Here is a 188,033-nt window from a genome sequence, read left to right as displayed (position 1 = left end):
TGGAGGGGGAGGGTCGATCGCGCGCAGCGCGAGCGGGGTGGGGTGATCTCTCCACACGGGCAGTGTTGGGTGTGGAGAGACCGTCACCCCACCCCGTCACGCGATCTCGCTTCGCTCAATCGCATGCCGACCCTCCCCCTCCAGGGGAGGGTAAGCAAGAGATCGCGCCACCTTCGCAGCGAGCAACCTTCCCTTGCCGAAGCCGCATTCGGTGTCTACGTCTCGCTGGTCGTCTACCTCAGAGGGTCCCCCATGCTGGATGCCGCCATCAAGGCGCTGTCGCAAATGATCTCGCCGCCGATGCGCTCGATCCTGTGGCGATCGATCGGGCTGGCGCTGGTGCTGATCACCGCGCTGGCGATCGGCCTGCAGCGGCTGCTCAGCTGGTTTGCGACCTCTGGCGAGGTCTGGCTGGAGGGCCTGCTGGGACCGGGCTGGCATTCCTCGCTCGAGGTCTTGTCCTGGATCGTCTCGATCGCGGCCGGCCTCGGCGTCGTATTCGGCGGCATCTTCCTGATGCCGGCGATCACTTCGCTGGTGGCGAGCCTGTTCGTCGACGACGTCGCCGACATCGTCGAGCGCGAGCATTATCCTGCCGAACAGCCGGGCCTCGCGCTGCCGTTCAGCCAGGCGATCCTCGAAGGCGTCAAGACCGCGCTGCTGACGATTTTGGTGTACCTCGCCGCGCTGCCGCTGGTGTTGTTCGCCGGCGCCGGCTTCCTGATCTTCTTCATCGCCGCCGCCTGGCTGCTGGGCCGCGAATATTTCGAGCTTGCCGCGATGCGCTTCCGCTCGCCGGAGGAGGCCAAGGCGATGCGGCGCGACAATGCCGCGATCATCTTCACCGCCGGCCTGTTCATCGCCGCCTTCGTCTCGATCCCGGTCGTCAATCTGGCGACGCCGATCTTCGGCATGGCCTTCATGGTCCACATGCACAAGCGGCTGTCGGGCCCGCGGCCGGAGCTGATCGAGCCGGCACGGCAGGTACGTTGAGCCCTCGCCTCAGATCGTCTTCTCCGGCCACCGGCAGAGATCGTTGATCAGGCAGACCTCGCAGCGTGGCTTGCGCGCGAGGCAGGTATAGCGGCCGTGCAGGATCAGCCAATGATGGGCATGCAGCATGAACTCGGCCGGGATCACCCTTTCGAGGCCGAGCTCGACTTCCAGCGGCGTCTTGCCGGGCGCAAGGCCCGTGCGGTTGCCGACGCGGAACACATGCGTGTCGACCGCCATGGTATGCTCCCCGAAGGCCATGTTGAGCACGACATTGGCGGTCTTGCGTCCGGCACCGGGCAAGGACTCGATCTCCGCGCGGGTGCGCGGCACCTCGCCGCCGAACTCGCTGAGCACCTTGGCCGACAGCGCGATCACGTTCTTCGCCTTGGTGCGGTAGAGGCCGATGGTCTTGATGTAGTCGCGCAGACGCTCCTCGCCGAGGTCGAGCATCTTCTGCGGCGTGTCGGCGATCTCGAACAGGGCGCGTGTCGCCTTGTTGACGCCGGCATCGGTGGCCTGCGCCGACAGCACCACGGCGACCAGCAGCGTGAACGGATTGACGTGCTCGAGCTCGCCCTTCGGCTCCGGATTGGCCTTGCGGAAACGGCTGAAGACCTCGTGAACCTCGGCCGGCGTCCAAGGCTTTAAGAAATTGGGTTTCATGGCCTTGAGCGATCTTTTTGCCGGCGCCGATTTCTTCGCGGGCCTGGGCTTCGCGACGGCGGCCTTCGCCTTCGTCACGGGTGCCTTGCGCGGAGCCGGCTTGCGGGTGATTTTCGCCATGATCGGGATATACTGAGGGACGATGAGCCCAGGCAACGAAATTGAGCACGAGCATTTCGAAGATCTGCGCGAGCAGCAGGTCTTCTCCGCGCTGCTGACGCCGCACCGCTCGCTCAACCGCACCGGCTTCCTCGCGGTGATGCTGTTCCTCAGCGTCGTCAGCTTCGCCACCGGTCTCGTCTTCCTGATGAAGGGCGCCTGGCCGGTGCTCGGCTTCTTCGGCCTCGACGTGCTCGTGGTCTGGTGGGCCTTCAGGGCCAATTTCCGCACCGCGCGGGCGCGCGAGGAGATCACCGTCACGACGAGCGAATTGCGGGTGCGGCGCGTCAGCCACCGCGGCCAGGTCGTCGAATGGACCTTCAACCCGCTCTGGGTCCGCCTCGACATGGAGGTCGACGAGGACTTCGGCATCGAGCATCTCTATTTGATCTCGCGCGGTCACCAGATCCGGATCGCGCGATTTCTCGGACCAGAAGAAAAGGCAAGCTTTTACAAAGGCTTGGCCGAGGCGCTGAATGCCGCCAAGCGCGGCCCGACCTACAATCCGATCACCTGACCGCCGGGTCGGAAATCGGGTGGTTTCGCACCCGTCTGACGCCTACATTTCCGCCCATGATGACACTCGCCATACATGACCAGCGCCTGGCCAAGCCGGGCCCCCAGAACGCCGCGCTACGCGACTATGATTCGGTCCGCCGGGCGATCGCGTTCATCTCGGAGAACTGGCGCGCGCAGCCGACCATCGAGGCGATGGCAGATGCGGCCGGCGTCACGCCGGATGAGCTGCACCATCTGTTTCGCCGCTGGGCCTCGATCACGCCGAAGGCCTTTATGCAGGCGCTCACGCTCGACCATGCAAAGGGACTGCTGCGGGACTCCGCGAGCATCCTCGACGCTGCACTCGACTCAGGTCTCTCGGGGCCGGGCCGGCTGCACGATCTTTTCGTCACGCACGAAGCGATGTCACCGGGTGAGTGGAAGAACGGCGGCGCCGGCCTCACCCTGCGCTACGGCTTCCACCCCTCGCCGTTCGGCACCGCGATCGTGATCGCGACCGATCGGGGCCTGTCGGGGCTCGCCTTCGCCGATCACGGCGAGGAGAAGGTCGCGCTCGCCGACATGACGCGGCGCTGGCCGAACGCCACCTATGTCGAAGATCACGAAGGCACCGCGCCGCTCGCCGCGCGCATCTTCGACACGAAGCTGTGGCGGCCGGACCAGCCGCTGCGCGTGGTGATGATCGGCACCGATTTCGAGGTGCGGGTCTGGGAGACGCTTCTGAAGATCCCGATGGGCCGCGCGGTGTCGTATTCGGACATCGCCTGCAACATCAACAGCCCGAAGGCCTCACGCGCCGTCGGCGCGGCGGTCGGCAAGAACCCGGTCTCGTTCGTGGTGCCGTGTCATCGCGCGCTCGGCAAGAGCGGCACGCTCACCGGCTACCACTGGGGCATCACCCGCAAGCAGGCGATGCTGGGCTGGGAAGCCGGACAGCTGGGGATGCAGTAACGCCGCTGCCGCCGTGTGCGGCGAAATCCTAACCCGCCAGATCCAGCTTCGAGGCCACCGTCGAATCCGCATTGAGCCGGTAGATGATCGGCACGCCGGTGGCGAGCTCACGCTTCAGGATGCCTTCGGGCGACAGCTTCTCCAGCACCATGATCAGCGCGCGCAGCGAGTTGCCGTGGGCGGCGACCAGGGTGCGCTTGCCGTTGAGCACGCCGGGCAGGATTTCCTGCACGTAGTATGGCAACGCGCGCGCGAGCGTGTCCTTCAGGCTTTCGCCGCCGGGCGGCGGCACGTCGTAGGAGCGGCGCCAGATCAGCACCTGGTCCTCGCCCCATTTCTTGCGCGCATCGTCCTTGTTGAGGCCGGAGAGGTCTCCATAATCGCGTTCGTTGAGCGCGAGGTTCTTCGAGGTCGGAAGACCGGTCTGACCGAGCTCGCCGAGGATGATGTCGAGCGTGTGCTGCGCGCGCGTCAGCACGGAGGTAAAGGCGACGTCGAATTGAAGCCCCTGCGCCTTCAACTTGCGGCCGGCTTCCGTGGCTTCCTTGACGCCGAGCTCGGTGAGGTCAGGGTCCTTCCATCCCGTGAACAGGTTCTTCAGATTCCATTCGCTCTGGCCGTGGCGCACGAGCACGAGAAGACGTTCGCTCATTGACTGCTTTCCGTTGGTTTCGATCAGATATCGGCGAGGCCGAGCACGTCGGCCATGGAATAGTGCCCCGGCTTCTTGCCATGCGCCCACAGCGCCGCCTTCAGCGCGCCGTGGGCAAACAGCATGCGGTCTTCGGCCTGATGCGACAGCGTCAGGCGCTCGAACCGGCCGAGGAAGGTGACGCTGTGATCGCCGGCCACGGTGCCGCCGCGCAAGGAGGCGAAACCGATATTGCCCGGCCTGCGCGCGCCGGTGATCCCGTCGCGGCCACGCTCCGAATGATCATCGAGCGTGACGTCGCGGCCGCTGGCCGCAGCCTGGCCCAGCATGAGCGCGGTGCCGGAGGGCGCATCGACCTTCATGCGATGATGGGTCTCGACGATCTCGATATCGAAGCTCTGGTCGAGTGCCTTGGCGACGCGCTTGACCACGGCGGCGAGCAGGTTGACGCCGAGGCTCATATTGCCCGACTGCACGACGACGGCGCGATTGGTGACGCTCTTGATCACGGCATTGTCGGAGCCCGACAATCCGGTGGTGCCGACGACATGGACGATGCCCCGCTCGGCGGCGATCGCGACATTGGCGATGGTCGCGGCCGGGACGGTAAAATCGAGGATGCCGTCGGCCTCCTTCGACATCGCCCAGAGATCGGCCGAGAGCTTGATGCCGTTGGCGGGAAGCCCTGCGAGCACGCCGGCATCCTTGCCGAGCAGCTCCGAGCCCGGTGCCTCCAGCGCGCCTGCCAGCACGGCGCCCTTGGTGTCGGCAATCGCCCGCACCAGCGCGCGGCCCATCCGGCCGCCGGCTCCTGCAACAATCAAGCGCATGTCGGACATCGTGTGATCCTCTTCGGGGCCGTTGTAGCGGGGGGACGCAGTTCCGGCAACCGAAGGGGATCAGGGGCCGCGGCGCCTCTTAAACCTCCCCTGGAGGGGGAGGGTCGCTGAGCATGCAGCGAAGCGGAATGCGCAGCGGGGTGGGGTGACGGTCTCTCCTCCACGCACAGTGTCCGTGTTGAGAGATCACCCCACCCCGCTCGCGCTTCGCGCGATCGACCCTCCCCCTCCAGGGGAGGGTAAGAGAGAACCTCAACCGTCCGCCGGCTGCGGGCCGTCATAGCCCTCGATGATGATGAGGTCGGCGATCGAGTGCGGTTGGCGCACCTTGATGTTGGCCTGATATTCCGGCGAGTTGTAGCAGGCGATCGCGGTCTCGTAGTCCGGGAATTCGATCACGACGTTGCGGGTACGGCTGGCACCTTCGACGGTGGTGAACTTGCCGCCGCGGACGACGAAGCGGCCGCCCCATTTCTTGAAGATCGGACCGTTGGCGACAGCGTAGGGCTTGTAGCCCTCGTCACTGTTCACGTCGACGCGCCCGACCCAGTAGCCCTTTGCCATTGTTCTTCTCCCTGCTTCTTTGTTGCTCTAGCCGAGCGCTTGCGCGATCTCGGCCTGGATTGCATCGGCCGCAGCCTTGGGGTTGGCGGCTTCAAGGATCGGCCGCCCAACGACGAGATAGTCGGCACCTGCGGCAATCGCACGCCCCGGCGTCATGATGCGCTTCTGGTCGCCGCTCGGTGCGCCCGCCGGACGAATGCCCGGCGTCACCAGGCTCATCTGATGACCGACGATCTTGCGCAAGGCGCCCACTTCTTCCGGCGAGCAGACGAGACCGTCGATGCCGAGCACCTGCGCCTGCTGCGCGCGCGCCTCGACCAGCTCGGAGACGCCGAGCCGATATCCGGCCGCGTGCAGATCGTCGTCGTTGTAGGAGGTCAGCACGGTGACCGCGAGAATCTTCAAGCCCGAGCCGCCGCGTCCCTCGACCGCAGCCTTCATGGTCTGCGGATAGGCGTGTACGGTGAGGAAGGTCGCGCCCAGCTTGGCGACGCTTTCCACGCCACGCGCAACCGTGTTGCCGATGTCGTGCATCTTGAGATCGGCAAACACCTTCTTGCCCCTGTCGGCGAGCTTGCCGATCAACGGCAGGCCGCCGGCATAAGCGAGCTGATAGCCGATCTTGTAGAAGGTGACGCTGTCGCCGAGCCCAGCGATCATCGCCTCCGCAGCTTCAACGCTCGGCAGGTCGAGCGGCACGATCAGGCGGTCCTTCGGGGCGATCTCGGCTGGCGTCATGTCACCTCACATCATGCGTTGGGAAATGTCGATCAATTGCGCGACCAGCTGCTTCAGCGCGGCGATATCGCCCTCGTTCTTGAGCTTGTCCATATCGTCATAGGCCTGGTCGGCAAAGGCGAGCGTAAGCTGGCTCGCAATCACATTGGCGTGGCAGGAGGTCAGGATCAGCCTCAGCGCCTGTAGCGCACGCGCTGCACCTAACCTACTCTGCGAGGCGCCGGCGAGCGCGAAGGCACGGTTGCGGAACACCTCGCCGCGTGCCTCGTGCGGATCCTGCACGCGGCTGACCCAGTCGATCGCGTTCTTGAGCAGCGGCGGCACCGAGGCGTTGTATTCGGGCGAGACGAACAGCACGCCGTGATGCGTGCCGATCATGCGCTTGAGATTGACGGCGTGCTTGGGAACGCCGGACTTGGCCTGGAGATCGCCGTCATAGATCGGCAGCGGAAAATCGGCGAGCGAGATGCGGGTGACGTCAACGCCGGCCTGGGCAAATTCATAGGCGACCACCGCCGCCAGCTTCGCGTTGTGCGAACCGGTGCGCAGCGAGCCGGGAATGACCAGGATTTTGGGTGCGGACATCCACTTCCATGCGTTCGGCGAAACGAGCCCGCCGCGCAAAGGAAAACGCCGGCGGAATTAGTCCTTGCGATACACCCAGACGCGGGCCGGCGGAAGGTTCATCCAGATCCGTTCCGAGGCCTCTGTGGACACGCCGGGCAGCGATTTCGGGATCGGCGGCACCACCGCATAGGTGAACTGGACGAAGGGTGCGCCGGGCGCGAGCGCGGTGAAGGCGTCGCGGATCAGCCGCAGCCGCGTCAGCATCGGTTTCGTCACGAGCGGCAGGCCGGAGACGACCGCGCTCGCCGGCGCGCTCAGCACGTTCCAAAGCGTGTCACGCAGGCGATAGGCATCGCCCTGCACCACCTTGGCCTGCGGATAGCGGTCGCGCAGCAGCGCGCAGAAGCCGGGATTGTATTCGACGAGGACGAGACGCTTCTGATCGACACCGCGCTCGACCAGCGCGGAGGTAATGGCGCCGGTGCCAGGCCCGAGCTCGACCACGGGCGCGTCCGAATCGACATCGACGTAATGGGCCATGGTCCGCGCCAGCAGCTTGCCCGACGGCATCACTGCGCCCATATGCAGCGGCTTTTCGATCCACGATCTGAGAAAGCGCACCTCGTCATCGAGACGAGGCTTCTTCAACGCACGCGCGGACGATGGCAATGGCATGTCAGGACCGGACGGGACCGCGGGACCGCGGCGTGTCAGAAAATGGTCATAAAGACGTATAGGCCGAAGTCGATACGGTCAAGCCGAGTCAACTCGCCCGATTACCGAAGAAATCCTTGACCTTGGCGAAGAAGCCCTCGGATTCCGGCTGGGTGTTGCCGCTTGACAGCTTTTCGAACTCGGCCAGCAATTCCTGCTGCTTCTTGGTGAGATTCTGCGGGGTCTCGACCACGACCTGAACGTACATGTCGCCCATCTGGCGCGACCGCAGCACCGGCATGCCTTTTGATGCAATGCGGAATCGGCGATTGGACTGGGTTCCGGGCGGCACCTTCACCTTGGCCTTGCCCTTTTCGATGGTCGGCACCTCGAATTCGCCGCCGAGGGCGGCCGTCACCATCGAGATCGGCACACGGCAATGCAGATCGGCGCCGTCGCGCTGGAAGAACTGGTGCTGGGCCAGTGACAGGAAGATGTAGAGGTCACCGGGCGGACCGCCGCGGACCCCGGCCTCGCCCTCGCCGGCGAGCCTGATCCTCGTGCCGTCCTCGACGCCCTGCGGAATGTTGACGGACAGCGTGCGCTCGCGGGTGACGCGGCCCTGTCCCGAGCAGGACGGGCAGGCATCCTCGATCATCTGGCCGCGGCCCTGGCAGCCCGGGCAGGTGCGCTCCAGCGTGAAGAAGCCCTGCGACTGCCGCACGCGGCCGGCGCCGCCGCAGGTCGAACAGGTCTTCGGCTTGGTGCCGGCCTTGGCGCCGATGCCCGAGCAGGCCTCGCAGGTGACCGAGACCGGAATCTCGATCTGTGCGGTCTTGCCGCCAAAGGCTTCCTCGAGCGTGATTTCCATGTTGTAGCGCAGGTCGGCCCCGCGCTCGCGGCCGCCGCGGCCACGCTGCCCGGCCATGCCGAACAGGTCTTCGAAAATGTCGGAGAAGGAGGAGGCGAAGCCCGCGCCGAAGCCGGCGCCGCCGCCGCCCTGCTCGAAAGCCGCATGACCGTAGCGGTCATAGGCCGCGCGCTTGTCCTTGTCCTTGAGGACCTCGTAGGCCTCGTTGATTTCCTTGAACTTGACTTCGCTGCTGTCGTCCCCGGGATTGCGGTCGGGGTGAAACTTCATCGCCAGCTTGCGGAACGACGATTTCAGCTTGCCTTCGTCGGCATCGCGTTCGACTTCGAGGGTCTCGTAGTAGCAGCGCTTGGTGGACGTGGACATGTTGAGCTCGGTCTATCCAATCGCGATTCAAGTCGGAGCGAAACGACGTCGCGACGCGACGATATGGGCAGCCTTCCGCCTCACGGCGGAGGACGGCATGGCGGCGTTCAGCATAACGGCTGGAAATTGATCGATCGTAACGGGCACCCGTCCCGTTCGTCCCGACACGTCGGCCTCCCCCGAAGGGGAGGAGGCCGGTCGCGCGTGTGGGGTCCAAGCCGTCCGCATGTCACCCTCTCGGGGCTCAGGCGGACTTCTTGTTGTTCTTGTCGTCGTCGACCTCGGTGAACTCCGCGTCGACGACGTCGTCCTTGGCCGCGTCCTTCTTGGCGTCGGCCTCGGCCTGCTGCTTGTACATGGCCTCGCCGAGCTTCATCGAAGCCTGGGCCAGCGTCTGGGTCTTGGCCTTGATGGCCTCGGCATCGTCGCCCTTCAGCGCTTCCTTGAGGTCGCTGACGGCATCCTCGATGGCGCGGCGCTCGGTCTCGGCAACCTTCGAGCCATGCTCGGCCAGGGCCTTCTCGGTCGAATGCACCAGGCCATCCGCCTCGTTCTTGGCGGTGACGGCCTCGCGGCGCTTCTTGTCCGCCTCGGCATTGGCCTCGGCGTCCTTGACCATTTTCTCGATGTCGGCTTCCGACAGACCGCCGGAGGCCTGGATGCGGATCTGCTGCTCCTTGCCCGTGGCCTTGTCCTTGGCCGACACGTTGACGATACCGTTCGCGTCGATGTCGAAGGTCACCTCGATCTGCGGCATGCCGCGCGGGGCCGGCGGAATGCCCATCAGGTCGAACTGGCCGAGCATCTTGTTGTCGGCCGCCATTTCACGTTCGCCCTGGAAGACGCGGATGGTGACGGCATTCTGATTGTCTTCAGCCGTCGAGAACACCTGGCTCTTCTTGGTCGGGATCGTGGTGTTGCGGTCGATGATGCGGGTGAACACACCGCCCAGCGTCTCGATGCCCAGCGACAGCGGGGTCACGTCGAGCAGCAGCACGTCCTTGACGTCGCCCTGGAGCACGCCGGCCTGGATCGCGGCACCGATCGCGACGACTTCGTCCGGGTTGACGCCCTTGTGCGGCTCCTTGCCGAACAGCTGCTTGACGACTTCCTGGACCTTCGGCATGCGCGACATGCCGCCGACCAGAACGACTTCACCGATCTCACCGGCGGTGACGCCGGCATCCTTCAGCGCCTTGCGGCAGGGCTCGACGGTCTTCTGCACGAGGTCGTCGACCAGCGCCTCGAACTTGGCGCGGGTTAGCTTCATCGTCAGGTGCTTCGGGCCGGTCTGGTCCGCGGTGATGAAGGGCAGGTTGATCTCGGTCTGCGTCGTCGACGACAGCTCGATCTTGGCCTTTTCAGCGGCTTCCTTCAGGCGCTGCAACGCGAGCTTGTCGTTGCGCAGGTTGATGCCCTGCTCCTTCTGGAATTCATCGGCGAGGTAGCCGACGAGACGCATGTCGAAATCTTCGCCGCCGAGGAAGGTGTCGCCGTTGGTCGACTTCACCTCGAACACGCCGTCGCCGATTTCGAGAATGGAGATATCGAAGGTGCCGCCGCCGAGGTCATACACGGCGATCGTGCCGGTCTTGGTCTTGTCGAGGCCATAGGCGAGCGCAGCCGCGGTCGGCTCGTTGATGATGCGCAGCACTTCGAGGCCCGCGATCTTGCCGGCGTCCTTGGTCGCCTGGCGCTGGGCGTCGTTGAAGTAGGCGGGAACGGTGATGACGGCCTGGTCGACCTTCTGGCCGAGATGGGCTTCCGCGGTTTCCTTCATCTTCTGAAGGATGAAAGCCGAGACCTGCGAGGGCGAGTAGGTCTGGCCGTCGGCCTCGACCCAGGCGTCGCCGTTGGAAGCCTTCACGATCTTGTAGGGAACGAGCTTCTTGTCCTTCTCGACCATGGGGTCGTCGTAGCGGCGGCCGATCAGGCGCTTCACTGCGAAGAAGGTGCGCTCGGGATTGGTGACGGCCTGGCGCTTGGCCGGCTGGCCGACGAGGCGCTCACCGTCGTCCGTGACGGCGACGATCGAAGGCGTCGTGCGCATGCCTTCGGAATTCTCGATGACTTTGGCGTTCTTGCCATCCATCACGGCAACGCACGAATTCGTGGTGCCGAGGTCGATCCCAATGACCTTTCCCATGGTCCTGATATCCTTGTTTTTGCGGCAGGCTGGCTGGGCCCAGAAGGCACCCGAACCGAAACCCCCTAAGATCAAACATCCGCGATATTGCGATGATTGAGGCTCATATAGGAGGGGGGGAGGGGCCCGCAAGGACCGAAGCTAGGTTTCTGCCGCGAAAACATCGGGTTTTGGAAGACGATATCCGGGCTTCACCGCACTTGCGGGTGAGGAATTATTAACAGGTTCAGGCATCAGCAAGCCCCCGCTACCGCGGGGCCCGCCCACCCTGTTGCCGCCGGCCCAAACCCGGTAAAAGGCGGACCCGGCCGGGCAGCCACCAGAGCTGCTACGCGCGACAAAGCGGCCCGGTGGACCACCATCGAACGGCCTCAATGTGAACCAATCAGAGTGCCCATGAAGCTGATCCGTCCCCTCGCCGCGCTCGCCCTTCTCGTTAGCTCCGCGCTTCCGGCTCTCGCCGCCGACGCCGTGTTTCCGCCCGGCTTGCGCCTCGGCATGGTGCCGCTGGTCGGCCTCAACACGGCCAAGACCTTTCCGGGCTTCGAAAGCGAAGACGGCAGCGTCAAGGTGCTGATCACCGAGCTGCCGCCGGCGGCCTATGGCGAGGTCGTGAGCGCCTTCAACTCCAATCCCGCAGGCGCCAATGGCGTCAAGCAGGACAAGATCGAGACCCCAGCGGGCCTTGCCTATTTCACCACCGAAAGCGGCAAGGCCGGCGAGACGGCGGTGAAGCGCTATTCGATGATCGTGCCGGGCGCGGGCTTCTCCGGCTATGTCGCGGTGCAGATCCCGGAGAATGCGACCAAGATCTACACGGATGAGGCGGTGCGGCAGATGTTTGCAAGCGCCTCCACCCGCAAACAGGTCTCGGCCGAAGAGCAGATCGGGCTGATGCCGTTCAAGATCACCGATCTCGCCGATTTCAAGGACATCCGCACGCTGGCGCCGGGCTCCAGCATCATCCTGGCGGACGGCAACGAGAGCGCGGGCTATGAGTCGAAGCCGTTCATGATCCTCGGCCTGATCGGCGCCACCCCGCAAGCCGCCGACGACCGCGCCCGCTTCGCCCAGGAGGCCGCGCTGCAAATCCCGGGCGTGCGGGAATCGCGCGTCACCATGTCCGAGCCGATCCGTATCAACGGACAGCAAGGCTTCGAGACCCGGATCGACGGCGTCAGCGGCAAGGAAAAGACCCCGGTCACCGTGGTGCAGTGGATCCGCTTCTCGACCGGCGGCGCCTCGCTGCGCATCATCGCCAGCGCGCCGCGTGACCAGTGGCAGGCCGCCTTCACCCGCTTCCGCGCGGTGCGCGACGGGATTCAGCCGAAGGGGTAGGCACGAAGAAGGCGCTAGGCGCTCCAGCACACCCAGTGTCGTCCCTGCGAACGCAGGGACCCATACCGCGTGATATCACGGCTGCGGGTGGTCGCTGTCCCACTCAGAGTCTTCGCCAAACATCTCCCTGGGGTATGGGTCCCGGATCGGCACGCGCCTCAAGGGCGCGCTTGTCCGGGACGACAGTGAGTTGGGGTCGCCAGCCCAACCCCTCACCAAGACCGGCCGCATTTTCGGGCTTCTGTTCGTGTACGAACGGAACTAGGCTTCGTTCCCGTTGGATCATCCCAAGGGGAGGCGAACGATGCTTGATCGACGACAAATCCTCGCGGCGCTCGGAACGACGGCGCTCGTGACTCTCGCGCCGACAGCACTCTTTGCAGCAGCTTCGATCAAGCCGGATGCGAGCTCCGCGCTGCTCGTGATCGACGTGCAGAACTGCTTCCTGCCCGGCGGCAGCCTCGCCGTGAAGGAAGGCGAGCAGGTGGTGCCGGTCATCAACAAGATCTCGAAGGCATTCGCGAATGTGGTGATGACGCAGGACTGGCACACGCCCGGCCACGTTTCGTTTGCCTCGACCCACTCCGGCAAGAAACCGTTCGAGACCGTCGATCTCCCCTACGGCAAGCAGGTGCTCTGGCCTGATCATTGCGTGCAGGGTACCGACGGCGCGGCGCTGTCGAAGGACCTTGCGATCCCCCACGCCGAGCTCATCATCCGCAAGGGCTTTCACAAGGACGTCGATAGCTACTCGGCCTTCCTCGAAGCCGACGGCAAGACCTCGACGGGCCTCGCGGGCTATCTGAAGGGCCGCAAGATCAAGCGCGTCTTCGTCGCCGGGCTCGCGACAGACTTCTGCGTCGCCTGGACCGCGCTGGACGCGCGCAAGGCGGGCTTCGAGGTCTATGTGGTGGAAGACGCCTGCCGCGGCATCGACACCCAGGGCTCACTGGCAAAGGCCTGGGCCGACATGGCCAAGGCCGGCGTGAAGCGGATTCAGTCGGGTGATATCGCCGTGAGCGCGTAGGATTTTCGAGCTGCATGCCGGGACGGCTCGAAGAGCCGAACCCGGAATGACGCCAAAACTCAATTCGGCGCGCCGCTCGACTCGTTGCTGTTCGCGGCCGGAGCAGCCTTCGCGCCGCCCTTGGCGACGCCGACGAGAGCCGGGCGCAGCACGCGCTCGCCGATGGTATAGCCGGCCTGCATGATCTGCACGACCGTGCCCGACGGCACCGACGCATCGGGCACTTCGTACATGGCCTGGTGGAAGTTCGGGTCGAACTTCTGGCCCTGCGGATCGAGCTTCTTCACGCCGTGCTTCTCCAGCGCGCTGAGCAGCGCGCGTTCGGTGAGCTCGACGCCCTCGATCAGCGAGGTCAGGCCGGGATCGGCCGCGGCACGCGCCTCGGCCGGAACGGCATCGAGCGCACGCTGGAGATTGTCGGCGATGTCGAGCACGTCGCGGGCAAAGCCGGTGATGCCGTAGAGACGGGCGTCGGCGACTTCCTTGGTGGTGCGCTTGCGCAGATTCTCCATCTCGGCCAGCGTCCGCAGCATGCGGTCGCGCGCCTCGGCGACTTCCTTCTGCAGGGTTTCGACCGAGCCGGGCTCGGGATCGTCGGGCATGATGTAGGGCTTTGACACCACGGGCTCGCCAGTCGGCGCAGCCGCGTCTTCGGGTTGCCGGTCTCGATCGGTCATCGGCTCTGTTCTCAAACTTGTTTCGAGGGATTTTTCTGGCCCGGATATCGTGCTTCGGGCGCCGAAAATCAAGCGCCCGTGATCGGATCAAACGCCGGTCAGCCCCCCAAGAGGCGACTGACGATGCGGGCGGCATAATCCACGGTCGGGATCACGCGGGCATAATTCAGCCGCGTCGGCCCGATCACGCCGAGAACGCCGACAATATGGCCGGCGGCATCCCGATAGGGCGAGATGATCGTGGAGGAGCCGGACAGGGAAAACAGCTTGTTCTCCGAACCGATAAAGATGCGCACACCCTCGGCGGTCTCGGCGCGGCCGAGCAGGTCGATCACGCCGCGCTTGGTCTCGAGATCGTCGAACAACAGGCGGACCCGCTCCAGATCCTCCAGCGCGTGCAGATCTTCCAGCAGATTGGCGTGGCCGCGGACGATCAGCTGGCGGTCCTCGTTCTCGCCACCGGACCAGCTGGCGATGCCGGCCGAGATCACCTTCTGCGTCAGTTGATCGAGCTCGGCGCGGGCTTCGCCCAGCGCCGTCTCGAGCTCGAGCCGCGCCTCGGCCAGGGTCCGGCCGCGAATGCGCGCATTGAGGAAATTGCCGGCTTCGGTGATCGCCGAGGAGGGAACCCCAGGGGGCAGCGTCAGCACGCGGTTCTCGACCTGGCCATCCTCGCCGACCAGGATCACCAGCGCCTTTTCCGGTTCCAGGCGGACGAATTCGATGTGCTTCAGCCGCGCATTGGATTTTGGCGTCAACACCACCGCGGCGGCCCGGGTCAGTCCGGACAGCCGCGTCAGCGCCTGGTCCAGCGCGGCCTCCACCGAATGCGCCTGGCCGACGGATGTGAGCTGGCTCTGGATCGACTGCCGTTCGGCCTCGTTGAGGTCGCCGACCTGCATCAAGGCATCGACGAAGAAGCGCAGGCCGAGTTCCGTCGGCAGCCGGCCGGCAGAGGTGTGCGGGGCGTAGATCAGGCCGAGCTGTTCCAGATCGGCCATGACGTTGCGGACCGAGGCCGGCGACAACGGCATGGCGATCAGGCGGGAAATGTTGCGCGAGCCCACCGGCTCACCGGTCGCGAGATAACTTTCGACAATTTGACGAAAGATGTCGCGGGAACGCTCGTTGAGCTGGGCAAGGCCTGCGCGCGGCGCGATCAGATGGATCGGATCGTGATGGGCCACAGACGGTAACTCCTCTCAGATGCTCATAATTTGTCCATCCCCGAGGGTTCTGACAAGCGTGGCGTTTGCAGATCGGAAATCCAGGGTGAATTCGGCGCCGATGTTCCCCCTTGCCGCCCACCCTCGCCCCACCTACAAGCACCGCCGACAGCTTTTTCCGTGAGTTTTGGAGGATTTCCCATGCGGCCAAGCCGCCGTGCGCCCGACGAATTGCGCCCCGTGACGCTGGAGCGTGGCGTGGTCAAATATGCGGAAGGCTCGTGCCTGGTGAAATTCGGCGACACCCATGTGCTGGTCACCGCCACGCTGGAAGACCGTCTGCCGCCGTGGCTGAAGGGCCAGGGCCGCGGCTGGGTCACCGCCGAATATGGCATGCTGCCGCGCGCGACCTCCGAACGCACCCGCCGCGAGGCCGCCGCCGGCAAGCAGAGCGGCCGCACCGTCGAGATCCAGCGCCTGATCGGCCGCTCGCTTCGCACCATCGTCGACCTCGAAGCGCTCGGCGAGCGCCAGATCACGGTCGATTGCGACGTGCTCCAGGCCGACGGCGGCACCCGCACGGCCTCGATCACCGGCGCCTGGGTCGCGCTCGCCGATTGCATCAACTGGATGAAGGCGCGCAACATGGTGAAAGCCAATGTGCTGCGCGACAACGTCGCCGCGATCTCCTGCGGCATCTACAATGGAACGACCGTGCTCGACCTCGACTATGCCGAGGATTCCGAAGCCGAAACCGACGCCAATTTCGTCATGACGGGCGATGGCCGCATCATCGAGGTGCAGGGCACTGCGGAACGCGAGCCGTTCACGCAGGACGAGTTCCTGAAGCTGATCGCCCTGGCGCAAAAGGGCATTGCGCGGCTGGTGGACTTGCAGAAACTGGCCGTCGCGTAGTCAATAAGCCATGCACCGCCGAATCACCGGAAAGCTCGTCATCGCCACCCACAATCCCGGCAAGCTCGCCGAGATGAAGGAGCTGCTCGCGCCGTACGGGATCGAAGCGGTATCCGCCGGCGAGCTCGGCCTCGCAGAACCCGACGAGACCGGCAACGATTTCCGCAGCAATGCCGCGATCAAGGCGATCGCGGCGGCACAGGCGACCAAGCTTCCGTCCTTCGCCGACGATTCCGGCATCGTGGTCGACGCGCTCGACGGCGCGCCCGGAATCTACAGCGCGCGCTGGGCCGGTCCGTCCAAGGATTTCAACGCGGCGATGGCGCAGATCGAGCGCCTGCTGCAGGAACGCGGTGCCACCACGCCCGCAAAGCGGACCGCGCATTTCGTCTCCGCGCTCTGCGTCGCCTGGCCCGACGATCATCTCGAAGAGGTCGAGGCCCGCGTCGACGGCACGCTGGTGTGGCCGCCGCGCGGGAATGCCGGTTTTGGTTACGACCCGATGTTCTTGCCGAACGGTCATGCGCGCACGTTCGGCGAGATGACCAGCATCGAGAAGCACGGCCTGCCGCCGCTCGGCCTCGGCCTGTCGCACCGCGCGCGCGCCTTCCGGAAACTGGCGGAGATCTGCCTTGAGCCGCGCTGACAAGGACGCTTTCGGCGTCTATGTGCACTGGCCGTTCTGCCTGTCGAAGTGCCCGTATTGCGACTTCAACAGCCATGTCCGCCACGCCGCGATCGACGAGGCGCGCTACGCCAACGCCTTCGCGCGCGAAATCGCGACGACCGCCGCCCGCGCGCCCGGCCGCGAGGTCACCTCGATCTTCCTCGGCGGCGGCACACCGTCGCTGATGCAGCCCGCAACCGTCGGCGCGGTGCTTGACGCCATCGGCAAGCACTGGACCGTTGCGAAGGACGTCGAAGTCACGCTGGAGGCGAATCCGACCAGCGTCGAAGCCACGCGCTTCGCCGGCTATCGCGCGGCCGGCGTCAACCGCGTCTCGCTCGGCGTGCAGGCACTCGACGACGTCTCGCTCAAGGCGCTGGGCCGTCTGCACAGCGCGCGCGAAGCGCTCGATGCGGTTGCGATCGCGCGCCGCTCGTTCGAGCGCTATTCGTTCGATTTGATCTATGCCCGTCCCGACCAGACGCCGGCGATGTGGTCCGACGAACTTCGGCTCGCGGTGAGTGAGGCCGCCGAGCACCTGTCGCTCTATCAATTGACGATCGAGGAAGGCACGCCGTTCTTCGGCCTGCACCAGGCCGGCAAATTGAAGACACCGGACGAGGCGGTCGCCCGCGCACTCTACGACGTCACGCAGGAGACCTGCGACAGGCTCGGCCTGCCCGCCTACGAGATCTCCAATCACGCGCGGCGCGGCGCCGAGTGCCGGCATAATCTGGTGTACTGGCGCGGCGAGGAATATGCTGGCATCGGTCCGGGCGCCCACGGCCGTCTCGACATCGACGGCGTACGCCATGCTACGGCCACCGAGAAGCGTCCCGAAGCCTGGCTGATGCGGGTGGAGACCAACGGCCACGGCGTCGTCACCGACGATCTCCTCAACAGCGAAGAGCGCGCCGACGAATTTCTGTTGATGGGATTGCGCCTCGCCGAAGGCATCGACCCCGAGCGCTACAAGGCTCTCTCCGGCCGCCCGCTCGATCCCAAGCGCATCGCGCTTCTGCGCGAGGAAGGCGCGATCACGGTCGATGCGACGGGACGATTGCGCGTGACGAGCAGCGGATTTCCGGTGCTGGATGCGGTGGTCGCGGATCTCGCGGCGTAGCGAGATCTCGTAGGGTGGGCAAAGGCGCTCTTGCGCCGTGCCCACGTTCACTCAATGATTGATAGAAGACGTGGGCACGCTTCGCTTTGCCCACCCTACGGCACCGTCGGCTGAGCTACGCCCCAAAACTCTTCGGCGAGCCCGCAACCGCGACACCGCCGCCGGTCGTCACCTTCATCACCGCGAGCCCGCGTTCATTCGTGCCGTCGGCGCGGAAGCGGAACAGGCCGTCGATGCCGGCAAAGCCGGAAGGGTTGGTCAGCACATCGGGCGAGAAGCGCGTCTGGCCTTGCGTGCGCGCGAGCGCGGCAACGAGTGCGACCGCATCATAAGCGAGCGTCGCGGTGCGGATCGGCTCCGCACCGTATTTGGTGCGATAGCGGCCGGAGAACGCGCGAAAGCCGGCCGGATCGGGCGCGGCGTAGAGACCGCCTTGCAGGCTTTGGTTGGCATAAACGCGGGGATTGTCCCACAGACCGGTGCCGAGCAGCTGGATGTTGCGCAAATTCGCGCCCGCGGCCGTCATCGCGTCCGCCACCGACACGACGGCATCGCCGTCATCGGCGATGAACAGCGCATCCGCACTGCCGAGCTGCTGCGCCACCGTGCGTGCCGGCGTGGCACGATCGGCGCCGTATTTCTCGAAGGCGACGATGCGCCCGCCACGGCGCGGCACCGCCGCCTTCACCGCGGCCTCGACCACATTGCCATAGGCGTTGTCGGGCACCAGCACGGCGACCGATCGCTTTCCGATGCTGGCGGAATATTCGACGATGCGATTGACGTCGGACTCCGGCAGGAACGACAGCAGATAGACGCCGCGTCCCGCGATGCTGGAGTCGGTCGAGAACGCGATGACGGAAATGCCGCGCGTGCGCGCAACTTGCGCGACCGCAGGCACCGACTGCGCGAACAACGGTCCCAGAATGATCTCGGCGCCCTCGTCGACGGCCTGCTGCGCGCCGGCTTGCGCGCCCTGCGGGCTGCCATTGTCGTCCTTGATCAGGAGCTGGATGTTCGGATTCTGGAACTCAGCCAGCGCCATCTCGGCGGCGTTGCGCATGGATTGCGCGGCAAGGCCGGCATTGCCCGCAGCCGAGAGCGGCAGGATGACGGCGACCTTGACCCCGCCGGTGCCGGCGGTCGTCGCCTGTTGCGGCGGACCCGCCGGCTGGGCCGGAGGCGGTGAGCTCGAGAACGGGTTGGAGAACTGGTTGAGGCTCTGCTGCACACCGGCGCAGGCCGACAGCAGGGGTGCGCCAAGCAGCAGGCCGAGTGCACTCCGTCGGGTCGCCCCTGACATAAGGGGCCCCTGAACGGGAGACTTCATATCGCGCGGGCCCACCATGGCAGCTTCTCTTCTGACCAGCGATCGCCAGCCGGTCACAACATTCGTCCCGCGACACAAGCCGCGGATTCAGGCATATTGTCGGCAAATAGTTAACTAAAACAAAAGGATAATAACCGCTTAACGCGGCCGCACCTCAAATCCTGGCTAGCTGTCCGCCGTCCGTAGCCAGCATCAAGGCGGCCTTTCCGCCGTGAATATGACGCTGGTGCTTCATTCCCTCGGGAATGTGATGCCTGTCGGATCACATTCCAGTCTGTCCTCACCCCTTGCCTCGGCACGATCTTTTTCGAGGAGCCGGTTCCCAGCCCTCGGGATCGTGCCTAAGTTGACTTCATTATGCGCGCAAAGCCGGCTCCGATAAATACGCCTGAAGCCCAAGACACCGCCTCGCGCGGTTTCTCCATCGATGCCCATCGGCTTGCGGCACCGAAGGCCGCACCGGGCCTCCATCTGGTCGCAACCCCGATCGGCAATCTCGGCGATATCACGCTACGTGCACTCCAGACGCTGGCCGGCGTCGATGTCATCTTCTGCGAAGACACCCGCATCACGCGGCGCCTCACCGAGCGCTACGCCATCACCGCGCAGCTCAAGCAATATCACGAGCACAACGCCGAGGCCGCCCGTCCGAAAATCCTGGAAGCGCTGGCGGCAGGTGGCTCGGTCGCGCTGGTCTCGGACGCCGGCACGCCGCTGATCTCCGATCCCGGCTTCAAGCTGGTGCGCGAGGTCTGCGCCGCCGGCCATGCGGTCCATGCGCTGCCCGGCCCATCCTCGGTCCTGGCGGCCTTGTCGGTGGCGGCACTGCCGACCGACCGCTTCTTCTTCGAAGGTTTCCTGCCGGCGAAATCTGCGGCGCGCCGCGCGCGGCTGGCCGAGCTTGCGCGGATCGACGCGACATTGGTGATGTTCGAATCCGGCAACCGGATGCAGGCCGCCATGACCGATCTGGCCGAGATCATGGGGGAACGCGAGGCCGCGGTCTGCCGCGAGCTCACGAAATTGCACGAGGAGGTCAGGCGCGCACCGGTCGCCGAGCTCGCGCGACAAGCCGACGCGCCGGAAACGCGCGGTGAATTCGTTCTGGTGATCGCTCCGCCAGCGGCCGACGCCAATGTGCTCGCATCGGATGCGCTCGACGACCTCCTGCGCGAGCAACTCGCCGCGCACAGCGTCAAGGATGCCGTCGCGCATGCCGTCGCGCTCTCTGGCAGGCCCCGCCGCGAGGTCTATGCCCGCGCGCTCGAGCTCGCAAAGGATCTGCGGGGCGACGATGGCGAAGGCTGACAATCCTGCGGAACCCAGGGTCGCCTCGCCCGAGCGCGTCGCCGCGTTCCGCACCGGCATCTCGGCCGAGAGCCGCGCCGCCGCCTATCTCATGGCCAAGGGCTATCGCATCCTCGCCAAGCGTTTCCGCACCCCGCATGGCGAGATCGACCTCGTGGCGCGCCGGCGCAACCTGATCGCCTTCGTCGAGGTCAAGGCCCGCGCCAGCCTCGATGACGCCGCCTATGCGGTGACCCCGCGCCAGCAGCAGCGCATCATCAACGCCGCGCAAGGCTGGCTCGTAGCGCATCCCGAGCATGCCGAATTCGAATTGCGATTCGACGCCATGCTGATTGCGCCGCGCTCACTTCCGCGCCATGTGTTGGCGGCATTCGACGCCTCGACCTGAAAGGCAGACCATGAAACTGAACGTCGCCGTCCAGATGGACCCCATCGCCCGCATCAACATCAAGGGCGATTCCACCTTCGCGCTGCTGCTGGAGGCGCAGAAGCGCGGCCATGGCCTGTCCTATTACACGCCCGACAAGCTCTCGATGGTCGGTGAGGAGATCGTCGCCCCGGTTCAGCTGCTGACCGTGCGCGACGAACCGGGCAACCATTTCACGCTCGGCGAGCCGAAGCGCGAGGCGCTGAACGGCTTTGACGTGGTGCTGCTGCGCCAGGACCCGCCGTTCGATCTCGCCTACATCACCTCGACGCACTTCCTGGAGCGCATCCATCCGAAGACGCTGGTGGTCAACGATCCGGCCTCGGTGCGCAATGCGCCGGAAAAGCTGTTCGTGATGAATTTTCCGCAGCTGATGCCGCCGACGCTGATCTCGCGCGATCTCGACGAGATCAACGCGTTCCGCGACAAGCACGGCGCCGTCGTGATGAAGCCGCTGCACGGCCATGGCGGCGCGGCGGTGTTCCGCGTGATGCCGCAGGACATGAATTTCGGCTCGCTCTACGACATGTTCTCGGTGACGTTCAGGGAGCCCTGGGTGATCCAGCAGTTCATCCCCGAGGTGAAGCACGGCGACAAGCGCATCATCCTCGTCAACGGCGAGTTTGCCGGCGCGGTGAACCGCGTGCCGGCCGCCGACGACCTCCGCTCCAACATGGTGCGCGGCGGCGCGGCGCAGGAGACCGAGCTCACCCCGCGCGAGCGCGAGATCTGCGCCACCGTCGGCCCGGCACTGCGTGAGCGTGGCCTGTTGTTCGTCGGCATCGACGTCATCAACGGCAACCTCACCGAGATCAACGTGACCTCGCCGACCGGCATCCGCGCCATCGCCCGGCTCGGCGGCCCCGATGTCGCGGCAAAGATCTGGGACGTGATCGAACAGAAGCGGAAGAAATAGCGATCGGCGACTGCGTGGGAGAGACCGCGATCTCTCCCCATCGTCGTCCCCGCGAACGCGGGGACCCATACCGCGGAATCCATCAGTTGCGGACGGTCGAAGTACCGACCGACCAGTCTTCGCCAAAGTTCTCCCGGGGTTATGGGTCCCTGCGTTCGCAGGGACGACAGCAATGTTGTGCGCGCGCTGTACGGTCTCACGCGCATCGTCATGGGACCATCACTAACCACTCGTTCACCATGACGCTCCGCGTCTCGTCCGAACGCATGAGCGCGCTTACGTGAATCTACGGGGCCGCTGGCCGACCGAATAACGCGGCGTTCACCATCTGTCGAGAACCATCAACGCCGCCGACGATCGCGTTCGGCCTCGCAACACCCCTTATACTTTTACTCCCTACTCATCGACACGGGGGAACCCGCCACGTGCGGTTCGAGTGCCCCGCGTATGAGTAAAAGCGTATGAACACCGCACGCATTGTCGTCCTCGTCATCGCGCTGGCCGCCGGAGGCGTCGCTGCGTATCTGGCGAGCGGCTATCAGAATGCCCCCGCGCCCGTTGCGCCCGTTGCCGAGAAGCTGCCGACGGTCGAAGTCCTCATCGCCAAGAACGACATCCAGCTCGGCCAGGCGCTCAAGCCCGACGATCTGCAATGGCAGACCTGGCCCGCGGCGACGGCGAGCAACGCCTTCATCCGCCGTGACAGCAGACCCGAGGCCCAGACCCAGATCGCCGGCTCGATCGCACGCGTCCCCCTGATGCAGGGCGAGCCGATCCGCGAGCAGAAGCTGGTCAGGGCCGAGGGCTCCGGCTTCATGGCCGCGATCCTGCCCTCGGGCATGCGCGCCGTTTCCACCGAGATTTCAGCCGAGACCGGCGCGGGCGGCTTCATCCTGCCGAACGACCGCGTCGACATCGTCCTGACCCGCCGCCTGAAGAATCCCGACGCCAATGGCGCGCTGGCCGGCAACGACCTCATTCTATCCGAGGTGATCCTGACCAATATCCGCGTGCTCGCGATCGACCAGGCGCCGAAGGAAAAGGACGGCCAGACCGCCGTCGTCGGCAAGACCGTCACGCTCGAGCTCAAGCCCGACCAGGTCGCGACGCTGTCGGCCGCGCGCCAGGGCGGCACGCTCCAGCTCGCGCTGCGCAGCATCGTCGATGCCAACGCGGTGGAAGGCTCGATTCAGGACAAGGCGGCCAAGGTCACCGATGGCATCAACGTCATTCGCTTCGGCGTGCCGGCGCGGCAGCTAACGTCACAGAAGTGATGGGGACATCATGAACTACGGGGATGATCGGACGGGGCTGCGCATTCGGGGGAAGCGCGCAGGCTCGTTCTTTGTGGGGACGCTGCTGATGCTGGGGCTGCTCGCAGCCCCCGACTGCCTCCGTGCTGCGGACGCGCCGGTCGGCGATCAGGCGCCGATGCAGGCGCCCGATCTCGGTGTGTCGCCGGTTGCGACGATCGCGTCGGCGAGGACGCGCTCTCTGTCGCTCGGCGTCGGCAAATCCGTCGTCATCGATCTTCCGCGCGAGGTCAAGGACGTGCTGGTGGCCGATCCCAAGATCGCCAATGCCGTCATCCGCTCGGCCCAGCGCGCCTATATCATCGGCGGCCAGGTCGGCCAGACCAATGTCGTGTTCTTCACCGCCGACGGCCAGCAGGTCGCCTCCTATGACATCGCGGTGAAGCGCGACCTCAACGGCATGCGTACGGCCCTGCGCCAGTCGCTGCCGGGCGTGCAGATCGAAGGCGTCGGCGACAGCGTGATGCTGACCGGCTCGGTGTCGAGCCCGGTCGAGGCCCAGCAGGCCGGCGACGTCGCCGCCAAGCTCGTCGGCGGCTCCGACAAGGTCGTCAACAACATCGTCGTGCGCGGCCGCGACCAGGTGATGCTCAAGGTCGTGGTCGGCGAAGTGCGCCGCGACATCGTCAAGCAGCTCGGTGTCGATCTCAGCGCCAGCCTCAACGCCGGCACGGCGGTGGTGAACTTCAACAACTCCAACCCGTTCTCGGTCTCGGGTGGCCCGCTCGTCAGCAGCAACGGGCTCGGTGTGACCGGACTTGCAAAAGGCGTGGCCACCGTCAACGCCACGATGCGGGCGATGGAAAGCGCCGGCGTGATGCGGACGCTGGCCGAGCCGAGCCTGACGGCGATCTCCGGCGAGTCCGCCACTTTCATCGCGGGCGGCGAATTCCCGATTCCTGCGGGCTATTCCTGCGATCCGGTCACCCACGTCTGTACCACCCAGATCACCTACAAGAAGTTCGGCATCTCCCTGAACTTCACACCGGTCGTGCTCAGCGAGGGACGTATCAGCCTGCGCGTGATGACCGAAGTCTCGGAGCTGTCGAATCAGAACGCCATCTCCGTGACGCAGGCGGTGTCCGCGGGCCAGACCAGCTCGATCACCATCCCCTCCATCCAGACCCGCCGCGCTGAGACCACGCTCGAAATTCCCTCGGGCGGCTCGATGGCGATGGCCGGCCTGATCCAGCAGCAGACCAAGCAGGCGATCAACGGCCTGCCCGGTGTCGACCAGGTGCCGATCATCGGCGCGCTGTTCCGCAGCCAGGACTTCGTCAACAACGAGACCGAGCTGATGGTGATCGTGACGCCCTATGTGGTGCGCGCGGTCGCCCAGAAGGAATTGTCGCGGCCCGACGACGGCTTCGCGCCGGCATCGGACGCGCAAACGGCGCTGCTCGGCCGCATGAACCGCCTCTATGGCGTCGCGCGCCGCGTCGATCCGATCAACGGCGCGCCGGGCGATTTCGGCTTCATCATCGACTGATGACGGACGGTTTGGGGACCGCGCAAGGCACGGGACAAGAGGGGACCAGGCGATGACGACAACATCAGCCGATCGACGTCGCAGCGTGAGGATCGCGCTGGCACTGACGGGCCTCTCCGTCATGCTGGGCGCCTGCAACACCACCGGCGAGATCACCACCCAGACGGTGCCGACCGACTATCGCCAGCGCCACCCGATCGCCGTGCAGGAAGGCAAGAAGTCGATCGTCATCTTCGTCGGCAAGGCGCGCGGCGGCCTCTCGGCCGCGCAGTATTCCGACGTTGCCGGCATCGCGCGGGACTGGATGCGGGAAGGCACCGGCTCCGTCGTCGTCGATGTCCCCGTCGACACCGCGAATTCGCGCGCGGCGGCCGCGACCTATCGGGAAATCCGCTCCGTGCTCGCATCCGGCGGCGTGCCGTCCCGCGCCATCGTGCAGCATCCCTACCGCCCCGAGGATCCCGGACTGCTGCCCACCATCCGCTTGAGCTATTCCAGGATTGCCGCGGTGGCCGGCCCCTGCGGGCTGTGGCCGGAAGACATCGGGCCCAACATCCTCGATCCCGGCTACAACGAGAACCGGCCCTATTTCAATCTGGGCTGTGCCAGTCAGCGTAATCTCGCGGCGATGATCGACAACCCCGCCGACCTCGAGCAGCCGCGATCCGAGGCGCCGGCTTATACCGCCCGACGCGACATCGCCTTCGAGCGTTACCGCAAGGGCACGGCGATCTCGACTCCCTCACCCGAGACCGACAAGGCCAAACTCAGCGATATCGGCAAATGACAGCGCTTCACGAAGACGACGCGGACGATCCGCGGCACCCCGAGGAACATATTGCGCCGGTCCCCCGCATCTCGGTGCAGGCCTTTTGCGAGACCGAGAAAACGCTCGCCGCGGTGACCGCGGCGGGGCAGGACCGCCGGCTTGCCAAAGCGCACCTCACCGCCAAGGACGGCGGCCTTGCCGCGGCGATCGAAGTCTACGAATCGATGCCGACGCCGAACGTGATCGTGATCGAATCCGACGGCACCCGCGACATCCTCGAAGGGCTCGACGACCTCGCGGGCGTCTGCGATCCCGGCACTCGTGTTGTCGTGATCGGCAATCCCAACGACACCGCGCCCTATCGTGAGCTGGTGCGCCGCGGCGTCAACGACTACGTCGTCGGCCCGGTCGAAACCCTCGACGTCGTCCGCTCGATCTGCAGCCTGTTCTCCGCCTCCGAGGCCATTATCACCGGTCGCGTCATCGCGGTGGTCGGCGCCAAGGGCGGCGTCGGCGCGTCGACGGTCGCGCACAACGTGGCCTGGACCATCGCCCGCGATCTTTCGCTCGATTCGGTCGTGATCGATCTCGACCTTGCCTTCGGCACCGCGAGCCTCGACTACAACCAGGACCCGGTGCAGGGCATCGCCAACGCGGTGCTGTCGCAGGACCGCCCGGACACGGCGCTGATGGAACGCCTGCTCGCCAAATGCACCGAGCGCCTCAGCCTGCTCGCGGCACCTGCCACGCTCGACCGCGTCTACGATTTCGGCGCCGAAGCCTTCGACGCCGTGTTCGACACGCTGCGCATGACCACGCCCTGCATCGTGCTCGACGTTCCCCACCAATGGTCCGGCTGGACACGTCGCGCGCTGGTGAACGCCGACGATATCGTGATCGTCGCCGAGCCCGATCTCGCGAATTTGCGCAACACCAAGAACATGCTGAGCGTGCTGAAGGCGGCACGGCCGAACGACCGGCCGCCGCTGTACTGCATCAACCAGGTCGGCATGCACAAGCGCGCCGAGATCGAGGTCAAGGCGTTCGCCAAGACCATGGAGAGCCAGCCGATCGCGGTGATCCCGTTCGATTCGAAACTGTTCTCGACCGCGGCCAATAACGGCCAGATGATCGCAGAGGTCTCCAAGAACCACCGCACCACCGAGCTGTTCCAGAACATGGCGAACCGCCTCGCCGGCCGCGGCGAGGTGAAGAAGCCGAAGCGCTCGCTGCTCGAGCCGCTGCTGAGGAAGCTGAAGGGCCGGTCGGGACGTGGATCCGCCCCGCATCGCAAGGCGTCGTAGGCATAAACCAAAAGCGGCGGACTATTTGTCCGCCCGCTGCTGCTTCTTCGCCAGCAATTGCCGCAGCGCCGTGACCTTGGCCGCGGCCTGGTCCGGCGGCAAATCTGCCTTCACGAGGATTTCCGCCTCGGCCTCGCGGCCCTGCAGTCCCAGCACGAGTGCCAGGTTGGCGCGGACCCGCACATCGTTCTGATTGCGCTGATAAGCGCGGCCCAGCACCTGTTCGGCCCTCGGCAGATTGTTCTGCAGCATGTAGGACAGGCCGAGATTGGACAGCACGGTCGGCTCGTCCGGCACGATCTTCAACGCCGCAGCGTAATATTGCTGCGCTTCCTCGTTGCGGCCGAGCTGATCGAGCGCGGCGCCCTGCGCCGACAGGATCCGCCAATCGGGATCCTCAGGCGAATGCGCACGGCCGAGGACGTCGAAGGCCTGCTGGAAATTTCCGTTGTCGGCGAGGGCGCGGCCGTAGCCGGCGAGCAGCGCCTTGTTGCCGGGATGGGCGAGCACGGCCTGCTCGAGCACCGCGACCGCCTGAGCGCGCTGGCCGCCGTCACGCAGCGCCTTGCCGTATTCGATGGCAATTGCGGGATCGCTGGGCTTGGCCCGGTAACGCTCGCGCAAGGCGTTCATGTCCGGCCTGCCGTTGGCCTTGTTATCGGCCTTGGCGGCGGATTCCTGCTTGCCGCCGAGCGCGCCGGTGACGTCCTCGATGCCGGTGGTCTGACAGCCGCCGAGGGCAAGGATCAGAACGGCGGAACACAGATATCTCGCCGGGGGAAAGGCGAGGGACAAACGCTTGGACATACTCTGATCACTCGGCAACTGATCAGAGATGCTTGCCGATTAACGCTAAAGTCCCGTTAAGGACGGACGTCCTCGCGTCTCAATCGGTGAATTCGGCACCGAATTCGCAGCCGATGCGCCAGCGCAGGCGGCATTGGCGGGAATAGTCCGGCGCGAAGATGATGGTGAATTGCGGCGGCACTTCCAGAAATTCCGCAACGACCTTCACGCCGCCATCCGAGATATCGGTGATCGTGCAGTCCCGCGGCAGCGACCCCGCGCCAAAATGGATCTTGGCGAGCCGGCTGCACACCCGACGTTCGCTTCTCCGGCGATTTGCAAGCATTTGAACTGTTCACCCGTTAGACCACGGCCCATCCCGCAGGCTTAGGAGTAGCGGACATTCGTTGGAATGTGCTGAGGACGGAGGGTGGCATTCGAGGCGTAGTGTCTCGGCCTTGTTAACGACTGGTTAGGACTTGCAGCCCCTCCCAAGTTGTTCCCGTATTGTTCTTGCAGACTGCGCCGGGCTCTGCTACCCCTAATTGTGCGAAAGGGCAGGCTGGTTTGAGCATGGTTCAGCGGGTTTCCACCGTCGCCTTTGAGGGGATCGAGGCCCGCGCGGTCGACGTGCAGGTGCAGGTCGCCCCGGGCCTGCCCGCCTTCGCCATCGTCGGCCTTCCGGACAAGGCGGTGTCGGAGGCGCGCGAACGGGTGCGCTCGGCGCTGATCGCCTCGGGGCTGGCGCTGCCGGCGCGCCGGATCATCGTCAACCTGGCGCCGGCCGACTTGCCGAAGGAGGGCAGCCATTACGACCTGCCGATCGCGCTCGGGCTGATGGCAGCGATCGGAGCGATCCCGCCGGACGCGCTGACGGGCTTTACCGTGCTCGGCGAACTCGGCCTCGACGGCTCCATCGCGCCCGTGGCCGGCGTTCTTCCCGCCGCGATCGGCGCCAATATGCGCGAGGAGGGACTGATCTGCCCGGCCGCGTGCGGCTCGGAAGCCGCCTGGGCCAGCCCGGACATCCAGATCATCGCCGCACAGTCGCTGATCCAGATCGCCAACCATTTCAAGGGCACGCAGGTGCTGTCGCGGCCCTCGCCGAAGGTGCACGAAGCAGCAAGCTCCACGCTCGACCTGCGCGACATCAAGGGGCAGGAAAGCGCCAAGCGGGCGCTGGAGATCGCGGCTGCCGGCGGGCATCACCTCCTCATGATCGGCGCACCCGGCGCCGGCAAGTCGATGCTGGCGGCGCGGCTGCCCTCGATCCTGCCGCCGCTCTCGCCGGGCGAGCTGCTGGAAGTTTCGATGATCGCCTCCGTCGCCGGCGAGATCGAAGGCGGCGCGCTGACGGCGCGGCGGCCGTTCCGCTCGCCGCATCATTCCGCAAGCATGGCCGCGCTCACCGGCGGCGGCATGCGCGCCAAGCCCGGCGAGATTTCGCTGGCACATCAGGGCGTGCTGTTCCTCGACGAGCTGCCGGAGTTCGATCCGCGCGTGCTGGATTCGCTGCGCCAGCCGCTGGAGAACGGCGAGGTCGCGGTGTCGCGCGCCAATCACCGCGTCACCTACCCTGCCCGCTTCATGCTGGTCGCGGCGATGAATCCGTGCCGCTGCGGCAATGCGTTCGAGCCCGGCTATGCCTGCAAGCGCGGCCGCATCGACCGCTGCACCGGCGATTACCAGGCGCGCATCTCGGGCCCGCTGATGGACCGCATCGACCTGCGCATCGAGGTGCCGGCCGTGACCGCGGCCGACCTGATCCTGCCGCCGCCGGCGGAAGGATCGGCCGAGGTCGCCGCGCGCGTGGCGGCGGCGCGCGACATTCAGCTCACGCGCTACGCCGATGCCGGCCTGCCGAAAGTTCGCACCAATGCCGAGGCGCCCGCTTCCGTGCTTGAGGAGATCGCAAAGCCCGATGCGCAGGGCCAGAAGCTGCTGCGCGACGCCGCCGAGACCATGCGGCTGTCGGCACGCGGCTATCACCGCGTGCTGCGGGTGGCGCGCACGCTGGCCGACCTCGATTCCGCCGACAAGATCGGCCGGCTGCATTTGGCTGAAGCGCTGTCCTACCGCGCACTCGCGGAGGATGTGCGGCAGCTGGCTTGATCATTCCGCGCATCAACCCGGCGGTAACGAGTTTCCTTTACGCTCTGCAAACCATAAGGCCCGCTCATCTCAGTCACGAGTTCCCGAGGGCCCGGCGAGTAGAGTGTCATGTTGCGTTTCAAGATCCTGGCCTCGGTGGTTCCCCTGTTGGCAGCTGCGGTCTTCGCCCGCGCGGAGATCGGATCGGTCTCGCATCCCTGCATCGCCCTGGGCGACACCTCGGTCGAGCTCACGTCGCTGTTCTGGACCGCCGGCGTGCATGTCGCGTTTACCGAAGATCCCTCCCGGGCCACGGTGCGGGTCCAGATCACCGACGATGCGGACGCGGCAGACTTCGCCGTGGTCGATGACGGCCTCGGCTCCGAACCGGACTCCTGCCAGGCCAGCCCCTCGACGCGCCTCGTCTCGATTGCCGCTCAGCCTATCGACGGCGGCCAGGTGATCTATCTCTCCACCGAAGGGCCGGCGGATTACCGCATCTATGTGCGCTCGAAGTCGTTCTCGCAGCGCGAGGCGGCGGCGCTGATCGTCGGCGCTCACGGCGGCCCTCGACATCTCCAGGCCGCCTCGCTCTGACGCATTAACACCTCGTCAACCCTGTTTGGAGGCAACCCCAACGCCTCAAACTGTTCGCAAGGTCGACGGGCCATCGTCGCACGCGGCAGTGGTGGGGTTTCGGACAACAATCGGGGTGGCGATGGGTCGGACGTTCCGGATCAAGGTGCGCATGCGCCGCTTCAGGCGAAAGCACCCCCGCATCGCCTTTGCGATCCGCTCCTTCGTGATCTTCTCGGCGACGTTCGGCGGCGCCTATGGTTTCGTCACGGGCAGCCGGTCCGAGACCTCCGGCTACAATCCCCACGCCTTTGCAATCGGCGCGAGCTTCCTGTTTGCGCTCGCCTGTCTCGGCCTTGCGACGCTGAGCATGCGTCTGCGTTTCGTCAACAAGCGGATGCGCACGCTCGCCGCCCATAACGAGGCGCTGATCGATCGCAATTGGGAGCTGAAGGAAGCCGAGGAACGCGCCCGCAGCCTGTTCGAGCAGCAGGGCGACCTCATCGTGCTGCGCGCTACCGATGGCCGCATCACCTTCGCCAACGAGGCCTATTGCGCGCTGGCAGGGCAGGCGCGTAGCGCTTTGGTCGGCACGCGTTTCGACTTCGACGTGCTGGAGCAGGGCGACAGCGCGCGCGAGAGCAACGGCACGCGCGTCCACGACCAGAAAATCGCAACCCCGCTCGGCGCGCGCTGGATCGCCTGGCGCGAGGGCTATGTCCGCCTCGATGCCGGGCAACCCGCCGAATTGCAGAGCGTCGGACGCGACGTCACCGACCGCACCGAGACCGAACGTGCTTTGTCCGACGCGCGCGACCAGGCCGACGCCGCCAACCGCGCCAAATCGCGCTTCCTGGCGATGGCCTCGCACGAGATCCGCACGCCGCTCAACGGCATCATCGGCATGGGCGGGCTGTTGCTCGACACCCATCTGACGCCGGAGCAGGCGACCTATGCCAAGGCAGTGAAGACCTCGGGTGAAGCCTTGATGGCGCTCATCGAGGAATTGCTCGACTATTCCAAGATCGAGGCCGGCAAGCTCGACCTCGAGCAGCGCCCCTTCGCGCTCTCGACCCTGGTCGAGGAGATCACCGAGCTGCTGGCGCCGCGCGCGCAGGCCAAAGCGCTCGAGATCGCGGCCTATGTCGACGAGCGCCTGCCGCTCGAGGTCGTCGGCGACGCCGCGCGGCTGCGCCAGGTGCTGCTCAATCTCGCCGGCAACGCCATCAAGTTCACCGGCAAAGGCGGCGTGGCGCTGATCGTCGAGCCCGGCATCTGGCCGAACGAGATCAGCTTCCTGGTCCGCGACACCGGCATCGGCATCGCAGCCGAAGCCCAGCAACGCATCTTCCGCGAATTCGAGCAGGCCGACGAACGCGTCGCCCGCACCTATGGCGGCACGGGACTCGGCCTCGCCATCAGCGAGCGCATCGTCAAGCGCATGGGCGGCCGGATCACGCTCACGAGCGAGCCGGGGAAGGGCTCGACCTTCGAGATCGCGGTGCCGCTTCCGCCGTCGCAAGCGAGCGCAGGGCAGACCGCATTTCCGAGTCCCGATCTCGCCGGCAAATCCATCCTTCTCGTCGCCGACGGTATCGAGGCTTCGTTGATCGCGCGGCGCCTGGAGCGCTGGGGTGGCCAGATCTGCCTCGTGGCGGACGCGGCGGTCGCCGAAGCGTTGCTGCCGGAACGCTCCTGGCACGCGGTGCTGGTCGACCGTGCGATCGGCCCTGGCATCACCGACCAGCTGGGCGAAATGGCCCGCGCACATGCGCTGCAGCGCCTGGTGCTGCTGACGTCGAGCTCGCGCCATGAGAAGCTGTCGCCGGCCTTCACAGGCTTTCTGGTGAAGCCGCTGCGGGCGGCCTCGCTCGCTGCGCGGCTCGCGCTGACGCCGGAGGTCGCCTCGCCCGATCTCGCGCCGGAGCCGACCGCCGAAGCTGCCGGCACGACAGCCGCAAAGGGCCTGTCGATCCTCGTCGCCGAGGACAACGAGATCAACGCGCTGCTGATGCGCTCGCTGCTGACGAAACTCGGCCATCGCGTCGTCATCGCTGTCCACGGCGAGGCCGCGCTGGAATCCTGGCTCGCGGCCTCATCGGCCGGCACCCCCTACGATCTCGTGCTGATGGATATCCAGATGCCGCAGCTCGACGGCATCGAGGCGACCAAGCGTATCCGTGCGCATGAGGCCACCACAGGCGGCCACCACACGCCGATCCTCGCGCTCACCGCCAATACGCTGGTGGAGGATCGCTATGCCTGCTTTGAGGCAGGCATGAACGGATTCCTGATCAAGCCGCTCGATCGCGACAAGCTCGACGAAGCGTTGGCAGGGCTGGCGGCGTCGCGGCGGCTGGCCGTCTGATCCAGAGTCGGGGAACCGGCGCGAGAGGGGCGGGCATGACTTTTCGTCCCGCCGCGGTCCTGTGCTACCAACGTCCCTTCAGTAGCGACCGAAGGGCCAACGGCAGGTGAAAACATCGGAAGACCGCTCATTCCTGGTCTGGCTTGCCGTCATCACGCTCGCATTCGGCTGGCTGCTTTGGCCATTCTCCGGCGCATTGTTGTGGGCCACGCTGCTGGCGATCATCTTCGCGCCCTTCTATCGGCGCTGCCTGGGAAAGCTTCCGGGATGGCGCAACCTTGTCGCACTTCTTACCGTGGTCGTCGTGGTCGTCATCGTCCTGATCCCCGTCGGGGTGGTGATCGCTTCGCTGGTCGACCAGGGAGGCGAGCTGTATCAGCGTTTTCAGAACGGCGAGATCAATTTGGCTCATCCGCTGCAGCAGCTGAAAGCCGCGCTGCCGGACTGGGCTGGGTCCATGTCAGATCGCCTGGCCGCCATCGATCTGTCTGCCCTGAAAGAACGCCTGTCGAGCCTGCTCGTCCCGGCCGGCCAGCAGCTGGCGGGACACGCAATCAACATCGGTCAGCTGACGCTGGAGTTCGTCGCAAGCCTGCTCGTGATGCTCTACTTGCTGTTCTTTTTCCTGCGCGACGGTGACGAACTGAACCTGCGCATCCGCGGCGCGCTGCCGCTGCGCCCGAGCCACACCGCCGAGATCCTGGATGCATTCACCCTGGCGGTCCGCGGGACGATCAAGGGAATCATTCTGGTCGCCCTGATCCAGGGCGCGCTCGGCGGGGCGATCTTCTGGTTGCTCGGCCTGACCGCGCCGCTGCTGGCGGGCGCCATCATGGCGCTGCTTTCGCTTCTGCCAGTGCTCGGCTCCGCCCTGGTCTGGGGTCCGGCCGCCCTCTATCTGCTCGTGGCGGGCGCCGTGACGAAGGGAATCATCCTGCTCGCTTTCGGGACGTTCGTGATCGGTCTCGCCGACAATTTTCTCCGGCCGATCCTGGTCGGCCAGTCAATCCAGATGCCGAGCTATGTTGTGCTGCTTGCCACCCTGGGCGGACTTGCCGTCTTCGGAGCGAACGGTTTCGTCATCGGCCCCCTCGTCGCTGCGATGTTCCTGACGGCTTGGCACATCTTCGTCGGCTCGAAAGGGCGACACGAGGTCCGCAAATAGCCTGTTACGCGGCCTGAGCGATGAAACGCGGTGCTGAGAGCTTCTCGGGCGGCGCCGAAGTGTCCCTGAATATGGTGTCGGTCTTTGTCGCGCGCTTGCAATGTGGGCAGACGAAGAGATGCGCGATCACCGGAACCGGCTCGTCCGCCAGCAGCTCCGAGCGGAACCATCTCATTTCGACATGGCAGCCCGGGCAGGTCGGCGCCTCCAACTGCTCTGCGGCGCTTCTGAGACGATCAACCATGGAGCCCTCGCGTTTCGAAGCTCATAGCTGAATACCTTTTCACGGTCTGCAACAAAAGACACGTTGTCCGAACAAACCGGGGCCTCATCTGCCGGCGCGATCAAAGCCTGCGCAGCGCCACGCTCTCCACCGCGTGGTCGGCACCCTTCTTCAGGATCAGGGTCGCGCGAGGGCGGGTCGGCAGGATGTTGTCCTCGAGATTGGCGAGGTTGGTGCGCTCCCAGATTGCGGTCGCGGTCGCGGTCGCCTCCTCGTCCGATAGCAGGGCGTAGCGGTTGAAGTAGGATTTCGGATTGGTGAACGCAGTGTCGCGCAGCGCCAGAAAGCGCTTGATGTACCAGCGCCGCAGCGCCGCCTCGTCGGCGTCGATGTAGACCGAGAAGTCGAAGAAGTCGGAAACCACCGGCACCGCTTTGCCGTCGCGCGGCAGCTTGCCGGTCTGCAGCACGTTGACGCCCTCGACGATCAGGATGTCCGGCTGGTCGATCTCGGCCCATTCGTTCGGCACGATGTCGTAGGTCAGATGCGAATAGACCGGCGAGCGCACATGACGGCGGCCGGACTTGATATCGGAGAGGAAGCTCAGCAGCAGCGGCAGGTCGTAGCTCTCCGGAAATCCCTTTTTCTGGAGGATGCCCTGCTGTTCGAGCAGGGCCTTCGGGTAGAGAAACCCGTCGGTGGTGATCAGTTCGACCTTCGGGCGCGGCGACCAGCGCGCCAGCAAGGCCTGGAGCACGCGGGCCGTGGTGGATTTTCCGACTGCCACCGAACCGGCGACCCCGATGATGTAGGGCACCTTGCGGTCGCGGATGTTGAGAAACTGGCGCTCCGCATAGTACAGGCGCTGCATCGCATCGACATAGATCGAGAGCAGGCGCGACAGAGGAAGATAGATATCCTCGACCTCCTTGAGATCGAGGCGGTCGTGCAGCGAGCGCAGCCGGTCGAACTCGCCCGGCTCCAGCGTCATCGGCGTATCGTCGCGCAGCCGCGCCCACTCTTCGCGCGTGTAAATGCGGTACGGATTATACTGCTGCTCGGGTGCGCGGATATCCATGACGCGACCTTTCCGTTAAGCGCTCGATTAGCTGCCGCTCTTGCGAGACGCTTTCTCTTCCAACCCTGACATATTCGTCCGCTTGTCCAGCGCCGCCTCGACCTCTTCCAGCTTTACGCCGCGGGCCTTGAGCAGGACAAGGAAATGATAGAGCAGGTCCGCACTTTCAGCGATCAGATGCGCGCGGTCGTTTTCGACTGCTGCGATTACGGTTTCGACTGCCTCCTCACCGAACTTCTTGGCGCAATGCTCGGCGCCCTTGTCGAGAAGCTTGCGGGTATAGGAGGCTTCGCCGCCCGCGGCTGCCCGGGCGTCGATGGTCTCGGCGAGATCGTGGATCGTGAAACGCGGCATCGGACTTACTCAGAAACACATGAGGCCACGGAGGCCATTTCCTAGCGGCCTTTGTAGCATTTTCGCAGGCAGGAGTCGTCAGGCATCGAGGCGCATCGCCAGTCCGCGCCGGGCCATGTGCTCCTTGGCCTCGCGGATGGTGAATTCGCCAAAATGGAAAATCGAGGCCGCCAGCACAGCCGTGGCGTGGCCGTCACGGATGCCGTCGACGAGATGATCGAGATTGCCGACGCCGCCCGAGGCGATCACCGGGACGGACACGCTGTCAGCGATCGCGCGGGTCAGTGGGATGTCAAAACCCTGCCGGGTGCCGTCGCGGTCCATCGAGGTGAGCAGGATTTCGCCGGCGCCGAGCGAGACGACCTCCTGGGCGTATTCGATCGCGTCGATGCCGGTCGAGTTGCGGCCGCCATGGGTGAAGATCTCCCAGCGCTCGCCGCCCGGGCGCTTGACGCGCTTGGCGTCGATCGCAACCACGACGCACTGCTCGCCGAATTTCTCGGCCGCTTCCTTGACGAACTCGCGCCGCGACACGGCCGCGCTGTTGATCGAGACCTTGTCGGCGCCAGCGCGCAGCAGCGTCTTGATGTCGTTGACCTCACGCACGCCGCCACCGACAGTGACAGGCATGAAGCAGGCCTCCGCGGTGCGGCGGACCACGTCCAGCATGATGCCGCGGTTCTCATGGGTCGCGGTGATGTCGAGGAAGGTGAGCTCGTCGGCGCCGGCGGCGTCATAGGCGATCGCGGCTTCGACGGGATCGCCGGCGTCCCTGAGATCGACGAAGTTGACGCCCTTGACGACACGGCCGTCCTTGACGTCGAGGCAGGGGATCACGCGCACCTTGAACATGTGTCAGCTCCCAGGCGCGCGCGCGTGGCGGATCAAGGTGAGGGCGGCGGCGGGATCGAGCCGGCCGTCGTAGAGCGCGCGGCCGGCGATCGCGCCGGCGAGCTTCTTGGCGCGCGGCGTCAGCATCGCCTTGACGTCCTCGATCGAGGCGAGGCCGCCGGAGGCGATCACCGGAATGGAGATCGCATCTGCCAGCGCAATGGTCGCGTCCAGGTTCAGGCCTTTTAGCAGGCCGTCGCGCGCGATGTCGGTGAAGATGATGGCGGCAACACCGGCATCTTCAAAACGCTTTGCGATCTCGAGCACCGTGACCTGCGAGGTCTCGGCCCAGCCTTCGACCGCAACCTTGCCGTCGCGCGCATCCAGCCCGACCGCGACGCGGCCGGGGAATTTCTTCGCGGCAGCCTTCACCAGTTCAGGATCGCGCACCGCAGCGGTGCCGATGATGACGCGGGTGATGCCCTTGTCGAGCCAGGCTTCGACCGTCTTGAGATCGCGAATGCCGCCGCCGAGCTGCACCGGGATCTTGATCGTCGTCAGCATCGCCTCGACGGCTTGCGCATTCACCGGCTTGCCGGCAAAGGCGCCGTCGAGGTCGACGACGTGGAGGTACTCAAAACCCTGCGCGACAAAGCTTTGCGCCTGCGCGGCCGGGTTGAGGTTGAACACGGTCGCGCGCGCCATGTCGCCCTGCTCGAGGCGCACGCACTGGCCGTTCTTGAGGTCGATGGCAGGAAAGAGGATCACGGTTTCCATCGCAAAAAGTTCGAGATCAAAGCGAGGCCGAAGCGCTGGCTCTTCTCGGGGTGAAACTGCGTGCCGATGGCGGTGTCCTTGCCGACGATCGCGGTGACGGGACCGCCGTAATCGGCGCGCGCGAGCACGTCCGCCTCGTTGGCGGCGTTGAGGTGGTAGGAGTGCACGAAATAAGCGTGCTGGCCCTTGGGACCGAGCGGCAGCTTGTTCAGCACCGGATGCTCCTGCAACAGGTCCAGTGTGTTCCAGCCCATGTGCGGGATCTTCAGGCTCTCGTCGCGCGGCGTGATCTTCTCGACGTCGCCGCCGATCCAGTTCAGGCCTTCGGTGATGACATGCTCCTTGCCGCGGCTCGCCATCAGCTGCATGCCGACGCAGATGCCGAAGAACGGCCGCGCCTTGACCCGCACCGCTTCGGTGATCGCCTCGACCATGCCGTTGACGGCGTCGAGCCCGCGCCGGCAATCGGCGAACGCGCCGACGCCCGGCAGCACCAGGCGATCGGCCTCGTAAGCCTGATCGGGATCGCTGGTGACGAACACCTTTTGCGGATTTTCGAGGCTGCGCGCGGCGCGCTCGAACGCCTTCGCGGCGGAATGCAGATTGCCGGAACCGTAATCGATGATGGCGACGCTCATCTTGACCCTCCCGGTTCTGGAAACAATCCAATGATGCCGCCGGCCGGAATCGGCGGCGGGTTCGAGAACTGCTGACCCGGAGTTGAGCGGGTCGGCGGCGGGCCGCCGCGATCGACGGCCCATTGATCGTTGACGATGCCGTGCTGCTTCTGGCTCCAGCGCTCGAAGAAGCGGCGCTCAGCGGTGTCCTCGTCGTCGGCAACCACCACGTCGAGCTGCCGCCACTTGCCGCGCGACAGCGTCCAGCGACGCAGGCTGGAGGCCTCGAGACCCATCAGCAAGGCAACGACGAGATCGGCGACGAAGATCGAAGAGCGCCCGACACCGAGGCTGGACAAGCCGGCGTTGAACGCGGCCACGAAGATCAGATAGCCGATCAGGGCCAGCCACAGCCGATTCCACAGCAGCCAGAACGGTCCGAAGATCATCGCCCAGAAATGAAAACCGTCGCGCACGAACACGAACTTGTCGGTCGCGCGCAGATCGGCTCCGGCAGGCGAGGGAGCATGAACTGTGTAGACAGGCATGGTGATGCCCCGTTCCTAGGGATTCAGTGATACCGCAAGCGGCGAGTGCCGCCGCCGGCCGGAAACGTCAGCCGCCGAGCGAGCCCTTGGTCGACGGGATCTCGCCCGCTGCCTTCGGATCGATCGCGACGGCGGTGCGCAGCGCCCGCGCCAGACCCTTGAAGCAGGACTCGGCGATATGGTGGCTGTTATCGCCATATAGGGTCTCGACGTGCAGAGTCACGCCGGCGTTCATGGCAAAGGCCTGGAACCATTCGCGCACCAGCTCGGTGTCGAACTCACCGATCTTGTCGCGGGGGAAGTCGGCCTTGAACACCAGGAACGGGCGGCCCGAGATGTCGATGACCACGCGCGACAGCGTCTCGTCCATTGGCATGTGCACGCCGGCATAGCGGGTGATGCCCGCCATGTTGCCGAGCGCCTGCTTGACCGCCTGGCCGAGCGCGATGCCGGTGTCTTCGGTGGTATGGTGATAGTCAATGTGCAGGTCGCCCACCGCCTTGACCGTGAGGTCCATGCGGGAATGGCGGGCGAGGAGATCGAGCATATGGTCGAAAAAGCCGATGCCGGTCGCGATATTGGCCACGCCGGTGCCATCGAGGTTCACGGAGACCTCGATGTCGGTTTCCTTGGTCTTGCGCTTGATCGTCGCGGTGCGCATTGAAACTGGCTCTCATCCTGGCTCGGGGCCGAAAACGCCGGTCTTTTAACAGCCAAATGACGCCTTCGCTACCGCGGGATCGCCTTGGCTGGGCGGCACTTCCACCTATGGTGACCGAAATTGGGGCCGGAGCGGCCCGTTGTGCCCTTGGCTCCGACCGCCTAAATCAGGCCGGACAGTGAGGTACTTCATGCAGGATTCCCAGAACAGCTCGCCGGGCTGGCACGGCACGACGATTTTGACGGTCCGCAAGGGCGGCAAGGTGGTGGTCGGCGGCGACGGCCAGGTCTCGATCGGCCAGACCGTGATCAAGTCCAACGCCAAGAAGGTCCGGAAACTGGGCAAGGGCGACGTGATCGGCGGCTTTGCCGGTGCGACCGCCGACGCCTTCACCCTGTTCGAGCGGCTGGAGGCCAAGCTCGAGCAATATCCGGGGCAGCTGACCCGGGCCGCGGTCGAGCTCGCCAAGGATTGGCGTACCGACCGCTATTTGCGGCGGCTGGAGGCCATGATGATCGTGGCCGACAAGGACGTCTCCCTGGTGCTGACAGGCACCGGCGACGTCCTGGAGCCCGAGGCCGGCGTGATGGCGATCGGCTCCGGCGGCAATTACGCGCTGGCGGCGGCCCGGGCCCTGCTCGACACCGACAAGGACGCCGAGACCATCGTCCGACGGTCCATGGACATCGCCGCGGATATTTGCGTCTACACCAACCGGAATTTGACGATTGAGAGCCTGGCGACCGGGTAGGGCGGAGGGTGATTTGTCGGGACAACCATCCGCACGGTCGGTCCAACCTCTCCCGCTTGCGGGGGAGGTCGGCGCGAAGCGCCGGGTGGGGGCTTTTTCCACTGGGGGATTGTCCCATTGCGGAGACACCCTCTCCCCGCCCCTCTCCCGCAAGCGGGAGAGGGGGCGCACCGTCGTCGCCGTGAGATGACCACCTACACCTTCCGCGCGATGACCCCGGCCGACATGCCGCTGATCCGACGCTGGCTGGATGCGCCTCATGTCGCAGAATGGTGGCATGATCCGGAGACGCTCGAATTCGTCGGAGGCGACCTCGATCATCCTGATCTGGCGCAGTTCATCGTCAGCCTGGACGGTCGGCCCTTCGCCTATCTGCAGTGCTACCAGCTCGGCGACTGGCACGTCAGCTTCGGTCCGCAGCCGGAAGGCGCGCGCGGCCTCGATCAGTTCATCGGCGAGTCCGATATGCTCGGACGCGGCCACGGCTCCGCTTTCATCCGCGCCTTCATCGACAGGCTGTTCGCGCGCGGCGTGCCGCGTATCGTGATCGATCCGAGCCCTGCCAATACCCGCGCCATTCGTGCCTATGAGAAGGCTGGCTTTGTGCCGCAGCATGTTATCGTCACGCCCGATGGTCCCGCCCTCCTGATGACCCGAGACGCATGACAGTCGCTGCGACCTCCACCGCCAAGACCGCCTTTCCGCCGCTCGGCTGGGCCGGCCTCGCGCTGCTATTGCTGGCGCTGCAAGCCGCGATCCTGTTCGCAATGGGCCGCGTGCCGATCTGCACCTGCGGCACCGTCAAGCTGTGGCACGGCGTGGTGAACAGCTCGGAGAACTCGCAGCACATCGCCGACTGGTACACCTTCTCGCACATCCTGCACGGCTTCCTGTTCTACGGCCTGACCTGGCTTCTGTTCGTGCGCCTGCCGTTCCTGTCCTTGTCGTGGCCGGCGCGGTTGATCATCGCCATGCTGATCGAGGGCGCATGGGAGATCGTGGAGAACTCGCCGTTCATCATCGAGCGCTACCGCGCCGGCACGATCTCGCTGGATTATTTCGGCGACAGCATCATCAACTCGGTCTCCGACAATGTGGCCATGGTGCTCGGGTTCCTCGTCGCGCGCGTGCTGCCGGTATCAGCGACCATCCTGATCGGCCTCGCCTTCGAGATCATGCTGGCGCTGCACATTCGCGACAATCTGACGCTCAACATCCTGATGCTGATCCATCCGATCGAAGCCGTGAAGCAATGGCAGTCGGGTCCGCCCATCATCTGACCGAAAAAGCGACTTGTCCTCGACCGCCTCCCGCCCTAGCTAGACAGACATGACAGACTTCTCTCCCCGCGAAATCGTTTCCGAACTCGACCGTTTCATCGTCGGCCAGGCCGATGCCAAGCGCGCCGTCTCGATCGCGCTGCGCAACCGCTGGCGGCGGCAGCAGCTCACCGGCTCCCTGCGCGAAGAGGTGCTGCCGAAGAACATCCTGATGATCGGCCCGACTGGAGTCGGCAAGACCGAGATCGCGCGGCGGCTCGCCAAGCTGGCGAATGCGCCGTTCCTGAAGGTGGAGGCGACCAAGTTCACCGAGGTCGGCTATGTCGGCCGCGACGTCGAGCAGATCGTGCGTGATCTCGTCGAGGTCGCGATCGCCCAGGTGCGCGAAAGGAAGCGCAAGGACGTGCAGGCCCGCGCCCAGCTCGCCGCCGAGGAGCGCGTGCTCGACGCACTGGTCGGCGCCAATGCTTCGTCCACGACGCGTGAATCGTTCCGCAAGAAGCTGCGCGCCGGCGAATTGAACGACAAGGAAATCGAGATCGAGACGCAAGGCGGCGGCAGCGGCATGCCGATGTTCGAGATCCCGGGCATGCCGGGCGCGCAGATGGGCGCGATCTCGATCGGCGACATCTTCGGCAAGCTGGGCGGCCGCAGCAAGACGCGACGCCTGACGGTCGAGGGCTCGCACGAGATCCTCGTCAACGAGGAATCCGACAAGTTGCTGGACACCGATCAGCTGACGCTGGAGGCGATCAGCGCGGTCGAGAACAACGGCATCGTGTTCCTCGACGAGATCGACAAGATCTGCGCGCGCGACGGCCGCGTCGGCGGTGACGTCTCCCGCGAGGGCGTGCAGCGTGATCTCTTGCCCTTGATCGAGGGCACCACGGTCTCGACCAAGCATGGCGCGGTGAAGACCGACCACATCCTGTTCATCGCCTCCGGCGCCTTCCACGTCGCCAAGCCCTCCGACCTGTTGCCGGAATTGCAGGGCCGGCTGCCGATCCGGGTCGAATTGCAGGCGCTGACCCGCGACGACATGCGCCGCATCCTGACCGAGCCCGAAGCTTCGCTGATCAAGCAATATGTCGCCCTGATGCAGACCGAGGGCGTGACGCTCGACATCACCGACAGCGCCATCGATGCGCTCGCCGACGTCGCGGTCGCCGTCAACTCCACCGTCGAGAACATCGGTGCGCGGCGGCTCCAGACGGTGATGGAGCGGGTGCTCGACGAGATCTCCTTCACCGCCCCCGACCGCAACGGCGAGACCGTCATGGTCGATGCGGATTTCGTGCAGAAGCATGTCGGCGACCTCGCCAAGAACGCGGATCTGAGCCGGTTTATTTTGTAAATCGGCCGCAGTCGGCTATCTATCCGCTGTCGTCCCCGCGAACGCGCGCGAACGCGGGGACCCATAACCACCAGCGGTCCTTGTTGAAACAGATGGCGGCCCCGATCCCGGCTCAAATGACGTCCCGTGGTTATGGGTCCCGGATCTGCGCTCGCTATGCTCGCTTGTCCGGGACGACGGCGGTGATAGATGTCGCCACCTCAGGTGCGGCGTGACCGTAGCCATCCGACAAAACCCCTGGCGGCTCCTGCTCGCGATCAACGCGGCGGTGATTGTCGGCGTGTTCGTTCACAAGATCCAGCTGCCGCCTTACGTCCCCTACATCCACCTTCTGGTCGACTACCATTTCGGCTTCATCAAGCGCGCGCTGATCGGCGCGATGGTGGCGCTGTTCACCGACAAGGTGCCGGTCTGGCTCGTGTTCGCGATTGGCGGGGCAACCTGGCTGGTAACGCTTGGCCTTTACGCAAGACTCTTCCAGAGAACGTTCGGCTTCACCGCGAAGACGCTGCCGCTCTTCGTCTTCATCGCGGGCTCGCCGTTCTTCCTGAAGAATTTCATGCACACGCTCGGCCATTTCGACATCTACGGCTGCGCACTGGCGATCGTCCTGCTGCTGATGCCGGCAAGCTCATTGCTGTTCGTGGCCATGGCCGCGCTGTTCTCGGTCATTCTCGTGCTGATTCACCACATTCATCTGCTGATGTATGTGCCGACGATCGTCACCATCGTCGTGGTCAGGCATTATCTCGCTTACGGATGCAGACGCGGCAATGTCGCCTTCGGCATCGTCGCCCTCGGCCTTGTCTCCGTGCTGTTCTTCGCCGCGCAATTCTTGGGAACGATGCCGATCCCGGAGGCGGATTTCGTCGCATATCTGAAGACGCGGATGGCCGATCCTTCCCGCACCGACCTGCTGCAATTCGCCTATATCTGGTACCAGCCGCTGGCGAAGGAGGTCTCGGACACCTGGGGCCGGCTGCCGCACAACAGCCTCGGCATACCCGTATTCGCGTTGCTGATCTGGCTGCACACGCCGCTGTGGCGCTTCTTCGCGAATCTGATCGGCGCGCTCGCAAGCGATCTGCACAAGCGGCTCATCATCGCAGCGCTGGTCGGCGTCAGCCTCGCCTATGTCGTGATGTTCGCGATGGTGTTCGACTATTCGCGCTGGATCTCGAACTGGGCGGTCTGCATGTTCCTGATCCTGCACGCGGTGAAGATGCTGCCGCCCGCGCGGGACACCGCGCTGATTCCGGCGGAGGATCAGACGACGAATATCTTCGGCCTGATCCTCACCCTGATCCCGCGCGTCGGAATCGTCCGGCCGTTCTAGAATCTCGCCCGTCTGATCCGGACATACAGCGCGCCCTCGCCGCCATGGCCGATATGCGCCGTCTCGAAGCCGACCACGAAGGCGCGGAATTCCGGCAGGCTCAGCCATTCCGGCACCTGGCGGCGCAGCACGCCGCTTTCGCCGCCGGTCCTTCCCTTGCCGGTGATGACGAGCACGAAGGTGAGGCCGTCATGATGGGCGCGGTGCAGGAAGCCGGTCAGTGCGCGATGGGCGCGCATCTGGGTCATGCCGTGCAGATCGAGCCGCGCCTCGATCTCGCTGCGGCCACGCGAGAGTTTTGTCCGCTCGCGCTTGCCGAGGGGAGCCAATGGCGGGACAGCCGGCTTCGCAACGCGCGGCGCGGGCACAGCCGTCACCGGCCTTGCCGGTGCCGAAGGCCGGCTCGCCGGAGCAGCAGGTGATGGGCCAGCGGGCGGCGCCGCATGCGCCTTGGCCGCGCGATGCTTCTTGAGCGGCTTGACCTGTTTTGCGACCGTCTCCCACAGCGCGCGCTCCTCCTCGCTCAGCGCACGGCGGCGCGGCAAGGGGCGGGGCTCCAGCACGGGAGGACGTGACGATCGCTTCATTGCTGCCGATGGGGACGATTCTTCACCGGTCGACGCGGCTCAGGGGCAGGGTCGATCGCGGGGCGCGGCACCGGTAGCGGAACGGGGCCGGCGGTGGCAACCGTTTCGTTCTTGTCTTGCGCCGCGGCCGGAGCAGGTGTGGCCGTCTTTGCCGGGAGGGTCTGTGGAAACAGCTTTGCGATCTTCTCGGACGGTCGCGGGTCCGGCACAGGCAGCCGCGCTGCGCGCACGGAGGGATCGAGGCCCTTCGGCACCAGCATCACGAAATGCATGGGATGGCGCAGCCGCCCGGAGATGCGGCCGGCTTCCTGGCCTGCGCCGAAGAACAGATCGGCGCGTGCGGGGCCGATGATGGCCGAGCCGGTGTCCTGCGCGATCATCAGCCGGTGGAACGGTGTCTTGGCGCGATCGGACTCGATCGGCAGCTCGCCCTCGATGAAGAACGGCGTGCCGTAGACATGCAGCGATTTGTCGACCGCGATCGAGCGTCCCGCCGTCAGCGGGATGCCCTGCGCGCCCACCGCCTCGTCCTTGTCGGAGAGGTTGACCTCGCGGAAGAAGATGTAGGCGCGGTTCTGGCGGCGCAGCTCCTTGGCGCCATCGGGATTCTGCGCCATCCATTCCCGGATCCTCTGCATCGACATCTCTTCCTTCGGGATGATGCCGCGCTCGATCAGGATGCGCCCGACGGCCGTGTAGGGATAGCCGTTATAGGCGTCGTAGTTGAGCCGAACCGACGTGCCGTCGTCGAACTTGATCCGCGCCGAACCCTGGATCTGCGCGAACAACAGATCGGTCGGATCTTTCAGCCAGGCGATCTCCAGCCCGCGGCCGGCGATCTTGCCGTCCTCGATCTCGCCGCGATCGTAATAGGGCACCAGCTTGCGGCGGCCGATCTTGCGATAGACCGGCCCCTTGTTGGGCAGGCTTACCGAATCCTGCTTGTAGCCGCGCACGAAAAGGTTCGAGGGGCGCCGATAGACCGGAACGTTGTAGACGTCGGTCTGGGTCCGCGATCCCTCCAGCACCGGCTCGTAATAGCCGGTGACGAAACCGTCGGGCTCGCCGAGACGCGAGATCCGCAATGGCGCGAAATTTTCCTCAAAGAAGGTTTTGGCTTTGGCGTCGTCGGTCAGCTCGAGCGATTTTGCCGCCCGGCAAGGTTCGTTCAGCGAACCTGCCAGCGCCTTGGGTTCGGCCGCGCCGGTTTGTGCGTTGATCGTCTTGCAGCTGGCGCGAAACGTCTTGAACGCCGCGAGATGATCGTCATCGCCCCAGCCTTTCACGTCCGCCCAGGCCAACGGCAGATATTGCGCGCCGGATATTTCGAACGGCAGCGGTAGCTGCGGATAGGGCAAGGCCCGCGGCGGAGCAGCGGGCAGCGCGGGAGCATGATGATGATGGCTGCGATAGTGGCGCCGCGCCGCCTCGGCGCCGAGCGAAAACGACGACAGCACGACGACGCCTGCGCAAAGCGCCGTCGCGCTGTTCTTCAGGAAGACTTTAATTCGCGCTTCCGGTGCCAACCAGCTTCCAGTTCGGATCGCGAGAGGTGATGTCGCGGGCGAAAGTCCAGATGTCGGTGATGTCGGCGACCGTATCGGCACTGCCGTCGACGATGTTGCCGGCCTTGTCGCGGGTGGCCGAAATCATCTGCGAGACGAAACGGATCGTGAGCTGGGCGGTACGGTCGCGCAGCTCGGCACCGACGAGTTCGGCCTTGTCGATCGAGACGAAGCGGGTCTCGGTCTTCTGATCGTTCTTCTCGCGTTCCTTGATCGCGGCGTCGAAGCTGTCATAGACCTCCGACGACAGCAGGTCGCGCAGCGCGCGGCGGTCGCCATTGGCAAAGGCCAGCACGATCATCTCGTAGGCACCGCGGGCGCCCGAGATGAAATGGCGCGGGTCGAACGTGGAATCCTTGTCGACGATGGCGTCCAAGCCCTGCGCCAGCGCGGTGCCGGGTTCGGTGAGACCCTTCCAGCGGTCGGAGGGCGGGGTCGGCTCGGCCGTCGGCGCCAACGGGGCCTGGTCGATCACCTTGCCCGGCATGGTCACGACGTTGTTGTCCTGGGCACCCCCCAACGCATTGCGGGCGGCAGTCCGGTCGAACGGCGGCCGTTCGTTGCCGGTCCGCTGACCGAGCACGCTGCGCAGCCGCAGAAAGATGAAGACCGCCAGCGCCAGGAAGATGATGGTGTAGATGTCCACGTCGTATTCGCTTTCTGGTCTTCTCGAGAAATGGCCGACTAGAAGGGGCTCGTTGCCGGGAAAATCAATCCGGCCAGTAGACCGTTCCATACGGGAACGGCAAGTCTACATCACCATTTTAGGTCCGCGTCAGGTCCGTGGGATGTAGGCACGAAATCTTGCCCGGCCAATGGCGCCTTTTGGCACAGCACCGAGTGTAGCGCGTTTTATGCTTAAGGGGAAACCCGATCCTGCCCGGAAATCGCGCATCTTCAATCGTTTAAGGCGCCATTTGGCTGAAAAGGCAGGATAAGCGTCACAGTTGTGAGCGTGGGCCGAATCTCCCTTCCGGGACCGTTCGTCCTTGTGGAACGAGGCGGCCCTATGTTAGCCAACCGCCGCGAAATTCAGCCCAAATCGGGTAAGGAGAGACTCTCATGACCAACGGTAACGGCACCCCTCCCGAGGCGGCCCAGGCGCCCCAGCTCAACGTGCTGGCGCAATATACCAAGGACCTCTCGTTCGAAAATCCGAACGCGCCCAGCTCGCTCCAGCAGCAGAGCCAGCCGCCCCAGATCAACATCCAGATCAATGTCAGCGCCAACAACCTCAGCGAACAGGAGTTCGAGGTGACGCTGTCGGTCGAGGGCAAGGCCGAGACCGCGGGTAAAATCATGTTCTCGTTCGAGCTCGCTTATGCCGGCGTGTTCCGGATCGCGAACGTGCCGAAGGAAAATCTGCACCCGCTGGTCATGATCGAGTGCCCGCGCCTCTTGTTCCCGTTCGCGCGCGAGATCATCGCCACCGCGGTGCGCGATGGCGGGTTCCCGCCCCTGATGCTGGATCCGGTCGACTTCGTCGGTCTCTATCGCCAGAACATGGAGCGGCAAATGGCCGCTCAGGGCGGTCAAGCCGGTCAGGCTTAACCAGCCGGTGGGGCGACTGGGGCGGCGAGATACTCGTTCCAGATCGCCTTTTCACCCATCGTTGCGATGAAGGCCCGATGGGCCTCTCGCTCGACATCTGAAACCCGCGGCGCGAGCGGCACCAAGCGCTGCCGCCGCGGTGCATCGCCGGCCGCATTGACGCGAATCTCCTGAGCTTCCGAAGCCAGGAGCAGCTGCGACTGCCGCGCCCCCACCAGATCGACATAGACCTCGGCCAGCAGCTCGGCGTCGAGCAGCGCGCCGTGCTTGGTGCGGTGTGAATTGTCGATCGAATAGCGCGAGCAGAGATCGTCGAGCCGGTTCGACACGCCGGGATGCTTGCGGCGCGCCAGCAGCAGCGTATCGACCAGCCGCTCGCGGGGGACCGCCGCGCGCTTGATCCGATCGAGCTCGGCATTGATGAAGCCGATATCGAACGAGGCGTTGTGGATCACCAGCGGCGCATCGCCGATGAACTCCAGAAACGCATCGGCGACTTCGTGGAACAGAGGCTTGGTCGAGAGGAACTCGGCCGAGAGCCCGTGCACCGCGAAGGCCTCCGCCGGCATGTCCCGCTCGGGGTTGATATAGACGTGATAGGTCTGTCCCGTCGGCATGCGGTTGAAGATCTCGACGCAGCCGATTTCGACCAGACGATCGCCGCGGAGCGGATCGAGGCCGGTGGTTTCGGTATCGAGAACGATTTCGCGCATGATTTTGGGACGCCGTATGAGGGCAGCGAATCAGGCTCGCCGCTGCGGCATCTTAACGACCTCGGCCAGGATGTGCGCGATTTGGGCACGTACCGGCTCAAGCCCGTGTGACGTATCCACCACGAAATCGGCGCGCTTGCGCTTTTCCGCGTCGGGCATCTGCTTGGCGATGATGGCGTCGAGCTTCGCCTCGTCCATCGTGCCGCGGGCCAGCACCCGTTCGCGCTGCAGTTCCGGCGAGGTCGAGACCACGACCACGGCATCCATTCGCTTCTCGCCGCCGGTCTCGAACAGCAAAGGGATGTCCAGAACCACGACCGGTGCACCGGCCGCGTCCGCATCGGCGAAGAATTTTCGCCTGGACTCGCCGAGCATCGGATGGACGATCTGCTCGAGCTGCTTGATGGCAGCGGGATCATGCACGACACGCGCCGACAGTCTGGGACGATCGACCCTGCCGTTCACGGTGGTGCCGGGAAAGGCGGCCTCGATCGCGGGCGCCGCTTCGCCTTCGTAGAGCTGATGCACGGCGGCATCGGCGTCATAGACGGGCACGCCGGCCTCCGCGAACAATTTCGCGGTGGTGGATTTTCCCATCCCGATCGAGCCGGTCAGTCCCAGGATCCACATCAGCCTATAACCATCTCTGTCACTCACACGGCAACTAGCCGTTCGCACCGCAGAAACGCAAGCAGCGGCAGCAACGGCAGGCCGAGGATGGTGAAGTGGTCGCCCTCGATGCGTTCGAACAGATGGATGCCGAGGCCTTCGAGCTGATAGGCGCCGACGCTGGTGGTGACGATATCGCCGGCGGCGTCGAGATAGGCCGACAGCTCCGCTTCGGTCATCTTCCGCATCGTCATGCGGGCCACCGAGACGTCCTCAAAAACGATCTTGCCGTCACGTGCCACGGCCACCGCGGAATTCAGCTCGTGGCTGTTGCCGGCGAGGTCGCGCAACTGCGCCATCGCCTGATCACGGCCGGCAGGCTTGTTGAAGAGACGATCGCCAAGGGCCAGGGTCTGGTCGGCGCCGATCACGTAGCTCCCGGGATAATCGGCGCAGACCGCTTTGGCTTTTTCGCGCGCCAGCAACAGGCCGATCTCGCGCGGGCTCGATAGCTTCGACGCAGCCTGAATGCCGCGCTCGTCGATGTCGGCAGTCACAGCCTTGAATTCCAGCCCGGCATTCGCGAGCAGCATCTTTCGCGCGCTGCTTTGCGAAGCCAGGATCAACGGAGATTTGCCGCGCCACAGACCCATTGCGAAAAACTATTCCGTGGGCCGGTTGCGCTGGCGATCGCTGTAGAGCTTCATGATCGCCGCGGCGGTTTCCTCGATCGAGCGACGCGTGACGTCGAGCAGCGGCCAATCATGCTTGGCACTCAGCTTGCGCGCGAACGCGACCTCCTCGGTCACCGACTGCTTGTCGGTATAGGTGTCGCTGCCGGATTCGGCGCCCATGGAGAGCAGCCGGTTCTGGCGGATCTGGATCAGCCGTTCCGGCGTCGCATGCAGGCTAACGACCAATGGCCGGGTCAGCGTTTCCAGCTGCGATGGCACCGGAATGCCCGGAACCAGCGGCACGTTGGCGGTGCGGATGCCGCGATTGGCGAGATAAATCGACGTCGGCGTCTTGGACGTGCGGGACACACCGACCAGGACGACGTCGGCCTCGTTGAGGCCGTCGACATGCTGGCCGTCGTCATGGATCATCGTGTAGTTCAGCGCGTCGATCCGCTTGAAATATTCCGCGTTGAGGACGTGCTGGGCGCCGACGCGCCCCGTCGTCGCAGCGCCGAGATAGGCCTCGAACAGCTGCATCACGGGCCCGATGATCGACAGGCTCGGAACATTGATCTCCTTGCACTTGTCCTCGAGCCTGGAGACCAGATCCTTCTCCAGCAGCGTGAACAGCACGATCCCCGGCGCTTCCTCGATCTCGTCGAGCACACGGTCGAGCTGCTTCTGGCTACGGACCAGCGGATAGACGTGCTCCACGGGGGTCACGTTCGCATATTGCGCGGCGACCGCGCGCGCCACGGTGATCAGCGTCTCGCCGGTGGAGTCGGAGACCAGGTGCAGATGGAAATAATTGTTCGAGGTCGGCACAAAAACCCTTTGGATTGAGTTGGGGTGGTTTGTGGATTTCTGTGGAGCTTAACCCCTCGGAAAGGGATGTGCGACACCAGGGGCGGGACAAGTGCCGATTTTCTTCACACCACTGCCCTTCAGAACAAGTCCGACGGACCCTCGCGACGGAAGCGGGATTGCGCGGACAACCCCCTTGATAAGCTGCCGATCAAAACGCGCAAGCCTTTGACGCCGGCTGACTTATCGGAAGTCGGCAGGCGTGTCCGGGAAATGTGGATGGATGTGAACAAGCGCACGTGAACGCGCGGATGGAATTGCATGAGTCCAATCCACGGTCACTCAGACTCAAACCTTAAGAATCTAAGATTCTAGATTTGAGGAAGGCGCTACGGACGGATATGTGTGCAGGCTAGACCTTAACGAGTTCTTACTATCCCCAGCGTTCCCTGCGCTGGCAGAAATCCGGACCCGAGAAAATGTTCGAAGACGTCTATCTCTGGATCAAGGCGCTGCATGTGATCGCGGTCATCGCCTGGATGGCGGGCATGCTCTATCTGCCGCGGCTGTTCGTCTATCATTCCGAGGCCGAGATCGGCTCGAAGCAGTCGGAAACGTTCAAGGTGATGGAACGCCGGCTGCTCAAGGCCATCATCAACCCCGCCATGATCGTCACCTGGCTCGCCGGGCTTTATCTTGCCTGGTCCGGCCACTGGTTCTCGTTCGGCTGGCTGCACGTAAAACTGGCACTGGTCCTGGCGATGTCGGCGGTCCACGGCTTTTTTTCCCGCTGGCTGAAGGATTTCGCTGCCGATCGGCGCCCGCGGACACAAAAATTCTATCGTATTATCAATGAGGTGCCGACCGTTTTGATGATTTTCATCGTCATCATGGTGATCGTGAAGCCGTTCTAGGCGGGACTTGCGACCAATCCGCCTAGCGCTTCGGCTTGCGGAGTGGGAAGCGATTTTCTATATTACCGACATCCCACCCAACGCAGGCGGATGTGGTTGTGTCTGAGCTTTCCAGAGGCCGGACACCGCATCAGGTTTGAAGCCTCATCGGCACTTAACCTTGCCAGACCTGCGGACCTTACCTTCTCACGTCCGCATTTCAGAGCCTCCTCGCACCCCCTCCCAAGGTTACCCCACAGGACCATCCCAATGCGGGAAATTAAACTCGAAGACCTCAAGTCCAAAACGCCGGCCGAGCTCGTCTCGTTCGCGGAGGAGAATGGGGTCGAGAATGCCAGCACCATGCGCAAGCAGGAGCTGCTGTTCGCCATCCTCAAGCAGCTCGCGCTCGCCGAGACCGATATTGTCGGTCAGGGCGTCGTCGAGGTTCTCTCCGACGGCTTCGGCTTCCTCCGCTCGCCCGATGCGAATTATCTGCCGGGCCCGGATGACATCTACGTTTCGCCCTCGCAGATCCGCCGTTTCGGCCTGCGCACCGGCGACACCATCGAAGGCCATATCCGCAGCCCGAAAGAGGGCGAACGCTATTTCGCGCTGCTGAAGGTCAACACGCTCAATTTCGAGGATCCGGAAAAGGCCAAGCACAAGGTCAATTTCGACAACCTCACGCCGCTGTTTCCGAATCAGCGTTTCCGCATGGAAATCGACGATCCGACGCGGAAAGACCTGTCTGCACGCGTTATCGACATCGTGGCTCCCATCGGAAAAGGCCAGCGCGCATTGATCGTGGCGCCGCCGCGCACGGGTAAAACCGTGCTGATGCAGAACATCGCGCATTCGATCACCCACAATCATCCCGAATGCTATCTGATCGTGCTGCTGATCGACGAGCGTCCGGAAGAAGTCACGGACATGCAGCGCTCGGTGAAGGGTGAGGTCGTGTCGTCGACCTTCGACGAGCCGGCGGTACGCCACGTCCAGGTCGCCGAGATGGTGATCGAGAAAGCCAAGCGCCTGGTCGAGCACGGCCGCGACGTCGTGATCCTGCTCGATTCGATCACGCGCCTGGGCCGTGCCTACAACACCGTGGTGCCGTCATCCGGCAAGGTGCTGACCGGCGGTGTCGACGCCAACGCCCTGCAGCGCCCGAAGCGCTTCTTCGGTGCCGCCCGCAATATCGAGGAGGGCGGCTCGCTGACCATCATCGCGACCGCGCTGGTCGATACCGGCAGCCGCATGGACGAAGTCATCTTCGAAGAGTTCAAGGGCACCGGTAACTCGGAACTGATCCTCGATCGCAAGGTCTCGGACAAGCGGACCTTCCCGGCGATCGACATCTCCCGCTCCGGCACCCGCAAGGAAGAGCTCATCACCGACCCGCAGGTGCTCAAGAAGATGTACGTGCTCCGCCGCATCCTCAATCCGATGGGGACGATGGACGCGATCGACTTCCTGCTCGACAAGCTGCGCTCGACCAAGAGCAATTCGGAGTTCTTCGACTCCATGAATACCTGAGTGCAATGCAGCAAAGGATCCAAGGGCGCCTTCGGGCGCCCTTTTTGTTTTGCAGGCTTGCTGCGGCGTAGATGCAGCATGACTGAATGCTGCGGGTCCGATCGTCTGATTTGAAGAAGATGTTGATATATCAAAATAATACTTGAATTCGGTCCGGCCGAACCGCTGCCGGAGGAGGCGCCGGCGCAGCAAAACGGTCCCGCTATATTGCGGTGCAATAAAGGAATTGCTGCGGGATTTGCTGCAGCAAAACTCGGCCGTCGGCCGGGCGGGAAAACGGACGTTTGCCTTTTCCCAGCCAGCCGCACAAATAGGCCATGCATCCACGGGATCAGACCATCTTTGCGTTGTCGTCCGGCCGCGCGCCCAGCGCCATCGCGGTGGTACGTGTCTCGGGCGCCCAAGCCGGCTTTGTGCTGACGACGCTCACGGGCAAGCAGCCGGCGCCGCGGCAGGCCAGCCGCCGGCTGCTTCGAGACAACGCAGGACAGCCGATCGACGACGCGGTCGTGCTCTGGTTTCCTGGTCCGGGCAGCGCGACCGGTGAGGACGTCGCCGAATTTCACGTCCATGGCGGCCGCGCCGTGCTGGCCGCGCTCCTCACCGAAATTTCGTTAATTCCGAATGCACGTGCGGCCGAGCCTGGCGAATTCACGCGGCGCGCGTTTGAGAACGGCAAGCTCGATCTCACCGAGGCCGAGGGCCTCGACGATCTCATTCATGCCGACACTGACCGCCAGCGCCGTCAGGCGCTGCGCCAGCTGCAAGGCCTGCTCGGCGACCGCGCGCGCGACTGGCGCGAGCGCATCATCGAAGCGTCGGCACTGATCGAGGCCGGCATCGATTTTTCCGATGAAGGCGATGTGCCCGCGGAGTTGAGGGCGCCCGCGATGAAGGCGATCAGAAGCCTCCATGAGGAAATTACAGATGCCCTTGCGGCACAGGGACATTCTGAACGGCTGCGCGAAGGCCTCGTGGTTGCTATCGCCGGCGAGCCGAACGTTGGCAAGTCGACGCTGATCAACCAGCTCGCGCGCCGCGACGTCGCGATCGTCTCGCCGCACGCGGGCACCACGCGCGACGTGATCGAGGTGCAGCTCGACCTCGACGGCTATCCCGTCACCGTCATCGACACCGCCGGCATCCGCGAGACTGACGATCCCGTTGAGCAGGAGGGCGTGCGCCGGGCGCGGGCGCGGGCCGAGGAAGCCGATCTCGTGCTGTGGCTGGTGGAGGGTGAGCAGGCGGTTGCGTCCGACGCGATGCGCTCCCTTCGGAAATCCGAAGGCGCGGGGCGGACGGAGGGACCGGTCTGGGTTGTGCGCAACAAGATCGATCTCGGCGGCGCCGGGCCGGGCGGCGAGTTCGGAATCTCGGCGAGCCGGGGTGACGGCATCCCCGAGCTGGTCGAGGCTCTCGTGAAATTCGCCGCCGAGTTTTTCGGAACCAGCGAGGTCGCCCTGGTGACCCGGGCCCGCCAGCGGGATCTGTTGAGCCAGGCATTAGACAGCTTGCGCCGGAGCCTGGAGCTTGTAGAAGACGGCGAAGAACTGGTCGCCGAAGAGCTGCGCGCCGCCGCCTATGCCCTGGGCCGGTTGCTCGGTCGGGTCGATGTCGAGGACGTCCTCGGGGCGATCTTCCAGAAATTTTGCATCGGAAAGTAGTGCTAGTTCTTCATTGTAGAACTAGTGCTTGTTCCACTTCTTGTGTTTCACGTGAAACAGACGGGCCGAGGTTTCCGTTTCACGTGAAACAACGGCGTGGGGGAGCCTTGTTTGCAGCCTGATGGGTGACCTTGTGGGTGGTCGCGCCCGAGCTTCTCTTAGCTTGCTGTTTCACGTGAAACACTTTCCGATTGGTCCAATCGCGATTCAAGACTGCCTTGCATCCGTGCGCTAGTCCCTCACCCTGGGCAGCAATTGTTCCCCATCGGCCTATCCTCGTCATTGCGAGGAGCCCTTGCGACGAAGCAATCCAGACTATCTCCACCGAGAGGGCTCTGAATTGCCGCGTTAAGCTCGCACTGACAGTGCCGTAGCAGTTCCCTGGAACACAGTCATAGGTGCGGACGTGCCATAGCAGCGCGTCTCCCGGTGGGAGTGTCCCATACACCCTCCGGCCCTGTTCGCTTCACGCAAAACAGCAATCCTTTCAACGCCCATTCTACTGTGCATGGGGTTGTTTTCTCAAAATTCGCCCGCCGCCTCTTGGTCCGCGTTTCACGTGAAACATCCGTCCTCTCAGTTTCCGCTTCCGGCTTTCTCGCCCCTGAGATAGAAGTCCCGCCATGCGAACAGAGCGAGAGAGCTTCGACGTTATCGTGATTGGCGGCGGTCACGCCGGCTGTGAGGCCGCGGCTGCCGCTGCCCGGATGGGCGCTGCGACGGCTCTCGTCACACATCGTTTTTCCACCGTAGGCGCGATGTCCTGCAATCCCGCCATTGGCGGTCTCGGTAAGGGCCATTTGGTCCGCGAGGTCGATGCGCTCGATGGTCTGATGGGTCGGGTCGGTGACGCTGGCGGCATCCAGTTTCGGGTGCTCAATCGCCGCAAGGGCCCGGCTGTGCGCGGTCCGCGGGCTCAGGCGGACCGGAAGCTCTATGCAGCGGCGATGCAGGCCGCGATCCGGGAGACCGACGGTCTTTCTGTCATCGAAGGCGAGGCCGATGAGCTGATCGTTGTCGATGGCCGGGTTACTGGACTACGGTTGGCTGATGGCCGGGAGCTTCGGGCAGGGGCTGTCGTCGTCACCACCGGCACCTTTCTCCGCGGTCTGATCCATCTCGGTGAGAAGAACTGGCCCGCCGGCCGGGTCGGAGAAGCCCCCGCAATAGGTCTTTCGGCCTCGTTCGAACGCGCCGGATTCACCCTCGGACGCCTCAAGACCGGGACGCCGCCGCGTCTGGACGGTTCGACGATCGATTGGTCCGCGGTCGAAATGCAGCCCGGAGACGAGCCTCCGGAGCCTTTCTCGGTGATGACCGAGCGGATCACGACCCAGCAGATCCAGTGTGGGATCACCAGGACTACGACCGCGACCCATGAGGTGATCCGCGCGAACGTCCATCGCTCCCCGATGTACTCCGGCCAGATCAAGAGCTCCGGTCCTCGCTATTGTCCCTCGATCGAGGACAAGATCGTCCGCTTCGGCGATCGCGACGGTCACCAGATCTTCCTGGAGCCGGAAGGGCTCGACGACAGCACGGTCTATCCCAACGGCATTTCGACCTCGCTCCCGGAGGAGATTCAGCTCGCGATCCTCGCCAGCATCCCCGGCCTGGAGCGGGTCAAGATGGTCCGTCCGGGCTATGCCATCGAATACGACCACATCGATCCCCGCGAACTCGATCCGACCCTGCAGACCAAGCGTCTGCGCGGTCTCTTCCTGGCCGGGCAGATCAACGGCACCACGGGATACGAGGAAGCCGCCGGGCAGGGCATCGTGGCCGGCCTGAACGCCGCGCTCTCGGCCAGCGGGGCCGCATTGACGGTTTTCGACCGTGCCGACGGCTATCTCGGCGTGATGATCGACGATCTCGTCAGCCGCGGGATCAGCGAGCCCTATCGGATGTTCACCTCGCGCGCCGAATACCGGCTGACGCTTCGGGCGGACAACGCCGATCAGCGTCTGACCGAGAAGGGGATCGCGCTCGGCTGCGTCGGAAATGCCCGAACGCAGCATCATCGCGCCAAGATGGATGCCCTGAACGCGGCGAGGGCGTTGTCGAAGTCGCTGACCATCACCCCGAACGAGGCGATCAAGCACGGCCTGTCCCTGAACCGCGACGGGCAGCGGCGGTCGGCCTTCGAGCTGATGGCCTATCCTGATATCGGCTGGAGCCAGGTTCGCGCGATCTGGCCGGAGCTGTCCGCGATCGACCCTATTATCGCCACCCATCTCGAGATCGACGCCAAATACGATGTCTATCTGGAGCGCCAGAGCGCCGACGTCGAAGCCTTCCGGCGTGACGAGGGCATGGTGTTGTCCGAGATCGACTACAGCCAGGTGCCGGGCCTCTCCAACGAGGTCCGCGCCAAGCTTGAGAAGGCGCGGCCGTTTACGGTCGGCCAGGCCGGCCGGATCGACGGCATGACACCGGCGGCGCTCGGCATCCTGGCGGCGTATCTCCGCCGCGAGGCGCGGAAGACCTCCAAGGCAATCGCATAAGCCAATCGCATAGGCGTTTCACGTGAAACAGCGCGGACCGGGCGGGGATAGACCGCTATCGCGACGACCCGGAGCGGGTGAGGACCCAGGACAGCGGTCCGAGCCGGCGCCGGCCAAACGGAAGATCGACAAGGCCAGCGCCAGCGATCAGGCACTCGACTCCGTCATTGCTGCCGACAAGCGCGCCGCGCTCAAGCTTGCGCCCGTTTCACATGAAACAGAGGCCCGGCTCGATCGCTACATCGCCCTGTTGCGGGAGTGGCAGGCCAAGACCAATCTGGTCGCGCCGTCGACGCTGCCTCATCTCTGGACCAGGCACATCGCCGACTCGCTCCAGCTTGTCGATCTCGCGCCCGACGCAAAGCGCTGGGCCGACCTTGGCAGCGGTGGCGGTTTTCCCGGCGTCGTGCTGGCCTGCGCCATGGCCGGGACGCCGGGTGCCAGCGTCCATCTCGTCGAACGAATCGCCAAGAAGGCTGCATTTTTGCGCGAAGCCGTCCGCGTCACCACATCTCCGGGAGTCGTACATCTGGCTGAGATCGGGGATAATGTGGATAGAATCACCGGCCGCGTCGATTGCGTCACCGCCCGCGCGCTGGCTCCGCTACATCAACTCATCGGCTTTGCGGAGCCGCTGATGCGCCAGGGCGCAAAAGCGTTATTTCTCAAGGGTCAAGATGTAGAGGCTGAATTGACCGAAGCCGCTAAATATTGGAATATTCAGCCGAAGCTGCACCGAAGCCGGACGGGCGATGGGTGGATCGTCGAGCTGACTTCAGTTGAACGGCGCGGGTGAGGCGTTCAGGGGTTGAGTGGGGAATTTCGATGACCGTGATTGACGAGCCGCAGCAAGATCAGACCCAGGATGAAGCTGGAGTGGTCCCGCATGGTCACCCGCGCATCCTGGCGCTGGCGAATCAGAAGGGCGGTGTGGGAAAAACAACCACAGCGATCAACCTGGGAACCGCGCTCGCGGCGATTGGCGAGCGCGTCCTGATCGTCGATCTCGATCCGCAGGGCAACGCCTCGACCGGGCTCGGCATCGACCGCCGCAATCGCTCCTGCTCGACCTATGACGTGCTGATCGGCGAAGCGCCGCTGCGTGAAGCCGTGGTCTCGACCGCCGTGCCCCGGCTGCACATTGCGCCGTCGACCATGGATCTTTCCGGCCTCGAGCTTGAGCTCGGCACCACGCCCGGCCGCGCGTTCAAGCTGCGCGATGCGATCGGTGCGCTGAACAACAACGTTTCGCCTGATGCCGATTACACCTATGTGCTGATCGACTGCCCGCCCTCGCTCAACCTGCTCACGGTGAATGCGATGGCGGCGTCGGACGCAATCCTCGTGCCGCTGCAGTGCGAGTTCTTCGCGCTCGAAGGTCTGTCGCAATTGCTGCAGACGGTGGAGCAGGTGCGATCGACGCTCAATCCGAACCTGTCGATCCACGGCATCGTGCTGACCATGTTCGACTCGCGCAACAACCTCTCCAACCAGGTCGTCGCCGACGTCCGCCAGTTCATGGGCGAGAAGGTCTACAAGACCATGATCCCGCGCAACGTGCGCATCTCCGAGGCGCCGTCCTACGGCAAGCCGGTGCTGGTCTACGATCTCAAATGCGTCGGCAGCGAAGCTTACTTGCGGCTGGCGACCGAGGTGATCCAGCGCGAGCGCGAGCTGCGCGTCACGCATTGACGGAGAGATGCGTAGGGCGGGTTAGCGCAGCGTAACCCGCCGTCTATCTCGCCTCGAACAAGCCTGTGGCGGATTACGCTACGCTAATCCGCCCTACGACCGACGATTCGAAATTCAGTTCTGGAGTACTCTAGCGTGAATCCAAGGGAGCTGGCGATGGCCGACGAAGCGCGTTCGCGACTGGGCCGGGGTCTTGCAAGTCTGATCGGTGATGTCGGCGGCGAGGCCCAGCACGTCGATCGGCCGCGCGCGCAGCGCAAGGTGCCGATCGAGTTCATCAAGGCAAACCCGCGCAACCCGCGTCGCACTTTTCTGGATGCGGAGCTGAAGGAGCTCTCCGAGTCCATCAAGCAGCACGGCGTGATCCAGCCGATCGTGGTGCGTCCGGTGAAGGGCACGCAGGACCGCTTCGAGATCATCGCCGGCGAGCGACGCTGGCGCGCCTCGCAGATGGCCGGCCTGCATGAAGTGCCGATCGTGCCCGTCGACATCAGCGACAGCGATGCGCTGGAATTCGCGATCGTCGAGAACGTGCAGCGCGAGGATCTCAATCCGATGGAAGAGGCGCAGGGCTATCATGCGCTCGCCAACGAGTTCAAACGCAGCCAGGAGGACATCGCGAAGGTCGTCGGCAAGAGCCGCAGCCATGTCGCCAACATGATGCGGCTGACCAAGCTGCCGGCCGAGGTGCAGGCCTTCATCGCGACCGGCGAGCTGACCGCCGGTCACGCCCGCGCGCTGATCGGCGTGCCGGATCCCCTCGCCGCCGCCAAGCGCATCGTCGAGGAAGGACTCAACGTCCGCCAGGCCGAAGCGCTCGCGCATGAAGAGGGCGTGCCGGAGCGCAAGCCGCAGAAGGCGCGCAGCACCGGGGCTAAGGAGAAGGACCCCGATACGATCGATCTCGAAAAGCGCGTCAGCGATGCGCTCGGTCTCAAGGTCACCGTCAATCACCGCGACCCCGGCGGCTCGGTGCAAATCAACTACCGCAACCTCGATCAGCTCGACGAGGTGATGAAGCGGCTGGCCAAGGGCGCGCTGTAGGCCAACGCTGTCGTCCCTGCGAACGCATGGACCCATACCGCGTGATCCATCGATTGGATCGGATAGCAGTCCGGACTGCAAGTCTTCGCCAAACCGCTCCCTGTGGTTATGGGCCCCCGCGTTCGCGGGGACGACAGCGGGCGTGTGGCGCTCGTCCGCTCCAACATCGTCATTGCGAGCGTAGCAAAGCAATCCAGAATCTCTCTGCGGAGGGAGTCTGGATTGCTTCGTCGCTTTCGCTCCTCGCAATGACGTGGAGAAAGTTGCGCCCGCTTGACGCTCGAGAGAGCGGGGGCCTAACCCCGCCGTCTCGCATTCGCGGCGATCGCCATCAGCGTGCGCTGGGCGATGGCGGCGGCAAGTGTCGATTGCTTGCGGGTGTCGAGGGCTGCGGTCGCGAGCTGCTCGATGATCGCCGCGAGTCGAGCCGGGCTGAAATTGCGCAGCGCCGTCTCCACCGCGGGCTTCCGTGAAAAATGCAGGCGCGGATAGCCGCCGTCGAGCACGGCGGAGGCAGGCTGGCCGTCGGCGATGGCCAGCGCGGATTTGTGCAGCCACGCCGCCTGGCGCTGCGCGGCGGAGATGATCACGCCGGGATAGGTGCCGGCGATCATGGCCTTCGCGAATTCGGTCTCGACGATATCGGGGCGGCCGGCAAAGGCGCCGTCGACGATCGGGTCGAGCTTCAGCTCGGAGGCATCGGCGACCACGGCCATCACATCATCCAGCGTGACCTCGCCCTTGCCGTGAGCGTAGAGCGTCAGCTTGCGCAGCTCGTTGCGCGAGGCCTGGCGGTCACCACCGAGGAACGACATCAGCGCCGCGCGGGCATCCTGCGCGATGCGCAAATTGGCGATTCGCAGTTCGTCGTCCATCAGCTTGGCGAGGTCGCGCTCGGTGTCGGGATAGCAGCCGATCGCCACTGCGGCCTTGGCCTTCTCGCAGGCCTTGCGCAGCGGCGATTCCGGGCGGAGCTCGCCGGCCTCGATCACGATGCGGCAATCCTTCACGTTCATTTCGGCCAGCGTGTCGACGCCGCTGGCGAAGCTGCGCGAGCCGGCGCGGATGCGGATGGCGCGGCGGCCGCCGAACAGCGGCACCGTCATGGCTTCGTCGACGAGGCGCGAGGGCTCGGCGGAGAGTTCGTCGCCATCGAGCTTGACCAGGGAGAAGGGATCGTTGGGATCATCGACAGCGGACGCGATCAGCGCATCGGCGCGCTCGCGGACGAGGCCGGCATCAGGGCCGTAGAGCAGGATGATCGGGCGGCCCGCATCGGGGCGGGCGAGGAAGGCGTCGATCTCTTTTCCACGCAGCGCGACCATCGGACCCAATTGTCATTCCGGGGCTCGCAAAACGAGGATCCGGAATCCAGAGATTATTTGATCGAGATTCTCAGATGCACAGTTGCGCAGCTGAGTTCACGCTGCGCGTGCCCCGGAATGACGGGTGTGAATTACGTGCCCGCAGTGAAGAACGAGGCCAGCCGGGTCGTGATGTTCTCCGCGATCTCGTTGGCGGCACGATCCTCGGCATCGCGCACGGCGCGGTTGCGGGAGAAGCGTTGATAAGAGCCCGGCATGTCGTAGGACACGCGCGAGAACGTCGAGCCGGACATGACGGACTTGCCGGTCGCAACCTCGACCAGATTGTACTGGGCGTCGATGCCGAGATTTTCGCTGGTCGGCAGTCCCGTCGTGGCGCTGACGATCAGCGACGAACGGCTGGTGGTGAAGCGGATGTCCAGCTTGTGGGTCGGCGGCATGCCTGTCGCGCTACCGTAAAGCTTGAAGGCCAGCGCGTTGCGGATTTCGACGCCGACGCGGGCCTCGCGGGAGGCGTTGGGCTTGCTGATCGGGGGCAGCTCGATGCCCATCAGCTTCTCGCGCAGGCCGGGAGTACCGTCGCTCCGCTCGGCATACATCGGCTGGAAGCAGCCGGCTGTCAGCGCGGCCAAGGCGGCGACCGCCAGCAAGCGGGCTGCGATGCGGATCCTAGCCGACAACATTTACGATCCTCTTGGGGACGATGATCACCTTGCGGACGGGCTTGCCGTCCAGGGCCAGCTTTACCGCATCGAGGGCCAAAACGGCAGCCTCGATTTCCGGATTTTGGGCCGCTGTTGCAACTGTGACCTCGCCCCGCTTCTTGCCGTTGACCTGGACCACCAGGGTCACGCTGTCTTCAACCAGCAAATCGCGTTCGATTTGGGGCCAATTGGCCTCGGAAACCAGCCCGCTCTGGCCCAAAGCCTGCCAGCACTCCTCGGCGAGGTGCGGCATCATCGGGGAGAACAGCTGGACCAGGATCTGACTGGCCTCCCGGATCGCCCAAGCCAGATCTGGGGCGGGCTGGCCGGGACGTTGCAGGATCTCCGAGAAGGCGTTGGCGAATTCGCGGATATGGGCAAGGCAGACGTTGAAATGCAGCCGCTCGATCCCGGTGGTGACCTTGTCCAGTGCACCATGCGCAGCCTTGCGCAGGGCAGTGGCATCCGGGCCGAAGCCGGCCGGCCGGCCCGCCGGTGCGTTCTTGGCGAGCTCGACGGCATCGTTCACCAGCCGCCATAGCCGCTGCACGAAGCGCGAGGCGCCCTGGACGCGCTCGTCGCTCCAGATCACGTCGCGGTCGGGCGGGGAGTCCGACAGCATGAACCAGCGGGCGACGTCGGCGCCGTAGGTCTCGATGATGTCGTCGGGGTCGACCGTGTTCTTCTTCGACTTCGACATCTTCTCGATCGGACCGATCTGGATGTCTTCGCCCGACGTCAGCAGCGTCGCGCGGCGTCCGTTGCCGGCAACCTCGACCTTCACCTCGGCCGGCTGCACATAGGTGCCGTCGGCCTTCTGGTAGGTCTCGTGCACCACCATGCCTTGCGTGAACATGCCGGCGAACGGCTCGTCCAGCGCGATGTGCCCGGTCGCCTTCATGGCGCGGGTGAAGAAGCGGCTGTAGAGCAGATGCAGGATCGCGTGCTCGACGCCGCCGATATACTGGTCGACCGGCAGCATCCGGTTGGCCACCGCAGGCGTGGTCGGCGCGGTCTCGTTCCAGGGATCGGTGAAGCGCGCAAAATACCAGGACGAATCCACGAAGGTGTCCATGGTGTCGGTTTCGCGGTTCGCCTTGCCGCCGCATTTCGGGCAGGTGACGTGCTTCCAGGTCGGGTGATGGTCGAGCGCATTGCCCGGCTTGTCGAAGCTCACATCCTCCGGCAGCACCACGGGCAAATCGGCATCGGGCACCGGCACGACGTCGCATTTCGGGCAATGGATCACCGGGATCGGGCAGCCCCAATAGCGCTGGCGCGAAATGCCCCAGTCGCGCAGGCGGAAATTGACCTGCCGCTCGCCGACCGCCGCATTGCCGCGCAGCTCGCCTTCCAGACGCTTTGCGACCTCATCCTTGGCCTGATCGATGGTCATGCCGTCGAGGAAGCGCGAATTGATCATGCGGCCGTCACCGTCATAGGCGGTGTCGGTGATGACGAAGGATTTCGGGTCCTGGCCCTCGGGGCACACGACGGGTGTGTTGCCGAGACCGTATTTGTTGACGAAGTCGAGGTCGCGCTGGTCGTGCGCCGGGCAGCCGAAGATCGCGCCGGTGCCGTATTCCATCAGCACGAAATTGGCGACATAGACCGGCAGCTTCCAGCTCGGATCGAACGGATGCACCGCGCGGATGCCGGTATCGAAACCCTGCTTCTCCGCGGTGTCGATGATCGACTGCGCGGTGCCGATCTTCTTGATGTCGGCAATAAACTCCGCAAGCTCAGGATTCTTTGCGGCAGCGGCCTGCGCCAGCGGATGATCCGCCGAGATCGCCATGAACTTCGCGCCGAACAGGGTGTCCGGGCGCGTCGTGAAAATCTTCAGCTCGTTCTCGCCAGCGGGCGTCGTCGCCGCATCCAGCGCGAAACGGATCAAGAGGCCCTCGGAGCGGCCGATCCAGTTGCGCTGCATCAGCCTGACCTTGTCGGGCCAGCGGTCGAGCCCATTCAGCGCGGACAGCAGCTCCTGCGAGTACTTCGTGATCTTGAAGACCCACTGGCTCATCTCGCGCTGCTCGACGACGGCACCCGAGCGCCAGCCGCGCCCGTCGATCACCTGCTCGTTGGCGAGCACGGTCATGTCGACCGGATCCCAGTTCAGCTTGCGCTTCTCACGCTCGGCGAGGCCCGCGGCGAGCATGTCCAGGAACATCTTCTGCTGATGCTTGTAGTAGCTGGGGTCGCAGGTCGCGAATTCGCGTGACCAATCCAGTGACAGCCCGATCGAGCGAAGCTGCTTCTTCATCGCGGCGATGTTGTCGTAGGTCCAGGCTTTCGGCGCGACCTTGCGCTCGATCGCGGCATTCTCGGCCGGCAGGCCGAAGGCGTCCCAGCCCATGGGGTGCAGCACGTTGAACCCCTTGGCGCGCATGAAGCGGGCCAGCACGTCGCCGAGCGTGTAATTCCGGACATGGCCGATATGGATGCGCCCGGACGGGTAGGGGAACATCTCGAGCACATAGTATTTCGGCCGCGAATCATTGTTTCGGGAGACGAAGATCGCCTGTTCGTCCCAGAGGCGTTGCCAGCGCGGTTCGGCGTCGCGGGCGTTGTAGCGTTCGGAGGTCATGGATTCGTTGGGGTTTTTGTGGGTTCGGCCGTCTCAAGACGGCGGACTAGGCCATAGAAGTCCTCAGGGGGTCAATGGGTTGCCGCGATTTGGAACTTTGACCGCGCCTCCGCATAACTACGAGGACCGGTGTTGGGGTGGGATTAAGGGCTCGATGCCAATTTGCGGTCCGACAGGACCGCATGACCGCGATGGATTCAAGCTTCGACGATCCCGACTATGACTACGCCGCCTCCATCGCTGGACGGGCGATGCGCAGCATGGCCGAACAGCGGATCGCGCCGACGCCGGCTAATTTTGCGGTCTGGTACCAATATTTCGCCGGAAGCCACGATGACCTGCGCAACGCGATCGATCTCCTGATCGATCACAATCGCCCCTTTGACGCCCGGACCAATCAGGAGCTGTTCGAGACCTATGTCGCCCCCCAGGTGAGTGCCATCGTGGTCGATACGTCCGAACGGCTGCAGTCCCTCATGGGGACGGCCAGGGATTTCCTGACGACCGCAATTGCCGACAATCATTCGCAGATGCAGGCCATCAGCGAGGTGGCGGACCAGGGCAAGGCCGGGGTCGATCCGAAGGCGCTGGTTGCCCAGCTGATGAACGAGCTGGCGCGGGCCGCCACCAGGGCGACGCGGCTGGAGGCGGGATTTGCGGAAAAGACCCGCGAGCTCGACGTGATCCGTGACTCGCTGTCGCGGTCCGAGGAACGCGCCCGGACCGACACGCTGACGGGCCTTGCCAACCGGCGGGCGCTCGACGAATTCCTGCGCAAGGCGCAGGCGACCGCGGCATGGGGCGAGCCGCTCAGCGTGCTGATGCTCGACATCGACCACTTCAAGACCTTCAACGACAATTTCGGCCACGGTGTCGGCGACCAGGTGCTGCGCCTGATGGCGAAGGTGCTGCGCGAAAAAGTCCGCGCGCAGGATCTGCCGGCCCGCTATGGCGGCGAGGAGCTGATTGCGGTGCTGCCGGACGCCGATCTCGCCGCCTGCACCGAGATCGCCGAACGCATCAGGCGTGCGCTCGCCGAATGCACGATCACCCGCCGTTCGACCGGCGAGATCCTCCCCAGCATCAGCGTGTCGATCGGCGTGGCCCAGTATCGGGCCGGCGAGGCGATCACCGATCTCATTGAGCGCTGCGACCGCGCGCTCTATCTCGCCAAGGGCAGTGGCCGTAACCGCGTGGTGACCGAAGCCGAGCTCGATCGCGACGGCGCTGCGGGGTAGCGCGGCCGGCCTGCGGTTGGGTCACCTATTCACAGATGGTTCGTTTTACCTTAGGTTGTGCGGCGTGATCCTCACACAGGCCGGCCTGCACAATGAACATTTTCGGTGCCGTTACCTTCGGAAGCCTGATCAAGACTTTCCTTCCCGGCCTGGTGTGGCTGTGCGCATTTGGCATCGTCGAGGCCGACATCGCTCAGTACAGAGGCTACGAATCCTATGTCTTGAAGATTCTCGGCAACAGCAGCCAGGCTTCGACGCTGCTGATCATCGCGTTTCCAGCTTCAATTTTTGTCGGCCTGTTGTCCAATATCATCGTCTTCATGGGGCTGAATGACTGGCTGGTGCGCACGCCTTTCAAAGAAAGCAACGGGGAGCTGTTCGCACTGCACGCCAAGCTCTCGCAAATGCTGCGCGACAAGAGCTGGGAGGCACTGGGACTGAACGACGATGGGCTGAAGCGGAGTTTCAATCTGTACACCGACCCCGAGATCATTCTCGTCGAGCGGATCGGGCCCGAGAAGCTTGCCTACGTCCGGGAGCAGTATTGGTATCATCTGGAGTTTCAGCTCAATCTCCTGATTTCGTTCTGCGCGGTTTTTCTCGCGCTCGTGGTGTCGGCATTTCTCAATGGTGCATTCGACTCGGCAGGCGGATTCGGACGCCTGGTCGTGATGATCGTCGGCTATGGCCTGATCAGCCTCTGGCTGCGGGGGGCCGCTCGAAAGAACTACGCGCGGCATGTCGCCAAGATGGCGAGCCTGCTGACGGCCGTCCTGACGAAACAGGAAGAAGCGGACGACGAGGACGCGTAGCCGAGCCATCAACAGCTCGCGGAGCCAAAGGCGAACAGGCCGGTTTCGGATCGGCGTTCGATGCCCTATATTGACGCGATGCAGGCCTATTTCTTTGACCTCGACGGCACCCTGACCGACTCGCGGGCGGGGCTGTATCCTGCGTTCCGGCGTGGTCTGGAGACGATCGGCGTCCCGGTGGTCTCCGATGCCCAGCTCAAGAAGTTTTTGGGAACGCCGCTTCCCCAGGTCTTTCGTGCGATGCGGCCCGACGTAAGTCAGATCGAGATCGACCATGGAATGGCTGCCTTCCGGGCCCTTTTTGAACGGACGGGAATTGTTGCCAACGAATTATATCCGGGTGTAATAGAGCTGCTCCGCGGCGTCCAGAAACGCGGTTCGGCCATTTGGATCGTGACCTCGAAGCCCCAAAACCAAGCGATTGAGGTGGTGCGCTATCTCAAGCTCGACAACTATGTAGCCGGAGTGATCGGTGCGGGCTTGGCCGAGACCGATACGAAGACCGACCTCGTCGGCCGCGCCCTCGTGGCCGCACAAGTCGACAGCGGTGAGGCGGTGATGGTCGGCGACCGCTCCTATGACGTCATCGGAGCGATCGAGAACGGTGTGCTGCCAATCGGTGCGCTGTGGGGTTATGGCTCCGAGGACGAACTCAAGAACGCCGGGTGCCAGCACTTTGCGAAATCGCCGGACGATTTTCGCATGGCCTATGTCGAGACGAGAGCAGGCTTTACCGATTTCAGTCTGACCGCTGCCGCAGCGCGATACTAAACTAGCCCGCCATCATCATGTCAGCCGCGCCGGTCTCGATCGCTTGCACGCCGTGCTCGACGACGTTGTTCCGGCCACGGTGCTTGGCGGCGTAGAGCGCGGCGTCGGCGGCTTCGATGAGATCGCCGGGGCGCAAGGCCTCGTTGGGCTTAGCCGCGGCAACGCCGATCGAGACCGTGACGATCATGTGCGCGGAGGTGATGTGCGGCAGGCACAGCTTCAGCACGGCCGCACGCACCAGCTCGCCGATTTCCACGGCGCGGTTCACATCGGTGTTCGGCAGCAGCAGGCAGAATTCCTCCCCGCCATAGCGTGCCGCAAAGCCCATCGTGTCGGCGGCGATGCCGGACAGCGACTCGCCGAGGCGGGTCAGGCAGGAATCGCCTTCGAGATGGCCATAGGTGTCGTTGAACAGCTTGAAATGATCGACGTCGATCATCAGCAGCGCGAGGTCGCTGCCATATTGCTGCGCGCGCATCCACTCGAAGTCGAGCCGGCTCTGGAAGCCGCGCCGATTGGCGAGGCCCGACAGCATGTCGATCGAGGCCATCACCGTCAGCCGGTCGTTGCTCGCGATCAGCTCGCGCTCGCGCTGGCTCAGCTGCGCGGCCATGGCGTTGAACGCACGAGCCAGCGGCACGAACTCGGCCGGCAGGCGATTGCGCGCCGCGCGCGCCGACAGATCACCCTCGCCGAGACGCTTGGCCATGTCGGCGAGCATCTCGATCGGCTTGATGACGAGCTTCTCGGCGGCGATCAGCGCGCCGAGCAGGACGAACACGACGACGAAGGCGAGCTGGAGATAGGCGGTGCGAATGTCGCGGCTGACCGCCGCGGACACCTTGTCCTCGTCGATGCTGGCGATCAGGCGGGCATTTGTGCCGGCGATGCGGATATAGCTGACCGCGCGGCGTGAGCCGTCTGCGGCGAGGAAGGACAGCGAGCCTTCGTCCTGGTCAGAGCGCAGCGCACGATCGGCGATCGCAGACATCAGCGGCATGTTGTCGAGCGGACGGCCGACCGCGCTGTGCTGATCCGCCGGAGCCGCCAGCACGGTGCCTGCGCTGTCGACCAGCACCGCGGTGATACCGGCGCGGCCGCCCAGATTGCTCATCACCTTCGACATCCAGTCGAGGTTGACGGTGGCGAGAACGACGGCGTCGGATGCGCCGCTGAAGGCGGACACCGGATAGACCGCCATCACGGTTGGCGTCGATACGGGTCGCGACAGGATGAAATCGCTCAGCACGAAACGGCCGGTTTCCTGCGCCTGCTGAAAATAGGGCCGGTCGCTGAGGTCGAGGCCGACATACATGTTGTTGGTGGAGCATTGGATGCGTCCGTCCTGGCCTGCGATCAACAGCGTACGGATCCAGGGCAGGTTCGACGGCAGGCTCGCGCGCAGCACGTCGCAGCTCTTGCTGACGCCACCGGCGGAGGCGCGGATGAAAGCTTCCGATTTCAGGATGGTCTCGACCGACGAGATGACTTCGCGCTGCGCGTCGGCGCTGTGCCTTGCGACGGTGGTGAATTCGACCGTGGCCTGGGCGATCTGCCGGGTGCGGGTGTCTTCGAGCGAACGGATGCGCTCCAGCATCAAGGGCGCCACCAGAATCACCGCGAGCAACGCAAGCCGCGCCCGGATTCCGAGAACCTGCTTGAGTTTCGCTCGCTTGCGGTTGAGACTGATGCTTGCCATCTTCGCTACCCACCCCATGGGCCAAGGTAAAGCGAAGGGTTCAAAAACTCTTTCTTGAACTCGGTAAAATTGGACTTACCTCGGTTACGACCTTAATCAATCGACGTCATGACAGATCAAAACGCCGCGCCGGTAACCAGCCATTCACCAAACGCACTCGCCGCGGTCGAAGCCGAAATCGCCCGCGCCTGCAAGGATGCGCGCCGCGATCGCGCCGCCGTGACGCTGATCGCTGTGTCCAAGACGTTCGCCGCGGATGCAATTATCCCGGTCATCGAAGCCGGACAGCGTGTATTCGGCGAGAATCGGGTGCAGGAGGCCAAGGGCAAGTGGCCGGCGTTAACGACCGTTTACCCCGGCATCGCGCTTCATCTGATCGGACCGTTGCAATCCAACAAGGCGAAAGAGGCGGTTGCTCTGTTCGATGCCATCCATTCGGTCGACCGTCCGAGCATTTGCCAAGCGTTAGCCAAGGAAATCGAATCCCAGAACAAGCATCCGCAGCTGTTCGTCCAGATCAACACCGGGGAGGAGCCGCAGAAGGCCGGCATCGCGCCCGGCGAGGCCGACGCCTTTATCGCGAGCTGCCGCGACACTTATGGGCTGACGATCTCCGGGCTGATGTGCATCCCGCCGGTCGACGAACCGCCCGCGGCGCATTTCGCGCTCACCGCTAAGATCGCCGCGCGCAATGGATTGACCAATCTCTCGATGGGCATGAGCGCGGATTTTGCGACGGCGATCATGCTGGGCGCCACCCATGTACGGGTAGGCAGCGCGATCTTCGGGCACAGGTAGGGGCCGTTAGCGAGGACCGTGCCCCGCAACCGCTATTGATTTCGTCATTGCGAGCGCAGCGAAGCAATCCAGAGTGTCTCCGCGGTGGGACTCTGGATTGCTTCGTCGCAAGGGCTCCTCGCAATGACGGAACAAGGTGCATCGTCGACACGCACTCTCGTGTCCCGGACAAGCTGCAACGCTAAAGCGTTGCAGCGCAGAGCCGGGACCCAGAGCAACACGGTACAGTGCGGCGAAATAGGCCCCGGCTCAGCAGCGCACCGCTAAGGGCGTTGCGCTACGTCCGGGGCACGAGCGGCGAAGCGCGGCGCTCACAACGACAGCGGAATATTGGGCCGCCTAAACGAACCCGACCGACACCTTGCCCAACACACCAAAGTCCGCCGCAAACTGATCCCCGGCCGCAATCGGCAGCGGCGGATGGCACGTGCCTGTCGTCACCACCTGCCCTGCCCGCAAGGTGATGCCGAGTCCGGAGAGCTCGTTGGCAAGCCAGGCGAGCGCAACGCGGGGATCGCCGAGCACGTTCTTGCCGTGGCCGATATAGCGCTCGCCACGCAGGGTGATCTGCGGCCGCTCCTCGACCAGATCCATCGCGCGCCAGTTCGCAGTCGTCGCCGCGCCCAGCACGAACAGATGCGCGCAAGCATTGTCGGCGATCAGCTGCGCCTCGCCGGCGCTTGCGAAATCGGCAAAGCGCGAATCGGGAATCTCGATCGCGGGATGAAAGCTCTCGACGGCGGCCAGAACCTCGTCGACGGGATACGACGTGGCGCGCGGCGGCAAGTCGCGCCCCATCCGGAAAGCGAATTCCGGCTCGCCGACGCGCATCTCGTTGCCCCTCATCGACGCGGTGCCGCCATCCGCGATCACGGTGTCGCTCATGATGCGTCCGGCCAAGGGTCCCGTGACGTTGATGTGCTTCTGTCCGGACGAGCTCGTGGCCGCGATCTTCCAGCCGAACAATTGTCCGCGCGACAATGTTTCGAGGCCGGCCTGAACGGCATAGCCCTCAGTGCGGCTCTGCGGCCGCAGGCGCCCTTCCAGAGCGTCGAGCTTGGAACCGTCGCGCCAATGTTGAAAGAGGATGCGCGATGCGGCGGCGGTCTGATCCTTGTCGAGCATGTGTCCTCACCCGATGATGATTCTTGTTTTTGGTCCCAGCCGTCGCAGCAATTGTAGCATCGCCGCCCTGGTCATCGAGACGCAGCCGGCTGTCGGGCCGAAATTGTCGCGGGCCAGGTGCAGGAACACCGCGCTACCGCGGCCGGCGACGCGCGGCCTCGTGTTGTGGTCGATTTCGATGATGAAGTCATAGAGATGGTCGGCGCGCTTGAGCCGGTCACCGCCCTGCCCCTCGCGAAGCCGGATTCCCTGGTTGTAATGTCGGTCCCTAGGATCCTCGCACCAGGCGTCCTCGCCGGTGATGGTCCGGGTCGGCAGGAAGCTCTGCGGGCGGCTGTGCCGGTCGCCCCGCCACCACAATTTCCTGGGACGGAAGCTGCCCCGGGGCGTGCCGCCGTCGCCCTCGCGCTTGTTGGCGAGGATGCCGCCCCTCCCCAGTGCGACCGGGATGGTCAGCGATCCCGCCGTCAGCCAGCCTCGGCGCGGATTCCCGGCTGCAGGCTTAACGCGGATCGCGGAGAGCGGTCTGGCACTTCGATTCATGGTGTAACCAACTGAAGCCGCTTTGTTTTTCATGTGAACGTGCAATGTCGAATTCATTACAGGACATTCATCGAAACGCCCTGCTATTCTGAGTTAGAGTGCTTCTGGCTTGTGAATCGGCGACAGCCCACTACTTCAACACGAACAACAATAACAACAGCGACCCCCTAAACTTCCCCTCACGGCTGGGTGCAGCATGGATGCGCGCCGAGTCGGACCCCAAAAGGATGACCCCCTATGGCCAATGCCCGCAAGATCCTGATCGTGGATGACGATACCGATCTGCGCGACACGTTGGTGGAGCAATTATCGCTACACGAAGAATTCGAAGCCTCCGCCGTCGATACCGGCGCCAAAGGTGCGAGCGCCGCCAAGGCCAATGCCCCCGATCTCGTTCTGATGGATGTCGGCCTGCCCGACACCGACGGTCGCGAGGTGGTCCGCTCCTTGCGCAAGGGCGGCTTCAAGGCCCCGATCATCATGCTGACCGGGCACGACACCGATTCCGACACGATTTTGGGGCTGGAATCCGGCGCCAACGACTATGTGGCGAAGCCCTTCCGCTTCGCGGTCCTGCTGGCCCGCATCCGCGCCCAGCTCCGCCAGCACGAGGCCAGCGAGGACGCGGTGTTCTCGGTCGGCCCCTACTCCTTCCGCCCCGGCTCCAAAATGCTTACCGCCGCCAATGCGCGCAAGGTGCGGCTGACGGAGAAGGAAACCGCCATCCTCCGCTTCCTTTACCGCGCCGGCCAGATGCCGGTGTCGCGCGAGACCCTGCTCCAGGAGGTCTGGGGCTATAATTCCGGCGTCACCACCCACACGCTGGAAACCCACATCTACCGTCTGCGCCAGAAGATCGAGAAGGATGCCGCCAACCCGGAAATCCTGGTCACCGAAGCCGGTGGCTACAAGCTGGTGCCGTGATACGCTCGAAGGGCGTGCGAATCGTTTTAGATCGCATGCCCTTGAGCCTCGGATCTGAATGTCAATCGACGACGACGTAGCGCTTCTCGAGCGAGTCCCGACACTGCGCCTGTTGGGCGACGCCTCGTTGCGCATGCTGGCGATCGGCTCCGAGCAGCGCGACTTCGTCCGCGGCGACACCCTGTTCAATCTGGGCGACGACGCCGATGCCGGCTTCGTGGTCCAGCGCGGCGCCTTCCGGGTCGAGGACGGCGCCGGTGCCGAAATGATCGCCGGTCCCGGCGCGTTGATCGGCGAGCTCGCCCTGGTGGTGCCGATGAAGCGGCCGTCGAGCGCGATCGCGCTGGAGCATTCCTCCGTCATCCGCGTCGCCCGCAGCCTGTTCCAGCGCGTGCTTGAAAGCGATCCCGCCGCCGCCGTGCGCCTGCGCGACGAATTCGCGGTGCGCTCAAGTCAGATTGCGAGCGATATCCTGATGGCCGGTGCGAAGCTGACGTCGTAGCTTTCTCTGCCCGTCATTCCGGGCTCGCGACTTCGTCGCGCCCCGGAATGACGACGGAGGCCTAAACCTCCAGCGTCACCGTCACGGGCACATGGTCCGACGGACGTTCCCAGCTCCGCGCATCGCGCAAAATCCTGAAATCGCTGACCGCGTCCTTCAACGCGCGCGAAACCCAGATGTGGTCGAGCCTGCGGCCACGATCGCCGACGGTCCAGTCGGCGGAGCGGTAGCTCCACCAGGTGTAGACCTTCTCCGACATCGGAATGCGGTCGCGCGCGACGTCGATCCACTCGCCGGCCTCGAGCGCAGCCTTCAGCTTCTCGGTTTCAACAGGCGTATGCGAGACCACCTTCAGAAGCTGCTTGTGCGACCACACGTCGTTCTCGTGCGGGGCGACGTTGAGGTCGCCGACCAGGATGTGCCTGTCATCGCCGCGCGGATGCAGCGGCTCGCACGCCTTCATCTCGTCGAGGAAGCGAAGCTTGTGGTCGAATTTCTCGTTCAGCGCGGGATCGGGAATGTCGCCGCCGGCGGGCACGTAGAAATTATGCAGCACCAGCGGTTTTGCGATGTTGGCCTTCGCGCCGAAGGACACGGAGATGTGGCGCGAATCCACCTTGTCGCAGAAAGTGCGGATGTCCGTGGACTCGAACGGAATCTTCGAGACGATGGCAACGCCGTGATAGCCCTTCTGCCCGTTCAGTGCGACGTGCTCATAGCCGAGCCGCTTGAAGCGCTTCAGCGGAAAGGCATCGTCGATGCACTTGGTCTCCTGAAGGCACAGCACGTCCGGCCGCGCGCTCTTGAGGAATTTCGCGACCAGGTCGATGCGCAGGCGCACCGAATTGATGTTCCAGGTTGTCAGGGAAAAACGCATGGGAAATGCGTCTTAGCAAGCTCTCGCAGGGCGGGCAAAGGTGCAAAGCGCCGTGCCCACTGTCTTTTAGGCATGCCAGAGCGAAGTCTCTCGTGACCCGGGCGCAGCGCAGCACGTCAGTGATGCGCTGCTGAACCGGGGCCCATCTCGCCGCACACTGGGTCCCGGCTCTGCGCTCCGCTTCGCTGCGCTCGTCCGGGACACGAGATCGCCTATCCCGGCGCCGGGCCGTAATTGGTGAAGTCGATCTTGAACATGCCGGGATCGAGCTTCTTGCTCGAATCCAGATTGTAGACCGCGATCGTGGTGTCGTAGCCCTGCGGGTCGGTGACGGTCCATTGCTTCAGCTGGCCGTCCTTGGCGCCGAACATCAGCAGCAGACGGCTGGTGCCGACCAGCGCCTGCTTCTCCTCGATGGTGACGCTGACGAAGACGTCGTCGGCGGAGACGCCAACCACGTTGGTGTCCTTCATCAGATCGATGCGGTCCGACAGCAGGAAGCGCAGCGGCGTCTGCGACAGCGGATAGACGTCCTGCGTCGCGAGCTTGCGGTCGCGCACGACCAGCGACGATCCGTCGGCGACGATGTCGATCGGGCTCGGCGCGTCATATTCGAACCGCACCTTGCCGGGCTTCTGGATGTAGAAATCGCCCTGCGTCTTGCTGCCGTCGGGACCGACCTGAACGAAATTTCCGACCAGCGTCTGCAGCGAGGACAGATAGGCGCTGACCTTGGCCGCTTGTGCCTTCTGGTTGGCATCGAAGGTCTGGAAGATGCTGCTCGGCACGTTGCGGCGCGGATCCGGGATCACCGGATTCGGCGGCGGTTGCGTCGCGCCGGTGACAGTGGGTCCGCCGCCTCCGGCTTGAGCACCATCGCGGCCCTTCGGTGCGGGCTTCGGCACCGGGACGTTCTGCGCGAAGGACGAGGCGGTCACCATCGCGGCGGTGACGAGCAGCACGCCCGCCACGCGCGCGCTTCGCGCAGCGATGGTGGCAGCGAATCGAATGTCCGGATGTCTGATCAACGCGTCGTCCTGTATGGCTAGGCGCCTTTTAGCGTGATTTCGGGCAAAAGCAGATATCGATTTTGCGTGAAATGATGTGTCGAGGTGACTGCCTCACATATGGCTGTCTTCTTCCTCGACCAGAATCTCGCGCTTGCCGGCGTGGTTGGCGGGTCCGACGATGCCTTCCAGTTCCATGCGTTCCATCAGCGATGCGGCGCGGTTGTAGCCGATCTGCAGGCGGCGCTGGATGTAGCTGGTCGAGGCCTTGCGGTCGCGTTTGACGATCGCAACGGCCTGCTGGAAGAGATCCCCGCCGCCGTCTGCGCCCATGCCGCTGGCGTCGAACACGGCGCCGCCGTCCTCGTCCTCGCTGGGCTCTTCGGCCGTGACCGCCTCGAGATATTCCGGCTGGCCCTGCGTCTTGAGGTGACGCACCACCTTCTCGACTTCCTCGTCGGAGGCAAAAGGTCCGTGCACGCGGCTGATGCGGCCACCGCCGGCCATATAGAGCATGTCGCCCTGGCCGAGCAGCTGCTCGGCGCCCATCTCGCCCAGGATCGTACGGCTGTCGATCTTGGACGTGACCTGGAAGGCGATGCGGGTCGGGAAGTTCGCCTTGATGGTGCCCGTGATGACGTCGACGGACGGGCGCTGCGTGGCGAGGATCACGTGCAGACCGGCGGCGCGCGCCATCTGGGCGAGGCGTTGCACCGCGCCTTCGATGTCCTTGCCGGCGACCATCATCAGGTCGGCCATTTCGTCGACGATGATGACGATGTAGGGCAGCGGATCGAGCGAGAGCTTCTCTTCCTCGTAGATCGCCTTGCCGGTTTCCTTGTCGAAGCCGGTGTGCACCGTGCGCGTCGGCTCTTCGCCCTTGGCCTTCAGCTCGAGCAGGCGCGTGTTGTAGCCGTCGATGTTGCGGACACCGAGCTTGGCCATGTTCTTGTAGCGCTCTTCCATCTCGCGCACGGCCCATTTCAGCGCGACCACCGCCTTCTTCGGGTCGGTCACGACGGGCGTCAGCAGATGCGGAATGCCGTCATAGACGGAGAGTTCGAGCATCTTGGGATCGACCATGATGAGGCGGCACTGGTCCGGACGCAGCCTATAGACCAGGCTGAGGATCATGGTGTTGATGGCGACCGATTTGCCGGAGCCGGTGGTGCCGGCGATCAGCATGTGCGGCGTGCGGGCGAGGTCGATGATGACGGGATCGCCGCCGATGGTCTTGCCGAGGCAGAGCGGCAGCTTCGCGACCGTGTCGGTCGCTTCCTTCGCGACCAGCAGCTCGCGCAGATAAACCTTCTCGCGATGCGCATTCGGCAATTCGATGCCGATGGCGTTGCGGCCGGGCACGACGGCGACGCGCGCCGACAGCGCACTCATCGATCGCGCGATGTCGTCGGCAAGCCCGATCACGCGCGAGGACTTGATGCCGGGCGCGGGCTCGAGCTCGTACAGCGTGACCACGGGGCCCGGATTGGCTTTCACGATCTCGCCGCGCACACCGAAATCCTGCAGCACACCTTCGAGCGAACGCGAATTGGTTTCCAGCTCGGCCTTGCTGAGCGGCTGGCGATCGCCGGCCTTCGGTGCGGCCAGCATGGAGACGGAGGGCAGATCGAACTTGTCGGAGGATTTCTTGGCAGGAGCCTTCGGCGCCGCCTTCTTGCGCGGAGCGCGCGCGACGGGCTCTTCCTCTTCCTCCGCCTCTTCGTCCTCTTCCTCGTGCTGATCCTCGTAGTCCTCGTCTTCGTCCTCGGCGTGCGGCGAGATCGAAGGCGCGGCGCGGCCGCCGCCGAGATTCGGCTCCTGGCGGCTGAAGCTGGCGGCCTTGGTCTTCGGTCCGCTCGAAACCAGCGAGCGGTAGGCGGCGCCACACAGCCAGATCAGCCGTGCCTTCGTGCTCATCAGCGCATGGAACAGCCAGCCCAGCGACACCGAGCCGCGATCACTCTCCTCGTCTTCGTCGAGCGGCTTGTCGTCCTCCTCGATATCAGGGAGTTCGTCATGCTCGCGCGCGCCGAGGCCGCAGGCCATCAGGAAGGTCGCCGTCATCGCGGCAAACAGGATCATGCCCAGCACGATGCGATAGATCGTGCCTGCGGGTCCGAAAATCACCGCGGGCGCGCGCACGAGGGCATCGCCGACCACGCCGCCGAGGCCGGTCGGCAGCGGCCATGCACCGCCATGCGGCCAGCAACTGACGAACCCCGCCGCGATCACCGTGCAGAGAATCCACGAACCGAGCCGCAGCGCTTCGCGATCGAACGGGCGATGCGTCATCATGCGCCAGCCCCAGACCGCGACGGTCAGGACCAGCATGATCGCGCCGAGTCCGAGGATCTGCATCGCGAGGTCGGCGCCGATCGCGCCAGCATAGCCGAGGATGTTGCGGATCGGCCGCGAGGTTGCATGGCTGAGGCTGGGGTCCTGCACCGACCAGGTCATCAGCGCGGCCGAGGCGACGCCTGCCAGCGCGATCAGGCCGAGGCCGCTGAGCTCACGCATGCGCCGCGCCAGACCCTCGCGGATCGACGGCGGCAGATGGCCGACCAGTGGAATGACACGTTCGATTGCCGACATGCTCACGGGCCCCGCCTAACCCAGAGTCTCGACCAGGCGATGCAGTGCCTGCGCCGTGGTCTCGCCATCCTGCACCAGCGCGAGGCGAATATAGCCCGCACCGGGATTGAATCCGTCAGGCTGCTGCCGCGCCAAAAAGCTGCCGGGCACCACGCGCACGCCTGCTTCCTTGAAGAGCTTCAGACACACCGACACGTCGTCGCCGATCTCGGACGTGTTGAGCCAGACGCAGAAGCCGGCATCGGGCCGGCGATAGCCGTAGCGATTGCCGATGATCTGGTCGGCGAGATCGAACTTGATCCGGTAGAGCCTGCGGTTCTCCTCGACATGCGCTTCGTCGCCATAGGCGAAGGTCGCGACATGCTGGAGCGGCACCGGCACCTGGGGCGCTGCGATGTTGCGCAGCTCGAGGAACATGCCGATGAATGTCTTGTCGCCGGCGGCGAAGCCGACGCGCAGGCCCGGCAGGTTCGAGCGCTTCGACAACGACTGGAACGCGGCCACGCGGGTGAAATCAGGGCCGGCACATTCGAGCGCGCTGCCCGGTGCCTCGCGCGTGTAGATCTCCGAATAGCATTCGTCGCTGAGGATCATGAAGCCGTAGTGGTCGGCAAGGCTCTTCAGGCGTGTGAAGTAATCGCGCGAGGCGACCGAGCCCTGCGGGTTGGCCGGCGAGGCCAGATAGAACGCCACGGTGCGCGCCAGCGTCGCCTCGTCGATCGCGTCGAGGTCGGGCAGGAAGCCGTTCTCGACCGTGGTCGGCAGATAGACCGGCTCGCACGCGGCGGCGAGGGCGCCGGCGCCGTACACCGGATAGAACGGGTTCGGCATCAGGATAGCGGGCTTGCCGGGGCGCGGGCCGACATAGCGCGCGGCTGCGATTGCGGCGAGGAAGAGCCCCTCCCGGCTGCCGTTGAGGACGAGAATCTCGCCTTTGGGGTCGATCGGCCGCGGCAGCTTGAAGCGCGACGACAGCCAGGTGCTTGCGGCCTGGCGGAACGGGTCGGTGCCCTGGTTCATCGGGTAGCGGCCGAAATCGGCGATGTGCTTGGCCAGCACCGGGCCGACGAAATCAGGCACAGGATGCTGCGGTTCGCCGACTGCAAGCGAAATCAAGGGCTTGCCAGGCTGATGCGGCGCCAGCAGCTCGTTCAGCCGGACGAAGGGGGAGCGTCCGCCATCGGAGCTTCCACGGACCTGCGGCGCACGGGATGAAGCGGTCATGACCATTCTGGGCGCCAGTACTCTTGGAACGGCCGGTCGCAGCACGGCGCCGGCGGGAAAGCGGTTCGGTTCACCATAGATAGGGCGAGGTTAAGACGCGATTAACCATCGACCGCCGCCTCCGTCCAGAGCAGGAATATTGAGCCCGAATAACAACGGGATGCGAGGCTATTGGGGTTAGACCTGGTTCCGCGGCCTCCCCCGCTTGCGGAGGAGGGAACGCACCGTCATGCGGCCTCAGTGCCCCGGCAGCTTCTCGAACGTCTTCATGCCGGCGGGGATCGCATGAAATTCCTGCATGTCGCAGGTGTAGATCGCCATCTGCGGATGGAACTGGGCCGGATCGTCCAGCGTGCCGACCTTCAGGACCACGGCGGGCAGGCCCGGAACCTTGGTCACCAGATGGGTGCCGCATTCGGCGCAGAATTCACGCGTGACCGCGCGTTCGAGGTCCTTGCGGGTGAACTGCTTGGGCTGACCCTTGGTGTAGCTGAAGCCGGCCACCGGCATCGCGATGAAGGTGTTGGGCGCGCCGCCCGAGATGTACTGGCACTCGCGGCAATGACACTGGGCCTGCATCATCGGGTCGCCCTCGGCCTTGTAGCGCACTTCGCCGCAATAGCATCCGCCTTCCAAACGCATGACGACCTCCCGATTGTTGTTCTTGAGGTCGATATTTCTGCGCTGCGGGCCCGGAATGGCAATCTTTTTCTTCTCCCGCATCCGGCAAAAAGAAAGGGGCTCCAGCTCGCGCTGGAGCCCCTCAACGGTCAGGGCATTGCCGGGTATGTGCCCGAACCGTAGTTCTGGGCGCGATCTCCGAGGAGACCGCGCCCGGGAGGAGTTACATGTTGTAGGCGCGCTCGGTGTGCTCGGTGATGTCGAGGCCTTCACGCTCGCTCTCGACATTGGTGCGCAGACCGACGATCACGTCGACGACCTTGTAGAGGATCGCCGAACCGATGCCCGACCACACCAGCGTGGTGCCGACGCCCCAGATCTGGGACATCATCTGCGCCGCGAAGTCGTAGTCGGCGACCTTCGGCGGGATCGCGGTGTAGTCGATGATGCCGGCGCCGCCGAGCGCGGGGTTGACGAGAATGCCGGTGCCGAGGGCGCCGACGATGCCGCCGACGCAGTGCACGCCGAACACGTCGAGGCTGTCATCGTAGCCGAGCGCGTTCTTCACGACGGTGCAGAAGAACAGGCAGACCACGCCGACGATGAGGCCGAGGACGATCGCGCCCATCACGCCGGAGAAGCCGGCGGCGGGGGTGACGGCCACGAGACCCGCGACAGCGCCGGAGATGACGCCGAGCACCGACGGATGACCCTTGATGATCCACTCCGCGAACATCCACGACAGCGCGGCGGCTGCGGTGGCGACGAAGGAGTTGGTCATGGCAAGCGCAGCGCCGCCATTGGCTTCGAGGTTGGAGCCGGCGTTGAAGCCGAACCAGCCGACCCAGAGCAGCGAGGCGCCGATCATCGACATCGTCAGCGAGTGCGGAGCCATCAGCTCCTTGCCGTAGCCGACGCGCTTGCCGATCAGCAGAGCGCCGACGAGGCCTGCGATGCCGGCGTTGATGTGCACCACGGTGCCGCCAGCGAAGTCGATCGCGCCCTTCTTGAAGATCCAGCCGGCGTCGGCGTTGATCTCGTCGAGCTTGGCCTGCGCCGCGGTCTTCGCCGCCGCATCAGTAGCCGCAGCCAGAGCCTTGGCAGCGTCCTGGATCATGTCCGGGCCGGGCCAGTACCAGACCATGTGCGCGATCGGGAAGTAGATCAGCGTGACCCAGAGCGGGATGAACAGGGCGATCGCCGAGAACTTCATGCGCTCGGCGAAGGCGCCGACGATGAGGGCGGGCGTGATCGCCGCGAAGGTCATCTGGAAGCACATGTAGATGAGCTCCGAGATGTTGGCGTCGACCGAGAAGGTCGCCGCCTTCGAGTCGGTGGTGACGCCCATCATGAAGGCCTTGGAGAAGCCGCCGATGAAGTCGGAGCCGCCGGTGAAGGCGAGACTGTAGCCGTACACGGCCCAGATCACGGTGACGACGCAGACGGTGTAGAACACCTGCATCAGCACCGAGAGCATGTTCTTGGAACGGACGAGGCCGCCATAGAACAGCGCGAGGCCGGGGATCGTCATCAACAGCACCAGCACTGTCGATGTCAGCATCCAGGCGTTGTCTCCCTTGTTGACCGTTGGCTCGGCGTAGGCTGCGGTCGCAGCGAACAGGCCGGCTGCGAGAGCCGCCAATCCCGCGCCATAGGGACGCTTGAACGTCATATTATTCACTCCTGATTGGATAAGGTTGAGCGCGAAATCAAAGGGCCGCGGCATCGGCCTCGCCGGTGCGGATGCGCACTGCGTGGTCGAGGTTGATGACGAAGATCTTGCCGTCGCCGATCTGTCCGGTTTTCGCAGCAGACGTGATGGCGTCGATGGTCTTGTCGACCTGGTCGGAGGCGACAGCGACCTCGATCTTGATCTTGGGCAGGAAGCTCACGGCATATTCGGCGCCGCGATAGATTTCCGTATGGCCTTTCTGGCGGCCATATCCCTTGACTTCCGTCACCGTGAGACCATGAACGCCGATGGCGGTCAGGGCGTCACGGACTTCTTCCAGCTTGAATGGCTTGATAATCGCCATAACAATTTTCATGGGTCCTATCCCCGCTTGGGCCCGGTCCGGACATGGCCGGGCGTTCTCGACTGGTTCGCCACGAGGGAGAAGTTCACTACGCGGGCACAGCCAGGACCCTTAGAATCAAATGCCGTGCCAGATCGGGCGCGTTGCCTAACGGACTATGAGAACGGGGGTTTTCGCGTTCGACGGCTATTGCGCTGCAGTGCGCTATTCCGTCGCGCTCAAAACGTGGTCAGGTCTGCTCAAAACACGGGCAGGACAGGCTGCCGACACAATGTTGCTCATGTGTCGGGCAGCGTTACGGTATCTTGATACAGGAGAAAGCTCTGGAAGGGCTTGGCCGCGCCGCGAAATATCAAGTCACTGGGGCCTGTGCCCACTGGATGCGCGTAAGTGCTGACCTGCCCGGCGAGACGAGCCGCTTGGGAGAGCACCCGGTTGGGACCGCCGCCGGATCGTCAGGCGGCCTCTCGTTCCGCGAAGACCCTGTCGACCAGGCCCCACTCGACCCCCTGCTGCGCGGTCATGAAGTGATCGCGGTCCAGGGTTCGCTCCACCTCCTCCTCGGTGCGTCCGCAATGCTGCGCATAGAGCCGGGTGATGCGCCGCTTGGTTTCCTGCATCTCGTTGGCATGGATCAGGATGTCGGACGCCTGGCCCTGGAAGCCGCCGAGCGGCTGATGCACGTGAAGGCTCGCATTGGGCAGCGCGGCGCGGTGACCGGGCTCGCCGGCCATCAGCAGAAACGAGCCCATGGAGCGCGCGGTGCCCATGCACAGCGTATGGACCGGCGCCTTGATGAACTGCATCGTGTCGTACATCGCAAGGCCAGAGGTGACCACGCCGCCATAGGAGTTGATGTAGAGGTTGATCGGCCTGTTCGGATTCTCCGCCTCCAGGAACAAGAGCTGTGCGCAGACCAGCCCGGACATCGCGTCATTGACCTCGCCGTTGAGGAAGATGATGCGTTCGCGCAAGAGGCGCGAGTAGATGTCGAAGGATCGCTCGCCGCGCGCGGATTGCTCGACGACCATAGGGACGAGCTGAAGCATGTCGCGCATCGGCGACCTCCATGTCTGCAGGTGATGAAGTCTTTGTTGGTGCTAGGCCGCTGCGCGCATCAGGCAGCAATTGCTGTTGGCCGGCTGCGGCAGCTTTGCGCTGATATCGCAGGCCTGCTGGATGATACGAAAGCGCGTGCCGCCATCCTCGTTCGGCTCGAGCCGGAAGATGACATGGCTTTCGCGAAACGGCGGTTCGGAATCGCGCAGCCGGTAGCGCACCTCTTCGTTTACGATCGTTGATTCCGGCTCGACGCCGGCAAGGTCGCAATCCGGCAGCCAGCGCTCACGCAAAGCCGGAATGGTCACCGCGCGCCACACCTTTGCCGGCGGCGCATCGAATTCAAATTCGAGCACGAGGTTTGCGTCGGGGCGATCAGGCTTCACGGCGTCGCTCATTGATCCAGATCCTTATTGATCCATGTCCTTCAGGAGGTCAGCGAGTGCTTCCATGCGCTTCGGCCAGTAGGCGCGATAACGCGCGAGCCATGCCCCGATGGCAGCGATTCCGTCCGGATCGACTTCGTAATTCACAAAGCGGCCCTGCCGCTCTTCGCGCACGAGGCCTGCCGCGCGCAGCACCGAAAGATGTTGCGACATTGCCGGCTGGCTGATCTCCAGGCCGTCGCGCAAGGCGCTCGCATTCAGGCTTCCGCCCGCGAGCTTCTCAAAGACCTTGCGGCGCGTCGGATCCGCCAGCGCCTTGAAGATATCGGCTTCGATCATGACAACACATAAGCATGTGCTTATGTGTCGTGCAAGCCCTTATTGCAAGGCTTCGCCGTGCTGCGAAATATCGAGACCTTCGAGCTCGTGCTCACGGGATACGCGCAAGGGCACGAACAGGCCGACCAGCTTGAGCAGGATGAAGCTCACGCCTGCCGACCAGACGAAGGTGACGGCGACGCCATAGAACTGGATCAGCAGCTGCTGCGGGTGGCCCTCGATCAGGCCGGCGGTGCCGCCGATGGCGCTGGTCGCGAATACGCCGGCGAGCAGGGTCCCGGTCAGGCCGCCGATGCCGTGGACGCCGAACACGTCGAGCGAATCGTCATAATTGAAGCGGTGCTTCAGCCAGGTGCAGGCCCAATAGCAGACAGCACCGGCGAGGATTCCGATGACGATGCCGTGCCAGGGCGCCACGAAGCCGGAGGCCGGCGTGATGGTGCCGAGCCCGGCGACCGCGCCGGAGATCATGCCGAGCACGGACGGCTTGCGCCGGGTCGACCATTCAATCGCGCCCCAGGTCAGCGCGCCCGAGCAGGCGGCGAGGTGGGTGGCGATGATCGCCATCACAGCGCGTGAATTGGCCGCGCCCGCCGAGCCGCCGTTGAAGCCGAACCAGCCGACCCACAACAGGCCGGTGCCCATCACCGCAAGCGACAGGTCGAACGGCGAGAGATTTTCGGTGCCGTAGCCGTGGCGCCGCCCCATCACCTTCGCCGCAACGAGACCGCCGGTGCCGGCCGACAGATGCACCACGAGACCGCCCGCGAAATCCAGCACGCCCATGCTGTTGAGGAAGCCGCCGCCCCAGACCCAATGCGCCAGCGGAATGTAGACGAAGATGAACCAGGCGACGGAGAACAGGAGATAGGCGGAGAACCGCATCCGGTCGGCGACCGAGCCCGCGACCAGCGCCACCGTGATGATGGCGAACGTCATCTGGTACAGCATGAACAGCGCTTCCGGGATGGTCTTCGCGGCCGGATTGACGCTGTCCATGGTCATGCCGGCGAGAAACCAGCGGTCGAGCGTGCCGATCCACGGGCCGTCGCCGACGAAGCACAGCGAGTAGCCGAACGCGACCCAGAGGATGGAGATCATGGTCACGGCGGCAAGGCTCTGTGCCATGGTGGCGAGCACGTTCTTCTTGCGCACCATGCCGGAATAGAACAGCGCAAGCCCCGGGATCGTCATCATCAGCACCAGCGCGGTGGCGACGATCATCCAGGCCGTGTCGGCCGTGTTGATCTCGGAATCCGCTGCATATGCAGGCGCGGCCATCAGCAGCGCAAATCCGATCGGCGCAGCCATCGAGGCTGCGCGTCGCAACATTCCCGCCATATCGTTCCCCCCGGCATCAATTGGCGTCGCACGATCCGGCGTCGTTGCCCGGTGCGATCGAAGAAGATCGAAGCGTCTTCAAGCGAGGTGGATAGCGGCTCGCGCGAAGAAAACGCGTCGAAACAAGAATCTAGAGCGCGTCGCTGTCGGTCTCGCCGGTGCGGATGCGTAGCGCGTGGTCGATCGGCGTGACGAAGATCTTGCCGTCGCCGATCTGCCCCGTGCGCGCGGTCGCGGTGATCACGTTGACCGCCTTGTCGGCGACGTCAGAGGCGACCGCGATCTCGATGCGCAGCTTCGGCAGGAAGTTCACGACATATTCGGCGCCGCGATAGATCTCGGTGTGGCCCTTCTGGCGGCCGTAGCCCTTCACCTCGGTCACGGTCATGCCGTGGACGCCGATCGATGTCAGGGCCTGGCGGACCTCATCGAGCTTGAAGGGTTTGATGATCGCGACGACGAGCTTCATGGTCAGGCCTATTCCCCGGGATGCGCCGCGCCGTATGTCCCCGGCGCTGCGTCAATCTGGCATCTTTCCGGGCAAATGGCACAAAAAAGTTGCAGATTGAAGCGGAAAAACGTTTGGCCAGGGGCGGTCATGTGAACGGCCGCCTCTGTACAGGGCAACCGTTCATCCTTCAGAATGCATTTTCGGCATGGATGCGGTGAACCCAAGCGTCCCGGCTGGTACAAAAGTATGTTTGAGGGGGACGTTTCATGGCGAGTTGGTTCTACGCATCCGAGGGCAAGCAGCAGGGGCCCTTTCCGGAAGGGCAATTCCGCGATCTCGTCGCCCAGGGCGTCGTGCGCCCGGATACGCTGGTGTGGACCGAAGGCATGGCGGGCTGGCAGAAGGCTGCCGAAATCCCCGGTCTGGTCGGCGGTGGCGGCGCGCCGCCGATGATTCCGTCGGGTGGCCCGCCGATGATGGGCGGTGGTGGCTATGCGGGCGGTGGCGCCGGCGGAGGATCGCTGTCGGTCGATTTCGGCATCCTCGACTTCACCTGGCGCACGCTCGTGCTGGCGATCGGCTCGTGCTTCGTCATCCCGGTGCCGTGGCTGTTCGTCTGGTACACCAAATGGATCGTGCCCTGCATCAAGGTTCCCGGACGGCCCAATCTCAGCTTCACCGGCAGTGCGATGACGCTGGTGCCCTGGTTCTTCGGCTTCATCGTCCTTGCGATCGCGATCGGCTTCATCGGCAGTTCGTTGCTGAGCAATCTGCTCTTCATTGTCCAGCTCGTGCTCTACTGGCTCCTGATCAAATGGATGGTCGCGAACCTCGCTTCGAACGGGCAACCGCTGGGCCTGAGCTTCACCGGCTCGATCTGGGCCTATATCGGCTGGAATCTGCTGTTTGCGATTTCCATCATCACCATCGTCGGCTGGGCCTGGGTCGCTGCAGCTCAGATGCGCTGGTTCTGCCGTAGCATCGAAGGCACGCGGCGCGAGATCGTGTTCAAGGGCTCGGGCCTCGACATCCTCTGGCGCGGCATCGTCGCTGCGATCCTGTGCAGCCTGATCATTCCTATTCCGTGGGTGTACCGCTGGATCATGAACTGGTTCGCCTCGCAGACCGAGCTCGCTCCGCGGGGCGCGCAGTCGCGCATGTAACGGCCGCTGGCTTTCGGTAGCGAGCAGACGAGATGTCGAATCGACTCTGGTTTCATGCATCCGAGGGCCAGCAGAAGGGGCCGTTCTCCGAGGCGCAGTTCCGCGATCTGATCGCCCGGGGAATCGTGCGATCAGACACGCTGGTCTGGACCGACGGGATGGCGGGCTGGCAAAAGGCCGGCGCGGTCCCCGGTCTGGTACCCGGCGGATCGCCGGTTTCGAGCGGCGACGGGCGGGGTCGGCTGTCGGTGGACTTGCCGCTGTGGTCGTTCCTGGGATGGTGCATCCTGCTGGTGATCGGCAACGCCGTTGTTGTGCCGGCTCCCTGGACCGCCACCGGCTATTACCGCTGGCTGTTCCCGCGCGTCCAAGTCCCGCAGCGGCCGAACATCAGCTTCACCGGGCAGGTCGGCGACATCTGGTACGTCTTCATCGCGCTGGCGCTGGTGGGCTACGCGGGACTTTTCGGCGACCTGTTTCAGCTTGTGGGAATCCCGATCCAGGCCTTCCTGTCCTGGATGGTCCTGCGCTGGGTCGTCGCCAATATCAGCTCGAACGGTCAGCCGATTCCGATGACGTTCAACGGCAGCCCCTGGGTCTTCATCGGCTGGCAGGTGCTGATGTTTCTCGCCGTGCTCACGATCGTCGGCTGGGCCTGGGTCATGGCCGCATGGATGCGCTGGATCTGTCTCAACATCGCGGGCACGCGGCGCGAGATGATCTTCGTCGGCACCGGACTGCAACTGCTGTGGCGAACCTGGGCATTCGCTTTCGGGTGTCTTCTGATCATCCCGATTCCGTGGCTGTTGCGCTGGTACTTCACGTGGACCATGACGCAATTCGAGCTCGTGGAGCGCGTAGCGCCTCAGGCGTGAATGGTAAGCTGCGGGGCGATCGTCTCCGCAACCGTGCGCATGTCGCGCGCGAGTGAGAGCGAGGTCGCGCGGTCGAGCTGGCTGCCGAGGCCGACGGCCGCGATGGTGTGCGAGATCGTTCCCTTTGCGTTGAGGACTGGGACGGCGACGATGGTCACGCCGGCGATGTAATTGCCGCGATCGATGCTGAAGCCCTGCTTGCGCACCTGATCGACTTCCTTGCGCCAGGCATCATAGGTCGGCGCGCTATTCCAGCGCAGCAGGCGAAAGCGCTTTTCGATCTCCTTCTCCGGCTGGCCGCTGAAGGCGGCGACACAGCGGCCCGTGGCACTGATCAGCGCCGGAAAGCGGCTGCCGATGTCGACATGAAGCCGCACCGGCGCCTGGCTGCGCGCCAGCGCGACCACGATCATGTTGTCGAGATCGGGCACCTCGACGCCAATCGCGGTGATGCCGTAGCGACTTGAAAGCTCCTCGAGCCTGGGCCGCAGAAGGCTGGGAAAATCGGCATGCTCGAGCACGGCGCGCGCCAGCGGCAGCATGCCGACGCCGAGGCTGTAGCGCTTGGTCTGCGGATCGACCTGCAGCAAATCCTCCGCCAGCAACGCGCGCACGATGTGCAGCGCGGTGCTCGGCACCAGTTCGAGACTCTCCGCAATCGCCTTCAGACTCTGCGGCGAGGGACTGCGGCTGAGCAGGCGGAGGATGGCGACGGCACGTGTCACTGCAGGCACGGCGCGAACGCGGGGTGATTTGGGATTCGGCATGATCGTATCGGTACAACAGCGGCCTGGGTGCAACAACAGCGTCTCGTCGCGGCAAAGCTCATCACCGCATCGATCTGCCTCGTCCGCAGCGCGCGCGGCAGCGCCGGCCGCGATCCCCATGAATTGTACATATACAATCTCATACGCTATTTGACAATTAACCTGTCCTCGGTATCTTGCCGGTCATGAGCAAGCTGACCGACTTCACGAGCTACGCCGCCGCGCAGACGATCTTCTCCCCGGAGAAGCTCTGGGATTTGTTCAACGGCAATCGCGCGCAGCTGAACATCGCCCATGAGTGCATCGACCGGCACGCCGGCCGTTCCAACCCGGCCGTGATCGTCGTTCGCGCCGATGGGCCGGACGAAGTGCTCAGCTTCGCCGAGCTCGCGGAAGCATCCTCGCGCTTCGCGCATGATCTGGTGAGCCGCGGCATCCAGGCCGGCGATCGCGTCGCGGTCATGCTCGAGCCCTCGCGTGCGTTCTATGTCGCGGTGTTCGGCGCCATGAAGGCCGGCGCCATCGCCGTGCCGCTGTTCACGCTGTTCGGGCCCGACGGCGTCAAGCTGCGCGTCGACGACTGCAAGCCACGGCTGATCGTGACGAACGCCGAGAAGGCGCAGCTCCTCGCCGCCACCGGCCCCGAAGTCGTCGTCGCCGACGATGCATTCCTGGACGGGCTGCAACGTTTCGCGCCGCACTTCACGCCCGACACGGCGGCCGACGCGATGGCGCTGTTTCAATATACGTCGGGCACGACGCGCGAATTGCCCGAAGCGGTCAAGCACACCCATCGCTCGATCGTCACGCTGATGGTCGCGGCGTTGTACGGCACCGGCCTGCGCCCGGGCGATCGCTTCATCTGCCCGTCATCGCCGGCCTGGGGGCATGGGCTCTGGCACGGCACGCTCGCGCCGCTGGCGCTCGGCATCACCGTCGGCGCCTATGCCGGCAAGTTCAATCCGGAGCGGCTGCTGGCTGCGCTCGAGCAGCACCGGTTCACCAATATCTCGGCCGCCGCGACGCATTACCGCATGATGCGCAATTCGGGCGCGGCGCCGCGCTACCGCTACGCGCTCGAGAAGATGTCGTTTACCGGCGAGCCGATCGACAGCGAGACCTCCGCCTTCATCAGCGACACGTTCGGCCATGAGGTGTGCAGCATGTACGGCACCACCGAGATCGGCGTGATCCTGGTGAGCTATCCCGGTGCACGCGATTTCGTCGTCAAGCCGGGATCCCTCGGCAAGCCGATTCCCGGCGGGCGCGTCGAGGTTCAGGACGCAGAAGGCAAGCCCTGCGCGACCAACGTCACCGGCGAGCTCAAGGTCTGGCGCCGTGGCGAGTGGATCGCGACCAAGGATCTCGGCCGCATCGACGAGGACGGCTATTTCTACCATGGCGGCCGCGCCGACGACGTCATCATCTCCGCCGGCTGGACCATGAGCGCCGTCGAGATCGAGGACGCGATCCTGAAGCATCCGCAGGTGCGCGAAGCCGCCGCCATCGGCGTTCCCGATGCCCTGCGCGGACAGGTGGTGAAGGCGTTCGTGGTCACGGAGCGGCCGGGCGACACGTCCTTCGAGCACGAGATCCAGGACGTCGTGCGCCAGCGCCTCAGCCATCACGAATATCCGCGTCTGGTCAGCTTCGTCACGGAGCTGCCGAAGACGCCGGCCGGCAAGGTCAACCGCAAGGTGCTGCGAGACCGTGAACAGGCCGCCAGGCAATCAGAAGCAACGAATTGAAGGAAAGGAACGTCAATGCTGGACAAGACCGAAACCAGGTTTCCGAAGATCACCGAAGAGGGCCTCGATGATCTGCGCAAGCGCATCGGCGTCACCATCGGCGTGACCGCCGAGCCCTGGTGCTACGAGGCGACGCGCGACAACATCCGTCACTACGCCCACGGCATCGGCGACGACAATCCGCTCTGGTGCGATCCCGACTACGCCGCCAAGACCAATCATGGCGGCATCATTGCGCTGCCGAGCTTCCTGTTCTCGACCAGCCGCATCGTGTCCGGCTATGTCGGTGGCATGCCCGGCGTCCACGCGATGTGGTCGGGCGCGGACTGGACCTGGCATAAGGCCGTCCGCCGCAACGACGTGATTTCCACCGAAGCCAAGCTGAAGGATCTGGTCGAGCACCAGACCCGCTTCGCCGGCCGTGCGATCCAGCAGACCTATCACGTCGATTTCTTCAACCAGCAGGGCGACCTCGTCGCCGAAGCGGACAGCTGGTGCTTCCGCACCGAGCGCGACCATGCGCGCGATCAGGGCACCAAATATCGTGAGGTCAAGGCCCGCGCGCCGCGTCGCTACAGCCAGGAGGAACTGGCCGCCGCCTACAAGCTCTATGCCGAGGAGCGGATTCAAGGCTCGCGTCCGCGTTATTGGCAGGACGTCTCCGAAGGCGAGGCGCTGCCGACGATGCTGAAGGGGCCGATGACGGTCACCGGCTTCATCGCTTATGCGCAAGGCTGGGGCGGTCTCTACATCCGCGCCAACAAGCTTGCCTGGAAGCTGCAGGACGCCCATCGCGGCCTCGGCATTCCCAACCGCTTCGGCATCCCCGACTGCCCCGAGCGCGTGCACTGGGAAGAGGAGTTCGCGCTCGAGGTCGGCGCGCCCGGTGCCTATGATTACGGTCCGGAGCGCTGCTCCTGGCTCACCCACCATCTCACCAACTGGATGGGCGATGACGGCTTCCTGCGCCGTGCGAGCTGCAAGATCCGCCGGCACAATCCCGAGGGCGACATCCTGTTCATCAAGGGCAAGGTGAAGCGCAAGTTCATCGAGAACGGGCGGCACCTGGTCGAGATCGAGCAGGAAGCGCACAACCAGGACAACGAAGTCTCGGTGCTCGGCACCGGCATCGTGCAACTGCCAAGCCGGACCTGACGGCAACCAACTGGGCGCATGAGCATGCCCGCAACCGACCTCACGCGCGGAGCGGTGACCGGCCTCAAGGTCGTCGATCTCTCGCGCGTGCTGGCGGGGCCGCTCTGCACGCAGATGTTGGCCGATCATGGCGCCGACGTGGTCAAGATCGAGCCGCCATCAGGAGATGAGACCCGCGGTCTCGGGCCGCCCTTCGATGCCGCGGGACAGGCGGCGTATTTCGGCGCCGTCAATCGCGGCAAGCGCGGCATGGCGCTCGACCTGTCGTGCCCGGAAGGGCGTGCGGTGCTCGAAGCGCTCTTGAACGATGCCGACGTGCTCGTGGAGAATTTTCTGCCCGGCACGATGGAACGCTGGGGGCTCGGCTATGAGGCCGATCTGTCCGAACGCTTTCCGCGCCTGATCTACTGCGCGATCTCCGGCTTCGGCGTCGACGGGCCGCTCGGCGGCCTGCCCGGCTACGATGCCGTGCTGCAGGCCATGTGCGGCCTGATGAGCATCAACGGCTCGCAGGATTCGGGCGCGACGCGCGTCGGCGTTCCCATCGTCGATTACGTCACCGGCTACAACGCGCTCGTCGGTGTCCTGCTCGCGCTTGCGGCGCGCGAACGGAGCGGCCGCGGGCAGCGCGTCGAAGCGACGTTGTTCGACACCGCGCTCGGCCTTCTGGTCCCGCACGCGGCGAACTGGATCTGCTCGGGCAACGTGCCCGGCCGTCTCGGCAGCGCCCATCCCAACATCGCGCCTTACGACAAATTCGCGGCGGCCGACGGCGAGATCTTTCTCGGCATCCTCAACGACGGCCAGTTCCGCCGCTTCTGCCAGAGGGTGAAGCGCGGCGACCTGCTGGATGACCCGCGCTTCCGGACCAACGCCGATCGGCTCCGTCACGTCGCCGCGCTTCGTGCCGAGCTGAAACGGACGCTGGCCGGCTTCAAGTCGGACGCGCTTTGCCGCGAACTGATGCAGGCCGGCGTTCCCGCCGGCGTCGTCAACACCGTGCCGCAAGCCTTCGCGCAAGCCCATGTCTCCCACCGTGACATGCTGGTCGAAAGCGAGGGCCATCGTGCGCCGGGCATTCCGGTGAAGCTGGCGCAGACGCCGGGTCGCGCCAGCCGCCGGCCACCGCGCTTCGGCGAGCATGCAAACGACATTCTGGCGGATGCCGGCTTCGATCAGCACGAGATCGACAGCCTGATCGAAACCGGCGTCGTCACGCCGCCAGGGAAGGACACCGCACGACGATAAGGACGGCCGACAACAAGAAGACGATCAAAACAATCATAAAGAGAGGAAACGAGCATGCTGAAATCCGCGAGATGGGCCGTGGGATGGCTGGCCCTGCTATGGAGTTGCGCAAGCCTGGCGCAGACCTATCCGACGAGGCCCGTCAGGATCATCGTTCCCTATCAGGCGGGCCAGGGCACCGACGTCGTCGCCCGCTACCTCGCCGACCATCTGTCGCGCACGCTGGGCCAGCGCTTCTATGTCGAGAACAAGCCGGGTGCCGGCGGCAATATCGGCGCCGAGCAGGCGGCGCATTCGGAGCCCGACGGCTACACGCTGCTGATGGGCACCAACGCCACCCAGACCATGAACGAGTTCATGTACCCCGCGATGGGGTTCGTGCCGGACAAGGATTTTGCGCCGATCATCCTGGTCGGCAAGCTGCCGCTGGTGATCACGGCCAGCCCGTCCTTCGCCGGCAACAGCGTGGTCGACCTGATCAGCGCCGCGAAGGCAAAGCCCGACAGGATCGACATCGCGCTGCCCAGCACGACGGCGCGCGTCATCTTCGAGTTTCTCAAGGAGGTGACGGGCGCACCGATGTTCGGTGTTCCCTACAAGGGATCGGCAACCGCGATGACCGACGTGCTCGGCGGGCAGGTGCCGCTGATCATCGATACCGTCACGGCGGTGCGCACCCAGATCGACGACGGCAAGCTGAAGGCGCTCGGCATCACCGTGCTGAAGCCGAGTGAGCTGCTGCCGGGCGTCAAACCCGTCGCCGAGCAGGGCGTGCCTGATTTCGAGATGGCAGGCTGGAATGCCTTCTACGCCCCGCGCGATACGCCGCAGGCGGTGATCGAGCTCCTGAACGGCGAGTTCGCCAAGGCGCTGGCCCTGCCCGAGACCCGGAAGCGGCTGCACGAGCTGGGCCTCGATCCAGCCGGCGGAACACCGGCAGACCTCGCCCGGTTCGAAACGCGGGAGCGTCTCAAATGGGGGCCGGTGATCAAGGCGACGGGCCTGCAGGGCGGTTGACGCCGGACAGGCTCGTTGCTCGAGCGTGATCTTGTCCGAGAAGCGGTGTCCACTTCTCGAGATCAGGCCTTGCGCTCGCGCACCGAGCCTTCCTGGGCGACGGACGCGACCAGCGTGCCGTCGGGCTTGAAGATGAGGCCGCGGGACAGGCCGCGGCCGCCACGCGCGTTCGGCGAATCCTGGGCGTAGAGCAGCCATTCGTCGGCGCGGAACGGGCGGTGAAACCACATCGCGTGATCGAGGCTCGCCGGCATCATGCGCTTGTCGAACAGCGTGCGGCCATAGCGCGCCATGATGGCGTCGAGCAGCGAGAAGTCCGAGGCGTAGGCGAGCGCGCACAGATGCAGCGCCGGATCGTCGGGCAGCTTTGCCGCGGTGCGGATCCAGATGTGGATGCGGCCGTCGTCGACCTTCTGGCCGAAATAGCGGCCGATCTCGACCGGACGCAATTCGATCGGCCGGTCCATCTCGTAATAGCGGCGGATGAACTCCGGCATCTCCTTGAACAGCGGCTGCTTCGAAACCTCCTCCGCGGTCAGCTTTTCCGGCGGCGGCACGTCGGGCATCCTGTCCTGGTGATCGAACGCGCTTTCCTCCTCGGCATGGAACGACACCATGATCGAGAAGATCGCGTTGCCGTGCTGGATCGCCGTGACGCGGCGGGTCGAATAGCTCTTGCCGTCGCGCAGGCGTTCGACCTGGTAGATGATCGGAACCTTGGGGTCTCCAGGCAGGATGAAATAGCAATGCAGCGAATGCGGCAGGCGCCCTTCGACGCCCTCGACGGTGCGGCAGGCCGCGACCATCGCCTGCCCGATCACCTGCCCGCCAAACACCCGCTGCCAGTCCGTGTTCGGGCTGCTGCCGCGGAACAGGTTCACCTCGAGCTGTTCGAGGTCGAGGATCGAAATGAGATCGAACAGGCTTTTGGACATGGAGTGAACTTTCTTGCCGTCCTTCCGGGGCCGGATGCTCCGGAATGGCACATTTGGGCCGTTCCGCCCTTGTTTCACCGCACTGTTTCGCCCAGCTCAAGTCTGCTAGCAAGACCGAGAATTGGCCGGGAATTCGGGTATGTCGGTACAGGGTAGCATTGTCATTGGCGGCGGCGCGTTTGCCGGCCTCGCATTGGCCTTGGCGTTGCGCCAGGGGCTCGGGCCCGAGATCGCCGTCATCGTCGCCGATCCTGCGCTCAGCACCCGGCCGAGCCGCGACCCCCGCGCCACCGCGATCGTGGCCGCCTGCCGCCGGCTGTTCGAGGCCATCGGCGCCTGGGACGACGTCAGGGCCGAAGCGCAGCCGATCCTCGACATGGTCGTCACCGACTCCAAGCTGGAAGACGCCACCCGTCCGGTCTTCCTCAATTTCGCCGGCGACGTCGCGCCGGGCGAGCCGTTTGCGCATATGGTCGAGAACCGCCGCCTGATCGACGCGCTGACGGCGCGCGCCGAGGCCGAAGGCATCGACCTGCGCGCCACCACCGTGGCCTCCTATGACGCGCGCCCCGAAGGCATCGATGTGACGCTCGGCGACGGCAGCGTGATCGCCGCAAGCCTTTTGGTCGCCGCCGATGGCGCGCGGTCGAAGCTGCGCGAGCGCGCCGGCATCGCGACCCATGGCTGGGAATATGACCAGTCCGGCATCGTCGTGACCGTCGGTCACGAGCGCGATCACGAGGGCCGCGCGGAAGAGCACTTCCTGCCCGCAGGTCCCTTCGCGATCCTGCCGCTCTCGGGCAAGCGCTCGTCGCTGGTGTGGACCGAGCGCCGCGCCGAGGCCGCGCGCATCATCGCGCTCAGCGACGAGGAATTCCACGCCGAGCTCGAGCAGCGCTTCGGCCTGCATCTCGGCGAGGTGAAGGCGCTCGACAAGCCGCGTGCGTTTCCGCTGTCCTATTTCGTCGCACGCTCCTTCATCGCCACGCGCCTCGCGCTGGTCGGCGATTCCGCACACGTCATCCACCCCATCGCCGGCCAGGGCCTCAATATGGGCTTGAAGGATGTCGCCGCGCTGGCCGAGGTCGTCGTCGATGCCGCGCGGCTCGGCATGGATCTCGGCGGGGCCGACGTGCTGGAGCGCTACCAGCGCTGGCGCCGCTTCGACACCATGGCGATGGGCGTTGCCACCAATTCGCTGAATTTCCTGTTCTCGAACCAGTCGACCTTGCTGCGCACCGTGCGCGACATCGGCCTCGGTCTCGTCGACCGCGCCCCGCCGCTGAAGAATTTGTTTATCCGGCAAGCCGCTGGACTGACGGGTGAAGTGCCGCGGCTGTTGAAGGGCGAGGCGTTGTAAGAGGGCGTTTAGTGAGCGCTCGTGCCTCACACTCCGCCGTCGTCCCGGACAAGCGAAGCGCAGATCCGGGACCCAAACGCCGCAGCAGGAGTTTGGCGAAGACTCGGAGTTAACACTTCGGACGACAGCCACGTCCTGTGGTTATGGGTCCCCGCCTGCGCGGGGACGACACCTCGTGTGTGGCCACGACATCGCTCGACGACGGTCGCCAGATTCTCAATCGATCTTCCTTGCCTCTTCCGGCAGCATGATCGGGATGCCGTCGCGGATCGGATAGGCGAGTTTTGCGGACCGCGAGACCAGCTCCTGCCTCGCGGAATCGAACTCCAGCGGGCCCTTGGTCAGCGGGCAGACCAGGATCTCCAGCAATTTCGGATCGACACTGGCTTCGGGGCGTTCGGTGGGCGCGTTCATTGGGCTCTCCGGCAATCGATTGCCTCTAGCACATAAAATCGAGATCTAGGCGGAAACCATCCGCATAATTTCGTCGAGCGGGCCCTCGAGCCTGGCAGCCGGGACCGGCGGCCCCGACAGGGCGAAGCCGAGAAACGTCCAATAGAGGATCTGGGCGCGGGCCTGCGCCGTCGCCGGAGCGAGGCCGCGCTTTGCCAGCAGCTGCTCGATGTAGTCGATGCGGCGGCGGTCGATCGCGCGCACGGCGGCCTGCGCCGCCGCGTCGAAGGCGGCCCAGTTGCGCACCGCCCGCTCGAGATCGAGCCGCGCGCCGAACGATCTGCGCAGCAACGCCTTCAGCGGCTCGTCGTCGGCGGCCTCGACATCGGCGATGATCTGCTCGGCGGCGATCTCGCGCCAGCGCTTCAGGACGGCGGCGTGGAATGCGGCGAGATCGGCGAAATGCCAATAGAAGCTGCCGCGCGAGACGCCCATGGCTTTGGCCAGCGGATCGGCCTTCAGCGCCGTGAAGCCGCTCCTGGCGAGCGCCTTCAGCCCCTGCTGGATCCAGTCGTCGGCGGTGAGCTGCTCGGTCATGTCGGTTCCCGGAATTCGACCATACACTAGTGTATTGACAGGCGGCGGACCAGCGCCTATTTGTCCATACACAACTGTATGGAGGCGTCGATGCGTAATCTCCTGCTTCAATCTGCCGGGGTCCTGGCGATTGCCGTGGCCCTGATCCACGGCATTCTCGGCGAGACCAGGGTGTTTGTCCGTGCCCGCATCGAGCCGGAGCGGCTGCGTACCCTGATCCGGGTCGTGTGGCAGGCTTCGACCGTCGCCTGGATCGGTTGCGGCGTGCTGCTGATTGCTGCGCCCTGGATGGGCTCGGAGCCGGCGCGCCACTGGATCGTCATCACCATGGCCGCAGTATTCGGCTTCTCCGCCTGCGCCAACGCCTTTGCAACGCGCGGCCGCCACTTCGGCTGGATGATGCTCAGCGCGGTCGTCGCGATGACGGTCGCGGGCTATTGAACGTCGAAACCTGGCACCACAAACAGAGCCGAGGTCGCATCATGGAAGATCGTGTTCGGCTAACGATCGAAGACGGCGTGGCTCATCTCCGGCTCAATCGTCCGGACAAAATGAACGCGCTCGATCCGGCAATGTTCGAGGCCCTTGCCGAGGCCGGCGCGGACCTTCGTGACAGCCCGGAAATTCGAGCCGTCGTGCTGTCCGGCGAAGGCCGCGCCTTCTGCGCCGGCCTCGATGTCGAACGCCTGCTCGCGGCCGCGAACGGCGAGCCGCTGCTTCCGTTTGCGGATCTGACGCGCCGGACCCACGGCATCGCAAACTTCGCGCAGCACATCGTCTGGCTGTGGCGCGAGCTGCCGATCCCCGTGATTGCAGCGGTCCACGGCGTCGCCTTCGGCGGCGGCTTCCAGCTCGCGCTCGGTGCCGACCTCCGTTACATCGCGCCGGATGCGAAGCTTGCGGTCATCGAGACCAAATGGGGTCTGGTGCCCGATATGTGCGGCACGCAGTTGATGCGCCATCTCGCGCGCGAGGATGTGGTGCGTGAGCTGACCTATAGCGGGCGTGTCTTTTCAGCCGAAGAGGCGCTGGCCGACGGCTTCGCGACCCGGCTTGTCGATGATCCCGTGGCCGCTGCATTGGCAACGGCGCGCGAGATCGCCGGCCGCAGCCCCAGCGCGATCCGTGCCGCCAAGCGATTGCTCAACCTGTCCGCAACTTGCGACGCTGCGACGGGTCTTGCTGCGGAGACCGCCGCGCAGGCCGCGCTGCTCGGCACGCCAAATCACATCGAAGCGGTCAGGAGCAATCTCGAGCGCCGCGCGCCGCGATGGAGCGACACATGAGCACGCCGCATGGATTCGACCTGCAGACGCTCGTCGCGGTCAACGCATCCGCCGCGTTCAACCGCGCCGCCGGCTTCGAGCTTGTTGCGGCCGGCAACGGCGAGGCGACCATCCGAATGAATTGGCATGACGACCTCACCCAGTATTCCGGACATCTTCACGCCGGCCTGATCGCGGCCTTGCTCGACACGGCCTGCGGGTTCGCCGCGGCGACGCTCGTGGGCCCGGTGACCGCGTCGCACTTCTCGATGAACTGCCTCAGGCCGGCTGTTGGTCGCTACTTCGTCTCCAGGGGAACGACGCTCCGCCCCGGGCGCAGACAAGTGTTCGCGCGCGCAGAACTACTTGCCGCGGACGAGCAGGATGAACTGAGCCTCGTAGCGACGGGCGAGACCGTGCTCGTCCCCACCGGCGAGCCGCCGCGCAACACCGGCCGGAGCTGAACCATGACACTGACGCTCGTCACCGGGGGCACGGGTCATCTTGGCCGGGATGTCGTCGATCGTCTGGTTCGCGACGGACGTCGCGTCCGGGTATTTGCACGATCACCGGGTATGCGATCGGATGTCGAATGGGCCGCAGGCGATCTCGCCACGGGTGCCGGGTTGCGCGAAGCACTGCAGGGCGTCGACACGGTCATCAATGCGGCGACCTGTTCGCCGATCGCGCGGCGTGGAGGCGTCCGCCCGATCGACTTCTTCAGATCGCCCTCCGCAGTGGACGTCGAGGGAACGGAGCGGCTGCTGTCGCTCTGCGGGGAGGCCGACATTCGGCATTTCCTGCACGTTTCGATCGTCGGGCTCGACCAGGCGACCCTGCCCTACGCGCGGGTCAAGCTCGCCGGCGAGCGGCTGGTGCGTGCCTCGGCTCTGTCCTGGTCCATCGTTCGCGCGATGCCGTTCTACTACCTGCTCGACAGGTTGCTCTCGGGCCTCACCTGGCTTCCGGTTTGGCCGGTGCCGACGACGCCGTTCGATCCCGTCGATACGTCGGATGTCGCCGATCACGTTCTGACTTGCGCGTTCGACGGGCAGCGCGGCGTGCGCGCGGAGATCGGCGGCCCCGAAGCGCTGAATCTCGTCACCCTCGCCCGCCAATACCAGGATGCACGGAGACTGCACCGAAAGATCCTGGCGGTCGGCCTTTCCGACGCGAAGGCGCGCGGCATGGGCTTTGTCGTCAGCCACGGCGTGCGCGGACGTCTGCGCTGGACGGACTGGCTGCGGCGCAATTATCTGGAAATGCAAACTGCGGCCTAGCGCAATCGGCGAGGTCGGCAGTCCATCCGACCCGTGAGGCTTAAGGCCGCAGCGGTCGGACAAATCCGCATTCTCCGCAGAGGGCGCTCACGTTTTCGCTCCGGTTAGAACTCGTCTAAACTCAACAATAGAACTTATCTAAAGCAGACCTCGCCCGTCACCGATTGACTTCATCACCCTCTTTGCTTCCTTCAGTCCAGCTTCGCAGCTCGCGTAGCGCGCACGGCAGAGGAGGAGATGTTCGTGAAGGTCATTCGTGTTGTTGCCATTGCACTGACGGTCGGGATCGGCATGGGGTCGGCGGCCATGGCCGACGGTTTCAAGGACTGCACCAAGCTCGACAAGGCGTCGTGGAAGCCGGCGAGTGAAGCCGAAGCCAAGGCCAAGGCGCTGGGTTACGAGGTGCGGCGCTCCAAGATCGAAGGTTCGTGCTACGAGGTTTACGGCGTCAAGGAAGGCAAGCTCTACGAGCTGTTCTACAGCCCCGAAGATCTCAGCCTGAAGCACACGATCGCCAAGTAGGCTGCCAGGAAGGCGCGAAGCAGGTCGTGACGTAGACGGCGCGGCCTGATCTGCGAAGCGGGGCTTGAGGGTGGTCTTTGCTTGATTGAAGACGCGATGCCAGAAGCGCGCGGGGTGTCCGACAGGACCCCCGCGGATCGAACGGCTTCACGGACGGTCGCAGTCTGGGACCTCCCGCTGCGCCTCTGGCACTGGATTCTCGCGGCGTGTGTTCTGGCCGCGTGGTTCACGCCGACGGTCTATGACCGGCTTCACCGCATCGTCGGCTATGCGGTGCTCGGGCTTCTCGCCTTCCGCCTCGTCTGGGGCTTTTGGGGAAGCCGCTATTCGCGCTTCCGCATGATCAGAGCCAGGCTTCGCGCGGCACCGCGCTATCTCTGGAATCTGCGCCGCGGCATCACCGGCCGCTATATCGGTCTCAACCCCGCCGGCACGTTGATGCTGGTGGCGCTGCTGGCCTCGCTCACCGTCTCGGCGATCACCGGCGCGATGTCGGTCACCGTCACCTTCTTCGGCGTATGGTGGGTCGAAGACACTCACCATTATTCATCGGATGCGGTCATCGTCCTGGTCGTGCTGCATGTGCTGGGCGTGGTGGTGATGGCCCTTCTCCAGCGCGAGAACCTGATCCGCGCGATGATCACCGGCCGCAAACGCATCCGCGGTCATTCCTAGGGTTTGAGGTGACTCTCTCCCCACGGGATGGCCGGGCTTGACCCGGCCATCCACGGCTTGCTTGCTGTCCAAGAGCGTGGATGCCCGGGCCTTCGCCGCGCCGAAGCGGCTTCGGCCGCGCAGGCGGGATAAGCCCGCGCATGACGGAGCTTCTGCCCTAGTCAACTACTGTAGCGGCGGATCGCCGCTGGTGCGCTTCTTGGCGAGGTCCATCTCGGTGACCGCGATCAAAATCTCGGCCCGGGTCTTCAGGTCGGGCGCTTCCAGCATGGCCTGCTTCTCTGCAGGGCCGTAGGGCGACATCATCGCCAGCGCGTTGACGAGGGCTTCATTGGGCGCGCTTTCGACGCCTTCCCAGTCGACCTTGAGATTGTTGGCCTTCAGGAAGTCCGCCAGCACGGCCAGCAGCGCCTCGCGGTCGACCTCGTCCTCGCCCATGCGCGCGGTGAAGTCGTTGGCGAAGGCGAAGAAGTCCACCTTGCACTGCCGGTAAGCGGTGAGCACCTCGAGCTCCTCGATGACCTTGAAGCGCGAAACGCCGGTGAGCTCGAGGATGTAGCGGCCGTCGCCGGATTCGGCGAGCTGGGTGATGCGGCCGACGCAGCCGACGCGAAACAGCGTCGGCTTGTCGGAATCCTTCGGCGAGTGCGCGACGTCGGGCTGGATCATGCCGATCAGGCGATGGCCGTCGCGAAAGCTGTCGTCGACCATCGACAGATAGCGCGGCTCGAAGATGTTGAGCGGCATCTGGCCGCGCGGCAGCAGCAGCGCGCCCGGCAGCGGAAACACCGGAATGATCTCCGGGAGGTCGGCGGGCCCGCGATATTCGATGTTGATCGGCATCTGCCCCGGTCCCCCCTGGCTTTGCTAGCGCATGATCCGGAGGACCGCGTCAGCGCAAGATGTGCAACGGTTTTCCGAATGGATCATGCTCAAAGAAGCCCCTACGAAAACAGGATCGTCGACAAACGCTTGCGTCCCTCGACGGTTGCATCATCCGCGCCGCCCCAGGCCTCGAAGAACTGCACCAGCTGCTTGCGGGCGCCGTCATCGTTCCATTTGCGGTCGCGCTTGACGATCTCGAGCAGCTGCGCGGTGGCAGCAGTGCGGTCGCCTTGCGCGTTCAGCGCGGTCGCCAGGTCGAATCGGGCCTGATGATCGAGCGGGTTTGCGGCGACTTTCTGTTCCAGCTCCGCGACCGGTCCAAGCGATTGGGCCTGCTCGGCAAGATCGATCGCGGTCTGCACGGCCTTCACCGCGGGGTCGTTGCGCTTGGACTCCGGCACCATGGCCAGCGTCTGCTTGGCCTGCTCCATCGCGCCGGAGACGGCGTAGCATTTTGCGAGGCCCGCGAGTGCGGCGATGTTGGTCGCATCGTACTGAAGCACCTCCGCATAGATCTGCGCGGCAGCCGCGGTGTCGCCCTCGGCGAGCACCGCCTCGGCCTCTTGCAGAATCTCGGCGATATTCGGCTCGCCCGGCGCGGTCACGCCCTTGGTCAGCTTTTCGATGAAGGCGTTGAGCTGGCTCTCGGGCACCGCGCCCATGAAGCCGTCGGCCGGCTGGCCGTTGACGAAGGCGATCACGGCCGGAATCGACTGGATGCCCATCTGGCCCGGGATCGCCGGGTGCTGGTCGATGTTCATCTTGACCAGCTTGACCTTGCCCTTGGCGGCCCTGACCGCCTTTTCCAGCACGGGGGTGAGCTGCTTGCAGGGGCCGCACCACTCCGCCCAGAAGTCGATCAGCACCGGCTGGCGCTTCGATTCCTCGATGACGTCCTTCACGAAGGTCTGGGTGGTGGTGTCCTTGATCAGATCGGCCGCAGCCGGGTTTGCGGCTCCGTTACCCTGGTCGATGATCGTCACGGCATCCCCTCGTCTGATGTCTGGAATGGCGGGTCTTTAGCACGTCGCCGCTCCCTATGCTTCGCTGTCGGCTCCTAAATTGGGCCGAATGGGCCGAATTTCAATCCATGGAGGCCGATTCGGCGGTTCCGGGGCGATTCCGGGCGATTTGGTCGCATTCGGGCTCCATATTGGGCCCCGGATTGCGCATCTATCCCGCCGGTAGCTGTTGCATTCCCTTCCCGCTTTTGGCATACGACAGCCGTTGCCGGCGCGTCACGCGACCGACACAGGATGCGGGTGTAGCTCAGTGGTAGAGCACGACCTTGCCAAGGTCGGGGTCGAGGGTTCGAGCCCCTTCGCCCGCTCCAATTTTTCCCAGAGCATCCAGCCTGACCGGACGGAACCGTGGTTCGCCACGCCGCTGGCGGCTGCATGGGGTTTGCAATGACAATCCTGGTCACGGGCAGCGCCGGTCACCTCGGAGAAGCCGTTCTCCGGACGCTTCAGGCGCGCAACGTGCCCGCGCGCGGGATCGATCTGAAGGCATCGCCCTTCACCGATGTCGTTGGTTCGATCGTCGATCCCGGCTTCGTGCGGCGCCAGATGGACCGCGTGAGCGCCGTGATCCACACCGCGACACTGCACAAGCCGCATGTGGCGACCCATTCGAAGCAGGATTTCGTCGACACCAACGTGTCAGGCACGCTCAACCTGCTCGAGGCAGCCGTCGCCGCCGGCGTGCGCCGCTTCGTCTTCACCAGCACCACCAGCGCGTTCGGCTCGCAGCTCCGCGCCGGAGCCGGAGAGGCGGCCGTGTGGGTCACCGAGGACCTGCCGGCGGTGCCGAAAAACATCTACGGCACCACCAAGCAGATGGCGGAAACTCTCTGCGAGCTGTTCTTCCGCGAGCGTGCCCTGCCGGTCGTGGTGTTGCGGACCTCGCGCTTCTTTCCCGAGGACGACGATGATCCGGCGATGCGGTCGGCCTACCCGCTTGAGAACGCGCAGGCCAACGAGTTGCTCTATCGCCGGCTGGACATCGCGGACGCCGTCAGCGCCCACCTGCTCGCCGTCGACCGCGCGCCAAAAATCGGCTTCGCTCGCTATATCGTCTCGGCCACCAGCCCGTTCGAGCAGCGTCACCTCGCAACGCTTGCGCGCGATGCGGCCGGTGTCGTGCGCGAGCTCTATCCGGAGTGCGCAGAGCTCTATGCGGCGCGCGGCTGGAAACTCTTCTCCGAGATCGACCGCGTCTACGTCAACGAACGCGCGCGGCGTGAGCTCGGCTGGCGACCCGAATTCGACTTCGCGCATGTGCTGAGCTGCCTTCGGGAGGGCCGCGATTTTCGCAGTGCGCTGGCGCGCGAGGTCGGCTCGAAGGGCTATCATGAGGTGGTGTTCGACGACGGGCCCTATCCGATCGCCCGATAAGCGCCGCGATTGATGTTTTGCTCGACGAGTCAAGTGCCTGTCGGGTCAGATCCCGACCAGCGCCCATGCGCCGTTCTACTGTGCATGGGGTTGTTTTCGCATTTTTTGCTGAACACCCTTGGCTGGCCCGATTCCGCGTTGCAGCGAGAGCGCCATCGCTGCGGCGGTCGTGCTCATTGACGTTCCGTCTCAATTTTTAATGAGCGCAACCGCAGCACATGCGATGCCCTTCTCAGCGCTCGCAGATGTGCTAGCCTTTTATGTCTGCCCCTCGGCAGATCCCAAACTTCGCCTCTCGACTAGCAAAACAAAATAAATCGCAGCCCTGACGGCTGCCTTAGGGGAGTGACGCGATGACATCGATGTTCCATCGATCCGTGTTGGCGCTTGCGGCCGTGGCCCTTCTTGCGGGGACCAGCGCCGGCAGCGCGCAACAGCAGGACAAGAACAGGGCACTGAAGAAATACGAATCCGGCACCAAGGAGTTCTGGACCCATCCGCCGGATGACTGGTTCCTGGGCGATGAGACCGAGGCGCAGAAGGGCCTCGCGCCGCCATCGGGTCCGCCGACCGGCGCCTCGGACGCCGAGCTCGCCAACATCATCAAGCAGGTCAAGCTGCCGCCGGGCTTCAAGATGGAGGTCTACGCTTCCGGCGTGCTGGCCGCGCGGCAGATGGCCTGGGGTGACAAGGGCACGCTGTTCGTCGGCTCGTTCGGCCTCGGCAATGTCTATGCCATCAAGGACAACAACGGAAAGAAAGAGGTCAAGACCGTCCTCAAGGGGCTGAACATGCCCACGGGTCTGGCCTTCAGGGACGGCGCGCTTTACGTCATCGCCGTCGACAAGCTGATCCGTTACGACAATGCGGAGGCCAATCTGGACAAGCTCGGTGACGGCAAGGTCGTGTACGACGACATGCCGTCCTATGCCGCGCATGGCTGGAAGTACATCGCGGTCGACAAGGAAGGCTGGTTCTATATTCCGTTCGGACCGCCCTTCAACATCGGCATTCCCCCGACCAGCGTCTCGCAGATCCGCCGCGTCGATCCCAAGACCGGCAACGCGGAAATCTGGGCGCTCGGCGTTCGCAACTCGGTCGGCGGCGACGTCGATCCGCGCACCGGAAAATACTGGTTCACCGAGAATGCGCGCGATTGGATCAGCGATGATCTGCCCAGCGACAAGCTGAACATGATCAACAAGATCGGCGAGCATTTCGGCTATCCCTACTGCCACCAGGGCAATCTGCCCGACGACAAGTTCGCGATGGGCCACAAATGCTCCGAGTTCACGCCGCCCGTGCTGAATCTCGGCGCTCACGTCGCTCCGCTCGGCATGAAGTTCTACACCGGCGACCAGTTCCCCGCCGAGTACAAGAACAACATCCTGATCGCCGAGCACGGCTCCTGGAATCGTCACAAGTACCAGGGCGGTCGCATCATGCGCGTGATCGTCGGGCCTGATGGCAAGAACGCCAAGCAGGAGGTCTTTGCCTCCGGCTGGATCGAGGGCGACCAGGGCTATCTCGGCCGTCCCGACGACATCATCCTCGCCAAGGATGGGTCGATCCTCGTTGCCGACGACTGGGCCGGCGCGATCTATCGCATCAGCTACAGCAAGAAGTAGCACGGGCACGAAAAAAGGGGCTGCGACCGGGTAACGGCCGCAGCCTCTTTGTTTGATGCTGCGAGCCCGCCGCGGAACAGGTTCGTCATGCCCGGACTTGATCCGGGCATCCATCATACGAGAACCTTCTGCAACAGGGATGGATTGCCGGGCCTACGCTGCGCCGGAGGGGCTTCGGCCCCGCAGGCGGGTCAAGCCCGGCAATGACAGCTGGAGAAGTCAGTCATGCGAGCCGTTGGGTTCGGAATTCTATATGCGACGCTACTGTTCATTCCGGCTCAGGCCGCCGACAATGCCGCGATCAAGGAAAAAGCCTCCGTCTGCTCCGGCTGTCATGGCGAGAACGGCATTTCGCAAACCGAGAACATTCCTTCGCTCGCGGGGCAGCCCGATCAATTCATCCAATGGCAGCTCGTGTTCTTCCGCGCCGGCTCGCGCAAGAACGATCAGATGAAGCCGATCGCCGAAGAGATCACCAACGAGGACATCCGCAGTTTCGGCGCCTACTTCTCGCAGATGACACCGCCGAAGGGAGCGGACGACGGGGATCCGGACCTGTCGAAAAAGGGCGCGCAAGTTGCGGCCGGTCGCCGCTGCGCCTCATGCCACACGGACAGCTTCGCCGGCACCAAGGCCGTGGCGCGGCTCGCCGGGCAGCGTGAGGAATATCTGGTCAAGGCGCTGCACGACTACAAGGCGGGCCAGCGCGTCGGCGGCGGCGTCGCCGCGATGGCCGATGTCGCCTATCGCATGAGCGATGAGGAAATCGCGGCGGTCTCGCACTATCTCGCGCATTTGAAATAGAGCGCGGCTGTTGCTGCAAACACTGCTGTCGTCCCGGACAAGCGAACCGCAGATCCGGGATCCATACCCACAGGGAGTAGTTTGGCGATGGCTCGGAGTGGGAGTTTGGCGTCAAACTACTCCCTGTGGTTATGGATCCCGGGCTCGCGCTTTGCGCGCCCCGGGATGACGGTCGGGCTATAACCTATCCCGCCCGCTGCTTCTCATACGCCTTCAAATGCGTGTAAGCGATGCGTAGCTTCGGCACCGGCACCTTGGCGGCGTCCGCGCGCGCGATCAGGTCGCCGATGACATGATCCGCCTCGACCGGCAGGCCGGCCTTGATGTCGCGGAACATCGAGGCCGTCATCGGCGATCCCTCGGTGGTGAGGTTGCCTTTGACGCGCTCGAAGAACGGGCCGCCCGGCGGGTAGCCGGACGCGGTGGCGATCGCGCTGGTCTCGTCCAGCATGCCGAGCAGGAAATCCCTTCCCCCTGGCGCTGCGAGAATGTTGCCGACGGAGGTGCGCATCAGGCTGGTGCTTGCCGCGAGCGAGGACAGGAACACCCACTTCTCCCACATGTCCTGCATGATGTTCTGGCTGGCGGCGGCGCCATTGATGCCGCCTTTGAAGGCCTCGTCGATCGCCTTGACGCGATCCGACAGCTTGCCGTTCCGCTCGCCATAGCTCAGCGACTGCATCGGCTGGAGCTGCACGACCTCGCGCTTCTCGTTCAAGGTTGCGGCGATGGCGCAGAGGCCGCCGAGCACGCGCTCCTTGCCGAATTTTGCGTCGAGGATGTCGAGATGCTTCATGCCGTTGAGCATCGGGATGATCGCCGTGCCGGGGCCGACCGCCGGCGCAAACGATTTGATGGCGTCGTCGAGGTCGAACGCCTTGCAGCTCAGGAGCACGACGTCGAACTTGTCCTTGAGCGCGTCGGCCTGGACGGTCGGCGGGTTCTTCAGGGTCACATCGCCGTTCGGGCTCTTGATGACGAGCCCGGCGCTTGCGAGCTCGCTGGCGCGTCTCGGGCGGACCAGGAAGGTGACGTCGCGGCTGGCCTGCAATAGCCTGCCACCAAAATAGCCGCCGATGGCGCCGGCGCCGACCACGAGGATACGCATGGGAGAGCTCCGTTGTTATTCTTGGCGAATGGCGAATAGGAGTAGCGAATAGGACAGGAAACGCTGAAATGCGAGTAACGTTTTCGACTACTCGCTATTCGCCATTCGCTACTCGCCCTTCCCCAGCACCATCTCCTCGACCTCGCGCAGCTGCTCCTTGCCGAAGAACATCTCATTGCCGACGAAGAAGGTCGGCGAGCCGAACGCGCCGCGGGCCACCGCGTCCTCGGTATTCTTGATGAGCCTGGCCTTCACCTCGGGGTCCTGAGCCCGGGCAAACAGTTTCTGGGCATCGAGGCCGGAAGACGCCAGCGCCTTCGCCGCGATCTCGGGGTCGTCCATCTTCTTCGGCTCGCGCCACATGTGGTGGAAGGCGGCCTCGACGTATTTTTCGAACACGCCCTCGAGCTGAGCTGCGATCGCCGTGCGCATCAGGTTCAGCGTGTTGACGGGGAAGTGCGGATTCCAGACATAGGGCTGGACCTTGAAGCGCTTGAGAAAGCGCTCGGTCTCGACTTGCTGGAATTCGCGCTTGTTCTTTACGCCGGCGAGTGTCTCGGCCGGCGATTTGTTGTTGGTTGATTTGAAGATGCCGCCGAGCAGGATCGGGACGTATTCGAACTTGACGCCGATGCGCTGCTCGATCGCGGGAATCGCGAGATGGCTGAGATAGGCGTTCGGGCTGCCGAAATCGAACAGGAACTGCGGGGCTGTGCGGGTCAAACTCGTTCTCCCTGACGTGCTTTGCACCATTGTGACGCAGCGTGCCCTGCAGGTCCACCGTTTAATGATGGTCATAATACTTTGAGCGTCAGACCAGGCGCTGGACCGCCCGCTTGCGCCACACCAGGAAGTAATAGCCCATCTGCAGAACGAACATGGCGCAGAACACGATGGGATAGGCGGCCCACACACCCTCCAGGCCAATCGAGCGGCTCAGGATCACTGCGGCCGGCAGCTCGATCGCGACAATCGCGAAGATCGAGAGCAGCATCGGCGTCAACGCGGCGCCGGCCGCACGCATCGCTCCCGAAAACACCGTGGCGAGGCCGAACGGCACCGAGCTCCAGAGGGCGATGAAGAGCAGGGCTTTCGCCAGATCGAGCACGGCGCTGTCGGTGATGAAGATGCCGAGCACGGCGCGCGGCACGAGGTAGATCAGCGCCACCAGCCCGCCGGTCAGCACGAGGTTGAAGGCGAGACCGGTGCGCACGATGCCGTCGAGCCGGGCTCTGTCGCCGCTGCCGACCGCCTGCGCACCGAGGATCGACACCGCGATCGAGATCGACATCGCCGTGAACTGCGTATAGCCCATCACCTGGTTGACGGCACCGTAGGCCGCCGTGGCCTCCGACCCAAAGCCGTTGACGAGGCCGAGCAGGACCAGCTCTGCGATGGCCATCACGACCATGCCGACGGCACTCGGCAATCCGATGGCGAGGATCTGTCCCAGCATCATGCCGTTGAGTCGGAGGTGACGCAGCAGCGCCGCGTCCGGTGCGAGCGCGTGCTTCTTCCGCAGCAGATAAAGGGCCAGCACGATCAGCGTGAGCGCGTTCGCGATCGCTGCCGCCCAGGCCGGACTAGTGATGCCGGCGGTCGGCAATCCGAACGATCCGCGGATCAGCATCGGCGTCAGGACCAGACCTATCGTGGTCGACAGGGCCAGCGCCAGCAATGGCGTGAGCGCGTCGCCGACGCCACGGATCATCGCCGTCATCAGCAGGAAGACGAAGCCGAGCGGCATGGTCAGCAGCATGATCCGCGCATAGGCGCTGGCGGGAGCGAGGATGTCCGCGGGGGTTGCAAGCGCCATCATCAGCTGACGGCTGAAGAGGCCGCCAATCAGCGCAACCGAGACGGACAGCAACAGGCCGATCGCAAGCGTCGTGCCCACGACGAGCTTGATCTTGTCGTGCTCGCGCGCGCCGAAGGCCTGGCCGATCAAGACGGTCGCGCCGGTGCTGAGGCCCATGACGAAGGCGAACAGAAAGAACATCACCGGGAAGAACACCGAGACGGCTGCCAGCGCGTTGACGCCGATCATCTGGCCGAGATAGACGTTGCTGACGGTGCCGAACAGCGATTGCAGCGCGTTGCTCAGCATGAGCGGCGCAAGGAAGCGCAAAAAAGTTCTCCAGAGCGGCTTGGCGGCGGACATGGATGGGCCTTTCATCGGGGCGTGCGACGCCGTTGCCGCGCGAAGTGCGCGGCTTGGGCCGTCGATGAGGTTGTGAAGGGCGCCGCGCGGTTTACGCGCGGTCGCTATAGGCGAGCTTGACGATGTGGTCGCGGATGTCGGTCGGCCAGTCCGCGATCAGTCCGGTGAAGCGTCGCCGGTCGTCCGCGAACAGGGCGCGCGAAGCTTCCTCGAACTGCGGCAGATTGCCCGCCATGGTCGACATGAAGTGGTAGGCCGCATCGCGCGCCTGCCGCTCGCGGTCCTTGTCGCCGCTGGCGCGCCTGGCCTCGTCGACGAGTTTTCGCAAAGCGACCGAGGCGCCGCCCGGCTGCGCGCCGAGCCACTCCCAGTGCCGCGGCAGCAGCGTCACCTCGCGCGCGACCACGCCGAGCTTCGGCCGGCCGCGTCCGCGCGGCTCGCTCGGCGGTGCGGTCTCCTCGACCGGGGGCGGGACAAGCTTCGCCAGCCGCGCCAGCACCTCGCGGTCCCCGCCGCGCAGATCGAAGTCGATCGAGCGGCCCGTGGCGTCCTCGAAGATGATGATGGGCGCGTCCGGCTGCGGCGCTACCCGCTTGACGACCAGCGCGACCTCGCCGGCCGGCCCGGATACCAGGCGCCGCTGGCCCTGGAAGGCGGTGAAAATCTTCTGCATTTGAAATCATTGCCATATTGACGACGTTGATGTCATTTAATACCCGGGTAAATTATGAGCGTCAATATACCCGGGTGAAAATAATCACGCTGACGGCTCGACATTGTGTCCTCGGGCTGGCACGAACGGCGCCGCCGATTGGCCACGCTAGCCCTGGGGACTTCGCCGATGCTGACCGTTCATCACCTCAACAATTCCCGCTCGCAGCGTGTGCTGTGGCTGCTCGAGGAGCTCGGCGTTCCCTACGAGATCGTGCGCTATCAGCGCCAGCCGGACATGCGCGCGCCGAAGGAGCTGCGGGCGATCCATCCGCTCGGCAAGTCGCCCGTCATCACCGATAACGGCAACACCATCGCCGAGTCGGGCGCGATCATCGAATATCTCGTGGCAACCTACGGCAACGGCCGGCTGGTCCCGCCGCCTGATACGCCGGAGCGGCTGCGCTTCACCTATTGGCTGCACTACGCCGAAGGGTCTGCGATGCAGCCGCTGCTGCTGAAGCTGCTGTTCACGCTGATGCCGAAGCGCGCGCCGGCGCTGCTGCGTCCGCTGGTGCGCAAGGTTTCGAACCAGGCGCTGACCACGCTGGTCAATCCGCAGCTCAAGCAGCACATGGATTATTGGGAAGGCGAGCTTGGCAAGAGCGAATGGTTCGCCGGCAACGAGTTCACCGCGGCCGACATCCAGATGAGCTTCCCGCTGGAAGCCGCGCAAGCGCGCGGCGGGCTCGAGCAAGGTCATCCCAAGGCGATGGCATTCCTCGAGCGCATCCACGCGCGCCCGGCCTATGCGAGAGCGTTGGAAAAGGGCGGGCCGTATCAGGTGGGACGGTAGTCAGTCTCTGTCAACTCGGGGCGGTGCTTCCGCATCGCCCCGGAACGACACCCGTCCGCTAGTGCGGATGCAACACGCGTCCGCGCGTCTCCGGCAGGGCGAAGGCGGCGATGAAGAACAGCGCGTAAGCGACCACCGCGAAGATCGCGATCGCATTTGCGAGCGACGTCGACGCCGATAGCGCGCCGACGAGGAACGGAAACAGCGCACCGATCCCGCGGCCGAAATTGTAGCAGAAGCCCTGGCCGGAGCCGCGCAGCCGCGTCGGATAGAGCTCGGTCAGGAACGCGCCGATGCCGGAGAAATAGCCGGAAGCGAAGAAGCCGAGCGGAAAACCGAGCACCCACAGGATCTCGTTCGTGAGCGGCAGCTGCGTATAAAGCAGCACCACCGCGATGGCGCCGATCGAGAAGATCAGGAACAGATTGCGTCGCCCGATCCGGTCGGCGAGCCAGGCTCCCGTGAGATACCCGATGAACGAGCCGATGATCAGCGTCGAGAGATAGCCGGTGGAGCCGACGATCGACAGATGCCGCTCCTTGGTCAGGAATTGCGGCACCCAGAACGTGACGGCGTAATAGCCGCCCTGGCAGCCCGTCGCCATCAGCGAGGCCAGGATCGTGGTCTTCAGGATCGGGCCGGAGAAGATTTCCCAGATCGCCGGGCGATCGCCGCTCGCGGCGTGCCTGGCGCGAGCCTCGGCTGCGATCTCCGGCTCGGTGACGGAGCGGCGGATGTAGAACACGAGAAGCGCCGGCAGCGCGCCGATCACGAACATCCAGCGCCACGCCGTCTCCGGCGGCAGGATCGAGAACAGGATCGCCTGCGACAGCACCGCGAGGCCCCAGCCGACCGCCCAGCCCGACTGCACCGAGCCGACCGCGCGGCCGCGATATTGCGGCCGGATCGCCTCACCCATCAGCACGGCGCCCGCCGCCCATTCGCCGCCGAAGCCGAGGCCGAGCACGGCGCGTGCAATCAGGAGCTGGTCGAAATTCTGCACGACAGCGCAGACCAGCGAGAAGAACGAGAACCAGATGATGGTGATCTGAAGCGTCCTCACCCGCCCGATATGGTCGGACAGATAGCCGCCGAGCCAGCCGCCGATCGCGGACGCGAGCAGCGTCACCGTGCCGGCAAGGCCAGCGGACGCCGCATCGACCTTCCACAGCGCGATGATGGTGCCGATCACCAGCGGATAGATCATGAAGTCCATGCCGTCGAGCGCCCAGCCCGCCGCGCAGGCCCAGAACGTGCGCCGCTCGGCGACGTTCATGTCGCGGTAGAAGGCAAGGAGGCTGGTGTCTTCGATCTCCGTGCGTTCGATGCGCTGGTTCGGATCGGTCGTGGTCATCTGCGTTTCCCCGGCAGTTTCTTGGCCGCGGTGGTAGCACGCGTCGTGATGTACGCAAGCCTTGATGTACGCAAGCCTTGGCGCTGTCTTGGCGCTATGCAGGGATAGCGCTACTGCCCCGCCGCTTCCGCGCCCCGTGTGCGGAGGTCGGGCGCGCCGAGCGGCCCGTTGGCCGTCACGAGAATTGAATTGGCCGATGTCTGGCCCATCGGCTCGACGATGAGATGGCCCATCGCCTTCAGCTCCTTCAGAACATCGCCGGGAAAGCCGTTCTCGACACGCACTTCGTCCGGCAGCCATTGGTGGTGCAGCCGGGGCGCCGCGACAGCTGCGGCGACGTCCATCTTGTAGTCGAGGACGTTCACGATCACCTGGAGCACCGTCGAGATGATGCGGCTGCCGCCGGGCGAGCCCGTCACCAGCACGGGCTTGCCGTCCTTCAGCACGATGGTCGGTGACATCGACGACAGCGGACGCTTGCCGGGCCCGGGCAGATTGGCCTCGAAGCCGACGAGGCCATAGGCATTGGAGGCGCCGACGGCGGCAGTGAAATCGTCAAGCTCGTTGTTGAGCAGCACGCCGGTGCCCTCGGCAACGAGGCCGACGCCGTAGCTGAAGTTCAGCGTATAGGTGTTGCTGACGGCATTGCCGCGGGAATCGACGACGGAGAAATGGGTGGTGTTGCTGCCCTCGCGGGGCGAGGGAGCGGCGGAGGCCAGCTCATTCGATGGTGTGGCGCGTTCGGCAGAGATGCCCGAGCGCAGCCTGGCGGCGTAGTCCTTCGCCGTCAACGTTTCGATCGGCGCGTTGACGAAGGCGGGGTCGCCGAGATAGCGGGCACGGTCCGCATAGGCGCGCTTCATGGCCTCGATCAGGAGATGCAGCGACGCCGGCGAACCCTGCTTCAGATCGGCGAGCTGAAAACCCTCGAGGATATTGAGTGTCTCCACCAGCACGACGCCGCCGGACGAGGGCAGCGGCATCGACACAATGTCGTAGCCGCGATAAGTGCCGCGCACCGGCGCACGCATCACGGGCTGATAGGCCTTCAAATCGGCTAAAGTCATGATGCCGCCGGCGTCAGCCACGGACTTGGCGAGCTTTTCCGCAACCGGCCCCTCATAGAAGCCGCGTGGCCCCTGTGTAGCGACAGCCGACAGCGTCTCGGCGAGATCGGCCTGCACCAGCCGGTCGCCTTCAATGATCGGCGTGCCATCGGGCCGCGAGAAGATTTTGGCCGAAGAAGGCCAGCGTGCCAGCCGCCGGTGCCAGCCCGGCAGCGTATCGGCCATGTCGTCGCTGACGACGAAGCCGTCGCGGGCGAGCGCGATCGCTGGCTCGAGCAACTGTGCCAGCGTGAACTGTCCCGAGCCGTATTTCTCCAGTGCCAGGGAAAGTCCGGCAACGGTGCCGGGCACGCCGATGCCCAGCGCGGAATCCCGCGACTTCGCCATATCAGGTTTGCCGTCGGCGCCGAGGAAGATCTGCGGCGTGGTCGCTGCCGGCGCCGTCTCGCGATAGTCGATCGTGATGTCTTCATTGCGATCGGCGGAATGGATCACCATGAAGCCGCCGCCGCCGATATTGCCGGCGCGTGGATAGCTCACGGCCATCGCAAAGCCGGTGGCGACCGCGGCATCGACCGCATTGCCGCCACGCCGCAGGACGTCGGCACCGACCTGCGCAGATATTCTCTCCTGCGCCACCACCATGCCATGTTCGGCCGCGACGGCACGCACGGTGTCGCGGGCGGGCGGAACATAGCCGCGCCGTGCATCCTGAGCGGCCGCAGGCGCGAGACCAAGCGCCAGAGTGGTGATGACGGCGAAAAATGTCCGCCGAGTCGGATATGACGACATTATCAAATTTCCGCGGCGGCTTCGGACCAGTTCACACGCCTCGCCGCAATGCTATACGGTTTGCCCCGAGAGAGACAAAACTGTTCGTGATGAGGACTGCGTGATGACGACGATCGCCCCCGATGCGCGCATGGCCGGCGCGCCGCGGATTTATCCGCCGCGCGCCGCCGTCGTCAGCTGGATCTTCTTCGATTGGGCGGCGCAGCCCTATTTCACGCTGATCACGACCTTCGTGTTCGCGCCCTATTTCGCCACCAGCGTTGCGCCCAATCCCGCCACCGGCCAGTCGCTCTGGGGATTTGCGATGGCGGCCGCAGGCCTTGCGATCGCACTGATGTCGCCGGTGCTTGGCGCCATCGCGGATGCTTCGGGCCGCAGGAAGCCGTGGATTGCGGGATTCGGCGCGGTGCTGGTGCTGGCTTCGTGCACGCTGTGGATCGGCAAGCCCGGCGATCAGGCCATCATCCCACCGCTGCTCACCGCGGTGGCGCTCGCCAGCGTCGGTGCGGAGTTCGCTACCGTCTTCAACAATGCGATGATGCCGACGCTGGTGCCGCCGGAGCGGATCGGTCGGCTTTCCGGCACCGGCTGGGCCACGGGTTACATCGGCGGCATCGTCAGCCTGATCATCGTGCTCGGCTTCCTCGCTGCAAATCCCGAGACCGGCCGCACGCTGCTCGGCCTCACACCGCTGTTCGGGCTCGATCCGGTCAGTCATCAGGGCGACCGGATCGTCGGACCGCTGACGGGGGTGTGGTTCGTGATCTTCGTGACGCCGCTGTTCCTGTTCACGCCCGACTATCCGGCGAAGCGCCCGCTGCGCGAAGCGCTGCACGAAGGATTGTCGGAGCTGAAGCAATCGATCAAAAGCCTGCCCAAGCAGAAGTCGCTTGCAGCGTTCCTGCTTGCCAACATGATCTACACCGACGGTCTGGTGTCGCTGTTCGCCTTCGGCGGCATCTATGCCGCGGGCACCTTCGGCTGGCACACCATCCAGATCGGCACCTTCGGCATCATGCTCGCGATCACCGGTACGTTCGGCGCCTGGCTCGGCGGCAAGCTCGATGATCGTCTTGGGCCGAAGCGTGTCATCGCCGGCAGCATGCTGCTGCTGCTCTTGTCCGTGGCGGCGATCCTTCTCGTCGACAAGGACAGCGTGTTGTTCGTGAAGGTCGCGCCGCCCATGCCGGGCGCGCCCCTGTTCTCGAGCGCGGCCGAGCGCGCCTATCTCGTGCTGGGCTGTCTGATCGGCGCGGCCGGTGGCCCGCTGCAGGCCGCGTCGCGCACGCTGCTGATCCGCCTCGCACCGAAAGACCGTATCGCCCAGTATTTCGGCCTGTTCGCGCTGACCGGGAAGGTGACGTCCTTCATCGGGCCGCTCCTGATCGGCGTGATCACCGCGGCGACCGCGAGCCAGAAGGCCGGCATGGCCGTGCTGGTGGTGTTCTTCGTCGCGGGGTTCGGGCTGTTGATGCGGGTGCGCGAGCGATAATCCCCACTGTCGTCCCTGCCCCAGCGCGCAATTGCGCACGGGCGCAGGGACCCATAACCCCAGGGGGAGTTGCTGTGCGAACCGGCAACTCCGAGTCTTCGTCAAACCACTTCCTGTGGTTATGGGTCCCGGATCGGCGCTCCGCTCAGGACAACGCTACGCATTGCCCAGAGCTACGCTGGTCCGGGACGACACGTGGCGAGATCAATGCCTGAAGTGGCGCGTGCCGGTGAGCACCATGGCGATGCCGTGATCGTCGGCGGCCTTGATCACCTCGTCGTCGCGCATCGAGCCGCCGGGCTGCACCACGGCGGTGGCGCCGGCTTCGATGCAGGCGAGCATGCCGTCGGCAAACGGGAAGAATGCGTCCGAGGCCACCACCGAGCCCTTGGTGAGCGGCGCGGCGAGCTTCAGCTCGTTCGCAGCATCCTGCGCCTTGCGCGCCGCGATCCGTGCCGAATCCACCCGGCTCATCTGGCCCGCGCCGATGCCGACGGTGGCGAGATCCTTGGCGTAGATGATGGTGTTGGACTTGACGTGCTTGGCGACACGGAACGCGAATTTGAGGTCGCGCATTTCCGCGTCCGTCGGCGCGCGCTTGGTGACGACCTTGAACGTCATGTCGTCGACCACTGCGTTGTCGCGGCTCTGCACGAGCAGGCCCCCGGCAACCGTCTTGGCGGTGAGGCCGGGCGCGCGCGGATCGGGCAGGCTGCCGGCGAGCAGCAGGCGGAGGTTCTTCTTGCCGCCGATGATGGCGATCGCCTCCTCGGTTGCGTCGGGCGCGATGATCACCTCGGTGAAGATCTTGGTGATCTCGCGCGCGGTGTCGGCATCGAGCGCGCGGTTCATCGCGATGATGCCGCCGAACGCAGAGGTGGAATCGCAGGCCAGTGCCCTGCGATAGGCTTCGACGAGGTTCGCGCCTTCTGCAACGCCGCAGGGGTTCGCGTGCTTGACGATAACGCAAGCCGCGGTGCGCTTGGCGTCGAACTCGCCGATGCATTCATAGGCCGCATCGGTGTCGTTGATGTTGTTGTAGGACAGCTCCTTGCCCTGCAGCTGCCGTGCGGTGGAGACGCCCGGGCGCTTGTCGGGGGTCGCGTAGAACGCCGCGGTCTGATGCGGATTCTCGCCGTAGCGCAGCGACTGGATCAGCTTGCCGCCGAAAGCGCGGAAGTCGGGCGCGTCGATCTCGAGCTGCCGGTTGAACCAGTTCGAGATCGCGGCATCGTAGGCCGCGGTGCGCGCATAGGCTTTCGCGGCAAGCCGCCGGCGCAAGCCCAGCGTGGTCGCGCCCCTGTTGGCGGCGAGCTCGTCGAGCACGGCCTTGTAGTCGTCGGCCTCGACCACGACGGCCACGTCGTCGTGGTTCTTGGCGGCGGCGCGGATCATCGCGGGGCCGCCGATGTCGATGTTCTCGATGCAATCCTCGAAGCCCGCGCCTTTGTCGACGGTCGCCTCGAACGGATAGAGATTGACGACCAGAAGATCGATCGGCGCGATGCCGTGCGCCTTCATCGCCTCGACATGCTCCTTGTTGTCGCGGATCGCGAGCAGGCCGCCATGCACTTTCGGGTGCAGGGTCTTGACGCGGCCGTCCATCATCTCGGGGAAGCCGGTGAGGTCGGAAACGTCCTTCACCTTGAGGCCGGCCGCGGCGATGGCTTTTGCAGTGCCGCCGGTCGAGACCAGCTCGACATCATGCGCGGCGAGCGCCTTGGCGAATTCGATCAGACCGGTCTTGTCGGAAACGGAAAGCAGGGCGCGGGTGACGCGGCGGGGATGGTCAGTCATGAGCAAGATCCTCTGTCTTAAGGAGTGTCTATGCCCAGGCGCGCGGCGGATATGTGTCGCGCTTCCCGATGGTGCTCCATCCAAGGTCGCCAGTCGCGCGAACGAGGGCTCGATAGCAGCTTTCGGCCGTTTTCACAACGTTCAGATGGGGCTGAATCCGCGCGTCTACAGCGGAAGTTCCGGCTCGCGCCGGGCGTTGCGGCGGGCATTGGTGACGGTCGGCGATGCCGTGGAGCGGACGAAGCTCCAGCGGATCGAGGGCGCCTGCCGCGCATCCTGCCGGATCACGATCTGGGCGGTGCGGCGCGGGCCGTCATTGCCGGCCAGGAACACGCTGTCCTCGAGGTCCACCTTGTCGTCGAGCGCCTCGAAGGTCCAGACGTCGCGGTTCGGCAGTACCAGCATGACGCCGCGGGCGTCCGACAGCCGGCTCGCCTTCACCGCCGGATGCAGATGGAAGCGCAGCGCGAAATCGGCATCCGCGCCCTTGAAGCGTCCACCCTGCGGCGGCGACAGCGTGTCCTCGCCGTCGATGCGCGCGCCGTCATTGGCGATCATCAGCACGCGGCGATGGATCGCGCCGAACTTGGCGAGATAGCCGTCATGCGAGGTCGTGAGCAGCGTGCCGTTCTGCACGATTTCGCGATAGCTCTCGACCTCGACCGGCCCGCTGGTGACCGGCGAGCCGTGCAGGAGCCGCTTCATCGCCGACATCTCCACGAATTGGCACGAGGAGGTGTCGTGATAGGTCAGCGTCGAATGCGCCGCCGTGCTGCGCGCGAACGGCCGCCAATTGTCGCGACCCGTGGTCGGCATGCCGCAATTGGTGACGATGCGGCTGATGCCGGACGATAATTCGAACGACAGACAGCCGGCATGGGCGTCATGACTGACGCCGGCCGGCGGCGGCGGGCCGGTGTCGATGATCACGGTGGTCTGGCCGGCATCGAGGCGCTGGAAGCCGGTATGCGGCATGTTCGCCATCGGCGCGCCGTGAGTGTCGTCATAGGCGAGCAGCGTGGCGAGCAGATCCGAAGACGTCGCGCTCATGCCGTTGAACAGTGCGAAATTGCCGTCGCCGTGCCGGAAGAAGCGCAGCATCGGCATCATGCGGTCGATCGCGTTGAGCAGTGCCGGCGGCGGTGCGATGTTGCGCGCGGCAAAAGTCTGCCGCAGCGGCAGGAGATCGATCAGGAGCTCGATCAGCGCGCCCGGATTGCGGGAGATGTGGCCGCCGTCGGGCAGGATCTGTCGCTGCAATTCGTCCGACAGCTTTTTCGAGGCGCTGCGGATGTGCCGCGCCTGATTGGCAAGGCAGAGCGTCGTATAACACAGCGCGATCAGCACCTGGAGCTTCGAGACCCCGTCCGGAATGTCGACCATGGTGTAGCGCAGGAAGCGGATCTCGCGTGCAAGCGCACGCAAATAACGACGGTAGAATTTGTTGTCGGTCTCGCCCAGCACCAGCGGCGCCTGAGACAGCAGCGAGATCACGCGCCGGGCCAGCACGTCGGCGCGGCGCGCGATCGGGCGACGCTTGTTGGCGGGATTGGCGATCCAGTCCTCGATCAGCGCGCGCGCATTCGCCCGTGTCAGCGCAGTGTCGGCGGCGCGCAAATGGCGCAGCCAGCCGAAGCCGAGCAGCGCAACCTCCCAGTCCTCCGACGGCGGCTCGAGATCGAAGATCGAGCGGCCGTGGCAATTGACGATCTTGCCGGCGAAGACGAAGCGGCCGGCATAGATCTCGGCGGCGCGCGTCGCATCCGCGGTGCGGAGATCGTGCGGCGCGATGATCAGCCGGTCGGTGCGGCCGGGCCAGACCCGCGACAGCGCAACGGAGCCGCCGCTCGCGCGCGCGAGCATGTTCCGCGCGAAGCGGTTCATGACCAGCGTCGAGATACGTCTGCGTTGAGCGACCGACACGCCTTGCCTTGAAGGGGGAGAGGATTCCGACGAATCCTTATTAATCCCAAAATCGACCGCCTGACACCACCCTGAACGGGACGAATCAGTGTCGGGGTTGCAAAAACCGGTGCAAAATCAGGATTTAACGAGCCGGCTTGCGAAGAATCCGTCGAGCCCGCCGAGCTTGGGATCGGCGTTCGGCAGATGGCAGGGCAGGGTGCGCAGATCACCGTCGGCGGTGATGATTTCGTCGAGGCCTGCGACCTCCGAGGCCGTGATCGGCACGCGGCGAAGCGCGGGCTCGGCGGCCAGCAGCGTCGCCACGGCCTGCTCGCCTTCCTCGGGTTCCAGCGAGCAGGTGCAATAGATCAGCGTGCCGCCGGGCTTGAGCAGCGAGACCGATTTTCGCAGCAGTTTTTGCTGGAGCGCGGACAGGGCGGTGATGTCCGATTCCTGCCGTAGCCAGGCCACGTCGGGATGACGGCGGATCGTACCGGTCGAGGTACAGGGCGCGTCGATCAAAATACCGTCGAAGCCCTCGGCGGGACCGGCCCATTCCACGGCGTCAGCGACGACGGTCTCGGCCTGGAGCGACAGCCGCGCCAGATTTTCGCGTAAGCGCGCCACGCGGGCGGGCGAGCGGTCGATCGCCGTGACATGCGCGCCGGCGTGCGCCAGTTGCGCGGTCTTGCCGCCGGGGGCCGCGCAGAGATCGGCGATGGACTTGCCCTTGACGTCGCCGAACAGCCGGGCCGGCAGCGCGGCGGCGGCGTCCTGCACCCACCATTGTCCTTCGGCGAAACCGGGCAGCATGGTCACCGAGCCGTGCAGCAGCATCCGCACCGTCCCGGTCGGCAGCGTCTCGCCGTGCAGGCGGCTCGCCCATTGTGCGGCATCCGACTTCACGGTGAGATCGAGCGAGGGCTCGTGGCCGAGCGCGAGCGCCATGTCGCGGGCGGTCGCCTCGCCATAATGCGCGCTCCAGCGCGCGAGCAGCCATGGCGGCAGGTCCAGCGATTGCGTGCCGACCTCCTCGACCAGCGCCTTGCCCTCGCGCGCGCAGCGGCGCAGCACGGCATTGACGAGGCCGGCATAGCGCGCGGCGCGCCGGTCGGATTGCACGAGGCGGACGGAGAGATCGACGGCCGCGTGGTCCGGCACGTCCATCCAGAGGATCTGCGCCGCGCCGATCAGGAGGGCACTCTGTGCGCGCGGTGCTTCGGAAGGAATGCCCTTGTCCAGCAGGCGGGACAGCACGTGGCCGAGCGTGCCGAGCCGGCGCAGCACGGTGGCGACCAGGCGGCGCATCAGCGCGCGGTCGCGGTCGGCCAGCGTCTTCAGTCCGGGATGGGCACCGCCGCCGTCGAGCTGATCGTCAAGCGTGCGGTGCTTGTGCAGCACGCCGTCGACGATGTCGGCGGCAATCCGCCGTGCCGCAAGGCCTGGCACTTCGGAGGGAGGGGCGAAACGTTGAGATGGCATGCAAAAGCAAGGTTCTGAGCGAGCGGCAGTTCCGCCGCAATGGGCGCATGCCTTGAGAAAGCAATCTCTGGCACGCGAATATGCCAAATGTAAGAATGGCTTCCGGCTTTTTCAGCCCTTCGGGCCCGATTTCAGGAATGCGTTATTGGACGTCGCGCCGCAAGCCGTCCTGCGCTAGAAGACCGGGCCATGAGTGACCAGCCTCCCGTTCCCGATCGCAAGCCGCTCTCGCCGGCCGCCCAGCGCGCACTGGCCGAAGCCGAGGTGCGCCGACAGGCCGCTGCCGCAGAGGCCGGGAGCGAGGCCAAGGCGAAGGAGCTGCAGGGCCCGAAGGGCCCCGAGCCCACCCGCTACGGCGACTGGGAGCGCAAGGGCATCGCCTCCGACTTCTGAACCATCGTCGATCCGCGGATTGTGTCCGCCTCCGGACGCTACAGATAGTGATTGTCGCGGAGGTAATTGATGATGCGTTCGCAAGCCGCGTCGGTCGATAGCTCCGAGGTGTCGATCGTGATCTCCGGCGCTTGCGGTCTCTCATAGGGATCGTCGATGCCGGTGAACGCCGGCAGCTCCCCCGCCCGCGCCTTCCGATAGAGCCCCTTGGGATCGCGACGTTCGCATTCGGCGAGCGGGGTCGCGACGTGGATCTCGATGAACTCGCCCGTCTCGACCCGCTGACGTGCCTGCTCGCGCTCGCTGCGATACGGCGAGATCAGCGCGACCAGCGCGATCATGCCGGCGTTGACGAACAATGCGGCGACCTCCGCGGCGCGCCGGATGTTCTCCGCCCTGTCCGCGTTGGAGAAGCCGAGGTCCCGGTTGATGCCGTGGCGAAGATTGTCGCCGTCGAGCAATGCGGCGTGACGTCCGAGCTCGGCAAGCCTGCGGTCGACGAGATCGGCGATCGTGGATTTGCCGGCGCCGCTCAGCCCCGTGAACCAGAGCACGCAGGGCCGTTGCTGCTTCAGCCGCGCCCGCACGAATTTGTCGACGGCCAGCCGCTGCCAATGAATGTTGGTGGCGCGGCGCAGCGACACGTCGATCATTCCCGCCGCGGCGGTGCGGTGGCTGATCGGATCGATGAGAATGAAGCTGCCCATGTCGCGATTGTCGCGATAGGTCTCGAATACCAGCGCCCGGTCGAGGCTCAGATGGGCGTAGCCGATCTGGTTGGCATCGAGCGTCGCGGCGCTTTTCTGCGCCATGGTGTCGATGGCGATGCGGTGCTTGAGCGTCGTGATCACCGCGCCGGTCGAGGCCGTGCCGCATTTGAGCATATAGCGCCGGCCTGCAACCATGGCCTCGTCGTCGAACCAGACGAGATGCGCCGCCAGTTGATCCGAGACCTGCGGTGCGGCTCCTGCCGTCAGCACGTCGCCGCGGCTGACGTCGATCTCGTCGGCCAATGTCAGCGTCACCGATTCGCCGGCCGCAGCGCGATCGCGCTCGCCGGCGGGCGTGAGAATGCGCGCGATGCGGGTCTGACGGCCCGAGGGCTGCACGGCGATGGTCTCGCCGGTCGCAATCGTCCCGCTGGCGATCCGGCCGCAGAAGCCGCGAAACGCCGCGTTCGGCCGGTTGACCCATTGCACCGGCAGCCGGAACGGCCGCTGCGAGACATCGCCGGAAACGTCGACCGATTCCAGATGGGCGGTGACGGTCGGCCCGGTGTACCAGGGCATCCGCGCGCTCGGCGCGACGATGTTGTCGCCGTCGGGCGCGACGACCGGGATGCACTGGACCTGCGAGATGCCGAGCTGTCCGGCCATCGTGAGGTATTCGGCCGTGATGGCCGCGAAGCGATCGCCGTCGAAGCCGATCAGATCCATCTTGTTCACGGCGAGCACGACATGACGAATGCCGAGCAGGGACAGGATGTGGCTGTGGCGCCGGGTCTGCGTGATCACGCCCTTGCGGGCATCGACCAGGACCACGGCGAGTTCGGCGTTGGACGCACCGGTCGCCATGTTGCGGGTATATTGCGCGTGTCCCGGCGTGTCGGCGACGATGAAGCGGCGCAGCTTGGTGGCAAAGAAGCGGTAAGCGACGTCGATCGTGATGCCCTGCTCGCGTTCCGCCTGCAAGCCGTCGACCAACAGCGCGAAATCGAGATCGCCGCCGGTGGTGCCGGCGGTCTTGCTCTCGGACGCGAGCGCGTCGAGCTGATCGTCGAGCAGCGTCTTGGAATCGTAGAGCAGGCGGCCGACCAGCGTGCTCTTGCCGTCGTCGACGCTCCCGCAGGTGACGAAACGCAGCGTCGGACGATCATCCTGATCCAGCCGCGGCGCATCGGACGCGGCGATCGTGGGGGCCTCGTGATATGACATCAGAAGTAGCCTTCCGCTTTCTTGCGCTCCATCGATGCGGGACTGTCCCGGTCGATCATGCGTCCCTGCCGCTCGGAGGTGCGTGAGGCCATCATCTCCCGCACGATCTCGGGCAGCGTTGCCGCGGTCGAGACCGTGGCGCCGCTGAGCGGATAGCAGCCCAGGGTGCGAAACCTGACGGAGCGCATGTGCGGCTCTTCGCCGGCAAGCAGCGGCATCCGTTCGTCGTCCACCATGATCAGCGCGCCGTCGCGTTCGACGACCGGGCGTGGAGCCGCCAGATAGAGCGGAACGATCGGGATGTCCTCGAGCAGGATGTAGTCCCAGACGTCGAGCTCGGTCCAGTTCGACAGCGGAAACACCCGCATGCTCTCGCCGGGCGCGAGCATCGTGTTGTACAGGCTCCACAGCTCCGGCCTCTGGTTCTTCGGATCCCAGCGATGCGCCGCGCTCCGGTGCGAGAACACGCGCTCCTTGGCGCGCGATTTCTCCTCGTCGCGCCGCGCGCCTCCGATCGCGGCGTCGAAGCCGTGAAGGTCGAGCGCCTGCCGCAAGGCCTGCGTCTTCATGACGTCGGTGTAGCGGGCCGAGCCGTGGGTGAAGGGGTCGATGCCCTGGCGCAATCCGTCATTGTTGGTATGGACGATCAGGTCGATGCCGAGCTCGCGCGCGCGGCGATCGCGAAACGAGATCATCTCCCGGAACTTCCAGGTCGTGTCGACGTGCAGCAGCGGAAACGGCGGCTTGCCGGGATGAAATGCCTTCATCGCCAGATGCAGCAGCACCGACGAATCCTTGCCGATGGAATAGAGCATGACCGGCTTGCGGAATTCGGCCGCGGTCTCCCGGAGGATGTGGATGCTTTCCGCTTCCAGGCGTCGAAGATGACTGGCGGCGTGGAGCTGCTCGCCGCTCGTTCTTTCAGCGAGGGCGGGTTCGGCGGTCGTGGGAATGTCCAGCATGCTGATCACGCGGCCTCGGCGAACCAGTCGCCGAATAGATGCGCCGACGTCGCCGCATTCAAGCCGAGATCGCGAACGCACGCCGCGACCGAAGCTCTATAGGCGTCGTTGACCCCGCAGTGCTCCAGGATCTCCAGCCGAGCCTCGCTCACCGAGGCCGTCGCGCGGCGCTGGTAGCGATAGGCACTGTCGGAGGTGTGCAGATTGGGCACCTTGTAGATCGTCGCTTCGCTCGGGAAGATGACGCGTGCGTTGTTTGCTTGCACGTCCCCAGGTTCCCGCCATGACGTCACGGCATTCTCGGTAAAGCTGCCGGAGAGGCCGAGGCGATCGAACAAGACGCGCACCGACGACAACGCTTCCTTGCTCACCTCGTAGACGTAGTGAGTGACGGGAACGCCTTGTTGCCTTGCGTAGCTCGCGACGCGGGCCGCGCTGAGTGCGGCAACGACATAGTGCCGCAGCAATGTATCTTCGGGCGCGCGCGAAATCAGCTTCTCGAGCCACGAGGCCAGCGAGCTCGCCGGCTCGCGATCGAGCATGATGAGATGCAGACGGTGTCGTGGATAGCCTGCTTCGATCAGGAGCTGCAGCGGATTGAACAAGCTCTCTGCGAGCACGTAGGGCCCGATCGTCTCCTTGCTGAAGATGTGCGGCTCGTCGCTCGCCGAGGGGATGACCCAGGGCGTCAGCGGGCGGCCGACGAGCGCGTCGCGCAGGATCGCCTTCAGCGGTTGATAATATGAGGGCATGCCGGTCATGCCGAACAGATTGCTGAGGGCGGTCGATCCGACCCTGGCTTTGCCGCATGCGAAATACAGCATCGGAAAGTCCTGCGCCGGACGACGCTGGAAATCCTCGGCGAGGCAGTTCGTAACTTCGCGCATCAGCGTCGCGAGGGTGACGGTTCTGGTCTGGAATTCGCCCGCTGGCGACAGCAGCATGGTGTCGAGAGAACTATGCTGCTGCCGAACGAGATCGGCCATTCGTTCGAGCGAATCGGCTGAAGTTACGACGATGTTCATGTCGGGGGACCCACTGCAGGGAGTTCCACGAATGATTGTTCGTGGAGTCATTTCCAACCTACAGTTGCCGACGGTGCAGGACAATCCCGGGTAATCCCGGAGGTGCCAACCAGATGCAACGAGCGGCGAAGATTTGGGCGCCGCCGCTATGCAGCTTCATGCCGCGCGCACGGTATTGAGGAACTTCTCGACTTCCGTCTTCAAGCGGCTGCTCTCACTCGACAGTGAGCGCGCGGACGCCAATACCTGCCCCGACGCCGCGCCGGTAGCGCTCGCGCCATGACTGACCTGGGCAATCTTGTCTGCGACCTCGACGGTTCCCTTTGCGGCCTCGCTGACGTTTCGCGCAATCTCGGCCGTTGCTGCGCCCTGCTCTTCGATCGTCGCGGCAATGGTTGTCGAAATGTCCGAAATGCGGCCGATGGTCGTGCTGATTTCCTTGATCGCGCCGACGGAGTCCTCCGTTGCCGATTGCATGCCGGCGATCTGCGCGCTGATTTCCTCGGTGGCCCGCGCGGTCTGCGCCGCGAGCGCTTTGACTTCGCTCGCCACGACGGCAAAGCCGCGGCCGGATTCGCCGGCGCGCGCCGCCTCGATGGTCGCGTTCAGCGCCAGCAGGTTGGTCTGTTCGGCAATGGCGGTGATCAATTTGACGACGTCGCCAATTCGGCCCGCCGCCTTCAGCAGCTCGTTGATCCGCACGTCGGTGCGCTCGGCCTGCCTGACCGCTTCGCTGGCGATGCGGCTGGAATCGTGGACCTGGCGGCCGATCTCGACCACCGAGGTGCTCATTTCTTCGGCGGCGGACGCCACCGCTCCGACATTGGTGGAGGCTTCCTCCGAGGCGGCCGCGACCATTCCGGAGAGCTGCTGAGTCTCTTCCGCGGTCCCCGACAGCGTGCCGGCGGCAGCCTCGAGCTGTTGGGAGGCTGCCGATACGGAGCCGATGATGCCGCCGACCGCGGCTTCGAACACGCCGGCAAGCTTCGTCATCTCTTCCTTGCGCTGGACGGCCGCAGCGGCTTCCAGATTCTTCTGCTCGGCTTCCATCTGCTCGATACGGATCAGATTTTCCTTGAAGGTCTGAGCCGCGCGAGCGTTGTCGCCGACTTCGTCGCCACGGCGCGTGTAGGGAATCTCGACAGCCTTGCTGCCGTCGGCGAGCTGGAGCAGCACGTCGCCGATGCGCCGGATCGGCCGGGCAATGTTCGACACCGAAAAGACGGCGGAGCCGATCAACGTCAGAACGACGAAGACGCCGACGATCCACGCGAAGGTGGCGACGCGGTCGAGCTCGGTCAGCATCTCGCCCTTGCGGCGCGCGGCGAATTCATTGGCAACGCCGACCAGATCGTCGATGCGTTTGCCGACTTCCAGGGCGGCCGGACGCATTCGCTCTGTAAGAATGCCCGCCTTCGTCGTTTCGGCTGCAGTCCTGGCGCTGCCGGAAGCTGCGCCAATGAGGGTCTTTTGCGCCCCGGCCAATTCAACGCCGCTGGTCAGATACGCATCGACAAATTTTCTGGTCTCGCGATAGGCGTCCTGGGTGACCTTCCGGGTCGCCCGGTCCGCTGCGGCGTCGATTTCCGCGCCGGCCTCGCCTGCGCGCGTGCGGAGAGTTTCAAGGAGCTTGTCCACCTCGCCGGCTGTTGAAGCGGAACCGATCTCGGTCGTTGCGAGCTGTGCGCGCGCCATCGCGGTCTGCGCTGCCTGCGCATTGCCCTTGTTGAGATAGTTGATCGTGACCAAGCGATTGGATTCGGCGATCGATCGGTTGCCGAGCATCTGGTTGGTCAGCATGCCGCAGACCAGCACAATGCTCACGCCTGTTACGATGCCGAGCTTTGTTCCAATGCGAAACCTGAGTGACCCCACTGCAATCTCCCTCGCGTTGCCGTATAACAGGTATTCGCAACCAATGATTGAGATTTGGGTAATATTCGCGGATCTCCAGTAGAACTACGGCCAGATAGTAGTGAGCGGAACTTTCTTGCAGGGGTTGTGCGCAATTCGGAACCGCTGCGGTGAGAGCACGTGCTTGTGGGTTCCCCGACTCAGTCCTAGCGTGAGTTCGATGCGTTTCCAGGATCGACCCAATTCCTATCGGCCGCAGTTCGGCGGTTCGCCGTTCGGCCGCCGCTTCTCCGGGCTGTTGCCGTGGATGTTCGTAATGGGCATCGTGCTGGCCGTCGTCCTCACCTTCCGTCATGGCGCGGACTGGTTTGTTCCACGCTCCGACGGCGATCGCACTGGGGATGCCGAGGTCGTTCTTCAGCACGCCGGCGGTCCGAACGTTCGCGAGCCGGTGGACGTCATTCGCACCATCGACGGCGACACGTTTCTTGCGCGTGTTCGCCAGCGCGACGGCAGAGATCTCGTCGTACGTGTCCGGCTGCGCGGCATCGATGCGCCCGAACTGAAGGCGTCCTGCCAGGAAGAGTTGGACAAGGCGGAAGCGGCGGCCCGCGCCTTGCGCGATCTGCTCGGCCAGGGCGGCGTCACCATCACCAATCTCGGTCCCGACAAATACGGTCGCGTTCTCGCCGACGTCGCGACGCGGCGGACTGCGAACGTTTCGGCGGCGTTGCTCGCCGGCGGTTTTGCACGGAGCTATGGTGGCGGCCATCGCGACGGCTGGTGCGCGCGCGGCTGGCGCTTCTGGCAATAAAAGAGCCGCGTCCAAGGACGCGGCTCTTTGCTGTCTGGTCCGATCGCGGCGATCAGCGCGTCACGACCACCGTCGTGCCGACGGAGACGCGGCCGTAGAGGTCGGTGATGTCGTCGTTGAGCATGCGGATGCAGCCGTAAGAGACGAAGCCGCCGATCGAGCCCGGCACGTTGGTGCCGTGAATGGCATATTCGCCGCCGGCCAGCGTCATCGCCGCAACGCCCATCGGGTTGCGCGGCGAGCCGCCGGGAATCATGTCGGGAATGCTCGGCTTGTCACGCTTGACCTCGGCCGGCGGCGCCCAGGCCGGGTTGCGATATTTGCCGTCGATGCGCGTGGTGCCGGCCCATTGCTTGCCGGACTTGCCGACGCCGACCGGATAGCGCACCGCGTGGCCGTTATCGAGGATGAGATACAGCCGTCGCTCGCTGGTCTTGACGACGATGGTGCCCGGCGAATAGTCGGCCAGGTGCGTTCCCACCATCTCCGGCCGCGCCTCTGCCGCCGTCGACATCAAGATCCCCGCCCCGATGGTGGCAGCCAGCGCCACCGCAGTCCTCATCGACATCGATTTCCCCCTTGCCCCAAACGGATCGTCCAAAATGACGCAGAAACCCGGCAATCGCCGCCGCGCCCCTTCTTCAAAGTCCTTGTCAGGGGACATTCTTAACCGCGCCCGTTAACCGGATGGTTTCCACGCACGGCCGCCAGGGGCCAGCCAGCAGGGGGAACAAAGGAAATGTTCGAAATAAAGTAAATGACCTGAAAACAACACCCAGCGGGAAAGATGCGGCGGCGGCCCCACGCTCGCTGACAAGCGCGTGAGGGATGTGAACGGCTGTTGTCGCAGGGAGCGCGCCGTCGCGTGATGCAGGCTCGTGTCCCGGACGTGGCGCGGCACGCAGTGACGCGACACAGAGCCGGGATCCAGAAAGCCGCACGTTCCGCCGATCGATGGGCCCCGGCTCAGCAGCGCATCGCTGAAGGAGCGCTGCGCTGCGTCCGGGGCACGCGATCGGGCCTTACGCCGGCTTCCGGTTCTGCCGGTTCTGCACGAGATCATCGACCACGGCGGGATCGGCCAGGGTCGAGGTGTCGCCAAGGCTGCCCGGCTCGTCCTCGGCGATCTTGCGCAGGATGCGGCGCATGATCTTGCCGGAGCGGGTCTTGGGCAGGCCGGGCGCGAACTGGATCTGGTCGGGCGAGGCGATCGGACCGATCTCCTTGCGCACCCAGGTGACGAGCTCCTTGCGCAGATCCTCGGTCGGCTGCACGCCGGCCATCAGGGTGACATAGGCGTAGATACCCTGGCCCTTGATGTCATGCGGGAAGCCGACGACCGCGGCTTCCGACACCTTCTCATGTGCGACCAGCGCGCTCTCGACTTCCGCGGTGCCCATGCGATGGCCGGAGACGTTGATGACGTCGTCGACGCGGCCGGTGATCCAGTAATAGCCGTCGGCGTCGCGCCGGCAGCCGTCGCCGGTGAAATACTTGCCCTTGTAGGTCGAGAAGTAGGTCTGCTCGAAGCGGGCGTGATCGCCATAGACCGTGCGCATCTGGCCCGGCCATGAGCGCGTCAGGCAGAGATTGCCTGATGTTTCACCCTCCAGCACCTTGCCGTCGGCGTCGACGATTTCAGGCACCACGCCGAAGAACGGCTGCGTCGCCGAGCCCGGCTTGAGCTTGGTCGCGCCCGGCAGCGGCGTAATCAGGATGCCGCCGGTCTCGGTCTGCCACCAGGTGTCGACGATCGGGCAGCGGTCGTCGCCGACGACGCGGTGATACCATTCCCAGGCTTCGGGGTTGATGGGCTCGCCGACCGAGCCGAGCAGGCGCAAGCTCGCGCGCGAGGTTTTCTTCACCGGCGCGTCGCCGCCTTGCATCAAGGCACGGATCGCGGTCGGCGCGGTGTAGAAGATGTTGACCTTGTGCTTGTCGATGACGCTCCAGAAACGCGAATTATCCGGGTAATTCGGCACGCCTTCGAACATCAGCGTCGTCGCGCCGTTCGCCAGCGGCCCGTAGAGGATGTAGCTGTGACCCGTGACCCAGCCGACGTCGGCGGTGCACCAGTAGATGTCGCCGTCGTGATAGTCGAAGACGTATTGATGCGTCATCGAGGCGAACACGAGATAGCCGCCCGAGGTATGCAGCACGCCCTTGGGCTGACCTGTCGAGCCTGAAGTGTAGAGGATGAACAGCGGGTCTTCGGCGTGCATGTGCTCGACGGGGCATTCCGTCGTCACCATCGCCGCCGCGTCGTGATACCAGAGGTCGCGCGTCGGGTTCATGTCGACCTTGCCGCCGGTGCGCTTGACCACGACGACCCAATCGACGTCGTCGGCCTTGGCGAGCGCGGCGTCGACATTGGCCTTCAGCGGCACTTTCTTGCCGCCGCGCAGGCCTTCGTCCGCGGTGATGATGACCTTGGATTTGCAGTCATTGATGCGCTGCGCGAGGCTGTCCGGCGAGAAGCCGGCGAACACAACGGAGTGGATCGCGCCGATGCGCGCGCAGGCCAGCATCGCATAGGCGGCCTCGGGGATCATCGGCAGATAGATCGTGACGCGATCGCCCTTCTTGACGTTGCGGGTGCGCAGGATGTTGGCCATCCGGCAGACCTCGTCGTGCAGCTCCTGATAAGTGATGTGCTTCGACTGCGAGGGATCGTCGCCTTCCCAGATGATCGCGGTCTGGTTGGCGCGCTTGGCGAGGTGCCGGTCGATGCAATTGTAGGCGACGTTGAGGATGCCGTCCTCGAACCATTTGATCGAGATGTTGCCCGGCGCAAAGGAGACGTTCTCGATCTTCGTCGGCGCGTGCATCCAGTCGATGCGCTTGGCCTGCTCCGCCCAGAATGCGTTCGGGTCCGAGATCGAGCGAGCGTACATCTCCTTGTACTTGGCCTGGTCGACCCAGGCGCGCTTCGCCCACTCCGCGGGGACGTCGTAGATCTTCTCGGACATGCTTTCCCTCCACATACGGCAAGCCGAACGCTAGCGACTGGCGAGCCGACTTGATCATTGACTGATTATGCGTCGGGCTAACCGGGCCCGACAAGGAGCACAAGCTGGACCTTCGGCGGGCGCTCCACCATGCGGAGGATCAAGCCGCCGCAGTCGCCTGTCGCAAATCTGAAACAGGCTCGTGGGCGCCTTTGGGAGGCTTTCCATGCTTCTGCGGAATGGGCTGCGCAGGCCCCTCATGTGCCAGCGGCGGTATTTAGGAACCGTCTCTCACTGATTCGGGACTCGCAATACGGTTCGGAACACCCTAAATGGCCAACCCGGGTCCGGAGAGACCCTTCGGAACAAAAATCAGAACAGCGGCATTGACCGGTAACAGACAGGGCTAAGGCATAAGGCTATGATGGATCAGCAGAATATCGGGACGATGCGGCCCGCTTCAGCCGATCCTGCGGCTATTGCGCTGGCCAAAGCCCTCGGACAATGGCCGAAACCGGCCGCTTTCCGGCGTCCGAGCCCCAAAAACACCTTTGATGCGGCCCCGGCGGCGACAGTCGAGGCGCTCGCCAAGGAGCTCGGCCTGCGGCTCGGCGACCAGAACGAGCTGACCATTCGCCGCATCAGGCGCGGCAAGGGCTATTCCTTCGTGCGCCCCAACGGCGCCCATATCCGCGACGCCCGCACCATCCGCCGGCTGCATGCCATGGCGGTGCCGCCGGCCTACCGCGAGGTGCGCTACTCTGCCGATCCGAGCTCGCATCTGCAGGCCGTGGGCCGGGATGCGGCGGGCCGGCTGCAATACCGCTATCACGCCGATTGGGAGAAGGTCCGCGAGCATCGCAAGGCGCATCGCCTGGAAAAGCTCGTCGGCGCGCTGCCCAAGATCCGGCGCAAGGTCTCGGCGTTCCTGTCGGGCGACGAGCCGACGCGTGAGTTCGCGCTCTCGGCCGTGATCGAGCTGATCGCGCGCACCGCGATCCGCCCCGGCAACGAATCCTATGCCCGCCTCAACGGCACCCGCGGCGCCACCACGCTGCTGAAGTCGAACGTGACGCTGGAAGACGATTGCTTCGTGCTGACGTTCAAGGCGAAGGGCGGCAAGGCGGTGCGCAAGGAGTGCGACGCCGCCAAGCTGGTGCGCGCGATCGGCATTTTGCAGAGCGTCCCGGGCAAGCGCATGTTCCAGTATCGCGATGCCTACGGCATCGTGCGCGCGGTCAGCACCACGCAGGTCAACGCGTTCCTGCGCGAGATCGCCGGCATCAAGATCTCGCTCAAGGATTTTCGGACGCTGATGGCGTCTGCCGTGGTGGTGGAATCCTTGTCGCGGATCACGCCGGCGACCAGCCAGCGCGGCCGCAAGAAGCAGGTGCTGGATGCGATCCGGGCCGCCGCGGACAAGCTCTCCAACACGCCGGCGATCTGTCGCAAGAGCTACGTCCATGACACCATCGTCACGGCGTTCGAGGACGGCATCCTGGAGCGCTTCGCCGCGACCATGAAGGGCCAGCGCTCGCAGGCGCGGCGCGAGCAGCTTCTGGCGCAGGTGGTGGCGACAGCGGCGGTCTGACCTTCCCGCCGCTACGTCTTGTCTGAAACACCCCTGTCCGGACCGGGGTCCCCGCCAGCCGCTGCGGTTGCGATCCGTTTCATATAATGCGCCCATCCCGTTGCATGTGCGGCCGCCTGCTCCGCGGTCGGCAGCCCGCTATGGGTCATGCGCAGCAGCGTGCCGCCGTCGCGCTCGATCAGATCGATCTCGATGAGGCTCGAGCCGGGGGGCACTTCCTGGCCGCCTTCCCATCCGAAAGTGTAGGCAAGGCGATGCACCGGTACGACCTCACGAAAGGCACCACGGGCGACGCTGCCGCGCGGGCCGATGCCCTTGAGCAGATAGAGCCCGCCGGGATGCGGCTCGGTGGTCGCATCCGAGCCCATCCAGCTCAGGATCTTCTCGGGGTCGGTCAGGTAAGCGAAAACAGTGGCGCGCGGGGCGGCGATCTGGGTCTCGCGGCGCACGACGAACGGTTCGGTCATCGGGGAATATCCCTTCGCTGACACTGGCACATGGCGGCGGCAAAGCCGCTCGTCAAGGATTGCCCGTGACAAACCCGGCCCGCCCTCGTCATGATCGAACCATGCAGCTGTCCCCGACCCTCGCCTGGCTTGTCGATGCCGCCTCGGACAGTGGCGGAGCGGATCGCCTGCTCGCGGAACTCGGCGCGCATCTGGTCGCCGACGGCGTGCCGATCGCGGCGGGCGCCCTGACGCTGGAGGTGCCGCATCCGCTGATCGCGAAGCGGACCTGGTTGTGGCGCGCCGACAGTGGCCAGGTGATCGAAGCGCTCGGCTTCGCGCCTGGCGGCCTGGCACCGGATCCGCCCAATGATGCCGGTCGCCGCTGGTTGCGCGACATCGCGCGCGGCGAGGTGCACGAAGACGTGGTCGGACGGCAAGACGGGCCGTTGCTCGGCTGGATCGCGCCGCGTCCGTTCACGGCAGACGAAATCGGGCAACTGCGCCAGGCCGCGCGTTTTGCCGCGACGCCCCTCGCCGTGCTCGCGGCACGTGCCACGTTGCGGGCAACGCTGGATGCCTATCTCGGCAAGCGCAGCGCTGAGCGGGTGCTCGCGGCGCCCTTGCGTCGTGATCTCGGCGAGACCATTCAGGCCGCGCTGCTCTATGCGGACCTGCGCAATTTCACGAGCTTGTCGGAAACCACACAACCGGCCCAGGTCATCGCCGCGCTCGATGCCTGGTTCGATCGCATCGCTGGTGCGGTTCACGCCTTCGGCGGCGAGGTGCTGAAATTCATCGGCGACGGCGTGCTCGCGATCTTTCCGGTGGTCGAGGCATCGCCGCGCCACGCCTGCGAGGCCGCTCTGCGTGCCGCGGGCGCAGCCGAGGCCGGGATGGTCTATCTCAACAAGGAGCGCGGCGCTCAAGGGTTGCCGCCGCTGGCATTCGGCGCCGCGCTGCATCTGGGTGAGATGCTCTGGGGCAATATCGGTGCGGCCAACCGGCTGGATTTCACGGCGATCGGTCCCGCCGTCAATCTCGCCAGCCGGCTCGAGGGATTGTGCAAGCCGCTGGGACGGACGGTGCTGGTGTCGGGCGCGCTTGCCGCCGAGACGGAGATGAAGCTGGTCGCACTCGGATCGCACGCGCTGCGCGGCATTGCTGCGCCATGCGAAGTGTTTGCGTTGCCGGCGACGTGAGCGACTAAACCCCGCCCATCTTGCAAACCAGCTTCCACTCTTCCGCCGTCACTTTCTGCACCGACAGGCGCGAATATTTCACCAGGTCCATCCCGGCGAGCTTCTTCTCTTCCTTGACCGCGGCCATCGTCACCGGCGTCTTCAGGGGCTTGTCGGCCTTGATGTCGACGCAGACGAATTTTTCGGTCTTGTCGGTCGGATCGGGATAGGCCTCCTTGATGACCTCGACGATGCCGACGATCTCCTTGCCCTCGTTGGAATGATAATAGAACGCCTTGTCACCCTTCTTCATGGCGACGAGATTCTGGCGCGCGGTGTAATTGCGCACGCCGGTCCAGGCTTCGCCCTGGGCGCCCTTCGCCACCTGCTGGTCCCAGGACCACACCGATGGTTCGGATTTCACCAGCCAGTACGCCATGTTCATTCCTCAGACTTGAAGGGACGCGTCAGCAGTCCCGAGATCGCCGCGTCGATCGTGCCTCGGCCGCTCAGGATCGACGCGACCGCTTCTGATACCGGCATCTCGATGTCTTGCGAAGCCGCAAGTTCGATCAGCACCGGCGCGGTGAATTCGCCCTCGGCAAGCTTGCCGGCGGGCGGCTGCTCGCCGCGGCCGAGTGCGAGGCCGAGCGCGAAATTGCGTGATTGCGGGCTCGCGCAGGTCAGGATGAGATCGCCGAGACCGGACAGGCCCGTGAGCGTCTCGCTGCGTGCGCCGAGCGCGCGGCCAAGGCGCGTCAGCTCGGCAAAGCCGCGGGTCGTGAGCGCAGCCTGGGCGGAAGCGCCGAGCTTGCGCCCGACTGCGATGCCGACGGCGATCGCCAGCACATTCTTGGCGGCGCCGCCGATCTCGACGCCGCGGATGTCGGTGGAGTGATAGGGGCGGAATGTCGGCGAGCCCAGCGCTTGCACGAGGCGGCTGGCCAGCGCCTCGTCTTTCGCCGCCAGGGTCACCGCGGTCGGGAGGCCGCGCGCAACGTCGTCGGCAAAGCTTGGACCCGACAGGATCGCCGGCTGTGCATGCGGCGCGGCCTCCGCGATCACGTCGGTCATGAATTTGTGGGTGCCGTGCTCGATACCCTTGGCGGAGGCAATGATCGGAACCGGCCGTGTCAGATGCGAGGCCAGCATGTTGACCGCGCCGCGCAGATGCTGCGCCGGCGTCGCGATCAGCAGCATCTCCGCGCGCGACGCCTCGGCGAGATCGCTCGTGACGATGATCTCGGGAGCGATCCGCACGCCGGGCAGCCGGGGATTGTCGCGCGTCGATGCGATCCGCGCGGCATGATCGGCATTGCGCGCCCACAGCGTCACGGTGCGTCCCGCCCGCGCCGCCACGGTTGCCAGTGCCGTGCCCCAGGCGCCCGCCCCGATCACCGCGACGGATTGGAATGCGGACATTCTAATATCCCGCCCGCGTCTTGCCGTAGCCTGCCGGCGCGGTTGCGTTGGCGTCGAGCAGCCAGCGTGCGCGGGGCTGGGCCTCCATCGTGTCGGTCAGGCCGAGCGCGAGACGCTCCGCGCCGGCCCAGGCGATCATCGCGCCGTTGTCGGTGCAGAGCGCGGGCGGCGGCATGATCAATTGCGTTCCGGCCTGCCTTGCGACGTCATCGAGAGCGCCGCGGATCGCCTGATTGGCGGCGACGCCGCCGGCCGCGACCAGGGCGCGCGGCGCGCCGAACTTTTCGCGGAACAGCCTGAGCCCGACGCTCAACCGGTCGGCGGTGGAATCGAGAACGGCGGCCTGAAAACTCGCGCAGAGGTCGCTGATGTCCTGCGGCGTGATCTCAGGTAACCGGCTCGCCTCGGTACGAACCGCCGTCTTCAATCCCGATAGCGAGAAATTGGCATCGGGGCGCCCCTGCATCGGCCGCGGGAACGCAAAGCGCGTAGGATCGCCGCTTGCCGCCGCGCGCTCGACCTGCGGCCCGCCGGGATATGGCAGGCCCAGCATCTTCGCGACCTTGTCGAAGGCCTCGCCGATCGCATCGTCGACGGTGGTGCCGAGCCGCACATATTGTCCGACACCGGTGACGGCGACGATCTGGGTATGGCCGCCGGAGGCGAGAAACAGACAATAGGGAAACTCTATTCCGTCAGTGAGACGCGGCGTCAGCGCATGCGCCTCGAGATGGTTGACCGCAACCAGCGGCGTCTCATGCACCATCGCGATCGCCTTCGCGGTGGTGAGCCCGACGATGACGCCGCCGATCAGGCCCGGGCCTGCGGCGGCCGCGACACCGCCGAGCTCGCCGAAGCCGATGCCGGCCTCGCGCATGGCGCGATCGACGATGCCGTCGAGCAGGTCGACATGCGCGCGCGCGGCAATCTCCGGCACCACGCCGCCGAAGCGGGCGTGTTCCTCGACCTGCGATCGCACGATGTTGGACAGGATCTTGCCGCGGCCGTCGCCCGCGCGCTCGATCACGGCCGCGGCGGTCTCGTCGCAGGTTGTTTCGATGCCCAGCACCAGCATTGGCGAATTGTTATCCAATTTGCGCCCTTGCGCTCATCCGGAAAGCGGAGTTCTGGTACGTCCGGTAGCATTCCGGGGCCAGACTGCGCAATCGTCACGCGCAGCCCTGCCAGTGATGCGCCGCCGCCAATTGGTTCGGGAACACCTGCGATGTCCATTCTTGTCACACGGCCGCATCCCGACAACGAGGCGACGGCGGAAAATCTGCGTGCGCGGGGGCATGCGGTGATGCTTGCGCCGGCTCTCAAGTTCGAGCCGGTCGCCTTCCGCAGCGAAAGTGAAGCGCCCTATGCCGCCGTCATTGTCACGTCGGCCAACGCGATCCGTGCCGTCGCACCGCAATTGCGGGACCTTGGTCTGCTGGGGCTGCCGTTGTTTGCGGTCGGTGAGCATACGGCCGCTGCGGCCCGCGACGCCGGTTTCGCCCAGGTGATCGTCGCCGGCGGCGATGCTGCGTCCTTGCGCGAGACGGTGGTGCAGAGCGCACGCGACAAGGTGCTGAAGAAGAAAAGCACGCTGCTGTATCTTGCGGGCGCCGATCTGTCGCGCGATCTCGGCGGCGAGCTCGGTGCGGAAGGTTTTTCCGTGGTCACGCAGACGACCTATCGCATGGCACCGGTCAAGCATCTGCCGCGCGAGGTTTGCGAGGGCTTTGCCGCCCACGGGGTCGAGGCGGTGCTGCACTACTCCCGGCGCAGCGCCCGCGCGTTCCTGGATGCGGCGCGGGACGAAGGCGTCGAAATCTCGGCGCTGGCCATCCCGCAATGCTGCCTGTCCGAGGCGGTGGCGGACGCACTGCGCGAGGCCGGCGCGTCCCAGGTTCTGGTTGCCGCGACACCGGACGAAAATGCCTTGTTTGCCACCTTGGAGCGTGCTTTGCGGACCCGTTTGGCGTAAGAGGTCGGGCCGAATCCGACGCAAATGCGTCCTGGTATGGAAGTGTGAGGAACCGTCACGATGGCCGACGACAAGCCTGAAGACGCAGGATTGGCGCCCGAAAGTGGTCGTGCCAAGCGCACTCCGCCCACCATCGACCTCGAAGCCAACGAAGTTTCGACCCAGCCGCAGGAGCCGGCGGTCGAGCCCGAGACCCCGCCTGCGCCGGAGCACGCCGAGCCCGGGCAGGCCAAATCCGACCAGGTTGACGCAGAGCCGGAGCGCATTGAAGCGCAGGCTCCCGCGTCCTCGATTTCGCCCTGGGTTGTCGCGCCGCTTTCCGGCGCTGTCGCCGCGGCAGTCGTGATCGCGGTCGGCTGGATGCTGGGCTGGCCCGCCGTGCAGGCCCCGCCGGCCGCGCCGCAAGTCACGGGCGCGACCGTCGATGCGTTGAGCGGCCGTGTCGCTGCGGTCGAAGCCAAGGCCGGCAAGCCCGTCGCCGATCCGGCCATGGCGGCGCGGATCGACGCGCTGGAGAAGTCCGCAAACAGCCTGCGCAGCGATATCGCCAATCTTCGCGCGCAGTCCGACAAGACCGCGAGCGCGCTGAGTGATACGAAATCCGCGCCGCCCTCCGCTGCGCCTGATATCGCCGCGCTCACCGATCGCCTCGCGCAGCTCGAGCGCGCCAGCAAGACGGAGCGGGCCGAGCTCGCGCAGCAAGGCGAGAAGCTCGCCGATAACAAGGCGATGGACGACAAGCCTCTGCGCTTCGTGGTGGCAGCGGCCTTGCTCGACGTCGCCGTTCGCCATGGCGACCCCTATCAGTCGCAGCTGTCCGCGGCGCGTTCGCTCGCCGCCAAGCCTGACGTGCTGAAGCCGCTCGATGTGTTTGCATCGTCGGGCATCCCGACCCCGGTCGCGCTGAGTCGCGAACTCCTCAACATCGTGCCGAAACTGTCGCCGCCGGCGGAAGCCCCGGCCGCGAACGCGGGCATCGTCGAGCGTCTTCAGGCCGGCGCATCGAAACTCGTCCGCATCGAGCGTACCGACGGCGTCGGCAACGATCGCGGCGCCATCGTCGCGCGGGTGACGGCGGCGGCGCTCCGCAATGATTTCGTGGAAGCGCGGCGCGAGCTCAAGACGCTGCCGGAGGCCGATCGCGTGCCGGCGCAGGCCTGGCTCGACAAGGCCGAGGCCCGCGACGCCGCGCTCGCCGCCTCTCGCAAATTCGCGGATGATGCCATGGCGGATCTCGCCAAATCTGCTCGATAAGATTCGCGCAACAATCGGCGCGTAATAGGGATCGCCATGCTTCGCATCGTCCTCTTCCTTGTCTTGATCGCACTGGCGGCAGCCGGCGCGGCCTGGGTCGCCGACCAGCCGGGCGATCTCGTCCTGAATGCAGGTCATTTCCGCCTCTCGACGACGCTTCCGCGATTCGTGTTCATGCTTGGCCTCTTTGCCGCCGCGGTCGTGCTGATCTGGAGCATCCTGACGACGATCTGGCGCACACCGGGGCGCATGCGGCGCCGCCGCCACGACAAGCGTCACGCGCGGGGTCGCCACGCCATCACCCACGGTCTGCTCGCGATCGGTCACGGCGACACCGCGCTCGCCCGCCGTCATGCCGAGGCGGCACGGCGGCATGCGCCGAATGATCCGCTCGCTCTGCTGCTGCATGCGCAGTCGGCGCAGCTCGAAGGCAATCGCGACGAGGCGCAGCGCGTGTTCCGCGCCATGGCCGAGCGCGAAGATACGCGGCTGCTTGGCCTGCGCGGCCTGTTCATCGAGGCGCAGCGCGCCGACGATGCGGTCGGTGCCGTGATGATCGCGGAGGAAGCGATCAAGCTGTCGCCAGCCTCGACCTGGGCCTCGCAAGCGGTGCTCGGCTTCCGCTGTGCGCGCGGCGACTGGGGCGGCGCGCTCGCGATCCTCGATTCGAATCTGTCCGCGGGCCTGATCGACAAGCCGGCCTATCGCCGCCAGCGCGGCGTGCTGCTCACGGCGCGCGCGCTGGAATTGGCGACCATGGACCGCGATGTCGCGCGCGAGAGCGTGATGGAGGCGATCAGGCTGGCGCCGACGCTGGTACCGGCCGCGGTGCTCGCTGCGAAGTTCGAGAGCGAGGCGCATCAGGTGCGCCGCGCCATGAAGCTGGTCGAGGCCGCCTGGCTCGCCAACCCGCATCCCGATCTCGCGGAGGCCTATGCCCATGTGAAGCTCGGCGACTCCGCGCGGCAGCGCCTGCAGCGCGTCGAGACGCTTGCGGCGAAGATTTCGGCCGACAAGCCGGGCCATGTCGAGGGCCAGCTCGCGATCGCGCGTGCCGCGATCGATGCCTCCGGATTCGTCCGCGCGCGCGAGGTGCTGGCGCCCTACATCAGCGATCCGACCCAGCGCGTCGCGCTGTTGATGGCCGAGATCGAACGCGCCGAGCATGGCGATAGCGGTCGTGCCCGCGCCTGGACCCTGCGCGCGGTGCGCGCCCGCCACGATCCGGCCTGGACCGCGGATGGCTATGTCAGCGACCGCTGGCGTCCGGTTTCCCCTGTTACCGGCCGCCTCGACGCCTTCCAGTGGCAGACGCCGGTCGCCAGCCTGCCCTCGGACAGGGGCACCACGATCGAATCCTCCGCCTTCGAGGAAGCCATGCTGGCGGCGCCGCCGCCGAAGCGCGTGACGGTGGCCCCCAGCGCAGGCCCGGCGGAACCGCCCGTGGCTGCGCCAACCCCAGCCGCAGCCCCGGTGCCGGCCGCACAGGACAATTCGCCCCCGACCGCCACCAAGGAAGAGCCGGCCGTCGTGACCGCCGAGCCGGTCCCACCGGCTCCCGAGCCCGCCGAATCAACGCCTCCGGCGGCAACACCGGTGTTCCGGACCCGCGCCGACCTCGGCAAGCCCGCGCCGGCGCCGATTCCCGCGGTCATCCCGATCGTCCGGGCTCCGGACGATCCCGGGATCGATGACGAGGGCCCGAGCGACGAATTTACGGAACAAATCGGCACTCCCAAGGCCCAGGCCGGGGGCTGGCGTGGGTTCTGGTCCCGCTGGGGCGCGTGAGCCCCAATTCGAAGCCGGCTTGTCCTTGCCAATTCGGGCCATGCCCGATATCAGGAGCGCGCGTATCGGGGTCGGCATCCGGCCCCGGCAGGGTTCGCCGCAATAGCTCAGTCGGTAGAGCACGTCATTCGTAATGACGGGGTCGGGGGTTCGAATCCCTCTTGCGGCACCAGCGCCTCGATCCGGGGCAGATTCTCTTCGAACCGCACTCGATCGCGCTTCCGCTTCGGCGATGACGGCTGCTTGCTGCCTGAAGCCGCGCCGCGTCCGAATTGACAGGGGGTGCGTTCGCCGCAACTACTTCCGGCCAGGGGGCAGTCGCGGTGATGCACGATATCCTGGTTGTCGGGCTCTTCGTATCGATGTGCGGAGCCATCGGCCTGCCGTTCTCCCTGCTTCTGCCGTCGCAAGGTTTTGCCGCCCGCTGGGCGCTCGCGCCGCCACTCGGCTTCGGCCTGCTCGCGGCAGCGACCGCTGTCCTGTACCTGTCCGGCGTCGCGTCATGGGTCACGCTGCTGGCGATGGCGACCTGCGGTCTCGTCGTTGCAGGTGCAGTGATCGTTCAGGATGGACAGTGGCGGAAGAAGATCTCGGCCGGTGCATGGCCCGCCGCGATCGTGACCGTTGCAGCCGTTGCGATCCTCTGTCTGGCGCCCGGCTGGACCGGTGGTCCACGTTTCCGCGTCTTCCAGGCGAATGTCTACGATCACTTTCTCTATGTCGGAGCTTCGATTTCCTATCGAACGCTCGACTACGCAACGTTGCTCGTCCAGGGCGTAGAGAGTGCACAGTCCGATCCTCAGACCGTGGCGGCCTTGTGGTTCATCGATTGGCGTAGTGCCGTGTCGATGATGCATGCAGCCTTTGCGGTCGTGAGCCGCGGCTCTGTCGTCGATTGCGCCTATTCGTTCATGGTCGGCATGCAGCTCAACATGCTGTTTGCGGCGCTGTTCGTGTTCGTCAACGCGCTCGCAATGCGGCGCTGGCTGGCATGGATCTGCGCCTCCGCGCTCACGATTGGATTTTTCGAGCAGTACGTGTTCGACATCAATGCGTGGTCTCAGCTTTCGACGCAGCCGATCTTCCTGCTCCTTCTCGCCTTCGTCGCGTTGGCGTTCGATAGGGATCGGTTTGGCCGGGCACCGGCTTCGATCGTGCGGCTGGGAGCTGTCTTTGCGGCGCTGATGACGGGCGCGTTCTTTCTCTATCCGGAATCGATGACGGTCTACGGACTTGCCGCCGCCGCCATCGTCGTGGTGGCGGTCTGTCGTCGAGCGACGCGGCAAAGCCTGGTCGTCGCTGCACCCGGCCTTCTGGCAGGCGTCGGATTATCGCTGCTTGCATGCATTCCACACTGGTCGGGCACGGGTGCCTATGTCGTTCGACAGCTCAGCCATGCAGCTGCCTATCCACCGGACTGGTGGAAGTATTTTCAACGCTACCTGCTTGGCGGCGAAGCGAATTTCCTCGAGATCATTGCCAGTCCCGACAGCCGTCTCGGAGAGCTGGCCGATGCGTGGTTCTCGCTGCCCGTCGAGGCCGCTGTTGCCGGCCTCGGCCTCTATGCCGTGCTCCTGTCCGCAAGTTGGCCCGTCGTCATCGCGTTCGTGTGGAAGCTGCTGCTCTACGGTTTCCTGTTCTTGCTGGTGAGGAGCGTCGCACGGGCGGTCCGGACGATCTGGCGTACCGAGCCCGATGGCAGCGCCGCGCGCTTTCTCGCCGGCAGCCTGGCGGGCTGCCTCGTGCCGATCGCCATTCTGGCGGCTGGTCACGCCTGGGCGGCCGGCAAGGGCCTTGCCATGGCGGCGCCGTTGCTGTTCACCCTCGTCGTAACTCCCCTGGCAGCAGCGCAGTGGCGTTTCGGCGCCGTCGCTGCCAGCTTCATCGTCGTGATCGCTCACCTGATGCTCGGTGCGCTGCGACCGCTGTGGGTCATTCAGGCGCTGGGTGCGGGCATTCCCGGTCTTCCGACCGCCGCCGCGCAGGTCGACGCGCAGAAGGCGTCGCTCGATTGGGACTACAATCGCCTATCCGCCGAATTCGGCAGCTGCCATGGCGTCGTCATCGATGTCGCTCATCCCATGATGAATCACATGTTGCGCAGCATTGCCGCCGATCGCGGCGTGGCCTGGGCATCGCCGAACATCTTCTCGTGGTCCGGCAAGGTGGGACGCGCCTATTTGCCGGCCGGTTGGGACAAGTTCGACTGCCTCGCGTCAGCCGACCGGCTGACCGCCAATGCGGGACAGCGATTGATATCAGTGGCAACGGATCGCTCGTCGCGGGAGTATCTGGAGGGACACCGCGACGTTCTCGAGATCGGCACCGATGCCCTGCCGGGTGTCACGACACGCGGTGTCTTCGGCAAGGAATCAACGCCCGGTGGAGCGCTTCAGTGGGCGTCCCCCACCGCGCATTTCGATGTGCCGAACAAACCTTCGGCGCCGGCGCGAACATTGCGTCTGGTGTTGTGGGCCATGCCGATTTCGGGCAACGAATTCCTGATCAAGGTCAACGGTCATGAGATCTATCGCGGAATCGTGCCTTCCGAGCCCCTGTCGCTCCAGCTCGATGATTTCACGGGCGCGGACAATCTGGCAGTCGAGCTGACGACGAACGCCGCCACGCACTTTCCGGGTGATCTTCGCGACCTTGGATTTGCGATCCGCGAGCTGAGTGTTCGGCGCTAGCGAAGCAACGGGCGAGACCGGGCATCATTTGTGAGCCTGGTCACATCGAATGGCGCCCCTCCCCCGTAATATCCCGGTCACGCAAACACGGGGAGATTTTACATGCGCAAGATCATTCTGGTTGCCGCCATGGTCCTGGCTTCCGCCTCTGCCCAGGCAGACGGCTCCCGCAGTCTGTCGCTGTCGGCGGCGGGCGCTCAGGCTCCCGCGCCACTGACCACACCGACCTCGGCGACCACCTCCACGCCGCAGGCGAGCGAAGCTGCACCGGCGACCGAGGCGCCGAAATATTCGGATCGTCCGCCGGCCGTGTCGCTCTCTGCGCCGGCCGCTCCGGCGGTGACCGCTCCCGCGCCCGCGCCGGCGCCGGTCGCGACAACCAAGCCCGCCACCAGGAAGACGGCAAGGGCTGACAAGCCGAAGTCTAAGCGCTGGACCGAGCGCCGCATCATCAGCGAACTGCACCGCCACGGCATCTATTGGTAGGCCGCCTTCTGGCTCTCAGTAAACGTCATGCCCAGGCTTGTCCCGGGCATCCACGATCTTTCGACGCGGCTCCAAAAACGTGGATGGCCGGGATAAGCCCGGCCATGACGCAAGAGTTGGAGATGGATGAGCGTTTACTGCGACACCGTCTGCACGACGCTCGAGATCGGACGCGTATTCGTGCTCGCGGTCGGCACCTTCATTTCCTTCATCAGCGCTTCGTCATACTCCGGCAGCGACTGCAGCGTCGTCTTGGCCTTCATCTGCACGACCTTGTAGCCGCCGGCCTTGAGGCGCGCGAGCAGCGCCGGCAGGGCGATGCCGGTGTTCTTCTGGAAGTCGTGCATCAGGATGATGCCCTTGCCGAGCTTGTCGAGCCGCGTCATCACCGTCTCGATGATCTTCTCCGGCGTCGCGCCCTTGCGGAAGTCGAAGGAGTCCACGTCGGTCGAGAACATCGCGACGTTGCGGGTGCCGAAATAGCTCACGATCGCCGGATTATGCTGCAGCTGCGGGAAGCGGAAGAACGGCGCAGGGTTGGCGCCGAGCGCGAATTTCACCGCGCTGATGCCCTTCTCGACCTCGTCCTTGGCCATCTGCTCGGTCATCTTCTTGCCGTTCAGATTGACGTGCGACCAGGTGTGCGTGCCAACCGTATGGCCCTGGGCCAGCACCTGGCGCAGGATTTCCGGATGATAGGTCGCGTGCTTGCCGACCGAGAAGAACAGGCCCTTGGTGCATTCGTCCGCGAGCGCCTTCAGCACGTTCGGCGTGTTCACCGGCCAGGGGCCGTCGTCGAAGGTCAGCACGACCTCCTTGTCGGTGAGGAAGTCGAATTGCTTGAAATGATCGAAGCCGAAGCCGGGGCCGCCGGTGGTGTCGATCTCGACCACGCGGGAGACGCCCAGCGCATTCGGATTGGCGCAGGCCTGCTTCGGCTGCACCGGCATGACGGGAGCGGGCGTGGGCGCGGGTGCCTGGGCAATCGCCGCCGGCTTCGCCGCGACCGTCGCGGTTGTCTCGACGTCATCCCTGGCGGCGAGCTTCGCCGGTGCCGGCAATGGGTCGGCGGCACGGGCTGCAACTGTCTTGGGAGCGCCCTGGTCGGCGCGCGAGGAATAAAAAAACCAACCGCCGGCGGCGATCACGACCGCCGCAACAACACTGGCCAGCATCAGGCCCAACGCATTACGCATCGCTACTCTTTCCAATTACGCAACCAAACCTGCGGAATTTCCCGCGCGACGAGCCATTAATGCGAAGTAACAGTTAACGTGACACCAACACGACAGCGGTTGTGGAGGAATTTCAGGCAGCTGCGCCAAAGTGACCGACGTCACAGAGGGCATATCTCCCGTGACCGTCATCACAGTGGAAACTGTTTTGCTGGAGCATCGTAGTTCCCATCAACAACGGGCGCCGTTGCGACGGTGCCAATGGGAGCTTCAAATGACCAAGTCTCTGAACACCACGTCTCTGAACACCAAGTCCTTCTCTGCCAGGATCCGCGACACCAGCCTGGCTCTCGGCTTTGCTGCCATCGTCTCGATCGTTTCGACGACCTCGAGCTTCGCCTTCTCGGCCGAGGCGCAGCAGATGTGCACCGGCGATGCCTTCCGCCTGTGCTCGTCGGAAATCCCCAACATCCCGAAGATCACGGCGTGCATGATGAAGCATCGCTCGGACCTCAGCGCCGGCTGCCGCGCGGTGATGGACAAGGATCTTGCCAAGGGCGCCTCGCGCAAGGTCGCTGACGCCCAGGACAGTCAATAAGAGCGACAGCGAGTAACGGCGCGCAACGACATCGTTGCGTCGGCGAGCTCCCCTCGCGATGTGCCCCGGCCGTGTGCCGGGGCCACGCGGCGGCACGTTTCCCGCTCGGTAACAAAGCCGTTGCAGGTGCGGGATCGTCGCACTAGCTTCCCCGCACATCTTTCCGGGTAAGAGGCATTATGCGATGATCAGATTTCTTTTCGCTATTTCTTTGCTCCTGTGCGCGTCGGCCGCGTCAGCGCAACAGCAGCCTGGCCACGATGCCTGCGCGCGCGACGTCACGCGCTTCTGCCGTGCGGTGATGAACAATGGCGACGGCGCCGTGCTCGCCTGCCTGAAGCAGAATCGCGCGAAGCTGAGCAAGGGCTGCGACAAGGTGCTGACCGAGCACGGGCAGTAAACTACGTGCTGCTTCCCGCCGCTGTCGCGACCACCGGCAACACCTCCGCGCTTGCACGGTCCGGTGTCTCCTCCTTCCAGCGCACCGAGCCGAACGGACGCTCCAGCATGCGGCGGATCCGAACCGGCTCGGGGCCGATGTGGAAAGCGATCGCCTGTTGGTGCAGCGCGCGTTCGGACTGGGTCGAGCGATTGCGCTGGCGTAGATAGTCGAACCAGGTCGGGCAGTGATAGCGCTCGGTCCACAATTCCGGATCGGCGATGTCGCGGGCGATCGACCAGCCATAGGCGCCGTTGCGCTGCCGTGAGAGCTGCACGTCCTGCATGACGTTGTGGAACGCGCGCGCATTGTCTTGCTCGACGCGGTATTCGATCTCGACCACCAGCGGGCCGCTGCGGCCGGTCAGCGACAGCTTCACCTCGGGATCGGCCAGCACGTCGGCATCTTCATTGCGGGCGCCGACGCGCGGCATTGTCAGCCATATCCCGAGCAGCGGCGAGATCAGCATCAGGCCGGCCGCCGTCAGCAGCGCAATTTCGACACCGGCAAAGTCGGTAAGATGGCCCCAGCCCCAGGCGCCGATTGCGATGCCGCCGGAAATCGAGGCCTGGAACGCCGCCAGCGAACGGCCGGCGACCCAGCGCGGTGCCGAGAGCTGCACGCCGATGTTGAACAGCGCGATGGCGGCCATCCACACCGCACCGGCCAGGACGAGCGCGGCCGCCGTCAGCACCGGCTCCGTGCTGAGGGCAAGGGCAGCCATCGCAAACGCCATCGAGATGGTGCAGGCGCGGATCGCTGCCTCGCCGCTCATGCGCTTGCGCAGTTCGTGGATGTTCAGCGCGCCGACCACGGCGCCCATGCCGAAGGCGCCCAGCATGATGCCATAGGTCTGCGCGCCGCCATGCAGCAGGTCGCGCGCAACCAGCGGCATCAGCGCCATGATGGCGCCGCCGATCAGGCCCATCACCAGGGTGCGCAACAGCACGATCTTGATCGGCGGCGAATTGGTGATGTAGCGGAAGCCCGAGACCATGGCGCGATTGAGCTTTTCCCGCGGCAGGCGGGAGGGCTCGACCGAGCGGCGCCAGAGCAGCAGCACCACGAGCAGCGGCAGGTAGAGAAGCGCGTTGCAGGCGAAGGCGGCCACCGCGCCGAGCGCGGCGACGATGACGCCGCCGACTGCCGGGCCGAAGCTGCGCGCGATGTTGTAGCTGATGCCGTTGAGTGCGACCGCCGAAGGCAACGCGTCGGGCGGCACCTGCTCGCTGACAGAGGACTGCCATGCCGGACCGAACAGCGCGTTGCCGCTGCCCACCACGAAGCAGAAGGCGAGCAGCGTTTCCGGGGTGATGAGATTGAACCCGGCCAGCACGGTCAGCGCCGTCGCACCGGTGAGGGCGATCATCAGCGAGACCAGCGTGACGATGCGCCGGTCATACATGTCGGCAATCGCGCCGGCCGGCATCGAGATCAGCATGATCGGAAGCATCAGGGCGGTCTGCACCAGCGCGACCTTGTCCGCCGAGGCCGCCATCTGAGTCATCGCCCAGGCCGCGCCCACGCCCTGGATCAGGAGGCCGAGATTGGAGAGCAGGCTGGCGAGCCAGATGCGCCGGAACACGGTGTAGCGCAGCGGCGCGGTGATGCCGTCGGCGGCCATTTTCTGACGGTTCGGCGGCTCGGTCATATCCCCTTCCATATGGGCTGGCAGAAGTGATGCTGGCGATTCCGGCAGATTCAGTGATGCCTGCGAAAGTCCTTCGCTGTCCAGTGGTTAGACCGCTATAAGCGGTGCAAAGAGGCGGTTTGCCGGGGAGGAACAGATGAAGTTGTCGCGACGGATGATCTTGCTGGGGGCCGGCAGCTTGCCCTTCGCAGTTGCGAGCTTGCGGACGGAGGCATTCGCCCAGACCGCGCCTGCGACGCCGGGCAATGAGGTGCCGCCGATCCTGTTCGTCCACGGCAATGGCGACTACGACGCGCTCTGGATGACGACGCTGTGGCGGATGGAATCCAACGGCATCGCGCATGACCGCATGATGGCGATCAACTTCACCGACCCCAACGCGCGTAGCGACGACAAGGTCGAGCAGGCGAACCGTTCCTCGACCGAGGACCAGCGCCGCGAGCTCACGGCCGCCATCGCCGAATTGAAGCGTCGCACCGGCGCGCCGCGCGTGGCGCTGGTCGGCAGCTCGCGCGGTGGCTATGCGATCCGCAACGTCATCAAGAATGGCGGCGCTGGCGATGTCAGCCACGCCGTCTTGTGCGGCACGCCCAATCACGGCGTGTTCGCAACCGACGACCAACCGAACAACGAGTTCAACGGCCGCGGTGTATTCCTGCGTGGCCTGAACGAGGGCGAAAGCGAGGTGACGCCGGGCGTTGCGTTCCTCACGCTGCGCAGCGACGGCATGGACAAGTACGCCCAGGCCGACGGCCGCTTCATCGGCAAGCCCGGTACGCCGACCGGTGTCACCAATGAAGGGCCGGAGCTGAAGGGCGCCACCAATCTCGTGCTCGGTGCGCTCGACCACCGCGAGGTGGCGTTCCACCCGCGCGCCTTCCGCGAGATCTACAAATTCATCGCCGGACGCGAGCCCGCGCGCATTGCGATCGTGCCGGAGCCGACCGTCAAGCTCAGCGGCCTCGTCAGCGGCACGCCCGGCGGCGTGTCGACCAACCGCCCGGTGGCGGGTGCAACCGTCGATATCTTCCGCGTCGATCCTGATACCGGTGAGCGTAAGGGCAGCGCCGTGCATAGCGCCAAGACCGGCGCGGACGGCCGCTGGGGACCGGCGCAGGTCGAGCCCTCCTGGGCGCTCGAATTCGTCCTGACGTCCCCGGACGCGCCGACCACGCACATCTATCGCTCGCCATTCCCGCGCTCCTCCGATGTCGTGCATCTGCGCGCCGCGCGCCCGCTCGCGGCTGCCGACAAGGATGCCGGTGCGGTCGTGATCATGTCACGTCCGCGCGGCTATTTTGGCCTGCCGCGGGACGTTGTTCTGTTCGACGGCAAGGAGCCGGCCGACGTGAAGCCGGGCGTGCCCACGGATTCGGCAGCGACCTTGCGCCTTCCAATCAGCGAAGTTGGGCGTAACATCGTGGCCCAGTTCGGCGAGGAACGGATTGTGGCACGGGCCTGGCCCGCCGCGGAGAACAGGATTGCGATTGCCGAGCTGACTTACTAGCTGTTTGCCTGCGTCACATCTTGCGGGAGAGAGCCATGAACATCGCCAGCGTGCGTCGGCCCATCGTCCCTCCGGCTCCCCCGCGTGCGCCCGACGACATGTCGTTCTTCGGCCGGCTTGCCGTGATCCGGCACAACATGATCGCGACCTGGGGACAGCGCGCCTACGAGGAAGACGTCATCAAGGGCCGCTTCTTCCTCCGCAACAGCTTCATCCTGAACCAGCCGGACGCGATCCGGCATGTCCTGCTGACCAATTACGAGAACTACACGCGCACGCCGGCCGGCATCCGCATGCTGCGCCCCGTGCTCGGTGACGGTCTCCTGATCGCGGAAGGCCACTCCTGGACGTTCCAGCGCCGCACCCTCGCGCCGGCGTTCACGCCGCGCGCCACCGCCAATCTCGTCCCGCACATGACGGCGGTGCTCGACGAGACCATCGCCAAGCTCCATGCGCGCACCGGCGAGGACGTCGATTTGCGCGAGATCATGCAGCGCATGACGCTGGAGATCGCCGGGCGCACGATGTTCTCGTTCGGCATGGACCAGCACGGCGCGACCTTGCGCAACTTCATCATGGAATACGCCGCCCGGCTCGGACGGCCGTATTTCCTCGACATGCTGCTGCCGGTGTCGTGGCCGAGCCCGATGGATCTTGCCCGCGCCCGCTTCCGCAAGCGCTGGACCGAATTCGTCGCGATGCTGATCGCAGAGCGGCGCAAGGCCGGCAAGAAGGACGGTGCGCCGCCGCGCGACCTGTTCGATCTCATGGACGCCGCGCGCGATCCTGAGACCGGCAAGGGCTTTTCCGACGAGCAGCTCGTCGACGAGGTTGCGACCATGATCCTCGCCGGTCACGAGACCACGGCGACGGCGCTGTTCTGGGCGCTCTATCTGCTCGCGCTCGATCCGGAGACGCAGGAGGAGGTCGCCTCCGAGGCGCGCGGCGAGCACCTCGACAGCATCGCCGACATCGACCGGCAGAAATTCACGCGCGCGGTGATCGAGGAGACGATGCGGCTCTATCCGCCGGCGTTCCTGGTCGCGCGGGCTGCGCGCGAGAAGGACAATGCGGCCGGAATCGAGATCGGCAAGGGCGACATCATCATGATCGCGCCATGGCTGCTGCACCGGCACGAGAAGCTGTGGGATCAGCCGAACGCGTTCATCCCAAAACGCTTCATGTCGAAGGAAGCGCCTGATCGCTTCGCCTATCTGCCGTTCGGCGCGGGTCCGCGCGTCTGCATCGGCGCGCCGTTCGCGCAGGCCGAATCGGTGCTGGCGCTGGCGCGGCTGATCGGCGCGTTCCGCGTCGAGCTCGCCGATACGGCCAATCCCGTGATCCCGCTGGGCGTCGTCACGACCCAGCCGGACCACTCACCCACGTTCCGCATCACGCGTCGGTGACAGGCTCCTCGTCTGGCCGACGGCGTGACGCGCCCTAGATAGAGTTTTCGCCATGAGCGACATCCAGGCCCAGTTTTCCGTCCTCAAGCAGACCGCCGATCCGAAGGTGGCCGATGCGATCGCGCGTCTCATCGAGCGCGGCGAGGATCACGAGCTCAACCGCGTCAACGTCCTCGACTTCGCCGCGCAGCATGCCGTGGACGAGGAGCACGCGATCTCGGCTTTTCTGCACGCGGCGCGGCTGGGGCTGTTCGACCTCGGCTGGAACGTGCTGTGTCCGGGTTGCGGCGGCGTGCTGGGCGCGCACACCACATTGAAGGCGCTCAAGCCGGACGATTATCACTGCGCGCTCTGCGCCTGCGGCTACAAGGCCTCCGTCGACGACCAGGTCGAGGTCTCCTTCACCGTGAATCCGCGCGTGCGGCGCATCGCGGCACACGATCCTGATACGCTTCCGGTGTGGGAATATTTCAAGCAGGTATTCTGGAGCTCCGGCGTCGACTTCAACAAGGAATCGTTCGTGACACTCGCGAACGAGGTGACGCTGGACACGATGGAGCTGCCGGCCGGCGAGAAGGCGACCATGTCGCTGCAACTGCCCGCTGACTTCGTCATCATCTTCGAGCCGGTGACGCACGCCGCCCATTTCATCGACGTCCAGGGCGAGCCGACCAGGGACCGTCAGCAGCTCGCCATCATGTACAACAAGGTGCAGGCCCCGACGGGGACCACGACCATGCGGCCCGGCCCGCTGCGGCTGTCGCTGGAGAACCAGGCCGGCGTGCGCGTGCTGCCGTCTGTGTTCATCGCGGCCGAGGCGCTCCACCATCTCATCGGCAAGCGCAAGCCGTTCCTGACCGCCAAGCGGATGCTGTCCAACCAGACGTTTCGCGATGTGTTCAAGGCGGACAATCTCAGTCTCGACCAGCGGCTCCAGATCACCTCGCTCACCTTCCTGTTCACCGACCTGAAAGGCTCGACCGCGCTCTACGAGCGCGTCGGCGATCTTGCCGCCTTCGATCTCGTGCGCGCGCATTTCCATGCGCTGCTCGAGATCATCTCCTCCGAGAAGGGCGCGGTGGTGAAGACCATCGGCGATGCCGTGATGGCGACCTTCGTCCGTCCCGAGCACGCCATCGTCGCCGGCCTGCGGATGCGCGCGGCGATGGACGCGCTCAACGAGCAGCGCGGCACCGACGATCTCATCGTCAAGATCGGCATCCACGAAGGTCCGTGCCTCGCGGTGATGCTCAACGAGCGGCAGGATTATTTCGGCCAGACCGTCAACATCGCCGCCCGCGTGCAGAGCCTGTCGACCGCCCAGGAGATTCACATCACCGGCCCCGTGCTGGATGCGCCGGCGGTTGCCGAACTGTTGCAGCAACGCGAGATCAAACCGATCCAGAAACAGGCCGCGCTGCGCGGCATCGCCGACAAGATGGTGGTGTACGAGATTCCGTGAGCCGCTGTCGCCCCTGCGAAAGCAGGGGCCCATGCCGCGTGATTTCTGAAATAGGCAAGATGGTCATTGCCCAAACACAGCCTGTAGTTACGGGTCCCTTGCGTTCGCAGGGACGACAGCTGAGGGACTCGGCTTGCTCCTCGCGTCCGATGCGCAGCAGATTGCCGAAACGTAATCCGGCGCGCGGAACTGCCGCACGTTGCGCCGGTTGAGTTTCCTGCTCATATAATGCTGGTAGCGGCCGCCCTCCCCCTCGCGGCTGCATCGATTTCGGTAGGATCCTATGCTCGACGGCCTGCGCCAATTCATCGCCGACATCGTCGCCCCCAACGACCAGAACCGCACCTTCGGCGACAGCGACTATCGGTTGGCGGCAACCGCGCTGCTGGTCCACGTGGTCTCGCTGGACGGCCAGCCGACGGCGGCCGAGCAGCGCAAGCTGCACAGCCTGATCGAGAGCCATTTCGGGCTCGACCACGGCACCGCGGATCGCCTGATCGCCGACGCCACTGAGGTCGAGGGCGAGGCGGTGGATCTCTATCACTTCACCAGCGTCATCATGCGCTCGCTCGACGAAGAGGGCCGCAAGCGCATCGTCCGGATGATGTGGGAGCTGGTCTATGCCGACGGCCAGGTGACCGAATTCGAAGACAACGTCGTCTGGCGCGCCTCCGATCTGCTCGGGATTTCCCAGCGCGACCGGATCGACCTGAAGCACGCGGTCGCCGAACGCGTCGGTGGCCAGGTGAAGGATGGTGCCGTCGGCGGCTGACTTGTCCGCGCCGGTGGCCCGACATGCGAGCCACATGACGAAACTTTAATGTAAGCCGTGCCCTTCCCGCGCTTTTGCGGATTCGCCTGCAAATATGAGTCTTTTCTGCACCCCCTGTCGCCCGCTCAAGCGGCCATGCCGCCAGCGCCGCTTGCCTGTCGCGCACGGCTTATGCTCTCGTTCAGCGATTGCCGGGGCCAAAGACTTCAATTCAAGAGAACTTCGATCGTGACTGAGCGGGTAACGTTGATCACCGGTGCTTCGGCGGGCATAGGTGTGGAGCTGGCGCGCGTGTTTGCCGCCAATGGACATCGTCTCGCATTGACGGCGCGGCGCGCGGATCGATTGGAGGCGCTCGCGAACGAGCTCGCCGCCAAAGGCGGCAAGAAGCCGATCGTGATCGCCTGCGATCTCGAGGACCCCGCCGCCGGCGAGACCATCGCGGCAGCGCTCGCGGCCGAAGGCGTGGAGCTCGATCACCTCGTCAACAATGCGGGCTTCGGCGTGTTCGGTGATGCCATCGAGCGCGACCGCGATGAGCAGATCGGGATCGTCGAGGTCAATGTGCGGGCTCTGACGGATCTGTCGCTGCGCTTTGCCGATCAGCTGATCAGGAACAGGGGCGGTCTGCTCAATGTGGGCTCGGTTGCAGGCTTCCTGCCCGGTCCCGGCATGGCCGTTTATTATGCCTCCAAAGCCTATGTGATCTCCTTCACCGAAGCGCTGCGCGCGGAGCTCGCGCCGCGCGGGGTTCGCGTCACCGTGCTCTGCCCGGGCCCTGTGCCCACCGAATTCCAGGCGCGCGCCGGCGTCGGGGCGCAACACGATACGGCCCTTCTCAACGTTTCGGCCGCCGATGTCGCGCAAGAGGCTTATCGCGGCCTGATGGCCAACAAACGGGCAGTGCTGCCCGGTCTCGGCATCAAGATTGTGCCGTTTGCGCTGCGCTTCTTCCCGCGCGGCTTCATCCTGGCCGCCACGAGCCGGTTCCAGAGGCGCCGGCACTAGAAAAGTCCCCAGCTCCCGTAGTGGCCCGGAGCTTGCTTCACTTTCGATGTGTGCGCGAACTCACACGATGTTAACCATCGCTTAGCTATGCTGGCGGTCTGAACCGATAGCACTCGCAGAGGCCATGTCGTTCCGGACGGACAGGTTTGGTGGTGCAGAATTGGTGCCCTTCCGAAAGAGGGTGCCGAGCCCTGCCGCCTCCGAAAGCCGGTTACCGGTCTTGATCGTCCTGCATCAGGAATCTTCGACCCCCGGCCGCGTCGGCAACGCGCTCCGCGCGCTCGGCCATCCCCTCGACATCCGCCGTCCCCGCTTCGGCGATCCGCTGCCCGAGACGCTTGATGCGCACGCAGGCGCCGTGGTCTTCGGCGGCCCGATGAGCGCCAACGATCCCGACGACTACATCCGTCGCGAGATCGACTGGATCGAAATTCCGCTGCGCGAGCAGCGGCCGTTCCTCGGCATTTGCCTGGGGGCACAAATGCTCGCCATGCAGCTCGGCGCGCGCGTCGCGCCGCATCCGGAGGCCCTGACCCAGATCGGCTACTACCCGATCCGTCCGACCGCCGCGGGCCACGCGCTCTGCCCGGCCTGGCCGGCACAGGTCTATCATTGGCACCGCGAGGGATTCGAGCTGCCTGTTGGCGCGGAGCTCTTGGCAGAAGGCGATGATTTTCCGGTGCAGGCATTCCGCGCCGGCAATGCGTTCGGCGTGCAGTTTCATCCTGATGTGACCTACGCGATGATGCATCGCTGGACCACGCGCGGCTATGACGGCTTCAGCGCGCCCGGTGCGCGGCAGCGGCACCATCACTTCGCGGATCGTGCCGTGTACGATGCCGCAGAGCGTGCCTGGCTCGATCACTTCGTCGACGGTTGGCTGGCGCGCCGGCCGGTGCTGGCGCAAGCGGCCGAGTGATCGCGTCGTCGCGCAGTTTCTTGGCGCAAGTCCTTGCCTTACCATTGGATATGCTAGGCTCATTCCCAACGAGCGCGCGCGAACGCGGGCCGACAGCACAGGGAGAGCGCCATGGCTTACGAACACATCCTCTACGAGGTGAGCGACAAGGTCGCGACCATCACGCTCAACCGGCCCGATCGCATGAATGCGTGGACGCCGATCATGGAGCGCGACGTGCGCCATGCCATGGAAGCATCGAGCGCCGATGACGATGTCCGCGTCATCGTGCTCACCGGCGCCGGCCGCGCGTTCTGCGCCGGCGCCGACATGGATGCGTTGAAGGGGCTCGACCCCGACGACGTCAGGCGCGCGACCAATCTGCCGCCGTTCGACATGAACCGGCGCCCGGACTGGCAGACGCGCTATGGCTATTATCCCTCGATCAGGAAGCCGGTCATCGCCATGCTCAACGGTGCGACCGCGGGCATCGGTCTCGTGCATGCACTCTATTGCGACCTGCGCTTTGCCGCCGACAACACGGTGTTCACCACCGCCTTCGCGCGCCGCGGTCTGATTGCCGAGCACGGCATCTCCTGGATGCTGCCGCGCATCGTCGGCCACGCCAATGCGATGGATCTGCTGCTTTCGGCCCGGCGCGTTTCGAGCGAGGAGGCGTTGCGGATCGGCATGGTCAACCGGCTCTGCTCGCCGGAGAAGCTGCGCGAGGAGACCTACGCCTACGCCCGCGATCTCGCCGATTTCGTCTCGCCAAGCGCGATGGCCGTCATCAAGCGCCAGCTCTACGAGGTGCCGTTCCAGACCTTGGCCGAGGCAACGATCGAGGCGAACCGGGAGATGATGGTGGCGCTGGCCGGCAGCGATTTCCGCGAGGGCGTGGCGAGCTTCATGGAGAAGCGGCCGCCAAGGTTTACGGGGAGGTAGGGGGGACTTGCGGAGACGGTCCGTCTTCGCCCTTCGGGCTTCGCCGGACACCACGCTTCGCCCGTCGGGCACCGCGCGGCTGCGCCACGCGTAGCCCGACGGGCGAAGCGTGGTGGAGCCAGGCGGGATCGAACCGCCGACCTCGTCATTGCGAACGACGCGCTCTCCCAGCTGAGCTATGGCCCCTTTGCTGGCCGCTCTGGTAAACGCGGCCGACAACCGGGCGCCATTTAAGTCCCCGCCAAGGTCAAGTCAAGGACGGCTGTAACCCGGTTTTAGCCATTCGGACGCCGACTTCCCTTGTTTGGGCGGGGGGGAACCGATATCTAGCAACAAGGCGTCAATTCCGTCCGCAGCCAAAGTCTTCAAAAGCCAGAGTCTTCAATAGCCATGCGTGCCGTTCTCGACATCGTCATCATCGTGCTCGACCTCTACGTCTGGCTGCTGATCGCCTCCGCGATCCTGTCCTGGCTGATCGCCTTCAACGTGGTGAACACCCGCAACCAGTTCGTGTCGGCGGTCGCGGAGTTCCTGTACCGGATCACCGAGCCGGTGTTGGCACCGATTCGCAATCTCCTGCCCAGCCTCGGCGGCCTCGACATCTCGCCGATCATCTTGATCCTGCTGATCATGTTCATCGAGCGGGTGATCCTGTACTACATCTACCCGAACGTGATCTGAGCGGGCGGGAGCGCCTTGGTCGCCAAAGACGCCTCCAGGGAACCTTACAAGGAACCTCACAAGGAACCTTGGCGCTATTCGGCCGCTGGAATCAGCATTGCGCTACGGGTGACGCCTCGCGGCGGTCGCGACGACATCGACGGGATCGAGCAATTGGCCGATGGCCGCAGCGTGCTCAAGGTGCGGGTGCGCGCGATCGCTGATGGCGGCGAGGCCAACAGGGCCGTTTTAGTGCTGCTGGCAAAGTCGCTTGGCGTCCCCAAGGCCAGCGTGAGGCTCCTGTCCGGAGCCACTTCGCGGCTGAAGCAGATCGCGGTCGACGGCGATCCGGCGTGGCTCGGCGAGGCCCTGCGCCAGCTCGTCCAACTCAAATCTGCGGCCGCCAAATCGACAGACTGAGGAACTGACATGACCGCCAAGATCATCGATGGAAAAGTCATCGCCGCCGAGCTCCGTGCGCGCGTGGCCGACGAGGTTGCCCGGGTCAAGCGGGAGCACAATCTGGTGCCGGGTCTCGCTGTGGTACTGGTCGGCAACGACCCCGCCAGCGAGGTCTATGTCCGCTCCAAGCACACCCAGACCCAGGCCGCCGGCATGGCCTCGTTCGAGCACAAGCTGCCGGCCGACGTTTCGCAAGCGGATCTGCTTGCCGTCGTCGCGAAGCTCAATCGCGATCCAGCCGTGCATGGCATCCTGGTCCAGCTGCCGCTGCCGAAGGGCATCAATACCGAGGCCGTCATCAACGCCATCGACCCCGCCAAGGACGTCGATGGCTTGCACCCGAACAATGCCGGCCGGCTCGCCGGCGGATTCCAGGCGCTGTCACCCTGCACCCCGCTCGGCTCGATCATCCTGACCAAGAGCGTGCACGCCTCGCTCGAAGGCATGAATGCCATCGTCATCGGCCGCTCCAACCTGGTCGGTCGTCCGCTGGTGCAATTGCTGCTCAACGAGAACGCCACCGTGACGATCGCGCATTCGCGCTCGCGCGACTTGCCCGGGCTCGTGAAGAAAGCCGATCTGGTTTATGCCGCGGTCGGCAAGCCTGAGATGGTGCGCGGCGATTGGCTGAAGCCGGGCGCGACCGTGATCGACATCGGGATCAACCGGATTCCGAAGGAGGACGGCAAGACGCGCCTCGTCGGCGACGTCGCCTATCAGGAAGCGCTTGAAGTGGCCGGCGCCATCACGCCGGTGCCGGGCGGCGTCGGCCAGATGACGGTCGCCTGCCTCCTGGTGAACACGCTGCGCGCGGCCTGCGCGATCGCAGGGCTGCCGAAGCCGGCGGTGTAGTGGAGGGCCTCGTGCCCCGGACGCAGCGCAGCGCTTCTTCAGCGGTGCGCTGCTGAGCCGGGGCCCAGTGGCAATGTGGGTCCCGGCTCAGCAGCGCGTCATTTCATGCCGCGCCGCGTCCGGGACACGGAAGCTCAGCCCTTCTTCTTTTTCTTCTCGCGATCCATGCCTTCGAGGATCAGCTTGTGCGCTTCCTCCGGGCCGCCCCAGCGCAGGATCTTCACCCATTTGCCCTTCTCGAGATCCTTGTAGTGCTCGAAGAAGTGCTGGATCTGCTGCAGCGTGATGTCGGGAAGGTCGGAGTACGATTTCACCTTGTCGTAGCGCTGCGTCAGCTTTGACGACGGCACCGCCAGGATCTTCTCGTCGCCGCCGGCCTCGTCCTCCATGAACAGCACGCCGACCGGACGCACGCTCATGACGGCGCCGGGAATGATGGCGCGGGTGTTGACGATCAGGACGTCGCAGGGGTCGCCGTCATCCGACAAAGTGTGCGGGATGAAGCCGTAGTTACCGGGGTAACGCATCGGCGTGTACAGGAAGCGGTCGACCACCAGCGTGCCGGCTTCCTTGTCCATCTCGTACTTGATCGGTTCGCCGCCCACGGGGACTTCGATGAGGACGTTGACTTCCTGGGGGACGTTCTTCCCGATCGAGATCGCATCGATACGCATTCAAGGCTCCGTTGTTGCCGAGGGTAAATCGCGCCCGGCAGCGATTTTGGCGCTGTCATACGCGGGCTTGGCCCGCTGATCCATCGCGTTTTTGTGAAATAATGAATCCCGAAGTCACCGGCTCAAGGGCAGCGGTATCGACGGACGGAAGGTCAGGGCTGCCGATCCAGCTTTCAGCAGCTCAATTGGTCCAGGCGAAGGCAACCTTGTCGAGCGACTTCGGCCCGAACCGCTCCGAGGAGCGCGCCACCATGCGGCCGCCCAGCGCCCGGTAGAACTCCGTCGCCGGATCGTTGTCCGAGAGCGCCCACACCACCATGCTCTTCAGCCCGCTCTGCATCAGGTCGCGGCGGGCGGCGGCGAACAGGCGACGGCCGAAGCCGAGGCCCTGGAATTCCGGGCGCAGGTAAAGCTCGTAGATCTCGCCGTCGAAATGCAGGCTGCGGGCACGGTTGCGACCGTAATTGGCATAGCCCGCGATCTTGTCACCGAACACGAGCACGCTGACGCGGCTGCCCTTGCGGATCGCGCTGTCCCACCATTGCGGGCCGCGGCGGTTGATGAGCTTTTCCAGCTCAGCGCCGGGAATGATGCCCTGATAGGCGGAGCGCCAGGCTTCGTCATGAGTGGACGCCACCGCAGTTGCATCTGCAGCTTTGGCCGGCCGGACCTCGATCAGGGTTGTGCTCATGGGCGTGATCAAACCAAGTCGCCGGGCCGGCGGCAAGACCTATCGTTAATTATCGGTTAACGTGTGGACTTTGTGCATCAGTATCTTAACCATGTTGTACCGAAAAAAGACAAGGCGCCAACTCCGAGGGCACCGGCATGCCAAGCGTCAGTGCAAAACTTCCGTTGCGACAACAAATGAACGGCAATGGTGACGCAGAAAGCCCGTCCAGAGTGATTCGTTCCTACTAGTGTCGCTGTCACTGTTCGTGTTCGCCCTCGGCCATCCATGCGGTTCTTCAACACTATCGCGCTCCTGCCTCTGCTGGCGTTGCTGACTGCGCGGCCTCTGTGCGCTCAGGTCACGTTTGGCCCATCGGGCGAGGAGGGCGAACCGCTGCGCCGACAAGAGTGGCGCGTACCATCGCCGGATACCGACATTGCCGCGCGGGCCCTGCTGTTTCGCCCCGCTGGCGCCGGTCCGTTCCGACTTGTGGTGATCGCGCACGCCTCGACGCAAAACGTCCTGCGTCGTGCGCAAATGCCGCAGCCGGAATACCGTCCGTTCGCCGCCTTTCTCGTCGCGCGCGGTTTCGCCGTGCTGGTGCCGGAGCGGCTCGGCCATGGTGCGACCGGCGGCCGCTATGCCGAGGACCAGGGCGGATGTGACGAGGCGGATTATGTGCGTTCGGGCCGTGCGACGGCCGAGCAAATCCGGCTCGCGCTGGAGTTCTTGCGAAAGCAGGATTTCATTCGCAAGGAGGACGCCGTAGTGATCGGCCATTCCGCCGGCGGCTGGGGCGCGCTGGCGCTCGCCAATGCCGATCCGAAGGCGATTGCCGCGATCGCGGTGTTCGCGCCCGGGCGCGGCGGCCATGCCAATGACGAGCCGAACCGGATCTGCGCGTCACACACGCTGCTTGCCGCTGCAACGGAGTTCGGCAAAGCCGCGCGTATCCCCGTCACCTGGCTCGTTGCGGCCAATGACAGCTATTTCTCGCCGTCGTTTTCGAAGAGCTTGGCTGACGCGTTTCGTGGCGGTGGCGGCAAGGTCGATTTCCGCGCGCTTCCTGCGGTCGGTAGCGAGGGGCATTGGATGATCGAGACCGAAGCGGGCGTCAAAGCCGCCAGCAGCGAGCTCGACCGCGCGCTGAACTTGCCGAAGCCCATGGCGACCAAGAAGCCATGACGCTGTATTTTCTGGTCAAGTTCCTGCATGTGCTCGGCGCCGTCGTCATTCTCGGCACCGGAACGGGCATCGCCTTTTTCATGCTGATGGCGCATCGCACGAATGATGTGGCCTTCATCGCACGCACCGCTTCGGTGGTGGTGATCGCGGATGCGATCTTCACGCTCTCCGCCGTGCTGCTGCAACCCCTGACGGGCGGCCTGCTGATGATGCTTTCGGCGACGCCGATCACCGAGCGCTGGCTGCTCGCCTCGCTCGCGCTCTATGCCGTCGCCGGCCTGTTCTGGATTCCCGTGGTGTTCATGCAAATCGAGATGCGCGATCTCGCGCGCAAGGCTGCCGATCAAAACGCGGCCTTGCCGGAGCGATATTACGTCCTGTTTCGCCGCTGGTTCGCGTTCGGCTTCCCCGGTTTCGGCGCGACGATGCTGATCCTGTGGCTGATGATCGCAAAACCGTTTTGAGAGACGCGATGGCTGAACGAACCATCCTGGTGCTCGGCGCCTCCGGCCTGATCGGCCGCTTCGTCACCGACGATCTCCGCGCGCGCGGCTTTCGCGTGGTCGGCGTGGCGCGCAGCCTGTCGCCGGCCCAGAGGATGAGTGCGCTGGATATCGCGCTGCCGATCCTCTCGCGCGATGCGGCAGCTCTGGCGCGGCTGCTGCGCGAGCATGCGGTGGATGTCGTCGTGAATTGCCTCGGCGTGCTCCAGGACGGCGCTGGCAGCGACACTGGCGCCGTGCACCGCGATTTCGTCACGCGATTGCTTGCGGCGATCGGCGACAGCGGCCGCGCGATCCGGCTGGTGCACATCTCGATTCCCGGATCCGCGGAGGCTGACCGCACCGCTTTTGCGACGACCAAGCGCGAAGCCGAGCGGCTGATCGCAGCCTCCGGCATTCCCCATGCGATCCTGCGTCCAGGTTTCGTCGTTGCACCGTCAGCTTATGGCGGCAGCGCCATGCTCCGTGCGCTCGCAGCGTTTCCGCTCGATCTCCCAAACAAGGAGATGACAACGCCGTTTCGGCCCATCGCGGTCGAGGATATTGCGGCGACCATTGCCTGGCTCGCCGCGTGCGACATTGACGACGCTGCCGTGCAGGCGGTGAGCTGGGATCTGATGCAGGTCGAGCCGGTCACCGTGGCCGGCGTCATCAAACCGTTTCGGCTTGCCTTCGGCACGTCTGGGTGGCCGCGCATCGCGATGCCGTCGTTCATGCTGGACCTCGGCGCGAAGATCGGCGATCTCGCCAGCCATCTCGGCTGGATGTCGGCGATGCGCTCGACAGCCATCGCCGAGCTGCGCCGCGGCGTGCAAGGTGATCCCTCGGCCTGGATCGCCGCCACAGGCATCACACCGAAGACGCTGGTTGAGACGATCGGCCGGCATCCCGCCACCATTCAGGACAAATGGTTCGCGCGCCTGTTCCTGGTCAAGGCGCTGATCTTCGCAAGTCTGGTCGCGTTCTGGCTCCTCTCCGGCTTCATCGCACTGTTCGTGTCCTACCGCGCCGCCGCCGGCATTTTGACGGCGCACAACTTTCCGCCCGCGCTGGTCGATCCCATCACCGTCGGCACCAGCCTGATGGACATGGGCATCGGCGTGCTGATCGCCTTCCGGCGCACGGCGGCGACCGGACTGGTCGCGGGAATTCTCGCGTCGCTTGGCTATATGGTGGGTGCGGCGATCCTGACACCCGACCTCTGGATCGAGCCGCTCGGTGCGCTGGTGAAGACGGGACCGGCGATCGTGCTGATGCTGGTCGCGCTGCTGATGCTGGATAACCGCTGATGCCAAAATGGCCCGACGACGACGTAATCCTGTTCGACGGCGTCTGCATCTTCTGCTCGCGTTGGGTTCGCTTCGTGGCCGAGCGCGACACGGCGAGGCGGTTTCGCTTCACGCCGATCCAGTCGGAGTACGGCGCGAAGCTTGCGCGCACGTTCGGCATCGATCCCGATGACCCCGACACGAACGCCGTCGTCCACGGCGGCGAGGTGTTCATGAAGTCGGACGCCGCGCTGACCGTGCTGTCGCTGCTTCCCGGCTGGAGTTGGGTGCGCGCGTTGTTCGTCGTGCCGAAGCCGCTGCGGGACCCGCTCTACAGCCTCATCGCACGCAATCGCTATCGCATTTTCGGGAAGTATGACGCCTGCTTCCTGCCGGATGCGGATCTGCGGGCGAGAATCATTGAGTGACGCGACAGCGGTGCCACAAGATTGGTGTCGTCCCGGCGAACGCCAGGACCCATAACCACAGGATGGGGTTTGGCGACGACTGGAAGTTAGGGAGCATTCCGCGGGACTCGCATCACGCGTGACGGAAAGATCACGCGGTATGGGTCCCGGCGTTTGGCCAGGACGACATCAGTGGGATGGCTGGCGCCCGATCGTGGCCAGCACTTCCCGCGCAGCCCGCTCCCCACTGTCCCGTGCCCCATGCGCGGTCGTGAATAACTCCGGCGACGTTGCTTCTCCCGCGAAGAACAGCCGCCCATCCAAGGGTACGGCCAGCACGGCGCGGTCGCCGGCGTGGCCGGGCAGAGCGTGCGAATAGGAGCCGCGCGCGAAGGGGTCATGCGCCCAGCGCGATTCATACAGCGGCTTCAGCTTGCGGCGGATATCGTTGCCGAGGAATCCCGCGATCTCGCTGATAGCGTGCGCGGCGATGGCGCCTTCGCCGGCGTCCTCCAGCGCGCGGGCAAAGCTGCCGCCGAAAAAGCCTTCGATGCAGGGCTGGCCGAATGGGCGGATGTGGTAGGTGCCCATCTCCGTGCGCATGGTGGCGCCGCGCAGATTGCCTTCCCTTGGAAAAGCTTCGGCACCCTCGAGCGCCAGGGTCACCTTGTCGTCGACGCCGAGCGGCAGGCCGGCGGCGGCGTCGACCTTGGACGGCAGCGGCGGTGAGAAGCGGATCGTCTCGTCGGCGATCAGATTGGTCGGCGCGGTGACGATCACCTTGTCCGCGACCAGCGAGCCCTGCGATGTCTCGACGCGGATGCGCTTGCCCGAATGATCGATCAGCGTGACTTTGCAGTCCAGCGCCACCGGGCAGGGCGCGCCATAGGCCGCGATCAACGCGCCATAGCCGCGGCGGACCCGCCAATTGAGGTTCGTGTCCTCATAGGCGTCCCAGTCCAGCGTCGACATATCCTTCAGCTCGCAGCCGTTGATGTAGGTCGAGACCGCGTCGATCATGGGATTCCAGCGATTGCCTGGCTCAAGGCTTCGACTCGCCGGTTCATCCTTGCCCGTCCGCGCGGCCTGCCAGAGGCGTTCGTAGAACGCGTCCATCGCGCGCATGAAATCGTCGCGCAGCTCCTGCGGAAACGCGTTGCCATAGGCGCGCTCGCGCCAGGGCGGCAGGTCCTTGTTGAGCTCGAAACCGAGCTGCGTTGCGATCGTAACGAAGGAGTTCTTGTCGGCCGAATGCAGCCAGCCGCAGCCGACGTCGAAGGTCACCTCGGGCGAGGCCTGCACCGTCCAGGCTCGGCCGCCGAGCCTGTTGCGCGCCTCCAGCACGATCACCGAAAGGCCGGAGCCGGCCAGCGCATGCGCCGCGCCGAGGCCGGCGGCACCGGCGCCGATGATCGCGACGTCGACGGAGGAGGGCAGGGGCATCGAGGGGCGAATGGTGAGTGGCGAATGGCGAATAGAGTACAAGAAACGCGGCCTCTGGCCAAACGTCCCTATTCGCTACTCGCCGTGCCCCATTCGCGCGCTTACGCCACCGCTTCCTTGGCCTTTTCCGCGCGCTTGCGCTCGTTCGGGTCGAGGTGCTTCTTGCGCAGGCGGATCGACTTCGGGGTGACCTCGACGAGCTCGTCGTCCTCGATATAGGCGAGCGCCTTTTCCAGGGTCATGCGGATCGGCGGGGTCAGGCGCACGGCTTCGTCCTTCGAGGTCGTGCGGATGTTGGTGAGCTGCTTGCCCTTGAGCACGTTGATCTCGAGATCGTTGTCGCGGGTGTGCTCGCCGACGATCATGCCCTTGTAGACCTTCCAGCCCGGCTCGATCATCATCGGGCCGCGGTCTTCCAGCTTGAACATGGCGTAGGCCACGGCTTCACCCTGATCGTTGGAGATCAGCACGCCGTTGCGGCGGCCCTGGATCTCGCCCTTGTACGGCGCATAGCCGTGGAACAGGCGGTTCATGATCGCGGTGCCGCGGGTGTCGGTGAGCAGCTCGCCCTGATAGCCGATCAGGCCGCGGGTCGGCGCGTAGAACACCAGGCGCTGACGGTTGCCGCCGGACGGCTTCATCTCGATCAGCTCGGACTTGCGCTCGCTCATCTTCTGCACGACGACGCCGGAATGCTCCTCGTCGACGTCGATCACGACTTCCTCGATCGGCTCCAAGGTGGCGCCGGTGGCCTCGTCCTTCTGGTAGACGACGCGCGGACGTGACACCGAGAGCTCAAAGCCTTCGCGGCGCATGGTCTCGATCAGGATCGCGAGCTGCAGTTCGCCGCGGCCCGAGACTTCCATCGCGTCCTTGTCGGCGGCTTCGACCACGCGCAGCGCGACGTTGCCTTCGGCTTCGCGCAAGAGACGGTCGCGGATCATGCGGCTCGTCACCTTGTCGCCTTCGGTGCCGGCGAGCGGGGAATTGTTGACGATGAAGGACATCGACACGGTCGGCGGATCGATCGGCTGGGCCGGCAGCGGCACCTCGACGGTCGGGTCGCAGAAAGTGTCGGCGACGGTGCCCTTGGTCAGGCCTGCGATGGCGACGATGTCGCCCGCTTCGGCTTCATCGAGCGGGGTACGCTCGAGGCCGCGGAACGCCAGGATCTTGGTGATGCGGCCGGACTCAACCAGCTTGCCGTCGGCGTTCAGCACCTTGACCTGCTGGTTCGGCTTGAGCACGCCGGAGGAGATGCGGCCGGTGATGATGCGGCCGAGATAGGGGTTGGCTTCGAGAATGGTGCCGATCATCTTGAACGGACCTTCCTCGACCTTCGGCGGCGCGACATGGCGCAGGATCAGGTCGAACAGCGGCTCCATGCCCTTGTCCTTCGGACCCTCCGGGCTGTCGGCCATCCAGCCCTGCTTGGCCGACCCGTAGAGGATCGGGAAGTCGAGCTGCTCCTCGCTGGCGTCGAGTGCCGCGAACAGGTCGAACACCTCGTTGATGACTTCGGTCGGGCGCGCGTCGGGGCGGTCGACCTTGTTGATGACGACGATCGGCTTGAGGCCGACCTTGAGCGCCTTGGAGACCACGAATTTGGTCTGCGGCAGCGGGCCTTCGGCGGCGTCGACCAGCACCAGCGCGCCGTCCACCATGTTCAGGATGCGCTCGACCTCGCCGCCGAAATCGGCATGGCCCGGCGTGTCGACGATGTTGATGCGGGTGTCCTTCCACTGCACCGAAGCCGCCTTGGCCAGAATGGTGATGCCGCGCTCGCGCTCCAGATCGTTGGAGTCCATGGCGCGGTCGGTCACCTTCTGGTTCTCGCGGAACGTGCCCGACTGCTGGAGGAGTTTGTCGACGAGGGTCGTCTTGCCGTGGTCGACGTGGGCGATGATGGCGACGTTACGGAGGTTCATGAGTGAGCTTCTTTGCGTTCGTACAATGGGTTAAGCGCGATCTCGCCGGTCGGACCGGGACCTCTTCTCGAAACAACGCTGGAAGACTGGAAACGGGCGCTCGCCGCCCAAAAAGGAAGCCCGGCCATATCGACCGGGCACCCTACGCGTTGCGGCGCAATATATGCAAAAACCGCCAAAAAACAATGCGTTCTTTGGGCCTTGGTTGACTGAATTTTATCCGGGAATTTCCGGGTCTTAGCGATCGTTTCGGATTGGCGGGGCCTTTCGCCCCTTGATCGCCGCCCAGATCAGGGCTGCCCCGCCGATCCCCACGAAGAGGCCCAGAAAGACCAGCGGCGCGATGTCGGAATCGACCCGGCCACTGTCGGATATGGAGATTCCGCCGAACAGCAGGGCGCACAGGCCGGGTAGCAGCAGGATGATGCCCGAGATCACCATGAAAGCGGTGAGGCAGCCGCTGCGGGCCTGGGCGGGCGTCGGAACGGGCGGCAGAATTGGCGGCGGCGTATCGCTCATTGTGATGCCTCCTCGCTTTGCTTCGCCTCGCGATAGGTCTTCCCTTCGAGCGCGGCGCGGATGCCGTCGATCTCTCCGTTGCGGTAGAACAGGTTGTAGGTGTCGAACGGGATGATCGCGCCCTGCTCGGTCACGAAATGAATACAGCTGCGCTTGACGTTGCCGACGCAGAAATTGAAGCGGTCGAGAAACTGCACGATGGTGACACGGAAGACGTTTTCGTACGAGAGCCCCTCCGGCACCTGAAAGCTCGGCAGGCAGCACAGGAGTTCGCAGACCCGCTCGGACGTGTTGAGCGGGCCCGATGACAGCGAGAACAGATCGACAAATTTTTCCCGCAGCACCGGATATTTCTCCGGGCTGATGGTGTTGGGCATCACGGCAACCAGCTGCTCCTGCGGGATCAACGAGGTCAGCGGCAGCACCTTCTCAGCCCTGCGCAGGCCGTAGCCGATCGAGATGCTTTCGGGATTGCAGGGCAGCGGGATCATGTCCTTGTCGCCGAACACGCCGGTCTCGATGACGCGCTTGCGGATCTCCGACAGCATGATGCGGTCGGTCTTCGCGTCGAAATCATCGTTGCGGCCGGCGTCCTGCACCGGCTGCAGCGTGACGCCGCGCACGCATTTCCAGGTCAGCGCGTGGCGAACGATGTCGCCGATCTCGGAATCGTTGACGCCGCGCTTGATGGTCGCGACCAGCGTGGTCGAGACGCCGTAATGCTCGAGATTCTCCAGTGCCTGCTGGCGGATTTTCCGCAAATCCGCGCCGCGCAGGTTGATCAAGGCGTCGCGCTGCAGCGAATCGAACTGGAGATAGACCTCCAGCCCGCGCTTGTTCTCGGCTAGCTGCGCCGCAAAGTCCTTTTCGCGAGCGATGCGCAGGCCGTTGGTGTTGATCATGACGTGCCGGATCGGGCGGGCGCGCACGGCATCCAGGATCGCGAAGAAATCAGGATGCAGCGTCGGCTCGCCGCCGGAGATCTGCACGAGGTCGGGCTCGCCTTCGCTGGCGACCAGCGCGTCCAGCATCTTCTCGATGGTCGCGAGCGGAGTGAATTTCGTGCGCGCGGGCGAGGATTCGGCGAAGCAGACCGGGCAGGTGAGATTGCAGTGCTCGGTGATCTCGATCAGCGCCAGGCAGGAATGCTGCTCGTGGTCGGGGCAGAGGCCGCAATCATAGGGGCAGCCGAACTCGGTGCGATGCTGGAATTGCAGCGGGCGGTCGCCGGGCTTGATGAAATCCTTGCACAAGCGCCAGTAGGCGGCATCCGTCGACACCAGCGTCGATTGGACGCCATGCTCCTTGCAGCGCTTTTCGTACCAGACCTCGTTGTCGATGATCTGGATCTTGGTCGGCACCAGCTTCAGGCAGACCTCGCAGAGAGATTGGGTCTGGCCCCAGAAGATGTAGGGACGCGACTTACGCAACGGCGCGTTCATGCAAGTAACTCATTTTGCAAGCGTCTCGCTTTGGGGGCCGTCGCCAGCATGACGCCGGCATAGAGCAGGATGGACAGCGACAGCAGGTGAAACAGGGAGAGCGGACCGATCAGTGCGCCGTAGGGCTTGAGGAATTCCCACAGGAAGCGTTGCGCTCCATAGTAGGCGAGAGCCAGGTAGAAACCATTGGTGATCGTGAATGCGTTCCGGTTCAAGACCGCCAGCACATAGGCAAGCGCGAAGATGGCCATGGCCGCGCTCTCGTAGAGCTGGACCGGATGGCGAAGAACGCCGTCGCCGAAATCATGCCCCCAGGGCAGCGCCGTCGCCGTCCCATAGGTGAAGTCGTCCAGGCCCGCGAAATAGCAGCCGAGCCGGCCGATCGCGATGCCGACGGCCAGCGGCAGCGCAAACCGCGCGCCGGTGCGCAAGGTGATGCCGGCCGTCCATTTGTAGAGCTCGATCGCCACGATGCCGCCGGCCAGCGCGCCCTCCACCGAGCGCGCAATGCCGCTCTGCCCCGACAGCCACAGATTGGCGGAACCGAAAACATAGGCGCCGAGGCCGGCGCCGAACACCAGCGCAGCGATATAGGGCATCTGGAAGGATTGCGCGGGAAACTGCAGGCGCTGTCGCGATAGCCACCAGACTGCGGCGGCCGCGGCCAGCCACGCCAGGATGTCGAAGACGGTGTGAAGAAAAGCCCCGCTCATGCGGGGAGACTATAGCACGGCCGCGTCCAAACGCGCGCCGCGCATGATTGCGCCCTCTCCCCTTGTGGGAGAGGGCATCGCCGTTCGCAAACACAGGTTCATTGGGGTGAGGGGTTCTCTCCCCGAATGTGCTGCATCAATGTTCGCGGAAGCAACCCCTCATCCGGCGCTTCGCGCCACCTTCTCCCACAGGGCGAGAAGGAAGAAGCTAACCGGCCTCGCGTTCCTCGGTCGGATAGACGCCGCGCAACACCTCCTCGAAATGCATCTTCACGGCATCGTTGCACAGGCAGGCGCGAAGCTTCAGGCCGTCGCGGTTGAGAACGAGGATCGATCCGCGCCGCGTATCGAGAATCCGCTCGGCCTTGAACGATTGCAGCACGCGGCTCGCATAGCTGCGGCCAACGCCGAGCAGCGTCGCAAGCTGCTCGTGGGTCAGCGGCACGCTGCTCTCGTCGCCGGTCCGCTCCATCGCCGCCAGAATCCATTTGGCGGTCCGCTGCTCGATCGAATGGATAGCGTTGCAGGCAGTCGACTGGAAGATCTGCGCCAGCATGCAGTCGGCATAGCGGGCGAAGATGTTGCGCAGCGACGCCGAGCGCAGCTTGGCGGCCTCCAGCTTGGCGACGTGAACGCGCGCAAACGGCCCGCCGAATTTCACGCAGATCCGGGTATAGGCCGGCAGGAAACCCTCGCTGACGATGCCACCCACCGCGCCTTCGCGGCCGACCAGGATGGTTTCGACGTCGCGGCCGTCCTCGTTGGGGACGAGAAATGTCGCGAGCGCCGGTCCGCAGGGGAAATGGACCACCTGGACGTCGTCGCCGGGGCTGTAAAGCAATTGGTTGGGCACGGCATTTTCGACGGCCACGTGCGGTGCGAGCATGGCGTAATCTGCCTGGCTCAACCGCCGCAACAAATTGTTGGCCGGTCTGCTTTCGACCTCGCTTGCCCTGCCGATACGCACATCCATCGCGAACTCCCCCGTCCTCCCTCCGACCATAGCGGGCTCCGTCCATCCTTTGTGTGCACAAGTGGACAGACTGGAGAACGGCGATGTGGTGGGTTTCGTTCCGGGAACCCTCCGATGCGCTGTGCGCAGGCATCGTGTCGCGGCAGTCCTGATCCGCAAAACCCCACATTTGAAGATGTGATCATGGCATCCGCACCCAACGATGGCTCCGGCCGGCCGGCCAACGTCCTGATCGTCGAGGACGACCCGATCATCGCGATCGATTTCGAGGACCGGCTGCTCGGTTTCGGGGTGATCAGCGTGCGCACCGTCGGGTCGGTGGCGCAGGCGCTGGATGCCATCGCGCAACATGCGCCTGACTTTGCCCTGCTCGACGTCGAGCTGATCCGCGAGACCAGTTTTGCCGTCGCCGAGCGGCTGGTCGCGCTGAAGATTCCGTTCGTCTTCGTCACCGGCTACGGCGCCGAGGCCCGGATTCCGCCGGAATTCTCCGGCCAGCCACGGCTGCAGAAGCCGTGTTCGAGCGACGCGCTGGAGGCGGCGCTGAAGCTGCGCGCTGCCGGTTAGAAGCGTTTCCCAGCGTCCAGCGGTCAGCTCTGCTTAGGATCGAGCGTCGTCGACCACAGCGCGACGTCGGCACGGTAGCGCAAGGTCACGATCATCTGGCCGGAGGCGCCGTCGATCTTGACGTGGCCGAAGAACTGCATGCCCGCGAATTCTGGTTCTGGAGGGCATGGGTTCTAGTGGGCCCGTATCGGCGAAAGTTCAACACACCAGCTGCGTGCCGCACGGAGCCAAAGCTTTACTTCCTCCTTGGGTTTGCCGCGGTCCGGCGCCCTAAGAACAGCGAATCTCGCACACGCCAGACGGACTCAAAGTTAAGTTCGTCGCCGTCGAACACAATCTGGCGGCTCGTTTTGTCTTTTCGTTCCTTCAAATAACGGGTTAAATTCATCCAACGAATTTTGTCATCCTCGCCCCGTATTACAAGATAGACGTCGACCGGCTGGCCGATCCAATAAACGAGATGACGAGGGCTGGAGACGTCGAATATCTCTTTTCCATCTCGACTTCGGTGCCTCAAATGAGAAGCCCCGCTCTTTAGTTGCACGTAAATCTTCTTGCCGCTGGCTCTTCCGTAGTCATCCTTGAATTCAATCTCACCGTCGATCCCATAATCGAACTTCGTTAACTCGCGAAATATCTGATTTGCTTCTCCGCAGATCGCTTGCATATGCCCGGTCAGGATCTGTTCTAAGGCCTGTGTGTCGAGTTCGTGCCGGGCGCGCTCGTCCATCGCTAAAGCCTGCGAGGCAATTGGATCGGATCCCAAACGCTCCTCGATATGATCACTTAGTGGCACGTGCTCGTCGCAAAATACGCAAACAATGAATTGCTTCCCCGCGCTCTTCCGTTTGCGTACAGCGTCCATATCTTTAATTGGTTCACCGCAGCTTGGATTTGAACACACGTACTGCCGATGACGCTGCAGATCACGCGCGTATTTGTTTAAGTGTCTATAGACGTATTCAATGAACACCACCTTTAATTCTTCGGGTACCTGGCCGTCGAAGAACACACTTATTCTTCCTTTTCCCTCCCCAAGTTTGTCAAACAGAATGCCTGCATTCGCTCCCTTGGTTGTCGTGAATTCAACAGCGTTTTGCCAGAGCTCTTTCTGATCGAATGTCTGGCTGTACCAGAGCCGCACAACCAGAGTTGTGTATATCGTCTGGAGTTCTCCGGTGAATTCGTAGGTTACAAATATCTCCGGATGGTCAGGAATTTCGCGGTCACGTCGGTATTGCGACGGGAAAATAAGTAACACCTTTCCATCCTCGGTTTCTCGGATACATAAGGCTGCATCTAGTAGAGTTTGAACGAGGGCCCGCAAAAGTAGTTCTTCATCGGGGCGATGTCGAAGCCTTTCGACCCCCGTAAAATCAAAGCTCCCGCTATAGATGGCGTCTTCTGTTACGCATCCAATCTCATCCTTGTGCATTCGAGCCGCACGAATGATCGCTCCGGCATATCCATTGAGAAGGTCGGGTTGTAACAAAACGAGGTCACCAAATTTTAGTGGGCGCACCAGACCATGGTTCGCGAGGAGCGTTACGGCAGTTCGGATGTCCGCCTCAGTTATGCTCAATCCCGGGAGTGCGTATTCCAGCCGTTGAGCGAGCTCTGCGAATCGAAGCAGGCGTATGTCTGTTCTGTCTCGCATTGCCACAACGGCGTTCTTGATTTCGGTCAAAAGCCTCGGCGTTGATGTCCAAGGTAATTTGTCCCAAGGGATATACTGCGCTATTAGTTGTTTCAGCTTTGAAGGCTGCCCACCATTAGCCGAATCAGAGCAATTGTCCCCGCGCTTTGCGCTAGTGGAAATCCAACTGGCGAACGCATTGTCCGTTAAGAAGCGTTCGATTTTCTTCTGACTTACTTTCGGTCCGCCGACGTCAAGTCGGGTTGCGACAAGTAATTTGACGGCTTCGCGGTTGCCATTTGTTGAAGAGATCGCCGATCTAAGCGCCTTTAGCCAGTCAACGGCCTCTTCGAATGGATCGTCCCTTTGGGGATTGATAAGCAATAGCGCTAAAGCAGTGTCCCCCAAATAAAGCTGATGGATCAGCCTGTAATCCTCTTGTCCGGCAAGATCCCAGAGGAGTGCTTCGCGCTCCATCGTGTCATCAGGCGAAAGAGGTAAATCAAGGCGAGAGACGTTCATCCCATGAGTGGAGTCTGTTAACACGTATTTGTCGGCAACCAGCCGGTGCGCTAATGTTGTTTTGCCGACAGTGCTCTCTCCTATTAAGACGACCTTCGCGTTAACATAGCGCCTGTTAAGCTCACGAGCCGGTACCGATTTTGCCTCGGCCTCGTCACCTAACCCGAAAATATAAGCGGGCCCATGCGACGTTCCTGCTGCTATTAACGCACGGTGATTCCGGCTGCCGAATGCTACAGAAGCCGGCCGATGTCGTGGATTCATACGGATCGTGTGGCGACAAGCACCTGACTTCCAGTCCCATACGCGAAGCGTTCCATCGACCGATCCTGAGGAGACAATTAAAGTTTCGTCGGGAGAGAGGGCGATTGAGTTGACTGTGCTTTGGTGACCTTCGAGTGTCGCAATACAGCTTCTAGTTTCCAGGTTCCAGACTTTGATCGTCTTATCGCCTGCCCCAGTAATCGCATGAGTTCCGCGCTTGATAATTTGAGCCGCAGTTATCGGCTTGGAATGCCCTACCAACTTAAAGCTGGGCGTACCTGCCTTCAATTCGACCACATGTAACGCGCCATCAACAGAGCCGACAATGGCGCGCTGTCCGGCAGCATCTACCGCGAGGGTCGATAAAGGTGCAGTGGTTCCGTCCAGCCGATAGCCAGAAAATAGCAGAGCCACTTTCTCGATTCGCCAATTGCAGTGAAAGACGGCATCTCCCGCCGCAACTAAGAACTCGCCTTCAGCTGGAAGCGAACAAATGCAGTTTATCTGGTGTGCCGGTACTTCGAGTTCTCTTACAAGCGAGCCTGAAATATTCCAAACACGTATTATTCCCGCATTGTCGCCCGCGATTAGATGGTCACCGTCTCGCGTTACGACGATGCAACGGAGCCCTCGTCCTTTGCCCTTTAGCGAGTGAGTATGTTTCCCGGTCTCAATATCCCAAACCTCTACGGCCCTGCTGGATCTGACCGCTAGCCATTCTCCTCTAGGGGCTATAGCCACGTTGCAATTCCAACTCTGCCGAACGTTGAGCCTATGCATCTGACCGACAGAGAGGGGTCTGGCCGCCCGCGGGTCCAGATACTGTTCCGGAAGGACCGGACTAGCCGAGCCATGATCGTCCGTCTTCAGGCAGGCCCCCAATAGCTGCTCGAATCCGACGTCGTTCTTTTGTAGATCTATATATTTGTAACGGCGAAGAGTATCAGGGAGATCGCAGGGGCTCAGGACAACCGGTACAAAACGACGACCGGAATTGCTGGGATCCCGAAACAGAACCGTGTTGCGTTCGAGGGCGACCCAATCAGCTGCAAGGGTATTAGGCGATAAACACAACACCAATACCCGCGTGTCCTTTATGCCCTTCTCAATCTCCGCGTCGACATCATCACCGGGTCTTATGATCCACTCGTCGAACCAAACATGCATACCCTCTGCACGTAGTCGCTCGGCAATTTGTCTCGCTCGGGGCTTGTCGTGAACACTATGGCTTATAAAAGCGTCGAATTTAAAGTTATCGTCCATAGGTGGCGCCGCTCTCAAGTAAAGACCGTCTGCCAAATAAATAGTTGGCTATAGCGTCCCGCTCAGCTTCATAGGGCTATGGCCTCCCTAACAAGGACGCTCACCGACGAGCCAAACTCAACTAAAGGATCAAATTTTCCAATGCACGTAAAGAGGGTGTCTCGCCGGCTTGGCTACCAAAGTGAGGCGAGGTCGCATGCGTGTTGCAGTGCTTTCATTCGAACCATTGGCTGATCGAAGAACGATCTCGATGCAACCTTGCTTGAAGAACTCAGCGCCTCATGCGAGCAGCTTACAAGAGCAACTGCGGCATCCGGCGCATTGTTTGGCCTTAATAAGGATGAAAGCAGTCTATCGTAAATCGGAATAAGCGTTTGATAAAAAAGCGAAATATGTTCTGAAATTGATTGGCTCTCGCGAAATTAGCTCTGCTTGGGATCGAGCGTCGTCGACCACAGCGCGACGTCGGCGCGGTCGCGCAAGGTCACGATCATCTGGCCGGAGGCGCCGTCGATCTTGACGTGGCCGAAGAACTGCATGCCCGCGGACGGCGGCAGGTTCTGGTTGTCCTTGCCCGGCGCCTTGACGAAGCGCACCTCGGGTCCAAAGGTGTTGTCGAGCGCGGCCGGGCCGAACGTGCCGGCATGCAGCGGGCCCGAGACGAACTCCCAGAACGGCTCGAACTCCTGGAACTGCGCCTTGTTCGGATCGTAGTAGTGCGCGGCTGCGTAGTGCACGTCGGCGGTCAGCCAAACCGTGTTGCTGATCGGTGCCATCTTGATGAAGCGCAGGATATCGGCGATCTCGAGCTCGCGGCCGCGCACCGGGCCGTCGCCCTGCGCGAATGCCTCAGAGCCGCCCTTCGGCCCGTCTGACACGATGAGACTGAGTGGCATGTCGGAGGCGATCACCTTCCAGGTCGCGCGCGAATTGAGCAGGCCGCGCTTGAGCCAGGCGATCTGGTCCGGTCCGAGGAAATGACTGGCGGGACCGTAGGCGGCTTCGAGGTTGGGGCCGTTCGGGCCGCGATAGCTGCGCTCGTCGAGCATGAACACGTCGAGATGAGGGCCGTAGCAGATCTGGCGATAGACGCGGCCGGGCTCGCTGATGCTCTCGCGCAGCGGATACATCTCGTGGAAGGCGCGCGCGCCGCGCGCGGCGAGCAGCGCGATGTTGCGCTCCTTGTAGGCCGCGGGCAGTTCTTTCGAGAGCGACCAATTGTTGGTCACCTCGTGGTCGTCCCACTGCACGAAGATCGGCACCTCGGCATTGAAGGCGCGGAGATTGTCGTCGGTGAGATTGTATTTGTGCGCGGCGCGATACTCGTCCAGCGTCTCCGCGACCTTGGCTTTCTCAGGGATGGTGACGTTCTTCCAGATCTTGCCGTCGGCGAGCTTCACCTCGGATGCAATTGGGACGTCCGCGTAGATGGTGTCGCCCGAATGCAGGAAGAAATCCGGCCGGTGCTTGCGCATGGTGGAGAATGTGACCATGCCGCCGTCGTCCGGGTTGATGCCCCAGCCCTGGCCGGCAACATCTCCGCCCCAGACGAAGCTGACGTCGCGGCGGTCGGCCGGCGCGGTGCGGAAACGGCCGATGACGGCCTCGCCTTCGATCGCGCTGTGCGAGAGGTCGCGGAAGCGGATCCGGTAGAAGATATCCTGGCTGGCAGGCAGGTTCTCCAGCAGCACCTTTGCGGTGAAATCGCTCTCGGGGAGCGCCGCGATCGGCGGCAGCGCGCGGGCATCCCTGAACGTATCCGTCGTCGCCACCTCGACCAGCATCTGCGCGGGCCGGTCGGTGCGCGCCCACACCATGCCGCCATCGGCCGTGACGTCGCCCGACTGGACGCCATGCGTGACCGCCGGCCGATCTGCCGCGCGCGACAGATAAGGCATCGCGATCGTGCCGAGCGCACCGGCGCCGGTGGCAAGGAAGCGGCGGCGGGTGAAGGTGAAGTTCATGGAGATTGGCTCCAAACCCGAGCTTGCAGGAAGGCCGTCATTCCGGGGCGCGGTCAGCGCGAGTCCGGAACCCATGTCTCCTCGCGAATGCGGTGCGATGGATTCCGGGTTCGATGCTTCGGCATCGCCTGGGAATGACGGAGGAAGCTATAGTGAGCCAATGTGACGCAGCGATTACGTGCGCCTGCGCCTACGCGTTGCCCGCGGCCCTGAACTGCGCGGTTGCGCGTTGCAGGTTTTGCGGCAGGCTGAACAGCACCGCCTTGCGGTCGGCGACGGCGGCGTGGAACTGATCCAGCGCGATGTTGAAGGCCGTCAGCGAGCCCTCCTCGATCGCGCCGTGATCGAAGCAGCGCAGCGTATCGCGCAGGATCTCGTCGGCCTCGGCCTGCATCTGGTCGAGCTCTTCCGTCGTCTCGCTCTTGCGCGCGGCGGCGATCATGTCGAGCAGCCGCTCGCGCAGATGGCTGTTGTTGTCGCGCTCGTCCTTCTTCAGGTAGCCCGCAAACCAGGCGCCGATCGAGCCCATGGCGGAGAGCGCCATCAGGCCCCACCAGATGTAATCGCTGTATTTGTCGAGGAAGGTCTTTTCCTCGCCGTCGACGAAGGCGGCGGCGCCGGGATGCACCGGGATCACCGCATCCTTGTCGGTGTCAGGCGTCTCGATCTTTGCCGCAAGCGGGAATTCCGTCACCAATTGCTGGCGCACGGCGAACAGCTGGCGCGTGAACGCCGCGATGGTGGTTTCGGACACGCCTTTGCGCGCCACGATGTGGTGCGAGAAGCTGATGGTCTTGACCTCGTCCTCGGGGCGCGCAGGCGAGCCGCCATAGGTGCCGGCCGGAATCTCGGACGCTTCGTAGATCGGATGGTTCTGCGCAATCGCATCCGCCGAATCGATCGCGATGAAGCTGGGGGCGCCGAAATCCTTGGTGGAGGCTGCAATCGCATCCGACGTGATCTTGCTGTTGACGGGGCCGGCCGCGAGATAGACGTCGGCCTTCTGGCCCTTGATCGCCTCGGCAACTTCGTTGGCCGGGAATTGCACGATCTCGACCTTGGCGGGATCGACGCCGTATTGCTGCAGGATGACCTTGAGCAGATTGACGTTGGCCTGGGTGCGGCCGACCACGCCGACGCGATGGCCGGCGAGCTGCGAGATCTTGGTGATCTTCGAGCCTCGCTTCTTGCCCTTGCCCGGGACCGACCACAGCACCACGACGTTCTTGCGCAGGGTCGCAACCGCCTGCGCGTTCTTGGGCACATCAAGATCGCCGCGCACGATGGCGAGATCGACCTTGCCCTCCGCCAGCGCATTTGCGCTGGCGGTGGCGCCGTCAGTCTGGATCGGCCGCAGCCGCACCTGGCCCTTGCTTTGCGTGAAGGCCTGCGTCAGCGCCTGCACCACCTTGACGTCATCGCTATTGGCGGGACCCACCGCGATCTTCAGCGTCACCGGACGCATCGCGAAGTAATAGCCGCCGGCGAGGGCGCCGACGACCGCGAGCACGAATGCAAGCGACACCAACGCCGTCTTCCGCGCCGCGGATCGCGGCGAAGGCGGAGGGGGCGCTTCGGCCAGGTCCAATCCCCCGGTCATCGATCTCCCAAACAGGCGCTTCAGGCTCAGTTTCATCTTGGCCGGCGATTTACCGCCGTAATTGTAGCAAATTTCTTGTCCGGCGGGGTTACATCTCCGTCATGGTTAGCGGATGACGGAAATCCCGTATGAACCCGGGCCATATGCACGGTGTTAGGGTAAAGTTCCCCTGAAGGACGGAGAGGACCATGACAGAACGGCTCTCAGCGGAGGCGCGCGGGCAGGCGCTCGGCGGACTGGCGGGTTGGAGCGAGGTTCAGGGCCGGGATGCCATCGGGAAAACCTTTATCTTCAAGGATTTCAACGAGGCGTTCGGCTTCATGAGCCGCGTTGCGCTGGTCGCCGAAAAGATGGATCACCACCCCGAATGGCGCAATGTCTACAAGACGGTGGAGGTGGTGCTGTCGACCCACGACGCCGGCGGGGTCACGGCGCTCGATGTGGCGCTGGCCAAGACGATGAACGCGATCGCAGGCTGAGACCGGCCGACGTCTTGCAGGGATCGGCCACATCCCCATCTTGTGATCAGCCGGGATGCGGCGATCCGCCGACCTGAGGCGTCTTGGGGTTGAACGGGGAGTTTGTCGAACATGGCTGCCGAACACAGCGTCGGTTTCGAGCCGGCCGATCGGCTCGCGGAAGATCGCGAGAGCGTGCGCCGCCGCTTCTGGCGCAAGCTGAAGCGCGTCGCCGGCCATCTGCCGTTCGCCGAAGACCTGCTGGCCGCTTATTACTGCGCGTTCGACCGGCAGACGCCGCGCCACGTTCAGGCTGCGCTGCTTGGCGCGATCGCCTATTTCATCCTGCCGTTCGACTTCGTCGCCGACGTGATGCCGGTGCTCGGCTTCGCCGACGACGCCGCGGTGCTCGCCACCGCGATCCGCATGGTCTCCGGCCACATCACGACGGAGCACCGCGAAGCCGCCCGGGCTGCGCTGAAGCGTGGGGTGGATGAGGGCGAGGCGGAAGCAGCATAGCCAACGCGGATCCAACCACACATTCCGCCGTCATGCCCCGGCTTGACCGGGGCATCCAGCACGCCGCGGCTTCTCGGTTCAATTATTGTCGTCACGGAGTACTGGATCGCCCGCCCCCATGCGCAATTGCGCACAAGGCGGGCGATGACAGCGAGTGAGTCGATGGGGCTTTACTTTCTTTCCGCCTGCGCCCGCGCCTTCTCCGCGTCCCAGGCCTGGAATTGCCTGAACAGCGTCTCCTTGTCGGTGTCGGACACTTTTGCCGCCGCAGGGTTCTGCTTCAGGAAGGCTTCGAAGCGTTGGCGCGTCACCGGCTCCACGCCGTGCTTGTCGAGCCATTGCTGCGCCACCGGCAACCTGTTCCAGCCGGACAGCGGTGCCGCGAGCGAGACCTCTTTCCACTTGGGATGGAAGGGCGGATTCTGAAGCGTCGGGAATTTGGTGAAGAACGCGTCCACGAACAGCGCGAGCTTGCGGTAGCGTTCGGTGTTGGGTGTCCAACTATAGGCCGCGAGCACCGCCGGCACCGCGATCGTGTCCACGCTCTCGCCCTCCTTGATCAGGTTCGGATAGTCCTTTGCCGTCAGCGTCGCCGGCAGATAGTCGCTCTGCAGCGGCTTGGCATAATCGACGCGCGCGAGGTGGAAGCGGCCGTCATTGCCGAAGGTCGAGACCGATTTGTACGGCTTGCCGCCGACCACGATGACGGCGTCGATCTCGCCGGCCTTGAGCTTCTCCATCGCGATGCGCTGCTCGACATAGACGAACTTCGCCTTGATGCCGAGGCGTTCGAACACGGTGAGGGCGGTGACGAAGGTGCCGCCGTTCGGCAGGTCCACGCTGACGGTCTTGCCTTCGAGATCCTTCAGCGTTGCCACCGATTTCGGCGCAATCACCTGCATCTCCTCGTTATAGAGTTTCGTCACATAGGTGAACTGCCGCTTGATATCCTTGGCAAAGCCCTTGCGCTCGAGATAATCGAGCGTGTCGGCGCGCACGATGCCGAGATCGACGCCTTGCAGGAACAGGATATCGGCGACGCTCTGCACCGAGCCGCGACCGACGATCGGCAGCACGCGGATCTTGTTGCCGTCGTCGAGCACGGAGGCGAGGTCGGCGCCGAACTGCACATAGGTGCCGCCGATCGTGCCTGTGATCAGCGTGACGGTGTTGGCGTTCAGCGCCTGCTTGGTCGATGTCGAGCCGAACTGGAAGATCGCCTTCAGGCTGTCCGAGACCTTGGCTGGATCGTATTCGGTCTGCTCGGCGCGTGCAGTGAAGGCAAAGATGGTCATGATGGCGGCAAGCGCCATTCTCAAAGCGTTACGCATGATGTCCCCTGACGAGTTCTAGTTCGAGAGCTGGCCGAGGCGCCGTTGCGCCTCCGCCGATCCGAGGCTTGCGGCGCGCTGGTACCAGTCACGAGCAACCGCCCCGTCGGCAATGACGCTGCGTGCGTCGCTGGTGCCGAGCACTGCGGGATCGTAGGTCTGCGCCAGCAGAAGCGCAGCCGTCGCGTCTTTCGCATTGGCCGCCCGCTCGAGCAGCAGGCGCGCTGCGGCGAGGTCGCCGACACTCATCAGGTTTCTGGCGCGCGTCATCAGCCCTGCCAAGGTGTCGGCGTCGAGGGTTCTGACGGGTTCGGGCGGCGCGGGCGCCGCTGCGACGGGCGCTTGCGCTTGAGGTTGGGATTGGGCTTGCAGCGCCACCTGATAGGCGGTCGCGATCGCTTCGCGGCTTGGCGTTGACGGCACCGGAAGCTCCTGCTTGTCGGCGCTCGCCAGCATCGTGTTGGTCACGCGGGCCGGATCCTTGAGCGGGACCTGCCGTGCCGCTGGCGCGTTGCTCGGCGCCGTGGCTTGCCCGGCAGGCGTGCCCGACGAGCCGCCGGCGACGAGATTGCGCAGGTCGGATTGAAACAGCGCCGCGAGAATCGCAGCGCCCGAGATCGCCAGCCCCGTCGCCAGCAGGCGCGGGACGATCCCGGATCTGGCACGCAGCTCGCGCGGCACATATTCCCTTGGATCCGGTGCCCCCAGCGGATCGGACAGGAACAGAGGCATTGGATCGTCCGAAGGCTCGGCCCGCGCAGCGCGCGCACGGATGTAGGACGTGGTGGACTGAAGTGATGCTGATCGATCGGAGTCGAACGCCCGCGACTCCCCGGACGGACGGTATGCCGTCGTCTCCATGGTGATGCTCCCCATTACTGACTACGCAGGGGCATTCCCGGGTTCAGTCTTTTTATTGTTGTCCAGAAGCGCCCCGCAAACTGGAACCGGTAAATCGCCGTCCGATTCAGCCCAAAAAGCGACGGCGGTTTGCGCGAATCTGGAGATATTTGGGTTTGATTGGGGCGACGACGCGGAATGCACCGCAATTTCGGCGACGACGGTTGAGGAGGAGTTGACCGCGTTGGCGGGGCGCGACGTCGCGCGAGGAGCGGGAGTTTGCCAAGCTGCCCGTCTCGTCCTCCGCAGTCATGCCCCGGCTTGACCGGGGCATCCAGTACGCCGCGGCTTCTCGGCTAAATCACTGACGTCTCTGGAATGCTGGATCGCCCGGTCCTCGTGCGCAATTGCGCACTGGCCGGGCGATGACAGTTGAATATGTGGCGATGACGTCGCGACACCGTTCGCCGTTACATCCTCACGGATGCAAAATCACCTTGCCCATGGCTTGCCGTCCCGCCAGCACCTTCAATGCGTCCGCGGTCTGGGCCAGCGGGAAGGTGCGATCGACATGCGATGAAATCTTTCCTTCCGCGGTCCATTTCACGAGCTTCTCGAGATTGGCGCGGTTCTTCTCCGGATTCTGCCGGGTCCATGCGCCCCAGAACACGCCGCGGATATCGCAGCCCTTCAAGAGCGCGAGGTTCAGCGGCATCTTCGGAATGTCGCCGGCAGCAAAGCCGATGACGAGGAAGCGGCCTTCCCAGGCGATCGAGCGCAGCGCCTGCTCGGCATAGGCACCGCCCACGGGATCGAAGATGATGTCGACGCCCTTGCCGCCGGTGAGCTTGCGCAGGCCTTCCTTCAGATCTTCCTTGGCGTAGTTCAGCGTCAGCTCGGCGCCGTGAGCCTTCGCGAACTCCAGCTTCTCGTCCGACGAGGCGCAAGCGATGACCTTCAACCCCATCAGCTTGCCAAGCTCGCAGGCAGCCAGGCCCGTGCCGCCGGCCGCGCCCAGCACTGCGAGCGTCTCGCCCGGCTTCGGGCTGGCGCGATCCTCCAGCGCATGCAGCGCGGTGCCGTAGATGATGATGATGCCGGCCGCGCGGTCGTAGTCGAGATTGTCGGGGATCTTCACGATCGACACCGCCGGCAGCGCGATCTTCTCGCGCGCGCCGTTATGGCCGCAGGAGGCGACGACGCGGTCGCCGACCTTGAGGTCGGTGACGCCGGGGCCGATGCTCTCGATCACGCCGGCGACTTCCGCGGCCGGCGAGAACGGGAACGGCGGCTTGATCTGGTACTTGCCCTGGATCATCAGGATGTCGAAGAAATTCAGCGCCGCCGCCTTGATCGCGATCACGGCTTCGCCGGGACCCGCCACCGGATCCGGCACGTCGGCGAGCACGAGATCGTCGGGCTGGCAATATTGCGAGCAGAGGATGGCTTTCATGGCGGCACCTGAAGCGTTTCGAGTGGAATTATAGTTTGGCCGTTTCTGCCGGATTTGGGCACGGGCGACAATCCGGATTCTTTGCCAAACCGACGCGCCAGCCTATCCTCGTCATTGCGAGCGCAGCGAAGCAATCCAGACTATTTCCGCCGGACGGACTCTGGATTGCTTCGCTGCGCTCGCAATGACGAAATCCGCGGAGAAAGGATTCAAACGATGTTTGAAACGGGCCTGCTCAAGCACAAGCGCATCCTCGTCACCGGTGGCGGCTCGGGCCTTGGCGCCGCGATGGGGCGCCGTTTCCTCGCGCTTGGCGCCGAGCTCGTGATCTGCGGCCGCAAGCTGGATCGGCTGGAGACGACGGCTGCGGAGATGCGCGCGCAGGGCGGCGGCAAGGTCTCGACCATCGCCTGCGATATTCGCGATGGCGCTGCCGTCGAGGCCATGATGGATGAAATCTGGCGCGAGGCGCCGCTCGATATCCTCGTCAACAACGCAGCCGCGACCTTCATCGCGCAGAGCGAGCATCTGTCGTTCCGCGCGGCCGACGCGATCCTCGCGCCGACGCTGCATGGGGCGATGTATTGCACGCTCGCTGCCGGCAAGCGCTGGATCGACGGCAGGCATGGCGGCGTCGTGCTCTCGATCCTCTCGACCTCGACCATCACCGGCCGCGCCTTCACGGTGCCGTCGGCGATGGCGAAGTCGGCGCTGCTGGCGATGACCAGGAGCCTCGCGGTGGAATGGGGACCGAAAGGCATTCGCACCGTCGCCATTGCGCCCGGTCCGTTCCCGACCGCGGGCGCGACGGGACAGCTCCGCCCGGAAGGCCGCGACGAAGGCTGGACCGCGCGCAACCCGCTGGGCCGGACCGGAGAGCACGGCGAGCTTGCCGACCTCGCCAGCTTCCTGGTCTCGGACCGTGCTGCGTATATCAACGGCGAGATGGTCGTTATCGACGGTGGCGCACACCTGCGCAGTTCCGGCGCCGAGGACCTTTTGGGCTGGACCGAGGCGCAATGGTCGGAGCAACGCGCCGTGCGATCCAGGGGCTGATCGCTATCCCGCTAACTGCCTTCCCAAATTGGACTTTCCCGGCTATCCCTGCCACGGGGACAAAGCGCAGCCGGGCCATCTTCCAGTCACAATATTGAGGGAACCACTCCAGCATGTGGCGGGTGCTGATTTTAGCCTTGATGACTGGCGTTGTGGCCGGGGGAGTCGCTGATTCTGCGCAGGCGCAGACGGCACAACCGGCGCCGAAGGCGGCGGCAAAACCGGCGGCCCATACGAGTGCAAAATCGGCTGCGAAGCCGGAGAGCAAACCGGTGGCCCCGCCCGCGGCAGTTGCGGGCGGCGCGGAGCCGACCCTGATCGGCCAATTCGGCACCTGGGGCGCCTATTCGGCGACGCCCAACGGCAAGAAGGTCTGTTTTGCGCTGGCCAAGCCCTCCTCGTCGAAGACCAACCCGCCGAACCGCCCGCGCGATCCCGCCTATGCCTTCGTCTCGACCCGGCCGGCCGAGAAAGTGAACAACGAAGTCTCGGTGATGATCGGCTATGCGCTGAAGCCGGGCTCGGAATCCTCGGTCGAGGTCGGCGGCGCTGCCTTTGCGATGTACACCCAGGGCGACGGCCTCTGGATCAAGAATGCGGCCGAGGAAGAGCGGATGGTCGAAGCCATGCGCAAATCCGCCGATCTCGTGGTCAAGGGCGTCTCGGCCAAGGGCACGGAGACGACCGACACCTTCTCGCTGAAGGGCCTCGCCCAGGCGCTCGACAAGATCGCCCAGGATTGCCGGCGGTAAGGCTAAGTAATAGCCACGGTCGCAATCGGCGGGGCTGGTTGCTATATAGGGCCGGTTCCACAATTTCAGTCGTCATGGCTGGGCTAAAGCGCGAAGCGCGTCTTCGCACCGGATGTCCCGGCCATCCACGTGTTAACCGCAGGCGGACAAGAACGTGGATACCCGGGACAAGCCCGGGCATGACGAGACAGCAGCAACCTCAGGCAACCAATGCAACCGACGACCGAGCCGCACGACGCAATCCCAGTGGAGAAGACTCCGCTCGAAACTTACGTGCCGCCGGCAAGGCCGTCGCTGATCGGCCTGTCGCGCACCGAGCTGGCCGACCGCCTCGGTGAGATCGGCGTCGCGCCGGCGCAGCGCAAGATGCGCGTGCAGCAGCTCTGGCACTGGCTCTACTTCCGCGGCGCCCAGAGCTTCGAGGACATGACCTCGATCTCGAAGGGCATTCGCGCCGAGCTCGCGCAGCACTTCACCGTCGACCGGCCCGAAGTCGTCGCCGAGCAGATCTCCAACGACGGCACCCGCAAATGGCTGCTGCGCCTGCCGAGCGGTGACAATGTTCAGAAGGCGCATGAAGTCGAGTGCGTCTATATCCCCGAGACCGATCGCGGCACGCTTTGCGTCTCCTCGCAGGTGGGCTGCACGTTGAACTGCTCGTTCTGCCACACCGGCACGCAGCGGCTGGTGCGCAACCTCACCGCCGGTGAGATCGTGGGACAGATCATGGTCGCGCGCGATCGCCTCAACGACTGGGCCGATCGCGAGGACGGCACGCGCCGCGTCACCAACATCGTGATGATGGGCATGGGCGAGCCGCTCTACAATTTCGACGCGGTGCGCGATGCGCTGCTGATCGTCGGCGACAACGAAGGCATTGGCATCTCCCGCCGCCGAATCACGCTGTCGACCTCGGGCGTGGTGCCGAACATCGTGCGTGCCGGCGAGGAGATCGGCGTCATGCTCGCGATCTCGCTGCACGCGGTGCGCGACGAATTGCGCAACGAGCTGGTGCCGCTCAACCGCAAATATCCGATCAAGGAGCTGCTGCAGGCCTGCCGCGATTATCCCGGCGCCTCCAACGCGCGCCGCATCACCTTCGAATATGTGATGCTCAAGGGTGTCAACGATTCGCTCGACGATGCAAAACTGCTGGTGAAGTTGCTCAAGGGCATTCACGCCAAGATCAACCTGATCCCGTTCAATCCCTGGCCCGGCACCGCCTATGAGTGCTCGGACTGGGACCAGATCGAAAAATTCTCCGAATACATCTTCAACGCCGGCTATTCCTCGCCGGTGCGCACCCCGCGCGGCCGCGACATCCTCGCCGCTTGCGGCCAGCTCAAGTCGGAGACGGAGAAGCTCAGCGCACGCGAGCGCCAGGCGCTGCGCGCCATGGCGATGACGGATTAGCTTGTCATGGCAGCGCTCTCGCATCCTCGTCATTGCGAGGAGCGTAGCGACGAAGCAATCCAGACTGTCTCCGCGGACGCATTTCTGGATTGCTTCGCTACGCTCGCAATGACGACTGGGTTGGCTTTTGTACCATGTCCCTGATCGGTCGCCTCATCGTCATCTTCATCGGCTTCCTCGCCGCCTGTTTCGTCGGCGGCATGATCGTGGTCGTCGCGCTCCTGTTTCCGGAGTTCGCCGATCTCGGCGCAGGCCCTGTCGATCAGGGCGCGATCGACATCCTGCTCGGCTTCGGCTTCATCTTCGTCTCGGGCTTCGCGCTGGTGCCGGCGGCGGTGATCGTCGCGATCACCGAGGCGCTCTACATCCGCAGCGCGCTCGCTTACGCGGTCGGCGGCGGCATCGTCGGGCTCGCCTGCTATCTCGGCCTCGTTCCCTTCCACTCCGACACCTTGCAGTTCGAAGGCATCGTGCGGCGTCACCTGGAAATCATGACGGGGGCCGGCATTGTCGCCGGCATCGTCTATTGGCTGATCGCCGGCCGCAACGCCGGCGCCTGGCGCGAACCGCCGCCCCCGCCACGCGAGCCGCCGCCGCCACTGCCCGCGAATTCGCGGCCGGATGAGCGCTAGTTTACGGGCCGGTTTGCGAGTGATGCGGAGCCGTGCACCACATATTCGCTGTCGTCCCCGCCTAGTGCGCAATTGCGCACGGGGCGCGGGGACCCATAACCCCAGGGAATAGTTTTGGGCGAACTCGTAACCACGAGCGCCAAACTCCTCCCTGGGGTTATGGGTCCCGGATCAGCGCTTCGCTTGTCCGGGACGACACCGTTGAGGCATCGCATTTCGACCGATTCACGCTCGCGTGCGGCGACGGAATCCAGGGTTTTCATCCCCGCCTCACTCCGCTAAACCGCGCGCCATGAACCGTACCGGACTTTTCATCGGCCTGGCGCTGTGGCTCGTGATCGGCCTCGTTTTCGGCCTCTATCCCGAGCTCGATCTCAAGCTCGCGTCGCTGTTCTTCGACCCCGAGACGAAGACCTTTCCGCTCAAGCTGAACGACTGGGCCGGTTTCGCGCGCGATGCCGCGATGTGGGTCGCCTGGGCTTTCGTGCTACCGTCGCTCGTGGCGCTCGTGGTCAAGATGATCAGGCCCGATCGTCCCTTGATGGTGTCGGGACGCGCGATCGTGTTCCTGCTCGGCACCATCATCCTGTCGGCCGGCATCCTGACCAACCTCACCTTCAAGACCTATTGGGGCCGACCGCGTCCGGTGGTGGTGACCGAGTTCGCCGGCGACCAGCAATTCGTGCCGTGGTGGGATCCCCGCGGCGGTTGCGCGCGCAACTGCTCGTTCTTCTCGGGCGAAGGCGCGACCGCGTTCTGGACCATGGCGCCGGCCGCGCTGGCGCCGCCGGCGTGGCGACCGCTCGCCTATGCTGCAGCAGTGGTGTTCGGCGCCGTCACCAGCGGGCTGCGCATGGCCTTTGGCGGGCACTTCTTTACCGACGTGTCGATTGCCGGCCTCGTCACCTTCGTCGTGATCTGGTTCGCCTACGCGCTGATTTACCGCTGGCCGCGGACGCGGTTTTCCGACGAGGCGGTCGATGCCGCCCTGACCCGGCTGAACATGCCCGCTTACCGGCTCCGCCAGCGCCTGTTCGGCCGCAAGACCGGCCCCCAGCCCTCGGTTTGAGCCATTAAATGCGTGCCGAGGCGTGCGAAATTTGATATTCGCCGCCCCGAGCCACAAACAACATCAGCCACTTGAGACCGATTGGACGCGCCATGACCACGATCCTGAAGAGCCTGCCCAAGGGTGAGAAAGTCGGCATCGCTTTTTCGGGCGGCCTCGACACCTCTGCGGCGCTGCTCTGGATGAAGCAGAAAGGCGCACGCTGCTACGCCTACACCGCCAATCTCGGCCAGCCCGACGAGGCCGACTACAACGAGATCCCGCGCAAGGCGATGGAGTTCGGTGCCGAGAAGGCGCGCCTGGTCGATTGCCGCACGCAGCTCGTTCATGAAGGCATCGCCGCGATTCAGTCCGGCGCCTTCCACATCTCGACCGGCGGCATCACCTATTTCAACACCACGCCGCTCGGGCGCGCGGTCACCGGCACGATGCTGGTCGCGGCAATGAAGGAAGACGGCGTCAATATCTGGGGCGACGGCTCGACCTTCAAGGGCAACGACATCGAGCGCTTCTACCGCTACGGCCTGCTCACCAATCCCGGCCTGAAGATCTACAAGCCCTGGCTCGACCAGCAGTTCATCGACGAGCTCGGCGGCCGCGCCGAGATGTCGGCGTTCATGACCGCGCAGGGTTTTGCCTACAAGATGAGCGCCGAGAAGGCGTATTCGACCGACAGCAATCTGCTCGGCGCCACACATGAAGCCAAGGATCTCGAAAGCCTCGACAGCGGCATCAAGATCGTCAACCCGATCATGGGCGTGCCGTTCTGGCGCGACGACTGCGCCGTCAAGGCGGAGAAGGTCGTGGTGCGCTTCGAGGAGGGCCAGCCGACCGCGTTGAACGGCCAGACCTTCTCTGACCCCGTCGCGCTGTTTCTCGAAGCCAATGCCATCGGCGGCCGTCACGGCCTCGGCATGAGCGACCAGATCGAGAACCGCATCATCGAGGCCAAGAGCCGCGGCATCTACGAGGCACCCGGCATGGCGCTGCTGCACATCGCCTATGAGCGCCTCGTCACCGGCATCCACAACGAGGACACCATCGAGCAGTACCGCATCAGCGGCATGCGCCTCGGCCGTTTGCTCTATCAGGGCCGCTGGTTCGACTCGCAGGCCTTGATGCTGCGCGAGACCGCGCAGCGCTGGGTCGCGCGCGCCGTCACCGGCGAGGTCGCGCTGGAGCTGCGCCGCGGCAACGATTATTCGATCCTCAACACCGAGAGCCCCAACCTCACCTATGCGCCGGAAAGGCTCAGCATGGAGAAGGTCGAGGACGCCGCCTTCACGCCGGCCGATCGCATCGGCCAGCTCACCATGCGCAATCTCGACATCGCCGATACCCGCACGAAGCTCGGCCTCTATTCCAAGACCGGCCTGCTCTCGGGCAGCGAAGGCTCGCAGATCTTCCGGCTCGAGAGCGACAAGGGGTGAGACGTCTCGTGTCCCGGACAAGCTGCAACGCACAAGCGTTGCGGCGCTGAGCCGGGACCCAGAATCCATCCGCAGGTTCGCTTTGGCTTCTGGGCCCCGGCTCTGCAGCGCTTTGCGCTGCGCCCGGGGCACGAGAACATCATAAAAAATGGCCGGGATCGCTCCCGGCCATTTTGCATTTGTGTGTGCCTCAGCGCGGCGGCGCGGTGCCGGGCGGGGGCGGCGGCAGCGAGGCCTGGCCGCCGTTGAGCAGCGGCGTGATGTTGCGGATCGTGACGCGCCGGTTGATCACGCTCGGCCCTTGCGTCTGCTCCTTCAGGTATTGCTCGCCATAGCCCTGCGACGTCAGGTTCTCGGCGGGCACACCGAACTGCTGCGTCAGCAATTCGGCCGCAGCCTGCGCACGGCGGTCCGACAATGAGAGATTGTCGACCTCGTTGCCGACCGCGTCGGTGTGTCCCTCGATCAGGAAAACCTCGCGCGGGTTGCGCTGGATCGCCTGGTTGAGGCCGTCGGCAATGACCTGCAGCCGGGCCGCCTGGTCCGGCGGAATGGTCCACGATCCCGTTTCGAAGACGATCGTGTTGACGTCGATGCTCGGCATCTGCATGCGAACATTCGGGCTGTAGCGGATCTCGTCGAGCGAGTAACGCCGATCGATCCGCTGCACCGGCGGCGCCACCATGGTCTGGTAGATCACGTCCGGCGACGCTTCCTGGGCGTCGACGATGTAGCGATCATAGGGGATGTTCACGACCGGCGGCGGCACGTCGACATAGAAGCCGCCGACCGCGCGCGGATCGCGATAGGTGTTGTCGATGATGATGATCTCGCGTCCGCGGGGATCCCTGCGGATGCGTCGCATCAACCGGCCATCGGGACCGACGACGGTGATGATCTCACTGCCGTCGGGACGGATCACGACCGTGCGGGTTTCTCCGCCGACGGTGTCGGTGCGGATGTCGCGTGCGCCGTAGCGGAAGCGATAGAGATCGTTGCCACGGACATAGGCCTGCCCGCCGGGATCGCGGATGATGATGCGGTCCGGCTCGGTGTAGACGGTGCGCCCGCCTTCGATGGTCTCCCGACGCTGGTTGTGAAGGTCGGCGATGGTCGCGCCGATCACGGCGCCGGCCACGACGCCTGCACCGATCGCGAGCGGAGTCAGGTCACGCTGTGGCGGACGCGGCGCGGGCGGCAAGGGGGCGGCAACCGTCGGCGCGGCCCGGAACGCCGGTGCAACCGTCGGCGGCTTGTACACGGCCCTGTCGGGCGGCGGCGCTGCGGCCGGCGTGCCCGGAACGACTGTCGGAGCTGCGGCGCCAGGGGGAGGCGCCGGCGGCCGGGGCAAAGTGCCGGCTTGCGGAGACCCGGCCGGGGTACCGGCTGCGGGCGCTCCGGCGGGAGGCGTGCCACCTTGTTGACCAGGGGTCGGTGTCGCAGTCGGGGCCGCGCCGGGTGCCGGCGCTGCCGAACCCGGACGTCCGGGTGGCGGTGTCGGCGTGCCGCC

Annotated in this window: 179 protein-coding genes, 3 tRNA genes and 1 riboswitch; of the genes, 92 read left to right on the top strand and 90 right to left on the bottom strand. The window is 64.7% G+C overall.

From position 1 onward, the window contains the following. The first annotated feature begins 252 nt into the window (after positions 1-252). Entirely contained in the window at positions 253-993 is a 741-nt protein-coding gene (locus Q0743_RS15225) for a sulfate transporter family protein (RefSeq protein ID WP_298242336.1), read from the top strand. A 9-nt stretch (positions 994-1,002) separates the two neighbouring features. On the opposite strand, the gene nth is transcribed toward Q0743_RS15225, so the two are convergent. Next, positions 1,003-1,779 carry an endonuclease III gene (gene nth, locus Q0743_RS15220; protein ID WP_298242335.1) on the bottom strand — a complete coding sequence of 259 codons (777 nt, stop codon included), beginning with the start codon at positions 1,777-1,779 and terminating at the stop codon, positions 1,003-1,005. A 22-nt stretch (positions 1,780-1,801) separates the two neighbouring features. Between nth and Q0743_RS15215 the strand changes: the two genes are divergently transcribed. Next, the gene (locus Q0743_RS15215) at positions 1,802-2,335 is read left to right on the top strand and encodes a DUF2244 domain-containing protein (protein ID WP_298242334.1); all 534 of its coding nucleotides are present in this window, start codon (positions 1,802-1,804) and stop codon (positions 2,333-2,335) included. A 56-nt stretch (positions 2,336-2,391) separates the two neighbouring features. Continuing rightward, on the top strand, positions 2,392-3,288 hold the full coding sequence (locus Q0743_RS15210; protein ID WP_298242333.1) for a bifunctional helix-turn-helix domain-containing protein/methylated-DNA--[protein]-cysteine S-methyltransferase: 897 nt from the start codon (positions 2,392-2,394) through the stop codon (positions 3,286-3,288). A gap of 28 nt (positions 3,289-3,316) precedes the next feature. On the opposite strand, the gene Q0743_RS15205 is transcribed toward Q0743_RS15210, so the two are convergent. The 8 genes from Q0743_RS15205 to dnaK form a co-directional block, all read right to left on the bottom strand. Continuing rightward, positions 3,317-3,940, bottom strand: a complete 624-nt coding sequence (locus Q0743_RS15205) for a 2,3-bisphosphoglycerate-dependent phosphoglycerate mutase (protein ID WP_100175223.1) — start codon at positions 3,938-3,940, stop codon at positions 3,317-3,319. Between the two features lie 23 nt (positions 3,941-3,963). Further along, positions 3,964-4,779 (bottom strand): 4-hydroxy-tetrahydrodipicolinate reductase, encoded by an 816-nt coding sequence (gene dapB / locus Q0743_RS15200; protein ID WP_298242332.1) that lies wholly within the window; start codon positions 4,777-4,779, stop codon positions 3,964-3,966. A 252-nt stretch (positions 4,780-5,031) separates the two neighbouring features. Next, positions 5,032-5,343, bottom strand: coding sequence for a DUF1330 domain-containing protein (locus Q0743_RS15195; protein WP_298242331.1), 312 nt, complete (start codon positions 5,341-5,343; stop codon positions 5,032-5,034). Between the two features lie 27 nt (positions 5,344-5,370). Then, positions 5,371-6,081 (bottom strand): orotidine-5'-phosphate decarboxylase, encoded by a 711-nt coding sequence (gene pyrF / locus Q0743_RS15190; RefSeq protein WP_298242330.1) that lies wholly within the window; start codon positions 6,079-6,081, stop codon positions 5,371-5,373. A gap of 6 nt (positions 6,082-6,087) precedes the next feature. Beyond that, on the bottom strand, positions 6,088-6,666 hold the full coding sequence (locus tag Q0743_RS15185) for an NADPH-dependent FMN reductase (protein ID WP_298242329.1): 579 nt from the start codon (positions 6,664-6,666) through the stop codon (positions 6,088-6,090). A 57-nt stretch (positions 6,667-6,723) separates the two neighbouring features. Continuing rightward, positions 6,724-7,323 (bottom strand): rRNA adenine N-6-methyltransferase family protein, encoded by a 600-nt coding sequence (locus Q0743_RS15180; RefSeq protein ID WP_027534962.1) that lies wholly within the window; start codon positions 7,321-7,323, stop codon positions 6,724-6,726. Positions 7,324-7,411: 88 nt separating this feature from the next. Beyond that, positions 7,412-8,539 carry a molecular chaperone DnaJ gene (dnaJ, locus tag Q0743_RS15175; RefSeq protein ID WP_298242328.1) on the bottom strand — a complete coding sequence of 376 codons (1,128 nt, stop codon included), beginning with the start codon at positions 8,537-8,539 and terminating at the stop codon, positions 7,412-7,414. A gap of 244 nt (positions 8,540-8,783) precedes the next feature. After that, positions 8,784-10,685: a molecular chaperone DnaK gene (gene dnaK, locus Q0743_RS15170; protein ID WP_298242327.1), complete on the bottom strand. Its 1,902-nt coding sequence runs from the start codon at positions 10,683-10,685 to the stop codon at positions 8,784-8,786. 396 nt (positions 10,686-11,081) lie between these two features. Between dnaK and Q0743_RS15165 the strand changes: the two genes are divergently transcribed. Beyond that, positions 11,082-12,023: a hypothetical protein gene (locus tag Q0743_RS15165; RefSeq protein WP_298242326.1), complete on the top strand. Its 942-nt coding sequence runs from the start codon at positions 11,082-11,084 to the stop codon at positions 12,021-12,023. 304 nt (positions 12,024-12,327) lie between these two features. Continuing rightward, the gene (gene pncA / locus Q0743_RS15160) at positions 12,328-13,050 is read left to right on the top strand and encodes a bifunctional nicotinamidase/pyrazinamidase (RefSeq protein ID WP_298242325.1); all 723 of its coding nucleotides are present in this window, start codon (positions 12,328-12,330) and stop codon (positions 13,048-13,050) included. Between the two features lie 59 nt (positions 13,051-13,109). On the opposite strand, the gene grpE is transcribed toward pncA, so the two are convergent. Together grpE and hrcA are read right to left on the bottom strand one after the other, a co-directional pair. Next, on the bottom strand, positions 13,110-13,727 hold the full coding sequence (gene grpE / locus Q0743_RS15155; RefSeq protein WP_298242324.1) for a nucleotide exchange factor GrpE: 618 nt from the start codon (positions 13,725-13,727) through the stop codon (positions 13,110-13,112). 98 nt (positions 13,728-13,825) lie between these two features. Further along, entirely contained in the window at positions 13,826-14,914 is a 1,089-nt protein-coding gene (gene hrcA, locus Q0743_RS15150; protein ID WP_100175233.1) for a heat-inducible transcriptional repressor HrcA, read from the bottom strand. Positions 14,915-15,094: 180 nt separating this feature from the next. Here hrcA and rph point away from each other — a divergent pair, with 180 nt between their 5' ends. Genes rph through hemW form a run of 3 tightly spaced genes read left to right on the top strand, consistent with a single transcriptional unit; the run spans position 15,095 to position 17,598 of the window. Then, positions 15,095-15,808, top strand: coding sequence for a ribonuclease PH (gene rph, locus Q0743_RS15145; protein ID WP_298242323.1), 714 nt, complete (start codon positions 15,095-15,097; stop codon positions 15,806-15,808). Between the two features lie 10 nt (positions 15,809-15,818). After that, complete coding sequence (gene rdgB, locus Q0743_RS15140) at positions 15,819-16,454, top strand: RdgB/HAM1 family non-canonical purine NTP pyrophosphatase (RefSeq protein ID WP_298242322.1); 636 nt, start codon at positions 15,819-15,821, stop codon at positions 16,452-16,454. Next, entirely contained in the window at positions 16,441-17,598 is a 1,158-nt protein-coding gene (hemW, locus tag Q0743_RS15135) for a radical SAM family heme chaperone HemW (RefSeq protein WP_298242321.1), read from the top strand. Before rdgB ends, hemW begins: the two co-directional genes overlap by 14 nt. Before the next feature lie 115 nt (positions 17,599-17,713). On the opposite strand, the gene Q0743_RS15130 is transcribed toward hemW, so the two are convergent. Then, entirely contained in the window at positions 17,714-18,946 is a 1,233-nt protein-coding gene (locus Q0743_RS15130; protein WP_298242320.1) for a penicillin-binding protein activator, read from the bottom strand. Between the two features lie 339 nt (positions 18,947-19,285). On the opposite strand from Q0743_RS15130, the gene rsmI reads away from it, so the two are divergent. The 7 genes from rsmI (at position 19,286) to Q0743_RS15095 (ending at position 26,454) form a co-directional block, all read left to right on the top strand. After that, complete coding sequence (gene rsmI, locus Q0743_RS15125) at positions 19,286-20,236, top strand: 16S rRNA (cytidine(1402)-2'-O)-methyltransferase (RefSeq protein WP_298242319.1); 951 nt, start codon at positions 19,286-19,288, stop codon at positions 20,234-20,236. Then, complete coding sequence (locus Q0743_RS15120) at positions 20,223-20,624, top strand: YraN family protein (protein ID WP_298242318.1); 402 nt, start codon at positions 20,223-20,225, stop codon at positions 20,622-20,624. Before rsmI ends, Q0743_RS15120 begins: the two co-directional genes overlap by 14 nt. Before the next feature lie 10 nt (positions 20,625-20,634). Beyond that, positions 20,635-21,579 (top strand): glutathione synthase, encoded by a 945-nt coding sequence (gene gshB, locus Q0743_RS15115; protein ID WP_298242317.1) that lies wholly within the window; start codon positions 20,635-20,637, stop codon positions 21,577-21,579. Between the two features lie 461 nt (positions 21,580-22,040). After that, positions 22,041-22,853 carry a Flp pilus assembly protein CpaB gene (cpaB, locus tag Q0743_RS15110; protein ID WP_298242316.1) on the top strand — a complete coding sequence of 271 codons (813 nt, stop codon included), beginning with the start codon at positions 22,041-22,043 and terminating at the stop codon, positions 22,851-22,853. 10 nt (positions 22,854-22,863) lie between these two features. Further along, positions 22,864-24,381 (top strand): type II and III secretion system protein family protein, encoded by a 1,518-nt coding sequence (locus Q0743_RS15105; protein ID WP_298242315.1) that lies wholly within the window; start codon positions 22,864-22,866, stop codon positions 24,379-24,381. Positions 24,382-24,433: 52 nt separating this feature from the next. Then, entirely contained in the window at positions 24,434-25,168 is a 735-nt protein-coding gene (locus Q0743_RS15100) for a CpaD family pilus assembly protein (protein ID WP_298242314.1), read from the top strand. Continuing rightward, positions 25,165-26,454 carry an AAA family ATPase gene (locus Q0743_RS15095; RefSeq protein WP_298242313.1) on the top strand — a complete coding sequence of 430 codons (1,290 nt, stop codon included), beginning with the start codon at positions 25,165-25,167 and terminating at the stop codon, positions 26,452-26,454. The genes Q0743_RS15100 and Q0743_RS15095 overlap by 4 nt, the downstream gene beginning before the upstream one ends. A gap of 21 nt (positions 26,455-26,475) precedes the next feature. On the opposite strand, the gene Q0743_RS15090 is transcribed toward Q0743_RS15095, so the two are convergent. Both Q0743_RS15090 and Q0743_RS15085 read right to left on the bottom strand, forming a co-directional pair. Then, a complete protein-coding gene (locus tag Q0743_RS15090; RefSeq protein ID WP_298242312.1) occupies positions 26,476-27,261 on the bottom strand; it encodes a tetratricopeptide repeat protein in 786 nt (261 codons plus the stop codon). A gap of 79 nt (positions 27,262-27,340) precedes the next feature. Further along, positions 27,341-27,586, bottom strand: coding sequence for a PilZ domain-containing protein (locus Q0743_RS15085; RefSeq protein WP_011083489.1), 246 nt, complete (start codon positions 27,584-27,586; stop codon positions 27,341-27,343). 227 nt (positions 27,587-27,813) lie between these two features. Here Q0743_RS15085 and Q0743_RS15080 point away from each other — a divergent pair, with 227 nt between their 5' ends. The 4 genes from Q0743_RS15080 (at position 27,814) to Q0743_RS15065 (ending at position 33,440) form a co-directional block, all read left to right on the top strand. Continuing rightward, on the top strand, positions 27,814-29,352 hold the full coding sequence (locus Q0743_RS15080; RefSeq protein WP_298242311.1) for a YifB family Mg chelatase-like AAA ATPase: 1,539 nt from the start codon (positions 27,814-27,816) through the stop codon (positions 29,350-29,352). Positions 29,353-29,460: 108 nt separating this feature from the next. After that, on the top strand, positions 29,461-29,928 hold the full coding sequence (locus Q0743_RS15075) for a hypothetical protein (protein ID WP_298242310.1): 468 nt from the start codon (positions 29,461-29,463) through the stop codon (positions 29,926-29,928). Positions 29,929-30,049: 121 nt separating this feature from the next. After that, on the top strand, positions 30,050-32,275 hold the full coding sequence (locus Q0743_RS15070) for an ATP-binding protein (RefSeq protein WP_298242309.1): 2,226 nt from the start codon (positions 30,050-30,052) through the stop codon (positions 32,273-32,275). Between the two features lie 106 nt (positions 32,276-32,381). Continuing rightward, positions 32,382-33,440, top strand: coding sequence for an AI-2E family transporter (locus Q0743_RS15065; RefSeq protein ID WP_298242308.1), 1,059 nt, complete (start codon positions 32,382-32,384; stop codon positions 33,438-33,440). Positions 33,441-33,444: 4 nt separating this feature from the next. Here the strand turns inward: Q0743_RS15065 and Q0743_RS15060 are convergent, their stop codons facing one another. The 8 genes from Q0743_RS15060 to hisB all read right to left on the bottom strand — a co-directional run bounded on the left by Q0743_RS15060 (position 33,445) and on the right by hisB (position 38,529). Further along, entirely contained in the window at positions 33,445-33,684 is a 240-nt protein-coding gene (locus tag Q0743_RS15060; RefSeq protein ID WP_298242307.1) for a hypothetical protein, read from the bottom strand. Positions 33,685-33,784: 100 nt separating this feature from the next. Further along, complete coding sequence (gene coaA, locus Q0743_RS15055; protein ID WP_298242306.1) at positions 33,785-34,741, bottom strand: type I pantothenate kinase; 957 nt, start codon at positions 34,739-34,741, stop codon at positions 33,785-33,787. Between the two features lie 27 nt (positions 34,742-34,768). Then, the gene (locus tag Q0743_RS15050) at positions 34,769-35,095 is read right to left on the bottom strand and encodes a phosphoribosyl-ATP diphosphatase (RefSeq protein ID WP_194405254.1); all 327 of its coding nucleotides are present in this window, start codon (positions 35,093-35,095) and stop codon (positions 34,769-34,771) included. 78 nt (positions 35,096-35,173) lie between these two features. Next, on the bottom strand, positions 35,174-35,947 hold the full coding sequence (hisF, locus tag Q0743_RS15045; protein WP_298242305.1) for an imidazole glycerol phosphate synthase subunit HisF: 774 nt from the start codon (positions 35,945-35,947) through the stop codon (positions 35,174-35,176). A 3-nt stretch (positions 35,948-35,950) separates the two neighbouring features. Further along, positions 35,951-36,694, bottom strand: coding sequence for a 1-(5-phosphoribosyl)-5-[(5-phosphoribosylamino)methylideneamino]imidazole-4-carboxamide isomerase (gene hisA / locus Q0743_RS15040; RefSeq protein ID WP_298242304.1), 744 nt, complete (start codon positions 36,692-36,694; stop codon positions 35,951-35,953). After that, entirely contained in the window at positions 36,691-37,341 is a 651-nt protein-coding gene (gene hisH / locus Q0743_RS15035; RefSeq protein ID WP_298242303.1) for an imidazole glycerol phosphate synthase subunit HisH, read from the bottom strand. The genes hisA and hisH overlap by 4 nt, the downstream gene beginning before the upstream one ends. Beyond that, positions 37,338-37,868 (bottom strand): DUF2628 domain-containing protein, encoded by a 531-nt coding sequence (locus tag Q0743_RS15030; RefSeq protein ID WP_298242302.1) that lies wholly within the window; start codon positions 37,866-37,868, stop codon positions 37,338-37,340. Before Q0743_RS15030 ends, hisH begins: the two co-directional genes overlap by 4 nt. A gap of 67 nt (positions 37,869-37,935) precedes the next feature. After that, entirely contained in the window at positions 37,936-38,529 is a 594-nt protein-coding gene (gene hisB / locus Q0743_RS15025; RefSeq protein WP_298242301.1) for an imidazoleglycerol-phosphate dehydratase HisB, read from the bottom strand. Positions 38,530-38,719: 190 nt separating this feature from the next. Here hisB and hslV point away from each other — a divergent pair, with 190 nt between their 5' ends. From hslV to Q0743_RS15000, 5 genes are all read left to right on the top strand, one after another. Continuing rightward, positions 38,720-39,280 (top strand): ATP-dependent protease subunit HslV, encoded by a 561-nt coding sequence (gene hslV, locus Q0743_RS15020; protein WP_194405259.1) that lies wholly within the window; start codon positions 38,720-38,722, stop codon positions 39,278-39,280. A 186-nt stretch (positions 39,281-39,466) separates the two neighbouring features. Next, positions 39,467-39,946, top strand: coding sequence for a GNAT family N-acetyltransferase (locus tag Q0743_RS15015; protein WP_298242300.1), 480 nt, complete (start codon positions 39,467-39,469; stop codon positions 39,944-39,946). Then, positions 39,943-40,560, top strand: a complete 618-nt coding sequence (locus Q0743_RS15010; protein ID WP_298242299.1) for a DUF2585 domain-containing protein — start codon at positions 39,943-39,945, stop codon at positions 40,558-40,560. Before Q0743_RS15015 ends, Q0743_RS15010 begins: the two co-directional genes overlap by 4 nt. A gap of 49 nt (positions 40,561-40,609) precedes the next feature. Next, positions 40,610-41,914, top strand: a complete 1,305-nt coding sequence (gene hslU, locus Q0743_RS15005) for an ATP-dependent protease ATPase subunit HslU (protein ID WP_298242298.1) — start codon at positions 40,610-40,612, stop codon at positions 41,912-41,914. Between the two features lie 211 nt (positions 41,915-42,125). Further along, positions 42,126-43,250: a hypothetical protein gene (locus tag Q0743_RS15000; RefSeq protein WP_298242297.1), complete on the top strand. Its 1,125-nt coding sequence runs from the start codon at positions 42,126-42,128 to the stop codon at positions 43,248-43,250. On the opposite strand, the gene Q0743_RS14995 is transcribed toward Q0743_RS15000, so the two are convergent. The 3 genes from Q0743_RS14995 to Q0743_RS14985 are packed head-to-tail and all read right to left on the bottom strand — an operon-like array spanning position 43,247 to position 46,048. Next, the gene (locus tag Q0743_RS14995) at positions 43,247-43,837 is read right to left on the bottom strand and encodes a Smr/MutS family protein (protein WP_298242296.1); all 591 of its coding nucleotides are present in this window, start codon (positions 43,835-43,837) and stop codon (positions 43,247-43,249) included. The two genes, Q0743_RS15000 and Q0743_RS14995, sit on opposite strands and share 4 nt — an antisense overlap. Then, positions 43,834-45,363 carry an MltA domain-containing protein gene (locus tag Q0743_RS14990; protein WP_298242295.1) on the bottom strand — a complete coding sequence of 510 codons (1,530 nt, stop codon included), beginning with the start codon at positions 45,361-45,363 and terminating at the stop codon, positions 43,834-43,836. Before Q0743_RS14990 ends, Q0743_RS14995 begins: the two co-directional genes overlap by 4 nt. Then, positions 45,341-46,048, bottom strand: a complete 708-nt coding sequence (locus Q0743_RS14985; RefSeq protein ID WP_298242294.1) for a Tim44/TimA family putative adaptor protein — start codon at positions 46,046-46,048, stop codon at positions 45,341-45,343. Before Q0743_RS14985 ends, Q0743_RS14990 begins: the two co-directional genes overlap by 23 nt. A gap of 416 nt (positions 46,049-46,464) precedes the next feature. On the opposite strand from Q0743_RS14985, the gene secB reads away from it, so the two are divergent. Continuing rightward, entirely contained in the window at positions 46,465-46,953 is a 489-nt protein-coding gene (gene secB / locus Q0743_RS14980; protein WP_097660485.1) for a protein-export chaperone SecB, read from the top strand. Here the strand turns inward: secB and dnaQ are convergent. The 4 genes from dnaQ to Q0743_RS14960 are packed head-to-tail and all read right to left on the bottom strand — an operon-like array spanning position 46,950 to position 49,777. Continuing rightward, the gene (gene dnaQ / locus Q0743_RS14975; protein ID WP_367184912.1) at positions 46,950-47,666 is read right to left on the bottom strand and encodes a DNA polymerase III subunit epsilon; all 717 of its coding nucleotides are present in this window, start codon (positions 47,664-47,666) and stop codon (positions 46,950-46,952) included. The two genes, secB and dnaQ, sit on opposite strands and share 4 nt — an antisense overlap. 30 nt (positions 47,667-47,696) lie before the next feature. Beyond that, a complete protein-coding gene (gene coaE, locus Q0743_RS14970) occupies positions 47,697-48,296 on the bottom strand; it encodes a dephospho-CoA kinase (protein ID WP_298242293.1) in 600 nt (199 codons plus the stop codon). 23 nt (positions 48,297-48,319) lie between these two features. Beyond that, positions 48,320-48,928 (bottom strand): Maf family nucleotide pyrophosphatase, encoded by a 609-nt coding sequence (locus Q0743_RS14965; protein ID WP_298242292.1) that lies wholly within the window; start codon positions 48,926-48,928, stop codon positions 48,320-48,322. Positions 48,929-48,937: 9 nt separating this feature from the next. Beyond that, positions 48,938-49,777 (bottom strand): pyruvate, water dikinase regulatory protein, encoded by an 840-nt coding sequence (locus Q0743_RS14960; protein WP_298242291.1) that lies wholly within the window; start codon positions 49,775-49,777, stop codon positions 48,938-48,940. A gap of 458 nt (positions 49,778-50,235) precedes the next feature. Between Q0743_RS14960 and hemJ the strand changes: the two genes are divergently transcribed. From hemJ to Q0743_RS14925, 7 genes are all read left to right on the top strand, one after another. Then, positions 50,236-50,670: a protoporphyrinogen oxidase HemJ gene (hemJ, locus tag Q0743_RS14955; RefSeq protein WP_128921095.1), complete on the top strand. Its 435-nt coding sequence runs from the start codon at positions 50,236-50,238 to the stop codon at positions 50,668-50,670. A gap of 249 nt (positions 50,671-50,919) precedes the next feature. Next, a complete protein-coding gene (gene rho / locus Q0743_RS14950) occupies positions 50,920-52,185 on the top strand; it encodes a transcription termination factor Rho (RefSeq protein ID WP_008133567.1) in 1,266 nt (421 codons plus the stop codon). Positions 52,186-52,502: 317 nt separating this feature from the next. Beyond that, the gene (gene mnmE / locus Q0743_RS14945; RefSeq protein ID WP_298242290.1) at positions 52,503-53,849 is read left to right on the top strand and encodes a tRNA uridine-5-carboxymethylaminomethyl(34) synthesis GTPase MnmE; all 1,347 of its coding nucleotides are present in this window, start codon (positions 52,503-52,505) and stop codon (positions 53,847-53,849) included. Positions 53,850-54,472: 623 nt separating this feature from the next. After that, positions 54,473-56,353, top strand: coding sequence for a tRNA uridine-5-carboxymethylaminomethyl(34) synthesis enzyme MnmG (gene mnmG, locus Q0743_RS14940; protein WP_298242289.1), 1,881 nt, complete (start codon positions 54,473-54,475; stop codon positions 56,351-56,353). 124 nt (positions 56,354-56,477) lie between these two features. Further along, positions 56,478-57,149 (top strand): 16S rRNA (guanine(527)-N(7))-methyltransferase RsmG, encoded by a 672-nt coding sequence (rsmG, locus tag Q0743_RS14935; protein ID WP_298242340.1) that lies wholly within the window; start codon positions 56,478-56,480, stop codon positions 57,147-57,149. A 29-nt stretch (positions 57,150-57,178) separates the two neighbouring features. Then, positions 57,179-58,045, top strand: coding sequence for a ParA family protein (locus Q0743_RS14930; RefSeq protein WP_298242288.1), 867 nt, complete (start codon positions 57,179-57,181; stop codon positions 58,043-58,045). Positions 58,046-58,201: 156 nt separating this feature from the next. Further along, positions 58,202-59,089, top strand: a complete 888-nt coding sequence (locus Q0743_RS14925) for a ParB/RepB/Spo0J family partition protein (protein WP_298242287.1) — start codon at positions 58,202-58,204, stop codon at positions 59,087-59,089. Positions 59,090-59,385: 296 nt separating this feature from the next. Here Q0743_RS14925 and holA read toward each other — a convergent pair whose 3' ends face one another. From holA to leuS, 3 genes are all read right to left on the bottom strand, one after another. After that, positions 59,386-60,414, bottom strand: coding sequence for a DNA polymerase III subunit delta (gene holA / locus Q0743_RS14920; RefSeq protein ID WP_298242339.1), 1,029 nt, complete (start codon positions 60,412-60,414; stop codon positions 59,386-59,388). Between the two features lie 131 nt (positions 60,415-60,545). Beyond that, positions 60,546-61,097, bottom strand: a complete 552-nt coding sequence (lptE, locus tag Q0743_RS14915; protein WP_097660497.1) for an LPS assembly lipoprotein LptE — start codon at positions 61,095-61,097, stop codon at positions 60,546-60,548. Further along, positions 61,084-63,708 carry a leucine--tRNA ligase gene (gene leuS, locus Q0743_RS14910; RefSeq protein WP_298242286.1) on the bottom strand — a complete coding sequence of 875 codons (2,625 nt, stop codon included), beginning with the start codon at positions 63,706-63,708 and terminating at the stop codon, positions 61,084-61,086. Before leuS ends, lptE begins: the two co-directional genes overlap by 14 nt. Positions 63,709-63,899: 191 nt before the next feature. Between leuS and Q0743_RS14905 the strand changes: the two genes are divergently transcribed. The 3 genes from Q0743_RS14905 (at position 63,900) to Q0743_RS14895 (ending at position 66,529) form a co-directional block, all read left to right on the top strand. Continuing rightward, positions 63,900-64,946 (top strand): GGDEF domain-containing protein, encoded by a 1,047-nt coding sequence (locus Q0743_RS14905; protein ID WP_298242338.1) that lies wholly within the window; start codon positions 63,900-63,902, stop codon positions 64,944-64,946. 92 nt (positions 64,947-65,038) lie between these two features. Further along, positions 65,039-65,758, top strand: coding sequence for a hypothetical protein (locus Q0743_RS14900; RefSeq protein ID WP_298242285.1), 720 nt, complete (start codon positions 65,039-65,041; stop codon positions 65,756-65,758). A 60-nt stretch (positions 65,759-65,818) separates the two neighbouring features. After that, on the top strand, positions 65,819-66,529 hold the full coding sequence (locus tag Q0743_RS14895; RefSeq protein ID WP_298242284.1) for an HAD hydrolase-like protein: 711 nt from the start codon (positions 65,819-65,821) through the stop codon (positions 66,527-66,529). A 1-nt stretch (position 66,530) separates the two neighbouring features. On the opposite strand, the gene Q0743_RS14890 is transcribed toward Q0743_RS14895, so the two are convergent. After that, the gene (locus Q0743_RS14890) at positions 66,531-68,228 is read right to left on the bottom strand and encodes a diguanylate cyclase (protein ID WP_298242283.1); all 1,698 of its coding nucleotides are present in this window, start codon (positions 68,226-68,228) and stop codon (positions 66,531-66,533) included. A gap of 108 nt (positions 68,229-68,336) precedes the next feature. Here Q0743_RS14890 and Q0743_RS14885 point away from each other — a divergent pair, with 108 nt between their 5' ends. After that, positions 68,337-69,026 (top strand): YggS family pyridoxal phosphate-dependent enzyme, encoded by a 690-nt coding sequence (locus tag Q0743_RS14885; RefSeq protein ID WP_298242282.1) that lies wholly within the window; start codon positions 68,337-68,339, stop codon positions 69,024-69,026. 339 nt (positions 69,027-69,365) lie between these two features. Here Q0743_RS14885 and Q0743_RS14880 read toward each other — a convergent pair whose 3' ends face one another. Together Q0743_RS14880 and Q0743_RS14875 are read right to left on the bottom strand one after the other, a co-directional pair. Further along, complete coding sequence (locus tag Q0743_RS14880; RefSeq protein WP_298242281.1) at positions 69,366-70,151, bottom strand: fumarylacetoacetate hydrolase family protein; 786 nt, start codon at positions 70,149-70,151, stop codon at positions 69,366-69,368. Positions 70,152-70,157: 6 nt separating this feature from the next. Further along, on the bottom strand, positions 70,158-70,694 hold the full coding sequence (locus Q0743_RS14875) for a L,D-transpeptidase family protein (protein ID WP_298242280.1): 537 nt from the start codon (positions 70,692-70,694) through the stop codon (positions 70,158-70,160). 237 nt (positions 70,695-70,931) lie between these two features. Between Q0743_RS14875 and Q0743_RS14870 the strand changes: the two genes are divergently transcribed. Both Q0743_RS14870 and Q0743_RS14865 read left to right on the top strand, forming a co-directional pair. After that, positions 70,932-71,618, top strand: coding sequence for a response regulator transcription factor (locus tag Q0743_RS14870; RefSeq protein WP_007598630.1), 687 nt, complete (start codon positions 70,932-70,934; stop codon positions 71,616-71,618). Positions 71,619-71,676: 58 nt separating this feature from the next. Further along, positions 71,677-72,120, top strand: coding sequence for a cyclic nucleotide-binding domain-containing protein (locus Q0743_RS14865; RefSeq protein ID WP_028133428.1), 444 nt, complete (start codon positions 71,677-71,679; stop codon positions 72,118-72,120). Positions 72,121-72,181: 61 nt separating this feature from the next. On the opposite strand, the gene xth is transcribed toward Q0743_RS14865, so the two are convergent. The 12 genes from xth to Q0743_RS14805 all read right to left on the bottom strand — a co-directional run bounded on the left by xth (position 72,182) and on the right by Q0743_RS14805 (position 84,071). Further along, positions 72,182-72,997: an exodeoxyribonuclease III gene (xth, locus tag Q0743_RS14860; RefSeq protein WP_298242279.1), complete on the bottom strand. Its 816-nt coding sequence runs from the start codon at positions 72,995-72,997 to the stop codon at positions 72,182-72,184. A 212-nt stretch (positions 72,998-73,209) separates the two neighbouring features. Next, positions 73,210-73,968 (bottom strand): outer membrane lipoprotein carrier protein LolA, encoded by a 759-nt coding sequence (locus tag Q0743_RS14855; RefSeq protein WP_298242337.1) that lies wholly within the window; start codon positions 73,966-73,968, stop codon positions 73,210-73,212. A 150-nt stretch (positions 73,969-74,118) separates the two neighbouring features. Next, positions 74,119-76,602: a DNA translocase FtsK gene (locus Q0743_RS14850; RefSeq protein ID WP_298242278.1), complete on the bottom strand. Its 2,484-nt coding sequence runs from the start codon at positions 76,600-76,602 to the stop codon at positions 74,119-74,121. A 9-nt stretch (positions 76,603-76,611) separates the two neighbouring features. Beyond that, entirely contained in the window at positions 76,612-77,826 is a 1,215-nt protein-coding gene (locus tag Q0743_RS14845; protein ID WP_298242277.1) for an aminotransferase class I/II-fold pyridoxal phosphate-dependent enzyme, read from the bottom strand. A 231-nt stretch (positions 77,827-78,057) separates the two neighbouring features. Further along, positions 78,058-78,462, bottom strand: coding sequence for a GFA family protein (locus Q0743_RS14840; RefSeq protein ID WP_298242276.1), 405 nt, complete (start codon positions 78,460-78,462; stop codon positions 78,058-78,060). 202 nt (positions 78,463-78,664) lie between these two features. After that, positions 78,665-80,113, bottom strand: coding sequence for an ammonium transporter (locus Q0743_RS14835; RefSeq protein WP_298242275.1), 1,449 nt, complete (start codon positions 80,111-80,113; stop codon positions 78,665-78,667). Between the two features lie 37 nt (positions 80,114-80,150). Next, positions 80,151-80,489, bottom strand: a complete 339-nt coding sequence (locus Q0743_RS14830) for a P-II family nitrogen regulator (protein ID WP_008142813.1) — start codon at positions 80,487-80,489, stop codon at positions 80,151-80,153. Positions 80,490-80,932: 443 nt separating this feature from the next. Further along, positions 80,933-81,535 carry an ATP-dependent Clp protease proteolytic subunit gene (locus tag Q0743_RS14825; RefSeq protein ID WP_097660508.1) on the bottom strand — a complete coding sequence of 201 codons (603 nt, stop codon included), beginning with the start codon at positions 81,533-81,535 and terminating at the stop codon, positions 80,933-80,935. A gap of 42 nt (positions 81,536-81,577) precedes the next feature. After that, positions 81,578-81,934 carry an SRPBCC domain-containing protein gene (locus Q0743_RS14820; protein WP_298242274.1) on the bottom strand — a complete coding sequence of 119 codons (357 nt, stop codon included), beginning with the start codon at positions 81,932-81,934 and terminating at the stop codon, positions 81,578-81,580. Positions 81,935-81,946: 12 nt separating this feature from the next. Then, positions 81,947-82,261, bottom strand: coding sequence for a helix-turn-helix transcriptional regulator (locus tag Q0743_RS14815; protein ID WP_298242273.1), 315 nt, complete (start codon positions 82,259-82,261; stop codon positions 81,947-81,949). A 39-nt stretch (positions 82,262-82,300) separates the two neighbouring features. Next, positions 82,301-83,602: an ammonium transporter gene (locus tag Q0743_RS14810; RefSeq protein WP_298242272.1), complete on the bottom strand. Its 1,302-nt coding sequence runs from the start codon at positions 83,600-83,602 to the stop codon at positions 82,301-82,303. Between the two features lie 130 nt (positions 83,603-83,732). Continuing rightward, positions 83,733-84,071 carry a P-II family nitrogen regulator gene (locus Q0743_RS14805; RefSeq protein WP_298242271.1) on the bottom strand — a complete coding sequence of 113 codons (339 nt, stop codon included), beginning with the start codon at positions 84,069-84,071 and terminating at the stop codon, positions 83,733-83,735. A 248-nt stretch (positions 84,072-84,319) separates the two neighbouring features. On the opposite strand from Q0743_RS14805, the gene Q0743_RS14800 reads away from it, so the two are divergent. Both Q0743_RS14800 and Q0743_RS14795 read left to right on the top strand, forming a co-directional pair. Next, positions 84,320-85,216, top strand: coding sequence for a DUF4339 domain-containing protein (locus Q0743_RS14800; RefSeq protein WP_298242270.1), 897 nt, complete (start codon positions 84,320-84,322; stop codon positions 85,214-85,216). A gap of 32 nt (positions 85,217-85,248) precedes the next feature. After that, a complete protein-coding gene (locus Q0743_RS14795; protein ID WP_298242269.1) occupies positions 85,249-86,091 on the top strand; it encodes a DUF4339 domain-containing protein in 843 nt (280 codons plus the stop codon). On the opposite strand, the gene Q0743_RS14790 is transcribed toward Q0743_RS14795, so the two are convergent. Beyond that, positions 86,082-86,858, bottom strand: coding sequence for an IclR family transcriptional regulator (locus tag Q0743_RS14790; RefSeq protein ID WP_298242268.1), 777 nt, complete (start codon positions 86,856-86,858; stop codon positions 86,082-86,084). The genes Q0743_RS14795 and Q0743_RS14790 overlap by 10 nt on opposite strands. Positions 86,859-87,043: 185 nt before the next feature. Here Q0743_RS14790 and Q0743_RS14785 point away from each other — a divergent pair, with 185 nt between their 5' ends. Genes Q0743_RS14785 through Q0743_RS14770 form a run of 4 tightly spaced genes read left to right on the top strand, consistent with a single transcriptional unit; the run spans position 87,044 to position 92,026 of the window. Beyond that, complete coding sequence (locus Q0743_RS14785; RefSeq protein WP_298242267.1) at positions 87,044-88,606, top strand: acyl-CoA synthetase; 1,563 nt, start codon at positions 87,044-87,046, stop codon at positions 88,604-88,606. A 15-nt stretch (positions 88,607-88,621) separates the two neighbouring features. Beyond that, positions 88,622-89,761: a MaoC family dehydratase N-terminal domain-containing protein gene (locus Q0743_RS14780; RefSeq protein ID WP_298242266.1), complete on the top strand. Its 1,140-nt coding sequence runs from the start codon at positions 88,622-88,624 to the stop codon at positions 89,759-89,761. 24 nt (positions 89,762-89,785) lie between these two features. Next, on the top strand, positions 89,786-91,009 hold the full coding sequence (locus Q0743_RS14775; protein ID WP_298242265.1) for a CoA transferase: 1,224 nt from the start codon (positions 89,786-89,788) through the stop codon (positions 91,007-91,009). Positions 91,010-91,063: 54 nt separating this feature from the next. Next, positions 91,064-92,026, top strand: coding sequence for a tripartite tricarboxylate transporter substrate binding protein (locus tag Q0743_RS14770; RefSeq protein WP_298242264.1), 963 nt, complete (start codon positions 91,064-91,066; stop codon positions 92,024-92,026). A 62-nt stretch (positions 92,027-92,088) separates the two neighbouring features. Here Q0743_RS14770 and tesB read toward each other — a convergent pair whose 3' ends face one another. After that, positions 92,089-92,961: an acyl-CoA thioesterase II gene (tesB, locus tag Q0743_RS14765; RefSeq protein WP_298242263.1), complete on the bottom strand. Its 873-nt coding sequence runs from the start codon at positions 92,959-92,961 to the stop codon at positions 92,089-92,091. 139 nt (positions 92,962-93,100) lie between these two features. Here tesB and Q0743_RS14760 point away from each other — a divergent pair, with 139 nt between their 5' ends. Then, entirely contained in the window at positions 93,101-94,321 is a 1,221-nt protein-coding gene (locus tag Q0743_RS14760; RefSeq protein WP_298242262.1) for a ubiquinone biosynthesis hydroxylase, read from the top strand. A gap of 216 nt (positions 94,322-94,537) precedes the next feature. Here the strand turns inward: Q0743_RS14760 and Q0743_RS14755 are convergent, their stop codons facing one another. Further along, a complete protein-coding gene (locus Q0743_RS14755) occupies positions 94,538-94,735 on the bottom strand; it encodes a Trm112 family protein (RefSeq protein ID WP_298242261.1) in 198 nt (65 codons plus the stop codon). Between the two features lie 45 nt (positions 94,736-94,780). Beyond that, positions 94,781-95,311, bottom strand: a complete 531-nt coding sequence (locus Q0743_RS14750) for a TetR/AcrR family transcriptional regulator (protein WP_298242260.1) — start codon at positions 95,309-95,311, stop codon at positions 94,781-94,783. A 90-nt stretch (positions 95,312-95,401) separates the two neighbouring features. On the opposite strand from Q0743_RS14750, the gene Q0743_RS14745 reads away from it, so the two are divergent. The 6 genes from Q0743_RS14745 to Q0743_RS14720 all read left to right on the top strand — a co-directional run bounded on the left by Q0743_RS14745 (position 95,402) and on the right by Q0743_RS14720 (position 99,053). Further along, positions 95,402-95,752 carry a hypothetical protein gene (locus tag Q0743_RS14745; RefSeq protein WP_298242259.1) on the top strand — a complete coding sequence of 117 codons (351 nt, stop codon included), beginning with the start codon at positions 95,402-95,404 and terminating at the stop codon, positions 95,750-95,752. A 41-nt stretch (positions 95,753-95,793) separates the two neighbouring features. After that, positions 95,794-96,597 carry a crotonase/enoyl-CoA hydratase family protein gene (locus tag Q0743_RS14740; RefSeq protein WP_298242258.1) on the top strand — a complete coding sequence of 268 codons (804 nt, stop codon included), beginning with the start codon at positions 95,794-95,796 and terminating at the stop codon, positions 96,595-96,597. Further along, a complete protein-coding gene (locus Q0743_RS14735) occupies positions 96,594-97,040 on the top strand; it encodes a PaaI family thioesterase (protein WP_298242257.1) in 447 nt (148 codons plus the stop codon). Before Q0743_RS14740 ends, Q0743_RS14735 begins: the two co-directional genes overlap by 4 nt. 3 nt (positions 97,041-97,043) lie before the next feature. Beyond that, complete coding sequence (locus tag Q0743_RS14730; RefSeq protein ID WP_298242256.1) at positions 97,044-97,856, top strand: SDR family oxidoreductase; 813 nt, start codon at positions 97,044-97,046, stop codon at positions 97,854-97,856. 243 nt (positions 97,857-98,099) lie between these two features. After that, positions 98,100-98,378, top strand: a complete 279-nt coding sequence (locus tag Q0743_RS14725; RefSeq protein WP_063198686.1) for a PepSY domain-containing protein — start codon at positions 98,100-98,102, stop codon at positions 98,376-98,378. A gap of 81 nt (positions 98,379-98,459) precedes the next feature. Further along, on the top strand, positions 98,460-99,053 hold the full coding sequence (locus tag Q0743_RS14720; protein ID WP_298242255.1) for a cytochrome b/b6 domain-containing protein: 594 nt from the start codon (positions 98,460-98,462) through the stop codon (positions 99,051-99,053). Positions 99,054-99,218: 165 nt separating this feature from the next. Here the strand turns inward: Q0743_RS14720 and Q0743_RS14715 are convergent, their stop codons facing one another. Both Q0743_RS14715 and trxA read right to left on the bottom strand, forming a co-directional pair. Further along, on the bottom strand, positions 99,219-99,896 hold the full coding sequence (locus tag Q0743_RS14715) for an LON peptidase substrate-binding domain-containing protein (protein ID WP_298242254.1): 678 nt from the start codon (positions 99,894-99,896) through the stop codon (positions 99,219-99,221). Positions 99,897-99,997: 101 nt separating this feature from the next. Continuing rightward, entirely contained in the window at positions 99,998-100,921 is a 924-nt protein-coding gene (trxA, locus tag Q0743_RS14710) for a thioredoxin (RefSeq protein WP_298242253.1), read from the bottom strand. 275 nt (positions 100,922-101,196) lie between these two features. On the opposite strand from trxA, the gene Q0743_RS14705 reads away from it, so the two are divergent. The 4 genes from Q0743_RS14705 (at position 101,197) to Q0743_RS14690 (ending at position 104,766) form a co-directional block, all read left to right on the top strand. Beyond that, positions 101,197-101,271: transfer RNA gene (locus Q0743_RS14705), tRNA-Gly, on the top strand. A gap of 76 nt (positions 101,272-101,347) precedes the next feature. Continuing rightward, complete coding sequence (locus tag Q0743_RS14700; protein ID WP_298242252.1) at positions 101,348-102,334, top strand: NAD(P)-dependent oxidoreductase; 987 nt, start codon at positions 101,348-101,350, stop codon at positions 102,332-102,334. Between the two features lie 353 nt (positions 102,335-102,687). Continuing rightward, entirely contained in the window at positions 102,688-103,962 is a 1,275-nt protein-coding gene (locus tag Q0743_RS14695; protein WP_298242251.1) for a PQQ-dependent sugar dehydrogenase, read from the top strand. 225 nt (positions 103,963-104,187) lie between these two features. Then, positions 104,188-104,766 carry a c-type cytochrome gene (locus tag Q0743_RS14690; protein WP_298242250.1) on the top strand — a complete coding sequence of 193 codons (579 nt, stop codon included), beginning with the start codon at positions 104,188-104,190 and terminating at the stop codon, positions 104,764-104,766. Positions 104,767-104,950: 184 nt separating this feature from the next. On the opposite strand, the gene panE is transcribed toward Q0743_RS14690, so the two are convergent. From panE to Q0743_RS14670, 4 genes are all read right to left on the bottom strand, one after another. Then, positions 104,951-105,874, bottom strand: coding sequence for a 2-dehydropantoate 2-reductase (gene panE, locus Q0743_RS14685; RefSeq protein WP_298242249.1), 924 nt, complete (start codon positions 105,872-105,874; stop codon positions 104,951-104,953). Between the two features lie 108 nt (positions 105,875-105,982). Next, the gene (locus Q0743_RS14680) at positions 105,983-106,597 is read right to left on the bottom strand and encodes a 2-hydroxychromene-2-carboxylate isomerase (RefSeq protein ID WP_298242248.1); all 615 of its coding nucleotides are present in this window, start codon (positions 106,595-106,597) and stop codon (positions 105,983-105,985) included. An 88-nt stretch (positions 106,598-106,685) separates the two neighbouring features. Continuing rightward, a complete protein-coding gene (locus tag Q0743_RS14675; RefSeq protein WP_298242247.1) occupies positions 106,686-108,035 on the bottom strand; it encodes an MATE family efflux transporter in 1,350 nt (449 codons plus the stop codon). Between the two features lie 91 nt (positions 108,036-108,126). Next, complete coding sequence (locus Q0743_RS14670; protein WP_298242246.1) at positions 108,127-108,708, bottom strand: DUF2239 family protein; 582 nt, start codon at positions 108,706-108,708, stop codon at positions 108,127-108,129. Positions 108,709-108,876: 168 nt separating this feature from the next. Here Q0743_RS14670 and Q0743_RS14665 point away from each other — a divergent pair, with 168 nt between their 5' ends. Further along, positions 108,877-109,542, top strand: a complete 666-nt coding sequence (locus Q0743_RS14665) for a glutathione S-transferase (protein ID WP_298242245.1) — start codon at positions 108,877-108,879, stop codon at positions 109,540-109,542. A 58-nt stretch (positions 109,543-109,600) separates the two neighbouring features. Here Q0743_RS14665 and Q0743_RS14660 read toward each other — a convergent pair whose 3' ends face one another. Beyond that, the gene (locus Q0743_RS14660; RefSeq protein ID WP_298242244.1) at positions 109,601-110,896 is read right to left on the bottom strand and encodes an MFS transporter; all 1,296 of its coding nucleotides are present in this window, start codon (positions 110,894-110,896) and stop codon (positions 109,601-109,603) included. Positions 110,897-111,006: 110 nt separating this feature from the next. Beyond that, entirely contained in the window at positions 111,007-112,755 is a 1,749-nt protein-coding gene (gene ggt / locus Q0743_RS14655) for a gamma-glutamyltransferase (protein ID WP_298242243.1), read from the bottom strand. A 103-nt stretch (positions 112,756-112,858) separates the two neighbouring features. On the opposite strand from ggt, the gene Q0743_RS14650 reads away from it, so the two are divergent. Next, positions 112,859-114,247, top strand: a complete 1,389-nt coding sequence (locus tag Q0743_RS14650) for an MFS transporter (RefSeq protein WP_298242242.1) — start codon at positions 112,859-112,861, stop codon at positions 114,245-114,247. 204 nt (positions 114,248-114,451) lie between these two features. On the opposite strand, the gene purH is transcribed toward Q0743_RS14650, so the two are convergent. The 3 genes from purH to Q0743_RS14635 form a co-directional block, all read right to left on the bottom strand. Next, positions 114,452-116,044, bottom strand: a complete 1,593-nt coding sequence (purH, locus tag Q0743_RS14645; RefSeq protein ID WP_298242241.1) for a bifunctional phosphoribosylaminoimidazolecarboxamide formyltransferase/IMP cyclohydrolase — start codon at positions 116,042-116,044, stop codon at positions 114,452-114,454. Positions 116,045-116,069: 25 nt separating this feature from the next. Then, a riboswitch (ZMP/ZTP riboswitch) is annotated at positions 116,070-116,151 on the bottom strand. A gap of 58 nt (positions 116,152-116,209) precedes the next feature. Then, a complete protein-coding gene (locus Q0743_RS14640) occupies positions 116,210-117,928 on the bottom strand; it encodes a heparinase II/III family protein (protein WP_298242240.1) in 1,719 nt (572 codons plus the stop codon). 156 nt (positions 117,929-118,084) lie between these two features. Then, a complete protein-coding gene (locus Q0743_RS14635; protein WP_298242239.1) occupies positions 118,085-119,431 on the bottom strand; it encodes a transcription antitermination factor NusB in 1,347 nt (448 codons plus the stop codon). Positions 119,432-119,620: 189 nt separating this feature from the next. Between Q0743_RS14635 and Q0743_RS14630 the strand changes: the two genes are divergently transcribed. Then, positions 119,621-119,824, top strand: coding sequence for a DUF1674 domain-containing protein (locus Q0743_RS14630; protein ID WP_298242238.1), 204 nt, complete (start codon positions 119,621-119,623; stop codon positions 119,822-119,824). Positions 119,825-119,862: 38 nt separating this feature from the next. On the opposite strand, the gene cysN is transcribed toward Q0743_RS14630, so the two are convergent. The 4 genes from cysN to Q0743_RS14610 form a co-directional block, all read right to left on the bottom strand. Next, positions 119,863-121,758, bottom strand: a complete 1,896-nt coding sequence (cysN, locus tag Q0743_RS14625; RefSeq protein ID WP_298242237.1) for a sulfate adenylyltransferase subunit CysN — start codon at positions 121,756-121,758, stop codon at positions 119,863-119,865. After that, the gene (gene cysD, locus Q0743_RS14620) at positions 121,758-122,720 is read right to left on the bottom strand and encodes a sulfate adenylyltransferase subunit CysD (protein WP_298242236.1); all 963 of its coding nucleotides are present in this window, start codon (positions 122,718-122,720) and stop codon (positions 121,758-121,760) included. The genes cysN and cysD overlap by 1 nt, the downstream gene beginning before the upstream one ends. Positions 122,721-122,725: 5 nt before the next feature. Next, positions 122,726-123,745, bottom strand: a complete 1,020-nt coding sequence (locus tag Q0743_RS14615; protein WP_298242235.1) for a sulfotransferase family protein — start codon at positions 123,743-123,745, stop codon at positions 122,726-122,728. A gap of 156 nt (positions 123,746-123,901) precedes the next feature. Continuing rightward, complete coding sequence (locus Q0743_RS14610; RefSeq protein WP_298242234.1) at positions 123,902-125,620, bottom strand: methyl-accepting chemotaxis protein; 1,719 nt, start codon at positions 125,618-125,620, stop codon at positions 123,902-123,904. A gap of 199 nt (positions 125,621-125,819) precedes the next feature. Between Q0743_RS14610 and Q0743_RS14605 the strand changes: the two genes are divergently transcribed. Beyond that, positions 125,820-126,413, top strand: a complete 594-nt coding sequence (locus Q0743_RS14605) for a thermonuclease family protein (RefSeq protein WP_298242233.1) — start codon at positions 125,820-125,822, stop codon at positions 126,411-126,413. Between the two features lie 52 nt (positions 126,414-126,465). On the opposite strand, the gene Q0743_RS14600 is transcribed toward Q0743_RS14605, so the two are convergent. Then, entirely contained in the window at positions 126,466-126,981 is a 516-nt protein-coding gene (locus tag Q0743_RS14600) for a L,D-transpeptidase (RefSeq protein WP_298242232.1), read from the bottom strand. Positions 126,982-127,435: 454 nt separating this feature from the next. After that, positions 127,436-129,382 carry an acetate--CoA ligase gene (gene acs / locus Q0743_RS14595; protein WP_298242231.1) on the bottom strand — a complete coding sequence of 649 codons (1,947 nt, stop codon included), beginning with the start codon at positions 129,380-129,382 and terminating at the stop codon, positions 127,436-127,438. Between the two features lie 400 nt (positions 129,383-129,782). On the opposite strand from acs, the gene Q0743_RS14590 reads away from it, so the two are divergent. Continuing rightward, positions 129,783-130,952: a DNA topoisomerase IB gene (locus Q0743_RS14590; RefSeq protein WP_298242230.1), complete on the top strand. Its 1,170-nt coding sequence runs from the start codon at positions 129,783-129,785 to the stop codon at positions 130,950-130,952. Between the two features lie 11 nt (positions 130,953-130,963). On the opposite strand, the gene Q0743_RS14585 is transcribed toward Q0743_RS14590, so the two are convergent. After that, complete coding sequence (locus tag Q0743_RS14585) at positions 130,964-131,419, bottom strand: SRPBCC family protein (protein WP_298242229.1); 456 nt, start codon at positions 131,417-131,419, stop codon at positions 130,964-130,966. 101 nt (positions 131,420-131,520) lie between these two features. On the opposite strand from Q0743_RS14585, the gene Q0743_RS14580 reads away from it, so the two are divergent. Next, a complete protein-coding gene (locus tag Q0743_RS14580; protein WP_298242228.1) occupies positions 131,521-132,600 on the top strand; it encodes an adenylate/guanylate cyclase domain-containing protein in 1,080 nt (359 codons plus the stop codon). A 4-nt stretch (positions 132,601-132,604) separates the two neighbouring features. Here the strand turns inward: Q0743_RS14580 and Q0743_RS14575 are convergent, their stop codons facing one another. Genes Q0743_RS14575 through tsaD form a run of 3 tightly spaced genes read right to left on the bottom strand, consistent with a single transcriptional unit; the run spans position 132,605 to position 135,076 of the window. Then, positions 132,605-133,018 carry an EVE domain-containing protein gene (locus tag Q0743_RS14575; RefSeq protein WP_298242227.1) on the bottom strand — a complete coding sequence of 138 codons (414 nt, stop codon included), beginning with the start codon at positions 133,016-133,018 and terminating at the stop codon, positions 132,605-132,607. 2 nt (positions 133,019-133,020) lie between these two features. Then, positions 133,021-134,001: an NAD(P)H-dependent glycerol-3-phosphate dehydrogenase gene (locus Q0743_RS14570; protein ID WP_298242226.1), complete on the bottom strand. Its 981-nt coding sequence runs from the start codon at positions 133,999-134,001 to the stop codon at positions 133,021-133,023. 1 nt (position 134,002) lies between these two features. Next, positions 134,003-135,076, bottom strand: a complete 1,074-nt coding sequence (gene tsaD, locus Q0743_RS14565) for a tRNA (adenosine(37)-N6)-threonylcarbamoyltransferase complex transferase subunit TsaD (protein WP_298242225.1) — start codon at positions 135,074-135,076, stop codon at positions 134,003-134,005. A 150-nt stretch (positions 135,077-135,226) separates the two neighbouring features. Between tsaD and Q0743_RS14560 the strand changes: the two genes are divergently transcribed. The 6 genes from Q0743_RS14560 to Q0743_RS14535 all read left to right on the top strand — a co-directional run bounded on the left by Q0743_RS14560 (position 135,227) and on the right by Q0743_RS14535 (position 142,191). Beyond that, positions 135,227-135,973: a uroporphyrinogen-III synthase gene (locus Q0743_RS14560; RefSeq protein WP_298242224.1), complete on the top strand. Its 747-nt coding sequence runs from the start codon at positions 135,227-135,229 to the stop codon at positions 135,971-135,973. 60 nt (positions 135,974-136,033) lie between these two features. Next, positions 136,034-137,227, top strand: a complete 1,194-nt coding sequence (locus Q0743_RS14555; protein ID WP_298242223.1) for a hypothetical protein — start codon at positions 136,034-136,036, stop codon at positions 137,225-137,227. 36 nt (positions 137,228-137,263) lie between these two features. Next, positions 137,264-139,015, top strand: coding sequence for a heme biosynthesis HemY N-terminal domain-containing protein (locus tag Q0743_RS14550; RefSeq protein WP_298242222.1), 1,752 nt, complete (start codon positions 137,264-137,266; stop codon positions 139,013-139,015). A gap of 96 nt (positions 139,016-139,111) precedes the next feature. Beyond that, positions 139,112-139,187 (top strand) — tRNA-Thr (locus Q0743_RS14545). Positions 139,188-139,776: 589 nt separating this feature from the next. Next, a complete protein-coding gene (locus Q0743_RS14540) occupies positions 139,777-141,705 on the top strand; it encodes a hypothetical protein (protein WP_298242221.1) in 1,929 nt (642 codons plus the stop codon). 102 nt (positions 141,706-141,807) lie between these two features. Beyond that, complete coding sequence (locus Q0743_RS14535; RefSeq protein WP_298242220.1) at positions 141,808-142,191, top strand: hypothetical protein; 384 nt, start codon at positions 141,808-141,810, stop codon at positions 142,189-142,191. 134 nt (positions 142,192-142,325) lie between these two features. On the opposite strand, the gene Q0743_RS14530 is transcribed toward Q0743_RS14535, so the two are convergent. After that, the gene (locus Q0743_RS14530; RefSeq protein WP_298242219.1) at positions 142,326-143,387 is read right to left on the bottom strand and encodes a polysaccharide deacetylase family protein; all 1,062 of its coding nucleotides are present in this window, start codon (positions 143,385-143,387) and stop codon (positions 142,326-142,328) included. A gap of 253 nt (positions 143,388-143,640) precedes the next feature. Here Q0743_RS14530 and Q0743_RS14525 point away from each other — a divergent pair, with 253 nt between their 5' ends. Both Q0743_RS14525 and Q0743_RS14520 read left to right on the top strand, forming a co-directional pair. Then, complete coding sequence (locus Q0743_RS14525; protein WP_298242218.1) at positions 143,641-143,964, top strand: hypothetical protein; 324 nt, start codon at positions 143,641-143,643, stop codon at positions 143,962-143,964. 184 nt (positions 143,965-144,148) lie between these two features. Next, on the top strand, positions 144,149-144,364 hold the full coding sequence (locus Q0743_RS14520; protein ID WP_298242217.1) for a hypothetical protein: 216 nt from the start codon (positions 144,149-144,151) through the stop codon (positions 144,362-144,364). A 1-nt stretch (position 144,365) separates the two neighbouring features. Here the strand turns inward: Q0743_RS14520 and Q0743_RS14515 are convergent, their stop codons facing one another. Beyond that, positions 144,366-146,054 (bottom strand): MFS transporter, encoded by a 1,689-nt coding sequence (locus tag Q0743_RS14515; protein ID WP_298242216.1) that lies wholly within the window; start codon positions 146,052-146,054, stop codon positions 144,366-144,368. Positions 146,055-146,190: 136 nt separating this feature from the next. Between Q0743_RS14515 and Q0743_RS14510 the strand changes: the two genes are divergently transcribed. From Q0743_RS14510 to Q0743_RS14480, 7 genes are all read left to right on the top strand, one after another. Continuing rightward, on the top strand, positions 146,191-147,561 hold the full coding sequence (locus Q0743_RS14510; protein ID WP_298242215.1) for a hydrolase: 1,371 nt from the start codon (positions 146,191-146,193) through the stop codon (positions 147,559-147,561). Positions 147,562-147,596: 35 nt separating this feature from the next. Continuing rightward, positions 147,597-148,967 carry a cytochrome P450 gene (locus Q0743_RS14505; protein WP_298242214.1) on the top strand — a complete coding sequence of 457 codons (1,371 nt, stop codon included), beginning with the start codon at positions 147,597-147,599 and terminating at the stop codon, positions 148,965-148,967. Positions 148,968-149,019: 52 nt separating this feature from the next. Further along, positions 149,020-150,429: an adenylate/guanylate cyclase domain-containing protein gene (locus tag Q0743_RS14500; protein WP_298242213.1), complete on the top strand. Its 1,410-nt coding sequence runs from the start codon at positions 149,020-149,022 to the stop codon at positions 150,427-150,429. Positions 150,430-150,712: 283 nt separating this feature from the next. Then, positions 150,713-151,201 carry a TerB family tellurite resistance protein gene (locus Q0743_RS14495; protein ID WP_298242212.1) on the top strand — a complete coding sequence of 163 codons (489 nt, stop codon included), beginning with the start codon at positions 150,713-150,715 and terminating at the stop codon, positions 151,199-151,201. Positions 151,202-151,429: 228 nt separating this feature from the next. Next, a complete protein-coding gene (locus tag Q0743_RS14490) occupies positions 151,430-152,209 on the top strand; it encodes an SDR family oxidoreductase (RefSeq protein ID WP_298242211.1) in 780 nt (259 codons plus the stop codon). 124 nt (positions 152,210-152,333) lie between these two features. After that, a complete protein-coding gene (locus tag Q0743_RS14485) occupies positions 152,334-153,128 on the top strand; it encodes a glutamine amidotransferase (RefSeq protein ID WP_298242210.1) in 795 nt (264 codons plus the stop codon). 111 nt (positions 153,129-153,239) lie between these two features. After that, entirely contained in the window at positions 153,240-154,052 is an 813-nt protein-coding gene (locus Q0743_RS14480; RefSeq protein WP_298242209.1) for an enoyl-CoA hydratase, read from the top strand. A 110-nt stretch (positions 154,053-154,162) separates the two neighbouring features. On the opposite strand, the gene Q0743_RS14475 is transcribed toward Q0743_RS14480, so the two are convergent. Further along, positions 154,163-154,238: transfer RNA gene (locus tag Q0743_RS14475), tRNA-Ala, on the bottom strand. A 204-nt stretch (positions 154,239-154,442) separates the two neighbouring features. Here Q0743_RS14475 and Q0743_RS14470 point away from each other — a divergent pair. From Q0743_RS14470 to folD, 3 genes are read left to right on the top strand one after another with little or no spacing between them, the layout of a single operon-like run. Then, positions 154,443-154,733, top strand: a complete 291-nt coding sequence (locus Q0743_RS14470) for a YggT family protein (protein ID WP_097660567.1) — start codon at positions 154,443-154,445, stop codon at positions 154,731-154,733. Positions 154,734-154,748: 15 nt separating this feature from the next. After that, on the top strand, positions 154,749-155,132 hold the full coding sequence (locus tag Q0743_RS14465; RefSeq protein WP_298242208.1) for a DUF167 domain-containing protein: 384 nt from the start codon (positions 154,749-154,751) through the stop codon (positions 155,130-155,132). A 9-nt stretch (positions 155,133-155,141) separates the two neighbouring features. Beyond that, on the top strand, positions 155,142-156,026 hold the full coding sequence (gene folD, locus Q0743_RS14460; RefSeq protein ID WP_298242207.1) for a bifunctional methylenetetrahydrofolate dehydrogenase/methenyltetrahydrofolate cyclohydrolase FolD: 885 nt from the start codon (positions 155,142-155,144) through the stop codon (positions 156,024-156,026). A 134-nt stretch (positions 156,027-156,160) separates the two neighbouring features. On the opposite strand, the gene ppa is transcribed toward folD, so the two are convergent. Further along, positions 156,161-156,700 carry an inorganic diphosphatase gene (gene ppa / locus Q0743_RS14455; protein WP_100175344.1) on the bottom strand — a complete coding sequence of 180 codons (540 nt, stop codon included), beginning with the start codon at positions 156,698-156,700 and terminating at the stop codon, positions 156,161-156,163. 181 nt (positions 156,701-156,881) lie between these two features. Then, positions 156,882-157,391: a GNAT family N-acetyltransferase gene (locus Q0743_RS14450; RefSeq protein ID WP_008136728.1), complete on the bottom strand. Its 510-nt coding sequence runs from the start codon at positions 157,389-157,391 to the stop codon at positions 156,882-156,884. A 267-nt stretch (positions 157,392-157,658) separates the two neighbouring features. On the opposite strand from Q0743_RS14450, the gene Q0743_RS14445 reads away from it, so the two are divergent. From Q0743_RS14445 to Q0743_RS14430, 4 genes are read left to right on the top strand one after another with little or no spacing between them, the layout of a single operon-like run. Further along, positions 157,659-158,558 (top strand): alpha/beta fold hydrolase, encoded by a 900-nt coding sequence (locus Q0743_RS14445; RefSeq protein ID WP_298242206.1) that lies wholly within the window; start codon positions 157,659-157,661, stop codon positions 158,556-158,558. Further along, complete coding sequence (locus Q0743_RS14440; RefSeq protein WP_298242205.1) at positions 158,555-159,022, top strand: DUF2269 domain-containing protein; 468 nt, start codon at positions 158,555-158,557, stop codon at positions 159,020-159,022. The genes Q0743_RS14445 and Q0743_RS14440 overlap by 4 nt, the downstream gene beginning before the upstream one ends. 8 nt (positions 159,023-159,030) lie before the next feature. Beyond that, the gene (locus Q0743_RS14435; RefSeq protein WP_298242204.1) at positions 159,031-160,350 is read left to right on the top strand and encodes an SDR family oxidoreductase; all 1,320 of its coding nucleotides are present in this window, start codon (positions 159,031-159,033) and stop codon (positions 160,348-160,350) included. Next, the gene (locus Q0743_RS14430) at positions 160,350-160,757 is read left to right on the top strand and encodes a thiol-disulfide oxidoreductase DCC family protein (RefSeq protein WP_298242203.1); all 408 of its coding nucleotides are present in this window, start codon (positions 160,350-160,352) and stop codon (positions 160,755-160,757) included. Before Q0743_RS14435 ends, Q0743_RS14430 begins: the two co-directional genes overlap by 1 nt. 168 nt (positions 160,758-160,925) lie before the next feature. Here Q0743_RS14430 and Q0743_RS14425 read toward each other — a convergent pair whose 3' ends face one another. The 6 genes from Q0743_RS14425 to Q0743_RS14400 all read right to left on the bottom strand — a co-directional run bounded on the left by Q0743_RS14425 (position 160,926) and on the right by Q0743_RS14400 (position 167,754). Further along, positions 160,926-162,179, bottom strand: a complete 1,254-nt coding sequence (locus Q0743_RS14425) for an NAD(P)/FAD-dependent oxidoreductase (protein WP_298242202.1) — start codon at positions 162,177-162,179, stop codon at positions 160,926-160,928. 101 nt (positions 162,180-162,280) lie between these two features. After that, positions 162,281-164,107: a translational GTPase TypA gene (gene typA / locus Q0743_RS14420; RefSeq protein WP_060734456.1), complete on the bottom strand. Its 1,827-nt coding sequence runs from the start codon at positions 164,105-164,107 to the stop codon at positions 162,281-162,283. Between the two features lie 237 nt (positions 164,108-164,344). Next, the gene (locus tag Q0743_RS14415) at positions 164,345-164,626 is read right to left on the bottom strand and encodes a hypothetical protein (RefSeq protein ID WP_298242201.1); all 282 of its coding nucleotides are present in this window, start codon (positions 164,624-164,626) and stop codon (positions 164,345-164,347) included. Then, positions 164,623-166,068, bottom strand: a complete 1,446-nt coding sequence (locus Q0743_RS14410; protein ID WP_298242200.1) for a radical SAM protein — start codon at positions 166,066-166,068, stop codon at positions 164,623-164,625. The genes Q0743_RS14415 and Q0743_RS14410 overlap by 4 nt, the downstream gene beginning before the upstream one ends. Continuing rightward, entirely contained in the window at positions 166,065-166,781 is a 717-nt protein-coding gene (locus Q0743_RS14405; protein WP_298242199.1) for a prolipoprotein diacylglyceryl transferase family protein, read from the bottom strand. Before Q0743_RS14405 ends, Q0743_RS14410 begins: the two co-directional genes overlap by 4 nt. Positions 166,782-166,989: 208 nt before the next feature. Further along, positions 166,990-167,754, bottom strand: a complete 765-nt coding sequence (locus Q0743_RS14400; RefSeq protein WP_298242198.1) for a Crp/Fnr family transcriptional regulator — start codon at positions 167,752-167,754, stop codon at positions 166,990-166,992. A gap of 183 nt (positions 167,755-167,937) precedes the next feature. Between Q0743_RS14400 and Q0743_RS14395 the strand changes: the two genes are divergently transcribed. Continuing rightward, positions 167,938-168,321: a response regulator gene (locus Q0743_RS14395; RefSeq protein ID WP_298242197.1), complete on the top strand. Its 384-nt coding sequence runs from the start codon at positions 167,938-167,940 to the stop codon at positions 168,319-168,321. A 235-nt stretch (positions 168,322-168,556) separates the two neighbouring features. On the opposite strand, the gene Q0743_RS14390 is transcribed toward Q0743_RS14395, so the two are convergent. The 3 genes from Q0743_RS14390 to Q0743_RS14380 form a co-directional block, all read right to left on the bottom strand. Then, a complete protein-coding gene (locus Q0743_RS14390; RefSeq protein ID WP_298242196.1) occupies positions 168,557-172,006 on the bottom strand; it encodes a TIR domain-containing protein in 3,450 nt (1,149 codons plus the stop codon). A gap of 422 nt (positions 172,007-172,428) precedes the next feature. After that, positions 172,429-173,970, bottom strand: a complete 1,542-nt coding sequence (locus Q0743_RS14385) for an alkaline phosphatase D family protein (RefSeq protein ID WP_298242195.1) — start codon at positions 173,968-173,970, stop codon at positions 172,429-172,431. Positions 173,971-174,160: 190 nt separating this feature from the next. Then, a complete protein-coding gene (locus Q0743_RS14380) occupies positions 174,161-175,606 on the bottom strand; it encodes a TAXI family TRAP transporter solute-binding subunit (protein WP_298242194.1) in 1,446 nt (481 codons plus the stop codon). A 152-nt stretch (positions 175,607-175,758) separates the two neighbouring features. On the opposite strand from Q0743_RS14380, the gene Q0743_RS14375 reads away from it, so the two are divergent. Next, a complete protein-coding gene (locus Q0743_RS14375; RefSeq protein ID WP_298242193.1) occupies positions 175,759-176,049 on the top strand; it encodes a 4a-hydroxytetrahydrobiopterin dehydratase in 291 nt (96 codons plus the stop codon). Positions 176,050-176,160: 111 nt separating this feature from the next. After that, positions 176,161-176,547 (top strand): YkvA family protein, encoded by a 387-nt coding sequence (locus Q0743_RS14370; protein ID WP_298242192.1) that lies wholly within the window; start codon positions 176,161-176,163, stop codon positions 176,545-176,547. A gap of 170 nt (positions 176,548-176,717) precedes the next feature. Here Q0743_RS14370 and Q0743_RS14365 read toward each other — a convergent pair whose 3' ends face one another. The 3 genes from Q0743_RS14365 to Q0743_RS14355 form a co-directional block, all read right to left on the bottom strand. Beyond that, complete coding sequence (locus tag Q0743_RS14365) at positions 176,718-177,878, bottom strand: TAXI family TRAP transporter solute-binding subunit (RefSeq protein ID WP_298242191.1); 1,161 nt, start codon at positions 177,876-177,878, stop codon at positions 176,718-176,720. Between the two features lie 18 nt (positions 177,879-177,896). Beyond that, complete coding sequence (locus tag Q0743_RS14360) at positions 177,897-178,739, bottom strand: hypothetical protein (protein WP_298242190.1); 843 nt, start codon at positions 178,737-178,739, stop codon at positions 177,897-177,899. Between the two features lie 457 nt (positions 178,740-179,196). Next, a complete protein-coding gene (locus Q0743_RS14355) occupies positions 179,197-180,171 on the bottom strand; it encodes an NADPH:quinone oxidoreductase family protein (protein WP_298242189.1) in 975 nt (324 codons plus the stop codon). Positions 180,172-180,387: 216 nt separating this feature from the next. Between Q0743_RS14355 and Q0743_RS14350 the strand changes: the two genes are divergently transcribed. The 6 genes from Q0743_RS14350 to argG all read left to right on the top strand — a co-directional run bounded on the left by Q0743_RS14350 (position 180,388) and on the right by argG (position 186,523). Beyond that, positions 180,388-181,227 carry an SDR family oxidoreductase gene (locus tag Q0743_RS14350; protein WP_298242188.1) on the top strand — a complete coding sequence of 280 codons (840 nt, stop codon included), beginning with the start codon at positions 180,388-180,390 and terminating at the stop codon, positions 181,225-181,227. 113 nt (positions 181,228-181,340) lie between these two features. Further along, positions 181,341-181,979, top strand: a complete 639-nt coding sequence (locus Q0743_RS14345) for an invasion associated locus B family protein (RefSeq protein WP_298242187.1) — start codon at positions 181,341-181,343, stop codon at positions 181,977-181,979. 210 nt (positions 181,980-182,189) lie between these two features. Beyond that, complete coding sequence (gene rlmN, locus Q0743_RS14340; protein ID WP_298242186.1) at positions 182,190-183,392, top strand: 23S rRNA (adenine(2503)-C(2))-methyltransferase RlmN; 1,203 nt, start codon at positions 182,190-182,192, stop codon at positions 183,390-183,392. Between the two features lie 134 nt (positions 183,393-183,526). Next, positions 183,527-184,024 carry a hypothetical protein gene (locus tag Q0743_RS14335; protein WP_298242185.1) on the top strand — a complete coding sequence of 166 codons (498 nt, stop codon included), beginning with the start codon at positions 183,527-183,529 and terminating at the stop codon, positions 184,022-184,024. A 292-nt stretch (positions 184,025-184,316) separates the two neighbouring features. Then, a complete protein-coding gene (locus Q0743_RS14330) occupies positions 184,317-185,093 on the top strand; it encodes a phosphatase PAP2 family protein (RefSeq protein WP_298242184.1) in 777 nt (258 codons plus the stop codon). Positions 185,094-185,185: 92 nt separating this feature from the next. Continuing rightward, positions 185,186-186,523: an argininosuccinate synthase gene (argG, locus tag Q0743_RS14325; protein WP_097660592.1), complete on the top strand. Its 1,338-nt coding sequence runs from the start codon at positions 185,186-185,188 to the stop codon at positions 186,521-186,523. Positions 186,524-186,713: 190 nt separating this feature from the next. On the opposite strand, the gene Q0743_RS14320 is transcribed toward argG, so the two are convergent. Continuing rightward, on the bottom strand, positions 186,714-188,033 hold a 1,320-nt coding region (locus Q0743_RS14320; protein WP_298242183.1), incomplete at its 5' end, for an OmpA family protein.

Origin of the sequence: uncultured Bradyrhizobium sp. (genome assembly GCF_936943645.1) — a bacterium.
GTDB lineage: Bacteria > Pseudomonadota > Alphaproteobacteria > Rhizobiales > Xanthobacteraceae > Bradyrhizobium.
The sequence above is the reverse complement of the archived record's forward strand: the minus strand, read 5'-3'. Positions and strand labels throughout refer to the sequence as shown.

What these genes read in the sequence shown, in the direction of transcription:
- Q0743_RS15225 (WP_298242336.1), top strand. Translation starts at nt 253, where the DNA reads ATGCTGGATGCCGCCATCAAGGCGCTGTCGCAAATGATCTCGCCGCCG.
- nth (WP_298242335.1), bottom strand. Translation starts at nt 1,779, where the DNA reads ATGGCGAAAATCACCCGCAAGCCGGCTCCGCGCAAGGCACCCGTGACG.
- Q0743_RS15215 (WP_298242334.1), top strand. Translation starts at nt 1,802, where the DNA reads ATGAGCCCAGGCAACGAAATTGAGCACGAGCATTTCGAAGATCTGCGC.
- Q0743_RS15210 (WP_298242333.1), top strand. Translation starts at nt 2,392, where the DNA reads ATGATGACACTCGCCATACATGACCAGCGCCTGGCCAAGCCGGGCCCC.
- Q0743_RS15205 (WP_100175223.1), bottom strand. Translation starts at nt 3,940, where the DNA reads ATGAGCGAACGTCTTCTCGTGCTCGTGCGCCACGGCCAGAGCGAATGG.
- dapB (WP_298242332.1), bottom strand. Translation starts at nt 4,779, where the DNA reads ATGTCCGACATGCGCTTGATTGTTGCAGGAGCCGGCGGCCGGATGGGC.
- Q0743_RS15195 (WP_298242331.1), bottom strand. Translation starts at nt 5,343, where the DNA reads ATGGCAAAGGGCTACTGGGTCGGGCGCGTCGACGTGAACAGTGACGAG.
- pyrF (WP_298242330.1), bottom strand. Translation starts at nt 6,081, where the DNA reads ATGACGCCAGCCGAGATCGCCCCGAAGGACCGCCTGATCGTGCCGCTC.
- Q0743_RS15185 (WP_298242329.1), bottom strand. Translation starts at nt 6,666, where the DNA reads ATGTCCGCACCCAAAATCCTGGTCATTCCCGGCTCGCTGCGCACCGGT.
- Q0743_RS15180 (WP_027534962.1), bottom strand. Translation starts at nt 7,323, where the DNA reads ATGCCATTGCCATCGTCCGCGCGTGCGTTGAAGAAGCCTCGTCTCGAT.
- dnaJ (WP_298242328.1), bottom strand. Translation starts at nt 8,539, where the DNA reads ATGTCCACGTCCACCAAGCGCTGCTACTACGAGACCCTCGAAGTCGAA.
- dnaK (WP_298242327.1), bottom strand. Translation starts at nt 10,685, where the DNA reads ATGGGAAAGGTCATTGGGATCGACCTCGGCACCACGAATTCGTGCGTT.
- Q0743_RS15165 (WP_298242326.1), top strand. Translation starts at nt 11,082, where the DNA reads ATGAAGCTGATCCGTCCCCTCGCCGCGCTCGCCCTTCTCGTTAGCTCC.
- pncA (WP_298242325.1), top strand. Translation starts at nt 12,328, where the DNA reads ATGCTTGATCGACGACAAATCCTCGCGGCGCTCGGAACGACGGCGCTC.
- grpE (WP_298242324.1), bottom strand. Translation starts at nt 13,727, where the DNA reads ATGACCGATCGAGACCGGCAACCCGAAGACGCGGCTGCGCCGACTGGC.
- rph (WP_298242323.1), top strand. Translation starts at nt 15,095, where the DNA reads ATGCGGCCAAGCCGCCGTGCGCCCGACGAATTGCGCCCCGTGACGCTG.
- rdgB (WP_298242322.1), top strand. Translation starts at nt 15,819, where the DNA reads ATGCACCGCCGAATCACCGGAAAGCTCGTCATCGCCACCCACAATCCC.
- Q0743_RS15130 (WP_298242320.1), bottom strand. Translation starts at nt 18,946, where the DNA reads ATGGTGGGCCCGCGCGATATGAAGTCTCCCGTTCAGGGGCCCCTTATG.
- rsmI (WP_298242319.1), top strand. Translation starts at nt 19,286, where the DNA reads ATGCGCGCAAAGCCGGCTCCGATAAATACGCCTGAAGCCCAAGACACC.
- Q0743_RS15120 (WP_298242318.1), top strand. Translation starts at nt 20,223, where the DNA reads ATGGCGAAGGCTGACAATCCTGCGGAACCCAGGGTCGCCTCGCCCGAG.
- gshB (WP_298242317.1), top strand. Translation starts at nt 20,635, where the DNA reads ATGAAACTGAACGTCGCCGTCCAGATGGACCCCATCGCCCGCATCAAC.
- cpaB (WP_298242316.1), top strand. Translation starts at nt 22,041, where the DNA reads ATGAACACCGCACGCATTGTCGTCCTCGTCATCGCGCTGGCCGCCGGA.
- Q0743_RS15105 (WP_298242315.1), top strand. Translation starts at nt 22,864, where the DNA reads ATGAACTACGGGGATGATCGGACGGGGCTGCGCATTCGGGGGAAGCGC.
- Q0743_RS15100 (WP_298242314.1), top strand. Translation starts at nt 24,434, where the DNA reads ATGACGACAACATCAGCCGATCGACGTCGCAGCGTGAGGATCGCGCTG.
- Q0743_RS15095 (WP_298242313.1), top strand. Translation starts at nt 25,165, where the DNA reads ATGACAGCGCTTCACGAAGACGACGCGGACGATCCGCGGCACCCCGAG.
- Q0743_RS15090 (WP_298242312.1), bottom strand. Translation starts at nt 27,261, where the DNA reads ATGTCCAAGCGTTTGTCCCTCGCCTTTCCCCCGGCGAGATATCTGTGT.
- Q0743_RS15085 (WP_011083489.1), bottom strand. Translation starts at nt 27,586, where the DNA reads ATGCTTGCAAATCGCCGGAGAAGCGAACGTCGGGTGTGCAGCCGGCTC.
- Q0743_RS15080 (WP_298242311.1), top strand. Translation starts at nt 27,814, where the DNA reads ATGGTTCAGCGGGTTTCCACCGTCGCCTTTGAGGGGATCGAGGCCCGC.
- Q0743_RS15075 (WP_298242310.1), top strand. Translation starts at nt 29,461, where the DNA reads ATGTTGCGTTTCAAGATCCTGGCCTCGGTGGTTCCCCTGTTGGCAGCT.
- Q0743_RS15070 (WP_298242309.1), top strand. Translation starts at nt 30,050, where the DNA reads ATGGGTCGGACGTTCCGGATCAAGGTGCGCATGCGCCGCTTCAGGCGA.
- Q0743_RS15060 (WP_298242307.1), bottom strand. Translation starts at nt 33,684, where the DNA reads ATGGTTGATCGTCTCAGAAGCGCCGCAGAGCAGTTGGAGGCGCCGACC.
- coaA (WP_298242306.1), bottom strand. Translation starts at nt 34,741, where the DNA reads ATGGATATCCGCGCACCCGAGCAGCAGTATAATCCGTACCGCATTTAC.
- Q0743_RS15050 (WP_194405254.1), bottom strand. Translation starts at nt 35,095, where the DNA reads ATGCCGCGTTTCACGATCCACGATCTCGCCGAGACCATCGACGCCCGG.
- hisF (WP_298242305.1), bottom strand. Translation starts at nt 35,947, where the DNA reads ATGTTCAAGGTGCGCGTGATCCCCTGCCTCGACGTCAAGGACGGCCGT.
- hisH (WP_298242303.1), bottom strand. Translation starts at nt 37,341, where the DNA reads ATGAGCGTCGCCATCATCGATTACGGTTCCGGCAATCTGCATTCCGCC.
- Q0743_RS15030 (WP_298242302.1), bottom strand. Translation starts at nt 37,868, where the DNA reads ATGCCTGTCTACACAGTTCATGCTCCCTCGCCTGCCGGAGCCGATCTG.
- hisB (WP_298242301.1), bottom strand. Translation starts at nt 38,529, where the DNA reads ATGCGCACCGCGACGATCAAGCGCAAGACCAAGGAAACCGACATCGAG.
- hslV (WP_194405259.1), top strand. Translation starts at nt 38,720, where the DNA reads ATGCAGGATTCCCAGAACAGCTCGCCGGGCTGGCACGGCACGACGATT.
- Q0743_RS15015 (WP_298242300.1), top strand. Translation starts at nt 39,467, where the DNA reads ATGACCACCTACACCTTCCGCGCGATGACCCCGGCCGACATGCCGCTG.
- Q0743_RS15010 (WP_298242299.1), top strand. Translation starts at nt 39,943, where the DNA reads ATGACAGTCGCTGCGACCTCCACCGCCAAGACCGCCTTTCCGCCGCTC.
- hslU (WP_298242298.1), top strand. Translation starts at nt 40,610, where the DNA reads ATGACAGACTTCTCTCCCCGCGAAATCGTTTCCGAACTCGACCGTTTC.
- Q0743_RS14995 (WP_298242296.1), bottom strand. Translation starts at nt 43,837, where the DNA reads ATGAAGCGATCGTCACGTCCTCCCGTGCTGGAGCCCCGCCCCTTGCCG.
- secB (WP_097660485.1), top strand. Translation starts at nt 46,465, where the DNA reads ATGACCAACGGTAACGGCACCCCTCCCGAGGCGGCCCAGGCGCCCCAG.
- dnaQ (WP_367184912.1), bottom strand. Translation starts at nt 47,666, where the DNA reads ATGCGCGAAATCGTTCTCGATACCGAAACCACCGGCCTCGATCCGCTC.
- coaE (WP_298242293.1), bottom strand. Translation starts at nt 48,296, where the DNA reads ATGTGGATCCTGGGACTGACCGGCTCGATCGGGATGGGAAAATCCACC.
- Q0743_RS14965 (WP_298242292.1), bottom strand. Translation starts at nt 48,928, where the DNA reads ATGGGTCTGTGGCGCGGCAAATCTCCGTTGATCCTGGCTTCGCAAAGC.
- hemJ (WP_128921095.1), top strand. Translation starts at nt 50,236, where the DNA reads ATGTTCGAAGACGTCTATCTCTGGATCAAGGCGCTGCATGTGATCGCG.
- rho (WP_008133567.1), top strand. Translation starts at nt 50,920, where the DNA reads ATGCGGGAAATTAAACTCGAAGACCTCAAGTCCAAAACGCCGGCCGAG.
- mnmE (WP_298242290.1), top strand. Translation starts at nt 52,503, where the DNA reads ATGCATCCACGGGATCAGACCATCTTTGCGTTGTCGTCCGGCCGCGCG.
- mnmG (WP_298242289.1), top strand. Translation starts at nt 54,473, where the DNA reads ATGCGAACAGAGCGAGAGAGCTTCGACGTTATCGTGATTGGCGGCGGT.
- Q0743_RS14930 (WP_298242288.1), top strand. Translation starts at nt 57,179, where the DNA reads ATGACCGTGATTGACGAGCCGCAGCAAGATCAGACCCAGGATGAAGCT.
- Q0743_RS14925 (WP_298242287.1), top strand. Translation starts at nt 58,202, where the DNA reads ATGGCCGACGAAGCGCGTTCGCGACTGGGCCGGGGTCTTGCAAGTCTG.
- holA (WP_298242339.1), bottom strand. Translation starts at nt 60,414, where the DNA reads ATGGTCGCGCTGCGTGGAAAAGAGATCGACGCCTTCCTCGCCCGCCCC.
- lptE (WP_097660497.1), bottom strand. Translation starts at nt 61,097, where the DNA reads ATGTTGTCGGCTAGGATCCGCATCGCAGCCCGCTTGCTGGCGGTCGCC.
- leuS (WP_298242286.1), bottom strand. Translation starts at nt 63,708, where the DNA reads ATGACCTCCGAACGCTACAACGCCCGCGACGCCGAACCGCGCTGGCAA.
- Q0743_RS14905 (WP_298242338.1), top strand. Translation starts at nt 63,900, where the DNA reads ATGGATTCAAGCTTCGACGATCCCGACTATGACTACGCCGCCTCCATC.
- Q0743_RS14900 (WP_298242285.1), top strand. Translation starts at nt 65,039, where the DNA reads ATGAACATTTTCGGTGCCGTTACCTTCGGAAGCCTGATCAAGACTTTC.
- Q0743_RS14895 (WP_298242284.1), top strand. Translation starts at nt 65,819, where the DNA reads ATGCCCTATATTGACGCGATGCAGGCCTATTTCTTTGACCTCGACGGC.
- Q0743_RS14890 (WP_298242283.1), bottom strand. Translation starts at nt 68,228, where the DNA reads ATGGCAAGCATCAGTCTCAACCGCAAGCGAGCGAAACTCAAGCAGGTT.
- Q0743_RS14885 (WP_298242282.1), top strand. Translation starts at nt 68,337, where the DNA reads ATGACAGATCAAAACGCCGCGCCGGTAACCAGCCATTCACCAAACGCA.
- Q0743_RS14880 (WP_298242281.1), bottom strand. Translation starts at nt 70,151, where the DNA reads ATGCTCGACAAGGATCAGACCGCCGCCGCATCGCGCATCCTCTTTCAA.
- Q0743_RS14875 (WP_298242280.1), bottom strand. Translation starts at nt 70,694, where the DNA reads ATGAATCGAAGTGCCAGACCGCTCTCCGCGATCCGCGTTAAGCCTGCA.
- Q0743_RS14870 (WP_007598630.1), top strand. Translation starts at nt 70,932, where the DNA reads ATGGCCAATGCCCGCAAGATCCTGATCGTGGATGACGATACCGATCTG.
- Q0743_RS14865 (WP_028133428.1), top strand. Translation starts at nt 71,677, where the DNA reads ATGTCAATCGACGACGACGTAGCGCTTCTCGAGCGAGTCCCGACACTG.
- xth (WP_298242279.1), bottom strand. Translation starts at nt 72,997, where the DNA reads ATGCGTTTTTCCCTGACAACCTGGAACATCAATTCGGTGCGCCTGCGC.
- Q0743_RS14845 (WP_298242277.1), bottom strand. Translation starts at nt 77,826, where the DNA reads ATGGTCATGACCGCTTCATCCCGTGCGCCGCAGGTCCGTGGAAGCTCC.
- Q0743_RS14840 (WP_298242276.1), bottom strand. Translation starts at nt 78,462, where the DNA reads ATGCGTTTGGAAGGCGGATGCTATTGCGGCGAAGTGCGCTACAAGGCC.
- Q0743_RS14835 (WP_298242275.1), bottom strand. Translation starts at nt 80,113, where the DNA reads ATGACGTTCAAGCGTCCCTATGGCGCGGGATTGGCGGCTCTCGCAGCC.
- Q0743_RS14830 (WP_008142813.1), bottom strand. Translation starts at nt 80,489, where the DNA reads ATGAAAATTGTTATGGCGATTATCAAGCCATTCAAGCTGGAAGAAGTC.
- Q0743_RS14825 (WP_097660508.1), bottom strand. Translation starts at nt 81,535, where the DNA reads ATGCGCGACATGCTTCAGCTCGTCCCTATGGTCGTCGAGCAATCCGCG.
- Q0743_RS14820 (WP_298242274.1), bottom strand. Translation starts at nt 81,934, where the DNA reads ATGAGCGACGCCGTGAAGCCTGATCGCCCCGACGCAAACCTCGTGCTC.
- Q0743_RS14815 (WP_298242273.1), bottom strand. Translation starts at nt 82,261, where the DNA reads ATGATCGAAGCCGATATCTTCAAGGCGCTGGCGGATCCGACGCGCCGC.
- Q0743_RS14810 (WP_298242272.1), bottom strand. Translation starts at nt 83,602, where the DNA reads ATGGCGGGAATGTTGCGACGCGCAGCCTCGATGGCTGCGCCGATCGGA.
- Q0743_RS14805 (WP_298242271.1), bottom strand. Translation starts at nt 84,071, where the DNA reads ATGAAGCTCGTCGTCGCGATCATCAAACCCTTCAAGCTCGATGAGGTC.
- Q0743_RS14800 (WP_298242270.1), top strand. Translation starts at nt 84,320, where the DNA reads ATGGCGAGTTGGTTCTACGCATCCGAGGGCAAGCAGCAGGGGCCCTTT.
- Q0743_RS14795 (WP_298242269.1), top strand. Translation starts at nt 85,249, where the DNA reads ATGTCGAATCGACTCTGGTTTCATGCATCCGAGGGCCAGCAGAAGGGG.
- Q0743_RS14790 (WP_298242268.1), bottom strand. Translation starts at nt 86,858, where the DNA reads ATGCCGAATCCCAAATCACCCCGCGTTCGCGCCGTGCCTGCAGTGACA.
- Q0743_RS14785 (WP_298242267.1), top strand. Translation starts at nt 87,044, where the DNA reads ATGAGCAAGCTGACCGACTTCACGAGCTACGCCGCCGCGCAGACGATC.
- Q0743_RS14780 (WP_298242266.1), top strand. Translation starts at nt 88,622, where the DNA reads ATGCTGGACAAGACCGAAACCAGGTTTCCGAAGATCACCGAAGAGGGC.
- Q0743_RS14775 (WP_298242265.1), top strand. Translation starts at nt 89,786, where the DNA reads ATGCCCGCAACCGACCTCACGCGCGGAGCGGTGACCGGCCTCAAGGTC.
- Q0743_RS14770 (WP_298242264.1), top strand. Translation starts at nt 91,064, where the DNA reads ATGCTGAAATCCGCGAGATGGGCCGTGGGATGGCTGGCCCTGCTATGG.
- tesB (WP_298242263.1), bottom strand. Translation starts at nt 92,961, where the DNA reads ATGTCCAAAAGCCTGTTCGATCTCATTTCGATCCTCGACCTCGAACAG.
- Q0743_RS14760 (WP_298242262.1), top strand. Translation starts at nt 93,101, where the DNA reads ATGTCGGTACAGGGTAGCATTGTCATTGGCGGCGGCGCGTTTGCCGGC.
- Q0743_RS14755 (WP_298242261.1), bottom strand. Translation starts at nt 94,735, where the DNA reads ATGAACGCGCCCACCGAACGCCCCGAAGCCAGTGTCGATCCGAAATTG.
- Q0743_RS14750 (WP_298242260.1), bottom strand. Translation starts at nt 95,311, where the DNA reads ATGACCGAGCAGCTCACCGCCGACGACTGGATCCAGCAGGGGCTGAAG.
- Q0743_RS14745 (WP_298242259.1), top strand. Translation starts at nt 95,402, where the DNA reads ATGCGTAATCTCCTGCTTCAATCTGCCGGGGTCCTGGCGATTGCCGTG.
- Q0743_RS14740 (WP_298242258.1), top strand. Translation starts at nt 95,794, where the DNA reads ATGGAAGATCGTGTTCGGCTAACGATCGAAGACGGCGTGGCTCATCTC.
- Q0743_RS14735 (WP_298242257.1), top strand. Translation starts at nt 96,594, where the DNA reads ATGAGCACGCCGCATGGATTCGACCTGCAGACGCTCGTCGCGGTCAAC.
- Q0743_RS14730 (WP_298242256.1), top strand. Translation starts at nt 97,044, where the DNA reads ATGACACTGACGCTCGTCACCGGGGGCACGGGTCATCTTGGCCGGGAT.
- Q0743_RS14715 (WP_298242254.1), bottom strand. Translation starts at nt 99,896, where the DNA reads ATGCCGATCAACATCGAATATCGCGGGCCCGCCGACCTCCCGGAGATC.
- Q0743_RS14700 (WP_298242252.1), top strand. Translation starts at nt 101,348, where the DNA reads ATGACAATCCTGGTCACGGGCAGCGCCGGTCACCTCGGAGAAGCCGTT.
- Q0743_RS14695 (WP_298242251.1), top strand. Translation starts at nt 102,688, where the DNA reads ATGACATCGATGTTCCATCGATCCGTGTTGGCGCTTGCGGCCGTGGCC.
- Q0743_RS14690 (WP_298242250.1), top strand. Translation starts at nt 104,188, where the DNA reads ATGCGAGCCGTTGGGTTCGGAATTCTATATGCGACGCTACTGTTCATT.
- panE (WP_298242249.1), bottom strand. Translation starts at nt 105,874, where the DNA reads ATGCGTATCCTCGTGGTCGGCGCCGGCGCCATCGGCGGCTATTTTGGT.
- Q0743_RS14675 (WP_298242247.1), bottom strand. Translation starts at nt 108,035, where the DNA reads ATGTCCGCCGCCAAGCCGCTCTGGAGAACTTTTTTGCGCTTCCTTGCG.
- Q0743_RS14670 (WP_298242246.1), bottom strand. Translation starts at nt 108,708, where the DNA reads ATGCAGAAGATTTTCACCGCCTTCCAGGGCCAGCGGCGCCTGGTATCC.
- Q0743_RS14665 (WP_298242245.1), top strand. Translation starts at nt 108,877, where the DNA reads ATGCTGACCGTTCATCACCTCAACAATTCCCGCTCGCAGCGTGTGCTG.
- Q0743_RS14660 (WP_298242244.1), bottom strand. Translation starts at nt 110,896, where the DNA reads ATGACCACGACCGATCCGAACCAGCGCATCGAACGCACGGAGATCGAA.
- ggt (WP_298242243.1), bottom strand. Translation starts at nt 112,755, where the DNA reads ATGTCGTCATATCCGACTCGGCGGACATTTTTCGCCGTCATCACCACT.
- Q0743_RS14650 (WP_298242242.1), top strand. Translation starts at nt 112,859, where the DNA reads ATGACGACGATCGCCCCCGATGCGCGCATGGCCGGCGCGCCGCGGATT.
- purH (WP_298242241.1), bottom strand. Translation starts at nt 116,044, where the DNA reads ATGACTGACCATCCCCGCCGCGTCACCCGCGCCCTGCTTTCCGTTTCC.
- Q0743_RS14640 (WP_298242240.1), bottom strand. Translation starts at nt 117,928, where the DNA reads ATGAACCGCTTCGCGCGGAACATGCTCGCGCGCGCGAGCGGCGGCTCC.
- Q0743_RS14635 (WP_298242239.1), bottom strand. Translation starts at nt 119,431, where the DNA reads ATGCCATCTCAACGTTTCGCCCCTCCCTCCGAAGTGCCAGGCCTTGCG.
- Q0743_RS14630 (WP_298242238.1), top strand. Translation starts at nt 119,621, where the DNA reads ATGAGTGACCAGCCTCCCGTTCCCGATCGCAAGCCGCTCTCGCCGGCC.
- cysN (WP_298242237.1), bottom strand. Translation starts at nt 121,758, where the DNA reads ATGTCATATCACGAGGCCCCCACGATCGCCGCGTCCGATGCGCCGCGG.
- cysD (WP_298242236.1), bottom strand. Translation starts at nt 122,720, where the DNA reads ATGCTGGACATTCCCACGACCGCCGAACCCGCCCTCGCTGAAAGAACG.
- Q0743_RS14615 (WP_298242235.1), bottom strand. Translation starts at nt 123,745, where the DNA reads ATGAACATCGTCGTAACTTCAGCCGATTCGCTCGAACGAATGGCCGAT.
- Q0743_RS14605 (WP_298242233.1), top strand. Translation starts at nt 125,820, where the DNA reads ATGCGTTTCCAGGATCGACCCAATTCCTATCGGCCGCAGTTCGGCGGT.
- Q0743_RS14600 (WP_298242232.1), bottom strand. Translation starts at nt 126,981, where the DNA reads ATGTCGATGAGGACTGCGGTGGCGCTGGCTGCCACCATCGGGGCGGGG.
- acs (WP_298242231.1), bottom strand. Translation starts at nt 129,382, where the DNA reads ATGTCCGAGAAGATCTACGACGTCCCCGCGGAGTGGGCGAAGCGCGCC.
- Q0743_RS14590 (WP_298242230.1), top strand. Translation starts at nt 129,783, where the DNA reads ATGATGGATCAGCAGAATATCGGGACGATGCGGCCCGCTTCAGCCGAT.
- Q0743_RS14585 (WP_298242229.1), bottom strand. Translation starts at nt 131,419, where the DNA reads ATGACCGAACCGTTCGTCGTGCGCCGCGAGACCCAGATCGCCGCCCCG.
- Q0743_RS14580 (WP_298242228.1), top strand. Translation starts at nt 131,521, where the DNA reads ATGCAGCTGTCCCCGACCCTCGCCTGGCTTGTCGATGCCGCCTCGGAC.
- Q0743_RS14575 (WP_298242227.1), bottom strand. Translation starts at nt 133,018, where the DNA reads ATGGCGTACTGGCTGGTGAAATCCGAACCATCGGTGTGGTCCTGGGAC.
- Q0743_RS14570 (WP_298242226.1), bottom strand. Translation starts at nt 134,001, where the DNA reads ATGTCCGCATTCCAATCCGTCGCGGTGATCGGGGCGGGCGCCTGGGGC.
- tsaD (WP_298242225.1), bottom strand. Translation starts at nt 135,076, where the DNA reads ATGCTGGTGCTGGGCATCGAAACAACCTGCGACGAGACCGCCGCGGCC.
- Q0743_RS14560 (WP_298242224.1), top strand. Translation starts at nt 135,227, where the DNA reads ATGTCCATTCTTGTCACACGGCCGCATCCCGACAACGAGGCGACGGCG.
- Q0743_RS14555 (WP_298242223.1), top strand. Translation starts at nt 136,034, where the DNA reads ATGGCCGACGACAAGCCTGAAGACGCAGGATTGGCGCCCGAAAGTGGT.
- Q0743_RS14550 (WP_298242222.1), top strand. Translation starts at nt 137,264, where the DNA reads ATGCTTCGCATCGTCCTCTTCCTTGTCTTGATCGCACTGGCGGCAGCC.
- Q0743_RS14535 (WP_298242220.1), top strand. Translation starts at nt 141,808, where the DNA reads ATGCGCAAGATCATTCTGGTTGCCGCCATGGTCCTGGCTTCCGCCTCT.
- Q0743_RS14530 (WP_298242219.1), bottom strand. Translation starts at nt 143,387, where the DNA reads ATGCGTAATGCGTTGGGCCTGATGCTGGCCAGTGTTGTTGCGGCGGTC.
- Q0743_RS14525 (WP_298242218.1), top strand. Translation starts at nt 143,641, where the DNA reads ATGACCAAGTCTCTGAACACCACGTCTCTGAACACCAAGTCCTTCTCT.
- Q0743_RS14520 (WP_298242217.1), top strand. Translation starts at nt 144,149, where the DNA reads ATGATCAGATTTCTTTTCGCTATTTCTTTGCTCCTGTGCGCGTCGGCC.
- Q0743_RS14515 (WP_298242216.1), bottom strand. Translation starts at nt 146,054, where the DNA reads ATGACCGAGCCGCCGAACCGTCAGAAAATGGCCGCCGACGGCATCACC.
- Q0743_RS14510 (WP_298242215.1), top strand. Translation starts at nt 146,191, where the DNA reads ATGAAGTTGTCGCGACGGATGATCTTGCTGGGGGCCGGCAGCTTGCCC.
- Q0743_RS14505 (WP_298242214.1), top strand. Translation starts at nt 147,597, where the DNA reads ATGAACATCGCCAGCGTGCGTCGGCCCATCGTCCCTCCGGCTCCCCCG.
- Q0743_RS14500 (WP_298242213.1), top strand. Translation starts at nt 149,020, where the DNA reads ATGAGCGACATCCAGGCCCAGTTTTCCGTCCTCAAGCAGACCGCCGAT.
- Q0743_RS14495 (WP_298242212.1), top strand. Translation starts at nt 150,713, where the DNA reads ATGCTCGACGGCCTGCGCCAATTCATCGCCGACATCGTCGCCCCCAAC.
- Q0743_RS14485 (WP_298242210.1), top strand. Translation starts at nt 152,334, where the DNA reads ATGTCGTTCCGGACGGACAGGTTTGGTGGTGCAGAATTGGTGCCCTTC.
- Q0743_RS14480 (WP_298242209.1), top strand. Translation starts at nt 153,240, where the DNA reads ATGGCTTACGAACACATCCTCTACGAGGTGAGCGACAAGGTCGCGACC.
- Q0743_RS14470 (WP_097660567.1), top strand. Translation starts at nt 154,443, where the DNA reads ATGCGTGCCGTTCTCGACATCGTCATCATCGTGCTCGACCTCTACGTC.
- folD (WP_298242207.1), top strand. Translation starts at nt 155,142, where the DNA reads ATGACCGCCAAGATCATCGATGGAAAAGTCATCGCCGCCGAGCTCCGT.
- ppa (WP_100175344.1), bottom strand. Translation starts at nt 156,700, where the DNA reads ATGCGTATCGATGCGATCTCGATCGGGAAGAACGTCCCCCAGGAAGTC.
- Q0743_RS14450 (WP_008136728.1), bottom strand. Translation starts at nt 157,391, where the DNA reads ATGAGCACAACCCTGATCGAGGTCCGGCCGGCCAAAGCTGCAGATGCA.
- Q0743_RS14445 (WP_298242206.1), top strand. Translation starts at nt 157,659, where the DNA reads ATGCGGTTCTTCAACACTATCGCGCTCCTGCCTCTGCTGGCGTTGCTG.
- Q0743_RS14440 (WP_298242205.1), top strand. Translation starts at nt 158,555, where the DNA reads ATGACGCTGTATTTTCTGGTCAAGTTCCTGCATGTGCTCGGCGCCGTC.
- Q0743_RS14435 (WP_298242204.1), top strand. Translation starts at nt 159,031, where the DNA reads ATGGCTGAACGAACCATCCTGGTGCTCGGCGCCTCCGGCCTGATCGGC.
- Q0743_RS14430 (WP_298242203.1), top strand. Translation starts at nt 160,350, where the DNA reads ATGCCAAAATGGCCCGACGACGACGTAATCCTGTTCGACGGCGTCTGC.
- Q0743_RS14425 (WP_298242202.1), bottom strand. Translation starts at nt 162,179, where the DNA reads ATGCCCCTGCCCTCCTCCGTCGACGTCGCGATCATCGGCGCCGGTGCC.
- typA (WP_060734456.1), bottom strand. Translation starts at nt 164,107, where the DNA reads ATGAACCTCCGTAACGTCGCCATCATCGCCCACGTCGACCACGGCAAG.
- Q0743_RS14415 (WP_298242201.1), bottom strand. Translation starts at nt 164,626, where the DNA reads ATGAGCGATACGCCGCCGCCAATTCTGCCGCCCGTTCCGACGCCCGCC.
- Q0743_RS14410 (WP_298242200.1), bottom strand. Translation starts at nt 166,068, where the DNA reads ATGAACGCGCCGTTGCGTAAGTCGCGTCCCTACATCTTCTGGGGCCAG.
- Q0743_RS14405 (WP_298242199.1), bottom strand. Translation starts at nt 166,781, where the DNA reads ATGAGCGGGGCTTTTCTTCACACCGTCTTCGACATCCTGGCGTGGCTG.
- Q0743_RS14400 (WP_298242198.1), bottom strand. Translation starts at nt 167,754, where the DNA reads ATGGATGTGCGTATCGGCAGGGCAAGCGAGGTCGAAAGCAGACCGGCC.
- Q0743_RS14395 (WP_298242197.1), top strand. Translation starts at nt 167,938, where the DNA reads ATGGCATCCGCACCCAACGATGGCTCCGGCCGGCCGGCCAACGTCCTG.
- Q0743_RS14390 (WP_298242196.1), bottom strand. Translation starts at nt 172,006, where the DNA reads ATGGACGATAACTTTAAATTCGACGCTTTTATAAGCCATAGTGTTCAC.
- Q0743_RS14385 (WP_298242195.1), bottom strand. Translation starts at nt 173,970, where the DNA reads ATGAACTTCACCTTCACCCGCCGCCGCTTCCTTGCCACCGGCGCCGGT.
- Q0743_RS14380 (WP_298242194.1), bottom strand. Translation starts at nt 175,606, where the DNA reads ATGAAACTGAGCCTGAAGCGCCTGTTTGGGAGATCGATGACCGGGGGA.
- Q0743_RS14375 (WP_298242193.1), top strand. Translation starts at nt 175,759, where the DNA reads ATGACAGAACGGCTCTCAGCGGAGGCGCGCGGGCAGGCGCTCGGCGGA.
- Q0743_RS14370 (WP_298242192.1), top strand. Translation starts at nt 176,161, where the DNA reads ATGGCTGCCGAACACAGCGTCGGTTTCGAGCCGGCCGATCGGCTCGCG.
- Q0743_RS14365 (WP_298242191.1), bottom strand. Translation starts at nt 177,878, where the DNA reads ATGCGTAACGCTTTGAGAATGGCGCTTGCCGCCATCATGACCATCTTT.
- Q0743_RS14360 (WP_298242190.1), bottom strand. Translation starts at nt 178,739, where the DNA reads ATGGAGACGACGGCATACCGTCCGTCCGGGGAGTCGCGGGCGTTCGAC.
- Q0743_RS14355 (WP_298242189.1), bottom strand. Translation starts at nt 180,171, where the DNA reads ATGAAAGCCATCCTCTGCTCGCAATATTGCCAGCCCGACGATCTCGTG.
- Q0743_RS14350 (WP_298242188.1), top strand. Translation starts at nt 180,388, where the DNA reads ATGTTTGAAACGGGCCTGCTCAAGCACAAGCGCATCCTCGTCACCGGT.
- Q0743_RS14345 (WP_298242187.1), top strand. Translation starts at nt 181,341, where the DNA reads ATGTGGCGGGTGCTGATTTTAGCCTTGATGACTGGCGTTGTGGCCGGG.
- rlmN (WP_298242186.1), top strand. Translation starts at nt 182,190, where the DNA reads ATGCAACCGACGACCGAGCCGCACGACGCAATCCCAGTGGAGAAGACT.
- Q0743_RS14335 (WP_298242185.1), top strand. Translation starts at nt 183,527, where the DNA reads ATGTCCCTGATCGGTCGCCTCATCGTCATCTTCATCGGCTTCCTCGCC.
- Q0743_RS14330 (WP_298242184.1), top strand. Translation starts at nt 184,317, where the DNA reads ATGAACCGTACCGGACTTTTCATCGGCCTGGCGCTGTGGCTCGTGATC.
- argG (WP_097660592.1), top strand. Translation starts at nt 185,186, where the DNA reads ATGACCACGATCCTGAAGAGCCTGCCCAAGGGTGAGAAAGTCGGCATC.